Annotated in this window: 285 protein-coding genes, 2 rRNA genes and 8 pseudogenes (2 of these 295 only partly in view); 129 read left to right on the forward strand and 166 right to left on the reverse strand. The window is 32.8% G+C overall.

Going from position 1 to position 220,909, the window contains the following annotated elements:
* Both DSQ20_RS05365 and DSQ20_RS05370 read right to left on the reverse strand, forming a co-directional pair.
* Positions 1-697, reverse strand: the 5' portion of a protein-coding gene (locus DSQ20_RS05365) for a patatin-like phospholipase family protein (protein WP_179364867.1). The gene continues 443 nt to the left of window position 1, outside the view; only the first 697 of its 1,140 coding nucleotides appear in the window; its start codon is at positions 695-697; its stop codon lies off the left edge, out of view.
* Positions 698-714: 17 nt separating this feature from the next.
* Entirely contained in the window at positions 715-996 is a 282-nt protein-coding gene (locus DSQ20_RS05370; RefSeq protein ID WP_179364868.1) for a patatin-like phospholipase family protein, read from the reverse strand.
* Positions 997-1,199: 203 nt separating this feature from the next.
* On the opposite strand from DSQ20_RS05370, the gene DSQ20_RS05375 reads away from it, so the two are divergent.
* The 3 genes from DSQ20_RS05375 to DSQ20_RS10720 all read left to right on the forward strand — a co-directional run bounded on the left by DSQ20_RS05375 (position 1,200) and on the right by DSQ20_RS10720 (position 2,689).
* The gene (locus DSQ20_RS05375; protein WP_179364869.1) at positions 1,200-1,484 is read left to right on the forward strand and encodes a hypothetical protein; all 285 of its coding nucleotides are present in this window, start codon (positions 1,200-1,202) and stop codon (positions 1,482-1,484) included.
* A 114-nt stretch (positions 1,485-1,598) separates the two neighbouring features.
* On the forward strand, positions 1,599-2,066 hold the full coding sequence (locus DSQ20_RS10715) for a DUF1246 domain-containing protein (protein WP_255458140.1): 468 nt from the start codon (positions 1,599-1,601) through the stop codon (positions 2,064-2,066).
* 101 nt (positions 2,067-2,167) lie between these two features.
* Positions 2,168-2,689: a DUF1297 domain-containing protein gene (locus tag DSQ20_RS10720; protein WP_255458395.1), complete on the forward strand. Its 522-nt coding sequence runs from the start codon at positions 2,168-2,170 to the stop codon at positions 2,687-2,689.
* Here DSQ20_RS10720 and DSQ20_RS05385 read toward each other — a convergent pair.
* Positions 2,686-2,949: a hypothetical protein gene (locus tag DSQ20_RS05385; protein WP_007550404.1), complete on the reverse strand. Its 264-nt coding sequence runs from the start codon at positions 2,947-2,949 to the stop codon at positions 2,686-2,688. The genes DSQ20_RS10720 and DSQ20_RS05385 overlap by 4 nt on opposite strands.
* Positions 2,950-3,180: 231 nt before the next feature.
* On the opposite strand from DSQ20_RS05385, the gene DSQ20_RS05390 reads away from it, so the two are divergent.
* A complete protein-coding gene (locus tag DSQ20_RS05390; protein ID WP_179364870.1) occupies positions 3,181-3,441 on the forward strand; it encodes a hypothetical protein in 261 nt (86 codons plus the stop codon).
* Between the two features lies 1 nt (position 3,442).
* Here DSQ20_RS05390 and DSQ20_RS05395 read toward each other — a convergent pair whose 3' ends face one another.
* Complete coding sequence (locus tag DSQ20_RS05395; RefSeq protein WP_179364871.1) at positions 3,443-3,679, reverse strand: hypothetical protein; 237 nt, start codon at positions 3,677-3,679, stop codon at positions 3,443-3,445.
* Between the two features lie 285 nt (positions 3,680-3,964).
* On the opposite strand from DSQ20_RS05395, the gene DSQ20_RS05400 reads away from it, so the two are divergent.
* Complete coding sequence (locus tag DSQ20_RS05400; RefSeq protein WP_179364872.1) at positions 3,965-4,495, forward strand: hypothetical protein; 531 nt, start codon at positions 3,965-3,967, stop codon at positions 4,493-4,495.
* A gap of 463 nt (positions 4,496-4,958) precedes the next feature.
* On the opposite strand, the gene DSQ20_RS05405 is transcribed toward DSQ20_RS05400, so the two are convergent.
* On the reverse strand, positions 4,959-5,627 hold the full coding sequence (locus tag DSQ20_RS05405) for a hypothetical protein (protein WP_255458141.1): 669 nt from the start codon (positions 5,625-5,627) through the stop codon (positions 4,959-4,961).
* Between the two features lie 80 nt (positions 5,628-5,707).
* On the opposite strand from DSQ20_RS05405, the gene DSQ20_RS05410 reads away from it, so the two are divergent.
* Positions 5,708-6,271 (forward strand): HD domain-containing protein, encoded by a 564-nt coding sequence (locus tag DSQ20_RS05410; RefSeq protein WP_179364874.1) that lies wholly within the window; start codon positions 5,708-5,710, stop codon positions 6,269-6,271.
* On the opposite strand, the gene DSQ20_RS05415 is transcribed toward DSQ20_RS05410, so the two are convergent.
* A complete protein-coding gene (locus DSQ20_RS05415; RefSeq protein WP_179364875.1) occupies positions 6,272-6,640 on the reverse strand; it encodes a hypothetical protein in 369 nt (122 codons plus the stop codon). It abuts the gene before it with no gap.
* Positions 6,641-6,679: 39 nt separating this feature from the next.
* Here DSQ20_RS05415 and DSQ20_RS05420 point away from each other — a divergent pair, with 39 nt between their 5' ends.
* Positions 6,680-6,862 (forward strand): hypothetical protein, encoded by a 183-nt coding sequence (locus DSQ20_RS05420; RefSeq protein ID WP_179364876.1) that lies wholly within the window; start codon positions 6,680-6,682, stop codon positions 6,860-6,862.
* A gap of 129 nt (positions 6,863-6,991) precedes the next feature.
* Here DSQ20_RS05420 and DSQ20_RS05425 read toward each other — a convergent pair whose 3' ends face one another.
* Complete coding sequence (locus DSQ20_RS05425; RefSeq protein WP_007550395.1) at positions 6,992-7,204, reverse strand: hypothetical protein; 213 nt, start codon at positions 7,202-7,204, stop codon at positions 6,992-6,994.
* 35 nt (positions 7,205-7,239) lie between these two features.
* Positions 7,240-7,377: a hypothetical protein gene (locus DSQ20_RS05430; RefSeq protein WP_179364877.1), complete on the reverse strand. Its 138-nt coding sequence runs from the start codon at positions 7,375-7,377 to the stop codon at positions 7,240-7,242.
* Between the two features lie 106 nt (positions 7,378-7,483).
* On the opposite strand from DSQ20_RS05430, the gene DSQ20_RS05435 reads away from it, so the two are divergent.
* On the forward strand, positions 7,484-8,569 hold the full coding sequence (locus tag DSQ20_RS05435) for a hypothetical protein (RefSeq protein ID WP_255458142.1): 1,086 nt from the start codon (positions 7,484-7,486) through the stop codon (positions 8,567-8,569).
* On the opposite strand, the gene DSQ20_RS05440 is transcribed toward DSQ20_RS05435, so the two are convergent.
* Both DSQ20_RS05440 and DSQ20_RS05445 read right to left on the reverse strand, forming a co-directional pair.
* A complete protein-coding gene (locus DSQ20_RS05440; protein ID WP_179364878.1) occupies positions 8,570-8,776 on the reverse strand; it encodes a hypothetical protein in 207 nt (68 codons plus the stop codon).
* A 54-nt stretch (positions 8,777-8,830) separates the two neighbouring features.
* Entirely contained in the window at positions 8,831-9,256 is a 426-nt protein-coding gene (locus tag DSQ20_RS05445; RefSeq protein ID WP_007550391.1) for a bifunctional nuclease family protein, read from the reverse strand.
* Between the two features lie 261 nt (positions 9,257-9,517).
* Here DSQ20_RS05445 and DSQ20_RS05450 point away from each other — a divergent pair, with 261 nt between their 5' ends.
* Positions 9,518-10,342 (forward strand): hypothetical protein, encoded by an 825-nt coding sequence (locus DSQ20_RS05450; RefSeq protein ID WP_179364879.1) that lies wholly within the window; start codon positions 9,518-9,520, stop codon positions 10,340-10,342.
* On the opposite strand, the gene DSQ20_RS05455 is transcribed toward DSQ20_RS05450, so the two are convergent.
* Both DSQ20_RS05455 and DSQ20_RS05460 read right to left on the reverse strand, forming a co-directional pair.
* The gene (locus DSQ20_RS05455) at positions 10,332-10,586 is read right to left on the reverse strand and encodes a hypothetical protein (RefSeq protein ID WP_179364880.1); all 255 of its coding nucleotides are present in this window, start codon (positions 10,584-10,586) and stop codon (positions 10,332-10,334) included. The two genes, DSQ20_RS05450 and DSQ20_RS05455, sit on opposite strands and share 11 nt — an antisense overlap.
* An 82-nt stretch (positions 10,587-10,668) precedes the next feature.
* Positions 10,669-10,821 (reverse strand): hypothetical protein, encoded by a 153-nt coding sequence (locus DSQ20_RS05460; RefSeq protein WP_007550387.1) that lies wholly within the window; start codon positions 10,819-10,821, stop codon positions 10,669-10,671.
* A gap of 36 nt (positions 10,822-10,857) precedes the next feature.
* Here DSQ20_RS05460 and DSQ20_RS05465 point away from each other — a divergent pair, with 36 nt between their 5' ends.
* Positions 10,858-11,175, forward strand: a complete 318-nt coding sequence (locus DSQ20_RS05465) for a hypothetical protein (protein ID WP_255458143.1) — start codon at positions 10,858-10,860, stop codon at positions 11,173-11,175.
* A gap of 61 nt (positions 11,176-11,236) precedes the next feature.
* On the forward strand, positions 11,237-11,797 hold the full coding sequence (locus tag DSQ20_RS05470; protein WP_179364881.1) for a hypothetical protein: 561 nt from the start codon (positions 11,237-11,239) through the stop codon (positions 11,795-11,797).
* On the opposite strand, the gene DSQ20_RS05475 is transcribed toward DSQ20_RS05470, so the two are convergent.
* From DSQ20_RS05475 to DSQ20_RS05500, 6 genes are all read right to left on the reverse strand, one after another.
* Positions 11,794-12,078: a DUF5615 family PIN-like protein gene (locus DSQ20_RS05475; protein WP_179364882.1), complete on the reverse strand. Its 285-nt coding sequence runs from the start codon at positions 12,076-12,078 to the stop codon at positions 11,794-11,796. The genes DSQ20_RS05470 and DSQ20_RS05475 overlap by 4 nt on opposite strands.
* Positions 12,079-12,117: 39 nt before the next feature.
* Complete coding sequence (locus tag DSQ20_RS05480) at positions 12,118-12,471, reverse strand: hypothetical protein (RefSeq protein WP_179364883.1); 354 nt, start codon at positions 12,469-12,471, stop codon at positions 12,118-12,120.
* A 25-nt stretch (positions 12,472-12,496) separates the two neighbouring features.
* Positions 12,497-12,871 (reverse strand): DUF6659 family protein, encoded by a 375-nt coding sequence (locus tag DSQ20_RS05485; protein WP_179364884.1) that lies wholly within the window; start codon positions 12,869-12,871, stop codon positions 12,497-12,499.
* Between the two features lie 44 nt (positions 12,872-12,915).
* Positions 12,916-14,145: a hypothetical protein gene (locus DSQ20_RS05490; RefSeq protein WP_179364885.1), complete on the reverse strand. Its 1,230-nt coding sequence runs from the start codon at positions 14,143-14,145 to the stop codon at positions 12,916-12,918.
* An 89-nt stretch (positions 14,146-14,234) separates the two neighbouring features.
* Positions 14,235-15,659 carry a chromosome segregation protein SMC gene (locus DSQ20_RS05495; protein ID WP_179364886.1) on the reverse strand — a complete coding sequence of 475 codons (1,425 nt, stop codon included), beginning with the start codon at positions 15,657-15,659 and terminating at the stop codon, positions 14,235-14,237.
* 80 nt (positions 15,660-15,739) lie between these two features.
* Positions 15,740-16,552, reverse strand: coding sequence for a PEFG-CTERM sorting domain-containing protein (locus DSQ20_RS05500; protein ID WP_179364887.1), 813 nt, complete (start codon positions 16,550-16,552; stop codon positions 15,740-15,742).
* Between the two features lie 117 nt (positions 16,553-16,669).
* Here DSQ20_RS05500 and DSQ20_RS05505 point away from each other — a divergent pair, with 117 nt between their 5' ends.
* Positions 16,670-16,927 (forward strand): hypothetical protein, encoded by a 258-nt coding sequence (locus tag DSQ20_RS05505; protein WP_179364888.1) that lies wholly within the window; start codon positions 16,670-16,672, stop codon positions 16,925-16,927.
* A gap of 23 nt (positions 16,928-16,950) precedes the next feature.
* Here the strand turns inward: DSQ20_RS05505 and DSQ20_RS05510 are convergent, their stop codons facing one another.
* Positions 16,951-17,142, reverse strand: a complete 192-nt coding sequence (locus DSQ20_RS05510; RefSeq protein WP_179364889.1) for a hypothetical protein — start codon at positions 17,140-17,142, stop codon at positions 16,951-16,953.
* Between the two features lie 114 nt (positions 17,143-17,256).
* Here DSQ20_RS05510 and DSQ20_RS05515 point away from each other — a divergent pair, with 114 nt between their 5' ends.
* Positions 17,257-17,682 (forward strand): hypothetical protein, encoded by a 426-nt coding sequence (locus tag DSQ20_RS05515; RefSeq protein ID WP_179364890.1) that lies wholly within the window; start codon positions 17,257-17,259, stop codon positions 17,680-17,682.
* Here DSQ20_RS05515 and DSQ20_RS05520 read toward each other — a convergent pair.
* The 8 genes from DSQ20_RS05520 to DSQ20_RS05555 all read right to left on the reverse strand — a co-directional run bounded on the left by DSQ20_RS05520 (position 17,679) and on the right by DSQ20_RS05555 (position 20,779).
* The gene (locus DSQ20_RS05520) at positions 17,679-17,912 is read right to left on the reverse strand and encodes a hypothetical protein (RefSeq protein WP_179364891.1); all 234 of its coding nucleotides are present in this window, start codon (positions 17,910-17,912) and stop codon (positions 17,679-17,681) included. The two genes, DSQ20_RS05515 and DSQ20_RS05520, sit on opposite strands and share 4 nt — an antisense overlap.
* 31 nt (positions 17,913-17,943) lie before the next feature.
* On the reverse strand, positions 17,944-18,186 hold the full coding sequence (locus DSQ20_RS05525) for a hypothetical protein (RefSeq protein WP_179364892.1): 243 nt from the start codon (positions 18,184-18,186) through the stop codon (positions 17,944-17,946).
* Positions 18,187-18,230: 44 nt separating this feature from the next.
* On the reverse strand, positions 18,231-18,815 hold the full coding sequence (locus DSQ20_RS05530) for a hypothetical protein (RefSeq protein WP_179364893.1): 585 nt from the start codon (positions 18,813-18,815) through the stop codon (positions 18,231-18,233).
* Between the two features lie 90 nt (positions 18,816-18,905).
* The gene (locus DSQ20_RS05535) at positions 18,906-19,289 is read right to left on the reverse strand and encodes a nuclear transport factor 2 family protein (protein ID WP_179364894.1); all 384 of its coding nucleotides are present in this window, start codon (positions 19,287-19,289) and stop codon (positions 18,906-18,908) included.
* 46 nt (positions 19,290-19,335) lie between these two features.
* Positions 19,336-19,566: a hypothetical protein gene (locus DSQ20_RS05540; RefSeq protein WP_179364895.1), complete on the reverse strand. Its 231-nt coding sequence runs from the start codon at positions 19,564-19,566 to the stop codon at positions 19,336-19,338.
* 52 nt (positions 19,567-19,618) lie between these two features.
* Positions 19,619-19,828, reverse strand: a complete 210-nt coding sequence (locus tag DSQ20_RS05545; RefSeq protein WP_179364896.1) for a hypothetical protein — start codon at positions 19,826-19,828, stop codon at positions 19,619-19,621.
* A 37-nt stretch (positions 19,829-19,865) separates the two neighbouring features.
* Complete coding sequence (locus DSQ20_RS05550) at positions 19,866-20,069, reverse strand: hypothetical protein (RefSeq protein WP_007550369.1); 204 nt, start codon at positions 20,067-20,069, stop codon at positions 19,866-19,868.
* A gap of 143 nt (positions 20,070-20,212) precedes the next feature.
* Positions 20,213-20,779 (reverse strand): OsmC family protein, encoded by a 567-nt coding sequence (locus DSQ20_RS05555; protein ID WP_179364897.1) that lies wholly within the window; start codon positions 20,777-20,779, stop codon positions 20,213-20,215.
* A gap of 91 nt (positions 20,780-20,870) precedes the next feature.
* On the opposite strand from DSQ20_RS05555, the gene DSQ20_RS05560 reads away from it, so the two are divergent.
* Positions 20,871-21,530 carry a hypothetical protein gene (locus tag DSQ20_RS05560; RefSeq protein WP_179364898.1) on the forward strand — a complete coding sequence of 220 codons (660 nt, stop codon included), beginning with the start codon at positions 20,871-20,873 and terminating at the stop codon, positions 21,528-21,530.
* 77 nt (positions 21,531-21,607) lie between these two features.
* Here DSQ20_RS05560 and DSQ20_RS05565 read toward each other — a convergent pair whose 3' ends face one another.
* Positions 21,608-23,800, reverse strand: coding sequence for an elongation factor EF-2 (locus DSQ20_RS05565; protein ID WP_179364899.1), 2,193 nt, complete (start codon positions 23,798-23,800; stop codon positions 21,608-21,610).
* A 48-nt stretch (positions 23,801-23,848) separates the two neighbouring features.
* Positions 23,849-24,757: an SIS domain-containing protein gene (locus DSQ20_RS05570; protein ID WP_179364900.1), complete on the reverse strand. Its 909-nt coding sequence runs from the start codon at positions 24,755-24,757 to the stop codon at positions 23,849-23,851.
* 78 nt (positions 24,758-24,835) lie between these two features.
* Between DSQ20_RS05570 and DSQ20_RS05575 the strand changes: the two genes are divergently transcribed.
* From DSQ20_RS05575 to DSQ20_RS05590, 4 genes are all read left to right on the forward strand, one after another.
* Entirely contained in the window at positions 24,836-25,651 is an 816-nt protein-coding gene (locus DSQ20_RS05575) for an MqnA/MqnD/SBP family protein (protein ID WP_255458144.1), read from the forward strand.
* Between the two features lie 38 nt (positions 25,652-25,689).
* Positions 25,690-25,980, forward strand: coding sequence for a hypothetical protein (locus DSQ20_RS05580; RefSeq protein WP_179364901.1), 291 nt, complete (start codon positions 25,690-25,692; stop codon positions 25,978-25,980).
* A 106-nt stretch (positions 25,981-26,086) separates the two neighbouring features.
* Positions 26,087-27,445 carry a pyridoxal phosphate-dependent aminotransferase gene (locus DSQ20_RS05585; RefSeq protein ID WP_179364902.1) on the forward strand — a complete coding sequence of 453 codons (1,359 nt, stop codon included), beginning with the start codon at positions 26,087-26,089 and terminating at the stop codon, positions 27,443-27,445.
* 140 nt (positions 27,446-27,585) lie between these two features.
* A complete protein-coding gene (locus DSQ20_RS05590) occupies positions 27,586-27,828 on the forward strand; it encodes a DUF2061 domain-containing protein (RefSeq protein WP_007550359.1) in 243 nt (80 codons plus the stop codon).
* Positions 27,829-27,857: 29 nt separating this feature from the next.
* Here DSQ20_RS05590 and DSQ20_RS05595 read toward each other — a convergent pair whose 3' ends face one another.
* Positions 27,858-28,178 carry a hypothetical protein gene (locus tag DSQ20_RS05595; RefSeq protein WP_255458145.1) on the reverse strand — a complete coding sequence of 107 codons (321 nt, stop codon included), beginning with the start codon at positions 28,176-28,178 and terminating at the stop codon, positions 27,858-27,860.
* Positions 28,179-28,287: 109 nt separating this feature from the next.
* Between DSQ20_RS05595 and DSQ20_RS05600 the strand changes: the two genes are divergently transcribed.
* The 5 genes from DSQ20_RS05600 (at position 28,288) to DSQ20_RS05620 (ending at position 31,654) form a co-directional block, all read left to right on the forward strand.
* Positions 28,288-28,563 (forward strand): hypothetical protein, encoded by a 276-nt coding sequence (locus tag DSQ20_RS05600; protein ID WP_048109645.1) that lies wholly within the window; start codon positions 28,288-28,290, stop codon positions 28,561-28,563.
* Between the two features lie 238 nt (positions 28,564-28,801).
* The gene (locus DSQ20_RS05605; protein ID WP_179364903.1) at positions 28,802-28,966 is read left to right on the forward strand and encodes a hypothetical protein; all 165 of its coding nucleotides are present in this window, start codon (positions 28,802-28,804) and stop codon (positions 28,964-28,966) included.
* A gap of 173 nt (positions 28,967-29,139) precedes the next feature.
* The gene (locus DSQ20_RS05610) at positions 29,140-30,954 is read left to right on the forward strand and encodes a potassium transporter TrkG (RefSeq protein WP_179364904.1); all 1,815 of its coding nucleotides are present in this window, start codon (positions 29,140-29,142) and stop codon (positions 30,952-30,954) included.
* A 75-nt stretch (positions 30,955-31,029) separates the two neighbouring features.
* Positions 31,030-31,308 (forward strand): hypothetical protein, encoded by a 279-nt coding sequence (locus tag DSQ20_RS05615; RefSeq protein WP_179364905.1) that lies wholly within the window; start codon positions 31,030-31,032, stop codon positions 31,306-31,308.
* Positions 31,309-31,348: 40 nt separating this feature from the next.
* On the forward strand, positions 31,349-31,654 hold the full coding sequence (locus tag DSQ20_RS05620) for an MTH1187 family thiamine-binding protein (RefSeq protein ID WP_007550351.1): 306 nt from the start codon (positions 31,349-31,351) through the stop codon (positions 31,652-31,654).
* A 5-nt stretch (positions 31,655-31,659) separates the two neighbouring features.
* Here the strand turns inward: DSQ20_RS05620 and DSQ20_RS05625 are convergent, their stop codons facing one another.
* Positions 31,660-32,757, reverse strand: coding sequence for a radical SAM protein (locus DSQ20_RS05625; protein WP_179364906.1), 1,098 nt, complete (start codon positions 32,755-32,757; stop codon positions 31,660-31,662).
* A gap of 79 nt (positions 32,758-32,836) precedes the next feature.
* On the opposite strand from DSQ20_RS05625, the gene DSQ20_RS05630 reads away from it, so the two are divergent.
* The gene (locus tag DSQ20_RS05630) at positions 32,837-33,010 is read left to right on the forward strand and encodes a hypothetical protein (protein ID WP_179364907.1); all 174 of its coding nucleotides are present in this window, start codon (positions 32,837-32,839) and stop codon (positions 33,008-33,010) included.
* On the opposite strand, the gene DSQ20_RS10725 is transcribed toward DSQ20_RS05630, so the two are convergent.
* Both DSQ20_RS10725 and DSQ20_RS10730 read right to left on the reverse strand, forming a co-directional pair.
* A complete protein-coding gene (locus DSQ20_RS10725; RefSeq protein WP_255458146.1) occupies positions 32,997-33,269 on the reverse strand; it encodes a tetratricopeptide repeat protein in 273 nt (90 codons plus the stop codon). The two genes, DSQ20_RS05630 and DSQ20_RS10725, sit on opposite strands and share 14 nt — an antisense overlap.
* On the reverse strand, positions 33,263-33,493 hold the full coding sequence (locus DSQ20_RS10730) for a M48 family metallopeptidase (RefSeq protein ID WP_255458147.1): 231 nt from the start codon (positions 33,491-33,493) through the stop codon (positions 33,263-33,265). Before DSQ20_RS10730 ends, DSQ20_RS10725 begins: the two co-directional genes overlap by 7 nt.
* A 177-nt stretch (positions 33,494-33,670) precedes the next feature.
* Between DSQ20_RS10730 and DSQ20_RS05640 the strand changes: the two genes are divergently transcribed.
* Together DSQ20_RS05640 and DSQ20_RS10735 are read left to right on the forward strand one after the other, a co-directional pair.
* Positions 33,671-33,853, forward strand: coding sequence for a hypothetical protein (locus tag DSQ20_RS05640; protein ID WP_179364908.1), 183 nt, complete (start codon positions 33,671-33,673; stop codon positions 33,851-33,853).
* 96 nt (positions 33,854-33,949) lie between these two features.
* Positions 33,950-34,072, forward strand: coding sequence for a hypothetical protein (locus DSQ20_RS10735; RefSeq protein WP_255458148.1), 123 nt, complete (start codon positions 33,950-33,952; stop codon positions 34,070-34,072).
* Positions 34,073-34,086: 14 nt separating this feature from the next.
* Here the strand turns inward: DSQ20_RS10735 and DSQ20_RS05645 are convergent, their stop codons facing one another.
* From DSQ20_RS05645 to DSQ20_RS05655, 3 genes are all read right to left on the reverse strand, one after another.
* Positions 34,087-34,245 carry a hypothetical protein gene (locus tag DSQ20_RS05645; RefSeq protein WP_007550346.1) on the reverse strand — a complete coding sequence of 53 codons (159 nt, stop codon included), beginning with the start codon at positions 34,243-34,245 and terminating at the stop codon, positions 34,087-34,089.
* Between the two features lie 96 nt (positions 34,246-34,341).
* On the reverse strand, positions 34,342-35,259 hold the full coding sequence (locus tag DSQ20_RS05650; RefSeq protein ID WP_007550345.1) for a transcription initiation factor IIB family protein: 918 nt from the start codon (positions 35,257-35,259) through the stop codon (positions 34,342-34,344).
* 131 nt (positions 35,260-35,390) lie between these two features.
* Positions 35,391-35,615: a tetratricopeptide repeat protein gene (locus DSQ20_RS05655; protein WP_007550344.1), complete on the reverse strand. Its 225-nt coding sequence runs from the start codon at positions 35,613-35,615 to the stop codon at positions 35,391-35,393.
* Between the two features lie 137 nt (positions 35,616-35,752).
* Between DSQ20_RS05655 and DSQ20_RS05660 the strand changes: the two genes are divergently transcribed.
* Together DSQ20_RS05660 and DSQ20_RS05665 are read left to right on the forward strand one after the other, a co-directional pair.
* Positions 35,753-36,196 carry an Lrp/AsnC family transcriptional regulator gene (locus DSQ20_RS05660; protein WP_179364909.1) on the forward strand — a complete coding sequence of 148 codons (444 nt, stop codon included), beginning with the start codon at positions 35,753-35,755 and terminating at the stop codon, positions 36,194-36,196.
* A gap of 47 nt (positions 36,197-36,243) precedes the next feature.
* Entirely contained in the window at positions 36,244-36,768 is a 525-nt protein-coding gene (locus DSQ20_RS05665; protein ID WP_007550340.1) for a DnaJ domain-containing protein, read from the forward strand.
* On the opposite strand, the gene DSQ20_RS05670 is transcribed toward DSQ20_RS05665, so the two are convergent.
* Positions 36,765-37,136, reverse strand: coding sequence for a hypothetical protein (locus DSQ20_RS05670; RefSeq protein ID WP_179364910.1), 372 nt, complete (start codon positions 37,134-37,136; stop codon positions 36,765-36,767). The two genes, DSQ20_RS05665 and DSQ20_RS05670, sit on opposite strands and share 4 nt — an antisense overlap.
* Positions 37,137-37,331: 195 nt before the next feature.
* Here DSQ20_RS05670 and DSQ20_RS05675 point away from each other — a divergent pair, with 195 nt between their 5' ends.
* The 3 genes from DSQ20_RS05675 (at position 37,332) to DSQ20_RS05685 (ending at position 39,499) form a co-directional block, all read left to right on the forward strand.
* A complete protein-coding gene (locus DSQ20_RS05675; RefSeq protein WP_179366329.1) occupies positions 37,332-38,627 on the forward strand; it encodes an HD domain-containing protein in 1,296 nt (431 codons plus the stop codon).
* A 130-nt stretch (positions 38,628-38,757) separates the two neighbouring features.
* A complete protein-coding gene (locus tag DSQ20_RS05680) occupies positions 38,758-39,207 on the forward strand; it encodes a hypothetical protein (protein ID WP_179364911.1) in 450 nt (149 codons plus the stop codon).
* A 148-nt stretch (positions 39,208-39,355) separates the two neighbouring features.
* The gene (locus DSQ20_RS05685) at positions 39,356-39,499 is read left to right on the forward strand and encodes a DUF5679 domain-containing protein (protein ID WP_007550336.1); all 144 of its coding nucleotides are present in this window, start codon (positions 39,356-39,358) and stop codon (positions 39,497-39,499) included.
* Positions 39,500-39,515: 16 nt separating this feature from the next.
* Here DSQ20_RS05685 and DSQ20_RS05690 read toward each other — a convergent pair whose 3' ends face one another.
* Positions 39,516-39,767, reverse strand: a complete 252-nt coding sequence (locus DSQ20_RS05690; RefSeq protein WP_048110389.1) for a hypothetical protein — start codon at positions 39,765-39,767, stop codon at positions 39,516-39,518.
* A gap of 42 nt (positions 39,768-39,809) precedes the next feature.
* On the opposite strand from DSQ20_RS05690, the gene DSQ20_RS05695 reads away from it, so the two are divergent.
* Complete coding sequence (locus DSQ20_RS05695) at positions 39,810-40,907, forward strand: tyrosine-type recombinase/integrase (protein WP_179364912.1); 1,098 nt, start codon at positions 39,810-39,812, stop codon at positions 40,905-40,907.
* On the opposite strand, the gene DSQ20_RS05700 is transcribed toward DSQ20_RS05695, so the two are convergent.
* Positions 40,896-41,321: a hypothetical protein gene (locus tag DSQ20_RS05700; protein ID WP_179364913.1), complete on the reverse strand. Its 426-nt coding sequence runs from the start codon at positions 41,319-41,321 to the stop codon at positions 40,896-40,898. The two genes, DSQ20_RS05695 and DSQ20_RS05700, sit on opposite strands and share 12 nt — an antisense overlap.
* Before the next feature lie 69 nt (positions 41,322-41,390).
* Here DSQ20_RS05700 and DSQ20_RS05705 point away from each other — a divergent pair, with 69 nt between their 5' ends.
* The 4 genes from DSQ20_RS05705 to DSQ20_RS05720 all read left to right on the forward strand — a co-directional run bounded on the left by DSQ20_RS05705 (position 41,391) and on the right by DSQ20_RS05720 (position 42,579).
* Positions 41,391-41,528 carry a hypothetical protein gene (locus DSQ20_RS05705; RefSeq protein WP_179364914.1) on the forward strand — a complete coding sequence of 46 codons (138 nt, stop codon included), beginning with the start codon at positions 41,391-41,393 and terminating at the stop codon, positions 41,526-41,528.
* Complete coding sequence (locus DSQ20_RS05710; protein WP_179364915.1) at positions 41,518-41,688, forward strand: hypothetical protein; 171 nt, start codon at positions 41,518-41,520, stop codon at positions 41,686-41,688. Before DSQ20_RS05705 ends, DSQ20_RS05710 begins: the two co-directional genes overlap by 11 nt.
* Before the next feature lie 27 nt (positions 41,689-41,715).
* Positions 41,716-41,868 (forward strand): AbrB/MazE/SpoVT family DNA-binding domain-containing protein, encoded by a 153-nt coding sequence (locus tag DSQ20_RS05715; RefSeq protein ID WP_179364916.1) that lies wholly within the window; start codon positions 41,716-41,718, stop codon positions 41,866-41,868.
* 78 nt (positions 41,869-41,946) lie between these two features.
* Positions 41,947-42,579: a hypothetical protein gene (locus tag DSQ20_RS05720; protein ID WP_179364917.1), complete on the forward strand. Its 633-nt coding sequence runs from the start codon at positions 41,947-41,949 to the stop codon at positions 42,577-42,579.
* Positions 42,580-42,828: 249 nt separating this feature from the next.
* On the opposite strand, the gene DSQ20_RS05725 is transcribed toward DSQ20_RS05720, so the two are convergent.
* On the reverse strand, positions 42,829-42,969 hold the full coding sequence (locus DSQ20_RS05725) for a hypothetical protein (protein ID WP_179364918.1): 141 nt from the start codon (positions 42,967-42,969) through the stop codon (positions 42,829-42,831).
* A 55-nt stretch (positions 42,970-43,024) separates the two neighbouring features.
* Here DSQ20_RS05725 and DSQ20_RS05730 point away from each other — a divergent pair, with 55 nt between their 5' ends.
* The gene (locus DSQ20_RS05730) at positions 43,025-43,468 is read left to right on the forward strand and encodes a hypothetical protein (RefSeq protein WP_179364919.1); all 444 of its coding nucleotides are present in this window, start codon (positions 43,025-43,027) and stop codon (positions 43,466-43,468) included.
* A gap of 381 nt (positions 43,469-43,849) precedes the next feature.
* Here DSQ20_RS05730 and DSQ20_RS05735 read toward each other — a convergent pair whose 3' ends face one another.
* From DSQ20_RS05735 to DSQ20_RS05760, 6 genes are all read right to left on the reverse strand, one after another.
* Positions 43,850-45,643 carry an ATP-dependent endonuclease gene (locus DSQ20_RS05735; protein ID WP_179364920.1) on the reverse strand — a complete coding sequence of 598 codons (1,794 nt, stop codon included), beginning with the start codon at positions 45,641-45,643 and terminating at the stop codon, positions 43,850-43,852.
* 349 nt (positions 45,644-45,992) lie between these two features.
* Entirely contained in the window at positions 45,993-47,240 is a 1,248-nt protein-coding gene (locus DSQ20_RS05740) for a restriction endonuclease subunit S (protein ID WP_179364921.1), read from the reverse strand.
* Positions 47,233-50,286, reverse strand: a complete 3,054-nt coding sequence (locus tag DSQ20_RS05745) for a type I restriction endonuclease subunit R (protein ID WP_179364922.1) — start codon at positions 50,284-50,286, stop codon at positions 47,233-47,235. The genes DSQ20_RS05740 and DSQ20_RS05745 overlap by 8 nt, the downstream gene beginning before the upstream one ends.
* Positions 50,283-51,566, reverse strand: coding sequence for a restriction endonuclease subunit S (locus tag DSQ20_RS05750; protein WP_179364923.1), 1,284 nt, complete (start codon positions 51,564-51,566; stop codon positions 50,283-50,285). The genes DSQ20_RS05745 and DSQ20_RS05750 overlap by 4 nt, the downstream gene beginning before the upstream one ends.
* Positions 51,556-53,223 (reverse strand): class I SAM-dependent DNA methyltransferase, encoded by a 1,668-nt coding sequence (locus DSQ20_RS05755; protein ID WP_179364924.1) that lies wholly within the window; start codon positions 53,221-53,223, stop codon positions 51,556-51,558. Before DSQ20_RS05755 ends, DSQ20_RS05750 begins: the two co-directional genes overlap by 11 nt.
* A 9-nt stretch (positions 53,224-53,232) precedes the next feature.
* Complete coding sequence (locus DSQ20_RS05760; RefSeq protein ID WP_255458151.1) at positions 53,233-54,615, reverse strand: MBL fold metallo-hydrolase; 1,383 nt, start codon at positions 54,613-54,615, stop codon at positions 53,233-53,235.
* 115 nt (positions 54,616-54,730) lie between these two features.
* On the opposite strand from DSQ20_RS05760, the gene DSQ20_RS05765 reads away from it, so the two are divergent.
* From DSQ20_RS05765 to DSQ20_RS05785, 5 genes are all read left to right on the forward strand, one after another.
* Entirely contained in the window at positions 54,731-58,345 is a 3,615-nt protein-coding gene (locus DSQ20_RS05765; protein ID WP_179364925.1) for an AAA family ATPase, read from the forward strand.
* A gap of 1 nt (position 58,346) precedes the next feature.
* Positions 58,347-59,441 carry a hypothetical protein gene (locus DSQ20_RS05770; RefSeq protein ID WP_179364926.1) on the forward strand — a complete coding sequence of 365 codons (1,095 nt, stop codon included), beginning with the start codon at positions 58,347-58,349 and terminating at the stop codon, positions 59,439-59,441.
* Between the two features lie 104 nt (positions 59,442-59,545).
* Positions 59,546-59,779: a hypothetical protein gene (locus DSQ20_RS05775; RefSeq protein ID WP_179364927.1), complete on the forward strand. Its 234-nt coding sequence runs from the start codon at positions 59,546-59,548 to the stop codon at positions 59,777-59,779.
* Between the two features lie 120 nt (positions 59,780-59,899).
* Positions 59,900-62,098, forward strand: a complete 2,199-nt coding sequence (locus DSQ20_RS05780) for an N-6 DNA methylase (RefSeq protein WP_179364928.1) — start codon at positions 59,900-59,902, stop codon at positions 62,096-62,098.
* Positions 62,095-62,832: a hypothetical protein gene (locus tag DSQ20_RS05785; protein ID WP_179364929.1), complete on the forward strand. Its 738-nt coding sequence runs from the start codon at positions 62,095-62,097 to the stop codon at positions 62,830-62,832. Before DSQ20_RS05780 ends, DSQ20_RS05785 begins: the two co-directional genes overlap by 4 nt.
* A 4-nt stretch (positions 62,833-62,836) precedes the next feature.
* Here the strand turns inward: DSQ20_RS05785 and DSQ20_RS05790 are convergent, their stop codons facing one another.
* Both DSQ20_RS05790 and DSQ20_RS05795 read right to left on the reverse strand, forming a co-directional pair.
* Positions 62,837-63,076, reverse strand: coding sequence for a hypothetical protein (locus DSQ20_RS05790; protein ID WP_179364930.1), 240 nt, complete (start codon positions 63,074-63,076; stop codon positions 62,837-62,839).
* Between the two features lie 210 nt (positions 63,077-63,286).
* A complete protein-coding gene (locus DSQ20_RS05795) occupies positions 63,287-63,943 on the reverse strand; it encodes an HNH endonuclease (RefSeq protein ID WP_179364931.1) in 657 nt (218 codons plus the stop codon).
* 64 nt (positions 63,944-64,007) lie between these two features.
* On the opposite strand from DSQ20_RS05795, the gene DSQ20_RS05800 reads away from it, so the two are divergent.
* Positions 64,008-64,283: a hypothetical protein gene (locus DSQ20_RS05800; RefSeq protein ID WP_179364932.1), complete on the forward strand. Its 276-nt coding sequence runs from the start codon at positions 64,008-64,010 to the stop codon at positions 64,281-64,283.
* Between the two features lie 51 nt (positions 64,284-64,334).
* A complete protein-coding gene (locus DSQ20_RS05805; RefSeq protein ID WP_179364933.1) occupies positions 64,335-64,517 on the forward strand; it encodes a hypothetical protein in 183 nt (60 codons plus the stop codon).
* Between the two features lie 175 nt (positions 64,518-64,692).
* Here the strand turns inward: DSQ20_RS05805 and DSQ20_RS10430 are convergent, their stop codons facing one another.
* Positions 64,693-65,367, reverse strand: a complete 675-nt coding sequence (locus DSQ20_RS10430; protein ID WP_218841281.1) for a YbjQ family protein — start codon at positions 65,365-65,367, stop codon at positions 64,693-64,695.
* A gap of 58 nt (positions 65,368-65,425) precedes the next feature.
* Positions 65,426-65,650 (reverse strand): hypothetical protein, encoded by a 225-nt coding sequence (locus DSQ20_RS05815; RefSeq protein ID WP_179364934.1) that lies wholly within the window; start codon positions 65,648-65,650, stop codon positions 65,426-65,428.
* Between the two features lie 508 nt (positions 65,651-66,158).
* Here DSQ20_RS05815 and DSQ20_RS05820 point away from each other — a divergent pair.
* Positions 66,159-66,581 carry a hypothetical protein gene (locus DSQ20_RS05820; protein WP_179364935.1) on the forward strand — a complete coding sequence of 141 codons (423 nt, stop codon included), beginning with the start codon at positions 66,159-66,161 and terminating at the stop codon, positions 66,579-66,581.
* Positions 66,582-66,618: 37 nt separating this feature from the next.
* Positions 66,619-67,425 carry a winged helix-turn-helix domain-containing protein gene (locus DSQ20_RS05825; protein WP_179364936.1) on the forward strand — a complete coding sequence of 269 codons (807 nt, stop codon included), beginning with the start codon at positions 66,619-66,621 and terminating at the stop codon, positions 67,423-67,425.
* A 7-nt stretch (positions 67,426-67,432) separates the two neighbouring features.
* On the opposite strand, the gene DSQ20_RS05830 is transcribed toward DSQ20_RS05825, so the two are convergent.
* Both DSQ20_RS05830 and DSQ20_RS05835 read right to left on the reverse strand, forming a co-directional pair.
* Positions 67,433-67,612, reverse strand: coding sequence for a hypothetical protein (locus tag DSQ20_RS05830; RefSeq protein WP_179364825.1), 180 nt, complete (start codon positions 67,610-67,612; stop codon positions 67,433-67,435).
* 149 nt (positions 67,613-67,761) lie between these two features.
* On the reverse strand, positions 67,762-67,929 hold the full coding sequence (locus tag DSQ20_RS05835) for a hypothetical protein (RefSeq protein WP_179364937.1): 168 nt from the start codon (positions 67,927-67,929) through the stop codon (positions 67,762-67,764).
* Between the two features lie 700 nt (positions 67,930-68,629).
* Between DSQ20_RS05835 and DSQ20_RS05840 the strand changes: the two genes are divergently transcribed.
* Positions 68,630-68,779, forward strand: coding sequence for a hypothetical protein (locus DSQ20_RS05840; protein ID WP_179364938.1), 150 nt, complete (start codon positions 68,630-68,632; stop codon positions 68,777-68,779).
* Between the two features lie 100 nt (positions 68,780-68,879).
* Here the strand turns inward: DSQ20_RS05840 and DSQ20_RS05845 are convergent, their stop codons facing one another.
* Positions 68,880-69,029: a hypothetical protein gene (locus DSQ20_RS05845; protein ID WP_179364939.1), complete on the reverse strand. Its 150-nt coding sequence runs from the start codon at positions 69,027-69,029 to the stop codon at positions 68,880-68,882.
* Between the two features lie 380 nt (positions 69,030-69,409).
* On the opposite strand from DSQ20_RS05845, the gene DSQ20_RS05850 reads away from it, so the two are divergent.
* The 3 genes from DSQ20_RS05850 to DSQ20_RS05860 all read left to right on the forward strand — a co-directional run bounded on the left by DSQ20_RS05850 (position 69,410) and on the right by DSQ20_RS05860 (position 70,687).
* Entirely contained in the window at positions 69,410-69,709 is a 300-nt protein-coding gene (locus DSQ20_RS05850) for an antibiotic biosynthesis monooxygenase (protein WP_179364940.1), read from the forward strand.
* Positions 69,702-70,049 (forward strand): DUF488 domain-containing protein, encoded by a 348-nt coding sequence (locus DSQ20_RS05855; RefSeq protein ID WP_179364941.1) that lies wholly within the window; start codon positions 69,702-69,704, stop codon positions 70,047-70,049. The genes DSQ20_RS05850 and DSQ20_RS05855 overlap by 8 nt, the downstream gene beginning before the upstream one ends.
* Before the next feature lie 128 nt (positions 70,050-70,177).
* Positions 70,178-70,687, forward strand: coding sequence for a uracil-DNA glycosylase family protein (locus DSQ20_RS05860; RefSeq protein WP_179364942.1), 510 nt, complete (start codon positions 70,178-70,180; stop codon positions 70,685-70,687).
* A gap of 38 nt (positions 70,688-70,725) precedes the next feature.
* Here DSQ20_RS05860 and DSQ20_RS05865 read toward each other — a convergent pair whose 3' ends face one another.
* Positions 70,726-70,899, reverse strand: a complete 174-nt coding sequence (locus tag DSQ20_RS05865; protein ID WP_179364943.1) for a CDGSH iron-sulfur domain-containing protein — start codon at positions 70,897-70,899, stop codon at positions 70,726-70,728.
* 105 nt (positions 70,900-71,004) lie between these two features.
* Between DSQ20_RS05865 and DSQ20_RS05870 the strand changes: the two genes are divergently transcribed.
* Positions 71,005-71,538: a ferredoxin family protein gene (locus tag DSQ20_RS05870; RefSeq protein WP_179364944.1), complete on the forward strand. Its 534-nt coding sequence runs from the start codon at positions 71,005-71,007 to the stop codon at positions 71,536-71,538.
* A gap of 323 nt (positions 71,539-71,861) precedes the next feature.
* Here the strand turns inward: DSQ20_RS05870 and DSQ20_RS05875 are convergent, their stop codons facing one another.
* Positions 71,862-72,086 carry a hypothetical protein gene (locus DSQ20_RS05875; RefSeq protein ID WP_179364945.1) on the reverse strand — a complete coding sequence of 75 codons (225 nt, stop codon included), beginning with the start codon at positions 72,084-72,086 and terminating at the stop codon, positions 71,862-71,864.
* Between the two features lie 197 nt (positions 72,087-72,283).
* Between DSQ20_RS05875 and DSQ20_RS05880 the strand changes: the two genes are divergently transcribed.
* Positions 72,284-72,817: a hypothetical protein gene (locus tag DSQ20_RS05880; RefSeq protein ID WP_179364946.1), complete on the forward strand. Its 534-nt coding sequence runs from the start codon at positions 72,284-72,286 to the stop codon at positions 72,815-72,817.
* Here DSQ20_RS05880 and DSQ20_RS05885 read toward each other — a convergent pair whose 3' ends face one another.
* Positions 72,818-74,164 (reverse strand): multicopper oxidase domain-containing protein, encoded by a 1,347-nt coding sequence (locus tag DSQ20_RS05885; RefSeq protein WP_255458152.1) that lies wholly within the window; start codon positions 74,162-74,164, stop codon positions 72,818-72,820.
* Positions 74,165-74,563: 399 nt separating this feature from the next.
* Here DSQ20_RS05885 and DSQ20_RS05890 point away from each other — a divergent pair, with 399 nt between their 5' ends.
* Positions 74,564-74,950 carry a hypothetical protein gene (locus tag DSQ20_RS05890; protein WP_179364947.1) on the forward strand — a complete coding sequence of 129 codons (387 nt, stop codon included), beginning with the start codon at positions 74,564-74,566 and terminating at the stop codon, positions 74,948-74,950.
* A 100-nt stretch (positions 74,951-75,050) separates the two neighbouring features.
* Here DSQ20_RS05890 and DSQ20_RS05895 read toward each other — a convergent pair whose 3' ends face one another.
* Positions 75,051-76,151, reverse strand: a complete 1,101-nt coding sequence (locus DSQ20_RS05895) for a Rieske 2Fe-2S domain-containing protein (protein WP_179364948.1) — start codon at positions 76,149-76,151, stop codon at positions 75,051-75,053.
* 89 nt (positions 76,152-76,240) lie between these two features.
* Positions 76,241-77,092 carry a VOC family protein gene (locus DSQ20_RS05900; RefSeq protein ID WP_179364949.1) on the reverse strand — a complete coding sequence of 284 codons (852 nt, stop codon included), beginning with the start codon at positions 77,090-77,092 and terminating at the stop codon, positions 76,241-76,243.
* Positions 77,093-77,254: 162 nt separating this feature from the next.
* Between DSQ20_RS05900 and DSQ20_RS05905 the strand changes: the two genes are divergently transcribed.
* Positions 77,255-79,024 (forward strand): cation:proton antiporter, encoded by a 1,770-nt coding sequence (locus tag DSQ20_RS05905; RefSeq protein ID WP_179364950.1) that lies wholly within the window; start codon positions 77,255-77,257, stop codon positions 79,022-79,024.
* Positions 79,025-79,061: 37 nt separating this feature from the next.
* Here DSQ20_RS05905 and DSQ20_RS05910 read toward each other — a convergent pair whose 3' ends face one another.
* Both DSQ20_RS05910 and DSQ20_RS05915 read right to left on the reverse strand, forming a co-directional pair.
* Positions 79,062-79,340, reverse strand: a complete 279-nt coding sequence (locus DSQ20_RS05910; RefSeq protein WP_255458153.1) for a cation:proton antiporter — start codon at positions 79,338-79,340, stop codon at positions 79,062-79,064.
* A gap of 262 nt (positions 79,341-79,602) precedes the next feature.
* On the reverse strand, positions 79,603-80,013 hold the full coding sequence (locus DSQ20_RS05915) for a hypothetical protein (protein ID WP_179364951.1): 411 nt from the start codon (positions 80,011-80,013) through the stop codon (positions 79,603-79,605).
* A gap of 296 nt (positions 80,014-80,309) precedes the next feature.
* Between DSQ20_RS05915 and DSQ20_RS05920 the strand changes: the two genes are divergently transcribed.
* A complete protein-coding gene (locus DSQ20_RS05920; RefSeq protein ID WP_179364952.1) occupies positions 80,310-80,861 on the forward strand; it encodes a PEFG-CTERM sorting domain-containing protein in 552 nt (183 codons plus the stop codon).
* Positions 80,862-81,166: 305 nt separating this feature from the next.
* Here DSQ20_RS05920 and DSQ20_RS05925 read toward each other — a convergent pair whose 3' ends face one another.
* The 5 genes from DSQ20_RS05925 to DSQ20_RS05945 form a co-directional block, all read right to left on the reverse strand.
* On the reverse strand, positions 81,167-81,559 hold the full coding sequence (locus DSQ20_RS05925) for a hypothetical protein (protein ID WP_255458154.1): 393 nt from the start codon (positions 81,557-81,559) through the stop codon (positions 81,167-81,169).
* A gap of 1 nt (position 81,560) precedes the next feature.
* Positions 81,561-81,830 (reverse strand): hypothetical protein, encoded by a 270-nt coding sequence (locus DSQ20_RS05930; RefSeq protein ID WP_179364953.1) that lies wholly within the window; start codon positions 81,828-81,830, stop codon positions 81,561-81,563.
* Between the two features lie 373 nt (positions 81,831-82,203).
* Positions 82,204-82,572, reverse strand: coding sequence for a hypothetical protein (locus DSQ20_RS05935; protein WP_179364954.1), 369 nt, complete (start codon positions 82,570-82,572; stop codon positions 82,204-82,206).
* Positions 82,573-82,681: 109 nt separating this feature from the next.
* A complete protein-coding gene (locus DSQ20_RS05940) occupies positions 82,682-83,305 on the reverse strand; it encodes a superoxide dismutase (RefSeq protein WP_179364955.1) in 624 nt (207 codons plus the stop codon).
* A 141-nt stretch (positions 83,306-83,446) separates the two neighbouring features.
* Positions 83,447-84,010, reverse strand: a complete 564-nt coding sequence (locus DSQ20_RS05945) for a TATA-box-binding protein (RefSeq protein ID WP_007550327.1) — start codon at positions 84,008-84,010, stop codon at positions 83,447-83,449.
* A 166-nt stretch (positions 84,011-84,176) separates the two neighbouring features.
* On the opposite strand from DSQ20_RS05945, the gene DSQ20_RS05950 reads away from it, so the two are divergent.
* Positions 84,177-84,680, forward strand: coding sequence for a hypothetical protein (locus DSQ20_RS05950; protein WP_255458155.1), 504 nt, complete (start codon positions 84,177-84,179; stop codon positions 84,678-84,680).
* Between the two features lie 98 nt (positions 84,681-84,778).
* Here DSQ20_RS05950 and DSQ20_RS05955 read toward each other — a convergent pair whose 3' ends face one another.
* From DSQ20_RS05955 to DSQ20_RS05980, 6 genes are all read right to left on the reverse strand, one after another.
* Positions 84,779-86,503, reverse strand: coding sequence for a DEAD/DEAH box helicase (locus DSQ20_RS05955; RefSeq protein WP_179364956.1), 1,725 nt, complete (start codon positions 86,501-86,503; stop codon positions 84,779-84,781).
* Positions 86,504-86,831: 328 nt separating this feature from the next.
* Complete coding sequence (locus DSQ20_RS05960; RefSeq protein ID WP_007550324.1) at positions 86,832-87,491, reverse strand: hypothetical protein; 660 nt, start codon at positions 87,489-87,491, stop codon at positions 86,832-86,834.
* Positions 87,492-87,538: 47 nt separating this feature from the next.
* The gene (locus DSQ20_RS05965) at positions 87,539-88,444 is read right to left on the reverse strand and encodes a PEFG-CTERM sorting domain-containing protein (RefSeq protein WP_255458156.1); all 906 of its coding nucleotides are present in this window, start codon (positions 88,442-88,444) and stop codon (positions 87,539-87,541) included.
* Between the two features lie 330 nt (positions 88,445-88,774).
* Positions 88,775-89,467, reverse strand: coding sequence for a hypothetical protein (locus DSQ20_RS05970; protein WP_179364958.1), 693 nt, complete (start codon positions 89,465-89,467; stop codon positions 88,775-88,777).
* Between the two features lie 74 nt (positions 89,468-89,541).
* The gene (locus tag DSQ20_RS05975) at positions 89,542-89,988 is read right to left on the reverse strand and encodes a GNAT family N-acetyltransferase (protein ID WP_179364959.1); all 447 of its coding nucleotides are present in this window, start codon (positions 89,986-89,988) and stop codon (positions 89,542-89,544) included.
* Between the two features lie 76 nt (positions 89,989-90,064).
* Complete coding sequence (locus DSQ20_RS05980; protein ID WP_255458396.1) at positions 90,065-91,495, reverse strand: hypothetical protein; 1,431 nt, start codon at positions 91,493-91,495, stop codon at positions 90,065-90,067.
* A gap of 212 nt (positions 91,496-91,707) precedes the next feature.
* Here DSQ20_RS05980 and DSQ20_RS05985 point away from each other — a divergent pair, with 212 nt between their 5' ends.
* Entirely contained in the window at positions 91,708-92,793 is a 1,086-nt protein-coding gene (locus DSQ20_RS05985; RefSeq protein WP_179364961.1) for a carboxypeptidase-like regulatory domain-containing protein, read from the forward strand.
* A 63-nt stretch (positions 92,794-92,856) separates the two neighbouring features.
* A complete protein-coding gene (locus DSQ20_RS05990; protein ID WP_179364962.1) occupies positions 92,857-93,024 on the forward strand; it encodes a hypothetical protein in 168 nt (55 codons plus the stop codon).
* Between the two features lie 16 nt (positions 93,025-93,040).
* Here the strand turns inward: DSQ20_RS05990 and DSQ20_RS05995 are convergent, their stop codons facing one another.
* Positions 93,041-93,280 carry a hypothetical protein gene (locus tag DSQ20_RS05995; protein WP_179364963.1) on the reverse strand — a complete coding sequence of 80 codons (240 nt, stop codon included), beginning with the start codon at positions 93,278-93,280 and terminating at the stop codon, positions 93,041-93,043.
* A gap of 18 nt (positions 93,281-93,298) precedes the next feature.
* A complete protein-coding gene (locus tag DSQ20_RS06000; RefSeq protein ID WP_007550312.1) occupies positions 93,299-93,601 on the reverse strand; it encodes a hypothetical protein in 303 nt (100 codons plus the stop codon).
* Positions 93,602-93,694: 93 nt separating this feature from the next.
* On the opposite strand from DSQ20_RS06000, the gene DSQ20_RS06005 reads away from it, so the two are divergent.
* Both DSQ20_RS06005 and DSQ20_RS06010 read left to right on the forward strand, forming a co-directional pair.
* Complete coding sequence (locus DSQ20_RS06005) at positions 93,695-94,741, forward strand: ABC transporter permease (protein ID WP_048110377.1); 1,047 nt, start codon at positions 93,695-93,697, stop codon at positions 94,739-94,741.
* Positions 94,738-96,105: an ABC transporter permease gene (locus DSQ20_RS06010; protein ID WP_179364964.1), complete on the forward strand. Its 1,368-nt coding sequence runs from the start codon at positions 94,738-94,740 to the stop codon at positions 96,103-96,105. Before DSQ20_RS06005 ends, DSQ20_RS06010 begins: the two co-directional genes overlap by 4 nt.
* 2 nt (positions 96,106-96,107) lie before the next feature.
* Here DSQ20_RS06010 and DSQ20_RS06015 read toward each other — a convergent pair whose 3' ends face one another.
* The 3 genes from DSQ20_RS06015 to DSQ20_RS06025 all read right to left on the reverse strand — a co-directional run bounded on the left by DSQ20_RS06015 (position 96,108) and on the right by DSQ20_RS06025 (position 97,219).
* The gene (locus DSQ20_RS06015; protein ID WP_007550309.1) at positions 96,108-96,425 is read right to left on the reverse strand and encodes a hypothetical protein; all 318 of its coding nucleotides are present in this window, start codon (positions 96,423-96,425) and stop codon (positions 96,108-96,110) included.
* A 1-nt stretch (position 96,426) separates the two neighbouring features.
* The gene (locus tag DSQ20_RS06020) at positions 96,427-96,741 is read right to left on the reverse strand and encodes a hypothetical protein (RefSeq protein ID WP_237698785.1); all 315 of its coding nucleotides are present in this window, start codon (positions 96,739-96,741) and stop codon (positions 96,427-96,429) included.
* Positions 96,742-96,820: 79 nt separating this feature from the next.
* Positions 96,821-97,219, reverse strand: a complete 399-nt coding sequence (locus DSQ20_RS06025; RefSeq protein WP_179364965.1) for a Mov34/MPN/PAD-1 family protein — start codon at positions 97,217-97,219, stop codon at positions 96,821-96,823.
* Positions 97,220-97,312: 93 nt separating this feature from the next.
* On the opposite strand from DSQ20_RS06025, the gene DSQ20_RS06030 reads away from it, so the two are divergent.
* The gene (locus DSQ20_RS06030; RefSeq protein ID WP_007550305.1) at positions 97,313-97,498 is read left to right on the forward strand and encodes a hypothetical protein; all 186 of its coding nucleotides are present in this window, start codon (positions 97,313-97,315) and stop codon (positions 97,496-97,498) included.
* 4 nt (positions 97,499-97,502) lie between these two features.
* Here DSQ20_RS06030 and DSQ20_RS06035 read toward each other — a convergent pair whose 3' ends face one another.
* Entirely contained in the window at positions 97,503-98,774 is a 1,272-nt protein-coding gene (locus tag DSQ20_RS06035; protein WP_179364966.1) for an exonuclease SbcC, read from the reverse strand.
* Between the two features lie 75 nt (positions 98,775-98,849).
* Here DSQ20_RS06035 and DSQ20_RS06040 point away from each other — a divergent pair, with 75 nt between their 5' ends.
* Together DSQ20_RS06040 and DSQ20_RS06045 are read left to right on the forward strand one after the other, a co-directional pair.
* A complete protein-coding gene (locus DSQ20_RS06040) occupies positions 98,850-99,311 on the forward strand; it encodes an SRPBCC family protein (protein ID WP_179364967.1) in 462 nt (153 codons plus the stop codon).
* Positions 99,312-99,373: 62 nt separating this feature from the next.
* A complete protein-coding gene (locus tag DSQ20_RS06045) occupies positions 99,374-99,694 on the forward strand; it encodes a hypothetical protein (protein WP_179366335.1) in 321 nt (106 codons plus the stop codon).
* Positions 99,695-99,870: 176 nt separating this feature from the next.
* On the opposite strand, the gene DSQ20_RS06050 is transcribed toward DSQ20_RS06045, so the two are convergent.
* From DSQ20_RS06050 to DSQ20_RS06060, 3 genes are read right to left on the reverse strand one after another with little or no spacing between them, the layout of a single operon-like run.
* Positions 99,871-100,245, reverse strand: coding sequence for a hypothetical protein (locus DSQ20_RS06050; protein WP_179364968.1), 375 nt, complete (start codon positions 100,243-100,245; stop codon positions 99,871-99,873).
* A 57-nt stretch (positions 100,246-100,302) separates the two neighbouring features.
* Positions 100,303-100,479, reverse strand: a complete 177-nt coding sequence (locus DSQ20_RS06055) for a hypothetical protein (protein WP_007550297.1) — start codon at positions 100,477-100,479, stop codon at positions 100,303-100,305.
* Between the two features lie 15 nt (positions 100,480-100,494).
* The gene (locus tag DSQ20_RS06060; protein ID WP_255458157.1) at positions 100,495-100,722 is read right to left on the reverse strand and encodes an Lrp/AsnC ligand binding domain-containing protein; all 228 of its coding nucleotides are present in this window, start codon (positions 100,720-100,722) and stop codon (positions 100,495-100,497) included.
* Positions 100,723-100,999: 277 nt separating this feature from the next.
* Between DSQ20_RS06060 and DSQ20_RS06065 the strand changes: the two genes are divergently transcribed.
* Entirely contained in the window at positions 101,000-101,356 is a 357-nt protein-coding gene (locus DSQ20_RS06065; RefSeq protein WP_179364969.1) for an MscL family protein, read from the forward strand.
* Positions 101,357-101,366: 10 nt separating this feature from the next.
* Entirely contained in the window at positions 101,367-101,522 is a 156-nt protein-coding gene (locus DSQ20_RS06070) for a hypothetical protein (RefSeq protein WP_179364970.1), read from the forward strand.
* 129 nt (positions 101,523-101,651) lie between these two features.
* On the opposite strand, the gene DSQ20_RS06075 is transcribed toward DSQ20_RS06070, so the two are convergent.
* Positions 101,652-103,238, reverse strand: coding sequence for a peptidase (locus tag DSQ20_RS06075; RefSeq protein WP_255458158.1), 1,587 nt, complete (start codon positions 103,236-103,238; stop codon positions 101,652-101,654).
* A gap of 252 nt (positions 103,239-103,490) precedes the next feature.
* A complete protein-coding gene (locus tag DSQ20_RS06080) occupies positions 103,491-104,516 on the reverse strand; it encodes a hypothetical protein (RefSeq protein ID WP_179364826.1) in 1,026 nt (341 codons plus the stop codon).
* A gap of 653 nt (positions 104,517-105,169) precedes the next feature.
* On the opposite strand from DSQ20_RS06080, the gene DSQ20_RS06085 reads away from it, so the two are divergent.
* Positions 105,170-106,243 carry an L-threonylcarbamoyladenylate synthase gene (locus tag DSQ20_RS06085; protein ID WP_218841282.1) on the forward strand — a complete coding sequence of 358 codons (1,074 nt, stop codon included), beginning with the start codon at positions 105,170-105,172 and terminating at the stop codon, positions 106,241-106,243.
* Positions 106,244-106,252: 9 nt separating this feature from the next.
* Here the strand turns inward: DSQ20_RS06085 and DSQ20_RS06090 are convergent, their stop codons facing one another.
* Positions 106,253-106,450 (reverse strand): hypothetical protein, encoded by a 198-nt coding sequence (locus tag DSQ20_RS06090; RefSeq protein WP_179364827.1) that lies wholly within the window; start codon positions 106,448-106,450, stop codon positions 106,253-106,255.
* Positions 106,451-106,534: 84 nt separating this feature from the next.
* Here DSQ20_RS06090 and DSQ20_RS06095 point away from each other — a divergent pair, with 84 nt between their 5' ends.
* Positions 106,535-106,951: a DoxX family protein gene (locus DSQ20_RS06095; protein WP_179364971.1), complete on the forward strand. Its 417-nt coding sequence runs from the start codon at positions 106,535-106,537 to the stop codon at positions 106,949-106,951.
* Between the two features lie 32 nt (positions 106,952-106,983).
* Here the strand turns inward: DSQ20_RS06095 and DSQ20_RS06100 are convergent, their stop codons facing one another.
* From DSQ20_RS06100 to DSQ20_RS06110, 3 genes are all read right to left on the reverse strand, one after another.
* Positions 106,984-107,289 carry a hypothetical protein gene (locus DSQ20_RS06100; RefSeq protein ID WP_179364972.1) on the reverse strand — a complete coding sequence of 102 codons (306 nt, stop codon included), beginning with the start codon at positions 107,287-107,289 and terminating at the stop codon, positions 106,984-106,986.
* A gap of 211 nt (positions 107,290-107,500) precedes the next feature.
* Positions 107,501-107,746 carry a hypothetical protein gene (locus tag DSQ20_RS06105; RefSeq protein WP_218841283.1) on the reverse strand — a complete coding sequence of 82 codons (246 nt, stop codon included), beginning with the start codon at positions 107,744-107,746 and terminating at the stop codon, positions 107,501-107,503.
* An 83-nt stretch (positions 107,747-107,829) separates the two neighbouring features.
* Positions 107,830-108,069 (reverse strand): hypothetical protein, encoded by a 240-nt coding sequence (locus DSQ20_RS06110; RefSeq protein WP_255458159.1) that lies wholly within the window; start codon positions 108,067-108,069, stop codon positions 107,830-107,832.
* A gap of 55 nt (positions 108,070-108,124) precedes the next feature.
* On the opposite strand from DSQ20_RS06110, the gene DSQ20_RS06115 reads away from it, so the two are divergent.
* Positions 108,125-108,823: a DUF3347 domain-containing protein gene (locus tag DSQ20_RS06115; protein WP_179364974.1), complete on the forward strand. Its 699-nt coding sequence runs from the start codon at positions 108,125-108,127 to the stop codon at positions 108,821-108,823.
* A 63-nt stretch (positions 108,824-108,886) separates the two neighbouring features.
* Here the strand turns inward: DSQ20_RS06115 and DSQ20_RS06120 are convergent, their stop codons facing one another.
* Complete coding sequence (locus DSQ20_RS06120) at positions 108,887-109,072, reverse strand: DUF1059 domain-containing protein (RefSeq protein ID WP_007550285.1); 186 nt, start codon at positions 109,070-109,072, stop codon at positions 108,887-108,889.
* A 167-nt stretch (positions 109,073-109,239) separates the two neighbouring features.
* Here DSQ20_RS06120 and DSQ20_RS06125 point away from each other — a divergent pair, with 167 nt between their 5' ends.
* Positions 109,240-110,049, forward strand: coding sequence for an adenylate/guanylate cyclase domain-containing protein (locus DSQ20_RS06125; protein WP_179364975.1), 810 nt, complete (start codon positions 109,240-109,242; stop codon positions 110,047-110,049).
* A 16-nt stretch (positions 110,050-110,065) separates the two neighbouring features.
* Here the strand turns inward: DSQ20_RS06125 and DSQ20_RS06130 are convergent, their stop codons facing one another.
* On the reverse strand, positions 110,066-110,908 hold the full coding sequence (locus tag DSQ20_RS06130) for a hypothetical protein (RefSeq protein WP_179364976.1): 843 nt from the start codon (positions 110,906-110,908) through the stop codon (positions 110,066-110,068).
* Between the two features lie 89 nt (positions 110,909-110,997).
* A complete protein-coding gene (locus DSQ20_RS06135; RefSeq protein ID WP_179364977.1) occupies positions 110,998-111,786 on the reverse strand; it encodes a hypothetical protein in 789 nt (262 codons plus the stop codon).
* Positions 111,787-111,913: 127 nt separating this feature from the next.
* Here DSQ20_RS06135 and DSQ20_RS06140 point away from each other — a divergent pair, with 127 nt between their 5' ends.
* Entirely contained in the window at positions 111,914-112,972 is a 1,059-nt protein-coding gene (locus tag DSQ20_RS06140; RefSeq protein WP_179364978.1) for a Vms1/Ankzf1 family peptidyl-tRNA hydrolase, read from the forward strand.
* Positions 112,973-113,072: 100 nt separating this feature from the next.
* Here DSQ20_RS06140 and DSQ20_RS10740 read toward each other — a convergent pair whose 3' ends face one another.
* The gene (locus DSQ20_RS10740; RefSeq protein WP_255458160.1) at positions 113,073-114,059 is read right to left on the reverse strand and encodes an ester cyclase; all 987 of its coding nucleotides are present in this window, start codon (positions 114,057-114,059) and stop codon (positions 113,073-113,075) included.
* Between the two features lie 142 nt (positions 114,060-114,201).
* Between DSQ20_RS10740 and DSQ20_RS06150 the strand changes: the two genes are divergently transcribed.
* Positions 114,202-115,926, forward strand: coding sequence for a rhodanese-like domain-containing protein (locus tag DSQ20_RS06150; RefSeq protein ID WP_255458161.1), 1,725 nt, complete (start codon positions 114,202-114,204; stop codon positions 115,924-115,926).
* A 112-nt stretch (positions 115,927-116,038) separates the two neighbouring features.
* On the opposite strand, the gene DSQ20_RS06155 is transcribed toward DSQ20_RS06150, so the two are convergent.
* Positions 116,039-116,440, reverse strand: a complete 402-nt coding sequence (locus DSQ20_RS06155) for a DUF2203 domain-containing protein (protein WP_179364979.1) — start codon at positions 116,438-116,440, stop codon at positions 116,039-116,041.
* Positions 116,441-116,511: 71 nt separating this feature from the next.
* Between DSQ20_RS06155 and DSQ20_RS06160 the strand changes: the two genes are divergently transcribed.
* Positions 116,512-116,790 (forward strand): hypothetical protein, encoded by a 279-nt coding sequence (locus DSQ20_RS06160; RefSeq protein ID WP_007550713.1) that lies wholly within the window; start codon positions 116,512-116,514, stop codon positions 116,788-116,790.
* Positions 116,787-117,191 carry a pyridoxamine 5'-phosphate oxidase family protein gene (locus DSQ20_RS06165; RefSeq protein ID WP_179364980.1) on the forward strand — a complete coding sequence of 135 codons (405 nt, stop codon included), beginning with the start codon at positions 116,787-116,789 and terminating at the stop codon, positions 117,189-117,191. Before DSQ20_RS06160 ends, DSQ20_RS06165 begins: the two co-directional genes overlap by 4 nt.
* 16 nt (positions 117,192-117,207) lie before the next feature.
* On the opposite strand, the gene DSQ20_RS06170 is transcribed toward DSQ20_RS06165, so the two are convergent.
* The 4 genes from DSQ20_RS06170 to DSQ20_RS06185 all read right to left on the reverse strand — a co-directional run bounded on the left by DSQ20_RS06170 (position 117,208) and on the right by DSQ20_RS06185 (position 118,695).
* On the reverse strand, positions 117,208-117,573 hold the full coding sequence (locus DSQ20_RS06170; RefSeq protein ID WP_007550715.1) for a two-component system response regulator: 366 nt from the start codon (positions 117,571-117,573) through the stop codon (positions 117,208-117,210).
* A 104-nt stretch (positions 117,574-117,677) separates the two neighbouring features.
* Positions 117,678-117,908, reverse strand: coding sequence for a hypothetical protein (locus DSQ20_RS06175; protein ID WP_179364981.1), 231 nt, complete (start codon positions 117,906-117,908; stop codon positions 117,678-117,680).
* Between the two features lie 58 nt (positions 117,909-117,966).
* Complete coding sequence (locus DSQ20_RS06180; protein ID WP_179364982.1) at positions 117,967-118,341, reverse strand: response regulator transcription factor; 375 nt, start codon at positions 118,339-118,341, stop codon at positions 117,967-117,969.
* A 138-nt stretch (positions 118,342-118,479) separates the two neighbouring features.
* Positions 118,480-118,695, reverse strand: coding sequence for a hypothetical protein (locus DSQ20_RS06185; RefSeq protein WP_179364983.1), 216 nt, complete (start codon positions 118,693-118,695; stop codon positions 118,480-118,482).
* 171 nt (positions 118,696-118,866) lie between these two features.
* Here DSQ20_RS06185 and DSQ20_RS06190 point away from each other — a divergent pair, with 171 nt between their 5' ends.
* Together DSQ20_RS06190 and DSQ20_RS06195 are read left to right on the forward strand one after the other, a co-directional pair.
* Positions 118,867-119,475 (forward strand): hypothetical protein, encoded by a 609-nt coding sequence (locus tag DSQ20_RS06190; protein WP_179364984.1) that lies wholly within the window; start codon positions 118,867-118,869, stop codon positions 119,473-119,475.
* An 86-nt stretch (positions 119,476-119,561) separates the two neighbouring features.
* Positions 119,562-119,930, forward strand: coding sequence for a response regulator (locus tag DSQ20_RS06195; RefSeq protein ID WP_179364985.1), 369 nt, complete (start codon positions 119,562-119,564; stop codon positions 119,928-119,930).
* 134 nt (positions 119,931-120,064) lie between these two features.
* Here the strand turns inward: DSQ20_RS06195 and DSQ20_RS06200 are convergent, their stop codons facing one another.
* Both DSQ20_RS06200 and DSQ20_RS06205 read right to left on the reverse strand, forming a co-directional pair.
* Positions 120,065-121,279: a hypothetical protein gene (locus tag DSQ20_RS06200; protein WP_179364828.1), complete on the reverse strand. Its 1,215-nt coding sequence runs from the start codon at positions 121,277-121,279 to the stop codon at positions 120,065-120,067.
* A gap of 3 nt (positions 121,280-121,282) precedes the next feature.
* A complete protein-coding gene (locus tag DSQ20_RS06205) occupies positions 121,283-121,453 on the reverse strand; it encodes a hypothetical protein (RefSeq protein WP_179364986.1) in 171 nt (56 codons plus the stop codon).
* 234 nt (positions 121,454-121,687) lie between these two features.
* Here DSQ20_RS06205 and DSQ20_RS06210 point away from each other — a divergent pair, with 234 nt between their 5' ends.
* Positions 121,688-121,966 (forward strand): peptidylprolyl isomerase, encoded by a 279-nt coding sequence (locus DSQ20_RS06210; RefSeq protein WP_179364987.1) that lies wholly within the window; start codon positions 121,688-121,690, stop codon positions 121,964-121,966.
* A 245-nt stretch (positions 121,967-122,211) separates the two neighbouring features.
* On the opposite strand, the gene DSQ20_RS06215 is transcribed toward DSQ20_RS06210, so the two are convergent.
* Positions 122,212-123,723 carry a DEAD/DEAH box helicase gene (locus DSQ20_RS06215; protein WP_179364988.1) on the reverse strand — a complete coding sequence of 504 codons (1,512 nt, stop codon included), beginning with the start codon at positions 123,721-123,723 and terminating at the stop codon, positions 122,212-122,214.
* 272 nt (positions 123,724-123,995) lie between these two features.
* Between DSQ20_RS06215 and DSQ20_RS06220 the strand changes: the two genes are divergently transcribed.
* Positions 123,996-125,267: an MFS transporter gene (locus DSQ20_RS06220; RefSeq protein WP_179364989.1), complete on the forward strand. Its 1,272-nt coding sequence runs from the start codon at positions 123,996-123,998 to the stop codon at positions 125,265-125,267.
* Positions 125,268-125,331: 64 nt separating this feature from the next.
* Here the strand turns inward: DSQ20_RS06220 and DSQ20_RS06225 are convergent, their stop codons facing one another.
* The 6 genes from DSQ20_RS06225 to DSQ20_RS06250 all read right to left on the reverse strand — a co-directional run bounded on the left by DSQ20_RS06225 (position 125,332) and on the right by DSQ20_RS06250 (position 130,871).
* The gene (locus DSQ20_RS06225; RefSeq protein WP_179364990.1) at positions 125,332-126,138 is read right to left on the reverse strand and encodes a PEFG-CTERM sorting domain-containing protein; all 807 of its coding nucleotides are present in this window, start codon (positions 126,136-126,138) and stop codon (positions 125,332-125,334) included.
* Positions 126,139-126,234: 96 nt separating this feature from the next.
* Complete coding sequence (locus DSQ20_RS06230) at positions 126,235-126,795, reverse strand: TATA-box-binding protein (RefSeq protein WP_179366341.1); 561 nt, start codon at positions 126,793-126,795, stop codon at positions 126,235-126,237.
* A gap of 244 nt (positions 126,796-127,039) precedes the next feature.
* Positions 127,040-127,963, reverse strand: a complete 924-nt coding sequence (locus DSQ20_RS06235) for a mechanosensitive ion channel domain-containing protein (protein ID WP_179364991.1) — start codon at positions 127,961-127,963, stop codon at positions 127,040-127,042.
* Positions 127,964-128,183: 220 nt separating this feature from the next.
* Complete coding sequence (locus tag DSQ20_RS06240; RefSeq protein ID WP_179364992.1) at positions 128,184-128,729, reverse strand: hypothetical protein; 546 nt, start codon at positions 128,727-128,729, stop codon at positions 128,184-128,186.
* 6 nt (positions 128,730-128,735) lie between these two features.
* Positions 128,736-130,121: a cell division protein FtsZ gene (locus tag DSQ20_RS06245; RefSeq protein WP_007550732.1), complete on the reverse strand. Its 1,386-nt coding sequence runs from the start codon at positions 130,119-130,121 to the stop codon at positions 128,736-128,738.
* A gap of 129 nt (positions 130,122-130,250) precedes the next feature.
* Positions 130,251-130,871 (reverse strand): Snf7 family protein, encoded by a 621-nt coding sequence (locus DSQ20_RS06250; protein WP_179364993.1) that lies wholly within the window; start codon positions 130,869-130,871, stop codon positions 130,251-130,253.
* Positions 130,872-131,015: 144 nt separating this feature from the next.
* Between DSQ20_RS06250 and DSQ20_RS06255 the strand changes: the two genes are divergently transcribed.
* The 4 genes from DSQ20_RS06255 to tpiA all read left to right on the forward strand — a co-directional run bounded on the left by DSQ20_RS06255 (position 131,016) and on the right by tpiA (position 135,177).
* A complete protein-coding gene (locus DSQ20_RS06255) occupies positions 131,016-131,552 on the forward strand; it encodes a dCMP deaminase family protein (protein ID WP_237698838.1) in 537 nt (178 codons plus the stop codon).
* Between the two features lie 4 nt (positions 131,553-131,556).
* Entirely contained in the window at positions 131,557-134,115 is a 2,559-nt protein-coding gene (locus DSQ20_RS06260) for a DNA-directed DNA polymerase I (protein ID WP_179364994.1), read from the forward strand.
* A 9-nt stretch (positions 134,116-134,124) separates the two neighbouring features.
* The gene (locus DSQ20_RS06265; protein WP_179364995.1) at positions 134,125-134,409 is read left to right on the forward strand and encodes a SemiSWEET family sugar transporter; all 285 of its coding nucleotides are present in this window, start codon (positions 134,125-134,127) and stop codon (positions 134,407-134,409) included.
* Between the two features lie 108 nt (positions 134,410-134,517).
* Complete coding sequence (gene tpiA, locus DSQ20_RS06270) at positions 134,518-135,177, forward strand: triose-phosphate isomerase (RefSeq protein WP_179364996.1); 660 nt, start codon at positions 134,518-134,520, stop codon at positions 135,175-135,177.
* Between the two features lie 31 nt (positions 135,178-135,208).
* Here the strand turns inward: tpiA and DSQ20_RS06275 are convergent, their stop codons facing one another.
* Positions 135,209-135,670, reverse strand: coding sequence for a hypothetical protein (locus tag DSQ20_RS06275; RefSeq protein ID WP_179364997.1), 462 nt, complete (start codon positions 135,668-135,670; stop codon positions 135,209-135,211).
* A gap of 178 nt (positions 135,671-135,848) precedes the next feature.
* Here DSQ20_RS06275 and DSQ20_RS06280 point away from each other — a divergent pair.
* Both DSQ20_RS06280 and DSQ20_RS06285 read left to right on the forward strand, forming a co-directional pair.
* Positions 135,849-136,293 (forward strand): annotated as a pseudogene (locus DSQ20_RS06280) (Lrp/AsnC family transcriptional regulator).
* Positions 136,294-137,318: 1,025 nt separating this feature from the next.
* A complete protein-coding gene (locus DSQ20_RS06285) occupies positions 137,319-137,513 on the forward strand; it encodes a hypothetical protein (protein ID WP_179364998.1) in 195 nt (64 codons plus the stop codon).
* Here DSQ20_RS06285 and DSQ20_RS06290 read toward each other — a convergent pair.
* From DSQ20_RS06290 to DSQ20_RS06300, 3 genes are all read right to left on the reverse strand, one after another.
* Entirely contained in the window at positions 137,478-138,008 is a 531-nt protein-coding gene (locus tag DSQ20_RS06290; protein WP_179364999.1) for an Lrp/AsnC ligand binding domain-containing protein, read from the reverse strand. The genes DSQ20_RS06285 and DSQ20_RS06290 overlap by 36 nt on opposite strands.
* A gap of 3 nt (positions 138,009-138,011) precedes the next feature.
* Positions 138,012-138,251 carry an Lrp/AsnC ligand binding domain-containing protein gene (locus DSQ20_RS06295; RefSeq protein ID WP_179365000.1) on the reverse strand — a complete coding sequence of 80 codons (240 nt, stop codon included), beginning with the start codon at positions 138,249-138,251 and terminating at the stop codon, positions 138,012-138,014.
* Positions 138,252-138,350: 99 nt separating this feature from the next.
* A complete protein-coding gene (locus DSQ20_RS06300) occupies positions 138,351-138,821 on the reverse strand; it encodes a VOC family protein (RefSeq protein WP_179365001.1) in 471 nt (156 codons plus the stop codon).
* A 357-nt stretch (positions 138,822-139,178) separates the two neighbouring features.
* Between DSQ20_RS06300 and ppdK the strand changes: the two genes are divergently transcribed.
* From ppdK to DSQ20_RS06315, 3 genes are all read left to right on the forward strand, one after another.
* A complete protein-coding gene (gene ppdK, locus DSQ20_RS06305; protein ID WP_179365002.1) occupies positions 139,179-141,962 on the forward strand; it encodes a pyruvate, phosphate dikinase in 2,784 nt (927 codons plus the stop codon).
* Positions 141,963-142,009: 47 nt separating this feature from the next.
* Complete coding sequence (locus DSQ20_RS06310; protein ID WP_179365003.1) at positions 142,010-142,567, forward strand: CBS domain-containing protein; 558 nt, start codon at positions 142,010-142,012, stop codon at positions 142,565-142,567.
* Positions 142,568-142,673: 106 nt separating this feature from the next.
* Positions 142,674-143,531, forward strand: a complete 858-nt coding sequence (locus tag DSQ20_RS06315) for a hypothetical protein (protein WP_179365004.1) — start codon at positions 142,674-142,676, stop codon at positions 143,529-143,531.
* Between the two features lie 41 nt (positions 143,532-143,572).
* Here DSQ20_RS06315 and mce read toward each other — a convergent pair whose 3' ends face one another.
* The 6 genes and pseudogenes from mce to DSQ20_RS10760 form a co-directional block, all read right to left on the reverse strand.
* On the reverse strand, positions 143,573-143,968 hold the full coding sequence (gene mce / locus DSQ20_RS06320; protein ID WP_007550753.1) for a methylmalonyl-CoA epimerase: 396 nt from the start codon (positions 143,966-143,968) through the stop codon (positions 143,573-143,575).
* Positions 143,969-145,569 (reverse strand): annotated as a pseudogene (locus tag DSQ20_RS06325) (methylmalonyl-CoA mutase).
* 5 nt (positions 145,570-145,574) lie between these two features.
* A pseudogene (gene meaB, locus DSQ20_RS11005) lies at positions 145,575-146,490 on the reverse strand (methylmalonyl Co-A mutase-associated GTPase MeaB).
* 42 nt (positions 146,491-146,532) lie between these two features.
* Entirely contained in the window at positions 146,533-146,937 is a 405-nt protein-coding gene (locus DSQ20_RS06335) for a hypothetical protein (RefSeq protein ID WP_007550756.1), read from the reverse strand.
* A 5-nt stretch (positions 146,938-146,942) separates the two neighbouring features.
* A complete protein-coding gene (locus tag DSQ20_RS06340) occupies positions 146,943-148,166 on the reverse strand; it encodes an ERAP1-like C-terminal domain-containing protein (RefSeq protein WP_370464200.1) in 1,224 nt (407 codons plus the stop codon).
* Between the two features lie 30 nt (positions 148,167-148,196).
* Positions 148,197-149,437 (reverse strand): annotated as a pseudogene (locus DSQ20_RS10760) (M1 family metallopeptidase); the annotation flags it as partial.
* 99 nt (positions 149,438-149,536) lie between these two features.
* Between DSQ20_RS10760 and DSQ20_RS06345 the strand changes: the two are divergent.
* Positions 149,537-149,959, forward strand: coding sequence for a cobalamin B12-binding domain-containing protein (locus DSQ20_RS06345; protein ID WP_007550758.1), 423 nt, complete (start codon positions 149,537-149,539; stop codon positions 149,957-149,959).
* A 4-nt stretch (positions 149,960-149,963) separates the two neighbouring features.
* Here the strand turns inward: DSQ20_RS06345 and ilvC are convergent, their stop codons facing one another.
* The 6 genes from ilvC to DSQ20_RS06375 form a co-directional block, all read right to left on the reverse strand.
* Positions 149,964-150,974: a ketol-acid reductoisomerase gene (ilvC, locus tag DSQ20_RS06350; RefSeq protein ID WP_179365005.1), complete on the reverse strand. Its 1,011-nt coding sequence runs from the start codon at positions 150,972-150,974 to the stop codon at positions 149,964-149,966.
* 146 nt (positions 150,975-151,120) lie between these two features.
* Complete coding sequence (locus tag DSQ20_RS06355) at positions 151,121-151,651, reverse strand: nicotinamide-nucleotide adenylyltransferase (protein WP_179365006.1); 531 nt, start codon at positions 151,649-151,651, stop codon at positions 151,121-151,123.
* A gap of 34 nt (positions 151,652-151,685) precedes the next feature.
* Positions 151,686-152,606 (reverse strand): EF-Tu/IF-2/RF-3 family GTPase, encoded by a 921-nt coding sequence (locus tag DSQ20_RS06360; RefSeq protein WP_179365007.1) that lies wholly within the window; start codon positions 152,604-152,606, stop codon positions 151,686-151,688.
* A 526-nt stretch (positions 152,607-153,132) separates the two neighbouring features.
* Positions 153,133-153,888 (reverse strand): DUF726 domain-containing protein, encoded by a 756-nt coding sequence (locus tag DSQ20_RS06365; protein WP_179365008.1) that lies wholly within the window; start codon positions 153,886-153,888, stop codon positions 153,133-153,135.
* A complete protein-coding gene (gene metG / locus DSQ20_RS06370) occupies positions 153,885-155,540 on the reverse strand; it encodes a methionine--tRNA ligase (protein ID WP_179365009.1) in 1,656 nt (551 codons plus the stop codon). The genes DSQ20_RS06365 and metG overlap by 4 nt, the downstream gene beginning before the upstream one ends.
* A gap of 37 nt (positions 155,541-155,577) precedes the next feature.
* Positions 155,578-156,819, reverse strand: coding sequence for an adenosylhomocysteinase (locus DSQ20_RS06375; RefSeq protein ID WP_179365010.1), 1,242 nt, complete (start codon positions 156,817-156,819; stop codon positions 155,578-155,580).
* Positions 156,820-156,896: 77 nt separating this feature from the next.
* Between DSQ20_RS06375 and DSQ20_RS06380 the strand changes: the two genes are divergently transcribed.
* From DSQ20_RS06380 to DSQ20_RS06395, 4 genes and pseudogenes are all read left to right on the forward strand, one after another.
* On the forward strand, positions 156,897-157,199 hold the full coding sequence (locus DSQ20_RS06380) for a Rieske 2Fe-2S domain-containing protein (protein WP_179365011.1): 303 nt from the start codon (positions 156,897-156,899) through the stop codon (positions 157,197-157,199).
* Positions 157,200-157,493: 294 nt separating this feature from the next.
* A complete protein-coding gene (locus tag DSQ20_RS06385; RefSeq protein ID WP_179365012.1) occupies positions 157,494-158,288 on the forward strand; it encodes an NAD+ synthase in 795 nt (264 codons plus the stop codon).
* A pseudogene (gene cysS, locus DSQ20_RS06390) lies at positions 158,288-159,678 on the forward strand (cysteine--tRNA ligase). Before DSQ20_RS06385 ends, cysS begins: the two are co-directional and overlap by 1 nt.
* Positions 159,679-159,779: 101 nt before the next feature.
* Positions 159,780-160,064, forward strand: a complete 285-nt coding sequence (locus tag DSQ20_RS06395) for a hypothetical protein (RefSeq protein WP_179365013.1) — start codon at positions 159,780-159,782, stop codon at positions 160,062-160,064.
* A gap of 196 nt (positions 160,065-160,260) precedes the next feature.
* Here DSQ20_RS06395 and DSQ20_RS06400 read toward each other — a convergent pair whose 3' ends face one another.
* Genes DSQ20_RS06400 through DSQ20_RS06410 form a run of 3 tightly spaced genes read right to left on the reverse strand, consistent with a single transcriptional unit; the run spans position 160,261 to position 162,285 of the window.
* Positions 160,261-161,472 (reverse strand): redox-regulated ATPase YchF, encoded by a 1,212-nt coding sequence (locus DSQ20_RS06400; RefSeq protein WP_179365014.1) that lies wholly within the window; start codon positions 161,470-161,472, stop codon positions 160,261-160,263.
* Positions 161,473-161,506: 34 nt separating this feature from the next.
* Positions 161,507-161,908, reverse strand: coding sequence for a hypothetical protein (locus tag DSQ20_RS06405; protein WP_255458165.1), 402 nt, complete (start codon positions 161,906-161,908; stop codon positions 161,507-161,509).
* Entirely contained in the window at positions 161,875-162,285 is a 411-nt protein-coding gene (locus DSQ20_RS06410) for a CoA-binding protein (protein WP_179365015.1), read from the reverse strand. Before DSQ20_RS06410 ends, DSQ20_RS06405 begins: the two co-directional genes overlap by 34 nt.
* An 87-nt stretch (positions 162,286-162,372) precedes the next feature.
* Here DSQ20_RS06410 and DSQ20_RS06415 point away from each other — a divergent pair.
* Both DSQ20_RS06415 and DSQ20_RS06420 read left to right on the forward strand, forming a co-directional pair.
* Positions 162,373-162,887 (forward strand): annotated as a pseudogene (locus DSQ20_RS06415) (hypothetical protein).
* A 37-nt stretch (positions 162,888-162,924) separates the two neighbouring features.
* Complete coding sequence (locus DSQ20_RS06420) at positions 162,925-163,929, forward strand: biotin--[acetyl-CoA-carboxylase] ligase (RefSeq protein ID WP_179365016.1); 1,005 nt, start codon at positions 162,925-162,927, stop codon at positions 163,927-163,929.
* A gap of 11 nt (positions 163,930-163,940) precedes the next feature.
* Here the strand turns inward: DSQ20_RS06420 and DSQ20_RS06425 are convergent, their stop codons facing one another.
* On the reverse strand, positions 163,941-164,300 hold the full coding sequence (locus DSQ20_RS06425) for a hypothetical protein (RefSeq protein ID WP_179365017.1): 360 nt from the start codon (positions 164,298-164,300) through the stop codon (positions 163,941-163,943).
* Positions 164,301-164,532: 232 nt separating this feature from the next.
* Between DSQ20_RS06425 and DSQ20_RS06430 the strand changes: the two genes are divergently transcribed.
* From DSQ20_RS06430 to DSQ20_RS06440, 3 genes are all read left to right on the forward strand, one after another.
* Positions 164,533-165,864, forward strand: a complete 1,332-nt coding sequence (locus DSQ20_RS06430; protein WP_370464201.1) for a matrixin family metalloprotease — start codon at positions 164,533-164,535, stop codon at positions 165,862-165,864.
* Positions 165,865-166,369: 505 nt separating this feature from the next.
* On the forward strand, positions 166,370-167,281 hold the full coding sequence (locus DSQ20_RS06435) for a transcription initiation factor IIB family protein (protein WP_007550782.1): 912 nt from the start codon (positions 166,370-166,372) through the stop codon (positions 167,279-167,281).
* Between the two features lie 8 nt (positions 167,282-167,289).
* A complete protein-coding gene (locus DSQ20_RS06440; protein WP_255458166.1) occupies positions 167,290-167,529 on the forward strand; it encodes a hypothetical protein in 240 nt (79 codons plus the stop codon).
* A 91-nt stretch (positions 167,530-167,620) separates the two neighbouring features.
* Here DSQ20_RS06440 and DSQ20_RS06445 read toward each other — a convergent pair whose 3' ends face one another.
* Complete coding sequence (locus tag DSQ20_RS06445; RefSeq protein ID WP_179365019.1) at positions 167,621-168,043, reverse strand: phosphoribosyltransferase; 423 nt, start codon at positions 168,041-168,043, stop codon at positions 167,621-167,623.
* Positions 168,044-168,090: 47 nt separating this feature from the next.
* Positions 168,091-168,483: a DUF6659 family protein gene (locus DSQ20_RS06450; protein WP_179365020.1), complete on the reverse strand. Its 393-nt coding sequence runs from the start codon at positions 168,481-168,483 to the stop codon at positions 168,091-168,093.
* Between the two features lie 131 nt (positions 168,484-168,614).
* On the opposite strand from DSQ20_RS06450, the gene DSQ20_RS10765 reads away from it, so the two are divergent.
* Genes DSQ20_RS10765 through phaC form a run of 3 tightly spaced genes read left to right on the forward strand, consistent with a single transcriptional unit; the run spans position 168,615 to position 170,183 of the window.
* Positions 168,615-168,962 carry a hypothetical protein gene (locus DSQ20_RS10765; protein WP_255458167.1) on the forward strand — a complete coding sequence of 116 codons (348 nt, stop codon included), beginning with the start codon at positions 168,615-168,617 and terminating at the stop codon, positions 168,960-168,962.
* Between the two features lie 15 nt (positions 168,963-168,977).
* Positions 168,978-169,112, forward strand: coding sequence for a hypothetical protein (locus DSQ20_RS10770; protein WP_255458168.1), 135 nt, complete (start codon positions 168,978-168,980; stop codon positions 169,110-169,112).
* 6 nt (positions 169,113-169,118) lie between these two features.
* The gene (gene phaC, locus DSQ20_RS06460) at positions 169,119-170,183 is read left to right on the forward strand and encodes a class III poly(R)-hydroxyalkanoic acid synthase subunit PhaC (protein WP_179365021.1); all 1,065 of its coding nucleotides are present in this window, start codon (positions 169,119-169,121) and stop codon (positions 170,181-170,183) included.
* 29 nt (positions 170,184-170,212) lie between these two features.
* On the opposite strand, the gene DSQ20_RS06465 is transcribed toward phaC, so the two are convergent.
* The 3 genes and pseudogenes from DSQ20_RS06465 to DSQ20_RS06475 all read right to left on the reverse strand — a co-directional run bounded on the left by DSQ20_RS06465 (position 170,213) and on the right by DSQ20_RS06475 (position 171,881).
* Positions 170,213-170,638: a hypothetical protein gene (locus DSQ20_RS06465; protein WP_179365022.1), complete on the reverse strand. Its 426-nt coding sequence runs from the start codon at positions 170,636-170,638 to the stop codon at positions 170,213-170,215.
* Positions 170,635-171,060 (reverse strand): AbrB/MazE/SpoVT family DNA-binding domain-containing protein, encoded by a 426-nt coding sequence (locus tag DSQ20_RS06470; protein ID WP_179365023.1) that lies wholly within the window; start codon positions 171,058-171,060, stop codon positions 170,635-170,637. Before DSQ20_RS06470 ends, DSQ20_RS06465 begins: the two co-directional genes overlap by 4 nt.
* A gap of 36 nt (positions 171,061-171,096) precedes the next feature.
* A pseudogene (locus tag DSQ20_RS06475) lies at positions 171,097-171,881 on the reverse strand (alpha/beta fold hydrolase).
* Positions 171,882-172,012: 131 nt separating this feature from the next.
* Between DSQ20_RS06475 and DSQ20_RS06480 the strand changes: the two are divergent.
* Positions 172,013-172,447 carry a universal stress protein gene (locus DSQ20_RS06480; RefSeq protein ID WP_179365024.1) on the forward strand — a complete coding sequence of 145 codons (435 nt, stop codon included), beginning with the start codon at positions 172,013-172,015 and terminating at the stop codon, positions 172,445-172,447.
* Positions 172,448-172,449: 2 nt separating this feature from the next.
* Here the strand turns inward: DSQ20_RS06480 and msrA are convergent, their stop codons facing one another.
* From msrA to DSQ20_RS06495, 3 genes are all read right to left on the reverse strand, one after another.
* Entirely contained in the window at positions 172,450-172,905 is a 456-nt protein-coding gene (gene msrA / locus DSQ20_RS06485) for a peptide-methionine (S)-S-oxide reductase MsrA (protein WP_007550793.1), read from the reverse strand.
* 63 nt (positions 172,906-172,968) lie between these two features.
* Positions 172,969-173,355 carry a DUF6659 family protein gene (locus DSQ20_RS06490; RefSeq protein WP_007550795.1) on the reverse strand — a complete coding sequence of 129 codons (387 nt, stop codon included), beginning with the start codon at positions 173,353-173,355 and terminating at the stop codon, positions 172,969-172,971.
* Positions 173,356-173,411: 56 nt separating this feature from the next.
* A complete protein-coding gene (locus tag DSQ20_RS06495; RefSeq protein ID WP_179366343.1) occupies positions 173,412-174,221 on the reverse strand; it encodes a class I SAM-dependent methyltransferase in 810 nt (269 codons plus the stop codon).
* Between the two features lie 138 nt (positions 174,222-174,359).
* Here DSQ20_RS06495 and DSQ20_RS06500 point away from each other — a divergent pair, with 138 nt between their 5' ends.
* Positions 174,360-174,848 carry an RDD family protein gene (locus DSQ20_RS06500; protein ID WP_179365025.1) on the forward strand — a complete coding sequence of 163 codons (489 nt, stop codon included), beginning with the start codon at positions 174,360-174,362 and terminating at the stop codon, positions 174,846-174,848.
* Positions 174,849-175,074: 226 nt separating this feature from the next.
* Here DSQ20_RS06500 and DSQ20_RS06505 read toward each other — a convergent pair whose 3' ends face one another.
* From DSQ20_RS06505 to DSQ20_RS06515, 3 genes are all read right to left on the reverse strand, one after another.
* The gene (locus DSQ20_RS06505; protein WP_255458172.1) at positions 175,075-175,536 is read right to left on the reverse strand and encodes a hypothetical protein; all 462 of its coding nucleotides are present in this window, start codon (positions 175,534-175,536) and stop codon (positions 175,075-175,077) included.
* A 227-nt stretch (positions 175,537-175,763) separates the two neighbouring features.
* A 23S ribosomal RNA gene (locus tag DSQ20_RS06510) occupies positions 175,764-178,759 on the reverse strand.
* A gap of 149 nt (positions 178,760-178,908) precedes the next feature.
* Positions 178,909-180,379 (reverse strand): 16S ribosomal RNA (locus DSQ20_RS06515).
* Together the 16S and 23S rRNA genes form the textbook arrangement of a ribosomal RNA operon.
* 379 nt (positions 180,380-180,758) lie before the next feature.
* Here DSQ20_RS06515 and DSQ20_RS06520 point away from each other — a divergent pair.
* Both DSQ20_RS06520 and DSQ20_RS06525 read left to right on the forward strand, forming a co-directional pair.
* Positions 180,759-182,057, forward strand: a complete 1,299-nt coding sequence (locus DSQ20_RS06520; RefSeq protein WP_179365026.1) for an aspartate aminotransferase family protein — start codon at positions 180,759-180,761, stop codon at positions 182,055-182,057.
* A 45-nt stretch (positions 182,058-182,102) separates the two neighbouring features.
* On the forward strand, positions 182,103-182,924 hold the full coding sequence (locus DSQ20_RS06525) for a tetratricopeptide repeat protein (protein ID WP_179365027.1): 822 nt from the start codon (positions 182,103-182,105) through the stop codon (positions 182,922-182,924).
* 12 nt (positions 182,925-182,936) lie between these two features.
* On the opposite strand, the gene DSQ20_RS06530 is transcribed toward DSQ20_RS06525, so the two are convergent.
* The gene (locus tag DSQ20_RS06530) at positions 182,937-183,644 is read right to left on the reverse strand and encodes a hypothetical protein (RefSeq protein ID WP_179365028.1); all 708 of its coding nucleotides are present in this window, start codon (positions 183,642-183,644) and stop codon (positions 182,937-182,939) included.
* A gap of 95 nt (positions 183,645-183,739) precedes the next feature.
* Here DSQ20_RS06530 and DSQ20_RS06535 point away from each other — a divergent pair, with 95 nt between their 5' ends.
* The 4 genes from DSQ20_RS06535 to DSQ20_RS06550 are packed head-to-tail and all read left to right on the forward strand — an operon-like array spanning position 183,740 to position 185,665.
* A complete protein-coding gene (locus DSQ20_RS06535) occupies positions 183,740-184,105 on the forward strand; it encodes an SHOCT domain-containing protein (RefSeq protein ID WP_179365029.1) in 366 nt (121 codons plus the stop codon).
* A gap of 1 nt (position 184,106) precedes the next feature.
* Positions 184,107-184,559, forward strand: coding sequence for a cupin domain-containing protein (locus DSQ20_RS06540; RefSeq protein ID WP_179365030.1), 453 nt, complete (start codon positions 184,107-184,109; stop codon positions 184,557-184,559).
* Between the two features lie 9 nt (positions 184,560-184,568).
* A complete protein-coding gene (locus DSQ20_RS06545; protein ID WP_179365031.1) occupies positions 184,569-184,931 on the forward strand; it encodes a cupin domain-containing protein in 363 nt (120 codons plus the stop codon).
* Between the two features lie 59 nt (positions 184,932-184,990).
* Positions 184,991-185,665 carry a DnaJ domain-containing protein gene (locus tag DSQ20_RS06550; RefSeq protein WP_179365032.1) on the forward strand — a complete coding sequence of 225 codons (675 nt, stop codon included), beginning with the start codon at positions 184,991-184,993 and terminating at the stop codon, positions 185,663-185,665.
* Positions 185,666-185,667: 2 nt separating this feature from the next.
* Here the strand turns inward: DSQ20_RS06550 and DSQ20_RS06555 are convergent, their stop codons facing one another.
* From DSQ20_RS06555 to DSQ20_RS06590, 8 genes are all read right to left on the reverse strand, one after another.
* Entirely contained in the window at positions 185,668-186,069 is a 402-nt protein-coding gene (locus tag DSQ20_RS06555; RefSeq protein ID WP_179365033.1) for an HIT family protein, read from the reverse strand.
* Between the two features lie 32 nt (positions 186,070-186,101).
* Positions 186,102-186,356, reverse strand: a complete 255-nt coding sequence (locus DSQ20_RS06560) for a hypothetical protein (protein ID WP_179366345.1) — start codon at positions 186,354-186,356, stop codon at positions 186,102-186,104.
* 24 nt (positions 186,357-186,380) lie between these two features.
* Positions 186,381-186,548, reverse strand: a complete 168-nt coding sequence (locus DSQ20_RS06565; protein WP_007550812.1) for a hypothetical protein — start codon at positions 186,546-186,548, stop codon at positions 186,381-186,383.
* 132 nt (positions 186,549-186,680) lie between these two features.
* Positions 186,681-187,043 (reverse strand): hypothetical protein, encoded by a 363-nt coding sequence (locus DSQ20_RS06570; RefSeq protein WP_255458174.1) that lies wholly within the window; start codon positions 187,041-187,043, stop codon positions 186,681-186,683.
* A gap of 86 nt (positions 187,044-187,129) precedes the next feature.
* Positions 187,130-187,669 (reverse strand): O-methyltransferase, encoded by a 540-nt coding sequence (locus tag DSQ20_RS06575; protein WP_255458175.1) that lies wholly within the window; start codon positions 187,667-187,669, stop codon positions 187,130-187,132.
* A 227-nt stretch (positions 187,670-187,896) separates the two neighbouring features.
* Positions 187,897-189,195, reverse strand: a complete 1,299-nt coding sequence (locus tag DSQ20_RS06580) for a hypothetical protein (RefSeq protein ID WP_255458176.1) — start codon at positions 189,193-189,195, stop codon at positions 187,897-187,899.
* 150 nt (positions 189,196-189,345) lie between these two features.
* The gene (locus DSQ20_RS06585; RefSeq protein WP_179365035.1) at positions 189,346-189,519 is read right to left on the reverse strand and encodes a hypothetical protein; all 174 of its coding nucleotides are present in this window, start codon (positions 189,517-189,519) and stop codon (positions 189,346-189,348) included.
* A gap of 112 nt (positions 189,520-189,631) precedes the next feature.
* Complete coding sequence (locus DSQ20_RS06590) at positions 189,632-190,027, reverse strand: 2-isopropylmalate synthase (RefSeq protein WP_179365036.1); 396 nt, start codon at positions 190,025-190,027, stop codon at positions 189,632-189,634.
* 78 nt (positions 190,028-190,105) lie between these two features.
* Between DSQ20_RS06590 and DSQ20_RS06595 the strand changes: the two genes are divergently transcribed.
* A complete protein-coding gene (locus tag DSQ20_RS06595) occupies positions 190,106-190,789 on the forward strand; it encodes a UbiA family prenyltransferase (protein ID WP_179365037.1) in 684 nt (227 codons plus the stop codon).
* Here the strand turns inward: DSQ20_RS06595 and DSQ20_RS10780 are convergent.
* Together DSQ20_RS10780 and DSQ20_RS10785 are read right to left on the reverse strand one after the other, a co-directional pair.
* Complete coding sequence (locus DSQ20_RS10780) at positions 190,778-190,966, reverse strand: hypothetical protein (protein WP_255458177.1); 189 nt, start codon at positions 190,964-190,966, stop codon at positions 190,778-190,780. The genes DSQ20_RS06595 and DSQ20_RS10780 overlap by 12 nt on opposite strands.
* A 110-nt stretch (positions 190,967-191,076) precedes the next feature.
* Positions 191,077-191,460, reverse strand: a complete 384-nt coding sequence (locus DSQ20_RS10785) for a methyltransferase domain-containing protein (protein WP_255458178.1) — start codon at positions 191,458-191,460, stop codon at positions 191,077-191,079.
* Between the two features lie 119 nt (positions 191,461-191,579).
* Between DSQ20_RS10785 and DSQ20_RS06605 the strand changes: the two genes are divergently transcribed.
* Together DSQ20_RS06605 and DSQ20_RS06610 are read left to right on the forward strand one after the other, a co-directional pair.
* Positions 191,580-192,056: an Hsp20/alpha crystallin family protein gene (locus tag DSQ20_RS06605; RefSeq protein ID WP_179365038.1), complete on the forward strand. Its 477-nt coding sequence runs from the start codon at positions 191,580-191,582 to the stop codon at positions 192,054-192,056.
* An 88-nt stretch (positions 192,057-192,144) separates the two neighbouring features.
* On the forward strand, positions 192,145-193,284 hold the full coding sequence (locus DSQ20_RS06610) for a 3-hydroxyacyl-CoA dehydrogenase family protein (protein ID WP_179365039.1): 1,140 nt from the start codon (positions 192,145-192,147) through the stop codon (positions 193,282-193,284).
* Here the strand turns inward: DSQ20_RS06610 and DSQ20_RS06615 are convergent.
* On the reverse strand, positions 193,267-193,779 hold the full coding sequence (locus tag DSQ20_RS06615) for a TIGR00725 family protein (RefSeq protein ID WP_179365040.1): 513 nt from the start codon (positions 193,777-193,779) through the stop codon (positions 193,267-193,269). The two genes, DSQ20_RS06610 and DSQ20_RS06615, sit on opposite strands and share 18 nt — an antisense overlap.
* Positions 193,780-193,854: 75 nt before the next feature.
* Here DSQ20_RS06615 and DSQ20_RS10790 point away from each other — a divergent pair, with 75 nt between their 5' ends.
* The 3 genes from DSQ20_RS10790 (at position 193,855) to DSQ20_RS06625 (ending at position 194,697) form a co-directional block, all read left to right on the forward strand.
* Positions 193,855-193,977 carry a hypothetical protein gene (locus tag DSQ20_RS10790; RefSeq protein WP_007550830.1) on the forward strand — a complete coding sequence of 41 codons (123 nt, stop codon included), beginning with the start codon at positions 193,855-193,857 and terminating at the stop codon, positions 193,975-193,977.
* A gap of 110 nt (positions 193,978-194,087) precedes the next feature.
* Positions 194,088-194,498 carry a hypothetical protein gene (locus DSQ20_RS06620; protein ID WP_007550831.1) on the forward strand — a complete coding sequence of 137 codons (411 nt, stop codon included), beginning with the start codon at positions 194,088-194,090 and terminating at the stop codon, positions 194,496-194,498.
* 1 nt (position 194,499) lies between these two features.
* Positions 194,500-194,697 carry a C2H2-type zinc finger protein gene (locus tag DSQ20_RS06625; RefSeq protein ID WP_007550832.1) on the forward strand — a complete coding sequence of 66 codons (198 nt, stop codon included), beginning with the start codon at positions 194,500-194,502 and terminating at the stop codon, positions 194,695-194,697.
* Here DSQ20_RS06625 and DSQ20_RS06630 read toward each other — a convergent pair whose 3' ends face one another.
* Genes DSQ20_RS06630 through tuf form a run of 3 tightly spaced genes read right to left on the reverse strand, consistent with a single transcriptional unit; the run spans position 194,698 to position 196,549 of the window.
* Positions 194,698-194,901, reverse strand: coding sequence for a hypothetical protein (locus DSQ20_RS06630; protein WP_007550833.1), 204 nt, complete (start codon positions 194,899-194,901; stop codon positions 194,698-194,700).
* 29 nt (positions 194,902-194,930) lie between these two features.
* Positions 194,931-195,239: a 30S ribosomal protein S10 gene (rpsJ, locus tag DSQ20_RS06635; protein WP_007550834.1), complete on the reverse strand. Its 309-nt coding sequence runs from the start codon at positions 195,237-195,239 to the stop codon at positions 194,931-194,933.
* A gap of 11 nt (positions 195,240-195,250) precedes the next feature.
* Positions 195,251-196,549 (reverse strand): translation elongation factor EF-1 subunit alpha, encoded by a 1,299-nt coding sequence (gene tuf, locus DSQ20_RS06640; protein WP_007550835.1) that lies wholly within the window; start codon positions 196,547-196,549, stop codon positions 195,251-195,253.
* A gap of 131 nt (positions 196,550-196,680) precedes the next feature.
* Here tuf and fbp point away from each other — a divergent pair, with 131 nt between their 5' ends.
* From fbp to endA, 5 genes are all read left to right on the forward strand, one after another.
* Positions 196,681-197,817 carry a fructose-1,6-bisphosphate aldolase/phosphatase gene (fbp, locus tag DSQ20_RS06645; RefSeq protein ID WP_179365041.1) on the forward strand — a complete coding sequence of 379 codons (1,137 nt, stop codon included), beginning with the start codon at positions 196,681-196,683 and terminating at the stop codon, positions 197,815-197,817.
* 46 nt (positions 197,818-197,863) lie between these two features.
* A complete protein-coding gene (locus DSQ20_RS06650) occupies positions 197,864-198,271 on the forward strand; it encodes a hypothetical protein (RefSeq protein WP_048109838.1) in 408 nt (135 codons plus the stop codon).
* Between the two features lie 50 nt (positions 198,272-198,321).
* The gene (locus DSQ20_RS06655; protein ID WP_179365042.1) at positions 198,322-200,094 is read left to right on the forward strand and encodes an ATP-dependent DNA ligase; all 1,773 of its coding nucleotides are present in this window, start codon (positions 198,322-198,324) and stop codon (positions 200,092-200,094) included.
* A 68-nt stretch (positions 200,095-200,162) separates the two neighbouring features.
* On the forward strand, positions 200,163-200,816 hold the full coding sequence (locus tag DSQ20_RS06660; protein WP_007550841.1) for a DUF47 domain-containing protein: 654 nt from the start codon (positions 200,163-200,165) through the stop codon (positions 200,814-200,816).
* A gap of 145 nt (positions 200,817-200,961) precedes the next feature.
* On the forward strand, positions 200,962-201,498 hold the full coding sequence (gene endA, locus DSQ20_RS06665; protein ID WP_179365043.1) for a tRNA-intron lyase: 537 nt from the start codon (positions 200,962-200,964) through the stop codon (positions 201,496-201,498).
* Here endA and DSQ20_RS06670 read toward each other — a convergent pair.
* Positions 201,495-201,872: a hypothetical protein gene (locus tag DSQ20_RS06670; protein WP_179365044.1), complete on the reverse strand. Its 378-nt coding sequence runs from the start codon at positions 201,870-201,872 to the stop codon at positions 201,495-201,497. The two genes, endA and DSQ20_RS06670, sit on opposite strands and share 4 nt — an antisense overlap.
* Before the next feature lie 2 nt (positions 201,873-201,874).
* On the reverse strand, positions 201,875-202,111 hold the full coding sequence (locus DSQ20_RS06675) for a hypothetical protein (protein ID WP_179365045.1): 237 nt from the start codon (positions 202,109-202,111) through the stop codon (positions 201,875-201,877).
* A gap of 96 nt (positions 202,112-202,207) precedes the next feature.
* On the opposite strand from DSQ20_RS06675, the gene DSQ20_RS06680 reads away from it, so the two are divergent.
* Complete coding sequence (locus tag DSQ20_RS06680; protein ID WP_179366347.1) at positions 202,208-203,992, forward strand: SDR family NAD(P)-dependent oxidoreductase; 1,785 nt, start codon at positions 202,208-202,210, stop codon at positions 203,990-203,992.
* Entirely contained in the window at positions 203,989-204,438 is a 450-nt protein-coding gene (locus DSQ20_RS06685) for a hypothetical protein (protein WP_179365046.1), read from the forward strand. The genes DSQ20_RS06680 and DSQ20_RS06685 overlap by 4 nt, the downstream gene beginning before the upstream one ends.
* Positions 204,439-205,174: 736 nt before the next feature.
* On the opposite strand, the gene DSQ20_RS06690 is transcribed toward DSQ20_RS06685, so the two are convergent.
* The 6 genes from DSQ20_RS06690 to DSQ20_RS06715 all read right to left on the reverse strand — a co-directional run bounded on the left by DSQ20_RS06690 (position 205,175) and on the right by DSQ20_RS06715 (position 208,479).
* Positions 205,175-205,960, reverse strand: a complete 786-nt coding sequence (locus tag DSQ20_RS06690) for a sulfite exporter TauE/SafE family protein (RefSeq protein WP_179365047.1) — start codon at positions 205,958-205,960, stop codon at positions 205,175-205,177.
* 37 nt (positions 205,961-205,997) lie between these two features.
* The gene (locus DSQ20_RS06695; protein ID WP_179365048.1) at positions 205,998-206,645 is read right to left on the reverse strand and encodes a hypothetical protein; all 648 of its coding nucleotides are present in this window, start codon (positions 206,643-206,645) and stop codon (positions 205,998-206,000) included.
* 43 nt (positions 206,646-206,688) lie between these two features.
* A complete protein-coding gene (locus DSQ20_RS06700) occupies positions 206,689-207,180 on the reverse strand; it encodes a DUF192 domain-containing protein (RefSeq protein ID WP_179365049.1) in 492 nt (163 codons plus the stop codon).
* Positions 207,181-207,229: 49 nt separating this feature from the next.
* Positions 207,230-207,415, reverse strand: a complete 186-nt coding sequence (locus DSQ20_RS06705) for a hypothetical protein (RefSeq protein ID WP_179365050.1) — start codon at positions 207,413-207,415, stop codon at positions 207,230-207,232.
* Between the two features lie 220 nt (positions 207,416-207,635).
* On the reverse strand, positions 207,636-207,884 hold the full coding sequence (locus DSQ20_RS06710; protein WP_007550854.1) for a hypothetical protein: 249 nt from the start codon (positions 207,882-207,884) through the stop codon (positions 207,636-207,638).
* A gap of 55 nt (positions 207,885-207,939) precedes the next feature.
* A complete protein-coding gene (locus DSQ20_RS06715; protein WP_179365051.1) occupies positions 207,940-208,479 on the reverse strand; it encodes a thermonuclease family protein in 540 nt (179 codons plus the stop codon).
* Between the two features lie 136 nt (positions 208,480-208,615).
* Here DSQ20_RS06715 and DSQ20_RS06720 point away from each other — a divergent pair, with 136 nt between their 5' ends.
* Positions 208,616-208,924, forward strand: a complete 309-nt coding sequence (locus DSQ20_RS06720) for a hypothetical protein (RefSeq protein ID WP_007550856.1) — start codon at positions 208,616-208,618, stop codon at positions 208,922-208,924.
* Between the two features lie 182 nt (positions 208,925-209,106).
* Here the strand turns inward: DSQ20_RS06720 and DSQ20_RS06730 are convergent, their stop codons facing one another.
* A complete protein-coding gene (locus DSQ20_RS06730) occupies positions 209,107-209,406 on the reverse strand; it encodes a hypothetical protein (protein WP_179365053.1) in 300 nt (99 codons plus the stop codon).
* Positions 209,407-210,420: 1,014 nt separating this feature from the next.
* Here DSQ20_RS06730 and DSQ20_RS06735 point away from each other — a divergent pair.
* Positions 210,421-211,143: a zinc ribbon domain-containing protein gene (locus DSQ20_RS06735; protein ID WP_179365054.1), complete on the forward strand. Its 723-nt coding sequence runs from the start codon at positions 210,421-210,423 to the stop codon at positions 211,141-211,143.
* Between the two features lie 170 nt (positions 211,144-211,313).
* Here the strand turns inward: DSQ20_RS06735 and DSQ20_RS06740 are convergent, their stop codons facing one another.
* Positions 211,314-212,591, reverse strand: a complete 1,278-nt coding sequence (locus DSQ20_RS06740) for an MFS transporter (RefSeq protein WP_179365055.1) — start codon at positions 212,589-212,591, stop codon at positions 211,314-211,316.
* A gap of 96 nt (positions 212,592-212,687) precedes the next feature.
* On the opposite strand from DSQ20_RS06740, the gene DSQ20_RS06745 reads away from it, so the two are divergent.
* Positions 212,688-213,077 carry a DUF6659 family protein gene (locus tag DSQ20_RS06745; RefSeq protein ID WP_179365056.1) on the forward strand — a complete coding sequence of 130 codons (390 nt, stop codon included), beginning with the start codon at positions 212,688-212,690 and terminating at the stop codon, positions 213,075-213,077.
* A gap of 29 nt (positions 213,078-213,106) precedes the next feature.
* Here the strand turns inward: DSQ20_RS06745 and DSQ20_RS06750 are convergent, their stop codons facing one another.
* Complete coding sequence (locus tag DSQ20_RS06750; RefSeq protein ID WP_179365057.1) at positions 213,107-213,460, reverse strand: hypothetical protein; 354 nt, start codon at positions 213,458-213,460, stop codon at positions 213,107-213,109.
* Positions 213,461-213,585: 125 nt separating this feature from the next.
* Here DSQ20_RS06750 and DSQ20_RS06755 point away from each other — a divergent pair, with 125 nt between their 5' ends.
* Entirely contained in the window at positions 213,586-214,050 is a 465-nt protein-coding gene (locus DSQ20_RS06755) for a metal-dependent transcriptional regulator (protein WP_179365058.1), read from the forward strand.
* A 22-nt stretch (positions 214,051-214,072) separates the two neighbouring features.
* Here DSQ20_RS06755 and DSQ20_RS06760 read toward each other — a convergent pair.
* The 4 genes and pseudogenes from DSQ20_RS06760 to DSQ20_RS10805 all read right to left on the reverse strand — a co-directional run bounded on the left by DSQ20_RS06760 (position 214,073) and on the right by DSQ20_RS10805 (position 216,690).
* Positions 214,073-215,895 (reverse strand): annotated as a pseudogene (locus tag DSQ20_RS06760) (PINc/VapC family ATPase).
* A gap of 36 nt (positions 215,896-215,931) precedes the next feature.
* Positions 215,932-216,294 carry a response regulator gene (locus tag DSQ20_RS06765; protein WP_048109847.1) on the reverse strand — a complete coding sequence of 121 codons (363 nt, stop codon included), beginning with the start codon at positions 216,292-216,294 and terminating at the stop codon, positions 215,932-215,934.
* A gap of 25 nt (positions 216,295-216,319) precedes the next feature.
* A complete protein-coding gene (locus tag DSQ20_RS10800; protein WP_255458182.1) occupies positions 216,320-216,535 on the reverse strand; it encodes a hypothetical protein in 216 nt (71 codons plus the stop codon).
* Positions 216,532-216,690 (reverse strand): hypothetical protein, encoded by a 159-nt coding sequence (locus DSQ20_RS10805; protein WP_255458183.1) that lies wholly within the window; start codon positions 216,688-216,690, stop codon positions 216,532-216,534. Before DSQ20_RS10805 ends, DSQ20_RS10800 begins: the two co-directional genes overlap by 4 nt.
* Before the next feature lie 62 nt (positions 216,691-216,752).
* On the opposite strand from DSQ20_RS10805, the gene DSQ20_RS11010 reads away from it, so the two are divergent.
* From DSQ20_RS11010 to DSQ20_RS06785, 4 genes are all read left to right on the forward strand, one after another.
* A complete protein-coding gene (locus tag DSQ20_RS11010) occupies positions 216,753-217,235 on the forward strand; it encodes a hypothetical protein (protein ID WP_370464183.1) in 483 nt (160 codons plus the stop codon).
* A gap of 74 nt (positions 217,236-217,309) precedes the next feature.
* Positions 217,310-218,635 carry a sensor histidine kinase gene (locus tag DSQ20_RS06775; protein WP_370464184.1) on the forward strand — a complete coding sequence of 442 codons (1,326 nt, stop codon included), beginning with the start codon at positions 217,310-217,312 and terminating at the stop codon, positions 218,633-218,635.
* 367 nt (positions 218,636-219,002) lie between these two features.
* The gene (locus DSQ20_RS06780; protein WP_255458184.1) at positions 219,003-219,614 is read left to right on the forward strand and encodes a uracil-DNA glycosylase; all 612 of its coding nucleotides are present in this window, start codon (positions 219,003-219,005) and stop codon (positions 219,612-219,614) included.
* The gene (locus tag DSQ20_RS06785; protein WP_179365059.1) at positions 219,598-220,161 is read left to right on the forward strand and encodes a DNA-3-methyladenine glycosylase; all 564 of its coding nucleotides are present in this window, start codon (positions 219,598-219,600) and stop codon (positions 220,159-220,161) included. Before DSQ20_RS06780 ends, DSQ20_RS06785 begins: the two co-directional genes overlap by 17 nt.
* 2 nt (positions 220,162-220,163) lie before the next feature.
* On the opposite strand, the gene DSQ20_RS06790 is transcribed toward DSQ20_RS06785, so the two are convergent.
* The gene (locus tag DSQ20_RS06790) at positions 220,164-220,796 is read right to left on the reverse strand and encodes a VTT domain-containing protein (protein ID WP_179365060.1); all 633 of its coding nucleotides are present in this window, start codon (positions 220,794-220,796) and stop codon (positions 220,164-220,166) included.
* Positions 220,797-220,898: 102 nt separating this feature from the next.
* Here DSQ20_RS06790 and DSQ20_RS06795 point away from each other — a divergent pair, with 102 nt between their 5' ends.
* A protein-coding gene (locus DSQ20_RS06795) for a hypothetical protein (RefSeq protein ID WP_179365061.1) crosses the window boundary here: on the forward strand, positions 220,899-220,909 show its beginning. It continues 370 nt past the right edge of the window; the window shows 11 of its 381 coding nt (coding positions 1-11); the start codon lies at positions 220,899-220,901; its stop codon lies beyond the right edge, outside the window.

The raw sequence follows: 220,909 nt of genomic DNA on the forward strand, positions 1-220,909 counted from the left end.
CCGTGTTAACTCGTGCAGGGTTCAAATTTATTTGAACTACATCAAGTTTTGGCAGGATGCCCTTTACTCCCTTACCATAATACCAATATTGTCTTTGAGCTATAATCACCTGCATTAATGGTGTATTGATTAGAATTCCACCATCCCAGAAAAAACGTTCTTCTTTTTCATATCTCTTTGTATTTGAGTCATAACGTTCTGCATCCATCTTGACATAATCATAGTTAACTGGTACTGATGCACTTGCAATGACCTGATCTGCAGTTATTCCATCATCATATCTTATGACATGTTCAAATCCTATTATTGAATTCTTTTTGTTATTTTCATCTACAATTAATTTTCCATAACCACTATGTCTTCCACCATCCTCTTTTTCATAGCTATCAAACACAACAGGCATGCCTTCTCCTACGTCAGTAGCGACAAGTAATAGTCTTGGTTGATTATCTTCACGACTAGTGGCAATAGGAAATTTAGCAAATTTTTCTAGGCTTTCTTTTAGTGGTTTGGAATCATATCTGTACCACACGTTAAACATATCAAAGAATCTATTGTCAGCAACCATCTGAGGGTGTGAGAATACTTTGGAGACTCCAGTAGCAGTAAATTCTTTTGAAGAATAATATCTCCTAGTAGTTTCGGCATCTGCAAGATTTGTGAAAAACTTTCTATAATTATCCCACCATTGTGTCATATAATTTGGAATTTTATCTAAAAATGATTCTGTTGAAATATAATTCCAAAATCAATTAACCGTTCTGCAGAACCTTCCCACGTCTTGTTTTCTACCACATAACTTGTAATTATTGCAGAATTTATTGCACCAATAGATGTGCCTGCAATTATGTCAAACATGGGTCTCTTTTGATCTTCTAGTGTGTTTCTGTGTTTTAGGAACTTGTAACCTGCATCATAACACCCTGCTTCATATGCTCCAAGGGAACCACCTCCCTGAAGAATTAGCGCCCTTTCATTTTGCGGTATTTTTTCCATTCTATCTTACTCTTGTAAAGTGAAGGAGAAGATAATTTGTTTTTTGATCAAAGTTTAACCTGTTGATTCTTTTTTTGACATCAAATGTTGTGGTTTTATTCAAATCTTTTGTCATGAGTTTTAACTATATCTCATTCTAATAAATACAATTTCGATTTTCAATAATGGATTAATATGAGTGAAGTAAATTCAACTGCCTGCATATGATTAATCCAACCAAGATCATGTTATTGGTTTTAGGAATAATTCTAGGAATATTATTGGCGTTTGGGGCAAGTAATTTTGAGATAATACTCAAGAACAAGACAGATGAACTAAAAGATTTTTTAAATTTGGTAGCAAAAAATACATCTATTGTTTCTGTGAGTATTTTCGTTCTGACCGTACTTAAAAAAATACGCATCAGACCAACATGGTCTTATTTTGTAATGGGTGTGGCTGCAACCTACTCTATAATGACTATTGTAATTTTACCACTACTTTCATAATTTGATTTTTCAAACTTATCATTAATTAAAATTCCAAATGTAAAAATTCGATGCTCTTTTTTGAGGCTGATTTTTGAAAATTAGCTATATTAGTTCCCGTATTCTAGTTATCATATGATTAGTTCTTCTGAGATTAAAAAAATTGTAAACGGATATTCTGATGTAAAGATTGGCGTTATGGGAAGTCACTCTGCACTTGAGGTAATGGACGGAGCAAAAGATGAAAACTTTCAGACACTAGTTTACTGCCAAAAAGGAAGAGAAGGACCATACCAGAGATTTGGAAGAATAGCAGATGAGATTGTTGTGTTAAATAAATTCAAGGACATGGCATCTGCAAAAAATCAAAAAGCCATGCGTGACTCTAATGTCATAATAGTTCCCCACAGATCACTGACTGTATACCTTGGATACAAAACCTTGGAAAATTCATTTAAGGTTCCAATATTTGGAAACAGAAAACTATTCCAGGCAGAAGAGAGAACAGCAAAAAGAAACCAGTACTTTTTACTAGAGAAGGCAAGAATAAAATTTCCAAAGTTATTCAAAGACCCAAAAACATCAACAAACCATGTATTGTAAAGGTTCAGGAATTAAAGAGACCGCTAGAGCGGGCATTTTTCACAGTATCATCATACAAAGACTATAAAGAAAAATCAGAAGCTAAAATAAAACAGGGACTAATTTCAAGAAAGGGCCTAGAACAAGCAAGCATCGAGGAACTTGCAATTGGCACATACATGAATTTTAATTTCTTTCACACACCAATATCAAAACAGGTTGATTTTATTGGAATTGAGCGAAGACTGCAGACAAACGTCCATGACTTTAATGCACTTCCTGCAAAACAGCAGCTAGACATCAACATTGACTTGCAAAACATCGAGGTAGGTCACACGCCAGCTAGCATCAGGGAATCATTGCTTGAAAAAGTAATCAAGATGGGCGACAAGTTTGTAGCTGCAGTCAAAAAGGAATATGCTCCTGGGATCATTGGGCCATTTTCATTGCAGAGTGTAATTACAAAAGATTTGGAGCTTGTAGTGTATGATGTGTCACTGCGGGTCCCTGGAAATCCGATTGTTGCAACTACTAGCCCGTACACAAAATATCAGTACGGAAAAACATTTGGAATTGGCAAAAGAATTGCCATGGAAATAAGACAGGCCCAAGAAGAAAGCCGTCTAGATGAGATAGTTACCTAAGCAATTACAGTAATTTCTGGAATTGATGAACCGCCATAACCGGGATCGATTCTCTGTTTTGGATTCAACGAAGTATCATGATGACATGCCTTGTTGCAAACCGGGCAAAATTTTCTGTCAAGTACAATGCATTGGCAGATGTGGTTTTTGACATATGCTTGTGCTGCCTGGTTCCATTCCCCAGTGCCATTGCAATAAACGCAATCATGTGAAGATATTGAGCCTAAGCCTTTGCAAAAATCACAAATGTCTTCAGTCATATCTATATCTAATAGATAAACTAATTTTTAAATCAATATAATTGAAATGCCCAAAGACATATTTCAACGAGGATGTAAAAATCATTGTTGATTGGCTAGATTGAGAAATATATCGAATACTCAACGGTTTTAGTTCAAATAATTTTAGAACGGTTTTATTTGGACCAGAATTGCTGGATGCCAATTGACATAATCCAAACTCTTTTCTGTCAGAGGATAACAAAATGACTTGTGCCAAGAACTATCTACATAAAAGAGATAATCACGATTTTAAAAGAGCCAAAGCTCTGTCCAAGGTGCCAAAAAGACGACAAACTGGAAAAAAATATTGTCTTTGAGCGAAGATCAGACGGCCAGACAATACTGTGTTCAAGATGTGAGGCATTAACAGTAATTACAAATCACAATCTCAAAGAAGTTGAACTGTCAGCTGCCAAAGACTATCAGGTTATGCTAAAAGAGCCGCATCTGATTCGCAAAGTAACATACTAGATTATTCTAGTAATTGTTGAATGACATAGGTTCTGACATGTGCAAACTCCCATTCCTTGAGATCTGCGTTTTTGCATTCCTCTTTGATGATTAGTCCTGCCAGTCCCTTGCTCCAGATGTGTCTGTTTACATCATAGACTTCGATGATTTTTCCGTGCTTTGTAATTTTGATGCTGCCATGGCATCTTTGGATTATTTTGGCTGCAATGCTTCTGTACAGTTTATCCATGTTAGCCATAAAGTGGGAATGGTTTTTTGGATATCAAAAAGTTATGCTTTGCAGCAAAAATACCAATATATCACTGAAGTAAGATAATCAATTGCTGATGATTAAGAAAGCTATGTCTGATGTCTGATGAGTTTGCCGAATTATGAAGCGTTTATGATTTAATAAAAAATAAGTTCAAACAACTATGCCAAACTATGCCATTTTTGGTTTTAATTAATTTAGATTCTATGTTGACCTGAGGTCAGCTATCAGCAATCCATTATCTAGTATATTAGAAAATGACGTAATAAGATAATGGAACTATCTCATGAAAAGAATGGTGGACCATACACAAAAAGTGAGAAAAGAAAACGTCTTGATGAAGTGTATAGATTACATTTTGAATATGGTTATTCTGCTAGGAAGATAGCGGATTTTTTGAAGGTAAATCGTGGTACGATAAATCGAGATATTATGTATTGGTATGCAAATATTTCCAATAAATGGAGGCATTTAGATCCAGCAATTTATGTTATAAATCAAGTTGAAAGATTAGAATTGCAAAGAACTAGACTGCGAAAACAGATAGATAAGGTAGAATCATTTCAGGAAAAAATCATAATTGAAAAACTTGTTTTAGATATAGATATGAAAATTGCTAATTTTCAGATAAGACTAGTAGAAGCAACAAGTAATATTCGCAGAAAAACTGTAGAGGGAATTAATCACTGGTATGAAAAAGAAAAAAATAAGAAGAGAGTTTTTGCATCAGATATATTTTTAGAAGTATCTGAAAAAGCTCGTGAAAAAATTATTAAGATTTACGAAGAAGATCGGAAATTCTAATTTGTATTAGTCATATCTTTGAATGAGATTTGTAAAATGGATTTATGAGAAGAGATTAGAATATGATTTCAATCTGGATTATTCTCTAGTTATATCCATTCTTCTTCAGGATTCTCTAATTGATTCCATTTACTTTGAATTATTTTGATTATGCTTTTTTTATTTTTTAATCTAAGCATAAACCGATTATGTAAATTTTGTATTTAACAAAGGCGTAGAAATTATCCATAAAAAGAGGTTTAGAATCCTAAAGAAGGTGGGTTTGAAATATAGAATTCTTTTGAATATTATTCAGATATTCTAAAAACTTGAGGATTTAGGAAGTAATGATTTAGAAAAGAAAGTCTCGTCGAAACATCCCCTGTTGCAACGAGCCATACGAATTAGGACAATTTACTTACACAAACTTGAAACTTAAGAACAGTGGAATTTTTTGAGAAATATCACATCCGTTTTGGAAAAATTAGTATAATCTGTCTAGTTTTTTATCCAATAATTCAACTTGTCTTTTCATATCATCTACCAATGAATAAAGAGCGTTAGTGGAATTATCAACAGATTTTTTTCCGCCATTTGACCAGTCAATCATTGCCTCAAGCATATTCATTACCTGCAAGGAATAATCGGTAAGATCCTTTATGCTAAAATGTTTTTTCAAGTTCTCGTCATTTGGGAAAATTACAAGGTCATCATTCTGATAGATTCTGTACTGTTGAGTAGTTATTGCGTTTCTAAATCCAAGCAGAAACATTCCACGTATAGAATTTTTTAGCTTTTCAGAATACTGCATCTTGTTGCAAATTTTAGTAACCATCGGATAAAGCGAAGTGTTCTCATCAAAGCCGCCTTTTAGTTTGGCAGGATTGACAACAATTTTGAGAAACTTGTTTATCACATCAAGATGCGTCATGATAAAAGACATCTCTAAATAAATTGCAAAAACCATCGTCTCTTGGTTTTGAGAACCAAGGCTGCGTGCCACATTATGAAACGAATTTGAAAAGTCTTTTTCAAACTCTAAAAAATTTTTAAAAAATTCCTCGTCGCAATATTGCTCATTAAACTGGACCAGTCCGTGTGACTCGATATCATTTAGGATTACCAAAGTGGCTCGATAGTTTGCGTCACTCACAGACAATAGGCACAAATATCAAACTTAAGCATATCTTCAAAGTTAAACCTCTACATACAGGAGGATAAAACCAAAACCGCATGGAAGACAGTGCAGACATTGTACTAAAGGCAAAAAAACTTGCACATGAGAAACACAAAAATCAAAAACGAAAAGACGGAGTCACTCCATACTCTGATCACTTGGAAGGAGTTGTAAACAGACTAAAAAATCTGGGAGTCACTGACAAAAATGTACTTGCAGCGGCATGGATGCATGACATCATAGAATATACTGATGTGACATTTGATCAGATAAATGAAAAGTTTGGACGTGAAATTGCAGTGATTATTCTATCTTTATCAAAAGACAAGAGCGTTGCAAAAAAAGACATTGAGCAGCAGTATGTCACGCAATTAAAAAATGCATCAATTGATGCAAAATTAATCAAGCTGTGCGACATCTCTGCAAACCTAAAGGACTTGTCAACTGCGCCAATATCAAAGAATCAGAAAAACAAGCAAGTAAAAAAAATCATCCATTACATGAGGATTATCAAAAATGACATTTCAGAAAAACAGTCAGAGTATCCAAAGATTGCAGAAATAATAGATGGCATCAACACCATCTGCATCAAGTTTCATCAAAAGCCATTTACAGTTTGATCATGTCTTTGGATCAACGACATTTACTTTCATAAACAATGGAGATGACAACGCTTCAGGATTATCGATGCTCTTCCAGACAAAGACCTCAATTGTATACATGCCTATTTCAGTTGATGTCCAAGATTGTGCAGGCGAAAACGACTGGCGAGGTGAAAGCGAACCAGTAAGCCAAGACAAAGACACTACAGTGTTATCTGAATTTTTTACCTGAGTGATGTACACAAATGGCTGCTGTGTGTTGAGGCTGTTTGTAACGTCGGTAGTAATCATGATTTGGTTTCCAACTATCAAGGTGCGGACGTCATTTTCTGCAAAGGCAAGCCCGGTAAACGAAAACATGAACAAAAACAACATCAAAAATTTCATAAATATTACCGGCATTCATCATTATTTAATCCATTTAAAATGACAGAACTCCCAAAAAAATTTCCAGAGTATCTTATTTTGTACAAAACGCTCACAAAAAAGATTGAGGAGCTAGACTCTGAATCAGACAAGGACAAAATAAAAAGATATGAAGACGAGAGAGCAAAAATAAGAGACATGTTTCCAGAGAACTTTTTTGATAATTCAGAGGAATCATTATAATAAGTGAGAAATTCCAATTACTCTTGACTGGAGAATGTTCGAAAGAACAGCTACTTTTTAGTCCAAGCAGTGATTATTTAGTAGAGGATCACTCCAGTCATTTAAAAAATAAGAATTAGAGATTTACAATTATTCGTGTTGATGACCACAACCACATTCGTGATCATCGCCTTTTAATGACATTAATTTTTCAACCATATCATCACGGAGTTTTAGTAAATCACCGACTTGTTGTTTCAGACTACCTGAATCCCAGTTAGCTTCTTGAAGTGCCCTAACGCAATCAATTATCTCAAGATCTACGTTTAGTAGATTATCCATAATTTTTTCTTGTTCACTCATGTATAAGATACGAAAAGATGCCGTTTAATACTTTGTCAGCAGTTGCAACTTGGTTTTTTCTTTGTATGGGCCTTTATCATGTGGCGCAGCATTCTTTCAGTGTCAGAGAACTCCATGCTACATTCTCTGCACTTTGTGTCAAGTATGACTTTTTCTTTTCTGAAAAATCCCATGTTTTACAATTTTTAATTTGACATTAAATATGTTTAGCAAAAATAAATCAGACCAAATGATTCCATTCTACTAAATCCTTAAGTTTTTAGAAAATCAAGAAAGATATTGAAAATCATAATCATACTGTTTGCAATAGGCTTTCTTTTGAGCATAAATCTTGTACATGATTCATTTGGATACAATGTCGAATACAAAATATTTGGCAGACAATTCTTTGACACACCGCTTGTCTGCACATATCAACCAACACTGGAACAGGATCCATATCTAAAACAGTGGGGAGTTGACAGACTAGAAGAGTCTGCAAGGCTTGCAGTCCAGGATTGGCAATCTGCATTACAAGTACAAGAGGGAAAAAACACAAAGGACAACTGGAAGATAAACTACAAACTATTAACAGAAAAAGATGTGCAAAACAATCTGCAAAAAGATTGTAATGTCATAATTGAATTTTACCCAATACCAACAGAGAAAAACGAGATGTATCGAGTGCTAGGAGTAACATATTCAGATGATTCTGGTTTTAAATTAATTAAAATCTATTACAGAGACATACAAATCTGCAAAACAAGTGACGAGAAATACATCTACTATAGCGTATGTTATGGAGAAGGCATACTAATGTCAGAAAAACTTCGAACTACAATAACTCATGAGATTGGACATGCATTGGGATTGGGTCACTATCAAGCAGATGATCCAAAAGTAAATTCAGTTTGGGCAAAAGGATTGGTTGATGCAGAATCAATCATGGCAGTGTTTTCACATGAGAACTCAAAGCTAATGAAGATAAAACCAATCGATGTACAAAAGATAAAATCAATTTACACGCCAAACGGATTCAAGCCAATCAACACTACTCCAATTTTAGAGACACCTCAACCAACCTTTGAATCAATATCAGAAAAGCCAGCAGAGCAAGGCATACCCTCATGGATAAAACAAAATGCAAAGTGGTGGTCAAGTGGAACAATTACTGACAGAGATTTTGTAATTGGAATCCAATATTTGGTACAAAAAGACATCATCAAGGTGAGTGAAGTCAGAGAATCGACTGGAATTTTTACTCAAGAGATACCATCGTGGGTAAGAAACAATGCAAAGTGGTGGTCAGAAGACAAGATTACAGAGACAGACTTTATCAGTGGAATAGAACATCTAGTCAAAATTGGAATCATCAAGATAAACTAGTTATTCATCAGACTCTAGTTTGCGAATTATCTCCTCAATTGCATAGATTCTGCTTATCTCCATGTCCATAAACACTTCAAAAGTTCTTTTAATCTCGCCGTCTTCTTTATTTGCTATTTGCTTTTCAAGCTCAGAAACAGTAGAACGAATAGTATCTGCAAAAATGTTTAACATGTCTAATGCATCATCTACTCTAGTCTCAGTCACTTGGTTTGGATAGTTTGCACTGGTAGATTAATTTTATTTTAGATCAAATGTCACTTATGCTTCCATGTGTTCTTTTAGCAGATTTTTGCGTACTAGAATTGGAATGTTATACAAAGCCCCTAATGCCATGGCATCAGATGCTCGATAATTTCGCAATACAAGATCCTTTTTTCCAGTAAAGTACAGATTTGCGCGCAACACTTCGCCGCTTTCATAAATCTTGACCTTGACTAGTATCAACTCGTTTTCTTCACAAATCTCTTCTATCATTTTGTAAATTGACGGAACTGATTCAGCCGAGCTGTCAACAAAACTGGATATATGTCTTGCAACCTCGCCAGAAAATGCTCTCATGTGAAACTCTTTGTCATCATCGCCTTTGAGGACAAGCATTCCTTCAACTGCATAAGGATCTACAAATCCAACATAGTCGATTTTTACTGATTCATAATCTGGTTCTTGTGCTTGATCAATTTCCATTGTTATGCAATTTACATTTCGGTTCACTGCTTATAAAGATACTAAGGATAATCATTTTAACTTGTGAGAATTTTTCATGACTTTTATAAAAAATATTTAAAAATAATTTTTCTCAGATCCAGATCATAAACAATAAAAACAAAGATACAAAATCAACAAATAACAATTAAAATTCCAACTACGACAAATTCATGCGTAAATTACAGCCAAGATCAATGCAAGCAAGAGAATAGAATTAATTCATAAACAAATTACAAAAAAATGTTGGAAGAGAAATATCCCAGCAGTGGAAAAAAACTAATCGTTTTAGGATTTGCAGTAATGGCGTTCATATTTGTAATTTATTCAAGATACCAAAATCCCGAAGTATTCACACCAGATGCGATGGATGCAATTCAAAGAATAGCATATGGGTTTTATATCATACTGCTTGCAGCGTTTGGAGCAATAGCATATGGGCTGTACATGTATCATAAAGAAAAAGTGCAAAAAAATGGAACTGACATTTTGTCAATAATTGCAATTACCACATGGAATTCCAAATCAAGAAAAATTTTTCTAGTCACATTTATCACATATGGAATTTTCTTTTCTTTGATATCAGGAACACTTGTGTATCAGCCAGAAGTAAATTTCATCACACACTATGGTGCAACCATACCTTCAGGGTTTGTTGCTCCTTGCTGTGATCAATTTGGATACATGCCCAAAGTCATAATATATCTAACAGAGCATGTTGGATTGCAAATTTTACCAATCAACTTGGTGCTTCAACTAGTAGTATCATACTTGGTCGGATTGAACATGTCAATTGCAGTTAGCGCATATACAATATCAAAAAAAGGAAGAGGTGTAAGTACAGTTGGTGCAGCTGCGGGATTGTTCATTGCATGCCCAACATGTGCAGGTACGTTTCTATCAGTATTTGTCGGAACTGCTAGCGGCATTGCACTATCCATTGCATTGTCACAGCTGCAAACATTTTTCATTGCAATATCCATCCCGGTGTTATTTGTAACGCCAATAATAATGGCAAGAAAACTCAGAAACCCAGATGGCAGCTGCAAGATAGATTCTACGAAATAAATTTTTTTACTTCAGGAATTTTATGATTTCCAATGTCGTATCCGTCTCGTCTGAGATACTTTAATGTCAATTTGTAAATTAGTTCGTCATGATCAACTTTTTCCAAAATTTCAGTCCACAGAACTTTACCATTTTTTTCAATATGTTCTTTAAATGATAGATTCATAGACTCGGCAATTTCTCTGCACTCTGCAAAAGTTTTTCCATTTTTGTATGCACGAGTCCTAATATCACATGTGTCCATAATACATTACAGGTGAAATTGTAAATAAACCTGTCATATTGTCGCAATATTCAGATGCATGAAAAATAAATTAAAAAGAAGACTAGTCAGCAATTTTTTCGTTTAGGTAATTTAGTCGCTCATTAAGATTACCTATGTACAGGTGCAAATCTTCTATTCTCTTTTCTAGTCGTTCAATTTTTCTGTCAGTTGATTCCCTTAGGGAATTTAAAACATCATATTCCAATTCTGGCATAACAGTAAGAAATATTTCATAAAGATAAGATTCTGTATGTTTTTCATAGTACACATAGACGCACCATTAACCTCAGGATTTAGAACAACAAATCAAATAGTAGAAAAAATCATCAAAAACATGGGCATAAAGACCACAAATGACTATGTAAAATTTTACATTAACTTGAACATACATGGTAAAGTTAGCCTTTTGAGTTTTATACACAATGAAAAGATGGTACTAAAGCAAAAGATAGAAAACAAAAAACTAGACAAGGAGCCAATCATAAACGGGATTAAAATTTTAGAAGATCTGATTGAAGAGCTAAAAAAAGACGGCGAGTCCAAGATTTTAGAAAAGTACAACAGATGAACCCAGATAGCCACAAGAGACACTTGTACGTTTAAGTGATTGAGTTTGATACAAGAAAAATATGGACTCTGACATTATTAGAACTGAAATTTTACGTGTACTAAATGAGAGCGGAAAGATTCGCGGAACCGAGCTTACAAGCAGAGTGATAAAAAGAGTTGGAAATGAAAAGATGGTTCATCGTGAAATCAGTTTGCTTGTAGAGTCAGGCGAAGTAGAAAGAAAGATGTACAGCAAGTCCCATATTGAATATCAAATAATCAACATATCAGAGACTGTAAACAATCAGCTCAAAGGCGTGCATAAAGAGATCGAGATAATTTTTGAGGACATAAAAGAGTTCAAACAAATAATTGAGCAAAACAAATTAGAGTTTCAAGAAAGACTGCGAACGATAATTCATCTCATCCACATTGTACAGTCAATTGACGGAGTGATGAAACTATTGTCACACTATCCCACATTTAAAAAAGATAGAATGTTCTCACAGATTACAAGAAAGATCAGTGATTGCTGGGAGGGAATGATGGAGATAATTGTGCACCAGCCAGAAGAAGAGTTTCTAAATGAGGTAATAGGAAATCTAAGGATATCCCAGATAGGAACAGAGAGCGTAAACTAGATATTTTTTAATTTGTCAACTACTATCTTGAAAATCTCTTCATTGTCAAGTAGTATGAAAGGCAAATCATTTTCTTCACATGCCTGACCGCTTTCAGTATCGCGTGTAACTAGAATCATGTCGTTTTCCTTTGCATAATTAATCACAGAATAATCGGTACGCAGTTTTAGACCGTCACTGCGAAGCTTCTTTACGCTGTATGCATCGTATCCCAACTTGCGTAGCTTGTCATCCCATCCATCATCCATCTCGTCAATTAAAATTTTGATTGGTTTTGACATGAGTTGCTCTTATCAAATTTCAATATTAGTGTAAATAATCTATCCGTGATAATTCTGAGATATATCGTATAATTTTTCACAAAATAAAACCAACCTGTCAGGCAGGACGCCATCAAACCAGGACAGTTCTTTATTGATACTACTGCCACTAAACGAATTTTTTGGATATGATTTTAGAAACAAAACCTCGTCATCAAATAATTTCTTTAGCTGTTTTTCCCCGTCAACTGTAAACTCGTAATCGCAAGGCATCATGTCAATTTGGACATGATAATTTCCGTTTATCGGATTTATTTTGGCCTTGATAAACGGCTGATTGCTCTGCTGACACTCCCGGTAATGGCGGTCATACTCAAACATCTTTGAATCTATAATGTATTTTTTGAGAGTCATTTAGCAAAATGTGAACGTAATGAAATTAAAGATGAGCTGTGATTTTTTTAATTTTTGTGATGATTCGGATTTTAGTGTTAGTTGGCATTTCAGGCTCCATTGTAAAATATACGATATTTCTTCTAGTATAGGTTACCATCTGTGTTACTTTTTCTCTTTCAACGTGAACGTATCGAACCTTTCCCAAAGTTCGATTAAATTCCTGTCTCATCTTTCTTCTTTGAGCAACCTGTTTGCAAAAATGCTCCTCTTCTTTTTGGGTTTTTAGCGAGGTCTTTCCACTCTTCATGATTGCTTCTCTGATGTTTCCCTTTTGATCAATGATTGCAGCAAATCTCATTTTTGGATCCAAGTTAATCATGGATTCAACGATTTTTAGCAGATTTGGTTTAGCAACCATTACGATGCCAAGTTAGTTTGGCAAATATAAGCTATTGAAGTGTTTTAGATTTTGATAATACCTGAAGTTACTAGAAATGCGATGCTCTTTGCAAACTCTTGATCCGTGATTTCACCATTTACCCAGAATTTTGCATTGTTTTTGACCCATCCTGGAATTTCAGTTACAGGTGAATCAGAGTTAGGCAAAACAGGAATTACAATAATATTTTCTCGTATCATGTATTGCAAGGCATTTTTAAAATCATAATCTGTGATTTGGTTTTTAGACCACCAATCAGCATTGTTTCTGACCCATTGTGGAATTGCAACTGTGTCTTCAATGTTTTCAGATTTGTACATTGGTTTTTCAAGTGTTTCTGCAAGCACGTCAAAAGTTTTTGTTACAATGTTTGGGCCATATACAAACTTGGCAGTAAAAGTTCCAATCTCAGATGTCGTAACATCGTCAAATGTTATTCGGTTCAATGGAGCAATTGGAGAAATAGTTGTGGTGTTTGTCTTTCCAGACGGATATGTTATTGTCAAAACTCCAGAATTTAGTGAAATCTCAGGCACGACTATGTTGATTTCAACTGGGTCTCCAGGATCATAGAGATTTTTGTCACTGCCCATGAAGATGTTGGTCTCTGCGCTTACACTTGAAGCAGTAAATGGAACATCGACTTCTACTGAATAATATTTTGCAACTATGTGATAAGTTCCAGAAGGATTGTGTTTTAGCAAGTTATCCATTGAAAAGACTTCTACGATACTTGCTTGCGATACTTTGGTTTTATACTCCTCAACTAGTTTTGCAGGAGAGCCGTTATCATCTAGAATTTTTACATGCAAGGTTTCAGCTTTTGATGCACTTGGCTCGTAATAGTTTGTAGAAAATTTCATAATTGCTTTATCAAATTTGCCATAGGTGTCTTTGTCAGTAGTGATGTTTACTTCCAATGGTTCAACGAAAACGCCAACTGTTTTTTGAGTGTCTTTGTAATTGTACTGGATTGTCCAATTACCAAACTGATTATCAAATGCCGTTCGAATAATGTTGTGTGTTGCCTTTGATGCTTGCAAGCTTGGAAGAGAGCCAGCAATTACTTTGCCATCAGGTTGAGTTGCAGTCCATTCAACAGAACCGCCAGCATATCCATCAACATCTACAAAAACAGTAATCCAGTCATTAGGACCAAACACTTCCATTTTAGGAGTGCCAGTAATTTCGGAACCGTATGCAACAGGAATTATACTAAACGACAAGAATACCAATGCGACAAATAACTTCATTTTACAAAAGCAATTCAAAATTAGTTTAATTCAAAGAAGTGATTAACATTGGGCGACATGATTGTGAATCTTGATTAGATGCAAACAGTCTAGGCAGAATCTGTATTTTCAGTAGATTTTGCTATTTTAGGCTCAGAATTGGCAGGTTTTGCTTTCTTACTGGGTGCTCTTGTTTTCTTTGCTGGTTTTGATTTTTTGATCTTTTCTTCAACTTTTTTTCGTTCCAGTTTTATTTTTTCCAGTTTCTTTTTTTCAGACGCTAGCTGTTTTACAAGGACGCTTTGCTGCTTTAGTTTTGCCTGTTCTTCTTTTGTCTTTTTGGCAATGTTTTCTTTCTCTTTTGATATTATCTGGTTTATCTTTAGTCGTTCTTTTTGTGCTTTTACCAGATCTTTTTCCTGAGAGACAATTAGTTTTTTTAGTTTTTCACACTCAATTAGTTTACTTTTTTCAAGGTTTACCTGAGATACGATGTCTTCGTATTCTTTTTTGGTCTTTTCCAGATATCCTTGCTTTTCATTTATTTCATGTGCTATTTTGGATTGTTTGAGCAGGTTTGATTTTTGCTCTTCAGCCATTTTAGCAAGCTGAATCTGTTCGTTCTTTATCTGCTTGTCAATCTCTTCTTGTTCTAGTTTTGTCTGGAGAAGCTGCTTCCTTTGAAACTCCAAGTCTATTGCTATCTTTTCTTTATCAACTGAAATTTTTTTCATCAGTTCATTTCTTTCAGACTTTACTTGTTCTAGTTCTGCTTTCTGTAAAATAATTTGCTCAGATATCTTTGTCTGATTTTGAATGCTGAGATGTTCTTCTTTTATTTGAGATTCAAGCAGAGTTTTTTCAAGTAAGACTTGTTTTTCATAATCCTTTCTGTTTAAGATAAGTTGAGATAGTTTTGAGCGTTGCAGTTGGAGTTGGTCGTGTTCTTTTTTCTTTTCTGCAAGTAGTTCTTCTTCGGTTTTTATTTTTTCATATATTCCAGTTAACTCATTTGAATTGCTTTCTGGAGGAGACCAGTCCTTTGGCATCGAGCCTCGTAATTTTTGAACTTGAAGCTTTGCAGGAGGTTTTGCCTCAAAGACGGTCTCTTTTGGAGCAGAATAACGGTTTTTAGAATATTCTAATCTTGTAACGATATTTTCAGGAGGATCCTGTTCATCGAGTTTGCTTTCAAGGTATACTTGATCAGAATGATAAAGCGGTTTGTTTTGATATATCATGTCATAGATGTGCTGCAATCTTCCAGGGTCGCCTGTTTCAGTGCTCATCAGCAATTGAATCTTTGAGAGAACAGGATTGTCGTTTGGTTTTTTCTCATCAATTATTTCAAAGGATACGCTGAGCTTGCTTTCCAAATAATTTTTGTCAGATTGGTAAAGCGGTTTGTTTTGTTTGAAATGTTCTAAAATGTGATAGAGCCTCCCAACATCGCCTTTATTGGTATCTATGAAATATTGAATTTTTTCAATGATTTGTGAATTTGTGAATTGTTGGATATTACCAGTGCTTTCCAATCACTTTTGAGATAGTTTGCTAAAGTATAAAAAAACAGGTAAACAAATTTCACATTTTCATAAATTTAAAATGATTTCGATCAGAGTTTTATTTTAAATCCAGATTTTCGGCTTGCTAGCATGATAATTGTGGTAGCAACTGCAAGTATCACAATTGACATGACTCCAAATTCAGGTACAACAGATGTTCCTATTATTGTGAGCAGTTTTGCATCGTTTGGCAGCAAAACGGTTATTGTGGAGATGTCGCTTTCATTTGTCTCTTCAAAGTCAGTGATCTTTTTTCCATCAATAAAAATCACAAACGGACCATCAATTAGATCAGAAGGCAATTTAATTTTCAGGGTTTCATCGTCGGATTTAGCGTTTCCAACTATCTCAAACGTGATTGATTTTTGGCCCTCGTCAATTGCACTCACAGCAAGAAGTCTGTCAGAAAAATACTCTACGTTAAATGTTGTAGAGCCATCGCCAACTGTCTTTCCAACTTGGGTAATTATTTTGGCCCCATCTGTAACAAATACTGTTCCAGTCATCCAAGGATGAATCAGACAATAGTACGGGAATTGACCCGTTTGGGTAAAAGTAAATTTGTATGATTGTCCAGGTGAGATAAAATTTGAACCGCCAAAGATGCCATCAGGTCCATCCTCGACAGTTCCAGATGTTATAGTATGTTTTGCAGTATCTGCGTTTTGCCATACAACAGTATCTCCAACAAAGATATCAATGTCGCCAGTAGCTAATCCAGATTTTTCATTTTGCCAAAAAAATGGGGCGTCAGGACTTGCAGAACCAGTCGGCATGTTGATGTCATAACTTGTCGCAAAAGCTGCACTGCTAAATGATACAGAAGATATTATCAGAACAAAGATCAAAAGCAGGATATTCATACTAGACAAAAGTTGTTTTTAGTTAAAGGGATTACGGTGTATAAAATTAATCACATTTTTTCAAAAATTTAAAATAAAATGTCGATATTTATTAGATGGAATAAGGTTTAGAATTTAATGAAAAGCGGGACTGCAATCATTATCGCAGGTGGAATTATGATTTTGTTTGGTTTGATATTGTTTTATGGAATGCAAGGCATATCGTCTACAGAACCTGATGAGAAAAAATTCTTTTCTGCAATAAAACATACAGGAACATTTACAGGATTGCTTGGGATAGGTGTATCAATAGCAGGATTCTTACTATACCTTATGAATAGAAAGCCAGCCCCAATCATTGAAGACTATGACGAACCGCCTAACTTACAAGATTAGAATAATTTCCAACTAGAGTTGTTTTAACAGCTAGCCAATATATTTTTGAATTCCTCTACGGGAACAATAAACTTGCACTGTTTGCAAAATAATACTTCTTTGTTTGCCATTTCTTTTATTGCAGTGGGTATTTTTCCACAGTAAAGAGCAGAGCCATTACAGTTAGGACAGCATGCAAGCAATTGGGTCATACCAAATTCATTTTTGATATTCATAATTCATTTACGTGATTCTGATATATTAATAGAAAGAAGAAATCGTACTAGTGCCAATCATCTGAAAATAATCAATTCAAAAATTATAATAGGACTGTGATTTAACTTTAAAAATTGTCAGAGAAGATTTGGCTCGGTGCAATTTATCTCAAAGATGAGGGAGGATACGAAATTATTCTAAGATCATTGAATCATTATAAAAAAAGACTGAAGACTCTTGGAAGAAGTCCGGAGCTAAAGGACTCATCAGCAATGTTTGGCTCACTGCTTCAGCAAGAGGCCATGAAGACAATTCCAAAGATAGATGAGATGACAAAAAAGATCAAAGATGCACTGTCAGATGATATCACTCTAAACTCGCTAAGTGAGGACAGATCATTTCTTGTAAAGGCGCTCTCATGTTACGAATCAGACATCAACAAGGCGCAAAATACAGGACACGAGTATTTTTTAAAACTGGTCGGAGATTTGCCATTTGTAAAAAAAGACCTAGACCTAGTAAAAAACGCACTAGACAAAATCAATCAATTTTCAGACTAGACATTTCCCTGAACATACCAATCAAGGTAAGGCCGAAGAATCTTGCAGAATTTTTTCTTTTCAGCCTCATCAGTCATGCCTAAAACACCATTAATCTTCCCTTTTAGGTAATCTTGGGTAATTTCGCTTTTAAGGCATGGTTGAATCTGGTTTAGAATTTCTATGATTTTATCAGATGAGATATTATCAAAATCATTTAAAATTTCTTTAGCTTGATCTTGCAACGACATTATTCAAACTAGAACAAATCCCATTATTACTTTATTGTTTGTTTTCCAAAATGAGATCGTTGTCATCCCAAGTTAGACGGAATTTTCCAACAACTCGGAATATCTGTATTTTGCCGCCTTTTTTGAATTTTAGTTTGTATGAATTCTGAGACGTGTCATAAATCTCCAGAGAAACGCCATCTGCGATGGTTTCAAAAATTACAGGATTGCTTGATAGTTCTTTCCACTCTGTTGGTTCAAAATCAATATAGAATTTAGTGTAAAGAAGTCCCATTTTCACAGAGGGTTAAACACTCCAGAATAAAAACGAGTCTCAAGTCATTCTACTTCCTGATAGCTTTTAGGCATACTTGAATAAAGATAGCTCATCACTGTAGGAAAAATCGTATCGTGATCTTTATCATTTTGAATTATGTCAAAGACATGATAGATTAATTGTTGGATTTCTAGATGCTCATCACGGTATAGAGTTTTTTTTGGATTTTTGTTTGAATCCAAAAGTGTGAATCCGTTGTCAGTTTGTAGCAGGTTTTTCAGTACAGAATTTGTGATTTTGATCTTTTCGTTTACGTCTTTGTGGCTGTAATCTTCGTCTAGCTTTTTTATGTAGTTTTTAAGATTGTGAAATGCTGTGTTTGTAATTCTTTCAACATGCTGCTGAAATTTTGTAGAATAGTTTGATGTCGGAACATAAAATTTCATGTTTGCTTTTTTTTCTACAAAGATAATCTCTTTGTCAAGTAGTGAATCCCGGGTCTTCTCAAAGGTTGTTTTTGCCATATACTCTGGGACAATCTTCTTTAGCAGAGCATTATGGTGCATCTCAGGGTTATTTTTTATGCATTCAAAAATTATCCTTTCACGCTCATATAATTCTGAGGTAGGCTCAATATGGGTTATCATCACTAGGTCGACCTAGTATACACAGGTCATATATTTATCATTATCTACGAATCAATTATCCATCATAAAGAGAATGATTTGCCAATAGGGTCAAGCAAGAGAATCTTGAATCTTCTTGGTGTCAGTGAATTGTCTGAATTGCGTGATTTTGTTGTCTTTTATTTGGTAAACGTGTGAAAATGGAACATCAAACTTGTTGCCTTTTTTTGAGATGCCCTGATATCTTCCAATGACTATAACGTTATCAGATGCATCCAAAAACTGTTCAGTAACTGCATGAAATTCTGAAAAATTTTTCAGCATGCCAGGAAAATAATCTCCAAAGATTGCTTCTAGTCCGACATATCTTCCACCGTTTGGCATTCCATCCATTGTTATCCACTCTATTTTTTCATCGCAAAATAGAGGATATTTTTCAGTATCCTTATTTTTAAAAGCATCATAGAATTTTTTTATCATCTCAAGATTTGACATGTTGTTTTAGGTTCTCATATTTTCATAAACGTTACGAAAATACAAACTAAATCATGTCTTTGTTTTTAGAGTCTCTTTCTGAAATTAAAAATACCAGTTTCTTATGCAGATCATCCAAGTTACGTTCTAGTCTTCTTAGAGTTTCAGCCAAGGCATCAGAGTTAGACTCTTCAAGTTCTTTGGTTACAGATTCCTTATGTTTCTCAAGTTTCTTGATTCTTTGCTCGGTCTCAAAAATGGCAGTTTGTAATGCCTCTAAATCATTTTCAAAATTCAATTTACTAATTTTTGGAAAATTCTGGACTTAAAGATTTTGCAATTGTTGAAAATTACATTAAATGAACAGATTCAGAAAACATTATCATGATAATTCCAATAGTGACATCGATGATAAAATGAATAATGCCAACAATGAGACAGTTTTTTCCTAATTTTGGATCTTCCTTTTTTACAATAAAGTACGAAACTAGACCTCCAATAATTCCAAAAATAATTGGCAAAACATACCATGCCTTTGATCTTCGTTGCGGTTCACTCAATACGACATGGAATAACGGAATAAACTTAAGGGTTTGGCTAATCAGACTGGATTAACTGGATAAGACGCTCGATGTTTTTGATGTCGTTTAATTCATTATTTAGAAGAGATTCATATCGTCGCATCTCAACTAAAGAGGTGATGTTTCTTAGTGCTTCTTGAAGCTCGGCAATTTTTGTTCTGGTGACATCGGCCCAAGTTGCAAGCATCTCTAATGCTTCCTTTACATCGGCCTCTTTCATATCGAGTATCATATGGGATTCTTTTAGATAAATTTTCTTAGCATTTAGAACTTTAATTCTTCAGAAACACATTCTATCGTTCCCATGATTATCAAGATTTTCTAAAAATGTATAGAGTTTATAAAAAATAAAAATAGTATGGCTTATGCCAAACTAAGATTAATTGGGGTGGCATTGGTGATTGTGTTTGCCACAGGAGAATGTTTTCGGGCAATCTCAATTAGTTTCTGCAATGTTTCTTGCGAAGCATCGGAATCTATCTTGAATTGGACTTGAATGCTTTTGTATCCTGCCTTTACATTCTCATCGATGTTTAGCAGGCCTCTCATGTCAATATCGCCCTCAAGGACAGTTTCGACCTTATTGATCTTGACATTCATTGCAGATGCATAATATACCAATGTGGTTGTAACACATCCTGCAAGTGCAGTCAATGCATATTCCACTGGATTTGCACCCTGATCAGTTCCTAGCAATACAGGTGGCTCGTCTTTTGTAAAGACAAACGGTTTGCTTCGAACATGTGTCTTTCCTGCTCCGTAAAACGCATTTACGGTTGTACGGTTTTGTCCTCCGTTGATCCAGCTATTCCTTGCACAAAAATGGAATTGAGCTAGGTCTGGTTTTTGTGTTAGATCATCAATGGTTTGAGTCAATTTTGAGACATCAACGCCATTGACAATGTTTTTTTGTATTTGTTGTGTATTCATGAATATGATATCATGATATCGTTATAATAACATTATTATTTTTGATATCATGATATCATAATTTATATAGATACAGCCACAAATGATATCATTGACAAAAAACATCATAGTTCGAGGTTTTGACGATGATACTCACACACATCTTGGAAAAAAGGCAGACCAGATGGGAGTTTCAATTAATTCAATAATAAAAGACGCCGTGGAGCAATGGCTAGATAAAAAAATACATGTTCCACATGTACATGATTTGTTAATTTATTCGGATGAAAAATCAATGAATAACTTTCTCAAGTCATTAGACAAGATGACAAACAATACAGAGTGGTTCAGGTCGTTTGCTGCACCACCAAAACATCATGCAGAAAAAGTGTTATCAAAACTTGATTGGCATAATGGAACTGTTAAGCCATACAATCCTCATGGAACTAATGCGTCAAAATATTGCGGTCAAGTAATTCAGAATATTGCTAAAGCATCGACAAAGAAACCAGTTTGCTGTGTTGACTTTGTAATTACAGATATTGCAAATAATTCGTTTGCACATGCAATGGAGCTTGAAAAGACATATGATGAGACAAGATTGCCAGGGTTGATGTTTTGCCCATACAAAGCAAGTGATTTGATGAATTCAGACATTACAGATATGATCAAGTTGTTTTTGATGCACGATAAGATATTTGTTTTAAAAGATGATGATATCTACAAATTACATATTTCAAAAGAAAGCATTCATAAAATTTTTCTGAATTAAAATAAATTAAAGAATTTCCAACAAACTCACATTATAATTTTAGTATCACAAGTTTGTACGTAAGTTGGACTGTCTTTTTATTCTCTATCGATATATTCTTCGATTCCAGGAGGTGTTGGTGCCAATCCTTTTCTCTTTCTGATTTCTGCAATTGCAGTTGCAGCAATAGATTTTGGCAATTCAGTCCATGCCTTAAAGGAAGTATTCCATGTTGCACGTCCTGCTGTTTGTCCTCTCATTGCTTCAGAAAGTGTAAATGTTTCAGATGCTGGGATTTCTCCAACAATAATACTTGCAGCTCCTTTTTGTTGCATGTCAAGTACTTTACCACGTTTACCAGAAAGAACGGTCGCTACGTTTCCTACCAAGTCAGTTGGAACCCTTACCTCAATTGCAAGCATTGGTTCCAGAATTGTAGTTCCTGCAGTAAGTAAAGCTCCCATACATGCACGTCTAGATGCCGGTCCAAGTTGTGAAAGACCACGGTGTGCTGTATCCTCGTGAGGTACAAAGTGAGTAAAGATGAACTTGCAGTCCCTCATCTGCTCTTTGCAGAGTGGACCTTCTTTCATTACTTCTTCAAATCCAGAGTTAATAGAGTCAGTTGACTCTTGAATAAACTGGACACCTTTTGTTCCGTTAATCATTACGTTTCCACGAGGGTCTAGTTTCATAATTCTCTTAATTGTATCAGTATCCCATCCTGCGCCCTTTAGAAGGTCAGCGACTACTTTCTTGTCTTTCATGTCGCTGATTTCACCAGTTCTAAGCATGTGTGCAATTGCTGGCTCCAATGGCTCTACTTTCATGAAAATCTTGTTGTGTCTGTTTGGAGATTTTGACATGATAGGTTCACATGTTCCTTTGACGGTTTCTCTGTAATTGATAAGTGGCTCTGATGTTATGATTTCTACTTTGGCGTCTTGAATTCTATGTGTTGCAACATCAAGGTGTAACACACCCATTCCAGCTACTAGTGTTTCGCCAGATTCTTCATCGATTTTTACTACAAGGTTAGGATCTTCAATTGTTAGTTGTTTGAGAACCTCGACAAGTTTTGGCAAGTCCTTTGGATGTTTTGGTTCTATTGCAACTTGCACGACAGGTTCTGATACATACTTGACTCCTTCAAACATTGGAATTCCTTTGACAGATGAAATTGTATTTCCTGCTCTAGCTTCAGTTAATCCTAATAATGCCGGAATGTTTCCTGCACCAAGCTCACCGACTTGTTCTCTTTGGTTTCCCATGAAAAAGTTTACAGATTGAACTCTGCCTTCTCTTTTTGCATCAATGATGTTTACTGTTTGTCCGTCCTTTATTGTTCCAGAAAACAATCTACCAATTGCAACAGGACCTGCTGCAGGATCCAAGACCATGTTGACGACCATCATGATTGTTGGTCCGTCATCACTGCATGCCAAGAGTGCTTTACCAATATCAGATTCAAGGTCACCTTTCCAAATTTGTGGAATTCTGTACTTTTGAGCAACGTGTGGTGGTGGGACATGCTTTACTACCATTCCCAATACCGCATCAGCCAATGGGGCTCGTGCTACCAAGTCTTCTACTTTTTCATTTTTGTAAGCATCAATGACATCTTTGAATGTGATACCTTTTTCTTTCATGATATCTACGTTAAATGCCCATTTGTCTTTGGCAGAACCAAATGTAACACTGGCATCCTGGATTGATACTTTCCATTTGTCTTTGTATTCAGGTTCAGCATAAGTGTCAACTAGTTGGTTAAAGCTAGACACTACACCTGCAAGTGTCTCTTGCATTTTTTCTGGCGTCAAACGTAATTCTTTGATTAGTCTGTCTACTTTGTTGATAAATAAAACTGGTCTTACTCTTTCTTCAAGTGCCATTCTTGTTACAGTCTCTGTCTGTGTCATAATTCCCTCTACTGCATCACATACTACAGTTGCACCATCGATTGCCCTAAGACTACGAATTACCCTTCCACTGAAATCCACGTGTCCAGGTGTATCGATCATGTTAATGACAAATTCTTTGTCTTTTTGTGTAAAGTGTAAAGTTACGTTTGCTTGGTAAATTGTAATTCCTCTTTCTTGCTCCTCTTTATCAAAGTCCATTGCAAGTGCCTTTCCAGCTGCAGATGGAGCAATAATTCCAGAAGCTGCCAACAAGCTGTCACTCATCGTAGTTTTTCCGTGATCAACGTGAGCGATTACACTAAAGTTTCGAATCTGTTCTTTATTCTTGATGATTCTCAAGACTTCAGTCGTTGACTTGAATTTTGCCATATTCGCAAACCCAATTATTCAGCTATTAAATCTTATGAGCAAAATAGATCAGTATATCATTTGATTACTTGCGTTACGAAATTTTTTTGCTAAAATAAAATGACATTCTTTTTTTCCTTGTTTTTTAGCCTCAAAAAGAGGAAGTAATTGAGACAAATACACATAGTAAAGAAACTGAGAAATCTTGTCTTTTGATTCAAAAGTGGGATGAATTACATTTAATCCGACACTTTTCAAATTTTTTGCAAGCTGTTTGTTGTGAGAATTTTTTTCGTCAAAGATTATCACGGTATCATCTTTATTGATACAAAACAATTCCATATGAGAAAACTGCTCTATTCTCTGAAAATGAACGTCGTATCCTAAAATCTCATAAAACTTTGCAGCACAATACATTGCAATTGGATATGTATATTCTGAACCTAAAACAAATATTCGCTTTCCAGTTTTTGATTTTTTTGCATCAGAAAATGCTTTTTTGAAGATTTGAGGATTTTTCGGAATTGATAAAGACGTAACTAGAGAGATGCATGTCAAGGCAGTTTCCAAAAAGGTAATACTTCCTGCAGTAAAGACATCAGAGGTAGAAGATTTCATTATTATGGAATCGTTGCATGCTTTTGCCAGTCTACTTTGAGGTCTAGATGTGATAGTAATTGATTTTTTTGCAATTTTTGCAGCTCTGATGTTAGATATAGTATTTCCAGACACTGAAACAAAATAGACAGTTTTATTTTTTGCAATGGTTTTGTTTTTTATCAAGTCAAGCGGATCAAATGATCTTACTTGATAATTGGAAAATATCTCGGCCAGCATTGCAGATACAAAAGAATCACCAGTACCAGAAAATATGACATTTTTTTGCAATAATTTAGAAAGAGGTTTTTGTGGGCAAAATGTCTCTAAAAACTTGATTTGATTAAGAATATCTTTTTCATATGCTTCTATTGTTTTCACAAAAATTGTAAAACAATTGCCACATATTAGAAAAACGATCTAGTTTTGATTTTTATAACGACTGTTAAGGAATAAAACGTGGAAATTTCTGTAGGACACACTCCAGACTCAGATGACGCATTCATGTTTTATGGAATGTTTACAGGCAAAGTTGCATCACCAGATTTTACAGTAAAGCATGTCATTGAAGACATTGAAAAGCTAAACAGAAAAGCCACCAATCCAGAGCTTGATGTTACTGCAGTATCAGTTCATGCATGTGCTTACATTCCAGGATATACTATTTTGAGAAGTGGTGGGAGTTTTGGAATAGGGTATGGTCCGATAGTTACTGCAAAAAAGCAGATGACATTAGACGAAATTAAAAAATGCAAAATTGCAATACCGGGAAAAATGACATCAGCATTTTTGTTGCTTCAGCTGATGATAGGCAAGTTTGATTATGTTGAAATGAACTTTAGCGATATTCCAGAGGCAGTAAGAGATGGAAAAGTAGATGCAGGATTAGTAATTCACGAGACTCAATTGTCATACCAACAAGAAGGAAATATCAAAATTGTAGACGTTGGAGAGTGGTGGGATAAAGAAACCGGTGGATTACCAGTTCCATTAGGAATCAACGTTATGAAGACAAGTTTGGGAATGGACACCATTCACAAATTTGACAGATATCTGCAAGAATCGATTCAATACGGACTAGATAATCTTGATGCGGCATTAGATTATGCAATGCAGTACAGCAGAGGAAAACCAAGAGAGTTAATTGAGAAATTTGTAAAAATGTACGTAAACAATGTCACCGTAAATATGGGAGACAAAGGGAAGAGTCAATCCGAAGACTCTTTGAGATGGCAAAACAAAAAAACTTGGTGCCGGAATTTGGACTCAGCATAGCCATCAAGTAATTATATTACAAAAAATTTCATAATACAATGGGAGATGGAATAGGCGGACCTGTGATTGGTTGTATGTCAAATAATACATTTGAGATGCTTGTAACACATTTTCGTAAAGACAACAAAGACGAATATGCAAAGACTGAAAGAATAATCATTGCAAAGATTGACAATCCAGATGAGCCAGAATACAAAGAAACAACAAAGACGGATTTAGAAATGGCATTGACAGGAAAATTTGTCTCATGCAATGTACAATACAGAGATTCAAAGACAGATGCGCTTGTGTGCAATGTATTTGTTCAAAAACCTCCAGAGGGATTTTAGAATTTAATTATTTGTAAAATAAATTCTAAAAAATATTTTAGCAAATTATCTCAAATTCAATGAAAATACCAATGACACTAATATTTGAGTAAAAAATACAGTAATCATGAGATTTGTTGTAGACCAGCAAGTTGAAGACATTGAATTACCTGAAAATCTAAAATTAAACACATTTTTGCAGGAATTTCACTCAGACTGTCCTCATTTAGAATGCAGTTTTGGATTTTATGGATTTGCGTTTGGCCAGTCCCCATTTCCTGTACCAAAAATCATGCAAGATGCGCTGATAAAAAATGCAGGTAAAGGAACATACGCTGCAGTTCAAGGAATTCCAGAATTAAGAGAAGCAATTGCAAAATACAACAAGCATTATTTTTCAATGGATATTGATCCAAAGAGAATCTATGTAGGACCAGGAACAAAAGAACTGATATTCAATTTACTTGAAATTTTACACGGAACTGTAATTTTACCAACGCCTGCTTGGCTTGGATATTTACCTCAAATTAGATTGTTAAAGAAAAATTTTCACATGCTGCCAACGCAAGCAAATCAAAAAATTTCGCCAAGTGATCTTAGAAAACTTGCACTAAGACTGCATGACAGACAAAAGGTTCTGATACTAAACAATCCAAACAATCCAACAGGGTTACTTTACAACAGATTAGAGCTAGAAGAGATTGCAGATGTATGCAGAGAGCAATCAATAGCAGTTATCTCCGATGAAATTTATGCACAGACAACTTATGACTTTACCAAATTTGTCAGCATGGGAAAAATTTATCCTGAAGGTACATTTGTTACAAACGGATTATCAAAATCACATGCAGCCGGAGGATACAGATTGGGTTATGTGATATTTCCACAACACGCTTTAGATCTTAAAATACAATTTAAAAAAATACTTGCTACAGAGTATACTGCAGTATCAACTCCAATTCAATATGCAGCAGTTAAAGGGTTTGAAATTAGCGATGAGATAAACGAGTATTTTGAAATTACAAGAAACATTCACAAAATTATGGGAGAGTATGTTTACAATGAATTATCAAAGATTGAAGGGGTAAAGGTTACAAAACCTGAAGCGACGTTTTATCTTTTGGCAGATTTTAATCACTATGCACCAGAATTACAAGCAATGAAGATCAACACATCACAAAAACTATCAGAAGCGTTGATTGTTCATCCATATCACACAGCAATTGTTGGCGGAGATAGCCTCGTATTGGAAAGAACGGACTATAGCGCAAGGATAGCATATGTGGACTATGACGGTGCAAAAGTTTATGAAAATTATAAAAAACAGAAACCAAAAACTAGTGCTGAAAGATTAGAGTTTGCAAAAACAAACGCCCCAAGAATAGTAGCAGGATTAGAAATGATTGAGAAATTCTTTGAAAAACTCAAAGAAGATGTAGCAGCCAATCTTAGTTCAAAAAGAGATAGTCTCAGTGTTCCAAATTAGAACTGTTTGGGTTTTTTAAAATTTATTAAAAATACATTACAAAAACATACTTTTGAATCGCTTTAATTCAATCTTAAAAGGATGTCGTATGCATTAGAATACAACACCAACCTGATTATCATATCAATCAAATAGAATACATGGATAGTAAAAAAAGAACTCTTGCCAAGACAGCACTATACAGAGGGTCAATTACAGTTCTGTTGTTTACTTTACTATGGTTTTCAACTAACAACATCTATGAAACCTCATTCATAACAATAATTTTCAACGTCTTAGCAACTATAATCTATTATTTCCATGAAAGATTATGGGGCAAAATAAAATGGGGAAATTCAGAAGCGCCAAAACTAGTTAGCAATCAAAACGCAAGCTGTCAATAAAGAATATCATCTACAAGTAACAAATTTATTTAGAATTCCTTTACTTTCTTTTTCTTTATTTTTTTAGGATTGTTTTCATCTTCATATTCTATTTTTTCACCGCAAAATGGACAAAAATCAATTGGTTGTACTGAATGTCCTTCATATGTAATGTTATTTACTATTGCAAATTTTCCTTGTTCATAACTCCAAACAGTAAATTTTTTGCATAAAGTTTTGAATTGCTCGCAACAAAATTGCGTATCGCGATTTAATGTAAAATTAGAATAGGTGTTATTTTCAGATTCGGGATCCTCAAGAGTCTTTTTTTTGTAAATGGCACGCATAGAAAAGTCATTTAAATAACGCATTGACGCCTGATAAACCCTTTCTCAATTATGAAAAGATATCAAGAATACCACGTGCAAGTCAAGTCAATCAACACATAATTTAAAAAATCAGTGGCTTTGATCTAGTATCATGAGCGTAGAGCGCATAGTCTTTGAGTATGTGAAGTATATTGACAAGGAACCAGGCAAGTGTCCTGCTTGCGGCTTTAAAATAATTATTGAGTGCTGTAGTTTCATTAAAGGCCGTGGATGGTTTTGCCCAAGTTGTAAAACATTGTCAGTTTACGACAAGGACATTCAAAAAATGATAGGAGAGAACGTCTCAGTCTTACCTGTAATTCCAAAACCCCCATATTCATTTGGAGAGACACTGAAACCATCATCAAAAGTACGATTAATAGAATAGCAGAATCTTCGGCAGAGCCATCTATCGATAAGGTTGTTTTTGAACCAAGGTTTAATTTTAGTTAAATTGAAGAAGGAAAAATGGGAATTGTATCAGTAAAAAAAGGATGGACCAAAAATAGCAAACTTGCATTAATTGGCCTCATAGGAAGCATCATAGTAATTATCATTACACTGACATTTTGATAAACTGATTTTCTAATTGAACAAGCATAAATTTAACGCAGATAACTAACAGCATGCATTGTGACGATAAAAGAATGATTGTTGTTCTAAAGGAGAGCATTCTAAATTGTTTTAATGACCTAAAGGAGAAAGACTTTGACGACGAATTAGCTCTGAAAAATCTCAACGAGTCAATAACAGAATACAAAGAGTACAAACTTTCACTAAAAGAAAAATAGCAAAAAACATTACAGATTAGACAAATGGATGGGTTTATGCGTAAAACTGCCCAAGACATATTTTGATTTAGACCAGTAAATTAGAAGAGAGCCGATCTGAATTTGCACATCGTTTCAAAGATCTAGAATTACTGACCCCAAATTATTTAATGTCAAATAATACAGAATGCTTGATGTCAACAAATCCGGAACGGTCAATATCTTACGTTCTAACAAAATACGTTACCGCTTACATGAACAAGGATGTGTTGATGTTAAATCAAAACACTCACACCAGAGAAGCTGCAAGATTACTCCAACATCATGAAAGAGATGACATTATCGTAATTGATGACGATAACAAGCCAATTGGAATCGTAACTGATGAGGACATAATTAACAAAGTAGGCGATACTTCGGTAAATGCGGAATTTACATTTTTAAAAGAGATAATGGCCACACCCCTAATCACAATTAATGAAAAATCAACTCTTCAAGATGCGCTACACAAAATGCGAGATCATGACATTAGAAAACTTCCAATCGTAACAAAGAAAAACGAAGTTATCGGGATTATCTACCAAGGAACCATTGCAAATGTAATTAGAGATGCTACCGCTACTGCGCCTAGGCTTTTCAGTCCTCCAGTAAAGGCAATTTTAGGAAATCTCGGATTTGTGTTACAGTTTGCAGGTGTTTTGCTTATCGTACCTGCAATATTATCAACCATACTAGGGGAAACTGTAACTGCCACAGGAATTTATCTCACAACGGTTTTGTTGTTGGTGGTAGGGTTCTTTCTGAACTCTTATGGTGAAAAGGCAAGTCTTAATCTTCACCAAGCATCCATTCTTGTAGTCTCTAGTCTTTTAGTACTGACATTGTTTGGAACTATACCATATCTGTACATTATTCCGCATGAAGGATCAAGTTATGAGGTATTTGCTAGCGCATTTTTTTCAAGTGCAGCAGGATTTACCACTGGAGGCATATCACTATTTGATTATCCAGAAGACCTTCCTCAAAGTTTTACATTTTACCGAAGTTTCACACAGCTTGTAGGAGGAATGAGTTTCATCTACTTGATAATTACGGCATTTTATCCAGAATCAAAGCTACAGTCCATGCGAGGTTTTATTTCCGGAAAGACACTGCACATGAGAGAGCTATTTGCAACCATAACTATAATTTTTATTCTGTACATTTTCATTGTTGCGATTTTACTATACTTGTTTGGCGAAAGAAACATCATAGACAATTTTTCATTAGCTATGAGTACAATAGCAACAGGAGGATTCGTTCCAAATTCAACGATTCTGGATAATCTGATATGGCAAGAAAAATTAACTTTGATTGGAGGCATGATACTAGGTGCGCTTCCATTTACTTTTCACTATGCATTGGTAAAAAAGAAATTCTTGGCACCAAAACTTGGAAAGGAAGTTTTAGTATATTTTACAATTTTAGGTAGTGCCATACTTTTGTTTATAGGACTTAGTGGGTTGGACCCACTGACAGGTGTATTTTATACAGTGTCAGCTAGCACCACCGCAGGATTTCAGATGGATGATTTATCCACATTTAATGTGCCAGCACATGTAATTTTGATCATCTTGATGTTAATTGGAGGTTGTGGGTTTTCAACTGCGGGTGGAATCAAGATATTCAGATTCATGCACCTAAAAGACATTAAAAAATTAATAAATAAAAAATTACGTTCTGAGTTAACTCCACAAGCAAAAAAAGAGCTAACTTCAACAATAATCATAATTGCATTATTTCCATTAATTGCATCAATGAGTGCAGTATACATGACAACTGCATATGAAGCGAATTTTCAAGATGCATTTTTAGAATCTACAGGAATAATTACAACTGGAGGACTATCAACTGGGATAATTGACATCGATACTGATCCTAATGCCAAAATACTTTTCTCATTTCTAATGATTTTTGGAAGAATGGAGATTATTGCCATCATCTACATATTTGTCCCAAAATTAATTTAATTAAAAAACTAGACGGCAAAATCACAAATTATCCAATTACCTAATATATGATAAAAATTAACTTTTATTGAAAAGATGTTAATAGACAAAAAAATATTCGCAGCAGGAATTGCAATGGTAGTAGTTGGCGTCATCATTGTAGTAAACCTCAACGCGACAATGCCTGTAGGACAAGCAGGGATGAGTGAAGAAGAGATTGTGGATTTGCTGACAAAACAACAAGAAAATCAAGATATGACCACACTTGCAGGAATTTTAATTGGTGTCGGGTTTTTGCTGATTTTAATTAGTTTTGGAGCAAGAAGAAAAAACAAAGGAAATATCAAAAAGGAAGAAAAAAAGCCAGCATCATAAACTTCAAACATTTTAATTCCAAAAGTATCATTACAAGATATTGATTCATGCAGAGATTAGCGTTTATCCAATTGGAACAAGTGAGACCAGTGTGAGTTTCTACATCGCTAAAGGAATAGAAGCAATCCAGAACATAAAGGAAATAAAATATGAAATTAATCCTATGGGAACTGTTTTAGAATCAGAAAGTATCGATAAGATTTACGAAGCAAGTAAAACAATCATGGAAGTGGTCCACAATCTGGGGGTAAATAGAGTAGAGATTATTTTAAAGATTGATTCAAGAAAAGACAAACAAGTAAAAATGGAAGATAAAGTTGAATCGATAAAAAAACACTTTAGATAATGAAATTAGAATTTTCTTATAACATTAAAAAAGCTGTCACGTTGTGCAGGATTTCGTCCAATCTCTTTTACAGTCGTAGCTAACTCTTCAACAGATGATGTTGTGGGTTTTCCAGCTGCACGATAGATCTCCTCAGAGAATGCAGTTCCTACCAAGTCATTTCCACCATTAGACAGTGCAACTTGTGCAAGTTTCTTGCCATATGCTACCCAGTATACCGAGATGTTGTTCAAAACATTTGCAAGCATCAATCTAGACAATGCAATAATTCTCAAATCATACACAGAAGAGCATTCATGATTAACAAGATGCTGCTGTTCAAGTTCAGTATTATCCAAACTGAATTTTAGTGGAATCAAAGTGATGAATCCATTTGTCTTTTTTTGTAATTCACGAATTTTTATCAGGTGATCAATGATATGAGATGGCTTTTCAATATGACCATAAAGCATAGTTACATTACTTTTGATTCCAAGATTGTGGGCCTGCTCTATAGTATCTAAAAATTCCTGCCCAGTGCATTTACCTCGAACAATTTTTCCCCTGATTTCAGGATGGAATAACTCTGCACCTCCTCCCGGCATAGAATCAAGACCAGCGGACTTAAGACGGGAAAGTACTTCCTTTACAGAATTTTTTGTAAGTTTAGACAAAAAGAAAATTTCAGCAGCAGTAAGTGCTTTGATGTTTAATTGAGGATGGTTTTTCTTGATAACTCTCATCATGTCTTCATAATACTCTAAAGGAAGTGTCGGATGAAATCCACCTACGATGTGAACTTCGGTTGCACCCATTGATTTGGCAATTCCAACACGTTGTTCTATTTGCTCTGGGGTGAGGGTGTATGCGTCTTCTGCTCCATCTTTTCTATAAAATGCACACATTTGACAGCTAGCTGCGCAAACATTTGTGTAATTCATGTAATATGATGCCGCAAATGTCACGGTATCGCCAACCAATTTTTTTCTTGCAATATCTGCAACTGCACCTAATACGTGCAAATTATCATAATTCATCAATTCAATACCATCATCATATGTCAGCTCTTCGCCAGAAATTGCTTTATCCAGTGCCTTTGATTCAGATATGAGCTGATCTAACACATAGCAAGTCAGTTGTTAAAGGATATATTCCTTAACTATAGGTCTCAAGAAATAAGTAGGCAAACAAACCATACACTTTATGGTACTTCCATTAATTGATGAACACAAGCCAAAATGTTACTTGTGCCATATGGGATTTGAAAACATTGAGAATCTTAGAGAACATCAAAATACAGAGCACAAGGAATTTTTTGAATCGCATGAAAATAACAATAGACGAGAGCCTGCACCTGGCGATGTCACCGTGTTTTAGCTTTTTGTTGTTTGATTGATTTGAGTAATTCTTGCACCATTTCTTTGCTAATATTTGCAAGATCATAATCGTGATCAATTGAAAGTGCTTTTTTGAAATGCTTTAGTGCGTCAGGAAGATTTCCCAATTCTCCCAATGACAGTCCTTTGTATGCTAAAGCCATAGCACATTTTTTATCAATTTTCAGAGCAGAGTCATAACAGATAATCGCATCAGAATAATTTTCAATTGTATGTAATGATGCTCCCTTGTTTACCAAGGCGTTGATGTTTTTTGGATCAATTGATAATGCCTTGTCATAATATTTATGGCCTGTTTTATTCTACCCAAATTTTGCAGTGTCACACCTTTGTCAATTATGACGTTGATGTTTTTTGGATCTTGTTTTAATGCTAAATCATATAGTTTTAGAGCTTCGGAAAAATTGCCATCTTCACAATACTCATAAGCTTGAGACATCATTTTATCCAATTCTTTACTCATGACATCTTTGATAACACTTTATCAATAATATAGATTGAGTCCGAGCTAGCTAAGATTCCACATTAATTGTTCAAAAAAGAATTAAAGCCATTTCAAAATTAGTATTTAATACAATTAGTTAAATCCAAATTTAATCAAAGGTTTTAATCAAAAAAATTTTAAAACATTTGAAGTTACATGAAATCTCTTCAGACAGAAAAACCAACAATTTCCTTAGGAATTATTGCAGTAGCGGTTCCTGCAAGGATGCTGCCGATAATTGTAAAACTTGCAAATTTGAAAGTTTCCCCAACAGACAAAATGCCAGCACCAGGAAACAATGCCCAAAAAATGACTTCACATGTAACAAAATCAGTATGATTAGAAATTTCCCCTTTTGATCATACTGATTATTTTTTTAATTTCTTACTATGGGATTGCCAAATCTTTAATTGAATATGATTAAAAAGAAAATTAATGGATCTTAACGAAATACTCACAAAAGAGAGAGATGTTCTAAGAGATGAAAACATAGAATTAAGAAATAAAATAAAAGATCTAGAATTGAAAATACAAGAACTGCAGAAAAATAGCAAATAAACTCAAAGTATCATTTACCACAAATAATCAATTGTGTGTAGTGAGTGTCTCTTTTCTTTGTATTCTAATACCGATTGATGCATATCGTCTAGAATCTCCTCGTCCAAATCATCTAACTTGTTAATTTTGAGTCCGAACTCACTTGCATTTTGAATGATTTCTGGAATCTTCAATTATAAAAAATGCCAAAAATTATAGATTTAAAGTTGTTTATTAGATACGATCATCAGATTTGCAAAATTGATTAGAAGATTGTTTGAAGAATTATTTTATAATTCCATATTTTGATCTAATTTTAGACCTTTGTATCTATTTCTTATAGTAACTTCAGTCACACTAGCAGCTTCTGCGATATCACGTTGAGTGATGTCTTCACCGTTTTTGACACATGCCAAATACAGGGCAGCTGCAGCAAGTCCCATCGGATCTTTTCCTGCAGATTCCTCATGTTCTTGAGATATTTTTAGAACTTTAGCAGCATAACGTTTTGTTTTTTCAGTGATTCCAATTCTACTTGCAATTCTTGCAACACATTGGATTGGGTCAACTACGGGCATCTTTAGATCTAGTTCTCGATGCAATAATCGATAACATCGTGCAATGTCTTTTTTCTTCAGATTTGCAGCTTCGCCAACGTCATTTAATGTTCGTGGTGTTTCTGTATCTCTACATGCAGCATAAAGTGCAGATGCAATCATTGCAGATATTGATCTTCCACGTACTAATTTTTTCTCAATTGCTTTTCGGTAAATGTAAGCTGCCTTTTCAATTACAGCGTCAGAGAGTGCAAGTTTATCTTTTAATCTGTTTAGTTCGCTTAATGCTTGTCTAAGATTTCTATCAACTGACTCGTGAACTTGACTTCTACTATCCCATGTTCTTAATCGCTCAATGGTACTTTTCATTGATGCCGTTAGTGGTTTGCCAGATGCATCCTTATTCATAGGATTAATGATTGTAGATAATCCCATATCGTGCATAGTAAGAGAGGTCGGAGCACCGGCTCGAGCTTTGTTTCCATGTTCGTCTTGTGTAAATGATCTCCATTCAGGTCCTGATTCTTGAGATTTTTCAGAAATAACATAGCCACATTTTCCGCAAAACCTTTCACCAGTTACATCATCAGTAAGTAATGCGTTTTTTGCGCATCGGGGACAATTATCAGCATTAACAGACTGTAAAACCATGATAGTATTCCTTATTGCTTCGATATAATAACTAGTAGGAAATAGGGAATTATTTATTTTTGCTTATTCGTAAGCCCGCTTCAGAAGATCGCATTATTTTAAAAATAATAAAAAACCAAACAGAAACTAAATCATGATGCGTGCTTATCTCTAGGATCAAGTTTCAGGGATTTGTTAAAGCATTCCAGTGCTTCTTCGTAACGACCTAAACTGCGTAAGGCTACAGCCTTAAAATTCCACAAGTCAGGGTCGTCTTGATTCAAAAGTAATGCTTGCTCAAAATAACCCAAAGACTCTTCAAAATTTCCAGAGTTTAAAGAGGCCTGACCTTTTAAAACAAGTTCCTTGATTTCCACTGTATCAGAAATACAATCTCTTTGCTTTAAGTTTGAACTGGAAGATTACCTCAAAACGTATCAAAAATAAATAAAATTAAACATGTATTAAATAATTTAGCTAAAATTTAAATATATTTTTAAAATATAGAAGATACTTGAATTTAGATAAAAACGATGAGAGAATTCTTAAAAATTTATTGGTTGATGCAAGATTATCTGCAAGACAACTTGGGTTAAAACTTGGAATGTCCACGGTCACAATATTATCTAGAATTAAAAAACTTGAAAAAGAAAAAGTGATCAAAGGGTATACAGCATTAATAGACCATGAAAAATTAGGCTATACGTTAACTGCAGTAATTGAGATTATTGCAAAAAAAGACAAAATCATAGACATTGAAACGGAGCTAGCAAAGATAGAAAATGTCTGTGGAGTGTATGACATTACAGGGAATACAGATACGCTGGTTATTGCAAAATTCAAATCGCGCAACGAGTTAAGCGAGTTTGTAAAAGGAATAGCATCAATCCAAAATATAGAAAATACCATAACTCACGTAGTTCTAAATACTGCAAAAGAAGACTTTAGACTAGCATAAAAATGAAAAAAGTCAGCATCATAATATCAAGTATAATTCTCATATGTATGATTCAAAATGTGTCTGCGCAGATAGACGATACAGAGAAAAAATTGCAAATGGAATTAGATGTTACAGATGAGCAGAAAATTATTTTATTTTCAGGCTTTGCAATAGCAGTAATTGGGCTTTTCATATATCTTGCAAGAGACATAATCTTAAGAAAGAAGACCACATATGACGACAAAGAATTTGATTCAAAGAATGATAAAACATACGAGAAATATCATTCTGATTGGTCTGATGATTATGAAGAGATAGGAACCAGAAAAAACTCAAAGGAGGACAAAGAATTCAGAAGGTTGTTGCAGGACCCATCATTACCGGATTATTATAAAATACTAGATGTTTCACATAATGCAACACTTGAAGAGATAAAAAAACAATATAGGATAATGGCAAAAAAGATACATCCAGACAAAAACAAAGAAGAAAAATCAGATGAGGCGATGGTTCAAATCAACAAGGCATATGAGATATTATCAAACGAAGAATTACGAAAAAAATACGATATACATCTAAACAAAGATTAAGAAGATTCCAGTTTTACCAAAATCATATTTAATTCAATTTTAGACGAGCTTTGAACACTATTTGTCAAATTTGTAAATAATGATAATGATAATTTTTTGCCATCATGAATGATTTGGGTAGTAATTTTGATTTCACGAAATTCTGTATTTGGGCCTAGCATGGTTTTTGACAATAATGGAATTATTGTTAAATCATTTATTGTTCCTTTGATTTTATATGCAAATGTATCTGAAAAATAGACTCCACCTCTAGTTGTAGGAGCATTAACAGGAGTAGGAGAATTCACAATAGATACGTCAGTCAAAGCATATGTCATATTATCAATATGCAAGGTATAGTCAAGTGACTGCTTTTCATTAATACTCATAAGAGATTCAAGCAAATCCAAGTTAACAGACAACAAAATCAAAAAAAATGATAATTCTATTGAGTCTTTCGCAAAAATAATGATTTTTCAAAAATTATCATAAAGATAATTGAGATTTTCAATAAACTTAGAGTATTCTTTAAAAACAACAATTAGAATCAGTATCTATTGCAAGAGCTTGTAAACTCACACACCATGCGTAATGAGATTTTGAGCCTGATTGTAGAAAGCGGTATGGACCAAGATTGCTATACTGAGATGCTAGACTATACCATCGAGTTATTTGAGACACAGGGATTAGGAAGTGATTACTATGGTTATCACAATATCAATCACGAATTAGAAGTAACTCATGTTGCTCTTTTATCTGCAAATCTAAACAACACATCAAAAAGATTTGCCAAGGATGATTTGAAGTATCTGTATGCTGCAGCTTTATTTCATGACTTTGATCCTCAAAAAAGCGTAGACAAACCACACGAAGAAAATGTTTTGAAGTTTATTTCATCAGATAAAAAATTAAGAAAACTATTAGATGATGCAAAATTAGATATTGAAATAATCAAGGTGTTAATTCTTAGAACAACATATCCATGGAGTGGAACACTTAGGGAAAATGCAGAACGACAGATCAAAGAATGTTTTAAAAATTCTCCATTAACAAAAGACAATCAATCAAAACAAGAGCATTTTATGAATCTAGGATGGTATCTTTCAGTAGTTGATAGAATTAGTGGTTATGCATTAGGAAATTTTTCAAAAGCTATGGAGATGGCAAAAATGAATGCGCATGCTTTAGCATGGAGGCCATCACTCATTGTCAGAAGTTCTGTAGCTTATTTTGAAGAATTACTTAATAAAGAAACTGAGATGTGTAGATTCATTTTAGAATCACTACCAACTAACATGAGAAAGAATTTTTTTGATACAGTATTAGCATTTATGAATATTAGACAACAAGAGATTTCAATACAAGCAAACTATACTTATGACAATCTAAAATTAGTTCCAACGATTGAAAAGATCGATACCAGAAAAGATCCAGAGTTTATGAAGACATTATTTTCAATATTTTTAGAACTACCAAAACCATTACAATTTGCAAAAGACAATTTTGAAGAATCAGTAAAAGATCAGAACATAATTCTCAACACTTTAAGATTAAATGATTGTCATGGAGAAATAGTAGGATTTGCAAAGGGAGGACCTTTGGAAAATTATAGATTAAGACCAGAGATAAGAGATGAAAATTATGGGTTAAACAATACAATATTCTTAGAGCCTCTGGCATTAAAAATGGGATACTGGGGACTAAAAGGAGGGAGTGAAATGCGTCACATGTTCATCATGCAGGCTCATGCTAAAAAATACAAGTATCTTACAAGTTTTGCCTTAAGAGACGTAATAAAATCAAGGATTGATAAAGAGAGTGCCGAGTTTGTCACAAGATTTGATCCAGAAAGATGGGATTACTATAGGATCAAGATTTAATTGTCAATTATAGAAATAAGCCATTACTCAATGTATTAGACAATAAAATACATAACACAACTAAAAGCAAATAAAACAAATCAAGAATAGTATAGAAATGCTTTATTAACAAAATAATTGCCAGAAAATCATGATAAAGCAATTAGGGGTTATTTTTTCAATATTGTTAGCATTCATAATTTTCATCAATCCCGCATTTGCAATAGAACCATTAGACAGAGTAGAGATCACAAACCCCAGACTTGTAAATTCATTTGGATCTCAAATATCAAATCAGATCAATGTAAATCAGCAAATTCAGATCACAGCTGATGTTAAAAATAATCAAGATAAAACTCAAACATTTGTGTATATTGTTCAAGTTAAAAATCAAAACGGGGTAATCATAACAATAGGATGGATTAGTGGATTACTTAATCCAGGACAAACTTTCAGTCCAGCACTTTCATGGGCACCAAAAATATCAGGCGAATATACTGCAGAAATTTATGTATGGGATGTGTCAGAAGAAGGAAGTACTAAATCATGGCAAAGATTAGATGCATTAGCTGAACAAGTATCTTTGAAAATCACAAGTTAATCATAATTACATGTACGTAAATTACAAACTCTTAGGATTAACTAATGCAAAAAACAGTGTTTGTGAATAAATTAAGATCACAGGTTTGCCTCATAGTAAAAAAAAATTAACAAGATCTCGCTAATAGAACCACGTGCCTATTAACGATATGACAATAGGATATTGCGTAAAGTGCCGAGATAAAAGAGACATCGAAGGCGCAAAACCATACACCATGAAAAATGGCAAACCAGCTCTAAAAGGCACCTGCCCAAAATGCAGCACAGCCATTTTTAGAATCGGTAGAGGCTAGAAACTAACAAGTTAAACTAGTAATGCCATTCCGGAGTTAGTCCATTCCACAGCGAACGCAGTGGAGATGGATCTTTTTCTATTTCTTGAATTATTCTATTTTTTACCACAAAGAAAAAATTTTCAAGAGCATCAATTCCACCATCAGAAAATAATTCTCCACCAATCTCTGTAATTCTTTTTTTCTTTTCTTCTAATTCAGAAGATTCAGGATTTTGCAAACAGAAAGTCAGCAAATCCAATAATTCTTCTTCAAGCATGAAATCCATCAAAAAGTTCTACTTTATAGGCGATAATAAGTATTAGTTTGCATGACATCATTCCTGGTGGAAAAGAAAAATAAAAAATCCTTTGAAGATAAGGTTAGCAAACTATCCATTAGAACACGACAAAATATTGAAGCTGCTAAAAATTCCTTTGATAGATTCTGTCAGGACTACTATGATGGTAGAACAATTGACGATATATTCAGAGAACTAGGAACTCTCAAAGGAGAAGAACAGACAGAAGCAGTAAGAGATACGCTTCAGTCTTGGATTGATTGGCAGTATCAAAAAGGGTCATTGACTAATTCAATCAAGCAATACATATCAAAAATTAGCAGAGTATTTTCCCATAATGGAATCAGGATTCACTTGAATGACTTTGATGAGCCATTAGAGTACAAGCCCACAACCAAAGAAGAATTACACGAATTAACACTAGAAGAAATACAGAAAATATTTGCAGTGGCATTACCTAGAAGAACAGGATTTTACCTTGCGTTGATATCTACAGGGGCAAGACCTGGAGAATTGTTACAGGTAAGAAAAAAAGACATAGACATAACACAAAAGAGAGTCAAGGTTAGAATTGAGGCTGAAAATGTAAAGACCAGGTCAGGTAGGTCTGGCTGGCTTACAAAAGAGGCAGCAAAGTTATTGATGATCAGACTAAAGGACCTAAAAGACAATGACTTGGTATGGACCACTAATGAAAACCCAGCTCATGCAGAAAAGGCAGAATCTATGATGTTTAACAAGTATACTACAGAAGCTGGATTTACCCAAAAATACAAATCAAATGGATTTAGAATGATCACTCTGTATTCTTTCAGGTCTTTCTTTTTTGGCAAAGCTGCAGATGTTCATAGAGAAGGATATGCACATAGAATGACAGGCCATGGGGGGTATTTGCCTCAGTATGATAGAATGTCAGATCAAAAAAGACTTGAGTGGTTCTTGCAGCTTGAGCCAGAATTAATCATAGACCAAACTGAAAGACAAAAACTACAGATACAGAAATTAGAGCAAGAAAAATCTGAACTTGAAAAGAAAAATTCGGAGATAGAAGAATACAAAAAGAAAGTAGATCAACTTGTGGCAGATAAAGAGAGAATGGAATACATAAAAAATGATTCAAGCAGATAGTTCTAATTTTCTTTTACGTTCATGATAAAGTGTGTCTAAAATAGCTCTTAATGGACCTTCATGTTCAGCATACATTTTTTTTGCCCACTTGTTATCAATAGTGCTCATTGTGATATTTAATGAATTATCTAGTAAAGTATATCCTAAAAAAAATCGTCTGTCAGAATTACGTTTATCTTTTAATTTCTTTTTAGATATAGATTGTGGGTCCATTAGAGATTTGATAAAAGGTTCAATTGTATCTTGAGTAAATATTTCATTTAATTGAGATTCATCTAATTCATTTGCAATTAATGTCAAGTCATTTAATGCAGCTACACATCTTTGTTTCAATCTTATAAAGAAAAGAGATTGATTTGAGTGTTCATTCCATTTATGTTCTTTGATTTGTCTTCTTGTGCCACTTGATAACATATTTTGTTATATTCTCCTTGTATTATTAAGAAATTTGTTATATTTAACATTGTTGTTAAAATTAACAGAATGACAAAAATCATAATAGGTATTTCAATAGATGAAAAAGTTCTCTCAGGTTTAGATAAAAAACGAGGTCTAATCCCTAGATCAAAATATCTAGAATACATCTTAATCAAATCAATGAGAATGAAAAATGGAATTTAAAATTTTTACATGTAAACATAAGAATCTAAAATACATCACAAAATTTTCTGTAAATGGTGAAATAAAGACATACAAATTATGTGAAAAATGTGAGAAGTTACCTTGTTTTTCAAAGTATAGAATTCAAGACTCAGAGCACATGAAACAAATTAATGATTAAATGTACATAATTGAAAAAAAAATTCAAATGATTGGAGGTAAAAGTCTTGGAATAATTTTACCGAAAAATTGGATAGATAGATTGGGTATGAAAAAAGGAACCAAATTAGTTCTAATAATATCTGAAACAGAAATAGTCATAAAATTACATAATGAGGAATATTACTCATGTCCATTTTGAATAATTGTTTGAATACAGAGGATCCCTCTTGATTTTCCTCGCTCGCTCCCACCAAAACATTTTTGGAGTTACAGTATAGTGACATTACACATCAATCATAATCAAAAGATGAAGTGGGGACCACTAATCATGAGAAGAGATTATCCAGGATTAAAATTTGCAGAATGTACTTGCTTTTACTGTAAGCAGCCATTTCATGAAGATTCAAAAGATTTGTGTTTAGAATGGGATCATCTCAATGATAATGATGGAGATAATCGCCTTGAGAATATGGTATGGGCTCATGCAATTTGTAATGAAGACAAGAAAACTAATTTTGATTGGAAAAATCTAGCTCAAGATAAATTAAAAGAGAATGAAAGATGGGCTGATAAATTCGACCCTGAGCGAGAGCAAGAGCGAGGGATTAGATTCAACGAAGGTAAGCAAACAAGCAATGAAGCAGACGTAAGCGTAGTGATAATCAAACATTGCAAACAATTCCTCTCTCAACAATTACTTCCTCATAGTGGGAATCCTCCTAAACGCATTGAAATTCCAATGAAAGAAGCTGTAGAATGTGTTACTTATCTAGTGCAGGAAGAAATAGGCAGAGGCTCTCATTCAGCAGTTCAACGCCATTTAGAATCAATGTCTTGTTCTGTAGCAAAAGACTATGAAAGACGAGAAGTGAATGGTAAACAGATTATTTTTAGGAGAACTGGGCAATAATGGAATTTTGATTAACATAAAGATGAAATTCCTACTTTCTGACCCCCTCCACCCCCCCCCCCATACTATATTGCATAAAGAAAGAATCTCTTCACTTAGGGGGGGCTATATAAAGACCTCATGCCTAGAAACCACTCTAAAGGCGATCATTTCTATAATCTCATTTTGTCTAGTATACTTTAGATTATGCTCTCATCTGACCTGTAAGTAATTTTTACATTAAATTCTTTGTTAGATCTTGGAGATAATCTAACTGATCTTTCTATCTTTAACTAGTCTAGCACATTGTTCAAAACCATGACTTCTATTTCTGAATCTTCCTGTTTTGACCTCTGAATCAATCCACTTGATAATATCTACTTCTAGTGACATGGTTATCTTGTGCTTCATAAGGTAAAGTATTGCAAAGTGTGATTAAAATAAGGTATGACTTTACCTTACCTTTATGAAAAAATTGCTTGTCATAGGGATAAGTGCATTATCAGTTGTTTTGATTCTATTCATTCTAACTTTAGAATCATTTGACCCATTACAATCCTATGAGGTAAATACGATATGTGACCTTGTTGATATTGTTGAAGGACCCAATGCTGCAGCATTTTGGGATCACAGATATTCTCTAGAAACAATGCAAAAATATGCATCTGAAAAGCAGAAAATAGCAGAAGAAATAGCGAAAAAATACTGGGGCATTGAAGATTATAGTGGTTCGTGGCAGGATTTGCCTCCTGAATTTTGGGAAAAATCTAAACTGATAGACGAGAAGATATTACAAGATGAGCCTTTTCATTATCAAATTAATCCTAAACTCTTTGAAGAATATGGTGGACCTGATAAATTTTTACTAAACATGAATGAGATCATTCAAAATGAAAAACCTAACTGTTAGAAGATATGAACTTCAGATGAAAATCTCACACAATATACAACAGGGATTTTTCTACCTAAATTTTGAATAATAATCCGATTCATATTTTGCCAAAATTTCATCACACATAATTTCATTTTCTAATCTTTCTCGGTTCTCAAGTTTAAATCCAAATTCTCTTGCTTTTTTAAAAGCATTTTTTCTGATTTGCTGCATGCAATTTTGTGAAACATTTTGGGATCACTAAAGAACCCAGGCATATTTTCAAAATCATCGATCAGAAAAATAACTTGGAATGTGCATTAATCAAACAATCGAGTTATCATAAAAAGGGAAATCCCCCATTTTATGAGTAAAAATACGACGTTAACTAGATGATATCAAAATGTATGATCAGTGTCCTTATGTAGATAATTTAACAATATTTTCTATTATTTTTTTCAAGTCACTTGGGATGTAAGTAATTTTTTCTGCAATATGTCTACCTTGAAGTACTTTACTTCCTCTAAAATTCTTTTTTGCAGATTTAACAATTTCACTATTTGTTGATGCGGAAAATAATCCTTCAAAATCAGAAGGAAGTAAATGTATGAATCTATATTTTTTGATTAAATTTTTCAGTTTTTTAACAGATTCATCATTATATCTTGAACTATCACCATTTGGTATTATCTCATTTTCACATGATTTAATGATAATTTTATCCTCATCTGTGAGTTCACCTAGATCATCAAGCTGTCTGATCAAAGAAGATGTTATGATTTTTTGCGAATCTACATCTATTGAAGTTTCTATATTGTAAATAGTATCATTGTCCAGCATTACTATGTGAGGTATTCTGAACCCTCTTAACAATTTGCTAAAAAGTGCAAAATAATGACTGTCTACTCCAATTACAGAAATGTTATGCATATCAAGATCAGATCTGATTCTTTGGGCTAAAATAGGCATTGCACCTACTTCCGTATCACCTTCTACTAACAAAACTGCACGTGAGAATAAAAATTCTTTTTGTCTAGATTCAGTGATTCTTTGTAATTTTTTAATCTCATCATCTGTAAAATAATTTGGTGGTAGTCTGCCTAATTCACTATGTCCATTTTTATCTTGTACATATGTTATGTTGTTAATTGAATTCATGTGAATAAAATTTGTTGAATGTGTAACACAGATTATCTGATTTGTCTCTGAAGCAGTTCGTATTAATTTTGAGATAGATCTTTTTGCATGTGGATGAAGATGTAATTCAGGCTCATCTAATACAAAGACGTGATTATGAGTTCCAATCAAATGTGTAAGTAAAATAATAATTTCTATAATTCCTGCACCTATGGCATTCTGTTCTATTTCATAGTCATTAGATTTTGTTATGAAAATTTGATGACCTTCTCTTGTATCCAATTTTAAATTGGGAAAAATCTGCGTGAAATGACTCTGAATTTGTTCGAATCGTTTTCCTTTTTTTCTACCACCATTTTTTAAATTAAACAATACTGATGCTACTTCGCGTCCAGTAGGTGATGAAAACACGCCTGTCCTTACTTCAGAAGATGGGCGTTCTCTAAACTCTGAAAAAATCATTATTGTTTCATTAAATAATTCATGAAAGTATCTCAAAGTATTTTGATTAAATTGAAACATAGGTGTTGGTTCTGATTGACTTGGAGATAATGCTTCATTAACAGCATCAACTAGATTAAGACTTTTTTGAGAAACTCCATTGATAAAAGTTAACCAATCTTTTGGATGGTATCCTTTACCAAAACTAGTGATATCCATTGCACCCCTATTATCAATAAATATCATTTTTCCAAATAGAGTTGTTATTTTTGGTCCAGTAAATCTAGAAAAAATAAAATGAATTGTAAGATTTTTTCCAAATATTTGAATAAATTCCTCTTTGTGGTTTATTGGAACAGAAAATCGTGTCATAAGAAATTCTATATCATCTCCACTCAAAATTACTTGTATTTCCAATTCTACCGCGTTGTCAATATTTCCTTGAAAAGCTTCTGTAATCTTGAAATCATTTTGATTTTCCATTAATAAAATTAATTCAGATAAAATTTTAGTTATGTTTGATTTTCCAACATTATTTTCACCAACGATGGTATTCAAACCATCTTGAACGTTATAGTCAATGCCTTCAGGCAAAAAAGATTTAAAATTTTTTGCCTTTAATGATTTTATTTTCATAGTTTTTTTGATCAAATCTTTTATTTGAATAGATCTTTTATGTGATGTTTAGTAGAATTATGAGATAGTATGATTTTATCAGAATAAGCAAAATATTATGAAATGTGATTGCTAAAAAATGAGCCTAAAATGACGTGAAATGGTCATATTATATCCATTTAGTGGGCGTGGCATTTTACAAAATGACCATTTTTTAAAAAAATATGAGTGTGAGTTTTCACACGTATTCCCATTTTGTTTCATATTGGTGTAGAAAATGAAATGGTGTGGAAAATGAAATGCACTCGATCAAAATTAAGATTCATTTGCAGAGTTCATTACGCAATAACTGTTTGAATAGAAGATAATTTTATACTTGGATTTCTCCTGACATCAGCTTTGGTAAAAGAGAATCACGAATATTAGATAAAATTAGAATATCTTTTATGTTTTTTTCAATATTTAGAAACATAGGCATTACAATTTCATTAAATTTTTTCAAGATCTCTTTATTTGGTATAATTAATTCTAATGTGACTAACACATTTTTAGGTAAACTTCCTCTTGAACTATGACTATCGGAAATATTACGTAATTCATCATAACGCGATTTTAAATTACAAAATAGAAAAAATGAATATAGATAATCATCTTTAGAACGTAATGCTATCACAGACTGATTAATGTAAGTGTCAATCAAACAAAGTGAAACTTGACCTCTTGTATTGCCTTGTCCTGCAGATGCAATTACTACGTCTAATTTTTTTGCAAGTCTAGTACTAGAATTATCCACACCTAATTGAGTAATTTTTCTTTCGGTATCAATAATGAATCTATTTCGTGTTTCTCCTGAAGAAAGCCAAAGTAAGTTTCCATCCCAATATTCTTCTTTTATAGTTGAAGGTGTTCCTCCACTGAAAATATTACATATATTTTCTAATTTTCCACACATCCATCCTTTTGGGATTTGTCCTAACTCTGAATCAACAAATTCTGTTTGTCCCTCAAAATCAATAAACCATGATTTGAAAATTGACTGAATAATTTTTTCAAGATAAATATTTTGGTATTTTAGTGTTGATATTTCTAAATCTATAGAATATAGATAATGTGCAATCTTTTTTTGAATTTCTATTGGAGGCGGATAAAATGGGATCGATAAGATTCTTTCAGGAGCAGTATGTTTCACGGTACTACCTGTTGCACTACCAAGTATGCTATTCCGATATTCATGAGTACACAAAAAATAATACAAAAATTCTTTATCAATTTTTTTCGTATCTTTGATAATAATTTTTCCTAATCTTTGATTGTGTAAAAAAATACAATGTGGTAATGACGGAACAAAAAGAGGATAGCCTAAAGTATCACCCATTTTACTAAGATCAGTCATTGTTACAATGAGATCTTTTACATTTAGAACGTATTTTTCATAAATTGGACCATTGTAATATTTTATTTTATCATCTTTGAAACCTCCACCTATTGAAAAGTTTCCTGGGGTGAGTAGAATATTACTTGTTTTTTCTTCAGTAAAAAATTCTCCTTTAAATGCATAACCATGAATCACATCAATAAAAGTACCCAAAGTCGATTTATGCAATAGAGAACTACCCATAATTTGTTTCAGCTTGATCCATTATTTTTGGTACAATCTCTTCTATCTTATCAATTGGAAAGTCTGCACGTGATAAAATTTTTCTAACACCAACTCGAATGTCTGCTTTAAGATTTTCTTGATTAACCCAATCTATTCGGATATTTCCTTTAAGATATTTTGTCAAATCCACAGAAATTTGCTTTATTACGGCATCTGATTTTATGTAATCTTTACCTAAAGATACAACATCATAAAATGCAATCTCTTCATCATTAAGACCTAGTTCTTGTTCTCTTGTTGATTCATTTGTAATCTCTTTGCCTACTTCTTCTAGTTTTTCTACAGTATCACCATCAGTCCAAAATCTACCATGATACTTGCTTAAAGCTTCTTCAATTCTATCTTGAAATGATTTACGTTTTACAATATTTCGTTTGAATTTAGCTTGAATTGCATCATCTAATAATTTGTGAGCAAGCTCTACTTTGAGATTTTTGTGCTTTCTCTTTTTGATATCATCTAGATACTCTTTTGAAATGTCTTGCTTTTTAGGATCAAATGAAATCTTAAACTCTTTTACTACCTGGTCTGCTCCAATTCCCTTCTCTACTAAATCAGAAATGGCAGACTCCATTTCAGTCAAATCTACAGGTGCATTTGAGGTAGCTTTGAGTAAAATCCTGCGTAATTTCTGGAAAAATGCCATATCGTCTTCTACATCAAGACACGCTGGATGAGGAGTACATACAGCATATGCCTTTGTAAGATCTGTTATATTTTTTACAAATTCTCGCTTTACAACATCGTCTGCAACAATTTCATCTATTGCATCATAAATTAATTGAATTTCTTGTGATTCATCTAGTCCTTTTCTATTTGTAACGTCTGTTTCAAAGAAATTTAATAATTCCAGGTGTTTCTTTTTCATAATTTCAATTATTTCACTAGTTGGAATCATTGCACCTTTAACATCATCTTGTGAATATGCACTAAATGCCCTATCAAGGTCGTCAGCTATGCCAATGTAATCAATAATTGTACCACCAGGTTTATTCTTCCAAACTCTGTTTACTCTAGATATTGCCTGAATTAGATTATGATCACGTAGTGGCTTATCAACATACATTGTATGAATTAGTGGTGCATCAAATCCTGTAAGATACATATCACATACAATTAAAAGGGATAAAGGATCATTTTCATCTTTAAATCTAGCTAGTAAATTTTCAATTGTCAATTTATCCTTGTAATGATTTTGAATTATAGATTCTCGTGTTCTTTTTTCAGGAGTTGATTCTGGTTTTTGGGATGTTGCACCTGAAACAATACAAGTACATTCAGGTGCATCTTTCATACTTGAGATATAATCAGCGTATCTAGCTGCTGCAAGCTTGGTTGATGTTGCAAGCATTGCCTTTCCTTTGAATACTTTTTGTTTTTTATTAAAATGCTCAACAATATCAGTTGCAATTGTTTTGATTCTATCTGGATCTTCAACTAGTTTTGTAAATTCAGTCCCTCGTCTAGCTAGTGTAGTTACATTTTCTTCATCTATTCCTTGAGTAAGTTCTTCAAAATCTTTTCCAATGAATTTGTTTAGCAGTAGTAGAGTTACAGGATGAGTCTCACATGAAATTTGTACAGTTGCTCCATCTCGTACTGCCTCTGGAATTTTATAAGATGAGATAATATCTCCAAACACCTGAGTTGTAGAACGGTCTTCAAGCTCAATTGGCGTGCCTGTAAAGCCTATTCTTAGAGCATTTGGCAAGGCAGTTTGGAGATTTTGAGCCATCTTTTTGTATTGAGATCGATGGGCCTCATCTGCGATGATTATGATATTACGCCTGTCAGATATTTTTGGATACTTTACCTTACCTTCTCTTTCTTCTTCAGTAGTTTGGAATTTTTGAATTGTTGTAAAAATCACTTTTCCAGCAGGGATTTGTAGTTTTTCTCTTAGATCTAAAATAGAATCAGCTTCAAGAATTGCAGTTTCTGGTTTTGGGTATGGAAAACCAGCTATTCTAAAAAAGTGATTTAGCTGCTCATCAAGATCACGTCTATCAGTTATTATGATAAATGTTGGATTTTCAAATTTTTCGATTTGAGATAATGCATTTGCATAATAAATCATAGTTAATGACTTGCCACTACCTGTAGTATGCCAAACTACACCAATTCTATTTTCTCCTTTCTGTGAGAAGACATCAGATGTTCTTTTTACAATTGAATTTACTGCATGATATTGATGTTGTTGACAAATCTTTTTGATTATGTTTTTTCCATCTGATTCGTACTCTATGAAATTTTTAATTACATCAAGCATAGTTGATTTGTTTAAGAGTAATTTTTGTAAAATTTCTAACCTATTTGCTACTTTTTTATCAGGCTGTGATAAATCATTCCAGTCAGAAAATCGCTCAAATGGTGCATTAATTGTCCCATATTTTGCATTTAATCTATCACTAATTACTAGAAATGCATTATATCGAAATATTATTGGAATGTCACGTTGATATTTGGTTTTTCCTAATTGATGAAATGCATCAACTATTGTAATATTTGTATCTGCCATTGATTTGTATTCTAAAATTACTAGTGGAATTCCATTTACAAAAATAACATGATCTAGCCTTCTTTCTTCGTGTTGAACTAGAAGAAATTGTCTTACTGCAATAAAGTCATTTTTTTGCGGATTTTCAAAATCAACTATTTTAATAACAGAATACTTTGTTTTTCCTTGGTCTTGGTATGTTACTTTGATTCCTGATAGTAACATTTGATGAAATTTTCTGTTTGTTTCAATTAGAGTGGGCTCTGAAATTATCTCAATTTTCTGGACTGCAATGTCGTAGACTATATCGGGATTTCCTGGATTTAATTCTACTAATTTCTGCCTTAATCTCTTCTTTAGCAGTACTTCTTGAAGCGAATCGCGTTCTTGTGCTTCTCTTCCTGGCCTGATATCTGGATCATATTTTACATCATCATATAGTTCAGAAAAGGTATGTTCTGCAGGAATCTCTACTAGCTTCTCTTCGTTTAGCTCAGAGGGAGTCATACTCGAATTTCTCCTGACATTAATTTTGGTAATAGAGAATCACGAATTTTTGTTAGTATGTTTAACTCAATTCCATTGATCTTAATTTGTTTAAAAATTATGGAAGATATTTTTCTAAAATCATCTAATAATGACTTTGAAGGAATTACGATGTTATAATTATCAAAACAACTCTCTGGCACTCTTTGACGACCGGATGTTCCAGTCATATTGAGAATTGCATGTGAACGAAATTCATTAGTTCTAGATAAGCAATATCCATATTCTTTAGGAAAAGGATCTTTTGGTCTCATTACAATGAATTCTGTCGAACCCCATCCAATTTGATTATCCTGTAAGAAATCAACATATGCTGTTTTGCCATTTTCCAAACTTGGAGTAATTCTAGCTAATAATGTATCTCCATTAGTAAATTTAGTTCCAGATGTAAATTCTCTATATGTAAAATCTGAAATTCTCAAAGAGTTCACGGGAATATCTGCCATTCCAATATATGGTGCAATGATTCCTTTTTTTAAATAATAATTGGGAGAGATATCAAAACATTCTGGTATTGTTGAAACAATCCATCCTTTTGGAATTTGTCCTAACTCTGAATCAACAAATTCTGTTTGTCCCTCAAAATCAATAAACCATGATTTGAAAATTGACTGAATAATTTTTTCTAAAATTTTATTTTGATTTTCCACATTTTCAATCCATTTATTCAATGGGTGTATTATTGAAACTATTTTGTCTTGTTCATGTTTAGACGGAATTATTATCGGCATATCTTTTAAAATTTGAGTGTTAATTGAATCTCGGGTAGATCCTAAAACAACACTTTTTGAGATATTCTGAAATCGCTTAGTGGTGAATAAAAGAGACACAAATCGGTTATTGATGTTAAGATTGTTCAGCCTTACTCTCAACATCTGACCTGAAATCAACCAACCTGAATATTTTTTCTCTATAAATGCAGAATCACCCACATATCCAACCCTAGTAAACACAATATCTCCTTCTTTTAGAATAAATTTGGACAAGGTAAAATATTTTGAATCACTAATCTTAGGTAAATTATCTTCAATGATTTTTCCTTTTTTTACATGTTGGACTAAAATTAATGGATGTCCCTGTTCTTGATAATCATGAGAATGCAAGAGACTACCAAAAGGTCCAGTTTGAACACAATTTTTTGATTCATCTAACTCAGAAATTTTTTTTATTTCCCACTCTACAGGAATGGAACCAAATACTGAGCCTTTAAAATTCGTTTCTGAAAGTAATTTAGATTTCAAATCCAATCTCTTTTAGATTTTTGCGAATTTCTTTGTCTAGTTTAGTAGATTCTTCAGAAAGTTTTGCATATTCTGCAGTTAGTTTCTTCATTTTTTCTTCAAATGGCTCATCATCATCTTCAATGTCTTCAGCCCCTACATACCTACCAGGAGTCAAAACATAGTTGTTTTTTGCAATTTCATCTTTTGTTACAACTTTACAATAACCAGCAATATCTTTGTACTTTGGATATCCTTTCTCACCAATGTAAGAACGATATGTTCCAGCAATCCGTTCTATTTGTTCAACAGATAATTCATTTAACACTCTATCAATTTTAGTAAATATTTTTCTTGCATCAATAAATAATGTTTCTCCTTTTCTCTTTCTAGTTTTTCCATCATCTTTATTTTTTGTAAAAAACCAAAGACAAGCTGGAATTGTTACAGTAAAAAACAGATTAGTTGGTAATGCTACCATACAATCTAAAATATCATCTTCAACCATGTTCTGACGAATCTTTCCTTCAGTTCCACTTGATGCCATAGAACCATTTGCCAAAACAATACCCATGCGACCATCTTTTTCATCTAAATGATACAGCATATGTTCCATAAACGCATAGTTACCACCTGCCTTGCTAGGCGTAGGAATGCCATATTTTTGAAATCTGGCATCTTCTTTTAGTTTTTCATAACCCCATTCTCGAAGATTAAATGGTGGATTTGCAATTACACGATTAGCTTTTAGTTTTGAGTGCGGATGATCCAAAAAGCAATCTCCAAGTACAATGTTTTTACTTTCAATTCCACGAATAGCCAGGTTCATTTTACATATACGTAAGACTTCATTTTTCTTTTCTACTCCATAAATTGAAATTCCTTGTTTTGTATTTTGATTTTTATCTTTATGAGCTTGTAAAAACTTGTAACTTTGAACAAACATTCCACCTGAACCACATGTAGGATCGTAAACAATTCCTTGGTATGGTTCTAAGATTTCCACTAGTAATCTAACAATAGACTCAGGAGTAAAGAATTCACCACCCTTCTCACCTAACTTCTTTGAGAAATTTCTCATAAAATATTCATAGATTCTACCAAAAGCATCTTTAGATGAATCATGAGTAGTAATGCTGTCAAATAACTCAACTAGCTGTTGTAGATTTTCATTTGGAATCGGAGCTCCTGAAAATACTTTGGGCAATACTCCTGTAAGTGATGGATTGTCTTTTTCTATTTGATCAAGCATTGCATCGATTTTAATTCCAAGATTTTTTTCAGTAGATATTATTTTTTTAAGATCATTCCATCTATCTCCTTCTTTAAGATAAAAGACACCTTTTGATGAATATTGGTCTTTAAGATTTAACCAATACTTTTTCTTTTCATCAGTTTTTGAATAAATTTCACTTTTAGGATTACTAGTTTCATTCTCAATCTCTTTTCTTCTCTCTTCATATCTATCTGAGATAAATTTGACAAACATCAATCCTAGTGCAATGTTTTTGTATTCTGATGGCGATACAGCACCAATTAATAATTCTGCAGTCTCCCAAAGCTTGTCCTCAAATGACATCGAATCAATTTTCTTTTGTTTTTTGTTTTCAGCAGCAGATGGTTTTGTATCCTTTTGTGGCTTGTCCTTAGGCTTGACTTTCTTTGATTTTTTAGCCATACAAAACGCCTAGGATACCTCGTATTTTACGCCTTCTTTGATCAATACCATATTCTTTGAGACTTTGCTGTATGCCTCAGGATGCTCAGTGTGTACAGGATAGAGAGTTTTAGCATCTACTGATTTTACTATATCCAACAAATACTGTCCCTTTGAGTGCCCAGAGCAATGGCTTTGAACACGTTCTAATTGATAATGATTTAGCCATGAATCCACACGTCTTTTATCAAATTCTCCCTCATCATTGTATGGCTCTGATAATGAGTGAATGTAAAGAGAACCAGATTTTGGCTTGATATCAATTAATGCCCCAAAATTCCAAAAAGAAAATGCACAGATCATCTTATCTTGATTTTTAGCAATATCAGCAGCTGTAACAATATTTGGTTCATCAAATAGATCTTTTTGATATTTCTTCCAAGATGATTTTTCTGGTTTAAAAATTGCAATGTCTTCATCATCAAAGTTTGGAATTCCAAGCTGAGGGTCTTTTGATAAGTGTTTAAGATATGCAACATTTGAAATATCAACTACAAACTTTCTATTGTTTTGTTTTGCAATATTGTAAAATGTTCTCATTCTATCCATGTCTTTGAAATTAAAATCAGAAATAACTAGTCCTGAATTATTTTTTACTCTAGTGTTACAATCATCAAATACTTTTTGTTCACTTTCATTGCTTTCTAAATCTGTTATCCTAGTACCTTCACAAATAAATGCAATTGGTTTTGAATCTGTTGCAGCTTTTATAAAATCTTCAGTCATATCAGGCCTAATCCCATGTAAACGGATATCACCAGTATAAGCTATTGCTCCTTCTGATGTATGAATGATAAATCCATATGCACCAGGAACTGAATGGTCTACATGAATGGGTTCAACTTCTAGTGAACCAATTTTGAATTTGTCACCTGTTCTAAATGTTCTAACATCACGTTCTATCTCATCTGCGTTTTTATCAGTTCGTGGTTTAAATGATAAAATTTCTCGCTCAAAACTTCGTTGTCCTCGTTCTTGTATGGCTTCTAAAATTAATTTACATGTCTCACCCATGTAAATTGGAATGTCTTCATGTAGAAATGAAATATAATCTGCATGATCAGCATGTGCATGTGTTAGTAATACAGCATCAATGTCAGTATCAGTTTCTCTTTTTCCCATCATCTCCATTAAATCTGAACGATAAACTCTATCCAAGTTAGGAACAAGTCCTGTCTCAATAAAGTCACGAAGACCAGTAGCTATTCGGGGGCTCATAAACTCATCAAAATATTTACCACGCTTACCAAAGCTCATCCCAAAATCAAGAAACACCTTAGTTCCTTTGTCTTCTAAGAGAATCTTGTTGCCACCAATCTCATTTACTCCCCCATAGAAAGTAAGACTGGTCACAATAAACCATCAAAGTCCTCATAAAAAAAGAATATCATTATTTGTTCTAAAAAATTAAGATCATATTCTAATAATACAATATTGTTTTAAAATTATACAATTTTTGTGAGAAATTATGTCTGAAAAAATACTAAATCGCCCATGTAAAGGAATTTGTAAACAGTACAGAGCAGAGCGACCTAAAGATGGAAATCGTTATTCAAATGGTCAGGTAAGATGTCAAATTTGTGAAATTTACATGACTAAAGAGGGATGTAAAAACAAACAAGGAGAGCAAGCTACTGAAGACACACAAGATCTCTTTTGCAAGTGTTGCAATTACAGAGTTCGCTCAAAACCACGAAATCGAATCTATAAAGAAAAATATCAAGAACAAATGGACAAAAATGCTGAAGATTTGGCTCCAATGGACATTGAAGAATTAAAAAACTATATCACTACAGATTCAAGACCACAAGCAAATTATCAATTTGTTATCATCAAAACACTACTAGAATATAACACACCAATAATGAAAGATGTTTTAGTTGCAGAATTAAAATTTTACAACAAAGATAAACCACCATATGAAGATGGGAAAACAGTATTTTCAGTTTTAGAAGAAAGAAATATCATTACAAAAATTGATCAAACATCCCAAACTAGACTTTTTGGATATGTTTTAAATCTTGAACCAGGTACAGACTCATTTGATATCTTAGAAACAATTGCATTATGTAATCAAAGAATTTATGCAGATAAAATCAAACCAGAGGCAGATTATTTTATTGCATTAGGACCATGGGAAAATTGGAAACATACAATTGAAAACAGGCCTGTAAGATGGGGGATTGCCGATAGCACTCCATCAAATATGGCAGTCTATAACTTGGCATCTGAAGGAGATATTGTATTTTATTATTCTACAAAACATGAACCCACACACTTTACTAAATCAGGATTTTTTGGAGTAGGAATTGTCAGGGTAAAACAAATTGACGCAGAAAAGTATTGGCCTGAAGAAGTAAAAACAGACAAAGCATTTTTCACACATAAAATTTTCATAGATACTTTAGAGTTTGCACAATCAGATGAAAAATTACTTCCATTAGTAGATGGATTACCACTTGTCAAAGGATTTAATCATATAACAAAAGGTCCTGCATTAGATGATCTTGTTAAAATTACAGAGGCAAAATGGGGCATCTCACTACAAAATAAAACAAATACATCTGTAAATTACTGGAAGATTGCTCCAGGAGAACAAGCTTTTGATTGGGAACATCAAAAGAATCTTGGAATGATTGGAATAGCTTGGGGCGAGATTGGAGATATTTCTGGAAAAAATTATGAACAAGTACATCAATTATTAAACAAATTCTGGCCAGATTCGATTTCTAATGTTGGACGTCAATTTAGAGACTTTATGTCAATCAAAAAAGGTGACATCATAATTGCAAACAAAGGAATGAGTAAAGTTGTAGGAATAGGTAGAATTGCAGGGGACTATCAATTCAATTCTGACCCTGTACATGCTCATACATATCCAGTTGAATGGTTTGATACTATCGAAAGAGAAATACCTCAACAAACAAACTGGTTTATTACAGTTAAACCTGTAAGCAAGGATCTCTATGATCAAATAATGTCCTTAAAACCTACATCTAAAGATGATTTTGAATCCATAATTAAGAAATATGATCAAAATAGAGACATATTCAAAGAGACATGGCATTGGCCACTTTATTCTGAAGCTGAAAAAATAAAACAGAGAACAGAATTTACTACAAAGTTTCCTCCTTCTGAAATTCAAAATATTACAATTGAAGATTATGCACTTGGTCTAGATGATGAAACGGGTGAGACAAATCGTTCAAACTTTTCATATATGCTAGAACAAAAAACAAGAGCATTCGGACATATCGGTGGTAGATCTCAAAAATTTGGTTTGTTTTACCAGAGAGACGAGAAGAAATTTTGGTATCCTTCATATTATGAAAATAAAGAAGCAGCGTTATCTGCAATTCTAGAGCAAATCCAAAGAATTGTAAATGCAGGAAAAATATTCTTAGAAAATCACAATGTTCAACAATTATCATCAATTGTAGATGATTCAGAACACTTTGCTATTCACAGACAAGTCAGATCTAAAATTTTAGCAACCTATTTTCCAAATACTTTTCTTGGAATTACTTCAATGAAACACATCAATATTTTATTAGATTATTTTAAAATTCCACGAAAAGAACTAAAGGAAAATCTCACCCTAAAACAATTCAAACTAATTGAAATCAAAGAATCTCATCCTATAATGAAAAATTGGACTGTAGAAGATTATACTCGCTTATTGTGGAATGCATTATGTGCAAAGCCTGGACAAACAGATGATCCAGATGATGATCCTGATGAACCAATGGAATTGCCTACCAATAATCAACCTGAAAAAATTCTTAACTATTTTGATGATAATCAATTAAGAAAAATTACATCAGAAGAAATGGAAGTAGGAGTAAACAAGATTCTTGAAAATTTGATTGTAGATCCTGATACTATACGAGAAATTGTAATTAATTTAGCAAGTGGCAGACATGTGATTTTAGCTGGACCAGTTGGAACTGGAAAAACAGAACTTGCAAGAATAATTCCTAGAGTATTTTGGACAGAAAATGAAGGATATTTTGCAGAAGAGCACACTGCAACAGATGATTGGAACACTACTGATGTAATAGGCGGCATTATGCCAAAAATGGTTGATGGGAGCCCAAGTTATGAGGTTCAATTAGGATGTGTATCTGAAACTATCTTGAAAAACTGGGAAGATGAGACTTGTGTAAAGCGAGTATCACGCATAAGAGATGAACGTCCTTCGAATGGAACTTGGCTAGTTATTGATGAATTTAATCGAGCAGATATAGACAAGGCATTCGGTCAGTTGTTTACATCACTTGAAAGCAGAAAACTAAAGGTGCCATCTCCTAACAAACAAGGATATTCAAAATTAATCATACCTCAGGATTACAGAATAATTGGAACTCTAAATACAGCAGATAAACACTATTTGTTTCATCTTTCTGACGCACTAAAACGTAGATTTGCATATGTTGAAGTAAATGCACCTGAACGTAAAGATAAAGATCATGAAATTTACTATGCTCTAAAGAATGCAATTTTACAACTCCCAAAAGATGATTACTCTTCTCTAGTGATACTTGATCATAGTTCGGATAAAAAAAATATTAACAAAGAAAAATCAAATAAAGAATTTGTCAGAGTAATAGAAAAAGCATATGATGTTTTAGACTTTGTAAGAATGTCAAAATCCCTCGGTACTGCAATTCTCAAATCAATATATCAAACAATGCTTACGGCAGCATCAATGAATAATAATTTTGATAAAATTTTAGATTTTGGATTAAGAACCAATATTATTCCTCAATTAGAAAATCTTCAACCTACAAACATTGAAATACTAATTGCAGTTTTTTATGGAAAACCAATAGAATTTTTTGAGAAAATTCAAGATAATGGTTCAAATAAAGAAAAATACAAGGATGATTTTTCTAATTTATTAGAATTTATTGGATTAGGTAAAGGACATAGAGAACAAATTCTAGAACAGTTCTCTAAAGGCCAAATAAAGAAAACAGGATGGGACGATTTACAAAGTAGATTTGCATCATATGTACCACTTAAAGAAGAATTATTCAAAAAATCATTAAAAGATATTCTGAAATTTTCAACTATGATTTAGTATGAATAGACAAGAATTAGCAAATGAAATCATCAGATTAGAAAAAGAACAAAAAATTCCTCGTTCTACTTTAATTAGATCTGAATTTACATTACAACCTAATTTTCAATATTTAGATATTGAATTTAGACGGGTTCAGCGAAAAAATGAAAAATGGCATCAATTTGTTAGATTTGTACTAACTCCAAAAGACGAATGGAAGTATATGTATGAAAGATTGGCATATCTCCTAAGGTATCATAGAGAGAATTTAGACGACTATTTTGTGTTAAAATCTGGGACAACATCCAATACCATGCCTGATAGAATGACGGATTTCATACGATTTCATAAATTATTTGAAGAATTTTTTCAAATTTACTCAAAGATTATTCGACGTATGCAGGTAGATTATCCAACTGTGGAATATTCAGGACAGATGATTCGAGGAAAGATTGATTGGAGAAAAACTCTCCTTAAATCAAATGGACAATTTCCTCTAAGTTTTGAAATGAACACTTGGTCAAGAGAATTTGCGACTCCTGAAAATATTTTATTATTATTAAGTACAAATTGGTTAAATAAAGAATCTACAAAACTAATTAACGCAAAATTTTCTGAACCACTTCAACCTGATGAAATTCAAATTCTGTATGATGTAGAATCTAGTACAAATAGATTAATTCAAAATTTTCCATATATGGAAATTGTTAAGGCAAGTAAAAGATTTTCAAAATTAATTCCACAAGATAATGAAATCACTCAATTAATTGAAGATGTAGAATTTAGAATAAAACAAGGCTACATTAGAAACAAAGGATATTTAGAATTATTAGAGTGGTTAAAAAAATTAAAAGAACTTAGCTTGGAGTTTCTTTCTGGAAATCCTTCAAGATTTCATATTGATTCATTAGCTGATTTAGATACCATTTATGAAGCTTGGATATTTTTAGAACTAATAGATTTTTGTAAACTAAAGAAACATCTGGATGTTAAGATGATTTTTGGCAAAACAGATAGCGAACATACTTTTTTTGAATTCAAATTTGATAAACATATGATTAAGATATACTATGACAGACAATTTTTTAAAAAGATGGAGAGACATGGACATTAGATCATCAACCAGATTTTTCAGTCTTCATAGACGAAGAACTTGTTGCATTATTTGATGCAAAAAATTATAGTAAATCTTCAGAAAAAGCAGAGGGCATCAACAAAATGCTAGCATATATGCTTAATTTTGATGCAAATTATGGGGCACTTATCTTTCCTAAAATTGAGAATCAAGAACCATTTGAACTTAAAAATGGTAAATATCATAAAGAACAAGTTCTAACGCATTATCAAATGAACCCTGTTAATTCTGCTAAAGATATTCAAACTAAACTAGATTCTATTGAGAGGATTTTTTCAAAAATTATCAATGGAATTGAACAAAAAATATCAAACTAGATTGGGACACCACGTTTTTCATACTATAAATATAAAATAATTACCAAATAGCCTCATAAATTGTTAGTTTGATCGCTTGGTCTGGATAACCTTAAATAATGATATTTAAACTAATAAAGTGTGGATACAATTCACTATGAGACTGAAGTAGATGCACTCCAAAATTGTATTTTGCGTTTAAAAGACGAATACGGTTTTGACCAAAAAAACATCAGAACAGAAATTCCAGTACAAGTAGGACCTAAACGACAGTTAGTAGACATTATTGTGTATAAAGACGGTTTACCATATATTCTAATTGAAGTAAAACAAAAAATTCCTGAGAATCATGAATTAGTAAAACAAAATCTAGAATTAATTTCTTCATTTTTAGGAAATAGATATGCCATGATAACGGATGGAATTTATGATTTATGTTATATTGTTCAAAACTCATCACAACAAAATAAACTTAAATCAATTCCAGATATTCCTTCTGAATACTCAAAAAGTGATTTAATAAAAAAACAAAAAAGACATATTATTTTAAAATCTCCAGAATTATTTTTTTGGAATATTTGTGAGGTTTTAAGAAGTAAAACAAAGTCAAGATATCTTACAGAAAAAGAAATCAGTGATGACCTTCTAAAACTAGTAGGTGCAAAAACTTTTGATGAAAATAATTCTAAAAAACCTCAATTCACAGCAGATAATAATGAAAATTATTTAAAAATTGTTACTAGAATTGAAAATATATTAGAACAACTCAACAATAAACAAAAATCACAAATTTTTGAACCAAAATTTAAACTCCCACATGACATACTAGTTGAAATAATTTTTAAAATTCAAAAATATTCTTTAACAAAGTCTAAAATTACAGATTCCAAACTAGGATTTCCATATTTTGTTTTTTCAAAAAACAGTGGAGAGTTTTTAACTCCACCTAATATTGTTACATTTTTGACAGATTTATTCCCAATAACTTCTAAGATGAAAGTTTTAGATTTAGCATGTGGTAGTGGAAAACTTCTATTTGATGCTGGAAAAAAAGGAGCAACTATTGTTGGTTTAGACATAAATGAATCCATGACAAATCTTGCAAAGATTAATTGTTATTTACATGGAATTGAAAATGCAACCATACTTTGTACAAATAGTCTTGATTCTTTAGATACACTTTCAAGAAAATCTAATGATGTAATTCAACCCAATTCATTTGATCTCATTATGACACACCCACCTTTTGGATTAACTTCTCAAATAGAATATCAAAAATTTTCAATGCTAGCAACTTCGGGAAGCAAGTATGTAGAGGCATTATTTATTGAAAGAAGTTGGGAATTATTAAAAGAAGGTGGTAAATTAGCGATTATTTTGCCTGAGGGCATAATTTCTAACAAAGTAACACGGGCAATTAGAGAATTTATCACTAAAAATTTCAAGATTTTAGGTACTATTGGTTTACCTGATTATGCATTTTATCCTTATTCTTCTATTAAAACTTCCATACTAATACTAGAAAAGTTAGGCCCTAAAATTTATCAAAACCCATACAATATTTTTATTGCAAATGCAGAAAATTTGGGATATGATAGACATGGTTCTTTAACAAATGTAAATGATTTTTCTCAAATAATTGAAAAATTTCATGTATTTTTAAAAACAAACAAAGGTCATACATTTGATACATCATCAAATGAAGAGTTGAGATTAGATGGAAATTATTTTAAAAATATATCCAATCTAGGTTCACAAAAACAAATTTGTCTTTTAAAAGAGATTGCCGATATTTCTATTGGAGTCAAGAATCATAAACTTCGAAAAGGCGATAAATATAGAATAGTGAAAGGTCAACAAATCAAAGATTTTGAAATTGACTTGTCAACTGCTGATTTGACTGGATTTGAACTAATTTCCATAGATAAGTTTCTTCTAAAAAATAATGACATAGTTCTCACTCGTTCAGGTACAGTTGGAAATGTTGGATTATGTAAAAATGTTGAAAATGCCATTTATAGTGATAATGTAATAAGAATACGAATCAATTCAAATAAAATTATTCCAGAGTATCTTACTTCTTTTTTGCATTCAGAACTAGGTCAAAAACAACTTAGACAGTGCACTACTGGCAGTACAATTCGGGGAATTAGTTTGAGCAATCTTGAAAAAATTCAAATTCCAATACTTTCAATGTCTGAACAAAATAAGATTGCACAGAGGTTAGAGGATATTTTATATCAAAAATTAAAATTAAAAGAAGCATCAACTAAATTTGAAGATTCTAAGTTAAGACTTTCAAAAATTATTGAAGATGTTGCATTGGAGAAAAAATCATGAAATATTTAGTTATTGCCTTGTTTGTGACATTATTTCTAAATGGGGTTTTAATGGCATACGGGGAACAACCCAATTCCAATAATTCTGAAGTAATAGGTACGTATTCCAATGGCACTATTTCCATACAGGTAAACCTTGATTCCACAAACTCCAATCATGTAAGTTGGAATGAAGGTGATGTTTTAATTGCCTCGACAACAATAGTAGCATTTCTTGGATTCGGTTCTTTTATTTCACTTAAATTTGAAACAGATTCAAAATATGCTCAATTGATATGGTTACGCGTAATTTTAGGATCGATTGGTGTTATCATATTCATCCATATTCACGTAATTATTTTTATTATTCAAAATAATTTTGATACTAGTCTTTATACAAATTGGCTTTATTTGACTATTATTTTTATCATCCTAATTTTGATTTCTATTAATGAAATAGTTAGATTAGAAAGTAAAGGGCGTGCAACTAAATCAACATTTTCTCTAATAAGAGATACTGTACAAAAAAATATCGAAGAACAAATCGCTGCAGATAAGGAAGCTGCTGCAATTACTGCAAAAATAGATGTCACAAAATATGATATGGTGATTCAAAATTTTAAAAGGGAGTTGGAAATTTTGAAAAATAACATTAAAGAATTCTCAACTAATAAAAAAAGTGCAAAACCTAAAAATAATAAAAATACATCCAAAAAATCTAAACGAAAAACAACGCTTACAAAACGTAAAAAATAATATTTTAAATCTCAGCGATGATAAATTGGCCTACACGTTCTGGGAATTGGTGTTCTAGAGATTCTAACAGATAAGTTGCTAATTCATGATCAGATTGATTTAACTTGGTTAGCTGTCTGTTAATTACATTGATCACTATGTTTGCAGGATATTCCAGGAATAATGCTCCCAATTCTGTGGCAAATTTTCTAGCTAACTCTCGGTTATCTTTTTCATCTAATCGAAATACTGAAGAAATACTCATAACTACATTATACCACATAACTTATTAAATATACGTTTTATCTGTTAGCAAACTATTGGCTCAAAAATACCTCAAATAACCCTCGTTTGGCAAGTCTTTTTAAGTCAAAGAACATGGTAAGAAAATAGAATATTTTTGTCATTTACGACATATGAAAAAATAGTACAGGCATGTAAAGAATAATTTGATCGGCTTCAAGTTAGAGATGAATTATTTAATTGAAATGTTATGATTATTACAAACAATGTGAACATTATCAATAGCAATCGAATTAGGTCCAGCATGTTGGAAAGTTAAATTATGTTCATTCCCACATTCATGACATCTACGACCATTTTGTTCTAATACTTTGGTCATGATACTACTGGGAAGTACTGCCCTTAATGGAATTTCATTTAGTTCTTTTACAGTAAATTTTGTTCCATCATGTGCTGTTAGTTTGAATTTGAAGACTTTTCGTTTACCATTAGATACATACTCTGAATCAGTTAAGAAAAAATCACCATGATAAATCCAATTTGCACCACCTAGATTTTCATAAACTTTCACACGTTCAGCAGTACCTTCTCCTGCTTTGAATTGTTGAGCAGCCTCATGAAATCGTCCATTCTGTGTTAATGTGCCTTTAGGAGTTCTTTCTCGTTGATCAACAGATTTTGTATCAATACCTCCTGTTTGTGGGACATCATGTCCATCATAAATTAAAACAGTGTCATTTTCTAAAAATTTATCATCATATTTAGCATCAGGTGCTCTGGACATTAAAACAATTGAATGTCTATCACCCAAGCTAAAATTAATTCCTTTTACAAGACGAGTTTTTTCCCTATCGCACATTTCTTCATAACTTAAAATTTCACCAGGCATACATAATCAAAATTAGATAAGACATAACTAGAATTTAAGAATCATTTCGATTAGTTTATTGTTAATGACTGTTAAAAATGCATTAAAAATTCTGGAAGAATTCATTGAGAGAAAATCAGAACTAAAAAAAGGATTTCTAGATATGAATATGCCTTGGAATCAAGGCCAAGACTGCATTAAAGAACTATCAAAAGGATTGGCAACGACCATGGAAAAAGACATACAAATTCTAAATTCCTTGAAAATGGAGTTAAATCCAAACTGTGGGCATCCAGAAAATCTACACGATAAAGGTCCTGATGGCAATCTATACTGTATGGGTTGCAATCTAGACCTCTAATCTTTTTTTTGATAAATCTTTAATTATTCAAAATTAAATCTATGATTTGATATGGTTGTAACAAAAATTGGCTCATGTCTTGTGTGTAATAAACTAAAAAATAATCTTACAGAGCACCATGTAAAAGAATGCAATAATGAGATTATGATGGTATGTGATGATTGTCATAGAGTAATTACATGGTATCAAGATCAAGCTCTTCCTAAATTTAAAGAATATTTAGAACGAAAATAAATACAAAATAATATCTAAAATGGCAATAATTTATGGTATTTCAGAAGCTACAAAAGAATTCCTAAAGAAAATGCATCGATGTTAAATGTTATTTGATAGATCGTTGTAATTTATCAAGATAAAAATAATAATTCCAACTAGTAAACTTTCTAAATATTTCGAGAGAATATGTCATTTATTTCACTGCTCTGGTAATCACAGCGGTTCCAGTTGCCACTACCATCAACATTTGTTTATTTTTTCCTTCAATTGAATTAAATTTAATGTCGACGCCAACCACAGCATTTCCTCCCATTTTTCTTGCCTCTTCTGTCATCTGTTTTATCACATCCTCTTTTGCCGTACGAAAGTTTCGCTCCATGATTCCTGAACGCCCACCAAACGCATCAGTTAATCCCATTACCATATCTTTGAGAAACATCAAACCTATTACGGCTTGTCCACTAACAATTCCAAGATATGCAATAATGTCCCGTCCTTCTACATTCAGAGTAGTCGTTACTACCCCTTGCTCAAACTCTCTTAGCTTGGCAAGAAAATACTCGTAATCCATTCCAAATAGATTTTCATCGTTTTTTAGTTTCTGTTTTAACTCATCCCATCTTTCTTTATTTCCAATACCGTTTGATTCTAATTTCTCAATCTGTTCATAATGCCAGTTTCGTTTGTTTTTGAGTGCTTTAGTATACTCATCTCCAATTTGACGATAATACTGATATTCTTCATCAGTAAGTCTCTCGCCTTTCTGTAATTTCTTTTTGATTCCTTTCCATTTTTTTGGTTCACCAAATTCTCGCCCTTCCATTAGAATGATATTTTCAAGAATAATTTGAGAGATACGATCTTCCAATTATGTGAAAATAATCCTAGTCTTAGATAAGTTTTGTAGTTCTTGTTAATCTCAAGTATTATAATTTGAACAATTCTTTGATTTTTTGTCCAAAAGAAACCGCTACATCTGCAGGATATGGAGCAAATCTTTCAGAGGGGATTCCGCTAATTCCTAACGATATTCCAAGTAGAATAAGTACTGAAATAACCCAAATGAAATTAATTGAATACAAAAACAATATTCCGATAGAAAAAATCACTGAAAACACGATACTTTTCTTGATTAGAGTTGATTTTTTCACTGTATTTTTTAAAATTTATTCTAAACTTAAGATGAATGGGGTATTTTTAAAACAACAATTTTTACACATTCTAAGAATTAGTTTTAGAATTTTATGATAAGCGTATCCTCAAGCCTAAATTGGAGGGATGCCATTTTTATTGATAAAGAATAAAAATGATATCCTCCCAATTTGTTCGGGAAAAGATGTTAGGTTGTCATTCTTATATAATACGGTAGGCAGATTTTTTTTAGAAAATATCTCATGAGATTGAGATATCTTGAAGTGTAATTATTTTATTTAGCTGTAACTGTGAAAATACAGCTAATATTGTTACCTGAATTAATGAGTAACCAAAATATAACATAGACATGGAAAAATGCCCAAAGTGTTCAAACCCAATTATTGTTAGTAACACAAACGTAGCAGTAAATGTTGAACAACCATGGAAAAAAGTTCAGGCAAAAATTTGTCTAGATTGTAACTTTATGGAGTTATTCCGCAATTGACTTTTTACGTGGAAAACGCAATGAAAGATGAAATAAAAGTATTGTCTCAGATTGACAAGACAAGTTATGTAAATCTGTGCAAATCCATCTTGGATTTGGAGCAGAACATCTTTTTTGTTGGAATAATCAATAATCATGGAAGATTGGTGGACTTTGTTAAAAAGCAAAACAAGATGACACAAAGTCTAGAAAGTATGGATTTGGATATGATATGTATGCAAGCCAGACTATACATGTCAATGCAAAGTGATCATGATGAAAATCTTGGCAGATTCGGTCATTGTATAACCGAGCGAGAAAAAACTACAATGCTGACAATCCCCACCATATATGGGACTGTGCTTGTTATATCTTCAAACGAAATAGATTCAAAAGAATTGATCCAAAAAATATTTCAGGTTACAGACAATAGCTGTTTTGCACAGATTCTAAACCCGTGTTAAAGCAAGGTTTAGATTCTGTACATCTGTTAATAATAAGATGCGAAATAGTTACAAGAATGCTAGTAGTGACTTTCTGGATCTTTCAAGTGAGCAACGACTTGATATTCTATTTCATCTGATGCAGGAAAAATCAAAAGTGTCCCCCATGGCCAAGATACTTGATTCCACTGTACAGGAAGTCCACAGAAATTTCGAGAGACTAGCAAAATCAGGATTTATTGAAAAAGACATTGATGGGTACTATCATCTTACCATTTATGGAACTACTATGTGCACTCAGATTCCGACAATGATGTTTTTCTCCAATAATAGAAAGTATTTCCAGGAACATGACTTTGGAGATCTTCCTGTAAAGTTTATCGAACGCATAGGGGCACTATCCACTGGAACTTACATCAAGGGATTTACCAAAGTGATTGAACAGTGGAAATCAATATACAAAAATGCAAACGAATACATCTATGAAATGCATTCAGAGGTTTCAAATGATCTCATAGAACCTTTGATAAAAAAAGCTAAAAACGACAATGTAAAAATAAATTACATTCTATCAGAAGATTGTATCGTTCCAAAGGGAAGAAAAAAGACACTGGAGAAATTTGGTTTTAGTAGTCTGTTGGAAAATGGAACCGTTGAAAGAAAAATGTCAAAACAAGTTTTAGTAGTAGTTGCCTTAAATGAAAAGGAAGCATGTGTCTCATTTCCTAACAGAAAAGGTGAGTCAAATATCGGATATGCATTTTACGGGAATGACATCAGATTTCATGAGTGGTGTCTTGACTATTTCAGGTATAGTTGGCACAACTCAGGTACATTCAGAGAAAGCAAACTAAAAGAAGAATAGAGATTACTCATTCCAGTGGAAAATCTGATCCACATCCAAGACACCATCCTCTTTCTCCTTTGTAAATATCGCTATAATATTGAATGATTTTAATTCCACACACAAAACATATTATCTCCATAGTTCTCGTTTTTGCATTTTTTATCATCGATTCTGTTTCTTGATGTTTGTTGGTTTTGTGAGACAATTGTTCTTCCTCACAACAGGATGGTTAGCAAAATAATTGAAACCACTGCAACTATATGAAATAAATAATAAGATGTTTTGTGCCTGGGTATTCTTTTCAGACTTTGTCTTTTCTTATGTTTTATTTCCTGTACTAAATCATTCATTTTTTCACAATACTCCTGGCATTTCTGTCACGATAAATACCCCCAATCCAATTCCCATCACCACACCAAGTCCAGTGCAGATGAGACCAAATTTTACAACCTTTTTGATTGGAGCATGAACCATCATGTCCCAAGTGCTGATTGATTTTTGTATTTCAATAGTGCTGTTCATATTATGTAATATGCACTACTTGATGATAGACTGTACTCATCAAATGTTATGATGACTAAGCTGTATCTGTTAAATTAATACAAAATTACATTGTAATATACAACGTAGTAATTTTTAAAAAATATCTGTATCATAGTAGAGTTCTCAAGTAAATTTGACAATATTTGCTCATACAAATGTACAGAGAAAATATCCTGAGATTTAGATTTCGATAGTTAGTCTTTACCATATTAGATATTGTTTGTACGTGAATTGAATATATTATAAAATAAGGGAGGATAAAAAGGAAATTTTGACAGATTTCTAACTACTCTTTGCCATGATGATAGAAATTTTTAATCAAAATTATGTTGAATTAATGTCAACTTTTCCTTTTATTGTTTTTTCGCAGTATATGCTCTAACGTATCTTTTTTTTGTTTTGTTAGGATGTCTATTTACAAATTTCTTAAAACTATTTGTAACTATTCCACAGCTAACACACAATATTTCTCGTGTGCTTGTGTCATGCACAGTATTTTTGTGATTGCATCCTGGATTCATTTTCATTATTCCTAATGCTCATCAAGATTAATGATAGTTAGTATCAAAAACTGCTGAATTATCATAAATTCAGCTTAGGGCAACATCTCATTCAAATTATCTCATTAGTGATGCCGAAATACAGCAACTATATTATATTCATATTCAGAATATAGATTATGACGGATAATCCAAAAAAAGAAAGTTCATGGGATAAAATGGTTCATGCATCTTTTAGAAAAGTAGTTGCGTTTGATCTATTATGTATTGGAATCGGTATTGTTATAGGAATCGGAATAGGTGTTTACCTAATTGCTGGTTCTCCTTAATCTTTTTATTATTTACTTGCATTTTCATATCCAACCTGCATGAGATAGTTTTTGGGTTTCTGTTTTTGTCTAAATCATAATTTTTGAAACGATTTTACCATTATATCACCACAATTATCTTTCTGAAAACAAAAACTTCTAGTCCAATCCAGATGATTGTGCCAATCCCCAACCAAAAAAGATCATATTTCATAATTTTTTTGAATGGGGCATGAACTATCTTGTCCCAAGTGCTGACAAATTTTTCCATATGATTATTCATATAATACATGATGTAACCCTTAATGATAGATAATACTCAACAAATGTTATGATGAATCAGCTGAATATGTCAATATCATTAATACAAATTATAATGCATAACACAACATGGAAATTTTTAAAAAATGTTTACATTGTGGGAAGGAATTTTTAAGCAGATTTGAAAACGTTTGTTCATATAGATGTGCAAAGGAGATATCATAAATCAGTTCATGATAACTTCACTTACATCTAAATGATTTTAAAATATTATTTGATTTAGAATTGTCATTATTTCTATTTGCAAGTATTTGCACTATAAACCATCGATTCAAATACTTTTAGTGAGAATAATAACTGGAAATGTTTATAATAATAGAATTTCCTAAAATGGATTTTAATAAAGAACAAGATTTTGAAGATTGGTTCAAGGCATCAAATCAAAAATTTCAAAAATTTAAGGGTATTATTTCAAGAAATCTATTAAAACAGAAAGATGGGACTGAGGGTTCCAAATACATAGCTGTAATGGAATTAGAGAATGAGCAAGCGTATGTTAATTTACAGTCTAGTGATGTACATAAAAATACATTATTGGGGTTGATAGCAATTATAGACGATATGCCAGTAAAAACAATCTATGAAACTGTATATTCAATTAATACAAAATCGCTGATCACTAATGATTAAAACCAAAAGAATTTATGAAAAATATTCCTCTGAGGACGGGTATAGGATTTTAATTGATAGACTATGGCCAAGAGGAATTTTGAAAAATAACGCACGTGTGAATTTATGGTTAAAAGAAATAGCACCAACAGATCAGCTTAGAAAATGGTTTTCGCATGATCTAAAAAAATGGAATGCATTCAAGAAAAAATACATTAAAGAACTAAATGAAAATAAATGTACGGTATATAAAATCAAGAATCTGAAAAAGGAACATAACCCAATTACACTAGTATATGCTGCAAAGGATGAACAGCATAATAACGCTGTTGTCCTGTTAGAATTTTTAGATACGCTGTGATCACCATATCAATTAATGAAAGTAATTAGAAATGATATCTATAAAACATATTCAAATTACTTGTGATAAAAATCATGAGATCGTAGATTGAGGTTAATGATTTGATACGATGTAAATTTTCAAAAAATATGCGAATTCTATTTGTTGGGATAAACCCATCTCCGGGTACGTACAATCGCGGTATTCCTTTTTCTAATAACAAGACTTTTTGGTATTTGCTAAATAAATCTGGATTAATTAATGAAAAAATAATAGATTTGAGAGACGATATAACGCTCAAGCAAATTTATAACACAAAATTTAACACAGTATACAAATTTGGCATAATCAACATAATAAACAGGCCTACTCCAAATGTGTCCTTTCTGGTAAAAGGTGAAGAAAATAAGGGTAGGAGAAAAATTTTAGAAATAATAAAAAGATACAACCCCAAAGTGGTTTGTTTTATAGGAAAAATATCTTATGAAATGTTTTCTCATGAAAGAAAAATTATCTTCGGATGGCAAAATCACATTTATAATTCAAGGTCATACGTAATGCATTATCCGTTACATGGAAAAGCATCTATTAGAATACAGGATCTCAAAAGAATCAAAAAACAATTGATACGTAATTCTAATACAAATTCTTTCTTTTAACATATAAAAAAATTAGAAAAAAATAGATAATAAATCAATTAGATTATTTTTATTTCAGATTTATTTGCCTGAAATCCAATTTTGGCATGAGTGCCATCACAATAAGGTTTATTCTCAGACTTGCCACATCTACACAGTGCTGAAACTGTCTTTCCATCGACTTCTACAATAAAAGGTCCATTTTCTAAAGCCTTTATGGTTACTTTGTTCATAAAACTATACGTGTTTAGTCAATATTAAACAGTACTACACGATTTTGTTTAAAATTAAACAAGATTTGTGAGTATATCTTAAAAGACAGCAAGACGACTAACAGTATGCCAATTGATGAAAACTTTCCAAATGATCTTAAACCAATTGGAAAAATAAATCATTCCGATGGTGAAAACTTTCATTGGTTTTGGGGTCCAGGTAAATTAAAAGAAGCATCAACACATCCTGAGGTCATTAAAGACTTTACAAAACGAGGTGAAAAACTTGAACCTTTAGGAATTAGTGGTACGATGGTTGCTGTTGATTGGGATTCATGTTATGCTGACGGTGCATGCATTGAGGCATGTCCTGTGCAGGTATTCCAATGGTATAGAACAGAAAAAGATATTCCAGCAAAAAGCGTAATTGGCGAAACATTTGAAGGAACAGGTGAAAACTCCGATAAAGAAGGTAGAAAAGACTATACAGATAAATCGGATCCAATTAGAGAGCATGACTGCATATGGTGTATGGCATGCGTTTCTGTTTGCCCTCCTCAAGCTATCAAAGTTGATCAATCAAACTTGGAAGCTCATGAGAAAGCTGCAGGAACTTATGTGAAAATAGAAGCAGGTACTGCTAATCCACATGCCCATTAATAAGAAAAAAATCTGTCCACTACATAAGGATGTTATTCTTACACATACAGAAACATGTGGACTGAAAGTAGATTATTGTTGGAAATGTCAAGAATTATTTGGAGAGAAGATATGAGCATAAGTTTTGTTTTGACATACTTGATTTCTTAGATTTTCCAGTAACCTTTGTACTGCACATACATGATTTTTATGAAATCAGAGAATGGAATTTCAGCTCCTTTTGATAATTCATCAGAACATTTTAAGACGATTTTTCTAAATGATGAACTTGATCATGATCAGCACGTAGTTGATTTGTAGCACTCAAGATAATATCATGTCAATTATTTTGAGGACAAGAAATCCCTAAGAATTTCAGCAACACCTGAAGTGTCACATGCCTCTAATCTATCAAGCAGGTAAGAATCAGTTTCTGCTTCTTGTATTTTCTTTTTTAATTTACGGTATTTTTCGGCATCATCCTTATCTTGTATTATTTGATCTAAATCTGCAGAGGTAATTTTATTTTCTTTAATTTTTAATTCTAATTCTTTGTTTGTTAAAGTCATACCAAATATTTCCATATTGGAATATTTAACATGATATTACTTTTCCCAACGATGATATGATTAATTTATGTGGGAGATTTTGCTGTTTATTCTCATCAAATTTTGACATTGTTTAACTATTTAAATCGCAATATTAATTTTAGATTTTAAAACTAAATCAAAATACATTATTAATGAACATAGTTTTACCAAAATAATTGACTGAAGAGCAAAAAAAGAAAACAGAAACAATGTCATTTAGATTAGATAGTAATGTTTTAGATAAAATTAGAAAGGAATCTGAATCTCAAGGAATAAGCCTGAATGTTCTAGCTAACAAAATTTTTTCAAGATACACTGAATGGAGTATGTTTGAGCCCAAAGTGGGCATGGTTCCAATAGCAAAACCCATAGTCAGTGCATTATTTCAAAAATTGACTGAGAAAGAGACAGTAGAATTAGCAAAAAAAATAGGACAAAGCATAGTGTCAGATATTGCCACATTTATGAAAGGTACGATGGATGTTGATTCTTTTGTATCATGGTTTGTAACAAGAATGAGGATATCAGATTTTGAAATTAATCATGTTGTAAAAAATGAAAAGCACACATACATAATCAAACATGATTTGGGATACAACTGGTCTTTGTATCATAAAACAGTATTACAATTAATTTTCAACGATGTTTTAGAAAAAAAGATAGATTCTGAAATAAATGAAAACATGATGAAGATTGTTTTTGAAAAATAGTCATACTGATTTTATTGTTCCAGTCATCCATGGATGAAGTATACAGTAATATTCAAACAATCCTACATCATCAAATTTTTGTTTAAATGTATCATTTGGCATCATCATTCCAGAATCAAACAAGTCATTCTTACTAGTAACTGTATGAACTGAAATATCATCATTAGTCCAAGAAACAGTATCGCCAGATTTGATCTGAGTTATTTGTGGATAAAATGACTTGTTTGAAGACTTTACAGCTGAACCTTTTTCAATATTGCAAAGAGTAGTTTCAACTATTTGTGATTCAGATGTTACTTGTGAGAGAACATTGTGTTGTTCATGTCCTGGTAAAATGGTAGTTGTTTGCGTAATCTTTGCATTTACATCAGGCTTTTGTAAATCTGTTAGAATTTGTTTTTGCCAGTTCCACATATCAATTGATTTAGTTTTGGCAATGTCTATTCCATCAACTGCATTTGCTGATGCATCTTGCACGTTGAAATACGCCATTGTACCTTTTTCTTCTGGAACTCCGTGTAAATGAAATAGATATCTCCCAGGCTCTTTCCATTTTGCCTCAAATATTGCAGCATTTCCTGAGCCTACTTCCCATGTTTGAGTTTTAACAGGTTTATTTTCCCAGATTCCAGAAATTATTGTATCAAAGATAGTTCCATGAATATGAAAGCCATATGCAGGAATAGCACCCATATCCACATAGTATAATCTAACTAGCTCGTTTGTCTTTGCAGGTAATGGATTTGTCCAATACTGATCAGCATAGCCGTTAAAGAAAACATAATCAGGAGTCCAAGTCTCTTGGTCTTCTAAATCATATTCTCCTTTGACTAGCACGTATTCTCTTGCAGGTTCTACTCCTTCTTTTGGATCTACGATAAATGCGCCATACAATCCGTTTCTAACATGTGCAGACACTGGCATCACATGACAATGATACATGAAAACTCCTGCAGGTTCTGCAATGAAATCATAAGTGTATGAATTTCCAGGCAGAACTTCTTGGAATACACCGTCATTTTTTTCATTGTGGTCTCCATGAAAGTGCATTGTGTGTGGCAACTTTCCATTATTGATAAAATTAATAATCACTCTATCACCTTCAGTTGCTCTTAGAGTTGGACCAGGTATAGTACCATTGAATGTCCAAGCTTCAACTCTCACTCCAGGTGCAATCTCAAGTGTTGTATCCTCAGCGATAATAGTAAATTTTCGTGTTATGGGGGAATTGTGGACAGATTCATTTTCTGCAAATGATTGTAACGGAGAGTCCATTGCAAGAAAAACTATACCAAAGGCAACACCAAAGCATGCAACTACAAACATCATGACTATAGTTCTGTCCACGAAATATTGTAATCTGATTTGACTTTTAATGAAGAGGTTTATTGTGCAAACATTTGCAAACAATAGTATACGTTGGTATTAACTAGTAGGATTTTCTAAAATTTAGCTTGGCACCAAGATGCAAAGGACAATGTGTTGACTTGAAAACAAAGAGATTCGATAGGGGATTGAAATATCAAAATGGCATAAAATGGTGTACAGTTTGTTCTCATTTTATACAAACAGAGTTTATTCGTTGTATCTGTTGTAATACAAAATTACGAGTTAGAGCAAAACATAGAGTAGAACAAAATCAAACACATGTATGAAAAGAAAGATCAATGTTGCTGTATTTTTATTAAATGCAAATGTTTGCAATGAATACAATCTTTCTAAATACAGTAAGGCAATAGTAAAAATATGCAAATAATACAGAATAATCTAGATTTTTTACGAAGGTATGGATATTCAGATAACATAAAAGCAGAAAAAGCAATAGCAATGCTTTTGATTACTAGACGTCATGAATTAAGAACCATAGCAGAATCAGTGTTGACTCATATTCCAGGACAAATCATTTTATCTGAATGGAGTGAATTTATTCTTCACATGTGTCTTGATGTAGAGGAGTGTTTTTCCATATGGAAAGGTGATATAGAGCCATCACAAAATTTCTATTTTAAGTCATTTGTAATATTAAGACAATTCAGTAAAGGAAAAACATCGATGAATCAACTAACACATTTTTTGAATTTGGCTTATAGTATTGCTCAAGAATTTAGAGTGATTTACAAAAGAATGGAATAAAGATGAACAGGATTTGGTGTTTTTTTTATAGAGTATATGGTACACATGATTAAATAAAAATATCATTCAATTTTTGTTATAATATTGGAAGATAAAGTAATTAATCCTCACTAATTTTTAATGATTGTGCTTTTCGTCCAGCCTTTACAATTTTTTGCTCAGAGACATGTTCGTGGAGTATTATTTTTGCCATTTCTATGCTTCTTCGGGCAAGATCTTTTGCTCCCTCTTTAAGTCCTTCACTTTTTTCTACATATGCAATATTGTTTTCCATGTCTTCTGCATCCCATCCTCTGGTATGTGCAATAAATGGAAATGGTGGAAATACAAAACCAACTTCAGCAAAAAAGCCAAGCATATGGCCTGCTACATCCTGAACGTTGTCTTGTCCACCAGTGATGATAAAGCTTGCAACTTTGTTTTGAATTAATGATTTGTTATTCAGAGTGATTTGATTTTGGATGCAGTTAAAACGTTCAATCATTTTATGGTATAATGAACTTGCAGCACCCCAACGTATAGGGGTTGCAACAATTATTACATCTGCCCAATGAACTAGTGCTTCATAGACTTGTACTAGCTGGTCTGTCTCATCCATTTGAGTAATAGAACATGGCCAAGTACACGCTTTGGCACTTTTAGAATAATATCCCTCACATGCTCTAAATTTCAAATCATTTAGACGAATAAACATTGTTTGTGCTCCAAGTTCATTTTTTGCATGATTGATTGCAACTTCAAGTAATTTATCAGAAGTTGAGTAACGTGGATTTTTTGAATCCATTATAGTAGTTGAAATTCCTACAACTCGTATTGGACCATCTTCTCGAATTACATCTCGTCCCAATGCATGTGGTGGATGCGGCAGTTTATTTCGATTAGTAACAGAATTTGTATTGATGAATAGATGATCATTTTCAATTTTTAGCTCAAACTGAGGAACTCTGTCTTCTTCAAATCCAGGTTCACCGAATCCAGTTATTCTATGAAACTTCCAGTTATGCCACGGACATACAATGTAATCCCCATCTAACTTTCCTTTACCTAATGGACCACCAACATGATTGCAAACTCCAGAGACTGCACCAAACTTACCGTCATAATATGATAATGCGATGGTAATTTTTCCTACTTCAATTTCTTGCAATGGTTGAGACTTTAATGAATCAACAGAACCAAGATCAGCCCAATTTTTTTCCAATACTTTCTATGAGTAATATAAAATTAAAAGGATTTGTATTGTTATTTTTTTGTGATCTTTTCTTTTTTCCTTTTTATCAAATAACCTGATCATTTTACAGTCAAATGAATTGATATTTTATCTTCATCAAATATACTAAATGAGCCATCTTCTAATGATTTAACAGTTATTTTAGAAGATTCTAGTTTTCTTATCATATAGTTTAGTTTATCTTTGCTTGAAAATTGAAGTGTAAAATAATCCAATCCTGCAAATTCTGTAGATGCTTGAGATATGTCTTCTCCAAGCCAAGTATTTGTTGCAATATGATGATGATATTTTCCTGCTGCAAAAAACAATGCGCCTTTCATACTTGCAGTGGTTGTAAGACCAAGAATTTCAGAATAGAATTTTTTTGCGTTTGCAAGATTGGATACATGTAGGTGGACATGTCCTATTGATGTATCTGATGGAAATCCACTCCAAGATTTAGTTGATTCGGCAAGCAATCCTTCCATATCAAGTGGTTCTATTGCCATTACTACTTGGTTTTCAATCCATTTCCATTCGGATGGTATTCTATCACGATAAATTTCTATTCCAATATTATCAGGATCACGGATGTAAATTGCTTCAGATACAAGATGATCTGAAAAACCGTCAATTTTTATCGTATCTTTGTGTTTTAGTAAATGTGAAAGAAATTCTGCCAAGTCTTTTCTTTTCGGAAGTAATATTGCAAAATGATATAATCCTGCTCTTTTAGTTAAATCAAGTGGTTTAGCTGTAGAAAGGGCAACAAGGTAAGGCAGGTTACCATCAGATGAAAGAAATACAACATGTTCTGTTTGTTCAACTATTTTGAAACCAAGAAAGGATTTGTAAAATTCTAGAGATTGGTTTATGTTAGATACATTAAGATGAACTTGACCTATTCTAGTATTTTGATCAATAGGAATCATATACGCATTAGTATTAGTAATTCAACAATATAATGGCAATTATATTGATTTAAAATTTAGATGTTATTTTTAATCATTTTTTGGAAATTGTTTATTGTATACCATGGAAGTTTTAGCCAATATCAAATAGGCTTTTAAGGATTAAAAGGCTAAACTAGGTGATTGGTATCTGCAGGAACAACAGAGTTTCTAAGCTTACTTGCAATTCTTTTTGGCGGAGGAATGATTGGTGCTTGGCTAATGCACAAGATAAAATTTCCAACAATCATAGGATTCATACTAGTTGGAATAATTGTAGGACCTTACGGGTTAAGTGTAATAGAAGATACCGAATTAATCAATCTGTTAGCAGAATTTGGAATCATCATACTGCTTTTTGTCGTAGGATTGGAATTTAGTATTAACAAGTTAAAGCGTGTTGGACTAAACGGAATCATCATAGGGACAGTCCAGCTTGGAATTGTATTCTTTTTGGGATATATTGTTGCAATAGCACTTGGATGGTCTCATCTAGAAGCACTTTTCTTGGGTAGTATTTTGTCCATTACAAGTACTGCAATATCACTTAGATTCTTGCGGGATCTCAACTTGGTAAATACCAAAGAATGGGATACAGTAATCACCATACTGATAATAGAGGACCTTGCAGCTGTTCTTCTTTTAACATTGCTTGGCAATGCTTCAAGTGGAGAACATTTTGCAATAACTGATGCTGGTTCATTGATAATTCAAAGCATATTGTTTTTTGTTTTGACTTTGGCAATAGGCATCAAAGCAATTCCAAAGCTATTGGAGCGTGTATCCAAAATAAACATGGAGGAAGCTCCTTTTGTTACTGCACTTGGTTTGGCATTTGGCTTGGCAGTTCTTGCACACTTTTTGGGTTTGAGCAGTGCGATTGGGGCATTTTTGATGGGAATGATAATTGCGTCTTCAAAGTTTTCTGAAAAGATAACTCCACGTGTTTTACCGTTAAAGGATTTTTTTATCGTGATATTTTTTGTTTCAATTGGAATGCTTGTAAACATTGCACTAATTCCAGATGCAATTTGGATTGCGATTCCAATTGTCATCATAGCTATAGTTGGGAAATTCATTGGAAACATGTTTGCAGCATCAATGTCAGGAAATACTTTCATCAGCGCATCCACTATCGGTGCCATGATGATTCCTATTGGAGAATTTTCATTTATCATAGCTAAATTAGGAGTAGACAGTGGAAGCATAGACGAATCCATCTATCCTGTCACAATATTAGTATCACTTATCACCATGCTTGCAATGCCTCTTCTTTTACGAGCTTTACCTACAGTTGTAGACCAAAGATCAATCTTTCCAAAAAAACTCTTGAATTATGTTTTCTTTGCAGGCAGATTTGTAGGAGCAGGTGCGTTTAAAGAAAAAACAGAACAGAGCAATAAAAAAGATAATTTGAAAAAATATGGACCGAAAATCATGGTTCATTTTGTAATAATTGTATCATTACTTGCGTTGTTAGGTTATTTTACACCAACAATAATAGATCTTTTAGAAAATCCAGACATACCGTTCTTTATGAGCCCATCTTTGTTTCTTGGAATTTTAACTGCACTTATTGTAGCATATCCAATATTTCTGATGATAGGAAAAACTGAGGGAATAATAGATAGAATATCAAACACAATTACGGTCAATTATGGACAAAATGAAAAACAGATTGTCAATAAACCGATACACCGAGTATTACGTAACATCATCTTTATCGGGATAATCTTACTTTTAGTTGCAATATTCATCAGCTTTGTAGATTGGGAGATAGAAAATGCAAAGGTAATCATTTCAACCGTAGGTTTTGTAGTAATGATACCTCTGATTCTAAGCACAATATTTTCAATACGAAAACTCACACAGACTCATTTGTTTGACAGTTGGATGTCTTCAGACAAAGAATAATCCCATACAATTTAGAAAATAAGATTGTAAAATTTTATTATTCGTATGCTTCGACTGTCTTTATTCCTTTTTTTGCCATCAATACGCCAAGAAAAGTTGTCAGCACAACTACCATGCCGACTATTGGGAATAGGTTGTCACTTACAACGCCAAGATCCATTCCTGTTTTTAACACAATAAATGAAAACTCCCCAAGTGATGCCATGCTTAGACCTATGGCAAGTGCATACTGCTTGCCACTGCCAAATATTTTTACTCCCACATACACACCAAAAATTTTTCCAAATATTGTCAATACAGTAATTACAACAATCATTACGATTTATAATTTGGAATTTTGCAGTACAGTTCTGAAAACAAATTCATGAAAGGTCTAATTAAAAGACCTCTTTTGAATTAAAATAATCTTTTCATGGGTGGCCAATATTCGTTAAACGCATCTTGGCGTGCAAACCGTATTGAATTTTGAAATCCTTAATTAAAAGTGTATTTTTGGGATTTTGACGTTAACTTAAATTATTGAATTAGGGTTAAACCATTAACTTTTTGTTTGAATCCGCAACCCAAGTGGAGGGATTTCACACAGTTGGCATGTTTTTATTTTGAAATCTTTTTTCTTTCTTTGTTTGGATTACAGCCCAGACAGAGCCAATTACAACACCCACTTGAACTACTTTAGATACCATACCTAGATGGCCAATGCTTCCAGCCTCCATTCCAAATACTACTGCCATATCGGTTCTTGTCATTGCATACAATGCAATTAGTCCAATTGTCCCTGCAATGATTACCCCATGTGGAACTAGACTATTTGGACCCTTTAACATCCAAAATACAACTAGAATGTAAGCAATTGCCACAACCAAAAAGAATGATCCCTTCACCATATCTTGTTTTTCAAACAACTCTTCGGATGTCTCAACAAAGTAAACTATGGAAGTTGCAATCATAAAACCTACAACAATTCCAATTATAGAATTTTTATTCACGTGTACAATACAGTTAATTTATAATTTAAATCAAAAATACAATATTCATAACTGATTTTCAATCATGAGAAAAACATTGTATCAATTAATGTTTTTTAGATTTAAAGAGTAGTAAAATATCGGATTATGTGGAATGGGTTTCAAATTAGTTTAATTTCTAAGTTTTGGTTTAAAATGCAAATAGTTCTGAGATACATCTTATTCGGCTAATTTTCAAAATTGATAATTGACTCCAGTCTTATATGATTTTTAATCCTATAATACACATGGTGAGTCAGTATTTCCAGATAATATTATTGGGCGTATTTTCTTTTGGAATGATATCCTCTGCAAATGCTCAACAAGCAAATCTAGATTCAGAATTTAGTATAAACGATCCTCTTTTTATCGCAACATTTGGAATTGAAAAACTACCTATTCATGTTAAGGATGATACTTTTTTTGTATATTATGATTTTACTGATCCTCCAAAGGGAATTAAAGATGAACTTAAAGTTAGCAGTATTTCCTTAGTTGAAGAAAATAAATCACTCTTGATTAAAATTGAAAATGCAACTTATCTTTCACATATGGCATTTCTTTTTCCAGATGAATTGATTAATGCGGAAGATCATGCTTTCAGATTACTAGTAGACAATATAGAAAAAGATTACGAAATTACACATTTTAACACACACACAAATATAGACATAATGGTTCAACCTGGAACAAATAAAATTGAAATCATTGGTACTCATGTAATTCCTGAATTTGGTTCGATTGTAGCATGGGTTTTGATTGTAGGAATAATGTCAGTAATCATAGCAACAAGAAAGAAAATGATTCTTCAGTCGTATACAAAATTCTAAATGATAAACTATGAATGTTTTTTGTTAGTAGAATCTAACATAACTCAAGTTTTTAAAAAATATTCTATTATTCTTGTTATTATAAAATGAAATAATGTCACTAGCAATCGAAATTGCTAGCTGAAGAATTCACGCCTAGCCAACTTTCAGTCAACAATTCTTGGCGTGTAAACCAAGTACACTTTCTCTCAATTCAGGCATATGAAGAAGAACATTCTATTTGACTTTAAGCATGAAATCCAATGATGTGGTTTCATTTACAGCTAGCAAAAAGCTTTGCTGAAAATAATTAACAGTACAAATTTTTAGGCTTTGGTAGGATCTCTACTTAGAATATTCAAAACATGTTCAATGATTTGTTTTTGTCCTCCTTCATGAAGATCCATTCGGGTAGTATCCGAACCCATACTTACAAAGATCAGATGATCATTTCCCAATGGGAATGTGATCCTAGTAATTTTTTCAAATGCTGCAACCGCATAAAGTCCTCTTCCAATTTTTGGACTAAGTTGTTTTCTTGCTTTCCATGCACTTGCCGCTCTTTTCAAAGATGCAGCGGTCTCGTCTTCGGATAAATAATTCACCACTCCTGGACGATGATTTACTGAAATTATGTTTCCATCGATATCGGTAATTACGCTATGTCGAATATTAACATCAGAATCCATAATTATTTGTAAAAGTTTTGCAGCGTCCATGTTATCCTCCAGATGATAATTTATGTGGAATTGATAATTTTTGCAAATATTCATAGTGAGTTCTCAAAAAATCCATGATTTTACGATCTTCATTTTTGTCAATAGGAGATCCATTTGCAAGTATGCTAAGATATTTTAGATCAGAATCTAAACTATGTAATGACTTTTTAATTCCACCCACATAACCGGATCGGATATAATCTAAGAGTTTATCTTCAGTTTGGAGAATTTGTTTTTCTAAATTTACAATATCTTCATGAACACTTCTCAATGATTGTCATATAGAATATTACAAAATAATCTTATTCAGACAATTTCTTAAAATTCATTAAAAAATTCCAATATTTTTAAACAAAAGAAAAAGATGTACAGCCATTCAAACATTCTAAACCTAGGAAAAATTATTTCTCATAAAAGTACAATAATTAAGAATGTATCAAGCGTATAAAACATATAAAAATAAAGTTAATGAAAGACAGCATAAACTTGCTCATTGAAATTCTCGCAAGTCGCCAAGTCGTCTTTCATCACAATGAATTAACAGAATCCAAACTTAAGAGTAACTATTAGTAGACAAAATTCTAGAAATTTAATCATAGGATTTAGCAATAAGATAAAAATGAAAATCGAAGATTAGTAAAAAATTACTTTAAGCGTCTATAAATCTCCTGAAATTCGTCAGCTAGTGTATAAGATATGTTCAAGAGATGAGCCAATTGATTCATCGTTGTTTTATCTCGAGATAGCTGTCTTAGAATTGTTAGTGCTTTTTGAGGAGAGCTTACTGAAAGAGGCATTTGTCCAGACCAAGTCTTAAACGCATCATTTACATCCAAACAGAAATTCAAGACAAATTGTTCAGAATACGGCATATGCTCAGAAGATTTTGCAGTCTTTAAGAGGACACCAGATAGTTCACGAAATTCATTTCTTCTATCAATCAACAACATATCCAATGCTTGTTTTATTTTAGCTTCATCCAAGCCAGATTTTTTTACAATGTAAGTACTCATATTGTAATATACGGATAAAGAGAGATAAGTGGTTCTACAATAACATTAAACGTTTATTGAATTTTTGAAAACAGAATAAACAAACGTTAAGAAATTTCAAGAGTGCCGCTTAATCAGCTATCTCGGCAAATCGATTTTCAACATAATCCCAATTCACTATATTCCACCAATTTGAAACATAGTCAGGTTTTCGATTATTGTATTTTAGATAGTAAGAGTGTTCCCACATATCCAAACCTAAAAGAGGAATTTTCCTTATTGACCAAGGACTGTCTTGATTGGCAGTAGTGACTATCTCTATTTTATTAAAAGTTTGATTAAATACAAGCCAACACCATCCACTGCCCTCAATAGACAATGCTTTGTTTGAGAATACTTTTTTAAAATTTTCAAAGTTATCAAAATACACATCAATTGAATCACCTAACTTACCGCCAGGATCACCATCATTTTTTGGAGTCATTGTTTCCCAAAATAATTTATGATTTTCAAAACCGCCGCCAAAAAAAGATACGTCATTTCGGACAGATTCAGGAATGGTATGTAGATCAGAGAGAATAGATGTAATGTATTGAGGATGAAACTCTCCTGAAATTTTTGCCAATGTTTTGTTTAATCCATCAACATATGCTTGATGATGTTTTTGATGGTGTATTTCCATGGTTTGAGTATCAATGAATGGTTCAAGCTCATCATATCCATAAGGCAATCTAGGCAATTCATATTTGACCATACTCTAATGAGATAATGTCCACATATATTTTTCAAGGGGAGACAAATAATCCCGATTTTTTGATAGGTTTATTCCCAAGATAGTAGACAGAATATGTGAAAATTAAAAAATCCAAATTTGGATTTATCTTTTTTTCAAAAGCTATTGATCATATATCATTAGATTTTTTTCTTCTAGTAATGCATGTAAGTTATGAACAGAACGAAATACGTCAGATTCATTTTTTGCTCCAGTACAAACAAGTTTTCCAGATGAAAATATCAATATGACAGTTTTTGGGTCTAACATTCTATGGATTAACCCTGGAAATTGTTCTGGCTCATACATGCTTCTAGGTAAGGTTCTAGCAGCTTTTTCAAGATGCACTTTTCCACCTAGATTAATTGAAGCTACGATATTTTGAACTGTAATTTCTGCATCCTTTTTTACTTTAATTCCACCTTTTCGAAGTTTTTGGACAACAGTATTTACCGCCTTAATGGCCATTTCTTCGGATTTTCCACCAGTGCATACCATCTTTCCGGTTCTAAAGATAAGAGTCGCTGTTTTTGGATTTTGTAGTCTAAAGACCAATCCTGGAAATTGGTCTGGATTGTATTCAGTATCTGGAAATTTTTTAGTAATATCATTTAGATCGATTTTTTGATCCACAGATGCAGATGCAACCACGTTTACAACACTAATGATTGGTTTTGATTGAGGCATACAGATTTTAGATAAACGGCTTTATATATTCTGGATCAATGCTAAAAGCTCATTTTTAGATAAATTAATGAGACAAACACAATTTTGTAGAGATTTTTTGGGATGAAAATTCAATTTTATGAGGTCTAGAGGAAAAAGTGATAACCGCTAGGAGAAATGAACTATAATGACAAAATTAGGGCTGATCGATTTAGAAATACTGTTTTTAGGGATTAAAAATAATGGGTCATTTAATGAAAAAGACATTGAAAATTCAGAATTAAAGAGATTGGGGGTTGGGAGAATACTAGACTCGTTGGCATCGCTAAAAGATAGAAAACTGTTAACATTGAATAACGATGGAACGTTTTCCATAACAGATTTAGCAAAATACACTTTATGGAGTGAACAAATCCCAACAAGTGTCAAAATTTTACGATTGTTAGAAATCAAGTCATTTGACATAGAAACCATTTCAAATTTCTTAAGAAAACCAGAAGATGAATTGATTGAGGAGATTGAAAAGTTGAGAAAAAAACAGCTAGTCCTGATGTCACCTTTAAGACAAGAATCAAGACTAGTCAAAATGTACGAGATTCTTCCAGAAGGAGTAGAAGAAATTAAGAAAATAGAAGAGTTTGGACTCGATAGTAACTTCGAAGAGAATACAAAAAGGAGATTTTTGAATTAATTAATGAATTAGTTGAAGAGATTAATAACGAATTAGTCGAAGATGACAAAAAGAAGAAAATAATTTTAAAATTAGAAAAGATCAAAGAAAAATTAAGTCTAGGTTGATTTTATTTTATCATGGATTTGTGCTAGAATTAATTCAGCTTTATCCCTATTTTCATACGTGTCAGCTGTCTCATCCATAATGGAGTCAATCTCATAACTTTTATCAACTAAAATATTTGCAACGTGATCATCAAGTGTTCCTTTTCCAATAAGATAGTATGCAAAGACAGTATTTTTTTGACCAATTCTATGCAATCTATCTTCAGCTTGTCGATGTATAGCAGGACTCCAATCTAGTTCTGCAAAAATGACATATTTAGCTCTAGTCAAATTAATTCCTACGTTTCCAGCTCGTATACCAGCTATCATAAGTTTTGATTCTCCTTTTTGGAATTTGTCAATTTGTTCTTGACGAGTTTTATCTGATTGTCCACCAATAATTGTAACTGGAGAAAATTCTTCAAGACTTGTATGTAATAATTTATGAATTACTTTGTGATGACAAAATACTACTACGCTTTCCTCTATCTCCATAATGTTTTTAACAAAATTAATCACGTGCGGAACTTTGGCAATACCAGCAATCTGTCGTTCACTTTGAATTGCTCTTTGATATGATGCTGATTTGTCAAATGCGGTTTCAGCATCTTTTTGTTCTTCTTCAAGTTTATTCCATATTTTCCCTAGTTCATCAAGATAATAGTCAGTATCAGCATCGATGACTTCTTTGTATCTAACTTTATCTTTTAATTCCTTTAGAACATCAGACTTTTTTCGCCTAAGCATGACATGTTTTTGCAATTCATTTCGAAGTGAGGCTCGTTTGTTTTCAAGTACAATCGCTTTGCCTTTTTCATTAACATAACAAAAGTATTCACAAAATTCTTTGAAACTTCCAAGTAGTCCTGGTCTCAAAATATCAACAATTGGCCATATTTCAGAGCCTCTGTTGTAAATTGGAGTGCCAGACAAACCAATTCTATACGAAATTGAAGGAAGTGCGGCTAGTTTTTTAACAGCTTTGTATTTTTGAGTAGTCTTTGATCTTAGATTATGAACCTCATCACAAACAATTGTTCGAATATTTAATTTTGATAAATCAGAAAGACGTTTGTAAAGTAATTCATAATTTATTATGTAAAAATCAGTCACAGGAAGTTCTTTAGATTTTCCAGTTCTGATTATAGTAGATGTCGGAGATTCGGATTCAATGATTCTTCCATTTCTACTTTTTTTCTTTAAAAATTTTGAAATTTCTCTTTCCCAATTGTTCAAAGTAACTAATGGGGCAACAACAAGTACGGGGAAGGTTTGTTTTTCAGTTGCAACATAAGATAATGTTTGCACAGTTTTTCCCAAGCCCATCTCATCAGCAAGTAATGCATTTCCTGATGATTTTAGCAGGAAATCCAATCCTTCTCTTTGGAAATTCAACAGTTTTCCACGGAATTGCTCTCCTGTTTTTGCACGATTGAGATTATATTTTACAGGAGGAATGATTGGTTTTGGAGTATACGTTTTTACAATTTTTCGTTGCCATGCAGATTTAGATAGAATTTCAAGAGGATAACGATCCATAATCAATTTTATCTGTTTTACACTTTCAACACTGTCTGGAATTATTACTTCATCAGTATTTTCACCATACCATGCTTCAGGCACGAGTCTAGATATCATACTGACAGCTCGCTGACCGGTAACCTTCCAACTCCAAATTTTTGAATATTTGTCTAAAACATACTCTAAGGTTCCAAAATTTTCCATGGATGTCGCCATAATTTGTCGATAGAATGTTTTATTGCCTTATGAATCTTGATGTTTCTTACGATCAGTTTTAAGATCCTCAAAAATCTACAATGGTTAAAATAAGATGAAATTTTAATATTTAGGCTCAAAAAAATGAGTCGCTTTTAATGTTGCCAAATTAATGTGGCTTGTCTACAGGATGAGGTTTTGTATTTTCATCATGACAGTCGCAGTGACAAAGATGCGTTTTATGATTATTTATACAGTCAATGCATTCATAATGCTTTCTTGTTTCACATGCGGCACAAATCATACTAGAACTAAAATGAAGATGAATTTGTATTTTTTCTATTTTAGGTCAGTACTCTATTTCACTTCGTTGAAGTAGATTATGAGTTAAATCCACATATCCTTGAGGATCAAGTTCCTTGGCAAATCCTTTGTCGATATTTATTAAATAAATTGAATGCAAATGTGCATTTAGAATATCAGAATACTGAATTGGAGGGTTTTTGTAATATCGATCACATAGATCTTTAACTTTTTTCACATCAGACTCATTTCTTGCATTTGGAGGCATGAGGAAAATTTTTGGTATAGGAACTAGACCAATCACTGGAGTTGCCAGAGAAAATTTAGTACAGTGTTTACTATATCTAGCAATTTTACTCATTATCCTTGCGGTGAAATAATCAATTGTATCCAGAGCATGATCAGGAGGAGTAAATCCTGTTTCGATTTCAATAATAGTATTGCCATCTCCTTTTTTACCAAAAAGATCACATACTAAAATATCAGAGATTTGTTTTTCTACTTCTACTGAATGTCCACGTGCAATCAACGTAGATGCACAAATAAGCTCTAAAACAGAATGATTAATTTTTACAAGGTTTTTTTGATACATTTCAATTAATTGTTGACGAACATAGTTGAGCTTTGGTAGATCTGATTCTTTCAAATTTTTCGATAGTTTTTCAGTAACTTCATAAACATCGTTACGAAATTTTTCTAAATCCATGTATCCATAGTAGATTTAAGGTCGTTGTTTAAGAACTTGACAGTGTTTTAGAATTTGACCAATCTATTTGAAAAAGACTTGCCTACAATCAAAATAGACATTATTGAAGCAACAAGAATCAAAAGAGCAATGGAGCCAAATTCAGGAATGATATGTGTTCCTACAATCTCAAATGAAACTTTGTCACCTATTTGATAATCCAATTTTATTTGTCTAGAATCAGAATCACTTTCTAATTCTTCATACTCTATCATTTCACCGTTAGCCATTACAACAAAAGAAGAATCACTACCTGCAGGAGATTTTGAATCCAAGATATATCTTGGAATATCAAGTGTGATAGTACCAATGTTTTGTCCTTTGATATCAAGAGTCATTGTTTTAGTATCAGAATTTAATTTTCCTTTAGTTGTACTTACAAGACCATCAGATATAGAATATGGAATGCAATAAATTCTGCCATTATTTGCAGTAACTGAAATACTATCTATAGTACATTTGTTAACGCTTCCAGTTAAAGACGGAACTAGAGTAAAATTAGTTTTGAATTGTCGGGTTTCAGCACCGCTTTGAACTTTTAAGATATATTCTCCATCTTTAGACCATAGAGGACTTTCTGTGTTTAGTTTGAAAGAGAAATTACCATCAGAATCAGGAATTATTTGCTGTATGGTCACTATGTTTCCTATAGGATTAGTTACAACAACTAAGATTGGTGCAACTGTGTTTTGTGGTTTCAAGTATCCAGTTGCAGTAATAGTTGAAAAATGATCATAAGTGTGTGAATCAGTCCAAACAGTCAACGGGAAAATCTCTTTGTATAGATCAATTTCGTAAGAGGGAATTTGTACACAGTTAATGCATTTGATTTCTTTTTCTCCAAAAGAAGTACCGGCAAATGACAAAGTTATGGTTAGAGAGAGTATCAAAACAGCTAAAATAGTAATGTGCACGTCATATCGGCTAAGATCATAATATTTATAGATTTTTAATAATATGTCCATTTTTCAGACAAGGGAATTGGGATTATTATAAAAACTGCCAACAAAACGGATTAGCACAGAAAATAGGCATAAAAAATTAAAGTTTGTTTTGAGAATTATCAGTAAATTTCTTCACATGTTCATTCCAATATGGCCCATCGGAAAAATTTGATTACAAGTGGCAAAAAAGATTCAGGATTATTAGTGAACTGTTTAATGCTTTTTTCGAAAATATCAGCAAATGTTTTTGATTCTAAAGTTTTATCATACTAGTTACTAATTAATTTTGTATAAATACAATCATGACTGAAATACACCATCAACTTTAGAATCTATATTATTAGAATTAAATGTAGAACTTACAATTCCATAGTCCTTATGATCAACTGTAATATCTACATGGTATGTTGTTTTAGAGATATCATTAATTATAGTTTTAAAATTGGAAGTAAAAAAAGTTCCAGAGAAAATCGTGGCGTCATTAGTTCTAATGATCACATTAGCACTTTTTGTATTTCCAGTAGCATCTACATATTCCAATAAAACATCACCATTTGATTGTTGAATCATAGATAGTGAAAGATTTTCATAAATTGGGGAACCGTCATAGTTGAATTGAATGTCTCCATTATTTGGACCACCGTTTACGATAGGAGATTGGTCAGGAGATTCTTTTGGCGGAATATCTTTAGAAGAATCATCTTTGTTTAGAGGGTTAAGGTCAGATATTTTTTCAGATATTTCTTTTGTAGATTCTTTTGCGGAATCTTTAGCATTATTTATCTGAGTGCTAATTTTACCTCCAGTTTCATCAACTGTTTTCATGAATCCAATACCTGTCTCAACGGATTCGCTAGTTTTTTCTTCCAGCGTATTTGCATGTTCTTTTACAGAGTCGATGACTTCAGAGCTAGAATATACGCCATTGTTTTCAGTGATTAAAAATATGCCCAAAGCAAGAATCGAGGCTATTACGATTATTTTAATTAGCATCAAATCAAATTTCAAAAAATGTGTTTTAGAGGGCTAGTCAAAAAAAATTGGTGGCAAGCTAAAACACATACTTCTCAACGGATATTCATAGAAAAAGACAAAGAAGACTGCTCAAATCCAAGATTTTTGTAAAATAAATGAGAGTCTTTTCTTTGATTTCCAGACTCCAGTCTTATTCTATAGCAGTCTTTCTTTTTTGCAAGGATTACACAATGTTCAATTAGTTTTTTGCCAATACCTGTGTTCCTATACTCTTTTGTAACTATTAATTCAGGGATGTACATCTCTAGTTTTACTCGGTTTAAACGTCTTAGAAAAATAACGCTAACAAGTCCTACGGGTTTGAAACCTTGCTTTGCCAACAGTATTATCTTCTGAGGGTCTGAAAAATAATCTTTAATTTTATTTTGGAATACTTTGATTTCTTTATCATCAATCGGAGTTGGCCTCTCCAACTCATAAAGTAATTCAAGAATAATTGGGATGTCCTTTTCAGTAGCTTTTACTATGGAAAGATTCACAAAAGTATTTTGTGTTATGGAATTTTAAACATATTCTATTTTTTTATTTAATATTGCTTAAAATAATATTTAGAATTTAGTTTTTCTTTACTGCTTCATATTTTGAGAATTGAGAATTCCATACCACTTGAATATAGGGATCAAGTTCGTATGTTTGGGCAAACTCTTCTAGATTTTTATCAGTTAGTTTGTCTAGTTCCTTTAGTGCATCTAGTTTTTCTTGCATGATATTATCTTTAGTTGAATCATATTGTTTTCTTATTTGGATGATTTTGTTGCTTAGTTCTTCTTTGGACATGTTTGGTCGTTCACTATGGTCCTTTATGGCATTTTTTTCGTCTAGTTTTGATTGTAACAAAGCATCATCGTATTTTTTATCAAATTGTGTTTTAAGTTCTGCTTGTTTTAAGGCAAGGTCGTCGTAGAATCCTTGTATTTTTTGATTGACTTCAATTATTGTAAGTGATACATCCTTGTCTTTAATCTGGTCTAAGATGTATGATTCAGGATTATGTTTTTCTGCTATTCCCTGAGTTATCCATGATTCTGCTGTTTCTTGTAATATACAAGAATACTTGCCAGATTCTAATGCATATACTACAGTAAATCCTTCATCACATTTCGTTAGCGGGGTAACTGAGTTTTCATTTGATTGAGTTGAACCTCCAGAAATCTCACCCATTCCATGACGAATCCACATCTCTGCAGTATTCATTGAAACACAAACATAGTCACTTGCATGATATCGGTACACAACAACAGAGCCTTGTCTACACTCAGTATCAGGAGTTGTCTTTCCCAAATCTTCCCACGATATTACATCGTCGGGATTTGCTTTCAGATATGCAGGATTTGTTCTGTAATCTTCATAATATTCTCTGAGTTGTTCACCGGTAATTGGCGTATCAATGAATTGTCCATTTTTGTTAAATAAAATTTGTTGATTATAATATGCCAAGTTATGATTTACATTAAAAATACTATTTGCTTCAATTAACTCAATTCGTTTTGTCTCAGCTGCAAGATGATATGCTTGACGTGCTTCACTTAGTGAACCACCGTTTGCAACAACTATTTTGAGTGCCTCTCTACCTGCATCTACTTTCATTTGATGAAATTCAAATTGGTCCCAAAAGACTTCCTTAACAGGAGTATCTTGTACGGTATCTACAAATCTTGAAAACGAGTTTCTTGGAGAATAATATTCCCATAATGCCTCCCATTCTTTAAGATCTTGGCTTAGTTTTTCAAGTGCTTGTGCTCTTTTTGTTTCAAGTTCTTCTTTGGCTTTCAGATCTTCATATTTTCTGTCTTCAAGTTCTTTTATCCATTTTTTAGTCTGTTCTATTTTTTTAAGTATATCTTGTGCAACAGGATTATTTGCCAAGTCTTTGGATAGTGTGATTTGCTCACTTGTTGTGGCATCATTATCTGATTGTGCATAAGATGATTGAATGGCTAGTGATACACTCAAAATAAATAATACTGTAAAAGTAAACCTAGGCACCAATGCCTGAATCAAAAAATGATAATACATAAACAATTCGCACAAATGCTACTAAAAAATGATCAAACAAAGAATTATCTAAGCACATTACGAAAATTATTGTGAAAACAACATATTTTATTAAAAAAGAATCAAATTGGCTCAAATAAAATTACATACTGGCAAGATTTTCTTTATTCTTTGTTTTATCAACAGAGTTTAGAATCGTCATTGTGTTCAAAAACAAGACTATCATCGTTGGTTTATTTTCAATATTTGCATTAAGCATGCTCATTCCAGCCTCAGATGCAGCATTGTGGAGTCTCATAATTCAATCAAGCGTTGACAATCCAAAGATATTGCCAGGAGATGCACCAATAATTTCAGGCAGGATTACCGACCATGCATCAAATCCAATAAAAGATGTTCAGGTTCATATCAGTACAAAGTATGATTCTTTGTTTACAACCACAAACGAGCTAGGAGAGTATAGTGTTCAACTTAGCCACTACGATAGAATGCCAGGAACATATATCGTCAGTATCAAAGCAACTTCGTCTGACGGAAAAACAGGCATTGCAAATACAGAATTTCAGGTCAGAGGAGAACTAACTACAACATCAGTAATTGAAGAAAAACTTTCAACCCCAGAAGCAATAAGATATCTTAATGCAAAATCGTCTGATTTTGAAAAAGATCCCATAGGTTTTATTTTATACTCACATTACCAGAAATTATTACAAGAATTTATTTCAGAAAAGAAGATAGCTGAAAAAATATTAGAAGAGCAAAAATTCATCGAAGAACAAACAAAAATTTCAGAGGATCTACTCTTAAAGGAAATAGAAGAGTTAGATCCTGGTTCTGGCGTGTTTTCAGGATACAAGTATGATGATTATGTTAAAAATTTAGATCCTGTAGTCAGAGATACAATTGTAAGCCAGATGAATTTCACCAAAAACCTATTTGATGAAGCACAGCAGATCAGAAAAAACATTCTTGAAAATGGCGGAACTCAAGAAGAAGCAAATAAAGCATATCTAGAAAAAATTACTATTTCAAGACAGACCATAGAAGAGTTTGGCTATAATACTGAAGAAGAGATATTACCAGAAGACATAATCATACCAACTAACAGTACTGAACAATTACCAGATGAAACAATAGAAGAGAAAAACGATACCATCAATACAAATATCGCTGGAATGAACGTGCAGGTTGGAAATAGCGGAGCGTCATTTTTTGTAAACATCAATGGAACAATCATAGAATTTTTAGTAGACGGGAATCGTATTATTCAAGTAAATCCTAAAAACTAAATTTTATGGATGATTTATCAGTTCTACGCGTGCCTTATAATTAAAAAAGCAATAATATCATCAATGAAGATAGACATACCACTACAATGCCCTTCTTGCGGAGGAAAGATGTATTCAGTAAGCTATGATGCGTCTTTTTCAATACTGAAAAAAAGAAGTTGGCAAGTATGCAAAGAATGCAATTTTGAAAGGGATTCAGAAAGTTTCAAAAAAGCTATTTGTTGCGTATAACAACTTTTATTTAATTCTAAGATTTTTCTTTGAAAATTCGTATTGCTTCCAAATGAGAACAGTTGGCCTTTAGACCCTTACCATGATGAAATTTGTAGAAATTTTTGAATCCAGGGCATTCACAAGTATCAGATGTCACAAAGTAAGATTTTTCTGGATTAGATGATGACTTAATTTGATAAAGGTCGTCATCGACTTGAACTATACCACCACTTTCAACTAGTTTTTTGGCCTTTCGTATGGTACTTGCACTCACAACATAATTACAATAGGGTTATTTTTTATTCTTTAATTTTTTCATAACGCTAGACCAGTCAATGTCATCAATTTTACCTTGAGATAGAGCATTCTCATAAAGCAATTCAAAAACCCAACTGATTATTTCACTCCATATTGCTTTGAGTGAATCTTCATCAGTCCAAACAATACTTGCCTTAACAGCAGTCATTGCCAAAATATTATTAGCGTTTTTACTTGGTTCTTTATTCCATTTTTCTATGACTTTATCACAAAAAGCAAGAATTTCATTTTTAGTTAATACGAGCCTGTCAGGGTCAAATGAGTCATTTTTTACCATATAAGATATAGAGTATAGTACTAAATTAGAATTTTTTCATATTACCATACTGCAATTATTATAAACTGAGTTCACCATTTCTGATTATTGACTTTGAAAAGATATGTTGGCACTCGATTAATTACAATGTTTGGCGTGTTAATGATTACACTACTCATCACAGTTCTTCTAGTAGGATCAAACATGGACAGCATCCTAAAACAAGGAGTTGTGTTTCAAGTAAGATCTGAAATAACTGAAAATCCTAAAATTTCTGAAAGTTTTTCGTCTGTAGATGAATTTGAGTCGTTTGTTCAAATGCAAATTGAACAGAGAATCAAGACTCTAGGGTTAGACGAACCGTGGTATTCACCACAAAGAATAGGATTAACAATGTACAAGATACTTACTTTGGACTTTGGTCGTGCAACTTTTCTAACTAGTGATTCAGGATCATCTGATGTCAAAGAAATAATTTTAGAAAAACTTCCTCGAACAATCTTATTGTTTACAACTGCAACGATCATAATTTCTGTAATCGGTATCTTCCTTGGAGCATTTTCAGGAAGTAGAGTTGGTTCAGTTATAGATAGATTGACATCAAGTTTTGCAGTTATCAGTTCTAGTTTTCCTGTGTGGTGGATAGGAATGCTAATGATATTCTTGTTTTCATTTGTGTATCAAATTTTTCCTGCAAGGGCAACACCACTAATTCCATCATCAGACCCAAATTACATAGGATCATTACTGTATCACATGACATTACCATTAATCACAATTGTAATGATTGGGTTTGGGTCGTGGGCATATCTTGTAAGAAATTTCATAGTAGGAATTATGCAAGAAGATTTCATTATTGCAAAAAAGACAATAGGAGTTGATCAGAAAAAAATAATCTATTCTCATGCTCTAAAAAATGCCGCCCCACCGATAGTCACTATTCTTGCGTTAAGTCTATCAGGTTCCCTTGGAGGGGCGATAATCACTGAGGCTGTTTTTGACTGGCCAGGCATGGGCAGATTATATTTTGAAGCAATTACAGTAATGGATCTGCCAATAATTATTGGCGCTACCTACATCTTGACAGTTTTTTTTCTGATTAGTATTTTTGTGGCAGATTTACTGTATGGATACTTTGATCCGAGAGTGAGAGTAGGATGAGCAGTATCACTCCAACAGAGATCAAAGAGGAATTTTTTAAAAATAAAATAGGGATTGCAGGAATTGTCATATTATCAATTTTAATTTTAACTTCAATTATAGCAGTAATTACAATTCCAGTTGAAACTTTTAAAGAATGGAATAATCCAGGAAGTTGGATTTCGTATCCCAAAGTTGCCATTCCAGTTTGGGTTAATTTGTTTCTGAGTGAAAAGATTCCAGAACATAAAATTTTAGAATCACCAAAAATAAACTATGATACTGCAGAAAATATATCAGTTACATATCACCAATTTGGGATAAATTTTGATTATGATGATTTTCCAAATGATTTCATCTACGAATTTTCTGCAAAATATTCAGGATCAACATTATTGCAAATCGATATAATACGACCTGATGGAATTCATCTAAAATTATTATCAACGTCATTGCCAAATTTAGATTCTAATTCCATCCACAGTGAAAGAGTATTTTCAACAGATGATTCAATTAAAAAAAATCTTATCCTACAATCAGACAAGTTTTTGTTTTCTTTAAATAATTTATCTGCAGAAGATATTGTTTTTTCTAAAGCAGAAAAACAAGAGCCCCTAAAAGGAAATTATGTTTTTTTGATAAAGATGTATGGTAACAATTCAGAAAACAAAATTCAAGAATCTAAACTAATCATAGGCGGTAAGGCATTTGGAATAATGGGAACAGATGAGCTGAGAAGAGATTTGGCAGTGGGCTTACTATGGGGAACTCCTTTGGCACTGTTCATAGGATTGGTGGTATCTATTGCATCAGTTGTAATGGGTTTACTTTACGGAGTTTATGCAGGCTATAGAGGTAAAAAAACAGATGAAGTAATGATGAGATTTAACGATGTAATCTATGCCCTGCCAGCACTTCCTTTCCTGATTATTCTATCAGTTACTATAAGCAACAGTATTTTCGTGTTGGTGGGATTTTTGATGGTGTTTGGTTGGGTTGGAATAGCGAAAGTTGCAAGAAGCATGTCTTTGCAAATCAAAACTAGAGGATATGTTGAAGCTGCAACCATGATGGGACAAAAGGATTCAAAAATTGTACTAAGACATATTTTGCCACAGTTATTGCCATATGCTTTTGCCAGCATAGCCATATCGGTGCCTGCTGCAATCACTACAGAGGCAGGATTAAGTTTTCTGGGATTAGGTGATCCATCTTTTCCTACATGGGGTCAAATTTTACATGATGCTAATGTGTATGGTGCAGCATCCAGAGGATTATGGTGGTGGATATTGCCTCCAGGAGTGATGATTGCAATAACAGGACTTGCTTTTGTCTTTATAGGAAATGCTCTAGATTCTATTGTCAATCCAAAATTAAAACGATAGTATTAGAGACTAAATTTTCGAATTAATTCGATAGCACTGTCACTTAATTTTATGGAGTAGCATGCAGAATTTTCATCATTTATTGCTGCCAACTTGTTTGCAAATACTTTTTTGCTATGACCTCCTTCGGATGCTTTATCGGATTCATCAAAACAGATCGACATTTGTTTCATGTTTAGATTGTTTTTTAAAAGAAAAGCAATAAATTTTTTATAATTTTCAGTATCTACCCAATCAATGTTTTTTTCTTTGCTTAATCCAATCCAGACTTCAATTGAGTTTTGATATAGAACTTTTTTTCTAAGTTCATTTAAAGACATTTTAGAAATCAGCACGTTGCATTTTAGAGCCACATCTAGGACATGTGCCACCTTTGTGTTTGTTATTACAAACTAAACACACGTAGCGTACACTTGTACCTCCAGAATTCATTCCAAAGAATCCACCGCCGCCACTTCCAGAATCGCCATATCCCTTCATGCGACTCATGTATCGTCTTCTTAACAACATTGGAAATGCTATGAAAATTGCCAAAGCTGCGCCTAGACCATATGGAAATGGAAGAATCATTTGCAATCCAATACTAATGCCCAATGAGGCAAACAAGAAGATCAGATAAGTCTTATAATTGAACAATTCAACAAAATTACATTCAAAATACTTATAAAGTTTTGTCAGTATTTTTTGTATTTTTTTTAGGAAAGTTCAATCTAATTTACACAATAGAAACAGGTACAGGATTTCCATTGCTATCCCAAGCAAAGATATCATTGTCCCCGTATGGAGATTGAACAATTATAGATACTAAACCAAAGAAATTATGAAGATCAGTAACTGATGGTTCTGCAGAACCACTAGGATGCGAATGAACTGTTCCCACATAACTCATATCAAAGGGCAGAAAAGAATGCGGAAAACCGGCAAAGGTAGGACCAGAATAATTAAAGGGCGGAATTACCAACCCATCAATCATAATATTTCCTTGTTTTGATTTGCCTTTTAAAATGAGAATTCCTTCATTTGGATGTCTCATTTGGCAGTAAGACAAAATGCTATCTAAAACTTTTTTTTCTAAAGAAACCTGTCTTTCAATTTTTTTCTTTTTAAACAACATGATAGTGTATATAGTTTAGATCTAATTAAATTTAGGATTGACAATTAGAAACTCTTTTTTGTGGAATTAAATCAAACCAAAACGTAAAACACTATGGATGACAGCATATCATCAAAAATTGCATCATTAGATGTACCATACAATAAGATTATCGAATATTTTAGAATGAAATGTCGTACCTGTGGACATCAAAGAATAGCACATAATGAATTAGAAAAATGTGAAGGAGTTATGAATAAACCATGCACGTCAGGATGCGATAAATTCATTTCAGAATGATTAATCATCTAGCAATAACATAAACAGTATTAGAAAATTCTCTTAGTTTAACTTCAATTTCAGAGATTAGTTTAGAGATGGTAGAACGTTCCTCATTTAATTCCGATTCGATAATATTGATTTTTGATTCAGAATCATCTTTATCAGAAGTAGCATGCTGTAAATTGTGCACAAGTTCGGTTAGTTCATCAGATTGAAGTGCAGATAATTGATTTTCAATTTTTTGACGTTTTTCAGTAAAATCAGATACGCGCGTAATGTATCCAGCAAGCGATTCTTCAATTTCAGTCAAATATGAAAATGATTTTTCCACGTCCTTAACAGATATTGATCCGGATGAAATTCCTTTTCGGACGTTTTCTAAAATAAGTATTATCGAATCCTTATTTTTGGGAGTCAATACACCAAAAGGATCTTCGATTAACTTAGACAAGAGAGTTTTTTGTTCTTTTTCCATTGAAGACACGTGTTCATATCTACTGAGAGGTCTAGAAATTTTTGTGAATTGGGAATTAATTTCGTTTTTTAATTGGTTTTTTTCGCCAGAGAATGAATCTAAAACTTTCTGTAACTCTAAAAATTTCAGGTATTTTTCAGAGGAATGTATTTTTTTGATTGAATCCTCATAGTTAGTTATTTTTGTGCTTAGTGAATTTATGTGATTTTTAATTTCAGTTATTCTGTGTTCTTTTTTGACGATAGCATCTTTCAAATTATCAATTTCTTGCAATGAACCAGTAATTTCCTCAGAAATTGATCTTGTATGAGTGTAGTTTTTCAGTAATTGTTGAATTTCAATATTATTTGAGTTCATTTTTTGCAATATGTCCTTTAATTTTTCGGCATATTTTTTTGCAAAGATGTGAATGACTCGGGTTTGTCTTCCTAGAACATCCCCAATTTTTTTTAACATTTGATTTAACACAGTATGCATGTTTTCCACATCATCAAATGAATTAATTTTTGGCAGATGATTTGCGTCCTTTTTTATCATGTCAATTACTTGTTGTTTACCTCGAACTACAATAATTCGAATATGTTTATCGATATCATCGACTTGGAGATTATCTTTTTCAAGTGTGTTTCCAATTGAAATTAGATCACTGATCAGGGGATCAGTATTATCTCTGATGGATTTTATATCATTCAAAATTTGGTTTGTTCTTAATTCAAGCATTTTTCGTACAATTTTTGATACTTCAGACAATGGAATTTGCTTTTCTGAAGGGACTTCTTCAGATTGTACTTCTTTCTTCTTACCCCATCCAAAGACCATATTGTTGATTATGTTATAGGGATTAAATATGTTAAAGAAAATAAAATTTAAAACTATACAGAAATACAAACAATTATGACAAAAACTGCGCAAAAATCATTTTACACAAATACAGTAAGAAGATGCATTTCAGTTAACGCTAGTAAAGAGGAGGTTTGGAGAAAAATTAGCAATATCGTTGGACTTCCATCATGGGTAATTGATGTTAAAAAAACAACATATTTGTCAAAAAAGAGAAGAAACGTTGGAGCTATAAGAAAAATTACATTTGCAGATGGCAATACAATTGAAGAACATGTTGTGGCATGGAAAGAAAGAGAATATTTTACCTACATTGCAACTGAAGGTTTACCCCTAAGAGCATATGTTGCAACAATTTCCATCAATGCAAAAAATAAGAACACCACTCAGATAACATGGCAATCATATTTTAACAGCAAAAAGATGACAGCAAAACAATTTACAGAGTTTGTAAAATTTATGGGAATATTTTATGAAACATCACTTAAAAATCTAAAAAAGATATTAGAAAAATGACACTAGTAAAAAATTAAATCAAAGCGTAAATAGTATACCATAAGACTAAGATCATGAGTGACATGCGTTTTATCATTTTATCAATGGGGCTTATTTTTGCCGGATTTTTGATTTTAGGAGTGTTTGGAGATGATTATCAAACAGCAAACATAGAGGCAACTGAATTTGGAGATTGTTATGATTATGATTCAGGACCTAATCCAGTTCCAATAAATTGTTCATTTAAGATATTGGATCAAGTTTTATTTTTTGGACTTGTTTTAGCATTAATTGTTGCAGGAATTATAGCATTGATCAAAGGAATTAGAGGTAAATGGGATAACGAAGTCAAACCAGAAGACATGGTAGGTCCTGGTGGTGACAAAAAACCAGATAATCAATAAATACAAAAAATAAGGTTAGTTTTGATTAGTTAGGGATGGTTCCTGAAATTCTTCAAGACCGTCTTCTTCTAATCGTTGGAAATAAACTTCTTCGTATGGCATTGTCTCAGACTCTACTTACAAAAATTATATTTAACTTTGATTCTTTTGTTGTGCTCAATATCAAAATCATAATGTTACATCTCAATGATTTTTTTCATATTTTCAATTCCCTGTTCGATTTCCACCATACGACTGTCAAACTGTTCATCTGTCAATTCATCAGGCTTTATCAAAGTAATTACAATTTCAGAGAATTCACCGCTTGAGACTATTCGCATTGGAACATTCCATTGAGAATCTTGATCAATGAAGACAGGGTCTAAAATTCCGAGTGAACGATTTTCTTTAAATTTCAATCTAGCGTTTCCTCTAGGGGTTGAAAAAGACCACCACCCATCAGAAGACATTTTTGCATCAGGCATCATTTTTGGAGGTGAATTTAAAATGGCATCAAAGGCATAGCTGGTTTTTTTATTAACAGGAATTGTAATGGTACGTGATCTAGCCATAATAAAACTTGTAATCAATGATTAAAAAGCATATAGTACAAATTATTAGCAGAAAAATCACTGATTAAGGAAATCTTTAATCTTTTTAAGATTGGCAACATGAGATTCATGAAACATAACCATAGATTCCGAAATAGAATCAGGTAGAACAGTTTTAAGTTTTTGAACAAATTCATCACCATTGTTTATCATAGTGTCAATCAACTTTTCAATGTCATTTTTTTCATGAGGCATTTAGTTCACTCAATCTTATTCTTTTTTTATTAGCGTTGAAATTGTTCTAATTTTTTCAATCTTTGGAATATTTGAAGCAAGCTCTCGGATTTTTTCAAAATTTTCAGCTTCTAATTTTACCATTAAATCATGAGTTCCTATAGTTCCAAATACTTCCTTAACTTGTTCTATTTCTCGCAGTTTCTCAATAATTGTCTCCTCTGCACCAAGCTCACAGTTAATCATAACATAAGCAACAGTCACATCCAAACTACGGCAGATAGATATTTCAAAGTTTAGATCAAGGCTACAATATCAGAAAATAGGTATTATTAGTCAATATCTCAGAATAGCTGTAAATTATATTCATAGCAAAAATTGCTTTAGCATGGGATTAAAGCAAAAAATCAAGTCTATGATTCAAGATTGTTCTATCTGTAACAAACTAAAATCAAAAAACGAAGAAACAAAATAATAATCAAAATACGTCATTTTGCAAATTTTGATAACATTTTTTACTACATAAATAACAAAATACGATATGAGTGACGCCCCGCCTCCAAAACAAAGCTTTGTTCAAGAGTTCATGGGTTTTCTTAAGACATTTGGAATTATCGGATTAGCAATTGCATTCATTATTGGTGCAGCCGCATCAAAGCTAGTAACTGCTCTAGTTAATGACATAATCAACCCAATCATAGGATTAGCATTACCATCAGGTGACCTCAAAGCACTTGAAGCCGAAGTCGTCAATACTGTATCAGGAGCTGTTTCAGTATTCAAATATGGAGATTTTATTGCAAATGTCATAGATTTCACAATAATCGCAGTAATAGTATTCATACTTTACAAAGTATTATCAAGATTCAAGCTAGTAGATGATAAAACAAAAGCATAAAAATAAAAAATTGGCTTACGAGCAAGAAAAGAAAATAATTGAATTACTAGAAAAAATACTAGAGGAACTTACAGAGATTAAGAAGAATACAAAAATCACAGCAGATTTTGCCACGTTAAGATCAGAGATAATCAACAGAACAAAAGGCCAACAAGTCAATCCATAAAATAATAAAATCAGTCTTGGAGATAATCTTCCAAGACCAATTGTGTTTGGCAAGCATTGATTACAAATTTTGTATTTAACAAGGATGGTCGATTTCTACGTGAGGTTTGTTTTGTCTAACTAATCAGTGTCAAGGATTGATTATACCAGCCTTGACTAAAAATTGAATTCCCTGAACAAATGAGCTGTCATCTATTTTTCCATCAGCCCACCACTTTGCATTATTTTTAATCCAAGATGGTATTTCATCAGAACCATTACCTGAGCTTTGAGTAGAAGGAATGTTCATTATTTTTTCTTTTATCAAAAATTGAATTCCCTGAACAAATGAGCTGTCATCTATTTTTCCATCAGCCCACCAGCCTGCATTATTTTTTATCCATGTAGGAATTTCAGGAGATTCAATTTTTTTCACATCTGAGCTTAATTCAAAATCAAATTTTTGAAACATGGGTCTATCATAGGTGTTTTGTCCCATTCCTAATAGAACAATTTGCATAGAATATTTTCCAGGCATAGGTGTGTTTAGCACTTGAGAATCAATGCCATTAGGCAACTCGATTCCCAAAAGACTGAGGTTTCCACCAGTGTTTACAATGTCTTTTCCAGTTGGATCCTTTATGCCATATCCATATCGAATATTATTAGATAGTTCCCCTTTTGAATCAAAAAACGCTATGGTAAATAAAATATTTTTACTTTCAGAATATCTAGAATCATAAGATGCAATGGCCTTAATGCCATTATCAAAGAAAAGTTCTTTAGAAATTATTGATGAATTAGATTCAGGAGTAATAACAACTTTAAGTGTAGAGTCTGAATTTTTGAATTTTTTTAGCTCATCGTTATGAATCATAAAATGAAGTATGTTACTATCTTTGTCAGAATACTTGTCATAGTGTAAATCTATTGGAAAGAGCGGCATTCCATTTGCTTTGCCATCAAAGCTAACAACATTTTCTAAAGGCAAAAAGTTTTTTGGGATTTCAAAGTAATTCTTTACAAAATCCACATGTGCTACGTGTTCCCAATCAAATGGCATTTCAAAAGAAATGGATTTGGATGAATCATCAAACTGAAAATTAGTTAATGGTCCTTGGAAATTTTTTGCAAAAACTTGATAATCAATACCAGATGAAGATATCTTGAATTCTTGTTCATTTGGAATAATTACGATTGTTTCAAAGCGAATATCCTGAGAAGTTTGTGTCTTTGGATTTTTTGCACCTATTATGTCAGTTTTTACGGTATACTGACCACTTTGAGTAAAAACTGGTCCTGAGATAACTGGAATGCTAGAAGGCGTGGAAGTTAAGGCGTTTGGAACTACAGCATCAACATCACCATAATATTTTGTGCATTTCCATAGATCTTCTTGGGTACAATTTGATTTTGGTTGTATTTTGACAACTAGTTCCCCATCTCTATCAAAAAACATTTGATTTGCAACAAGAGATTCACCATAAAATATCTGAACTCTATAACTTACATTTTCCACATTAACATTGGATTGTGTGTCAAAAAATCTCAATTTCAAATTCACATCAGAATATTTTTGAGGGGTAAAATCTGCGGGAAATAATGTGGTGCTCACAGTTACCTCACCAGAGCCAAAGCTGATTGGCGGAGCTTGTTCACCACCATGATGTTGAGCATAAGAAAGTGGAAAAGTAAAAGCAAGTGCCAGTATTACGTAAAGCAACCAGAATTTAGACATCATATAACATAATGATTACAAATAATGTATAATTTCAACTTTTCATAAAAATATCAAATCAAACATGAAAAACTAAGAAAAGGTTAGATAATTACAAAACAAATACAATTATTGAATACGGCTCCATATTGGAATAAGAAAATATGCTCTGATTGTAAAAGAATGAAATGCCAAACTGGGTGTAATTGTGATTGTCATCAATTAAGAGACAGACAAAATTAAAAATTTCATTAGACACAGAATCTACTTGAATTAAGATAATATTTCATATAAAATATCAATCAAGTTGCCATCTGCATCCATATGTTTTACATACATGATTTCATCTGTGTATCCTATCCAGATTTGCGTATCGTTGTTTAGATAATACACATAGATGTGGATTCCACTTCCAACATCATCATGAGGTTTTCCAAACTGTTCAGAAATAGAATCAATATCTTGTGTTTCAAACAATATTGTTGTAAAATCATCCAAAGTTAGGGATTCACATTCATTTAGCTCAGCAGACCATGTTCCACCATATTTTTCACATTTAGATTCTGGGCTCATCATTTTGGAATTGATCTGTTCAACAAAGTGTTTTCCGTCGGGAGTTTTGCATTGTCTTGGATAAGATTCCATAACAGGATTTCCTGCTGATTCACATTCCTCAAAACTGCTAACGGTTGACAAAGCGAAAGCCCATCCACGTAAAAGTAATTTGTTTACAGTTTCAGGTTTTACACATGCAGGACTTGAATTACTCGATTTAATTACAAGCCTCAAATCATCACTGCATTTAGTTTCATTAATTGGAACTCCGGATTTGAATTGTTTTAATGGAGAATCTGTTTTCTCGGTCACTTGAGAGACAATCAGGGTTACAACATATTCAGATGATTCTATTTGTTTAGTACTAACAGGATATGGTTTTACATCATATAACATAATATAAAAATCATCAATTAATTGAGATTCTATACCGTCAGCTAATCCAATTGGGATAACGTATGTACCACGGCTTTCTCCGTCTTTTATCATGTTAACTTCTGCCGATACGGTACCTTCCCATATACAAGTAACATCGGTAGGGCATCTAGAGTCATCAAGTATATTGACTAAAGTAATTTGAAAGTTCGAAATGTCAACGGTTTCACCAATCTTTAGATCAATTGAAGATTCATCGCCTGTAAGAATTATAGGGATTGGAGAAGCAAAGGCACCTGATTGAAAAGTAAAACAAAGTGCGACAATTGACATCAATGTAATGCTATCTCTTTTTTTAATTGTGAACATTTTTATCATTTCTCATTAATGGTGTATGATTATAACCTTTGATTAAAATAAAATTTAACGTAAATCATATACAAAGGGAATAACATTGTTCAGAAAAAATAAAATCAAAAAGAGTGTTGCACATGAATTAAAAAATTGTCATGATGACAACGATAGCCACACTAATAGCAAAAATCGCATAATACGATTTTTTGTATCGCGGTATTGATTTTTGTAGTGGAGTCATATTTTGTCTCTATCTACATACCTGCTATCAGATATACGCCGATTCCTATTCCGATTACTACTCCGATTCCCATACAAATGAGATCAAAGGCAACCACTTTTTTGAAAGGGGCGTGCACCATTTTGTTCCAACTGCTTTCATTTTTTGTTGAATTTGTGTTTGTATTCATGCATCCAGTTAATCATACTAGTTCATAGAATACGGTAAGCTTGAAAGCTTACTGGATTATCAAATATCATCAAAAGCATGCGTATGAAAAGAGTTTAAACAATAATTTGACTAATCAAACAAATGGAAGAAGGTCAGATAATAGTTCCATTATTGATAGCACTCGCAGTAGGAATTTTTGTTGGGACCAGAATTTGGATGATGTTTAGAAAATAAATCACAAATAAAATCAGGCTAAACAATCCACCATACTCTTAATATGACTGCAATCGTATTAGTCAAAAATCAAGTAAAAATGCACACAAAAATTCTTAAAATCAATTCAAAAAGTCCACAAATTTCAAAGATAAGACAAGCTTCTAAAATTATAAAATCAGGAAACATAGTTGCATTTCCAACAGAAACAGTATATGGTCTGGGGGCAAATGCCTTGGACTCAGAGTCTGTTAAAAAAATTTTTGTTGCCAAAGGCAGACCTTCAGATAATCCGCTCATTATTCATATTTCAGATATTTCTGATCTTAAGAGATTGGCAGTAGACATACCAACTACAGCTCATAAATTAATTAGAAAATTTTGGCCAGGACCTCTTACATTAGTTCTGAAAAAATCAAAGATAGTTCCAAAAATTACAACAGGTGGAATCAATACAGTTGCAGTGAGAATGCCAGAAAACAAAATAGCAAAATTATTGATACATGAAACAGGTACGCCATTAGCTGCGCCATCTGCAAATATTTCTGGAAGACCCAGTCCCACAACATCAGGACATGTGTTTGAGGATATGAATGGCAAAATAAGCATGATAATAGATGGGGGTAAAACAAAAATCGGAATTGAATCTACAGTGATTGATCTTTCCAGAAAAACTCCAATGCTGTTAAGACCAGGAGCTGTAACATTAGAACAACTTCAAAAGGTCATCGGTAAAATTTCAATCCATCCATCCATACAAGAAAGAAAAACAAAAGACATACATCGCTCACCTGGTATGAAATACAGGCATTATTCTCCAAATGCAAAAATAATTCTAATTGAAGGCTCGAATGACAAAGTAAAAGACAAGACATTACAACTTTTATCAGAATTTAAAAATCGGGGAAAAAAGGTAGGAATACTCAGTACTACAAATACAAGATACAAATCAGACATGACAGTATTTTTAGGTAAAAAGTTAGACGTGGTAGCGTCTAACTTGTTTAAAACATTCAGAGAATTTGATGGAAAAAAGATAGATGTGATACTTGTACATGGCATCAGTCGAAAGGGGTTGGGTCTTGGAATAATGAATAGACTTGGAAAAGCTGCCTACAAAAAGATCAAAATCAATTAAAAGATCAATCTAGATATTCAAACCCACATCACTAGATGCAGTTTTTTTCTCTTTAGATGGACAAGATTTTCCTTCATGATCTCCATCTTTGTATTCGCCATCAGGCATTGCATTAGAAGGTTGAGCTACTGCAACATCCATCGGAGTAACCATAGCAAATATTGCTGCAAAAGCCAATACGGTAAACAATGCAACAGTATACTTCATGAATAAAATACATAATAATCACATTTAACCTTTATTCACATTTGTTACCTAAGGATAAAATACAGTCATAATAATTTTTTACAGATGGCAGAAACGACAATTCGTAATTCTATCTTTCATGATATCACTCACTTTGGAATAAGAATTACAATTGGAGCAATATTCATAGCACACTCGTTAGGAAAATTTGAACCAGGTTTTGCTGAAAATCTTCTAAATATGGGCCTACCAGCAGAAATGCAAATTCCAATTGCACTAGCAGAATTAGTTCCAGGAATATTATTAATTATAGGTGGGCTAACCAGAATTTCTGCATCGTTACTATCAATAGTAATGCTGGGGGCGATCTTTGTGGCAAAAGGAGCTCAGAGTTTTGCAGGTCGTGGAGGAGTAGAATTTGAGATACTGATTCTATCAGGATGTCTTTTGCTCATAGTGATAGGACCTGGAAGAATTTCAGTTTCACACATCTTGAAAAAAGTTCCCAGAGTTCTTCAGTAACAAGAATTTAAGCTAAAAAAAAGTACTAAATTCTAAGATTTAGGTTGTTTTTTATCGGATTGATTTGAGTTATTTTCATCGCTAGAATCATCTAAATCATCATCAGAATCATCTGCAAATTTTTTGTCAATTTCCTTTTGGTTTTCTTTGAATAATTTGTATCTTTTATCCCACTTTGAGAGAACAATCCATTGTCTTATTCCTATGGCTAACCAACCAATAGATATTGCAAATATTATAATTTGATGGGGTCGAAGTAAGGGATTTGGTTTTTCTTTTTTTGAGATTTTTTCTTTAAAAGTGTTGTATTCATCCTCTGTAATTTCGCCATTATCCAATTGATATTGTAAATGAGTATCAAGATCTTTTTGAATCTGTCTTGGTAAGGAGGATCATATACAGCAGATATTGCTAAAATGGCAACTGGTGGAAGAATCAAAGTGGTAATGATCATAATCATAAACATTTTTTTTGTTCTACTTAGTTGGATCATAATTCCATCTAAGATTTCAAAAATATTTTCATTATTTTTTTTATCTTTAGACAATTTTATTTCTCCCCCTCATCTCTTGGAAATAAATTCTCATATCTTTGCAAAACCTCTTCAAGTAAAATTTTTCCCTTTTCAGAGATTCTGTATTTGTGAATACTTTTACTTCCCCAAGACTCATCTCTTCTTTCAATCATTTCTTTTTCTACCATGCTATCTAAAATTTCCTTATGTTTTACATTGTTTAAACCACAAATACTCATCAATCTACTCTGATTCATTTCACCAAATTCGTATAACTTCAACAAGATATCCTTCCTAATGTAAATTCGATCTCGATATTCACGTACCAAATATAATCTCCATTAAACTCATATTTCATTATAATTCAACTTTGTTCCCATATTCTTTTGTTTCTAGGTTTTGTTCGGAGTCTAGTAGCACAACAAGGACATGTATTATCTTCAGTGTAAAAATAACAATCGCAAAGACCACATCTTTTCTGACCTGACTTGTAACGTAAGTTATTTGGCATCGATGATGCTTTTTTTAGATCACAGACACCCTTGCAAATTTGAGTCATCTCATAATGACGCCATATTTTTGATTGATAAGTGTCAGGTAACATTGTTACGTATCACTTGATAACAATGCCTTTTATTCAAAAATTAATGAAACTGTCAATGAAAACCAAAACAAAGTACATGATTCCTGCTTTTGCAGCAGTCTTTGCGCTAATGTTTGTAGTCGCTACTCCGTATGTGATGGCAGACGGTACAGACAAAGCAAAATGGGCTGGTGTAAAAGACATGAAAAGAGGACATCATGCTATCCTAGTTGAGGGATTTACCGGAACCATACAAATTCCTGAAGAAATGACTAAAGAGACTCATGATGCATTAAAAAGTCAAATAACAGTTTCTCTCGGTCAAGCCGTTTCTGTTGCTGAAAGTAATGGGGTTACTGATGCAATGAAAGCAGGTATAGGAATTGCAAAAAATGGTGAAGGCAACAAGTATGTTGTATGGACCATTATCAGCATGAATAAAGATGTTGAATCAAATACAAAGACGATAAACATCTTTGTTGTAGATGCAGGTGATGCTACAAACTTTACCACAGTCACCAAAACATTTGATCATTCAGAAATGAAAGAAAAGATGCACGGTGACAAAATGGAAAAGTATGAAAAATTCCAGCAAAAATTCTCTGAACCAACAGGAAATGCAGAAATTGATGCAGCAAGAGCACACTTTCTTGACTTGACTCAACAACTAAGAGATGCAATCAAGAATGGAGATACTGAAACCGCACAATCCCTCAAAAAACAACTCGAAGAACTTAGACAGTCATTTCTCAACATGAGAAATTCTGGATTCTAATCTTTCTTTTTTCTTATTCATAATTAAACTAAACATATCATAATGAGAATGAAATAAAATATTTTAAAATAAGGATTTATGGATATTTTTTTTGATTTTATCTTGTAATTCTGGAGTAATTTCTTCTGGTTTCATGTTATGATCTTTTGTGGCATGTGCCGCACACTGTGTTAAGATTTCTTCCTCAGATTTACCCTTGGCAACAAAATTACAATCAAATCCAACTGAGCTGCATTTGAATTTTAACATAGATTATCAGAGTCGCATGTTAGTATAAAGTTAATGGTTCTAAATCATATTTAGATTCAAGAGAATTTCATTGTTACAATAATTGGCTAGTAGAAGTATGAGGAATAAACACGTCAGATAGTAGGCTAAGCAAAAATAATTAACACTCTTTACATGATAAGTATTGATTGGTATCTAAAAAAATTGAAAATAAAGGTATTGAAAACCTACTATCCCCAAAAACTCCAAGCATCGTAGATATGCTACTAGGAAGAGGTACAGAAAAAGTAGTGGATTCTGAAACGCTAATTACCGAAGTGCATGACAGAGTGCTAAAATCATTGAATCACAAATTTTTGTATTCTACTGTAACTGAAGAATCAGAGATATTTCTAAGAAAAAAGGTGTTGCAGAGTATGGATATGGCAGTTTTGTTTGTAGACCTTGTTGGGTCTACAGATATGATCCTGAATTTGCCCAAAGAAAAACTCGCCATTGTTTTTACTACTTTTGCTCAAGAGATGGCTTATGTGATTAAACGTCATGAAGGATTTGTGTTAAAGTTTGTAGGCGATGCAGTCATTGGATATTTTGTTGCAGAAGATCTATCGGCATCGGTTGCAAACAGAGCAGTTACATGTGCAGAATCAATGCTTAAAATTCTTAAACTTGGAATAAATCCTATTTTGAAAAGTAATAATTTACCAGAATTAAAGATAAAAATTGGTATCGATCATGGTGAAAATACAATTGTACGATATGGTGATGATTTACAAGAATCCCATGTAGATATTTTAGGACCTTCAGTAAGTATGGCAGCTAAAATTCAAAATCTAGCTCAGCCTGATCAGATAGTAGTTGGAGATGACATCTATACTAAACTACACAAATCAATTCAAGAATATTTTGCACGCTTGAAATTAGATAAATCAGAATGGAACTACAAATCTTCAAAAACAAAAAAAGTCTATCCAGTGTATACGTATATTGGAAAATAAAAAAAGAGGTACCGAATCACATTCCAGCAAACTGGTTGCCTAAATGTGACTCAAGTAAACTCTGCGTTTCTTGATTGTGGCCGATGTATTGTACAATTAATTTGCCTTTGCTGTAAAAGTGAGGCTCATCAATCCATCTAATTATGCTTGTTCCTATCTGTGTCCCATCACTTGAAACAAGTTCAGATGCATTTTTGGCATCAATACCAGAAGAAAATTCATAGATTTGAATTATCTCATCGTTTACTTTAACAATAATTGTTGGTACTAAAAACGATGAATCCTCCAACACTTCAACTACATTCACATTAATGCCATCTTTTTCCAAAGCATCAATGAGTGTAACATAATCATACTCAATAACTTGATTGGAAGTATCAAGTTCTGTTTCTCTTTGAATGAATAGTTCTCTTTGCTCGTCCCAAGTTTTATCAGTTATTGCTGAAATTACTTTTCCTTCAGATACCGAGATTTCCATGGTGTGAGGCGTAATCACTTGGATAAGCATCTGACCTTCTCTATTGCCAAATCCACCTTGACTTGATTCAAAGCTGGCCTTGAAGATGTGATCAGCCGGGATTGATTTTGTAGAACCAACATATTCAACTTTGAGTGAATTTATGTCGCCATCAAAAGCAAAAGTTGGACTAGTTACCACATATTTTTGAGCAATTCCTAAGGCATCGTATCTTTCCTGATCAGCTTGAGTTGTAGGTACAACAACTACAGTGCTTTGTGCTGGAATTAGATATGCCCCAGTAACAGCTACTGCAATAATTGCTATTACAGCAGCAATTGCTATTTTTGTTTGTCTTGTTTTGTATGACATTTTTTTGTCAAATTGTAAATAGACGGTCAAATTATAACCTTTGATTAAATCCTAATTAAATCTAAATTTAGAAAATATTTTTATAAATCAGAGTGGATTTTATTGTAGTTACCAAAAATCTAATTTTCATAAAGATTTACTGTAACTTTTGTAGTCCACGGGACAAGTTCATCAGGAAATATTACCAACAATCCACTATCTTTTGTGATGTTCTTGCATGTACCGCTGTAGCTTTGTTTGTTTTGTCCAAAGCAACCTGATTCTTTGTAATAATCAAAGTTAGAATTTGTAAAATACTCACGTTGTACAGGTGATGAGACAAAGTATACATCAAAACCTAAATCTTTGTTATCAGTTTTTATGCTATAATCATATGAGGTAATATTTTTGGATGTACAAATTGGGAAAAATTGTGCATATCCATTTTTAATTTTTGATTGTTGTTTGAAATTATCATAGTTTTTGTTTTCGATATCTGGATAGACAGATACATTAGGATTTGTGCTTAGCTGATTTCCTTGCACATATTCTACCTCATGTCGGATACTGTCAACAACTTTTCTATAGAGCATCGGCTGCCATTCTTCTTGACAATCACTAAATTCATGTTTTAATTCGACGTATGATTTTCCATTTATTTTTTGAAATTGATTTTCGTTATAGTCTTTAGATTCTGCATTGAATATATGGTTGGCATTATGTTTATCAGATTTGTACCAAGAGTTTGTCACTTCAAATATAATATTTTTAGATGAACTATCCCACTCAGACAGTAAATGTACATACACAGAGTACTTGTTTATCACATGCTCAGTGTCAGACAGGAAAATCAAATGACCAAAAAATGCATTAAAAAGAATTATAAAAAATGCAACAATTGGGATTATAATATAAAATATCTTTTTCATGATATCGGTGATGAGTAGTGCAATAAAATGGATTCACTAAATGTAAAATAAGTTACAAAATCAACTAATCAGGCAATAATAGAGTGAATTAAAACAAATTATTAACCAACAAAAAAAATGAAAAATCATGAAAAGAGAGACAGTGCAATCAGAGATCACTCCATCTGAATGGTTGTCGATAAATCAATTTCTTTACGAGATAAAACAAGTCAACAATACAACTGTGTCTATATACTACCAACATGGAAAAGGAAATGAAACCATTTCCCTGTTAAAAGAAACAAAAAGAAATGAACAGATTGAAAAAATAGAATCAAAAATTGAAAATAGAATCATGGAACTTAGGAAAAATCCATCATCTACAGGTAAATTTACAAAAACATTCATTATTTTTGGATGGATTGAGAAAGATCAAGTAATCTTAAAAGAAATTGGAATTTCAAAGGAATTACCACATATTTACATGGTAAACAAAAGACCATTTCTAAAACCATTTTATGATGTTTTAAAAACACAAAAAGATGTTTTGTTAGTTATACTTGATCAAAAATCAGCTCAAATACAGAGATTTCACGGAACGCAAGTAGTACAAGAATCTAAATTAAAAATAGATTTACGTGGAAGACACAAAAAAGGAGGGCAAAGTCAAGGTCGATTCTTAAGAGCAAGACAAACTAAGATTCATGTTTTTTACAAAAAAGTGGCAGAAAAGGTCAAAACAATAGATACTAACTCGGAATTAATTCTAATTGGTGGAAGTGGTCAAGCAAAAACAGAGTTTTTTGATGAGATGAATTCAGAATTAATAAAGAAGTGCAGATTTGTAGAAAATATTTCATTTTCCACACCGAAAACTGATTTGTATAAAAAAATAATTCAACATTTGTATCAACATAGAAAAAAACACGTGGAAGAGATCATTGAAAAATATGAAAAACTGGTTAAAGAAGGATTAACTGCAAGAGTAAACACTGTCATCTATAAAGCATTAGAACAAGGAGCAGTTGATACTCTAATTGTCTCCACACAATATTACACTTCAGCTAATTTTAGAAAAATAATGAAAATGCTTGAAATTGCAAAACAAATGTCAACAAAAATAGAATTTGCATCATCTCCAAAAATAATTAAAAAATTAGAAATCGATGAATCAGTATTAGCTATTTTACGATATAAAATAAAATAATTAACAAAAGACAGGCACAAAAAAGTTTTGAATCGGGTATTTTATTGATTTTTTGATAAAATTTTGCAGGGATTTTATTAAATGCTATATTATTAGGAGATTAGACTAAGCCAATTTGTTTCATAAATTCCAGATTATCCCAGAACAAATATTCTTCAGTCATTACACCGTTTTCCCAATAACCAACTGTAGCCATTGTAAGTTTGAAAGATTTTCCCGTAGGAGGAATTGAAGTTCCATCTGGCAAAGGCATTGGTTCTGTAAATGTACCTTCCATAATACCAATTACACTCGTCCATTGTCCTGATGCTATCTTGATAGGATGTTGTTCTATTCTAGTATCTGGAGCCCAAACAAACATTGCTTTCAAATCTTCAATATGTGGCTCAATGCCAATAGTTGTGCGACCGTCTGGCCAATGTACTGTAATGTCTTTTGAGTGGCTTTCATGTAATCTATCCCATTTCTGGTTTGTAAACACATCAAAATCTAATTCATCAAATGTCTTCAGATGGTGTTGAGACAGAAGCTCGGCAGTTTGAAATTTTGTTAATTCATCTTCATGAGATATATCATCCATATCAGAATATTCATCCTTACTCATTTTATCTAGCATTTTCTCGATGTGTTTTCGAAGTTCTGGTACGTCCATTTGAGTCATTTTTTCAATTTTCATATCATGGTGCTCAGACATCATAGATTTCATAGAGTCGATCATCTGCATTTTGGTCATAGATTTCATTTTCTCTAACATTTGCAGATGTTTTTGTTTCATCATGTCTTCACCATGCATTCCTTTGTCTTCATGCTTTGCTTTGTCTTCACCATGCATTCCTTTGTCTTCATGCTTTGCTTTGTCTTCACCATGCATTCCTTTGTCCTCCATCTGTTTTTCAGTAGATGATGAAGATATTTCTGAGCACAGTCTATCTCCACAAACCATGGATTTGGTTGCAGTACCATACTTTTGTGTGGAAGTTCCTTTCGCTTTGGTAGCATCAGCTGTCGGCAAAACATCAATAGATGTCACAAGAGTAACTGTCAAAAGTAGTACAATACTAAACAATATTGCAAATTGTTTATTCATGTAAATTATAAAAAATCAATGAATAAAAAGGATCTCATAAATTTCAGCAATGAAAGTTAAATTGAATCAATCAGTGTTTCATATAAAACTCAATTTTGAAAAACATATTCAAGTTTATTTGGGATATTAAGGAAAAAACATCATGGAGCAGAAACAACTAGGGATTTCTTCTGAACAATTAGAACAAGACATGATTCAACAAAAACCGTTTCTGTTGTTTGATCTTAGAACCAAAGAGAGTTTTGAAAAATCTCATGTGTCAGGTTCTGTTCATGCTGTATGTGATACTAATGCCAAAGAAAAGATATTACCAAAAATTCCAAAAAACGCTAAAATTGTTTTGATATCGGAGCCAGAAGAATATGCTAAAGAGATAGCACAGATGATGAAATCGTTTGGACTAGATGTTTACTTTTTAATTGGTGGTTTTTCTTCATGGAAAGGAAATCTATCAAAAGGAGATACTGGGAAAATGATTTTGGCAGATAGTCTTGCCCAAAAATTAGACGATATGTTCTTACTTGATGTCCGAGATAGAGAAGAGTATTCAGAATATCAAATTCCTGGAAGCGTAAACATTCCATTGGGTGAACTTTTTGATGCAAAAACTATCTCCAGCATTCCAAAAGACAAAGAAATTGTAACCGTATGCCCACATGGTAATCGTGCAATGATTGCAAGTTTTGCTCTAGCAAGAGCAGGAATTGAGTCAAAGACACTTGCAGGTGGATTAGCTGGATGGAATCAAGTTCTAAAGCCTGTAACAGTAGTAAAAGAACCAGTACAAATTATTCAGGTACAAAAAGTTGGAAAAGGATGTCTATCTCATATTGTAGAATCTAACGGAGAAGCAATTGTAATTGATCCATTGTATCCTTTTGAAAAATACATAGATATTGCAAAAGAAAAAGGGTTTCAAATTATCAAAGTAATAGATACCCACCAACATGCAGATCATGTATCTGCTGCAAAAGATCTTGCCAAAGCATCTAGTGCAAAACTATACCTCTCAAAATATGAAGGATATGTCTTTGATGCAAATTTTATTGGCGACGCAGATCAGATACAATTTGGAAAAACAGTTCTTCGAATTATTCATACTCCTGGACATACACCTGGAAGTCTCAGCTATGTAGTAAATGAAAAATATGTTTTCACAGGAGACATATTGTTTGTAGAATCAATTGGAAGACCTGATCTCAGAGATAAAGTAGAAGAATTTACAGATGATCTTTACAATACATTACACAACAAATTGCTTAAGCTTCCACACAATACAATGGTATTTCCAACACACCATAGTCAAGATGTGAAACCCATAGATGAAGCATTTTATTCTACAATAGAACAATCAAAGAAACTTCCATGGCTAGATATCCCAAAACAAGAGTTTATCAAAAAAGTAGTTTCAATAACGCTGCCAAGACCAATGAATTATCAAAAAATCATCGCAGTAAATAAAGGGGAATTAGGACTAAAAAAATCTGAAATCCCAGATTTGGAGATTGGCCCAAACAGGATACTCGGTTCAGAAAAAGACATGATAAAATTTTATCACGCAAATTTCTTAGAAGCATTAAAAGAGCGCAATGTTGATTACAAAATACTATCACCTGTTTCAAAAAAATCTCAATATATTTTCAAAAATATGGATAAAACAAAAATTAAAGAATTATGCTCAACTGTAAAAGATAATTTGTGCTTTCTGATCAAAGATGATGATGAAGTGTTATTTTTTATTAAAAATTCAACAGGAAGCAACAGAGAGATGAGAGCGATTTGTACCAATTCAGAGACAATAATTTATTCAAAATCTTTATTGTTTAACAATTATTGGTCAAACGAAAGCATAGGAGATTCAAATTGAGCAGATGTAGTTGTGGATATTGTACAGATGACAAAGATAGCTTTGCACTACACTTAGTTAATGGATGGTATGATCTTAGAAAAGACCATTCATTAAACTGATAAAAATAGTTCTAAATTAAAGACTCGTCACTTACTTCGATGGGTTTTCTTCCCATAAATCCCGAGTCTTTTTCATGCCAAAATTTTATTTCAGTTTCACCATATTTCCAACAGAGCCAAACTTCTTGATCAAATCTCTTAGATGGGAAATCAAGTAACCCTTGCTCTACACTTTTAACCACAACCCCAGTATTTTCAAGCATTTCTAGTGCTTCATAAAATGCAGTAATTGCAGAATTGAGTTTTTGTTTAAGTAAGACATAGACTTCAAATGAGTCGGTACTAGCTATACTTGTTTGGATTTCATGTTCTAATTTAGAAATCTCGTTCTTTTTTGCTAGTGTAAACTCAAATTTCCTGATGACATCTGGCAGGACCTGATTTGCTTCATTTATGGTAAAATATGAAAACATGTTGTAACCACTTTATACTGGATTAAATATCTTAGGTGCAAATTTATTATCATTAGTTTTGATGAAATATTATGAATGAAGAAGAAATTGAAGGGTTAATTACTCAAACAATCAACGGGGCAGCGTTAACAATTCCTGCATATCTAGAAGACATAAAACAAAATCAGGAATCACTTAAAGTAGAAAATCCACAAGAATTTGTTTATGGAATGATTATGGGTATGGCACTTGGAATGACGGGGGCATTATTAAGCACACAAACAGAAATGCCTTCAGCTGAAGAACAAATGAAAGTAAGAGATATCATATACAAATACATCCCAGAGATAAGAGAAAAGATCTTTAGTTGATAAAATTTACCAAAGATGAAGAAGTATTTCTTCAATCTATAGAAGAAGCGAGAATTGCAACATCTCATTCAGATATCCCACATGTAAAGCCAGTATCATATATTTTTCATAATGGATTTATTTTTATTGCAACAGATTATCAAACTAGGACATTTAAAAATTTGAAGATAAATCCAAAAACAAGTGTAACAATTGATATTTATGAATCAGGAAAGCACAAGGCAGTTTGTATTCAGGGCAGAGTGGAAATACTAGAAAAAGGAAAAGAGTTTTTAGACACATACAAAAAATTTGAAGATAGATTCCCATGGGTTAGAAATGATCCATGGAAAGAAAATGAAGCACCGTTTCTTAAAATTATTTCTACAAACAAAACAAGTTGGGGAATAAATAAGAAATAAACGGAAAAATTAAAGATTAAGTTGCAATTTCAGGCTCTATTTGAGCCAAAAGACTTTGAACCGAAATGGGTTTTTGGTGTGTTGAACGAACGCCTAGTTCTTTGAGAAATTTAATCTGATATTTATCAAGTTCAAGAGCGCTTACTACAACAACTTTTCTAATTTCAGAGGATTTTTTATCATTTAAATCCAGAAGAAAATCAATCCCACTATAATTAGGCATGCACATATCAAGCAAAATCAGATCATAATTATTTTTCAACACCATATTCAGGCCTTTTTTTCCATCAGTTGCACTTTCAAAATGATGATTTTTAGTCATAAGTATATCTGCAAATACCTCACTGATTTCTGGAACATCTTCTATGTGTAATATTTTCATAGTGTTCTATGCAGAGATATATTCATAAAAATTAGTTTGTGCATTTGCGCAAACTGAAATTTAATTTAATGTTGCAGATAAAGATTACGCACGAAAGATAACAATCAAGTGTTTTCAGCTAATTTACGAATATGACTAGTATCTTTTTGATATGCCAAATCAAGAGCTCGTTGAATTTCATCCAGGCTCTTTTTTGTGGTTGTTTCATTTCCTTTAATTATTTTACATTCTTGAATTATTGGCAGCCCACAGAAATTCCTATACTGAGTATATGAAACTACGCAGTGATAGATTTTTGGATCGTCATTAAATTTATACTGAATCTTAAAAGGCAATCAAAATTATGATAATTGATATTATTAATAACTTTTGAGACAGGTAGTTAAAAGAATATCAAGAGGGAATAGGATTCTTTATAGACTTTAAAAGACTCACTAGTTTTTCAACTGGATATGGTTTTTCTAAAACCATGGTCGGTTTTAATTGCATAATTTTTTGAGTTATTGATTTATCACTATTTCCAGTCAACACTATTACAGAAGCATTTGAATTAATTTTTTTGATGTGTTCTAGACCATATAATCCATCATAATTAGGCATTGCAATATCCATCAATACAAAGTCAGGTTTTAATTTTGTATACAAATTAACTGCTTGTAATCCATCAGTACCAGTTCCCATAATATTAAAATCTTCAAGAAGGAGATATTCAGAGAGTAATTCCAAGATATCTTCGTCGTCGTCAATTAGTATTACTGAGCCATTCATACGATAATTTTTCACATATGCCCAATATTCTACCGTATGTTATTTTATTAAATAACATAAGATTTTCATAAGTTAAACATTGAAAAATTTATTCCAATAAGACATTACAAAACATACTAAAAACGGTAAATTAGATGATTAATTACTGGAAGGAAAGTCATTTGCATTTTTATAGATATTTTTTGATATTACGTTACAGCGATTTCTAATTTGTTGAAAATACATCGTTGTTTCATCATCAAGAGATTTTTTAAAGCGAAGTTCAAGCATTTGAGCAGCTAGTCCTATAACAGTGACATCATCAATAATCTTATTTAAAAAAACAGGCAATTTTGCGATCTTTGTCACAGTCATCCTATTAATAATCAAAATAAGAGAATATAACAAATATTTGCCAAAATTGGAAATGATAGCATGAAGAAGGCTTTGATATCATCAATATCATATCAAAATGAGTAAAAAATAGATTTATCAGTTAAAAAATATTCAACTAAGATTAATTAGTATGAATATCTTAATGTAATCATGCCAGGATTAGATCATCTTATTTCAAAATCATTAAACAATATAATTAAAGAAAATTTAGGGGTAAAAACCATCCAAAAGATCGAAAATAGATTATTTGAAAAATACGGAATTTCGTGGAATCAATCACTTGAAGAATTTGAAAAACTGGATTTTGTTTTAAAAGAATTATTTGGCAATATCGGTGCAAAAGGTCTAGAACAACGATTTTGTAATGCCATATTTGATACAAAATCAAAGAAAAACACAGAGAATTGGATTATAATTTGTGATTCAGATATTAATTCCAGCATAATTCAAACATTTGGAGATTTAGAAAAAAAGAAAATTATAGAATCAGTAATGGAGTCACCAAAAATAATCTATGAGATAATTAAAGACTGTGGGTTACCTCAGACATCAGGATATAGAAAAGTTAATGCATTAATTGATGAGGGATTTTTAATTCCAACCGAATTTGAAATTAAAGAAAATAAGCGGATATACCAGTACTCAAGCATAATTAAGAATCTGAAAATAGACATAAGCTCAAACAAAATCAAAGTTAGTGTTTTACTAAATGAACCACAACAAGATCATTGTTCATTTTTACAAATTGTTACAAAGTAATACAGATCAACACAAATGCATTTGTTGTATAAATAGCGATCATCATAATTTTGAAGAGTTATTTACTCTAAAAAATGTGAAAATATGTGAAAAAATCCAAACGAGTGGTAATTGTTGATGACAATATTGACATTACAGGAGTTTTTGCAGATATTTTCGAGGTGACAGGTAACAAAGTAGTAGGGATCGGTCACGATGGGAGAGATGCTTTAGAATTATTTCTGAAGCACAAACCGGACTTTATTTTTATTGATGTAATGATGCCTGTGATGAATGGAATAGAGGCCCTGAAAGCAATTAAAGAAAATGAGCCAAACGCCAAGGTAATAATGGTCACCGCGGATAATAGCACAAATACAATAATGGAACTAGAAAAACTTAATGCAACGGCAATAATCTTCAAGCCGTTTAAAATTGAAGACATTATTAACGTCATTGAAAAATTTGAAGATTAAAAAAGAAATAAAAAGATGAATTAGTGTTTCACAAATTATGTCAAATAAAATCAAATGTTTTAATTGACTTTGAGTGCTTTATTTTATCCATCAAGAGCAAAATTTAGTTTTCATTTTCTTACAATCCCATACAATTATTTTTGATAGTTTGAACCCAAAGCATTCGCAATACTGTCTGTTGGCAAACCATGTTCTTGTAGTTGCCATAAATTAATGGAATGATGAATCATTTCAGGATAACTACATGATATTTCAACTGGTATTGAAGCTGATTCATGCCAAAACAACAAGATAGGTTCATTTTCTATGGTTATAGGTCCCAAATATTTTACAATTCCAAGTCCAGGAAGATATGGTTCTGATAAATCAGGATGAGCATCTGCATACCCATCTTTTCCTATATTTACACAAAGTACCACAAAAGTATCGTTTACTTTGAAATTTGCATCATATTCAAATTCCGGAATGGGTTTGTAACCAGTTGACCATTCATAATTATTTTGACCAAATTCAACATCAATAGAACCATTATCCTGAAGTGTTATTTTTTCCATTGCCATCATGTTTGGATTGTTATTAATTGGAAGATAATCATAGTGACCAGCAAATTCATCAAAAATAGCATTTTTCATCGGTTGAGTGAATATGTCTTCATTTTCTTTTCCATATTTTGAATCACATATATTCTGTTTTTCATCCCAATTACCATCCAGCATATCACATTGTTCTTTGTTTTCAACTATTGGAATTCCTGTCATAGGATCATATTTTCCAATTCGTTCACACTCATCATTAACAATGTAGCCTCTACCTCCCATACACAATGGGTCTTCTAAGTCATATGAACCCGTAACATCTATCAAGCCACGTATTGTACATATGTGAAGATATTCAAAATAGAGGTAATCATTTTGCTTAGCATCAATAAGAATTGGTGGTTCTGATTTTACCTGATTACAAAATTCTTTGTTGAATTCAGGACCAGTTTCACCATATGGATAATCAAATGTTACATGATTCTTACAAGTCTCATCAGGATATCCTTGACTAAACGGTTCTAGACATCCACCTTGTTGTACATTGATTCGTTCACAGATTACATTATCTGTATAGTAATGACCATTTGATGTCTTAGCAAAAGCATAATCTTTGAATGGATTTTGTTTTTTGTCTAAACACTGTTCATTAATCATTACTGCTCTTTCTGAATCTGTACCATCATACGCTCCAATTTCAGAATAGGGCCTTGTTAATCCAAATGATTCAGGATCAATGTATACAACTACCATAAAGATCATAGCAACAAATACAGCAGTGCAAACAATTGGAATACTGTATCTAGTGTTCATTTTCTAACTCAATCCAAAAAGATAACAAATCATAGCAATGGTTCCTTCTGAAGATAAATGACAGTTCTGTAAGGTAAAACCAATTCCAATAATATCAAAAATTAATTTGTATGTACCATATGCTGCCAATCCTACAAGAATACTGTATCTAATTTTATTTGTAAAAAATTTCATGTCTATTTTAGCAACATTATATGAACCTCATAAAGGATTCTACAATTTTGTAAATGGCGATCAGAATAATTTAGAATAAAATTGTAATTTTGATTATAATGTTAGTATGTAGTCAAACGTGAGGCTCTTGTCTATACCCCCGCATAATATGCTCCCATTACAATTTGAACCCCAGTTTTGGCGGAATTTGAACCGTAAAAAACAATTAAAATATGGAAAAAAGAAAAAACCACATTGCCAGTCAAGATCAAATGCTCTCATATTTTAGTAACAAAACAGAGTGAAGCAATTGTAATACATGAACGTCTAAAAAAAGGCGAAAAATTTGGAAAACTAGCCAAAGAGCTATCCATTGATTCAGGTAGTGCAAAAAGAGACGGCAATTTAGGATATTTTACAAAAGGAATGATGGTAAAGCCATTTGAAGAGGCTGCATTCAAATTACAAATTGGAGAGATGTCTGAACCAATTAAATCAGAATTCGGATATCACATCATTAAAAGATTCGGATAAAGAGCGATATGTTTTAGTTTTTAATTTTTGAATCTTATCAAAATCATCAGTAATTTTTTCACTAATTTTTTTATAGTCTTGATGAATTTCTTTATGAAGTTTCTTTTCTTTTTTTAGCAGATCCTGCATTCGTTTTACTTTTAATGTACTTTTAGGCACTATCATTTCTAGCATGGAGAGATTTTAGAGGTATAGAGCAATTTCAATACCCAAATTATCAAAAATAAAGACATTAATTTTTAAAACTACAAAAATGCGTCTAAACCTTTTTTATTAGATTCAATACCTTGATTTTTTTCTAGCACCTTTGTCATTTTTTCACCCATTGATTTAGCAGAAGTCATTTTTCTTTTTCCAATCCAATAATATGTCTCATCGATTGTATCTTTTGCAATAAGTACAACTAGCTTACCAGTATCTTTTCTTCCAGTTCTACCTCGTCTTTGAATATATCTAATTGAGCTTGGTACATTATCATAAAAAATCACTTGATTAACTTCAGAAATATCTAGTCCTTCTTCACCTACACGTGTTGCAACTAAGACTCTAAAAAGGCCGTCACGAAAGTCTTGAACTGTTTGGATTTGTTTTTTTTGTTTTAAACCGGTCTCACCAGACTTTCCAATCAATATTCCAGCAGAGATGCCCATTTCAGTCAATTTGTTAAAAATTACATCTACTGAATCACGATAGCTTGTAAATATCAAGGCTTTACCTGGAACTGACTCAATGATTTCTTTTAATTTTAAAATTTTAGAATGTTCTATTCCTTTTGATTGTGCATCATTTGCAAGATGGATTGCTCTTGTAAAATTAGGATCAATTTCAAATAGATCTTTCACACCAACACCTTTTTTTATTTTTGCACGCTCACAAAACTTCAAAAAAGAGGTAACACCATGAGCTTCCAAAATATTTAATGCATAATGAATTCGAATTGCAGTGAATAGTGGTTTTGCAGATCGTCTGTTTTGGTTTAACACAAATTGCCTAATACGTAATAATGCAGATAATGACTTTTGATCGGCCAGTTTTATTCCATTTTTTCTAAGAATGTCATATCGTTCATCTAAAGCTAATTTGAGCAATGTCTGAATTGCCTTCATTTCAGGAGGAAGCTCAACATTTATCCATTCAGTGTTTGTCTCTTGAGTATAGGGCTTTACATCAGGACTATCCTCAGTTCTTTCAGCAACACTTGAGATACGCAGTCGGATTAACAATTCAGTTGCTTTGTCTTTTTCACTTGGAAGTGTTGCAGTCATTCCAAGAATTCTCAGATTAGAATTTGCAAATCTATCGGCAATTCCAGAATATGCATAATCGCCAACAGTTCGATGAACTTCATCAAAAACTACCAAACTAAACTGATCTTGAGAAACTATTTGTCGGTCTAAATCATTTTTTGCAATTTCAGGAGTTGCGCATATTACACTGTTACCCCAGAGTTTTGTTCGTTTTTGGATTGGATCTTCACCAGTAATCAAAGCGATGTCATCAATGGCAAGATGCTGTTTTAGGAATTCATAATGTTGGTTAACTAAGACTCTAGTAGGTGCTAAAAACAAGACACCGCCAATACCTTTTGATAGATATTCCGCAATTACTTGTAACGCTATAGCTGTTTTTCCCAATCCAGTTGGCAGCACTACAATACAATTTTCTTGAATTGCCTGATTCGCAAGATTTACTTGATAATCTCTTTTTTCAATAGAGTTTTTTTGTACATATTTTCTGTTTAGATATTCCAATTCCATATACTGAACTGAACTTGGGTTTTATCGATTTTATGCTTTCGTGTAGTAAAGTATTAGCTAGTGTGTGCTTTTCTACTTCTATCAAAGAAGACTGCATGCCTAAATCAGAATTATTTGGAAGTGTAAACCATCAAAAATGGATTACAAGTCAATTTAGCATCAATGTGTGAGATTACCAAATCAATTCTTTTTGTTAATCAGTCAAATCTTCAAACCATGATGTCTTTTTGAAGTCATATAACAAAAAAGGTCATAGAAAGAGATGCAAGAAATTGAAAACCAGTAAAAAATGGATATTTTTTGTATTGCCGTCTAGCATAACAGCTGAGGGACTCCACATAGTCATACCTCTGTATGTTCTTTTTCTGGGTGGCAATGTAGTCGATGTCGGTATTGTTGTAGGACTTCATTATGCATTATCTGCTATTGGTGCAGTTTTTTGGGGGAAAATTATCGATAAATATCACATAAAAAGATCAATTTTGATTACCTGTTTTTCAGCCATTACAATTTGTAGTATCGGATTATTTTTTACAACTAATTTGAATTTAGTTTTTGTAATTTCGTCAATTGCAGGATTTTTCATCATCGGAAAGAGTCCAGTAACACAAGTACTTGTAATGGAGTCAGTGCCAAACAATCAGTGGAGCAGATTATTTACACAAATTTCAATCATAACTAGTTTTGGAAGTCTAACTGCATTTTTAGCAGGTTCGATATGGGATTCTTTTTTTGATCTTAGACCATATTTCCTTTTTTGTGCGATTATGAGTTTTGCTGCAACAATTCTAAGTATCAAAGTGGGCAGTAAAAGCACCATTGAAAGACATACCGTAGTTCATTCAATTCATGGAATTAGGCATATTTTCAATCATAACAGATTACATTTTCAGCTAATCTTCACAAAGATTCCCCATCCACATGACTTTAAACCAATCATATCAATTTTCCAAAGAAAAATATCTCATGAAATAGGGATACTATTTCTTACAAACTTTTTATTTTATTTTGGTAGTAATATTTTCTTTACAGCATTTATACCATTTTTAAAAGAATTTAGATTTACAAATTCTGAAGTTTTTCTAGTATACATGGTTCAGACAATAGTATTACTTGTGATATTTTTCTTTGTTCCTCGTTTGATTTCAAAAATAACAGAAGAGCGCGCAACACAGATAGCATATTTACCAAGAATTTTAGGAATCATAATTGCTGCATCATTAATTCCAAGCATGGTTGGAATCAATTCTTTACTAACAGCAATAGTTTCAACTAGTTTGATGGTTTCAGCATTTTCGATTTTTAGTGTTTCAAATTCAATAATTCTTTTCAAAGCAATCCCCAAAGGTTTCGAAGGAAGGTATTTGGGAGTCAATAGCTTCATGGTCGGAGTCGGAATATTTTCAGGAGCATTAACTGCAGGTTACGTTTCAAATGCATTAAGCTATTCAGCTGCATTCTTAATCGCAATTTCCATTTTATTATTTTCACTTTTAATGTTTAGAATATATCTAAAACACAGATTGTCCCACAGAGTCGTTTAACAAATACCAAATTTATAGAAAAACAAGAATATAGATAAAAAGATTTTATTAAAAAATTACTAGCCTACAATCGTGGCATTATGCTTAATCTAGATTTTGCAGACACTGCAATTATTGAGACAATTGCTACTGCTAGGATCATCACTGCGATTGCACCAAATTCTGGAACTACAACTCCATTATCTATTTCAACTTTAATTGATTGTTTATGTTCTGATGAAAGTCCTTGATTAGCAGTGATAGTGTAAAAACCATTTTCTTTCCAGAGAGGACCGCCAGATTTCATCTCAAGAGAAAACTTACCTGTATTGTCAGGCGTGATTTGTGCAATTGAAACCAAGTTTCCTTGAGGCGAAGTTACAATTAATGTAATATCAGTTATAGAACTAGTAGTACTGCCAGATACAAGAATTCTATCACTACCAAATTCAGTGTCAGCAGATAAAGTAATTACACTTGGTTTTGTAGATATTATTCCAGAATCAGATGATTTGACTGGGATTCCTTTTGGTGGAATCGTTGAACCAATTACCGTGAATTGTATTTCTGCAGTTTTTTCAGCGTCAGGATGACTTGCAATTACAGTGTAAGTTCCATCCTTAAAACTTGGAAGTGTTGGATGAAACAATCTTTTGAAGATACCGTCTTTATCAAATGATATTTGTGGAGCATAAACAGTTTCGCCATCAGGTGAGATAACAGTCAAAGTAAGAGGTTTGAACGTAGCAACGTCAGTTATTTTACCGGTAACTAATACAGAATCCAAAGAATGAATTTCAGACTGGGTAGTTGCCAATTCTATCATAGGTTCTGCAAAAGCAGAGATTGGAATGGACATTGCAATTAAAACTAGCAAAACAGTCTTGAGCACTTCATATATTGTAAACTGTTTCTATATTAATTATCCTATACAAATCAATTAAATTATGCCAAAATTAGGATAGAGTAAAGTAGAGTAAAACAAAGATTATCCGTATGAGATCAATTTCTTTTCTTCTAACATTGAATGAATCTGATGAATCGCGTTAAATGCCTGTTCAGATGATTTGCCACCTGTACAAATTAATTTACCAGATGCAAATAGCAACATCACAGTTTTGGGATTAAGTTGTCGATGGATAAGTCCAGGAAATTGATCAGGTTCATACATACTACGAGGGAGTTTTGTAGCTGCTTCCTCAATGAGAATTTTTCCTCCTAAATTTACAGCTGTAACTACGTTTTGGATCATAATATCTGCATCATTTTTAATTTTGATATTTTTTGAGCGTAGTAGATTTATGACGTTATTTAGAGCAATATACGCATGTTTTTCTGATTTTGCACCGGTACATACCATATTACCAGTCCTGAAAATTAATGTCGTCGTTCTTGGTAAATTTATCTTAAAAACTGCGCCTGGAAATTGTTGTGGATTATAGCTGGAATCAGGAAATTTTCTTTTAATCTCATGTAAATCTAAACTTTGATCAATAGTTGCAGTTGCAACTACATTTTCAATACAAACAAGTGGGATAGTAAATGCCAGAATCTACGCTCCAATTTGATTAAAAGGATGATTCGTTATATCATGGTGCATAGCAGCGTGTTGTTCTTGTTTGAATGTAAGATCACATCTATAACATTTCCATGATTTCATAAATAATAGATAATGGTTTTTGAATATAACAATCACGTAGAAATCATTCACATAAATGATCAGAATGTGCTAAATACAACTTAACAACTTAGATTTAAATTTCAAAATAAGAAAAAGGATTTAACTAACAGAGTTAATTAAAAATTTTAATTGTTTGATTCATCAAAGTTTTTGTTGGAATTACAATACTCTCATTTTGGTCATTTGTAACAATAACATGTAGTAAATGTGCAGCTGTAACTGTTCCAGAGACATCTCCAATTTTGACTTTTTGCCCAACCTTTAGAATAGAACGTTGAGTTGAAGCGCCCATAATAGATGCAGGAATCAAGTCTTTTAGTGCAAATCCCAAACCAATTGCAATTGATGCGCCAATAGCTACTGCAATGCTCCAAGAAAATGCAGACACCAGTATTGGGATAATATCTTGGCCGACACCTAATTGTGTGAAAGCAATTGCAAAGATTATTCCATAAATTACTGCTTTAATTACAGATATTATTAATCGCGGACTGCCAATATGATGATCCAGTAATTGGTGCTCAATCCATTTACTAACAAAATTAACAACAATAGAACCAACAACAATTATCAATACAAAGGCAAGGAGATTTGGAACCCACAGCCATAGGCTGGTAAGAGCAGTGGATAGTTGCTCAAACTGTAATGCATTAACTGCTGCAACGATAAAGAACAAATAAACAAACCAACGGATGGTTGCTGAAATTAGATTTACAGAGTTAAATTTACCATATACTTCTTCTGCTAGGTTTAGTTCCTGATTCTTTTGGCTGGTTTTTTGGAGTATTTTTGTTACAGCCTTAGTTGTAACTCTGCCTACGATTTTACCAGTAATAAAACCAATGATTAGCAAAATAGCTGCTGCAATTATTTTTGGAGTGCTGTCTGCAACACTAATGGCAAATTCTTTTAATGCCTCAGTTGTAGGTACATAGATTCCTTCAACAAAGCTTTCTTGGGCAAATGCAGAATTAAAACTAGTTAAGATTAACGAGATAGACAATATCGCTATCAAATATTGTTTTGAACTTTGCATGGATTTCTTCGTGAAAGACGCCGGGTTATTATACCTTGTGAGTAAAAGTTGTTATCTAGACAACATCTTCACATTCACATTTTTTTTGTTTGTCTGAACGTGTATACTTTAGTTTATGACAAACTTCACAGTATAATTGATTTGCCACATTCATACAAGCACATTGTAGTATATCCATCTTTATCTTCATATTTTTGACATACTAAATTGTAAAATTAGTTTACTTTTTTTTAATTAACAGTGTATTTTGTATCTCATGAAGACTGTTGATGAATTTTTGTTTTGCTTCAAACTCATCTTTAACAGCAATGACTATCTCAGTTGGAGATAGCATTACATCTTTAACAACAAGAGGAGAGCTTAAACCCAACATCTCACATAAAATATCAAAAACGTTTTGGAATTTTGAGTTATCTCTATACTTGTAAACAGTTTTCCCATCAACTATTTTTGGACTTGTATCTAGAGGTATTATCAAATTTGGAGAGCTTACCTCAGAGATGAAAGTGTTGATATCTTTATCAATTATATTTCTAAGATCAGTTTTGGTTCTTTCTAGTTGTTCTTTTGCTTTTTCTAGCTCAACTAATTTATCATCATATCCAACGCCTATCATTTTTGCAAAAGTAGATTCAGTTGACCGCTTAAGAGGAATCTCATGTAGTTGGACATTCACATTAGATAGTGAATCTTCTACATCATGTAATTTTAGGCGGTTTTCCTTAATTTGGATGCCTAGATTTTCAAGAAATTCAAAATTGGACATATCTTTTTAGCTGAATTGGTGGACTACATCCATCAAGCCCTGTTTAAATTCTTCAGTTGAGAGGCCCCATCGACCATATTCATCTTTGTATCCATCCCATGCTTCTTCAGCTTCTTTTGCAATCTCCAAAATCTTTGGTCCAATCGCCTTTGTATTTACAAGAACGGCAATACTTGCTTGTTCTCCATCCATTATTGGGATTTTTACAAAGATCATTCTAGACTCTTCAATGTTGAATTTATCCTTGATTATTCTTTTAATGGCCTCTCTCTCCTTAATATCAAATTCACCTTTCACTTTAACTAAAACACAACAAGAATCACGTGAGCTTCCATTGTTTCGAATATCATTTTCATCAATATCAAACAGTAATGCATCTTCTTTCTTACCAAGTTTATTTAGAACGTCCTCCATTGTGTTATTTTTTGTAGATGTCAACATGTCTTTGCCCCATTGACTTTCAGATGGGCTAACTGGCATAATCCAAGGAATTGCAAATTTTGGTTTCTTTGTTGCAAGCCATGTACGATAATTAGACATATCCCATTCAGTTTCTCGTGCAAATGAAGAAATAAACATCGAAATAGTGTTTGCAGCTATCAAATTCATTCCCTTGTAATCTTTCCAACCAACTTCATGTTCTTTTGGAAGATCATCTATAATAGAAGGAATTTTTTGTAATTTCTTGTCATGTTGATGAGCAAGTTTTCTTAGTGCTTTATTTGAAACCAAGATAGAACAATCGCTGTATTTGATTTGGTATTCCAAATTCATTACAATGTTAATTGCAGCTGCCTCAAAAATTACCGGATCCCATCCAAATTCAGGCATTAATCCAAAAGTGGCAATTGTGGCATGTTCTTTGGTATTGGTTTTTATGTATTCAATAAACGCACTTGAAAATGAGCTTCCAGTTCCACCACCCATGGCAAATGGAACAACATAACCTCTTACTGGTTCTGGTGAAATTGCAGACAGCTGTTTTTTGATATCAACCTTAGTCTTCATTTCTTCAAGGAATCTTGTCTTTCCTTCTGCCCAGTTTCTTGCAGCCCCTCCTGCACCATGAATTACATGCTGATCACGTAAAGCAAAAAGGTCAGGATATGATTGTAAAATTAGATTAGCGGCCCTTGGATCAAGATCAACAAGCAGTGCCCTTGGAATAAGTGGGATATCACCATCACCGTATGATGGGGAAAATCTCAAAATTGTGCTTCCGTATCTTTTTAAAACTCGCGATTCATCTTTTGAATTTAATGTGGGTTTCAGAGGGTCTGCTCCAACATCTAATAACAATCTTCGATATGATTCAGCCCCAAGTCCTATTCCACAATGACCAAAACAGATCATCAGAACAGGTGCTGGTGGGAGAGGTGCTAATTTAGACATGAATTACTTGACCTAAAATGCTATTACGCTGCTCATTAATAAGAGAGTAGAACAAATTATACCAACCATATCATGTATAGATACTTTTTTACTTAAAAATTGTTTTAAAATATGGATTTTTTTAATTGTCTATTGAAGACCGATAGAGTTTGAAGATGAAATTCCAGTTGGAATTGATGGGAATTTATCACCAACACGGGTTCCAGCAACGGCAGCTGCTTCTTTAAGGATATTTTCAGTCTCTTCGTTTGATGCACCATCAAATTCAAAGCTTCCTTCAAATGAACCAGAAATGGATTCATTGAGAATACCAAATAATGATTCAAATTCACGGCTTACCTCGGGCATGATTTTTCCCAAAGCTGGCTTTAAGGCATTCATGGTTGCCATAACTGGGCCTAATGATGCCATTGCATCACCTAAATCAGACACAGTAGATAATCGTAGATTAACTTGTTCTAAGGAGATCTTCATAGTGTTTAGAATTTTTTTGTTCTTTCTTATTTCCACTAATTCATTTGCAAGAACTCTTCCAGTTGAAATGTCATGGTTCTTTTTTGCCATTACAATTCTGTTAAATAATTTTGCATCTTTTTCATCTAATGTTTTTACTTTGTAATCAAGAGTAGATACAGTTTTGTTTAATTGTACAAGTGAGTTTTGAATTCTTGGCTTAATTGGTGCTTCTTTTTTTAGACTACGGATATGGTCTGAAATTCCTTTTGATTGAGGATTATTCCAATTTGTCATGAAATTCTATTTTATATGATTAAACAAGATCATAATCAAATGAGTTGAAGATATTATACAAATTAGATAGTTTTGTGGAATGGTGTCTATTCAGACAGTCAAAATTTAACGAATTGTATGAATCAATATATTGAACAAATAGGCATGATTTGTGTGAGTAAATCTTTTGAGAGGCCAAATTGGGATGAATATTTTATGCTTCAAGCAGAATTGGCCAAACTTCGTTCAAATTGTATGACTAGACAAGTAGGTGCAGTAATTGTTCGTAAAAATAGACAATTAGCAACAGGGTATAACGGAACACCTCCAGGAATTAAAAACTGCTTTGATGGAGGATGCAAACGTTGTCAACTAAGAATGGAGGGAAAGATAGAATCAGGAGCATCGTTGGATAGGTGCCTTTGTAATCATGCAGAGGCAAATGCAATAATGCACTGTGCAATATTAGGAATTGAAGCTGGCATAGCAGGAGCTATTCTATACACAACATTTGTCCCATGTTTAGAGTGCACAAAGATGGCAATAACAATTGGAATTAAAAAATTTGTATGTCTTGATTCGTATCCAGAAACTGATTTTGAATTATTAAAAGAAGCTGGAGTTGAAGTGATTCAATTAGATAAAAGTAGAATCACTAAGTGGGCAAAGGAGCTAGTAAGCAAATACGAAAATTCTAAGTGATCATATGCAAGTGGACATTAAAGAAACTGAAAAGATAACAACAATGCCACCATCAATGTTAGTATCTGCAACATATGACAACATAACTAGATCCGCGGTTTTAAAATTCTATGAACCTACATCACAAAAATTAATTTTATGGAATGATGAAACAGGACACAAACCATATTGTTATTCAAGATTAACTCCAGATGAGCTTGACTTTTTACAAGAGAGAGACGACATTTTAGAGATTAAATCAGTGAGAAGACATGATTTAATGAAAGACGAAGAAGTAATTCTTTCAAAAATAATAGTAGCTGACCCACTAACAATAGGAGGAACTGCAGGAGACAAAAGTATCAGAAACATAATTGAAACATGGGAGTCAGATATCAAATATTATGAAAATTATCTTTATGATAGATCATTAATTGTTGGAAAGTATTATGAAATAATTGACGGAAAAATAAAACCACATGATTTAGAAATATCAGACGAAGTCAAGCTTGCTCTGAAAAGTTTGTTGTGGGATAAAGTAGATAGCGAGAATATGGTGGACCCAAAAGAATTCAAGGAGTTAATTTCCGATTGGGCAGACTTGTTGAATCAACCAATCCCCAGAATCAAAAGATTAAGCGTGGATATCGAAGTTGAGGCTGAAATTGGAAGAATTCCAGACCCAAAAATCGCAGAAAAAAAAGTTACCGCTGTGGGCCTAAAAGGAACAGACGGGTTTGATAAAATTTTTGTATTAAGAACTGAGGGGACTGAAGAAGGCGTAAACGAGCTCGATAAAAATATCAAAATTGTATTTTATGAACCAGACAAAGAAAAAGAGATGATTTTAGATGCTTTTAAGATAATTGAAGAGTTTCCTTTTGTACTAACATACAACGGAGATGATTTTGATTTACCATATTTGTTTAACAGAGCAGAAAGACTTGGAATTAAAAAAGAGGATAATCCATTATACATGATGAAAGATTCTGCAACATTAAAACACGGAGTTCATCTTGATTTGTATAGAACTTTATCAAACAGATCATTTCAGATTTACGCTTTTAGTCAAAAGTATACAGACTTTTCATTGAACAGTGTATCAAAAGCACTCTTAAACAAAGAAAAAATTGATTATGGATTAGATTTTGATCAACTTACACTCTATCAAACTGCAAATTATTGTTACAATGACGCATTACTAACATATGAGCTATCAAGTTTCAACAAAGATCTTTTGATGGACTTGCTTGTAATCATAGCAAGAATTGGTAGAATGCCTATAGATGATATTGCTCGAATGGGGGTATCGCAATGGATTCGTAGTCTACTGTATTATGAACACAGACAAAGAAATGCGTTAATTCCAAAAAGAGAGGAATTAGAAAGAAGATCAGAAGGAGTAGCATCAGATGCAGTAATCAAAGATAAGAAATATCGCGGAGGCTTAGTAATTGATCCAAAAGAAGGAATTCATTTTGAGGTAGTAGTAATGGATTTTGCAAGTCTATATCCAAGTATAATCAAAGTGAGAAACATATCATATGAAACTGTAAGGTGTTCACATAGCGAATGTAAAAAAAATACTATTCCTCAAACTAATCATTGGGCATGTACCAAAAGAAATGGGTTAACAGCGATTATCATCGGATCATTACGAGATTTAAGAGTAAATTACTACAAGAGTCTCTCAAAAAAGGAGACACTTACAGATGAACAAAGACAGCAGTACACAGTAGTCAGTCAAGCACTCAAAGTTATCTTAAACGCAAGCTATGGGGTGATGGGTGCGGAGATATTTCCACTATATTTTCTCCCTGCTGCAGAAGCAACAACTGCAATTGGAAGATTCACCATTTTAGAAACAATCAAAAAATGTGAGGAGATTGGAATCGAGGTACTATATGGCGATACAGATTCATTATTTATCAAAAAACCTACAGATGAACAAGTTCACAAAGTAATAGAACAGGCAAAAAAGGATCACGGGGTTGATCTAGAGATAGATAAAGTGTATAGATACTGCGTACTGAGTAACAGAAAGAAAAATTATCTCGGTGTAACTAAATCAGGAACAGTAGATGTCAAAGGACTTACTGGGAAAAAATCACATACACCGCCGTTTATCAGAAAATTATTTTATGAGTTACTAGATGTATTATCAACTGTTCAAACAATAGAAGACTTTGAAAAAGCAAAACTAGCTATCACAAACAAGATTGCAACATGTGCAAAAAAAGTGGAGTCAAAGGAGATTCCACTCCAAGACTTGACATTTAATGTAATGATTAGTAAGGCACCATCTGAGTATACCAAGACAGTTCCACAGCACATTCGGGCTGCCAAATTACTTGAATCAATCAGAGAGGTAAAAAAAGGAGATAAAATATCATATGTTAAAATCATAAACAAACCGGGAGTCAAACCAGTGGAGCTAGCTAAAAAAGAAGAGATAGATTCAAAGAAATACATGGAATTTATGGAATCCACATTGGATCAAATTACATCTTCAATGGATTTGGATTTTTCAACTATGTTAGGAAAACCGAAACAAACAGGATTAGATGAGTTTTTCTGGAATTAGTGATGAATAATGGAAATTGATGGGACTTTACTTACCATATTGGGAATCGCTGCAGGAATACTGATTTTATCTGGTTGGGTAGACCAAATCATCAAAGGTTACAAAACTAAGAGCCTCAAAGATGTTTCAAAATATTTGATGTTATTTATCTCAGGGGGCTCAATTTTGTGGCTAATTTATGGAATGGTTGTTTCAGATGTATTTATCATTGGGACAAACATCGCAGCAATCTTTCTTATGATGACAGTATTATTTATGAAAAAAAGATATGAAAAAGCTACAAATGCAAATTAATGAAATAACAAGTATTGGAAAAAAATTAAAAATAATTATATTCAATATACAAATTAGCCTCAAAAATTCTTACAATAGATTATAAAATAACATCGACCACATCTAAGAGTGTTCATAATTAACTGTAAAAACTATGAAGAGATTTCAGGAGATAAAATACTAAAGTTTGTTAAAATTGCAGAAAAAGTTTCAAAAAAATACAAGGTAAAAATAGCAATTGCACCTCCTCAGCACCTAATTGGCCTAGTATCAAATAGCAAAATTCCAATTTTTGCTCAACACGTAGACAATTCTAAAGTTGGTAGTACTACAGGATATGTGATTCCTGAACTATTAAAAAAATCAAAAGTAACAGGATCACTGATCAACCACAGTGAACATAGAATTTCAAGTGAAGATATCTCAAAACTCGTCATGAAGCTACGTGAATTAAAAATGATATCAGTAGTTTGTGTAAAAGATGTTGCAGAAGCAAAAAAATACTCAAAACTTAATCCAGACTATATTGCAATTGAACCACCAGAACTAATTGGTTCAGGAAAAGCAGTATCAAATGAAAGACCAGAGATAATTATCAAAGCTGCTGATGCAGTAAATAGTGCAAATAACAATACAAAGATACTTTGTGGCGCAGGTATTGTATCAGGCCAAGATGTTTCAAAAGCATTAGAATTAGGCTCTGAAGGAATTTTAGTAGCAAGTGGGATAATCAAAGCAAAAAACTGGAAAAAAATAATTGAAGAGTTTTCAAAAGCAATGAATAACTAAGAATTAACTATCAGATAGACATATAGAGTTTTTATAAATAATATTTTTTTCTAATTAGATCTAAATGATCCAACTTAATTTCTTCTTCGATTTCAAATAATATTTTTCCATGACTTTGAATCTCATAAACTCGATAAAAAATTTTCCCACTCTTATCAAAATTTGCAGAGATTACTTTTTTGTCATTTAAAATAGAATATCTATTAAGAATTGTTCCTACAAGACTTCGTTTCTGAAGTAATTCATTAACAACTAAATCAGGCAGTTGATTTCTATCAAATTTTATTATTGCTCGGATTATTGGCAATCCATCCGCAGATACAACAATTTTTCTTTCAAATTTTGTACCAGGTTTTGGAGTATTTTGTTCGATTAAATCTATACATATTTTACAATTTAGATTCTCACCTAGTACTGTAACTACTTGTCCCAACGGGGCATCAAGAATTTTTTTCAGGAATATATCATTTTCATCTAATTTTGAAATAGACATTCTAATGCCTCAAATATCTCAATGTGTGGACAGTAAATTTTACAATTGGATCGGTAGCAACTAACATAATCATCATAATGATATTATTTTAGATAAATATAAGGAATATATCGATATTTCTTTAGATTCATTAAGATATTAAGCATAATCTTAAATATTTATTCATATTATATGAAATATGGAATTTGATGAAACCGATACAAAAATTATCAAGAACCTACTTGTTGATGCGAGATTATCAGCTAGACAGCTTGCACATAAAATTGGATTATCAACTGTCACAGTGCTTAGTAGAATTAAGAAACTTGAGCAAAAAAAAAATAATCACAGGCTATACTGCACGATTAGATCATCAAATACTGGGGTATGACCTAACAGCAATAATAGAAGTTAAAACGACTAAGGGTAAAATGTTAGAGATAGAAAGCAAAATTGCAGAAAATGAGAATGTATGTGCAGTATATGATGTAACAGGTCCAGCAGATATTTTAGTGATAAGCAAGTTCAAAAACAGAGAGGAGTTAAGCAAATTTGTTAAAAGTCTATCAACCATAGCAAATGTTGAAAATACAGAAACGCATATCGTATTAAACAGTGTTAAAGAAGATTTTCGATTATCATAAGATGTAAATAATTTTAATTTAACATGGAATCCTCAATAAATTTTAAGGGTAGATTATGTGTATTTTACATTCAAGATATTGAATAAAAAATTATGAATAAATTAATTACTACACACCATAGAATAAGAAATATGATATCTTTATTGGGATAGTTAGTGCGATAGATACACTTGTATTATTTTTAAAATAATTATCTGAATATGATGATAAACTTTATCTAATTTTAAAATGTGAGTCAATCTTTTGGCACTAATGATAAATCATTTCATAAAGGATCATAGTATAATACAAAATTTAAGTTATTTAATAATGAGTTAATTAATTCACATTTATTTTTTACATATTGATAATAATAGTCAAAGCCTTAAATGAATTACATTTTCCAAGTTGGTTCCAAAAGTCTTAGCGAATAATAGCATATTCGCGTAAGTGTCTAATTAGAACTTCAACTGCCGGGACAGACATAGTGTAAAAGCTTTATCAGTATTGTTTCAAATTCTCTATCTAGATTATCTTTGTAGATATCGTGATAGATTCCAAACATGATATCAAGTAAATGCCATTACTTCGTTTTTATCCATTTTTTCTTTTAGTTTTTCTTTATCTCGTTCTTTTTTGTCTTTCATGTATGATATTGATTTAATTGGAATTTATTATCGATTGTATAAAATATTAACAAATATACAAATAATATTGATATAAATAAACAATTTTAAAGAATTTTAAATATTAATTATAATATTATTGATTCATAATTAGAGCGTGTATGAGATTTTAAAATGTGAATGTTATTCAGGTTCAAAAAGTTACGAAGATAATGACAGAATGCAAATTTGTATTTCATGTAATGGATGGATTGATGTGTAGAAATGAACTCAAAAGCAGATCTAGAAAAAAGAGAGCAATACACGAATTGTAGTAAATGCCACTTACCATTACCACATTGTCATTGCGTGTGTCCATATTGTGGAAATCGTGATGAATGTGAATGTGCTTTATTTGATACAGTAACAGGAGGTTAGAATTTGAATATCTACGACTCTAAAACAATTAGATGTGTTACATGCGACAAAGCAGTTGGAGAGGTTGATTTTGATGCTGAGATCATTCGTCCAAAATGTGGGCAGTGTTCAAATCCAACTCCAGACACCAAAGATAAAATGCCATATTTGATTTATCACGAATTATTTAGTAAAACCCTGATTTCCAACAACATTTAGAGTAATTGTGGATTTTATGTTTGGAATTTTTCGTATTTTTTTACTAATGATGTTAGAAATCTCGTTATAAGTAGGAGCAGCTAATTTGCAAATTATTTCAAAAGAACCAATTAGATTGTCAGCTTCCAGTATTTCAGGTATTTTTTCTAATTCCTGTAAAATTGATGATTCGTGTGATCTGCTACAGTGAATAATTACGAAAGCTTGCGCCATGTATTTATCTAAAATCTCTTTTTCACTTTTTGTTACTTTTTTAAAACTTAATTTTTCATTTACCATTAAGGTTAACGTGGAAGAAATTTTTTTGATTTTTCTGATTCCGTGTGAAATGTCATTTTGAATTTTTTGCTCGTCACTTGATTCAAGTTTTGTTAAAATATCATAAGAACCAAAAGTTCCATGTGCCTCTTTTACACTCTCAATATGATTCAGATAAGATAAAACGGAATCTTCAGTTCCAGATTCGTTAGATAGTAAGACATACGCTTTAGACATACTCTAGTTTTGTCCCTCAATTCCTACAAGGGTAAGTGTTGATCGTATGTGTTCCATTTTTCTAATACTCCAAATAATCATTTCACGTAATTTCTCTTTTTCAGCATGTTCCATTTTTGCAAGAATATCATAAGCCCCAAAAGTACCTTGAACTTCTTTGACAGAATCTATATGTTTTAGATTTTCAATGACAGACTCTTCTTGCCCAAGATCACAATTAATCAAAACATAAGCCACTGCCATAACGGTATAACTAATCATAATTATTATTTAAGATAAAATATCACTTCATGAAAATTTGTATCAATTACAAGTAATTTTCAAACAAATTTAATTTAAAATTTATTTGAGATTACCTTTCATAAATTCAGCACCGGCTTTTTGAATCTCCTCAAGTGACATTTCTTTTTTTCTGGTAGCAACAGTCCATCTATGACCAAATGGATCGACCAACATCCCAATTCTGTCTCCCCAAAATCCATCCATAAGAGGCAACATAGATTGGGCACCCACTGAAACAGCTTTACTAAAAACAGAATCAGCATCATCCACATACAAGTAAATTGCTCCGCTAGGCCCACCCGTAGATTTAGGGGACAGACATCCCATTTCAGGCATTTCGTCACAAAGCATAATGGCAGAATCACCAATTCTTATTTCAGCATGCATGATGGATTTGCTATCAGGACCTGGAAATCTATAAACTTCTTTTGCATCAAATGCTTTTTTGTAAAATTCTATTGCATCAGATGCTCCACGGATAGTCAAAGTAGGAGTAACAGAATGATATCCATCGGGAATTGGTTTTACCATGAAAGATAATAAAATAGAATCAATTTATCTTTTTATCGATCAGATATTTTTTCTCTAAAAAAATATTTTTCAGATATTGTAAATATGGTGTAATTTGTTTGATGTACCATATAGAAATCAAAGTAAAATAACTTGTCAATCATGGCAGCAAAGAAAAAAGCAGCAGCAAAAAAATCAGCAACAAAGAAAAAGTAACAATATAAGATATTTTTTATCTTACATTTTTTTTATTATAATCCCATAATCTAAAAATCCTAAAAAACGATCTATGACTTGTGTTTCAAAGAGGCAATTTAGAAATCCGCTGCAAGGCAATGCTTTAAAAACCCCTGATTTTGATTTGATAATCTAGACAAAATGAAACAAGTTTACTTTTATGATGAAGGAGACGGGAAAAACAAGAAGCTTCTAGGTGGAAAAGGAGCGGGTCTGTGTGAAATGACCCAACTCAAGTTACCAGTACCTCCAGGATTTACGATTACTACCCAAGTCTGTAATGAGTATTACCAAAATGGAAAAAAATTGCCAAAAACATTGATGGCAGAAGTAAAAAAGAACATTACAAAAATTGAAAAAAGAACAGGGAAGAAATGGAATTCTAAAGAAAACCCATTACTAGTTTCAGTGAGATCAGGCGCTGCAATATCCATGCCAGGAATGATGGATACTATTTTGAATTTAGGATTAAATGATGAAACTGTTGAAGGATTAGCAAAGAAGAGCAACAACCCAAGATTCGCGTGGGATTCTTACAGAAGATTTGTTCAGCTGTTTGGCAAAGTGGTATTTGGTGTTGATGATAAAAAATTTGATGTAGTTTTAGAAAATGCAAAATTAAATCAAGCAGTCCAGGCAGATAGCGCATTAAATGAAAAATCGTTGAAATCAGTAGTTACAGAATACAAAAAGATTTGTGAAAAACATACAGGGATGCCATTTCCTTCTGATCCTTTTGAGCAATTAGAATTAGCAATAAAAGCAGTGTTTGGAAGTTGGATGGGAGAACGAGCAATTGTATACAGAGAAAGGAATAACATTACAAAAGACATCGCAGATGGAACTGCGGTAAATGTAGTTTCAATGGCATTTGGAAATATGGGTAACGATAGTGCTACAGGAGTTGTTTTTACAAGAAACCCAGGAGATGGAACTAGACATCTTTTTGGGGAATATTTAGTGAATGCGCAGGGAGAAGATGTTGTGGCAGGGGTCAGAACTGGAAAACCAGTAGATGAAATGAAAATTGAAATGCCAGCATCATACAAGCAATTAGAGCAGACATGTGAAAGATTAGAAAGACATTACAAAGAACCACAAGATATAGAGTTTACAATTGAACGCGGTGTATTTTATTTATTGCAAACAAGAAATGCAAAGATGAATGCAGTTGGAATGGTAAAGACTTCAGTAGATATGGTTAATGAAAAATTAATTGATAAAAATAGAGCACTTACTAGATTACATGCCGAGCAATTAGAACAACTACTCCACAAAACAATTGATTCAAAATCTATTAAAAATTACACACTACTGGTAAAAGGAATAGCAGCATCACCAGGAGCAGCTAGCGGGATAGCAGTACTTGATGTAAAAAGGGCAACGGCTATGGGTGAAAATGGAGCCAAAGTAATTCTAGTCAGAGAAGAAACAAAGCCAGAAGATGTTCCAGCATTTTTTGAATCGGTAGGGATTCTTACAAGCAGAGGTGGAAAAACATCCCATGCAGCAGTAGTGGCAAGAGGTATGGGCAAACCATGTATTGTCGGTTGTTCAGATTTGAGAATTGATTATGATAATAAACAATTCAGCGTAGATGATAAAATAGTTCATGAAGGAGATGCAATTACAATTGACGGTAGTACAGGTTCAGTTTACTTGGGAGAAATTCCAACAACAGAACCAAAAATTACGGACGATTTTAAAACAATACTAGAATGGGCGCAAAAAGTAAAACAATTAGGCATCAGAGCAAACGCAGACACTCCAGAAGGAGCTAGATTAGCAAGAGAGTTTGGAGGTCAGGGTATCGGCCTATGTAGAACAGAAAGAATGTTCAACGGAAGTGATAGAATTGGATTATTTGTAGATATGATCATGGCAGAAAATATTGAAGAAAGAAAAAAAGTTTTGACCAAACTAGGGGAATTGCAAAAAAGTGATTTCATTGAAATACTAAAAGCGATGGAAGGATATGCAGTTACAATTAGATTATTGGATCCACCATTGCATGAATTTTTACCAAATCCAGAAGAGTTGAATCAAAAAATCCACAAACTAGAACAGAAAAATGAAATAGTAGAGTTAGAGAAAGCAAAAATCCTACTAAAAAGAGCAAAAGAACTTGCTGAAATTAATCCAATGATGGGACATAGAGGAGTAAGAGTAGGAATTACATATCCAGAAATTTATGAGATGCAAATCAGAGCAGTGTTTGAAGCGGCAGCAGAATTAGCAAAAAATAAAGTTGACGCTCATCCACAAATCATGATTCCACAAATTAGCAGTATTGCAGAATTAAACCATATTAAAAAAATCTACGATAATATCAAAAAAGAGATGGAATCAAAATACAATATGAAATTAAAGATTAATTTCGGAACAATGATTGAAGTTGTCAGAGCAGCTTTGACTGCAAATGAACTTGCCAGTACTGCAGAATTCTTTAGTTTCGGTACAAATGATCTTACACAAGGAACATTTAGCTTTAGTCGGGAAGATGTCGAAGGAAAATTCTTACCAGAATATATGGATAAAGAGATCCTAGAGAGAAATCCATTCCAATCAATTGATGTAAACGGAGTTGGAAGTTTAATGAAAATAGGCATCTCAGCTGGCAGAAACATCAAACCAGATATAGAGATAGGAATTTGTGGAGAGCATGGTGGAGACCCTAATTCAATCAAATTCTGCCATAATGCAAATCTAAGCTATGTTAGCGCATCACCACATAGAATTCCAATTGCAATAATAGCCGCCGCTCAGGCAGCAATTGAACAGCCAAAGAAAGGAAATGGGTCAAGAAAACCAGTAAAGAAATCAGCAAGAAAACCAGTAAAGAAATCAGCAAGAAAACCAGTAAAGAAATCAGCAAGAAAACCAGTAAAGAAATCAGCAAGAAAAAACAAATCTAAAAGAAAATAAGTACATAAAACACATTTTAAAACTAGTAACCCATAGAACAATACGAATTGCTACCAAGAATTGATTCCATTAAACAAATGAGATTAAAGATAGGAATTACACAAAAACAACTTGCAACAATGGTTGGAGTAAGCACGTCAATGATTAATCAAATAGAATCTGGTAGAAGTCAACCAAGTTATGACACTGCAAAAAAAGTTTTTGATAGTCTTGCAAATTTAGAAGGAAAATCATCATCTCATAAAGCTGGAGATTTCTGCAGTAAAGATGTTGTAAAATTAAAACCCACCAACACATTACATGATGCAATTAAAAAAATGCATGAATCATCCATTAGTCAGATTCCTATTTTCAATGGAACTGAACTTGTAGGCGTAATATCAGAAGATGGGATTGTCAAACATCTGGCAGATGTAGGGGAATCTGAACTAAAAAATGCAAAATTAGCAGATACAATGGAACCAGTTCCACCAATTGTGGATTATGATACACCAGCAAATATTCTTGTTCCATTAATCAGATATTCAAAATGTATTCTAGTATCAAAAAAATCAAAAATAATCGGAATAATTACGGCATCAGATACGTTAAAGATGATGGAATAAATTCAAATTTTAAAAACTTTCTAAATCACTATTAAAACAATTAGTATCAATCATCAGTAGAAATTCTCAGTAGACTAGATATTCTAAAAATATAGTTGTAAGATCAATGCTTAGAAAAACACTATTTGTAATGCTTTTTAGCATAATGATTACAGTCTCAATTTCATCGAGTCAATCTTATGCTGAAACAGACACAAAGTTCACAAAAATCCAAGGAAATGACTTGGAAAACAATCCGATTACAAAAAACATCTTAAAGAACATCGAAATTGCAAGAAAACAATTTGCAGCCATAAAAGAAAAAGAACAGAAAGAGAATGAATATCAAAAACACATCAATGAACAAAGAATAGCTGCTCAAGCCAGTTTAGACCAAGCTGTGACTAGAATGAATGACGCCTATGAAGAATTTACACCAAGAAATGCTTTTGCAAAATATGTATCAGGATTCAATGCCACTCATCAAGCAATATACTGGGATCAATTTGATTATCTCAATGCCAAGATAACTCTTGCAAAAGATGCTAGAGATACAGTTCTTAAAAATGGTGGTACATATTTTGATGCAATGAAGGAATATTCAAAATATGCAAAGATGACAAAAGTTGAAATGCTAAATGTCATAAAAGATTTGAATATCAAACATAACTTCACGGACAAAAAAACACAATCATATTTTGATGCAAATGGCAAACTACCAAGAGTAGAAAATGATCTAAATGCACCTTGCTATAACTGCAAAGCAACCATCACAAAAGTAAAGGCATCTGCAACTGAGACAACATCAATAACTGCTGAAAAACTAAAGCCAATTTCACAGTCAGATCAAATTGTGAATCTAAAAAACAAGCTTTCTGAGATTCAAAAAGACTTTGTAAGTTCAAAGAACATCATTGAGCAAAAAAAGATGGTACAGGACATGAATAACATCTTAAAACAAATTCAAGAATCAGGTAATTCTTGATAAATTTATTTTTTATTTTTTTATTTATTTAAAAATTAAAATTAATTTGGATGAGAGCATAATTCAGCAAGAACGCCGTTAAGTGATTTTGGATGAATGAATGTGACTTTGGTTCCAGCAGAACCAGGTCTAATTTTTCCTAGGAATTGAATTCCACATCCTTCCATTCTTGAAACCTCGCCTTCAATGTTATCAGTCTCTAATGCCATATGATGAAGACCTGGTCCTTTTTTATCAAGAAATTTTTTAATTGGACTAGCATCATTTGTTGGTTGCATTAATTCAATTCTTCCATTCTCAAGATGAATTATTGCAACTTTAACACCTTCAGTTTCTACTGTTTCAAATTCAACTTCATGAACTCCTAACGCTTCTTTGTAAATTCTAGCAGATTCTTCTACATCATTTACTGCAATTGCAATATGATCAATTTTCATCTAAAAGACCTCTTTTGGGCGGTACTCGCCAAACACTTCTCTAAACGTATTGCTGATTTCGCCAGTTGTAGCAAATGCTCTTGCAGAGGCAATAATGTATGGCATTAGATTTTCATCAGTATCAGCTGCACTCTTCATTGCAGATAATGCTTTTTCGAGTTTCTTGTTGTCTCTAGTTGCTCTAAGTTCTTTGAGTGCTTTCTTTTGTTGGATTTCAATTCTATCATCAATTCTTAATAATTCAGGAGGTTTTTCTTCTATCTCAGAGTATTTGTTTACTCCTACGATTACTCGGTCTCCAGCATCTGCTTCTTTTTTAAGACGATATGCATTTTGTCTGATTTCTGACTGGAAGAAGCCTTTTTCAATCGCCTTAATAGAGCCGCCCATTTTTTCAATTTGTTTTAGATACTTCCAAACATTTTCTTCTATCTGATCACATAATTCCTCAAGATAGTAAGAGCCGGCCATTGGGTCAACAGTCTTAGTTACCCCACTTTCATGTGCAACGATTTGCTGTGTTCTAAGAGCAATTTTTGCAGATTCTTGCGTAGGTAATGCCAGTGCTTCATCTCTAGAATTGGTATGAAGTGATTGAGTGCCACCAATTACTGCAGCCATTGTCTGTATGGCTACACGTACAATGTTATTATCAGGTTGTTGAGCAGTTAATGATTCTCCACTTGTCTGGGTATGGAATTTTAGTTGTAACGAACGAGGATCTTTTGCATGGAATTTTTCTTTTAGGATTTTTGCATATACTTTTCTTGCAACTCTAAACTTTGCAACCTCTTCAAAGAACTCAATAGTACAACAAAAGAAAAAAGACAGTCTCGGTGCAAAGTCATCAATTTTTAGTCCTCGATCAATGCATGTTTGGATATATGCAATTGCATTTGCAATTGTAAATGCGATTTCCTGTGTGGCTGTACAACCAGCTTCTCTCATATGATATCCAGAAATTGAAACAGGATACCATTGTGGAACTTTTTCAGCGCAGTATCCAATCATATCACCAATTAATCTCATTGATGGTTTTGGAGGATAGATGTATGTGTTTCTTGCAATGTATTCTTTTAAGATATCATTTTGTGTTGTACCTCTTAATTCAGTACTTTTGAATCCTTGCGATTCACCTACAACAATATAGTATGCAAGTAAAGTTGACGCAGTAGAATTAATTGTCATAGAAGAACTAACTTTTCCCAAAGGAATTCCATCAAAGGCAATCATCATATCTTTAAGTGAAGCAATAGAAACTCCAACTTTTCCCACCTCACCTTCAGCGGGGGTAGAATCAGGATCATGTCCTATTTGTGTTGGAAGATCAAAAGCCATACTGAGTCCAGTTTGTCCTTTTTCAAGCATGAACTTGAATCGCTCATTAGTTAATTTTGCATCTCCAAAACCAGAATACTGCCTCATTGTCCAAAATCGTTCACGGAACATTTCGGTGTGAATTCCACGAGTATATGGATATACTCCAGAATCTTCTTTAACATATTTTTTAGAGGATCTTTGATAGATTCGTTTTACTGGAAAATTAGAATCAGTAACAAAATTCTTTGGTGAAACTTTTTACTAGTTTGTTTTTTTACCATCTTTTTCACTTTACCAATGACTTTGTAATTTTATCAGCAGCTTCAAAAGGATCCATCTGTTTTGATTGTATTTTTTTGAGATATTTTGAGAATGTTTTATCAGAACTTAGCATCACTTCGATCTTTTCACTCATATTATTTAAAATAATATCTTTTAATTCAGTTTCCAGTCTAACCATATCTTTATCATGTTTATGTTTATTTTTTGTAGTCATCATTTCTTTTAGAGTCTTGGCAAATTCGGATATTCCAGAGTTTTTTTAACCGAAGTCTTCAAAAATATAGGATTCAAATTAGTAGAGCCAATATATTCACGAATTGCATCAAAGAGTTGATTGGCTCCATCAAGGTCGCTCTTGTTAACAATATAGATATCGCCAATTTCAGTCAGACCAGCTTTTATTGTTTGAATGCTATCACCTGTATTTGGATTAAAGACAACTACTGTAACATCTGCAATGTTTGAAATTTCAACTTCAGTTTGACCTGCACCAACACTTTCAATTATAATTGGATTAAATCCGGCATATTCCAAAACCCTGATACTATTTCTAAGTGATCTTGAAACTGCGCCAGTGGCGCCTCTTGATGCAATACTACGGATGTAAGTTCCAGAATCAGTAGATTCAGTCATTCTAACTCTATCTCCAAGTATTGCACCACCAGTTACATGACTTGTTGGATCTATTGCAAGAATTGCAGGTTTGTATGAAGTTTCTTTAATGCAATAGATGTTTTGTTAATGAGTGAACTTTTACCGGCACCTGCAGGTCCAGTAATTCCAATGATGGATGCATTACCAGTCTCTTTGTATATTTTTTTAAGCAATTTTTTTGCTTCCGAAGGATTGTTTTCAACAATACTAATCGCTTTGGCAATTGCACCTCTCTTGCCTTTTTTTAAATCAGAAATATCCAATATAAGATAATTTTTGATAGCTGCAATAAAATCTTGTGTGTGATCTTATGGAGAACCATAGATAATTGGAGGCGCATCTTCTCCAAATGAGTGAATTTCAGTTTTTAGAGAAACTTTACCAAGGTCATGATGATCTATTAAAAATGTAACAGGATGAACTTGCCAACCATGTTTTGGAAGTATTGGAAAGGGAACTGTCTCGACAAATTTAGAACCAGATAAAGTCTTTTGAAAAGATTTGTCCATCCCTAAAACTTCCAGTACGACGTGATTTGTCTTTGAAGTTTTATCGAGATATGAAATCTCAACGTATCCTTCATCATAATAAGTGGCATCAATTTCAAATGTTGATTTTAAAACGTCGTGATTAGAACCAGAATCAAAAATAAAAAATAAACCCAATACCGTGATTACTATAATAGAAATCAATGGAATGATTTTTTTTGCCATATTAATTATGAAAATTCTTTTCTCATATTACGCAAAAATTTAGAGTTTATTCTAATTCTTTCCAGAGTTTGCTCTTGAGTTCTTTCAGTTCCTGGAGTAGGATTCTTTTTGAAGAACTGACGAATCTCTTTTTCCATGGAATCATCAGCAATTGATGAAATACTTGCAACAATTCTATTAAACAGTGGATTACCACGGCCAACTTTTTTGCTTAATTTTGGCCAGTTATTCTTTAGCCAAGGCCAGAGTATTTTTTTACCATAAGGATTTCCTGCAACCTTCATAATTGGAAGCTGCATGTTTTGGGAGCGAACCTCAGAGGTTTGAGAAAAATTCAGCGATTGGAGTAATAATTTCGGATCCTTAAAACTACACATTGCTCCAAGGAAACGTAGTTTTTCTTCAGTTGTTTTTGCATTTCTATAAAGACGAGTTAATTCAGCATGTGTTTTAGAATTACCATTCCATGCCATTACAGAACATACAGGCTCAACTAGATCAGGAGGAAGAGAATTTTGATTTTTCAAGAATTGCTTATAGCGATTTTCAGATTCAATTGTAACTTCTTCATCATTTAGTTTACCTAATGTAAAAATTACAAATCCACGCATCAAGGCATCTGTATGTTTATCTGTTTTTTTAGGATCCCATCCAAGGTCATGCAAGATTTTCTTTAGATATTTTACAGTGTAATTTTTAATTTGATCAGAAAAGTCTTCATCAAATGCTCTAAAATACAAAGAGGTCAGATTATGTGCTACATTTACTGTTGCCAAATAACTGTCTTCATCATAATATGCATCAGAGAAATCAAGATAGTTACGTACTGTTTCATCACCAGATACACATAAAGAAAACAGATCATTTTGAATTGCCCATCTATCGATTGCAGGAATTTGTTTTTGGTCTATTAGCATTTTAAGATCTATCAAAGTTCCTTCATCATACTTTACACGATAGAATCCTTTTCTTCCAAAATTAGCTACAAACCCAATATTGTCTTTAGGTAGTTTTACTGACATTGATTTTTTTGTAAACAGTTTTTGAAATAACTCATTTTGCAATCCTATAGAAAGCGGAATGAACCACAATCCTTTGGTTGATTTTTTATCAGATTCTAAAACATATCGTCTTTGTTTAAGATGTAATATAGAATCTCGTTTTTCTATCTCAACTACAGGAAAGCCGGGTTGCTTTAACCATGTCTGAACCATTGAACGAACTGGCATTTTAGAAATTTTTCCTATTGCATCCCAAAGATCTTTGCCTTCAGCGTTTTTGTATTTGAAACCAGCAAGATATTTTTTTAATCCTTTTTGGAAATTTGATTCACCAACATAATGTTCTAACATTCTTAAAACACAACCACCCTTATCATAAGAAATCGCATCAAATATTTCACGAATTTCAGATGTAGAATTAACTTTAACATCAATTGGATGAGTATTTTTCAATGAATCTAGCGCCATAGCATTATTCATCGCATCATCAACGAATTGATTCCATAAATCCCATTCCGGGTAAAACTTGTCTACAAATTTTGTTGCCATAAATGTTGCAAAGCTTTCATTTAACCACAAATCATTCCACCATTTCATAGTGACTAGATTTCCAAACCACTGATGTGCAATCTCATGAGAGATGACTTCTGCAATGTATTGTTTTGTTCTGGTGGAAGACGTTTTGGATCATATAGAAGAATTGTTTCTCTAAATGTAATTGCGCCCCAATTTTCCATCGCGCCTGCTGCAAAATCAGGGATTGCTATCAAATCCAATTTAGGCAGAGGATATTTTATGCCAAAATATTTCTCATATGATGAAAGTAATTTTTTTCCAAGTTCCAGAGAATATTTTCCTTTAGACTTGTTTCCTTTTGTAGTAATTACACGAACCTGAACTTTACCAATCTTGCCTGTAAGATATTCAAATTCACCAACACCAAGATAGATAAGATATGTAGACATTATTGGAGTTTTTGCAAATTTGTACAGCGTTTTATTCTTTAATCTTTTTTTAGACATTATTGGCATGTTTGAAATTGCAGTGAATTTGTTTTCAGCAATTATAGAAATTTCAAAGGTTGCTTTTGCTTCTGGTTCATCCCAACATGGAAATGCTCTTCTGGCATCAGCTGCCTCAAATTGTGTTGTTGCAAGATATTTTGTTTTGCCATTTTGTTTGTATTGACTTCTATAGAATCCCAACAATCTATCGTTTAAGTCTCCAGTGAATTCAATTTCAATAAAAGCACATCCTTTAATTTTATTTTTAATGGTAATTACAAGTTCTTCTTTATTTGCATCTGTTTTAGTGACTGCTTTTTGAATGACATCATTATTGATTACTCTACATGATTTTATTTTGATCTCAGCACAATGCATAATGATTGTGTTTACTGAGTCTTTGCATTCTACAGTGATTATTTCCTTACCAATGAAGGTAAAATTTTTAAAAATAGGCTCAAATTCAAGTACATAATTTACAGGAAATACCTTCACACTGAGAGTGCTTTTGTAGCGCTTTATCTAAATTTCTAATAACAGAAAAAGACGAAAATCAAATAAAGCCTTTAAAATAATGAATCATGATCACAAAACATGAAACAAAAGACTGCTTCAAGACGTGTTAAGATCCTAGTTGCCAAGTTGGGCTTAGATGGTCACGATAGAGGAGCTCTTGTATTATGTAGAGCATTTAGAGATGCAGGGATGGAAGTAATTTACTCGGGTCTATTTGCAACCCCAGATAGAATTGCACAAATTGCAGAAGACGAAGACGTGGATGCAATTGCAATGAGTTTACTTAATGGTGCACATGGAACATTATTTCCAAGAGTAGTTCAAGCATTAAACAAGAAAGGAATCAAAGACGTACTAGTAGTTGGAGGCGGGGTAATACCCGAAGTAGATAAAAAAGATCTTAAAAAATCAGGTGTGGATGAGGTATTTGGTCCAGGTACACCATTAAATGAAATAATTGATCATATCACCAATGGCGTTTCAAAATTAAGAAAATTATAATAAATTATTCTGTAGAGTCGGGCCACATCATCTTACGCATTTGCTTTCCAACTTTCTCAATTTGATGGGCTTCAGTCTCTTTCATGTATTTATCAAATGAATCTTTACCATGTTTCTGATATTCATCAATCCATTCTTTATTGAAAGTTCCATCCTGAATCATTTTTAGAACTTTTTTCATGTTGTCTTTACTTTCACTAGTAATTACCATTGGACCACGTGTTAAACCACCATACCTTGCAGTCTCACTAACACGTCTCCACATTCCATTGATTCCATATCTTTGAATCATATCTACAATTAATTTTAGTTCATGTAATACCTCAAAGTATGCAATTTCTGGCTGATAGCCTGCCTCAACCAAAGTCTCAAATGAAGCTTGTATCATGGATGCAGCGCCGCCACAAAGATCTGCTTGTTCTCCAAACCAATCAGTTTCAACTTCTTCTTTGAACGTGGTTTGAATTAGCCCTGCACGTGCACTACCAATTGCTTTTGCAATTCCTAGAGTTCTATCCCAAGCTTTTCCAGTGAAATCTTGATGTACTGCAACAATCGATGGAGTACCAAAGTTTTCAAGATATGTCTCTCGTACTTTGGAGCCAGGTCCTTTTGGTGCAACCATGATAATGTCAATATCTTTTGGAGCATCAATCCATTTCCAATGAATTGCAGCTGCATGTGAAAACGATAATGCTTTTCCTTTAGAGAGATTTGGTCCAATTTCAGATTTATAAACTTCAGATTGGATCATGTCCGGAAGTAAAACGTGAATTATATCGGCTTTTTTGCATGCATCAGATACAGACATCACTTTATGACCATCAGATTCTGCTTTTTTCCAGCTGTTTCCACCGTTTTTAAGACCAACAATTATGTTAAGACCAGAATCTTTCATGTTATTTGATTGAGCATCCCCTTGTATGCCATAACCAATTACGGCTATTGTTTGATCTTTTAATGGATCTAAGCTGATGTCTTTATCTTTCCATGTTTTTGCCATATAATTACTCAAAATATTGCAAATATTAACTATAGAATTTCATATTTCAATAATTTTGTTGCAACCACGACACTTTACTATGACCTTATCTCCAGGCAGTCGATGAAATCTCTTTGAGCCACAATGAGGGCAAATGGGACAAGCACGTATTGGTTCCATTAGTGTTCAGTTGGTTTTGTATCGGACTTTGATATTATTTCCAGTCTTTTTTTGCCATTGATTTTTTGTAAAAATTTAGCAACCGCCTCAGGAACAAGTATTTGCCAGTTATCATCAGATATTATCATTTGACGGATATGAGATGCATTGTATTGTGATCTTTCTAGAAATTTTGGGGGTATTACATCAATTGAAGAATCGGCAAGTAGCATTTTGACATAATCATTTCCACTGTATACTTTATCAAAGTGAGGCAATGCAGATTTTAGAAAGGATGACCAAGTTGCAATATTGAATTGATTTTCAATTGCAACAATAAAACATCGAGATAAATTAATTTCAGATTCTTTTAATGAATCATGTATCATTTCAATTCGCTCACCAGCGGTAAAAGGATCTTTTTCTAAATAATTGAATTGAGAGCTAGTAATTGCAATAATTACCTCATCGCATTGATCAAGAATTTGTTTTACCAAATCTAAATGCCCCAAATGGAAAGGCTGAAACCTGCCCATCATCAATCCGCGCATAAATTATGATAATTTTTGATTTAATTAAATGAGTCTATTTGATTGGGCCACTACCAAGAATTCTAATGGTTGTGGATTCGGGTTTTAAAATGACTGCAATATCACCGACATTGTAAACTATTGGTTTTTCAAATTTTAGTTTCAAAGGAGTAATTGATGAAAATTTGGCTGCTTTTATTTGCAGGCCTACACTAACAAGACATCCTTGATTTTCAGCAATGTCAGTTTTATAAAATGGACTTTTAGTAAAATCAAGCTCAATTTCAGATTTAACACTAACGGTTCCTTCCTTTGCAATAACATCACCTCGTCCAACCTCATCGGGTTTTGCGCCTTTTACTGCAAGACCTACTCTTGCAGGACAAATGGATTCCTCAACTGGGTCATCATGCATTTGAATTGATTTTATCATTACATCAATTCCTGCAGGGTATAGTTTGAGGTTATCATATTGTTTGATTGTTCCACATGTTACTTTACCAAGAATTACTGTTCCAACACCTTTAACATCAAAGCATTGATCAATTACCATTCTTGGAGGATCAGTGTTTGAAGTTGGTTGAATTTTGTCCATTTCTTCTTTGAGTTTGCCCTGTTCAACTTTGAGGTATTTTTCAACTACAGTACCTTTTATCATTGAATTTAACTTTGATTCATCGACATCAAAAGTATGAGATAAGATGCCTTGAGTTTTTTTTAGCGTATCAAGTGCAATAATTTGCTCCCCAGTGAATTTGTCAAGTTTATCAACAAGAAATATTACAAATTCAGCTAGATTGATTGATTGTAAAAGGGGTTGTATTTTATCTGGAAATCCACTAGGAGTCACCCAAGTTTTGATAATATCAGATTCCTTCCTATCATAAAGAGAAAGATCAGTCACAGTTCCTTTTTTGCCAAATTCTGCTGCAATGTCTTGTTTTCCCAAGACTACAAAATTTATGGACTTGACCATATATCTAAGTAAGAAATCAGGCTTATGAATCTAAATACAACTATAATCCCTAGTTCAAAAATGATTAAAAATACTAGCAGATTGTAATTAAAAATCAAATAACAATCAAATATTGAAAAGAGATTAGAAAAATAAAAAAGAAATTATCTTGTTGATGATGGCATAGATTAGATCGATTGAAGTTTTAGACTAGATTAGAGTTGTTTTCGGATTACTTTTTCTTTTTATCCAAGACAATTGCCTCCGAAAAGGTCGAATATATTACAAGATAATAAAGATTTATCACAATTCGTATTTTTTTAAACTGTGATTCATTTCTAAAGTTACAGGTAGTAACAAATCATTCAATTCAACAATAATTCAATTAGCAGGAATATTCTGACAGATCTTCAAAATCATCAGTCTTTTGATCAATTACGTTCAAGTGATATAGAATTAGTTTATGATATTGCGTCATTTCTGATCTATTCAAACAACCTCTTTTGAAATATAAAAAGAAGACTGAGGAATCATACTAGAGCGATACTTAAGGAAATGATAACAAAACAGCAGCATAACTTGCAAATCTATGATTTTTAGGCGTGACAGATTTTTGACGATATTTTGAAATTGTTTTTCCTATTGCTCCATTTAATCCCAAAGGACCGGTGACAAATTTTTCTTTGTTTGCCCAATTCAAAACCTCATCAGACGGGCTAAAATAATTTACAATTTTTCCTCTGATTATTCTATCAAGTAGTTTGCCATATTTTTTTGATGAAGGTACATCGCTTGTAATTGACGCACCAAAAAAATATACACTTTCTATAATTCCATTATTTTGAGACTTTTTTGCCAGATTCTCAATAGTACTAAGAATTACCTGAGAGCCTAAAGAATGACCCATCAGACGAATCTTTGTTTTGGGACTAGTAAATTTGAAATCTTCTATAAACATAGCTAAATTTCGACCATTTTTTTGTGCAATTATTTGACCTGCACGAAGTGAACGCCTAGCATGTTTTAGAAGGTGAGCTCCAGCAGTGTTAGAATCATAGCTAAGTCCAATCACAGGATGTCGATATCCTAGATGAGATAATCTATTTTTAGCAAGAGTAACTTTTGCAATAGCTCCTGCATTATTGTTACGTAATCCATGAATCATTATTACAAGTTCTTTGGAACCTATGAGATTATCAAAATATTTTTTTGGGTATAAAAAATAGGGATTGTCTTTGATGGTCTTACCAGACATCAAATCATAATATCCCCTAGTAGATATTCGCGGGACAGATTTGGTCATTCTGCGGGGCCTAGTTGTTTTTTATATTTTGCAATATCTTCATCTTCTACTTTAACAAATAAAGGAGATACTTTGCCTAAGACATGTCCCGATTTAACACCAATATCAGAAATTGAATTCCACGTATTTTGATTGACTCTACCATCTAGTCCAATTTGTTCCCATATCTTTTGTGAAGATTCTGGGATAAATGGAAATAATGCAATTGCCATACTACGTGCAGCGTTTACAGATAAAAACACACAGTTAGTAGTTCCAGGTTCTTTCTTCCAAGGTTCTTTATGTTGAAAGTATTGATTGAAAAACGATGAAAACTCCATGATTTTCTTTAGAGCCCTATCCAAATGATTTTGTTCCATCAAAATTCCTAGTTCTGCAGAAAGATTTTTTATCTTATTTTCAGCCTCCAGATCTTTATCATCATACTTTTCAGTTTCAGGAATAACGCCATCAAACGCTTTTTTTGTAAATCCTAATGCACGATTAACAAAATTTCCAAGATTGCCAATTAATTCAGAATTAATTCTATTTGTAAATTCATTCCAATCAAAGTTCAAATCATCTTGCGAGTATGGATTGATTGCGATTAGATAATATCTTAGATAGTCAGCAGGATAATATTCTAAAAATTGTTTTAGTCCAATGTACCAGTTTCTACTCTTTGAAATTTTCTTTGATTGTAAAGTGAGATGACCCCTAGTTGGGATATAATCAGGTAACTTGTATTCACTGTTTATTCCCAAACGCATTGCAGGTAAGAATAGATAATGATGATAAACAATGTCTTTTCCAATAAAATGATAGATATCAGCAGAATTCCAAAAATCTTTACCATTAATTCCTTTATCGTTAAGAAATTTTACAGCAGTAGAAATGTAAGCCAAGTGATTATCAAACCAGCCATAAAACACCTTGTCTTTATATTTTTCAAGTGGGACATGTACACCCCAAGAGATATCACGTGTAATATCCCAATCAATTAAACCAGATTTTATCCAATTTTGAACATATTTTTTTACATCTTTTTGCAGATTCTCGTTTTCATCAAGCCATTTGTATAATGAATCTCCAAAATTCTTTAGTTTGAAAAAGAAATGTGTGGTCTTTTCTTTAGTTGGAATTTGTCCACAAATAGAACATTTTGGGTCGGATATCTCTTCAGGTACTCTGCCACAACTTTCACAAAGATCAGAGTATTGATCAAGTGCATTGCAATAAGGACATGTTCCTTTGACATATCTATCAGGCAAGAATTTTTTATCGTTATTACAATAAAATTGAATAATTTCTTTTTCGTAAACGTGACCGGCCGCATTAAGTTTGTTAAATACATCTTGAACAAATGCTATGTTTTCTGAAGAGCTAGTTTTATAAAAAAAATCAAAATCAATACCAAATGATGTAAAATCATCATAATCTCGTTTATTCCAATAAGCAACATATTCTGAAGGTGTTTTTCCCTCTTTTTCAGATTGTATCAAAATAGGAGTACCAAAATCATCAGATGCACAAACATAGTAAGCCTCAACACCATTTAATTTCAAAAATCTGGTTGTTACATCAGCTGGCAAATATGTTGATGCGACATGACCTAAATGGATTTCACCATTAGCATAAGGTAACGCACTAGTAATGATTGCTTTGTTTTTCATCGGTAATATTTTGGAACCTAATTGGGGTTAAGAAGTTTTACCAACTATTAGCATATTTGACTTGTTGTGGAGTAAGTTTATCGATTTTTACATCCATGGCTTTTAGTGCATCAACTGCAACTTGTTTATCAATCTCTTCTGGAACATTAATGATTTTGTTACCAATCTTTGCATGATTCTTGAGAATATACAAGACAGATAGAATTTGATTAGAGAAAGATTGAGCCATTACTTCTGGAGGATGTCCTTCCGCAGCTACAAGATTTGCTAATCGTCCTTCGCCAATTAAATAAACACGTTTACCATTTTTTAGAGTACATTCATCAAGATTTGCTCGTACTCGTTTTACAGATTTTGATTCTTTAAGCAAAAATTTGCTATCAATTTCAACATCAAAATGTCCAACATTGCCCATGATTGCACCATTTTTCATTTTTATAATGTGTTCTTTTCTAATTACACTTGTCATTCCAGTACATGTGATAAAGATGTCACCAACTTTACAGGCTTGTGCCATTTGCATTACTTCAAAACCATCCATATGAGCTTCTAATGCTTTGATAGGATCAATCTCAGTCACAATTACCTTAGAGCCCATTCCTTGGCACCTAGATGCAACACCACGTCCTACCCAACCATAACCAACAACTACAACTCGTTTAGAGGCCATCAACAAATTCATTGCACGCAGATAGCCATCGATTGTGCTTTGTCCTGTTCCATATCGATTATCAAACATGTGTTTTGTATATGCTTCATTTACTAAAATTACAGGATATCGAAGTTTTCCTTGGTTTTCAACTGCTCTTATTCTAGTAACACCAGCAGTAGTTTCTTCAGTTGCACCAAGAATTTTCATATTCTTATATCGATTATCAAAATGTGCCTTGACATTCATATCAGCACCATCGTCAGTTAAGATAGTCGGTTTATGATTTAGAACCTGATCAATACACCAATCATATTCTTTTACAGATTGACCATGCCATGCATAAACATGAATTCCTTTTGATGCCAAAAAGGCTGCAATGTCATCTTGTGTTGTAAGTGGATTTCCACCGCAACATGCAACAGTTGCACCAAGTTCTTTTGCACCCATTAAAAGTACAGATGTCTCTTTTGTAATGTGTAAGCAAAATCCTAAAGTAACACCTTTGAGGGGTTGAGATTTTTTAAATCGATTTATGGTGTTATCGAGAATTTGCATATGAGATCTAGCCCATTCATATGACAATTTACCGTCTTGAATCAATTTTGCACTAGATTTTACCTTGCTCATGTATTTTGACGTTAAAAAAGAGTATAAAATTCTATCATGCGAATATAAATAAATGACAAAATTATCGAATTAGCAGTATGACTTGGAAAAAGATTGCAGAAAAAGGAGACATATCTATCGGTAAAGGAAAGGCCTTTAAAATCGATGGAAAACAAATTGCAATTTTCAATCAAGATGGATATCATGCAATTGATGACCTTTGTGTTCATCAAGACGGCTCGATTGCACCAGGTAAATTAGAAGGGGACATAGTAGAATGTCCATTGCATTTTTGGCATTATAACATCAAAACAGGAGAATTGAAAGACTATCTCAAAGATGTGAAATTAGCAACATATCATGTTGAAGCCAGAAATGACGGAATTTACGTTGATGTATAACCAAAATCATCATTAAAAATTTTGTAAAATTAAAAAAACACAACACAGATTCAGTCATCAATTTTATAATTTTTTGTAAAGCCAAAAAAGAGAAAATTCCAAAAAAGGAATGTTTGCATTTACCTTTTATGCAATCAGAATGAAATCAGTGTATGAATAATAAATTATCAGATTTTCAAAAATAAGTTATTCATAATTGAAATAGCTATTCATTCAAAATAAGTGTAAAAATCGTTCAAATGCGTTTCAATATTTGGTACAATTTTTATTCTCACACATTATGTAAATTAATTATTGAACCAAGACATCATAAATGAAATTAAGAATCAAAATTATGCTGCAATTACAGATTCTATTGAAAATTTCTTAATAGAGCAGATAGAGAAAAACCATGTAGACGGATTAATTTTAGGATTAAGCGGTGGGATAGATTCAGCTGTTTTAGCTTATATTTGCAAAAGAAAACTAAAAGAAAAAACACTTGCCGTAATAATGCCAGATACACAGATTACACCAAGTATCGAAACAGAAGACGCGATGAAGATGATTGCACTGACAGGATTAGAATACAAATTAATCGACATCAAACCAATTGTTAATGAATACATGCATTATGTAGAACCAAATAATTGGGCTAAAGGAAATCTAAGGGCAAGGATAAGAACCAATATCTTATATTATTATGCAAATGCAAAAAAGTATCTCGTATTAGGATCAAGCGATAAAAGTGAATACCTGATGGGATATTTTACAAAATATGGAGATGGAGCATCAGATCTAGTACCAATAATTTCATTATACAAATTACAAGTCAGAGAAATTGCAAAATTTTTAGGTGTGCCTCAAAACATTATTGAAAAGAAGAGTAGTCCTCACCTATGGAAGGAGCATGAAGCTGAAAAAGAATTAGGAGCATCATATGAAGAGATAGATTCTATACTTTATTGCATAATAGATAAAAAACTATCAATCGATAAAACTAGCGAGATACTAAAAATCGATAAACAAATGGTTGAAAAAACATATCAGACATACATTAACAGTGCCCACAAAAGAGAAATGGCACAAAAACCATCTGAGGAAAAATAATGAAACTACAAGATACGCTTAGTAATTCTGAACAAACACTAGAAGTTTCAAAAAAAATAAGAATTTACTTGTGCGGAGTTACAGTATATGATGAATCTCATATAGGACATGCTAGAACAATAATTGTTTTTGATGTATTAAGAAAATATTTGGAAAGTAAAAAAATAGAAGTAGAATTTATCCAAAATTTTACAGATGTTGATGATAAAATAATTAATCGAGCAAAAACAGAAAACACGACTGCAGAGCAAATTAGTTCAAAATACATTCAAAGATACTTTAGCGATTTTGATGAGTTGAATGTAAAACGTGCAACAAATTACCCTAAGGCAACAGAACACATAGAAGACATTAAAAATTTCATAAGTAAATTAATTGAAAAGGGGATAGCATATGTATCAAAAAATGGGGTTTATTTTTCAGTAGCAAAGTTTCCACAATATGGAAAACTATCAAAAAAGAAGATAGATGAATTACAATCAGGAGCAAGAATAGAAATTGACGAGTCAAAAAAAGACCCTCTAGATTTTGCTTTATGGAAATTTTCTAATGAAAATCCACTTTGGGATAGTCCATGGGGAAAAGGTAGACCTGGGTGGCATATTGAATGTTCTGCAATGAGCATAAAGTATCTTGGAGAAAATTTTGACATACATGGAGGTGGGAGAGATCTGATATTCCCACATCATGAAAATGAAATTGCACAATCAGAATCATACACGACAAAACAATTTGCAAAAATTTGGATGCATGTAGGAATGGTCACTATTAACGGAGAAAAGATGTCAAAATCACTTGGCAATATAAAATCAATAAAACATGTATTAGATAATTGGGGATCAAACATTATTAGATTATTTTGCTTGTCAGGACACTATTCAAAACCAATAGACTATTCTGAGGAATTATTAAAAGAGAATCTAATAAAATGGCGTCAGGTAGAAACTTGCTATTATGAATTAATTCACGCAAGTAATTCATCGAATTCAGGCGAAATTGAATTATTAATTAACAACATAGGCAAAGAGTTTGATAATTCCTTAGAGTCAGACATCAATACACATCTTGCTCTTTCAGCATTTTTCAAACTTGTAAAAGAGGTAAACTATATGGCTGCAGAAGAAAAATTGAATTCAATAGACGCAAAAATAATCATTCCAGAATTGGAAAGAATGCTTGATATTTTAGGACTTGTAATTCCAAAAATTACGCCAAATGAAAAAAATGAAATTGATAATATGATCATAACAAGAGAACAATTAAGAAAAGAAAAAAATTTCAAGAATCAGACAACATTAGAGAGAGACTCAATGAAATGAATATTGAATTAATTGATCATAAAGGAAAAACAATTTGGATTAGAAAAGAAAAGATCAAGGCAGACACATAATTCATTTACAGAAAAAACATTATCTACTAAAAATTAGTCCGGTCTAATTAGTCCCGTCTAATTTTAACATTGTTTAATAATTAATAAAAATAAACTAAATTATGAATGCATGGACTAAATTTTGGAATTGGTATGAAAATAAGATTTTAGGTAGTGTCATCATAATTGCGATAATACAGTTTATTCAGATTCCGCATATGATTTGGAATGCAGATTTGATGTTAGAAGCAGGATATGTTTCGAGAGTTCATCCATTAATTGACTGGTTACTATATGGAGTAGATTTAATCGAAATAATTTCAATCGTAAATGTAGGAATGATTATGTTTAGTCTGATTAAAAAAAGAAGAGAAAACAAATCCATAAAGACTATTAAAAAAGAGTGAATTAACTCCGGTACAAATAGAGGAAGGATTACAGTGAACTATGTCATTATTTTGTGAAAAATGCAATAATCGGAGATTGCCAAAATGGGATAAAGTGGAAAATAAAACAAAGTGGCTTTGTGAAACTTGTTGCAATTATGTTGATGATAAAAACAACATAATAGATCAATATCAAAAATAGTTAAAATTTAATCAATTATTTTTTTGATGCACTAACCAAAGAGACCACATCTCTATCTCTGAGCTGATAGTCCACAGGCAACCGCAAGTTATATCTCAAGTCCTTTCCATATAGGAGTCCTTTTGTCAGATCTGTGTGAATTTCTTTTGCTAGATCAGCAATTGTTGCACCAGCCTTGAGTAATATCAAGTCAGGCAAAACACGCCCTTTTTTATCAGCTAAAAGTTTTTCGTCAGCCACGGGATAGATTGAATTCATCTTTAGTAGTTTGAATACTGCCACGTTAATTGCAAATTGAACACCTGTTCGCATATATTCGCCCATTATTCCTTTTTTAATAAAATCCAAAGCGTTAATCTGTTTTTCATTAAGATCTTCTGATTTTATTATTTCAAATTGTTCAGAACCTGGAGAATATTTGATCAATCCCTTTTGTTCAGCTCTTCTTAAACTAAATTCACTATCTCCGCTAACAGGAATTACAATAGAATCATTGAATCGTTCTCGCAATCTAGCAAAATTTTTGTCTGCACCTTCCACATCAATTTTATTTGCAACAATGAGTGTTGGTTTTGAAATTTTTCTAATATATGATGCAAGTTTTTTTGTATCAACCATATCGAAATTATCAAACTCTTTATCGCCCAATCCAAGTTTTAATAATGAATCTTTTACATGAGTTGGATTAACACCAATTCCACGATAAAGATCAGTGATTGCATCTACAATACTTGAACCAGTTCGAATTGACTTTGATACTTTATCTCTATTTCCCTCTAAAATTTTATGGTACCATAAAATTAATTCCTCTTCAATATCTGCAAAATCAGATATTGGATCCCCACTACCAACCTCGGTAATTTTTCCAGATGAATCTATACCGCCAGATGCATCAACAACACGAAGTAATGCATCAGATTGAGCAGCAATTGAAAGAAATTGGTTTCCTAATCCTTTTCCCTTCCACGCATCTTTGATAAGACCAGGTAAATCAATTAATTCAACTGGGATGTATCTCCACCCGTCAACGCATTTTGAATTATTAGGGTTATCTTGTATTTTAAACTCTGGATGAACACATAAAGTAATTGCATGTGCAATGCCAGAAACAGGTTTTTTTGTTGTAAATGGATAAGAAGATATTTCTTCAGACGACAAAGTGGCAGCATTGTAAAAAGTTGTTTTACCAGTATTTGTTTTACCTATTAATCCAAGTTTAATTGGCATGGTTTATTTGTAATCTAAGAATATTTATCTCTGCCTAGATATCAGAGTCATTGATTTTTTTGGTTATCTTTTCTAGGGATTGTGTTAATTCCTTTATTGACCATTCGATGTCACTAGCATCTTTTTTAGATAATTCACTTTTCCATTTTTCTAAAACAATATTTGCTATTTCTGAACAGTTGTAAAGCAGATTCCAATAGGGATGATGTTCTGCTGTTGAATATGCAAGCTCTGTTACATCAATTAATCCATTTTTCGCGCGTGCCAACGCTGTAATATTTTCACCAAAAATTTTTACAATATCAACATCTAGATCTTTTTGTACTTTTAGCGGAGTATTATTTTTTTCATGTTTATTTACTAATTCGTGCAATTCGTTGTAAAAAATATCAAAAGTCATAATTAAGATAATCTCTGATGTTCTGCCAGCATACATCTATTAAATACAATTTTTATTCCATTATCTCTGGCCAAGTTTTCGGCTTCAACATTATGGATTCCTTCTTGAAGCCAAATTACCTTGGGTTTTTTCTTAATAGATTCTTTCACTACAAGAAGTACTTGATCAGATGGTCTAAACACATCAATGATATCAACATCATCAACAACTTCAGAAATTGTACTAAAACATTTTTTACCTAAAATCTCATCAGTGGTAGGATTTACTGGAATTATAGTAAATCCATGTTCAGACAAATATTTTGGAACGTAATATGCCGCCTTATGTTCATTTTTAGACATGCCAATTACTGCAACACGCGTTAAGGAAAGAATATCTCTTATTTCATCATCGGTGTAAGAATCGCGTTCCATGAAAAAATTAAAGCAATGTAGGATATAATTTTTAAAGGAAATAGCATGGTATTTTAACAACTGGGAAAATTAAACGACATGGAATCTATGCCGGAAGAACCAAAAGACGTAGTGGTGTTAGGAGCAATTGCAAGAGGAATTAAAAAATTCGATAAAATACAAAAAGCAGCCCAGATTGATGGGGAAGAACTAAACGAAATTCTTGAGAAATTAGAAAAAAGAGAACTAATACAGGTAGAAGAAAAAAAAGGATTATTTGGAAAAAAATTGAGCTTAAAATTACAGATAAAGGAACAAAAGAATTAGAAGAGAGGATTCACGAATTACAAGATAAATGGAATCAAATGTCCTTACTGTACAAAAGTGGGGATAAAGAAAAACTAAAACAATACATGGACGATAACAAATCAATTCTTCCCACTATGATGTTTTTTGGAATAATGGACATTATGATGTTTTCAATGATGTTTAGTATGATGGGTATGATGATGACAGACTATGTACCGGCAGAAAGTATTCCAAATGACATGGGTGGGGAAACTGCATCAGATGGAGGAATGGATTCTGATGGTGGTGGGTTTGACTTTGATGTCGGATTCTAAGTCGATGTTTTATACCACGAATAAAAAATAAATCCAAATGGCATATAGTTCGTATGATAATCAAGGAATAGTCAAAGTACTATCATTTCTAAAATCTCACAATACAGAATATCTTTCAGGTCAAGATTTGAGTGATGTATTAAGAATAAGTCGAGTTGCAGTTTGGAAACATATTAAAAAAATCAGAGAGTTAGGATATAAAATAGAATCAAAACAAAAGCTAGGATATAGATTAGAATCAAGCAGTGATAAATTACTTCCATGGGAGATAACATCTGGATTAAAGACCAAAATGTTTGGAAAACATACGTATTATTTTGATTCAGTGGATTCAACTCAAAACCAGGCAATGAAAATGGCATCAAGGGCAGTTCATGGTACATTGATCATTGCAGAAAAACAAACTAGTGGAAAGGGAAGGCTGGGAAGAAAATGGATTTCACCTAAAGGGGGGATATGGTTATCTATAATTCTACATCCAAAATTTGACATGTCGGTAATCACATTATTTCCAATAGCTTCTGCACTTGCATTATCAAACGCAATTGAGAAAACATTAAACATAAAATCGGAGTTAAAATGGCCAAATGACATTACAATTAATGGTAAAAAAGTCGCTGGAATGTTAGTTGATGCATCTATAGAGTCAAACAAAATTGAAAATATGATTCTCGGAGTTGGGATAAATTATAATGTTGAGGTTAAACAAATCGAAAAAATTCTAAAAAATACTCCAAATTTTTACGGAGTTGCATCGTTAAGTGAACATCATAAAACAATAAAACCAGTTTTACTGGTTCAATCATTTTTATTGGAATTAGAAGAAATTTTTAATCTATTGAACAAAGGAGAAATTAAAAAAATAATCAAAGACTGGACAAAAAAATCATCTACCATTGGTCAAAATATAGAATTAATTACAGAAAATGGGAAAATAAAAGGCAAAGCAATCAAAATAGATAATGATGGAGCATTAGTCATATCATCTAATGAAAAAAATAAAAGAATTACATCAGGAGATATAACTCATATTATAAAATAAGACATTACAAATTATTTTTTTAATGACTTTTTTTTATTTACAGGTTTCTTCTTGTTCTTTGACATATTAGATTTCTCATCAGAGATTAGTTTTGACTGTTCTTTGAGAAGATTTTTTAGATCATTTTGGATATCAAAAACAGCATCAACCATTTCCTCTAGGGCTTTTGAATATTGGCGATAGGCAGACAGTAATTCTGACTGCTTTTTAGATATCTTTGAAAAATACTCATTTGAGCGTAAAAGATTAGCAGACGTGATTAATTCAGGCATATCAGATATTGGTCCTCCAAGTTCATCTAATTCTGATTGAATATCTTGAATTTGTTTACGAAGTTCATAAATAATTTTACCCACGCCTAATTTACTCAATCTAAGATTTTGTAATTGTTAGAAGATTAAAGATTTACTGAAAATAATAGAATGCTCAGCAAAAGTGACAAAAATCTATCAAAAAATACAAAGCAACTCAAAATAGAAATAAATTATAACCAAAGTACAAGCATCAGAGTCATTGTCGATACGCATATTATGTGGAATTTTATTATTTGCCAGTTTTATTTCAATTCCAGTATTTGCTCAAACTACATTTGATTCACAATCAATGTTCAAACAAGCTAATGAACACTTTTCAAAAGGAGAATATAATCAAGCAGTTGTAATTTATGATGAAATTTTAGAAGAGATTCCAAATAACATATCCACAATGAAGATGAAGGCCATTGCACTAAGCAATTCAGGATATCATGATAGATCACTTAAAGAATTCTTCAAAATTCTTCAGGAAAAACCAAATGATGTGACTTCACTCATCGGCATGGGTGTTGGTTTTGGAAATTTGGGTGAATATCAAGAATCAAAATATTATTTTGAAAAAGCATTAAATGAAAAACCAGACAGTATAGTAATTAATAATTATAAAGAATTTACAGATAAGGTAATTGCAAAATATCCATATACTCCAACAGAAAAGCCTGTGGATCTTAGAAACGAAGGGACAGTGCAAATTCCAGAATGGGTCAAGTTAATTGCAAAATGGTGGTCAGAAAAGCAAATTGAAGATTCAGAATTCACATCGGCATTATTATTTATGATTGAAAACAAAATAATACAAATTCCAATCATTGAAACAAAATCAGCGACAGAGAATAAAATACCAGATTGGATAAGAAATAACGCTTCGTGGTGGGCTCAAAATACAATAAATGATCAAGATTTTGTTTCAGGAATTCAATACATGATGGAAAAAGGCATTATAGTTGTAGATATTAAAAAATCACAAGAGGAAATTCAAAAAGATAAAGACTATGAATATAGTTTGTTTGAAAAATATATTCGTAGTATTTCAAAAAATGTTTCAGATGAAAAAAGATATATCGAATATCCAAATCCAAGTGGAGATGTTATAAAAAAATTCCTCAGAGATTATACAAAGTGGAATTTTGAAGAAGAAGCAAAAACAGCATCCAGTAATTTTCCAGATCCCACATACGAGATAGTGGACGGAGTGTATATTGTAAATTATAAAGTCTTCATTAATGAACAGCCATCAGGATTACCATTAGATCATGTAAGTACACTGAAAAACTCTTTTACATTTTGGGAAAAACAAGAATTAAGTTCTGAAGGGAATAAAGTCAAAATGATTTTTGAAATTACATCTCAGAAACATGAAGCAAATGTTTGGGTCACATGGGTAGTACGAGATATTGGAGAAGGAGTGTTAGGTCATGCACATCTAGGAAAAGGAGTTGTAGAGGTAACATTAGGCGATTATAATTGCGATGGAAGATTTCAACTTTATGATGTTAAAACAGTTGAAACTATTATGACTCATGAGTTAGGTCATTCGATAGGACTAACACATGTCTCTGATCCAAATAGTATCATGTATACATCGTTAAAACCAAATTATGCATATTGTCTATTAGGATGATTTTAGAATCTAAGACATATGTTCCTAAATCCTTAAGTCGATAACTTTCACAGAAAATTTGTGAGTTTTAGAGCAAGTGTTTTTTCAAAAAAAGAATTATTAATCATAGTGGGATCGTCAGTCATTGTTTCAGTAATATTGTACATCACTTATGTCATAGGTAAATAATTAGGTTCTAAACTCTTTTATAGCCTCAAATAATATTTTAGACCACATTATTAGATTAAAATTGGTGCCAATCATATTTAGTAAAATAAGTAAAAATTAGATCAAAAATAAAATAAATTATCAAAACGTTTAACAGAATCAGAACATTCGATCAAAATTCAAATAGAATAAAAATAGTTTTCAAAAATTTGTTTATGTAAAAAATAATTTCCAAAATATCATATTTTAGTTATTCTAGTTTTATAGAACTAGAATAAGAATTAGCTTAGCCTACATACAATTAACCTGTTGAAATAATGTAAAACGATAATAAGGCAAATGAAGCATTGTAATGATTATGCTTAAGAGCACAACTGTATCTGGACCAAAATGTCCTTCATGTGGGGATAGAAAAATGGTTACAGATGAAACCACCGGAGAATTATTTTGTGGTAGATGTGGTTTCGTAGTTACGGATAAAATTTCAGACACAGGTGCAGAATGGCGGTCATTTGCAAATGATGACACAAGTAGAGCCAGAACGGGAGCTGGAACATCATTAACAATGCATGATATGGGATTATCAACAGTTATCGGAGCTGCAAATAAAGATTCTACTGGAAAACCTTTAACATCATCGATGAAAAGTTCAATTGAAAGATTACGAACATGGGATAGTAGATCACAAGCTCATTCTTCCGCAGATAGAAATCTAAGACAGGCATTAAATGAGATGGGAAAATTAAAAGACAAACTTGCATTAACAGATGCAGTAGTTGAAAAAGCTGCATACATTTACCGAAAGGCCATGGAAAAAAAATTGGTAAGGGGTCGTTCAATTCAGGGTTTAGTAGCAGCTTGTCTTTATGCAGCATGTAGAAATACAGAAACCCCTAGAACATTAGACGACGTTGCAAACGGCATCAATATTAGAAGAAAAGATGTTGCTAGATGCTATAGATTAATTTTTAGAGAATTAGAATTAAAAATGCCAGTGGTTGATCCGGTTAAAGGAGTATCAAGAATTGCAAGTATTGCAGAACTAAGTGAAAAGAGTAAACGAAAAGCAGTAGAAATTTTAGAGCAAGCAAAAGAAATAGGCATGGTGGCTGGAAAAGACCCAATGGGAATAGCTGCGGCTGCGCTTTATTTGGCATGTATTAGCACTGGGGAGGTAAAATCTCAAAAAGATATTTCAATTGCATCAGGAGTAACTGAAGTAACAATTAGAAATAGATGTGCAGGTTTGAGAAAAATGCTTCAAAACTAGTGAAAAATATGCTGAACAGTGATAATACATGGTCAGATTGGCTTGACTTTAATGAAGAAACAATTTCAAAAATACCTCAATCCGCAGGAGTGTATATGATGCATGCATCAATGAAAATTTTATTCATTGGAGGTTCCGAAAATATTAAAAAAGCATACAAGAAAAAGAAAAAGAACCATGCATCTCAAAAGCCACCAGAGTACGATACATGCAAACTGGTTCTTATGAACAAGTTTCAGAGGATTTAATCAAGGATTATCAAGATAGACATGAGGGAAATATTCCTCAATGTATGAGTGTAGGGTAAACAATTCCAGATTATTTTCTAAATTTTAAAAACTACAATGCAGTATTTTTGAATCTTTCATACTCAAGTGTATCCCAAGGGAACACAATATATTCAGTACCTTTTGTTTTTTGAGCATATACTAATTGTTTGGGATATTTTTTGCCTGTTCTAGCAAATAAAGTAGCATATACAAAATCAGAAGGATTAGTCACATTTTGAATTATTTTCTTAAATGTTTTTCCAGAATCGTAAATATCATCAACAAAAAGAGAGTCCGAAGAAATTTTATTTTTATCCACAAGTATTGTATCAATTCCCAAGTGATCAGCTAATAACCTTGCTGGAATTAAACCGCCACGATTAACTGTAGAAATACTTGAAAAAGATTTTGAAGATTTTAAAATTTTTTTAGAAAGCAATTTTGTCAATCTCTCAATATCAGTCCAAGTGACATGTTGTGAAAGAGTGTCCATACATGTTTGGTGGTTTTACCTAGATTAAGTTGTTATGATAAAATGATTCAAAAAGTACCCATTACCGGTTTTTTTAGAGGCTCAATAATCTTAAGAATATTAAATGCATATTTACTGAAATTTGCTTCCTTTTCAGAAGATACTAACAAAACATCATCGTTTGCTAATGGAAAGCTCATCACAATTACTTTATCTCGATAAGACATTGAAAAATGAACTTCACCAAACTCTTTATCAAATTCATGCCTCATGCGAACTCTAAGTACAAGTTCCATGAACATCATTTCATCTTGTTTTTGAGATTCTAATGAGTGCATTCCCTTCTTCATTCCCCCTGCAACAAGATGACCTCGATTATTGATGATTCTAGCAGACCTTAGAAGTGGGTCCAATTGAATAATTTTTTGACACATTTGTTCTAGTTCTTCAACACTAGCCACTTGTCTAATTAAACAAGCGATCTATTTATTGAGAGCTATCACAATAATAATCCGTGGAATCAGAATCTCAAAAAGACGTTACAGATTATTATAAACACCTATCCTTATTCTGGACAGATATTCTTCATTTAATGTCCAGTAAGCCTCAAGCCTTGACTTCGTTAGGTCCGATGAGAGCTTTTGCTTCAAATTCAAAGAAAATATCAACTGAGTTAATACAGATTAATGAAAATTTGATGGAATTTAACAAATATGTCACAGAATATTATAAGCAATTAGCAGAAACATGGAATGAGGCACAAAAGAAAGTTAATCTAAAAGCTCCGGATGTGCCACACGATATTGAGCAAATTGAGTCATTCAAAAGAATATGGATAGACATTTTTGATAATGATTTTACAGAGTTATTTGATTCTGAAAAATTTGGAGTGAATTATGGAAAATTAGTTTCAAAAGAGCTTGAACTAACAAAAAATTAGCACAACATTTCAAATGTGATATTACAGGCTGCAAATCTTCCAAGCAAAGAAGAGATTGATGAAGTATACAAAGAGATACATTCGCTGAAAAAAAGAGTCACAAAGCTAGAGATTGAATTAAAAAGAAAAAACAAAGTAACACGGAGATAACAAATAATGAAAAGTGAATCAAAATTTGATCCTAAAATCATTGAAGAGATGATAAAATTTAGCAAACATGTTATGGATGCACCAAAATTAGTTTCAGCTCCTGATGAAATTAATTTAGAGATTACACCTCATGATGTAGTTCAAGAAATTGATAAAACAAGACTACTACATTACAAACCACTTACAGATAAACAGCACAAAACACCGTTACTGATTTCATACGCGTTAATTAACAGATATCATATTTTAGACATACAGCCAGAAAAAAGTTGGGTTAGAAATTTACTAATGCAAGGATTTGACGTATACATGTTAGATTGGGGTTCTCCAACTAGCATGGACAAATATTTAGATTTTGACGATTATGTTAACGGATATTTAGATAGCAGCATAGAATTAATCAAAGATGTATCATCGGTAGAAAAAATATCCCTACAAGGATATTGTACAGGAGCTACAATTGCAACTGCATATGCAGCATTACATCCAGAAAGTGTGAAAAACTATATTGCTACAGCACCGGTCATTGACGGATGGCGAGATACCACAGTAATTAGCAATCGTGCCAAGCATATGGACGTAGACAAAATGGTAGAAACTATAGGAAATATGCCTCCCGAATTCATGTATTATTGTTTTTCAGTTCTAAAACCATTTGAACAAGGGATTGAAAAATATGTCAATTTTTTCAAAAATATCGAGAACAAAAAATTTGTGGATAATTTTCTAAGAGTTGAAAAGTGGCTTGGCGATACACCGCCTATTCCAGGTGCTCTTTTCAGACAATGGATTAAGGATATTTATCAAGATAATCTACTAATTCAAAATAAAATGTTTGTTGGTGGTAGTCACATAAATTTGAAGAAAATTAACATGCCAATATTTACACAAGTTGCAGTAGGGGATCACCTAGTATCACCTGAATGTAGTATGCCACTTCATTATGCAGTAGGAAGTGATGATAAGACATTGAAAATATACCCAACTGGGCATGTAGGAATGATTGCTAGTTCATTATCTCAAAATAAGGTATTACCAGAGCTAGGAAATTGGCTTGCTGAAAGATCATAAAATAAAAAATAAAAAAATAAAATTTACCACTAGTTGTTCTTTGTGGTGAATGCGGATATCCAGGATTGAAGAATGTTTCTATTCAAGTCAGCGAAGGATTTTGCATTATCGTTGAATGTTTTGATGTTTTGTTGGGTTGAATCAATTGTTGCTAGTGTTATTTGATTGTGTATTGATGCCACTTTAACAATTTCTTCAGTAGTATCATTCATTACTTTTAGTGTTGCTTGTGGAATGTTTGTTGCAACGCCAAATTTCTTTGCATATTCTTTTTGTAATGTGATTGTAGAATCAACAACATTTTCATATGCTTGTAAATATTCTTGCTGAACATTTGTAATTGATTGATGATACTGTGGTACTGATTGTCTAATACCAGTAAATATTTTGTCTATGTTTTCCTGATATACAGAAAATACATCTTTAGCTCCTGGTGTCTGTTCGTTTTTACTCATTGTTTCACCTCCTTATTTTTTGATTTTTTTGCTATTGGAAGGACTATGACTTGTACCAAGTCGCCCTCACCTAATCCAAGTGCATTACGTTCTGCCTCTGGAATTGAAATTCTTCCATTACTACTTACAGTTGTTTTGTATGCTCCCCAATTCATAAAAGAGGGAAGCATTTGACCGATTTGAAACATAGTCTCCATACTTTTGTTTTGCATAGATGACATATTTTTCATCATGTCAGATTGAACCTGTCTTGTATTATCAGAAACTTCTCTAAGAGTTTCTAAAGGATTGAATGTTTGTGTATTTTGATTTGTCATCAACATGCCAAAATTTTTCATAAATTCAGCTTGTGCACGACCATTTTTTTGAATCCAATCTTTGAACATTTCAGAAGGATTGAATTGGTTATAATTACCACTCATTGGTAAATATTGGAATTAGATGGTATATAAACTGATCTAAGAAAGAAATTCCAGAACAGCAGATGAAAAAGTTTCAGGATCTTGAACATATGGAGTATGGCCGCAATTATCCATTCTAAAAAATCTACAATCTTTGATATTGGATAGAAAATTTTCAGCATATTGAATTGGGATCACAGGATCTTTTGATCCCCAGATAACAAGAGTGGGACATGAAATTGAATTTAGTTTAGGAGTTATAACCTCAGAATTTTTCAATCCTAAAACAGTAGACATGAAAGCTAGTTTTGCATTAGGTAGTTTCATTCTTTCAATAAAACCTTGAATAATTTGAGTATCGACTTCATGACCAGATGATTCCATTAACTCAAACACATTTTTTGCACTTTCATCGTTTGGATATAATGCAGCCATTATGTAAGCATCTAATGCAGGAGTAGATTGTTTCATTGAACCTGCAGGAGATACAAGAATTAATTTTTCAACGTCATTTGAATGAGTAGATGCATAGTCAGCTGCAATTTGACCACCTAATGAAGAGCCAATTATAATGGGACGTGTGATTTTCAAAGCGATAAAAAATTTCTCAAGAAACGATGAAAAAAATCAGGAGTATAATCTGCGACAGGTTTATCACTATAACCATAACCGATCAGATCAGGAACAATCACATGATATTGTTTTGCAAAAAGAGGAATAACTTTATTCCATCGTTCGGCTGATGCACCCAATCCATGGATCAATACTAAGACATGTTTAGAATCCCCAGATTCCAGATACCTAATGGTATTACCATCAACCTGTATGAAATTTTCTTTCATGGTTTTAGCTTCAATGATTTAGCTAGATAAGTTTAGTTACTATTAACGATCAATTGTTTTTGGTATTTTACTAAATTATCATCTCAGAAAACATGGATTAGGTTTTTTAAGATCCAAGTTGAAAACAGACTGTGGTAGATAAAAAAATCAGTAAAATTCTTGTCCCATTAGACGGTTCAAAAAATTCTATACGAGCACTCGAAATGGCAGTATCCATAGCAAAACAGTTTGAGGCTACAATTACAGGAGCATATTCAATAAACATTCAACCACATTCCGAGTTTCAGACAACAGCCACAGTTAGCAAGGAGTGGAAAAATGAGGCAAAAAAAATTCTAGATAATGCCAAAAAAATAGCATTACAAAATAATGTAAATTTTAAAGAAAAAATGATGGCAGGAAACATAGGATATAACCTCATAAAATTGGCACATGATAAAAAAGAAAATTTCAGTCTAATCGTAATGGGGTCTAGAGGAAGAAGTGCAGTAAAGGAATTATTCTTAGGGAGTGTTTCAAATTATGTCATCCATACATCAAAAATTCCAGTACTTGTTGTCAAATGAGTTTAGGATAAACCGTGCTTTTGAAAATATTTTTGATGATAGTCTTCAGCTTTATAAAATTCTGGAGCCGGAACAATTTCAGTTACAATAGGTTTTTGAAATTTTCCTGATTTTTCAAGTTCTTCTTTTGATTTTTGTGCAATTTGTGCTTGTTCTTCATTATGAAAAAATATTGCAGAACGATATTGATGTCCAATATCAGGTCCTTGTCGATTAAGAGTTGTTGGATCATGATTACTCCAAAAAACTTTTAGTAATTCATCATAAGTAATTTCATTTGGATCATATTCTACTTGAACTGCTTCAGCATGTCCAGTTCTATCTGTGCATACTTCTTCATAAGTAGGGTTTGGCAATTTGCCTCCGATATAACCTACTTGTGTTGACTTGATACCTTTAGTTTTTCGAAGCAAGTCTTCAACATGCCAAAAACATCCAGCACCAAATGTAGCTTTCATATTTTAATTACAACATTATCAAATTAAAACTATGTGATTAGCAATTAGAATTAAAAGATAATTTTAGCTAACATCAGTAAAAATTTCAACAACTTTTTTAGCTAAATTTTCAATATTGGCAGAAGGCTCTGCAGAAATCAAAAGAAGAACTTGGGTGATGGGAAATGGGAAGCTTACTAAAACAGCCTTATCACGTCTTGCAGCAATATAATTAATCGGTCCTAAACTATCATCATATTCTTTCCTAATGGATGCTTTAGATACAAACTCAAAAAAGGAATGGAGTCTAGTTTCATCATCCTCATATGGAACAAGACCTTCTTTAAATCCGCCTGCTATCAGTTTGCCATCTTTGTCAACAATTCCAGCAAATCTAATTTCTGGTTCCTTTTGTATCTGCAAACATTTTTCATTGTATAGTTTAAGAGCAGCATTATTTGGAATAGACAATACACATTGTTGAGATATCAAAAATAAAAACCTAGCCAATTACATTGCAAACTAGTTTAAAACTTGCATTTTAAAACAACATAATCTATTATCTTTTGATCAGATGCCTTTTTCATTTTTAAAATTGATTTGTAAAGTATTTTTTCAACATAATTTGGGTATTTTTGCAATATGGATTTTTTCAATTCCTGACGATTTTCAATGTAATAATTTGCCAATGGAGTGTATACCTTGTTTCCAATTAATTGTTCATCATGAATTTTAAAACCACCTAATTGTACAAGTTCTCGTACATGATCTAACTTATAATGTTCTGATGACCAAGTAAATTTCAGAATTCCCAATTTGAATAAGGAAGTATGCTGAAGAGTTACAGGTAATGCCAAAGTAAATACTCCATCAGATTTTAAAACTCGTTTTGACTCAGAAATAAAATCTTTTAGAGGTTTGAAGTGTTGCGATGATTCTAATGCCAATACTCGATCTACAGATCTATTAGAAAAAGGTAATTTAGTTGAAGTTGAATTGATAAATTCCATATTTTCCTGGGGACCAGAGAATTGTAATTGAGCATAGTTAATGTTTATACAAAACAGTTTTAGATTATTGTATTTTTTTCTCCAAAAAATTGCGGGGGCGGATAGACCACTTCCAACATCCACCACAGATTTGGCGTTTTCTAATTCTGCCATATTACCAAAGTAAGAACAAAGATTTTCTTGAGCAACGATTGGCTCGGAGGTGTTTTGTTCCCAATAACCAAAATTCAGCATAGAGCCTCCCGTTGCTAGCTGCATTATTGGAGAAAGGGAATTGTAAAGATTAATGACATCTTTTTCGTTTTTTCGAATTGTCCAAAAAAACATATCGACAGGGTTAATCACATTCAAAAAGGTTTTCACATATAGGTGAAATCAGATACTATTAATCTCTAATGTACTAATCGGGATAACGAGTTAACACAGTACATTATCTTTTATTAATTTGGGTAAATTAGTAATTTAATGAGTGAATCAAATTCAGATAACATTTCAGAAATTACAATTGCAAAGTGGAGTGACAGGTTTTTTGCGTGGTTGATTGATTTTTTAATTATTACAGTGATTTCTACACTCATTATGTTTGCATTTTTTGGAAAAATTGATTTTGATATGAATGAAAAATGGATCTGGATAGAAGCAATTCAATATTTTCAAACTAGTATGATCTTTTTTGGATATTGGATAACTTTAGAATATAAAACAGGTCAATCCATTGGGAAGAGGATCTTAAATCTAAAAGTAACAAATACGTATGGAAAAAAGGCGGATTTGAAAGGAGTAATAATCAGTAGTTTTGGAAAAACATTTCTCATTCCAATAGATGTGATTTTAGGATGGATATTTACAAATGAAAAGCGTCAAAGAATTTTTAATAAAATAGGTGACACAATAGTAGTAAAAATAAAAAATAATGAAGAAAGTATTGAAAATATTAAATATAAAAAAGACTAGATGTAGTCATTTTTTATTATACAATTGTTTTCTAGAATTAACCATTAGATCTATTACCAACGTTAGATCTGTGTATTTTGAATGTCTGAGAATCTAAAATGGTGGATTGGGCTTCCTAAAGAGTTAGAAAAAGACATAGAATTTGAAGAATAAAACACCATCAAAGTTCAAAAACAGAAATAGTGTTTATAATTAAAAGTATATTGTAATTAAATAGATTAAATAATTATTGGGCCCAACCCCAAGCAATCAATTTTTCAACACTTGATGCTTGAATGCATGCTGGCTGACCGCTAATCTTGAAAACAAGTTCCAAGCCTTCTTTGCATACTACGTTTTCAGGGGCAGTACCTTCTTTGATTTGTTTTAATGGTGAAAGAACAGCTGGAATTTCATCTTCCATCATTTCTTCATCTTCCATCATTTCTTCATCTTCCATCATTTCTTCATCTTCCATCATTTCTTCATCTTCCATCATTTCTTCATCTTCCATCATTTCTTCGTCGTCACCCATTGCAAATTCCATTTCGTCATCTACAGTCATATTTTCTTCGGTGGATGTAGAATTAGTAGATGTACCATTATTTGCAGTTCCATTTACATGGTCATCTGCAAATGAAGAAGGAAATACAATCATGCCGGTAATAAGCACAGATAATAACACAAACAAACTAAAGTAATGATTCACGAAGTTAGGTAAAGAGAGTATAATTTAAGATTTATGATAATTGAACATCAAACATTTTCAGGTTTTTAAAGTTGAGTAAAGCATTCGCTAAGGGATGAAAATAAAATCAAACTGCATAGCATTCGCTAAGGAGTGATTTAAAATAAAATCATCGTACAAGTCGTGTATTATTTTCACTTTGTGAATTCTAAAATGAATTCATCGTGCATAGTCTCTATGTAAGTGGCTGAACCGATGTGTTGGTCTGTTAGTAAAGGCTGGCTCACCACTCGCCGAAGCTTGTGATCTACACCACCTTCCTATCAACGCAGTCTTCTGCTGCCGACCTTCATCTTACGAAAGGATGTCTTGTCTCGGGATGGGATTCGTGCTTAGATGCTTTCAGCACTTAGCCCAAATGGCTTAGCTGCCCGGCCTGCCTTATCAGACAACCGGTAAACCAGTGGCCACGCTACTCTGTTCCTCTCGTACTCGGAGTAACTTCCCCTCAGACATCCACGCTTCCATCAGGCAGAGACCGACCTGTCTCACGACGGTCTAAACCCAGCTCATGTTCCCTTTTAATTGGCGAGCAGCCACACCCTTGGCCCCTGCTGCAGGACCAGGATAGGAAAAGCCGACATCGAGGTACCAAACCGCGGGGTCGATAGGAGCTCTCGCCCGCGACGAGCCTGTTATCCCTGGGGTAATTTTTCTGTCACCTCCGGGCCCCAATAGTGGGCACACGAAGGATCGCTAAGCCAGACTTTCGTCTATGAATTCCGTGCGTTTGGAAATCCATTCAGTCTAGTTTTTGGCTTTGCCCTCTTCAACGGATTTCTGCCCCGTTTGAACTAAACTTTGGGCCCCTTTGATATCTTTTCAAAGGGGTGCCGCCCCAGCCGAACTGCCCACCTGCACGTGTCTCCAGTCTTCTCTGGATAAGTGGTACTGCAAAAAGAGTCTGGTGTTACATCGTTGCTTCTTAACATCCCGGAGAATGTTAAGCATGGCTCCCAGATACCCTGTGCAATTTTTACTATACCACAAGCACAAGCTGCAGTAAAACTCCACGGGGTCTTCTCTCCCCGATGGAAGATGAAGGACTGTTCGTCCTCCTTATGTGGCTTCACCGAGTTGTAGGCGGGGACAGTGGGGCTCTCGTTGTTCCATTCATGCGCGTCGGAACTTACCCGACAAGGCATTTGGCTACCTTAAGAGAGTCAGAGTTACTCCCGGCGTTAACCGGCCCTTAGCTCGGTTGAACCCAAGTTTTAGGTACCGGCACCGGCCAGGATTCAGCGACTATACAAATCCTTTCGGACTAGCAGTCGCCTGTGTTTTTATTAAACAGTCGGAACCCCCTTGTCATTGTAACCTGCGATCCCCATTCCTCATGAAGATTGCAGGCATCCCTTATACCTAAGCTACAGGACTAATTTGCCGAATTCCCTCGCCATACGGTATACTCGTAGCACCTTAGCTTTCTAAGCTAGCGCACCTGTGTCGGTTCTCGGTACGAGCTTGCACATTGCTAACTACATGGTCTTTCATGGTCTCTTGGAATCAAGAAAACTCCGCTAACGCGAAGCCACTCCTGCCTCGGAACAGTTCTCGTCATTACGACACTCCCTATTCCTCGAACAGTTAGATACAACGATAGTTGTACAACCCTTATCCGAAAGCTAACCTTATAGCTCAAACGCTCTGTGCAAGGTACTGGAATATTAACCAGTTTCCCATTCGATTTACTCTGTTGAGGTAAACCTTAGGATCGACTACCTCCAGGCTGATAACGCATTGCCTGGAAACCCTTGCGCTTGCGGTGGTATAGATTCTCACTATACTATGCTGTTACTGCCACCAGGATCTGCAATAGAAATCGGTCCACAGGACGTCACCGCCCTGCTTCGACCCAATCACTACGCCAACCTACCATGAATCATCTACTGATAATTATCTAAAGTATCGGTATTTTGCTTTAGCCCCGTACATTTTTGAGGCATCCCCCCTCGGCAGGTAAGTTGTTACACACTTTTTAAAGGATTGCTGCTTCTGAGCATACCTCCCTGCTGTCTTGGCGGGAACACGCTCTTTGGCTTGACACTTAGCAAAAATTTAGGGACCTTAACTTCAGTTTGGGTTAAACCCCTTTCGGTCGTGAGCCTTACGCCACACGAACCCGTGTCCTTGCTTCTACGATGTGTATCCGTTCGGAGTTTGAATGGAGGGTGAGGAATTTCTTCCCCGCGCCCCCCTATCAGTGCTCTACCGGAAACACTATCTCCACAAAGCACGCCCTGCGAGACGCTTCGGTTGGAACTAGCGAGCGCCAGACTAGATTGGTTTTTGACCCCTATTCCCAAGTCACAACAACGATTTGCACGTCAGAACGTCTTAAGACCTCCAGCGGGCTTTCGCCCGCCTTCGTCTAGCTCAGGAATAGATCGTCTGGCTTCTAGCCTAGCTGCCATGACTCAACGCACTTTCACACGCTTCTCCTCACTTCTTGCGAAGTTGCGAGAACTCGGTTTCCCTTCGCCTACACCATTGAAGGTTTAAGCTTGCCATGACAGTTAGCTCCCTGGCCCGTGATTCGAGACGGAACGCGTGACACTGATGATTAAAACATCAAACCTTCAGCTCTATTGCTAGAACCTCCAGTCTGAAAAAATCACCTTTCATGCCACGCACGTCTGTAACCAATAGGTTTCATGCACTTTTCATCCCCCTTCCGGGGTACTTTTCAGCTTTCCCTCACGGTACTAGTACACTATCGGTCTTGAGAGATATTTAGCCTCGGATGCTACTTTCACCCATATTCATTGCCCACTACCAAGGACAATTACTCGGGTATGAATAGGACCTTTTCCACTTCGCTTAAGGGGGTATCACCCTCTGTGCCAGAACTTTTCAGATCATTTCAGCTGTGTTCCAGGATTCCATATTATCATACCAAAACACCACATCTCCCGAAGGATTCAGTTTGGGCTCTTTCCTTTTCGATCGCCTCTACTTGGGAAATCTCAATTGATTTCTTTTCCTCGTGGTACTAAGATGCTTCAATTCCCACGGTTCGACTTCCATCACCATTGTAACGGAATACACTATGTGTAAGATTCTCATTCGGACATCTCGGGATCATAGGATGCGTGCGCCTACCCCGAGCTTATCGCAGCTTGCCACGTCCTTCTTCTCTCCTCAAGCCTAGCAATCCACCTATTGGCGTCTTTACACCGGCAAATTCAGCCACATATTACACGACTATGCACGACGATCATTGCAAGTCCTCCGGTAAGAGGAACCTGCTACATCCTTCATACATCACTTTCGTGATGCATTGCATCGATGATTTTGCGAAGATTATGTGCACCCGGCACATTCACTTGTCTAAGGAGGTGATCCGACCGCAGGTTCCCCTACGGTCACCTTGTTACGACTTTTCCCTTGTCACTTACCTCAAGTTCGATAACGCCAATCAGACGTCACCTCGCTAAAAGCAAACTTCAATGAAACGACGGGCGGTGTGTGCAAGGAGCAGGGACGTATTCACCGCGCGATAATGACACGCAGTTACTAGGGATTCCATATTCGTGAGGGCGAGTTGCAGCCCTCAGTCATAACTGTGGTAGCGTTTAGGGATTACCTCCTCCTTTCGGATTCGGAACCAATTGTCACTACCATTGCAGCCCGCGTGTGGCCCCAGAGTTTCGGGGCATACTGACCTGCCGTGGCCCCTTCCTTCCTCCGCATTAACTGCGGCGGTCCCGCTAATTCGCCCCACTACTCCTGAGAGTAATGGTGGCAACTAGAGGCAGGGATCTCGCTCGTTACCTGACTTAACAGGACATCTCACGGCACGAGCTGGCGACGGCCATGCACCACCTCTCAGCTTGTCTGGTAAAGTCTTCAGCTTGACCTTCATTCTGCTGTCTCTCCGGGTAAGATTTCTGGCGTTGACTCCAATTGAACCGCAGGCTTCACCCCTTGTGGTGCTCCCCCGCCAATTCCTTTAAGTTTCATACTTGCGTACGTACTTCCCAGGCGGCAAACTTAACGGCTTCCCTGCAGCACTGCATTGGCCACAAGCCAATGCATCACTGAGTTTGCATAGTTTACAGCTGGGACTACCCGGGTATCTAATCCGGTTTGCTCCCCCAGCTTTCATCCCTCACCGTCGAACGTGTTCTGGTAGACCGCCTTCGCCACAGGTGGTCATCAATAGATCAAAGGATTTTACCCCTTCCTACCGAGTACCGTCTACCTCTCCCACTTCCTAGTTATGCAGTATTCCCGGCAGCCCATACGTTAAGCGTATGGATTTAACCGAAAACTTACAAAACGAGCTACGGATGCTTTAGGCCCAATAATCATCCTGACCACTTGAGGTGCTGGTTTTACCGCGGCGGCTGACACCAGAACTTGCCCACCCCTTATTCACTAGTGTTTCTAGGACTAGCAAAAGGTTTCTTTAGCAGAAACCACTCGGATTAACCTTGTCGTGCTTTCGCACATTGCAAAGTTTTCTCGCCTGCTGCGCCCCATAGGGCCTGGGTCCGTGTCTCAGTACCCATCTCCGGGCTACTCCTCTCAGAGCCCGTACCTGTAATAGTCTTGGTGGGCCATTACCTCACCAACAAACTGATAGGCCGCAGTCCCATCCTACGGCGATAAATCATTTGAAACATAAACCGTTCCAGGTATAATGTTCTGTCGGGCATTATTCTCAGTTTCCCGAGGTTATTCCCGTCCATAGGGTAGATTGACTACGCGTTACTGAGCCGTCTGCCTTGTATTGCTACAATGACTCGCATGGCTTAGTATCAATCCGATAGCAGTCAGGTCCGGCAGGATCAACCGGATTCTTTCTTTTACTTGATTATTGAAGTACACAATGTACTATAATTGGAATTGACGGATGCACATAATCTTCACATTTCAGATTTGATCAGTTGATCAGATCCTCATTTTGTATGCGTAAATGGAGGCCCATGAATCACAAAATGGTATAATACCATGCTTTCATCACAAGCGCCGCCTATTGCTTTACGTATGCAGAAACAGAAGAATTACAAATCCATATAAACCATGCCTAAAATAATTTCTGATCTCAGATTATTTTTGTAAAAAAGATAATTAATCAAATTTCACATCACCTCAAAGATAAAACATTCGCAAAAAAGGGCCAATTTAGTACAAATATTGATAGTTAAAATTGATGAAATGGCATCAAAGATTAACTTTTGACAGATTACATTTCAGAATACAAGAAAAAAACAAAAGGATCAGCAAAACTCTTTGACAAGTCTTTAAAATTTCATGTAAATGGGGTAAGTCACAACATTAGATTTTTTGAACCTTATCCATTTGTTGTTAAATCATCGTCTGGAAAAAATCTATCGGATGTTGACAATAACAAGTATACAGATTATTGGATGGGACACTGGAGTTTGATTTTAGGCCATGGTCCAAAACCAGTAAAAGATGCAGTGAAAAAACAGATTGAAAAAAGTTGGATGTACGGTACTGTAAATGAGCAAACCGTCAAGTTATCAGAGTTAATTTCAAAAGCAGTTCCAGTGGCTGAAAAAATTCGTTACGTCACTTCTGGTACTGAAGCTACAATGTATGCAGTAAGACTGGCGCGGTCTGTAACTGGGAAAAACATTATTGCAAAGATAGATGGGGGATGGCATGGATATACATCTGATTTACTAAAAAGTGTAAACTGGCCATTTACAGAATCAGAAAGCACAGGTGTAGTAAACGAAGAAAAAATAATATCAATACCATTTAATGATTTTGAAAAATCACTTGAAATTCTAAAAAAAGTTTCAAAGGATTTGGCAGGAATAATCATAGAACCAGTATTAGGAGGAGGTGGATGTATTCCAGCAAATGCAGATTATCTTAAAGGAATTCAGGAATTTTGTAAAAAAAATAATTCGTTATTTATTTTAGATGAGATCGTTACAGGATTCAGATTTAGATTTGGATGTTTGTATCCTACAATGAATCTTGATCCAGATATTGTCACATTAGGAAAAATTGTTGGAGGAGGAATGCCGATTGGGGTTATGTGTGGTAAAAAAGAGATAATGGAATACTCCAACACTAAAGGGAAGAAAAAAACAGAAAGAAGCTATATCGGAGGAGGCACATTTTCTGCAAATCCAATGTCAATGACTTCAGGATTTGCCACATTAACAGAATTAAAATCTGGAAAAACAATTTATTCAAAAATAAATTCACTTGGAGACTTTGTAAGAAAAGAGCTAACAAAGGTATTTGATGGGAAAGTAATTGTTACAGGTAAAGGCTCGTTATTTATGACTCATTTTGTAAAAGATGGAATTACAGAGATCATCAATTCTTCTCAGGCTGCAAAGTGCGATACATCATTACTAAACAAATATCACTTTAAGATGATTGCTCATGACGGAATATTCTTTTTACCAGGAAAACTTGGTGCCATATCCAATGCGCACACCAAAGAAGACATAAAGAAAATGATCAATGCAACTGAGAACTTTCAGGAATAAAAAAGCAATCTAAACTTTCATTACTACGATAGTTCAGAATTAATCATGGGCTTGTTTGGTTCAAAAGAAGATACAGAAGACATGATGTACAATGCAATGTCATTACTTGAAAAAAATCAGCCAAAAGGAGCAATTTCAATATTTACTAAAATATTAAAACAAGATCCAAAAAACATATCTGCATTATACAATAAAGGACTTGCATTAAATCAAATCAAAAAATACAGTGATGCAGTAACTTGCTTTGATTTACTATTAGAAATTAACCCCAAAGATGCGGCAGCAATTAACAATAAAGGAATAGCAATGGCCGAATTAGGAAACATACAGGGAGCATCAGAGTGTTACGATAAAGCAATGGAAGTAGACCCAAAATATGGGCCATCATATTTTAACAAAGGAGTTTTGCTTGACAAATTACAAGAACATGAGGAGGCCTTGAATTGTTTTGAAAAGGCAATTCAAGTATCACCAAGTAAGCCAAATGCTCAGTTTTACAAAGGAATCATTTTGGGCAAATTAAAAAGGCATGAAGAAGCTTTGAATTGTTTTGAAAATGTATACAGAAAAAACCCAACCCATATGGATGCATTTTTTCATAAAGGAATAGAATTAGCAGAAATAGGAAAACATGAGAAAGCAATTGAGATATTTGATCAAATCCTATCAAAGCACAAAGATAATGTAAATATCATATATGCAAAATCAAGAAGCAAAGCATCTCTAGGAATGTTTCCGGAATCATTAGAACTATTAAAGCAAGCAATCTCAAAAAATCCCAAAACAATTAGGGCATGGGCTAAAGAAGAAAAAGCATTTACCCAATTGCACACAAATGACAAGTTTAGAGCACTTGTAAAATTATAAGAATAAAATTATTTACAAAATTTTGTTTCTAACCGCATCGATTCGTAATATTTCAATTTTTTGATTTGGACCTACTAATCGAGCTTCAAATATTGGAATATAAATTTCAGAGATAGTATTTAGAACAAATTCATCATTTAGATTGCGTATATCTTGCTCTAATGGTTTTTTTAGAATGATTTTTAGTTGTTCAACAGCAGCATCATATGTTATTTCAGGTTTTTTTACAGTAGAGGAATTAGATTCCAATATTTGCTGAGGATAATTCTCGACAGTTTTAGAATTAATCGTAAATTGAAATTTTATCTCTCTGCCATGATGATCAAAAGTAACTTCACCTTCTTCTTCGACAAACACATGTTCTTCCAATGGAAGTTCAATCTTGTTTTTTCCACGATTTCCAACAAATGCCTTTCTAAGAATAGATTTGGATTCAATTGGAAAAATACCACCTCCAAGAACAACTTCCTTGACATTAGAATCTACAGAAATAACATGAGTTGATTTTCTAAAATAATCAGCAACGTATTTCCCAGAAATTTTCAATATGCTTTCGTAACAAAGAGTAAGAGACTGAACATGAACTTCTTCGGGGCTAGGTTTTTTTAACAATTTTTTAAATAGTGAAGTTTTTTTATCTTCAATTATTACTGATGCTTCTTTTTCATCCAAAATTTTTTTTAGAACTATTGTTTTAATGTCATATTTGTTTTCAGTCAAAATTCCATAAAATTTAGAGCATTGTCGCTATTAAATCAATTGTAAAATTCAATACTTAGGAAAAATATATTACATTTGAAAAGACCATACATTGTATGGTCACAGAAAAGAAAGTTGGACGCATTGAAAGATTTCTAAAAAAAGCTGACAGAGCAATAGATGAAGGAATCAAAAGAGCCGATGAGGCTTTAGATGATGCAGTGGAATTTGGAGGAATGGCTGCAAATCAAGCAAAAAAGACAAGTAAAGAACTCAGAAATAGAGCAATTAAAGAAAAAGCAGAAATCACAACAAAAGGAATTAAAAAAATTAATGAAAGCATTGCTGCAGTTAAACAGGCTACGATTAAAACTAGTGAAGAGTTAGCAACGTTAGAAAAATTAGGCGAGTTAAGAAAAGCAGGAATACTAACTGAAAAAGAATTTCAAGAAAAGAAAAAGAAAATTTTATCGAGAATATAATATGAAAAAATCAAACATTAACTCAAAGGGAGATAAAAGGAAAATCAATCCAAATTGGTTTACAAATAAAGTGCACATGAAAGATATTTCTTCAAAAATCAAATCTAAAGAGCAAGACATCTACCATGTCTACTTTGAAAATGGAGCAAAAACAAAGATTCACTCTCATAATGGAAATCAAATACTAATAGTCACCAAAGGAACAGGCAGCCTTGAGATGTTTAGAAAATACGGGACAAAGAAAACAGAATTTAAAATCAAAAAGATTGAAAAAATTAGCCTCAATGAAGGCGATGTTGTATACATTCCATCAAACACGCTTCACACGCACGGAGCAACTAGTAAAAAGATGTTTTCGCACATTGCAATCAATATTCTACCAGCTAAAAATTCAGAATATAAAACGGCATGGTATGAATCAGACTTTAAGACAAAAGTCACAAAAAAAATATGAACATCAAAAATGTCAGTTAGAAAAAGTTCTGAAATTGAAGAAATTCTAGGTAGTGAAGGATCAAAGATAAAACAATACTTTCATCCACACAATACACTAAATGGTATTGGGTATAGTTTAGCTCATTTCACATTAGAACCTGGGAAAAAAACCATCCTACACAAGATAAAATCCTCAGAAATTTACTTTATTTTAGATGGAGAAGCTACACTGATGATCGATGATGAAAGACATAAAGTAAAAAAAGATGATTCTGTTTATGTACCGCCATCATCAAAACAATACATAGAAAATACAGGAACCGTAAACCTACGATTTTTATGCATAGTAGAACCAGCATGGAAACCAGAAGATGAAACCATTTTAGAATAAACATAAAACCGGGAAATCGTATGAAATTGTTTTTAAGATAAAAGAGATTCTTAGAATTATTGAATAGATTTCAAGCCCTCAGAACACTGAATATAAAATCAGATTCATCAATGGAGGACGTGAAATTAGCATATAGAAAATTAGCTCTAGAATACCATCCAGATAAAAATATTAGCGAAAAAGAGGGGATTGAATTTAAAAAAATTACAGAGGCGTATAATTATTTGAAAAAAAACACTACAGAAGATAACAATAATTCTAAAGAAAAATTCACAGATTCAAATAACAAAACTAATTTTGAAAGAAAACCTCAATGGGGAGCACCCCCTGGTGGAAAAATACCAGAGGAAGACTGGAGTAGATACACTAGGGAGTTTGAAGAAGGAGATCCCACTTTTTGGAGAGAGTATGAAAAAAAATTCTGGGAAGAATACAATGCCCGTGTACGCTCAGATGGAAAACAAGGAGAGTACGAAAAAGCTAAAGAGCCTGAAAAACAACCAAATCTTTTTGTGAATGTTGATAAAAGTTTGTGCATAGGATGTTGTAGTTGCGAAATGATTGCTCCTGATGTGTTTTCAATTAATAGAAATTCAAGATCAAATCCAAAATCATCAGTTATTAATCCAAAAGGTGCAGGAATTAACAAAATAATGAATGCAGCAGAAACATGTCCAACTAAAGCAATAATTGTAGAAAATGCAGATACAAAAGAAAGATTATTTCCTTATTAGAGTTATTTTAATTTATCATAAATTTCTTCAATTTCAGAATCAGAAAATTTTACAGTTTTAAACATACAATGAATTGGTCCTGCAGAATCACCTTGAGTACGAGGAACTAGATGCACGTGAACATGTGGAACCTCTTGTCCGGCATCTTTGCCATTATGAACTGCTACAAGTGTTGAACCAGTTAATTTGTCAACTTTTGAGAGCACTTTGTGTACAAGTGAAAATAAATCAACATTTTCCTCATGAGTCATGTCTTGAATTTTCATATGATGATTTTTTGGGATTATTAGAGTATGTCCTTTTGCAAGTGGGAAAGCGTCCAAAAAAGCAATAGAATAACTAGTTTCTTGAATAATTTTTGCAGGAATCTGCCTAGAAATTATTTTACAAAATATACAATCCATATATCATTAACAAATAAACAAAATATTAACTTCTATGTTTGAACAACGGTAGCCCAAGCAAGTCCTCTTCCAAACTTTATCGTTGTTTTATCTCCTGCCTGTAATTCACAATTTTGAATTTTTTTAGGAATCATATCTTTTGTTTCGACATAACATGTACCTTGATCGTTATTCAAAATAACTACATCTTCAAAAACATCTTCTCGTATTAAATTCCAAAATGGAAAGACTATTGTGGATAAAACTAAAGCTGCTGCAACAAAGGCCCCACCGAAAATAAACCCCATTTTTTGGCTATTTGTAAATTCCAACTACCAAGTACCGCCTGTACCAGAATTTGGATCAAGCTTCTTTTCAGGAATGTTACCATGTGCCTTTTTTGTGTGTCTCTTTAGTCGTTCTGGATCATGTAACTCTAAACCACACACATTGCATTTGGTCTCATTTTCATTATCTTTATTTCGTTTGAATAAACCCATAATTATTCAATATTTGAAATACATTAAAAATGATACGGTTTTTTATAAATTTTAATTCATATTGTAATTATAATTAAAAAATTTTAGTCTAACAACGAGTTTGAAATATTATAAAATATTAGTAATTAAATTTTAGTTCAGATTTTTGTAATAGAGTTTGATAATTGTATCAACTACTTTATCAGTATCTACTTCTTTTTCTGCACTTACTAAAAGCAAATGATCATCACCCAAATAGAGTGAAAAACGTTTAACCTCATCATATTCAGCCAAAGTGTATTTTGTTTTACCAAGCCATTTTGATACTTCTTTTCTTGATTGCCAGTCTAAAATAGCCAAGGTGACCAATTCATTTTCTTTATGTTCAGAAAGAATACTTGTCAAACCCTTACGTAGACCGCCACCAGCACGAACAGCCCATTGGTCATAAACAGTTGCAAATCTAATTTTTGGATTTGAATCTAAAATTTGTGAGCAAAAATTTTCGTAATTCAATAAAATTATCATGTAATTCCAAGTATTAGAGGTTTAGTTTTAAAAAATATAGGCATGAACATATTTGAAATATTTCATAAATTGGATTAATTTTTGCTATTTTTCTTAAAAGATATTTCTTGTCCATTTCCAATTGGAACGGTAATGGATTCAACGGATGGGATTCCATGTATGTGGCTGAGATATTTTTTTATGTATTTTTTAAATCGTATTGGATAAAGTATGTTATCTGCAGCAATTATACCATCTTTTTTTAACATTGATAAGCAGATATCAAAATAAATTGGATATAGCTCTTTATCTGCATCAATAAATACAAAATCAAAATAATTTTCAGAATTGGATTTTACAGATTTTTTCAGTTCTAATAGAACATTTTTAGCAGTACCCTTTTTGATTTCAATCATTTTAGATACACCTGCTTTACGAAAGTTTTTTTGTGCAATGTTTATTTTGTGGGGATTTTGCTCTATAGTAACTATCTTTGAGTTTTTTCCAATGATTGCATTGGCAAACCACAATGCAGAGTAACCAAAAGAAGTGCCTATTTCAAGTATTTTTTTTGGTTTGTAGGTTTTGAGAAGAATGTAATAAAAAATTCCAGTATCTTTAGTGATTGCAAGCATTCTTTGATCATGTGAAATTTTTTATAGTTTTTTTCTTCGTATTTTGATCTTTTTTCCAATGAATGTAAAACTCGGGCAATTTTTTTATCCAATAATAAACATTACACATAACCTAAATTTAACATTATGAACCAACAAACCAATACCAAGGAAGATATTATCAATGTTAAGTGAGAAACAAATCTACAACATAGTTAAAGGATAAATAGAAAAAATTTAATTATTTTCTATCTATACGTTTTATACAATATTTCGTTTAATTGTGCTTTCAATTCTCCAATCTGGCCTCGTAAATCAATAATATTGGCAGTATGCATTTCTATCTGTTCATTATAATTTGATGGTTTATTTGGATCATGAGTAATAGAACGCAGCGTATTTCTTTCACTTACAATATCGTTTTGCAATTTAATTAGTTGATTTTCTATATCAGTGATTTTAGAATTAGATTCTGCATTTCCAGCAGGGGCTACAAAAATGGATGTAAGGTTTCCAGACAATATCTTAGCAGAAGACATCTGACATGTATTTGGAGCAATTTTATCACCTAATTTGACATTGATGGTTTCCATATCAGAAGTTACCGAAATCACAGGAAGTTTTACTATTGTTTTACCAGCGCACGCTTCAAAGACTGCATCATATGTATTCTCACCAGTAAGTGCTTTTTTTGCCATTACTAAAGTTGCAGATTGGTCTTCAATTGGAGTACCAGTAAAGGATAGTTTTTGAACATTGTATTTTTCTTGTGGCACTGCATATACAGCAAAGTATAATCTGTATAGATCTTCTTTTGTTTCATTTAGTTGCTTTCTAAGTTCAGTTATCTTTGCAATTTGAGTAACATCTGGAGCCGATTTGGTACCTAGTAAGTTTCTTGCAACAGCAAGTTCTTGCTGTAAAGACGATACCTTTGCTTCTAAATCAGATAGAGTCTTTGAAATATCGCCCTGATTTAGTAAAGTAATTTTTATGGTATTTGGGTCAGCTGCTTTGATAAACGTAGCACTAACAATGCAGGTATTTGGCTCAACTGTCTCTGGTATTTCATAGCGTTGTGTCTCACTATCGGATTTTATCAAAATATCAGGAACGTAGATCTTTTGAGATGATGAACATATTTCAAATGCAACATCATACCCAGATACAGCATATTTTGGAGATACCTTTCCAAATTGAGTCTTTATCGGTTCCACATACAATTTATTTATAGTTCCCAAAACAAAGTCACCTTGAGAAGATTGAGCATTCAAAAGTGTTTCATCAACTGGTTTTGCCCAGCCTTTTGATACAAGCTTTAAAACATTATCAGTTTTCACACATGCAACAGAATTTGTTCGTTCACGAATTACTTTGAACATTCCACTTTCACATGTTAGATCATCAGAAGAGATACCTAGATTGATCTGTTTTTTTAAAGAAAGAACATCTGCAAATGAATCCTGCAAATTAGGTACCATCATAAGCATTGAAACAGAAAATAATACAAAAATTATTGAAAATAAATTAGATTTTTTTAGAAACATGATGTTTTTGAATTATTATGATATTTAAGTGGTTTCAATGAGTTATCATCAAAAATTAAAGTCATTTGAATTGCTCGAGTATATCAGAATTAAAATTCATATGACCATTTTTTCTCATAGTATTAGAAATACAAAATAATATTTTTTGAATCAAGAGTAATCATCCTCAAAAATCCAAGATAACCCTATCATATCAAGAGCACAAGTATTTTGTCTTGAAACAAGATTCATGTGAAGTTTTTCTTCCTCTTTTACTGGTAAACTTTCAACCAGACTTTTTGTAGCCTCGGAGTGGCCATTTTCAACATATTGTATTTGTTGCATTTTCAAAATTATTAAATCAGAAAGATATTTGTCAATAGTGTCGTATTTGTGGCATGCCTTTATTTTGAATTTAAAACATAATTTCAAATGACAGAAATTTGAAATCTAATAATTATGATGTTTTGTATTTGTTAGATAATATCAAACAAACAAAAATTCCTTTTCCAGAGATAGCATCAGCCCTATGATTCACGCCTTTTGGGATAAAGATTGTAGCAGGGGAGCTAACCTTATAGATTTCATCATCTAATTGAATCTCATAAACTAGCTTATCATCCTGTGAAAGGATCAAATTTACTTCATCCACATCATGCTTATGCAAACAACTGTATTTTGATATTTTTTTATCAGACATATTAACAAAATGAATGGCAGTATGAATTTTGGATTCAGGTATAATTTTTTGACTCAACATAGAAATACGTTTAATAGATGTTTTTTGATGGAATGGAATTTTTGACAATGGTTCATTAATTCCCTTTGTAATGTATTTTTTATATTTCCGCATAATTTAGAAATATAATTTTTAGTATAAAACAAGTCTGATTACAAGTCATCATATAAACAACAAAGAATATCAAAATACATGCAACAAGACAGAACCTCAGAATGGTTTGTCCCAAAGATTGGTCCAAGAAACTTTAGAATTGGAATTGGAATGTTGTTTTTACCTTATACTGCCATTGTTACATGTTTTGCATTATGGGGTTCACTTGTAACTGATTTTACTCTTGACAGAATAGTTTCAATAGGAATAATCTATTTTCTTGCAGTGGGAGTAGCAGCTCACTTTCTTGATGCAGTAGGTGGAAAAACTAAACCTTGGGGAACACTACCAAAAAGAAAAATAACATCAATTGCAATATCATCACTTGTAATTGTATTTACTATTGGACTATACTATGCATTTTTGGATTCCCCGTTACTATTCCCCATAGGAATAATTGAAGGATTTTTTCTGTTTGCATATAATCTAGAACTTTTTGGTGGAAAATTTCACAACAACATATCAACCATAATATCTTGGGGGATTTTACCAGTGTTTGCAGGGTCTGCAATACAATCAAACTCAATTTCAATTGAGACAGTAATTTTAAGCTGTATTTCTGCAGGAATAACTTATGTTCTAATAACAACATCTAGAAAATACAAAGAACTTAAAAAAGAAGGAATTGAAAGTAGTAAAATTAAAAATAAAGAAAATATTCTAAAAATAATCACATTAGTGGTGTTATCAGGAACTATTTTGTTTTTTATTTTACGAGTTTAATTTTTGTCCTACTATCACTGCACATGAATTGAGCGTCAAGTATTCAACCTCTACATCTAAACCATATTTTTTCATAGCAGAAACATAATTTTCAAGCCAATTACTTGAACGAATTAGTTTTGGAAGTTCAACAAATGCATCATTCCAAGTTGGAATGAAATATCCGATAAAGCGCAATAAAACAAAATAAAGATTCCAGAGATTTTGAATAAAAATATTGTTAGGGTATGTGAAATCATGTAAGATTATTACTCCGTTTGGATTTAAGTGTAAAATACATTTTTTGATTAATGTTTGGGCATCACAATATTTTGGAATGTAAGATGATACAATTGAATCGAATTTTGTCCAATTTTGAGATCTTCGGCATCTTGATGAACAAATAAAATATTTTTAAATGATTTAGAATTTGATTTTGCAACATCAAGATAACTAGGAGTAAGGTCAACACCTACTATAGTGACATCTTGAAATTTTTGTGCGATCATTCTAGTCAATATTCCAGTACCACATGCCAAATCTAAGATAGATTTCCCATGAATTTTATCAAGAATGTGTCTTTTCCAAAGCATATCTTTACCAAATGTTGCGTATCTAACAATTTTATCATATGATCTAGACGTATTTGCAAAAAATTTTGGTACGAGGTTTTTTGGAGAATAAATTGACAATCATAAGACATAGATCTATGTAACGTATATTCATTAAGAGTAAATTAGAAAAGATCAAAGTCATTATCAAAGGTGAAAATTTACAATAATTTGTTAAATTAGGCATACAAAATACAACCATGGCAAAATCAAAAAAACCTGCTAAAACAAGTGCCATAGTAACTCCATCTTTAACATCAAATTGGTTTGACATTAACAAATCAATTGACAACCTAAGACAAGAAATGGAAAAAGTATTTTTGTCATTCCCCTCAATATCCATGCCAAAAATGAACCATACATCTTGTGATATTATTGATGAAGGAAATCAATTTAGAGTAAAGATGGACACACCTGGAATTCAAAAAAACGAGATAAAGCTCAATGTAACTGAAAATTCTATTGAGGTTACAGGAGAACATAAAGAAGAGGAAAAGAAAAAGAACTATCTAAGAAAAGAAAGACACAGTATGTCATACTATCAAACAATTCCTCTCTCCGAAAAGATAATTCCAAACAAAGTAAAAGCAAAACTAACCGATGGTGTACTAGACATAATATTGCCAAAAAGCAAACCTACCCCCACACCAAAGAAAAAAGCTGTAAACGTACAGTAATTTTTTCTTTCTTATTTCTTTAATTGAATGATTCGGTAGAAATTCAGAGTAATACATTATAAAGGATAATTGATTTTAAAAAAGTCTGATGAATCTCAATAACATCACAGTATTAGGTTCTGGAATTATGGGTCATGGTATTGCACAGGTTTCAGCAACTGCAGGATACAATGTAGTTCTAAGAGATATCGAACAGGGATTTTTAGATAAAGCAATGGAGAAGATCAGATGGAGTTTAGACAAATTAGCAACTAAAGGAAAAATAACACAACAAGAAGCAGACTCCATTTATTCAAGAATAACACCTATTGTAAATCTTGCAGATGCTGTAAAAAATGCACAGTTAGTTATTGAGGTAGTGCCAGAAATTATGGATTTAAAGAAAAAAGTTTATGCAGAACTAGATTCAGTTGCAGGTAAAGATGTAATATTTGCATCAAACACAAGCACTCTACCAATTACGGAAATCGCAAACACAACATCACGTCCAGATAAATTCATTGGAATTCATTTTTTCAATCCACCTCAATTGATGAAATTAGTAGAAGTGATTCCAGGTGAAAAAACATCACATGATATAATTGATTTAACTTTAGAGTATGTAAAATCTGTAAAAAAAGAGTCAGTAATTTGTAGACGAGATGTTCCAGGTTTTATTATCAACAGATTATTCATTCCAATGGTTCATGAAGCATGTTACATGATGGATAGAACTGGAGCAACGATGACTGAAATTGATTCGGCAGTAAAATTCAAGCTTGGTTTTCCAATGGGGATTTTTGAGCTAGCTGACTTTACTGGAATGGATGTAATACACAAAGCAACTACAGAGATGTATCTTAGAGATAAAAAAGTGATTTTGCCACATCCGACAATTGAAAAAATGTTTGATGCAAAAAAACTTGGCCAAAAATCAGGGGAAGGATTTTACAAATACTCTGACGATAAATATGAACGTGTTGCATTATCTGAAGAGATGGCACAAAAATGCAATCCAATTCAAATTGTTGCAAATATTTTAAACAATGCAGCTTGGCTTGTTTCTAACAAAGCAAGTGACATTGAAGAAATTGAAAAAGCTGCATTTCTCGGGTTAGGATTAAAAAAACCACTCTTTGAGACAGCAAAAGAAATAGGAATTAAAAACATTGTAAATGAATTAAAACAGTTAGCAACAAAACACGGTAAATTTTACGAACCAGATCCGTTGCTAATTTCCATGCAGTAATTCAAGAATTTTCTTTACAGCATCTTTTGCAGTGTCAACACCAATAATTTTGACATTTTTTCTATGATCAACATATCCATCAATGAATTTGTCTGCAGCCCCGCCGGTATTTCTGATTGCAACCAATGGTTTTTTGTGCATATATGCAGCACAAATCTCAGATAATGTTCCAGAGCCTCCACCAACTATTATTATTCCATCAGCAGATAACGCAGTTAGAAAATCTCTGGTAAGCCCCATACCACTTGGAATCACAATGTCACAAAATTCATTTGCGTGAGATGGATCATCTTGAGGAATTATTCCAACAGTTAGACCATTGGAGTCATGAGAACCCTTAGCTGCTGCTTTCATCACACCGCCCAATCCACCAGTCATTAAAACACAATTAGATTTTGCCACTTCGCAACCAATCTCATAGGCAATTTTTTCATGTGCGGGGGTACAGCCATTATCATTATGGCCAATTACCAAAATTTGGGTTTTCTTTGTCAATAAAATGATTCAATTATTCACCATCTAATACTTTCCTAACGCAAAAGATATTAAATAATAAAATACAAATCAGTCATGGAAAAACGTTCAATGCCAGTTTGTTTTACAGCAAAACAATACAAAATGATCGAAGAATTTGCCAAGAGAAACGGTATGCTAAATACAAGTCAAGCTCTTGAAAAGATCTTAAGCAGTTAATCATTTTCGTTATTTTTGTTTTTATTTAATCCAAAACGACATGGTTTTAGGCTTTAATTCGGTAGACAAATTTTGTATTAACTTAAATTATTTCAATTATAACGTTTGACGTGGGATTACTAAGCAGAAAGCCAACATATTGTAGTATTTGTAATAAGGAGCTTACACACAAACATAAACCAAAAAGAGAATGGAACATCAAAGGAAGACTTTGTGGAGACTGTCATTTTGAGAAATCAAAGGAATTCTACGAAGGAAAAGTTAGACAAGCGTGTGTTTTGTGTGGAACCACAAAGATAATCTCAGAATTATGGGAACCAAGATGGCAGTGGGATATGGAAGGATTGTTGTGCAAAGAATGTTTTGACAATAAAGAAAAATCATTTGATGTAAAAAAGAAATTTTGTGCAATATGTGGAACAACTATGGGATTTATCAGACATAATCCAAAAAGTAAATGGAAGATTGAAGGCCAACTTTGTAGAAAATGTTGGGATGATAAAAAAGCAGAACTGGGATAAAATGGGATTTTTTAAGAAAATTGCATGTGATGTTTGTAATAGAAAATTTTCTCACCAAGAAGAATTGATGAATCACAAGCAGATTGTACATGGAAAAGATCTGCAATATGATTGTAAAGAATGTAAAAAATATTTTTCAAATATGGAAGATATGAGAACTCATTTACAAAGAGAACACAGTTACAAAAAAGACAGATAATTAAATTGCCTTTACTGTTTTTACTACAGGTGGTCTTACCTTAGTAAATACTCTAAATCCACAGATGCATTTTATTTCAGGTAATCTAGATAGCTCTGTGTTTGAGACATTAGTTCCACATCTTAGACAAGAATAGATTACATCAAATGTCTCAACAGGAGTTTCTTCAACGGTTTCAAAATTTTCTTCGGCCATATTTATCATCAAAATTTCTATAATTTAAGGATACCAGATTAAGTTAGAGATAATTCAATGTAAACATCATCAGGAATTTTTAGTCTCATTAATTGTCGTATTGCTTTATCATCAGCATTAATGTTAATTATTCTTCGATGCATTTTCATCTCCCATTTTTCATATGTCTCAGTTCCGCTGCCACATGGGGATTTTCTTGTTGCAACATGTAGTTTTTTAACAGGAAGTGGAGTTGGACCTTTAACTTTAACACCGGTCTTTTTACCAATGCCCATGATCTCATTACAAACACCGTCAAGTTTAGGAAGACTTATGCTTGTTAATTTGACACGAGCAGTTTGAGTCATAGCAACTCAACCTATGGTTTGTACTCTTCAGTAATTTCCTTAACAATTCCTGCTGCAATAGTTGCACCCATATCTCGTAGTGCAAATCTACCCATTTCAGGGAATTCTTGGAAAGTTTCTATGCAAGTTGGTCTTACAGGTCTAATTTTTACAATTGCTGCATCACCAACTTTAAGGAACTTTGGATTTTCTTCTTCAACTGCTCCTGTAGCTGGATTAATTCTTTGTAAGAATTCAGTTACAGTTGCTGCTACTTGTGAAGTGTGACAGTGCATTACTGGAGTATAACCAGGTGCAATTGCAGTTGGGTGATGAATAACAATAATTTGTGCTTTGAATTCTTTTGCAACCTTTGGTGGTGCATCAGGAGTTCCAAGCACATCTCCTCTTTTGATATCTTTCTTTTCAATACCTCTGAGGTTGAATCCAATGTTGTCACCTGCTTCTGCAGTTGGCATTTCAGTATGGTGAGTTTCAATTGATTTGATTTCACCTAGTGCACCAGAAGGCATTACAATAATTTTTTGTCCTGCTTTCATAATACCAGTTTCAACTCTACCTACAGGTACAGTACCTACACCAGTAATTGTATAAACGTCTTGAATTGGAACACGCAGTGGTTTACCAATTGGTTTTTCAGCTACGGTAAAGTCATCAAATGCTTGAATGAGTGTCTTTCCAGTATACCATGGCATGTTTTCAGATTTTTTAACCAAGTTGTCGCCCTTCCATCCAGAAACTGGAATAAATGGGACATTTTCTAATTTATAACCGACAGATCTAACTAGTTTTTCGCCTTTTTCTTTTGCTGCTTTGTATGCTGCCTCTTTGTATTCGACTGCATCCATTTTGTTAATTGCAACAATGATTTGGCCTACACCGAGTGTTTTAAGCAAAAATGCATGTTCTCTTGCTTGACCACCTGCAGCAATTGCAGTGTCAGTTTCACCTTCTTTTGCAGAAAGCACTAGAATAGCAGCATCTGCTTCAGAAGCACCAGTAATCATGTTTTTGATAAAGTCCCTGTGACCAGGTGCATCAATTAATGTAAAGAAGTATTTTGGTGTCTCAAATTTTTGGAAAGCAAGATCAATTGTAATTCCTCTTTCTCTTTCATCTTTAATATTATCCATAACCCAAGCGTACTTGAAAGTATCACCTTTTCCGGTCTTCTCGGATTCGGCTGCGTGTGCTGCAATAGTTCTATCATCTACAACACCGAGATCCATTAAGAAATGACCCATAGTTGTTGATTTTCCATTATCAATATGACCTGTAACAATCAGGTTCAAGTGTGGTTTAACTGCCATATGACATCCGTGTTGGAGGGGATTTATTACTGTTATGAATTTTTGAAAAAAATATAGAAATTTTTCCAGATTTTTCAGATCAAAAAAAAATAAAAAATTACACATAAATCAAAGGGGAAAACAGAGAAGTTATGAAAATTACAGTTTCAGTTATCAAAGCTGATGTAGGAGGAATCGGCGGACACACTAGACCAAGTGATGCATTAATAGAAGCAGTTAGAAAAACTGTCAAAAATTCTGGAGATTTACTAATCGACCATTATATTGGATATTGTGGAGACGATGTCCACATTGTCATGTCACATAAACATGGAATGGACAATGATAAAATTCACAAACTTGCATGGGATGCATTTATGGCAGGTACTCAAGTTGCAAAGCAAGAGGGACTTTATGGAGCAGGACAAGATCTTCTAAAGGATTCATTTTCAGGAAATGTAAAAGGAATGGGTCCAGGGGTTGCAGAAATGGAATTTGAAGAAAGACCAAATGAAGCATTTACAGTTTTTGCTGCAGATAAAACAGAGCCAGGCGCATTTAATTATCCAATTTATAGAATGTTTGTAGATAGTTTAAGCAACACAGGATTGATCGTAAACAAGTCACTTGCAAGTGGAGTGATAATTAATGTAATGGATGTTGAAGAAGGCAAGATTGCAAAATTATCTTTGTGGGAAGACAAACCAACTATCGAAGCAGCGTTGATGTATCCAGGAAGATATGTTGTTTCAACAGTAACTACAAAGCAAGGAGAGCCGATACTTGCAGCATCAACTGACAGACTACATAACATTGCAGGAACTTATGTAGGAAAAGATGATCCAATATTACTAATTAGAACACAAAAGAATTTTCCAGCAACTGAAGAAGTAGGAAGTGTATTTAACAATCCACATTATGTTGCAGGTAATACAAGAGGAAGTCACAACATGCCATTGATGCCAGTAAAACTAAATTCTGCAGCATCGATCAATTTTTGCATTCCAATTGTAGAGGCACTAGTCTTTAGCATGCATGATGGAAAGTTTACTGGTCCATTTGATGGATTTTCAACTCCTGACTGGGATTATGTCAGAGAGATCGCAACAAAAAAAGCACTTGCAATGAGAAGCCAAGGATTCATTCATCCAGCAACACTTGTTCCATCAGAATTAGAATATGCTGAAGGATATAGAGCAAGAATGGACATACTAGAAACCAAGATGGTTCCAATTGATGACATAATATCAAAGTCCGAAAAGAAAGAAAATTACGAAGACCCAGATTAAATAATCAGAAAGGGTTAATACAAATCAGAGCGTACCAAAATCACCCATGCAAATCTTGAAAGTGTTTGATTGGAAGACATATATTTTCACGGCAATTGCAGTTATCTCGTTTTCAAACTTCATGGCAGTATTATTTGGACAAACTATACCTGCAACATTTATGACATTTTTCAAATATGCTGGAGAGACAATAATTTTAGCAACTGTCTTTTTGTTTGCGCTTACGTGGTTTTTAAAAGCAAGACCACATAATCGTCCAAAAAACTATTCAGTAGTGGTGTTTGATGTGTATGGGCAGATAAGCAAGATACAAGATATCCGTACAGAATTCAAAACGCATGATGTAGCATGGAGTTTTATGAAACAGTACAAAAAAGAATACCCGTTATACAATTTTGCAATGGTATCAAAGCTTTCAAAAACAGACAAACCAACAATTTTCAGATATATCTAAAAACCATACAAGATTCAGACTTTTATTCAGGATGATATAATAAAACTAGAGTGGAGTTTGCCATTCTAGCTGATGCATTTAGTAAAATGGAGTCAACTACAAAAAGATTAGAGCTAACTCAACATTTAGTAGAGTTATTTGAAAAAACTCCACAAGACATAATTTCAAGAATCGTTTATCTTTTACAAGGAAAACTTAGGCCAGATTTTGAAGGAGTGGAATTAGGAGTAGCAGAAAGATTAGCAATAAGAGCAATTGCAAAATCGGCAGGCTCTGATAGTGCCGAGAAAAAAATAGAGGAAGAATATAGAAAGAGTGGGGATTTAGGACATGCTGCATCCAAAATTTTGGAGCAAAAAGAACAGACAACATTCATGATGCAAGACATTACAGTTGAGCGAGTTTATGAGAACTTATTTACAATTGCAAAGTTAGAAGGCTCAAAGACTCAAGATAGGAAGATGAAATACATCTCGGGGCTGCTAAATGATGCAAATCCAAATGAAGCTAAATTCATCTTAAAGATTTTACTTGGAACATTAAGACTAGGTGTAGCAGAAAATACAGTAATGGATGCTCTTGCAATTGCATTTACAGGAAATAAAGAAAACAGAAAAGCATTGGAGCATGCATATAATGTATCAAGTGATTTGGGTAAAGTTGCAGAAACAATTGCAAGTAAAGGACTCAAAGGAATAGAAGAATTTGAAATTAATTTGTTTAATCCCATACGACCAATGCTTGCAGATAGAGTGAAAAGCGAAGAAGAGGCAATTGAAAAACTAGGTAATATTTTTGCCGCAGAATACAAACTTGATGGAGAAAGAGTTCAGTTACATATCGAAGGAGAGAAAGTAATATTATTTTCAAGAAGTTTAGAAAATATCACAAGTTATTATCCAGACATTGTAGAAAAAATTCCTAAAACAATTCAAGCACAAAAAGTAATTTTAGAGGCAGAAGCAGTAGCAATAAATGAAAACACTGGAGAATTTTTACCTTTCCAAGAACTTATGCATAGAAGAAGAAAATATCAAGTAGAAAAAGCAGTATCACAGTATCCAATTACTGTAAACTTTTTTGATGTGTTGTATTACGATGGAAAAAGTTGTCTAGAATTACCATACGAAGAAAGAAGAAATTTGTTAGAAAAAATTGTAAAAGAAGACGATTATGCAAAACACATACCAATGAGCATGGTAAAAAGTCAAGAAGACATAGAAGAATTTTTGGAAAACAGTATCAATTCAGGATGTGAGGGAGTGATGTTAAAGATGTTAGATAAACCATACCAAGCTGGGTCCAGAGGAAGTTACTGGCTAAAACTAAAAAGAGAATACAGAAATGAGCTCGGAGATAGTCTTGATCTAGTAGTAATAGGAGCATTTTTTGGAAAAGGTAGAAGAACAGGAAAGTATGGAACGTTACTTTTAGCTTCATATGATTATGATACGGATGTTTTTACAAGCATATGCAAAGTAGGTACAGGATTCACAGATGAAGATTTGGATCAACTTTACCAAATATTATCAAATAAAGTAACAATAAAGAAAAACCCAAGAATAGATAGCGATATGGAAGCTGATGTCTGGTTTGAACCAGAGTTAGTTATTGAAGTTGTAGCATCAGAAATTACTTTAAGCCCAATCCATAAAGCAGCAAGAAATGAAATCAGAAAAGATACAGGATTGGCGTTAAGATTTCCAAAATTTACGGGAAAAATAAGATTAGAGAAAGATGCCGAAGACGCATCGACTAATGAAGAGGTATTGACCTTATTCAAAGGACAGAAAAAAGTAGCTCATGATAAAAATTTGATGTGATTTGTGCTCAATAATTCCAAAAAATCATAGAGGATTTAAATTACCTCATGATATTTTGGAATTCAGAAATGTATAGCGGAGAGCTTGAAGTTCAAGCAAAAAGAAAGGCTATAGCAGTTTTACAAGACGAAATCAACCGAATCTTAAATGCTGCCAGAGAACTTGCAACACTACCAGATTTGATGATGAAAAAAGACAAAACAGGTATTAAAAATTCATTGGAGCAAATATCAACTATCGAAGAAGAAGTAGAAAATCTTAGAAGAAAAATAACTAGAGAAGTTGCTGACGTTGGTGGTTTAATCATGAATAGAGAAAATCTCCTAAACACAGCATATACAATGGATGAGATTGCAGGTTACATTACTGGAATCGCATTCAAACTTTCAAACATCAAGATTACTACATTAAAGAGTGCAAAGTTAGACGAAGATATTACAAAGTTGATTGAGCTGGTGGTAGACGAGGTTTACAAACTAAATGAAATCATACGTAGTCTAAATACCAATACTGCTAATGCCATTGAACTTGCACAAGAAACACAAAAAATAGAACGTGAGATAGACATCAAATATAGACATGCTACAATCAAGCTTTTATCAGAAGTTACTAACACCAAAGAGCTATTACTGATAAAAGATGTAATCGAAGGAATTGAAGAAATGTCAGACAAATGTCAGCGTGTCTCTGATTCTTTCATATTATTAGCACTGAGTCTATAACACATCCACCACACCCAACTTTTTACTTAATTTTTATATTGATTCACAAAACCAATGACAAATTACCCGATTTTTAAAAAAACCATTACAACATACATGCGTAAAATAGAGAATTCATATACGTAAGTAAATTAAAAAAAACTAAATGAAGACAGAGCTTGTCGAAAATAGAATCATCGTATGGAACATTGAAGATTCTCGTAAATTATTTAGTCATGGATATTATGGCAAACCAATTGGAATACCAAAACCAAAACCAGAAGAGATTAACGTTCCATTAATTTTAGACCTAATTGAAGGGCTTTACCTACTAGAAAATAAAAAAATTACAATTTACAAATCAAATCAAAAGATCACAATAGATTACATGATAGAGATGTGTAAAAAGGAGTATCATGATTTTGACAAAAAATATTTAGTATACAAAAACTTTCGGGATAAAGGATATGTAATTAATCCAGGAATAAAGTTTGGATGCGATTTTGCAGTTTATGAGAAAGGCCCAGGCATTGATCATGCACCATTTTTAATTCAAGTATACAATAGAAGTGACCCAATTACATCTACTGGAATTGTTTTGGCAGGAAGATTAGCAACTACAGTAAGAAAGCAATTCATTTTGGCAATTCCAAGAGGAAAAGATAAAGTAGATTTTCTAGCTCTTGATTGGTGGAAGGCTTAGAGTTTTTTTATGTGTCCAGCTATTCTATCGTAAATCTCAAAAAGTTCTTTTGTAATTCCAAATGAAAGATGATTCTTCCATTTAGGTCGAATTCGAATAGCACCATCAGTTGGTTCGACAAATATTGTTGCATCATCAATTGATTGTTTTGCAATCATCTCATTAAGCTCGGCATCTTCATTTAGTCTTCTTGCAAGACTACCACTGCCATTCCATTCTACTTTAAGAATGGTCTTTGATGAAAAATGTCCCTTTGTGATTAGTTTAGTTTTAGTAACATAATCTTGGTCATTTTGTCCGGATTGCTTTCTAACAATAAAGTGTGCTTGATATCTATCTAGTGCACCCCATGGCATTGGATTTGTATCTTGCATCGCTATCCCTTTTGAATAATTTGAATTACGTCAATATTAGAATTAGTAACATCAAGACAACCCTTGTTTGATACCATTCTAGGTGTTTGAGAAAAATATCTACTATAATACTCGCCTTTTTCAACATCATCACTTCCAATTTCTTTAGATTTAGAATCTACTCCGATCGCCTTTAACATATCAGAGAATTTCTCAGGCCAAGATTTTAAAACAAATGTATCTGACTCAGAATCATGCATAAAATACAAAAAACCATACCCACAAATAAAGATATCAAGAAATTATTCTAAGAGATCAATCGAATTAAATAATACAAAAGTTTCGTAAGTATGTCTATGCTGAAATTTCAAGGCAAAGTTGCACTAGTAACTGGCAGTGGAACAGGAATAGGTCAAGCCATTGCTAAAAAATTTATTGAAAATGGTGCCAGTGTGATAATTCTTGGTAGACGAAAAGAACCCTTAGAAGAAACATCAATTATGCTTAAAGAAATTATTTCCAAAGTAAACAGTGGAGCATCAGTAAGAATTTTCTCAGGAGTGGATGTAAGTGATGAATTTGGAATGAATGAAATGTTTGATACATTAAAAAAAGAAAACGTTACCGTGGATTATGTAATTAATAATGCGGGTGTTTCAGGCCCAGTAACATGTTTTTCTCATGCACCGCTTGATGAATTCAAGAGTGCCGTAGAGATTCATTTGACAGGTACATTTTGGGGTTCAGTACAAGCTCTCAAAGTAATGAAAGAAAATGGCAAGATTGTAACAATATCTACATTTTTCACTGAAGAAAGACCACATGAACAAAGACCATACAGATTTAGAAGTCCATACACTGCAGCACAAGGTGCAAAGAACAGACTAGTTGAGGCAATGTCTTGGGAATTAACTGATAAAAAAATCATATCAATTGGAACAAATCCAGGTCCAGTTCACTCAGATAGGATATACAAGACAGTATATCCAAAAGCAGCAGCAGAATTTTTACGTGTCACGGGATTTGAAGACTTGACACCTGTTCAAGTTGATACAACAAATAAAGAACTATTTCCATTATTAGGAGAAGATGAAAATGTGGTAAAAGAAGGAATTGCAAAAGCTGCACAAAAATTAGCAAAAGAGATGAACAAAGATGTTTCAAAATTAACTGTTACAATTACAAATCTATTAAACAAAATTCAAACGATAGCTGAAAAAGTTCAGAAAAACACATCACATATGATTGCAGATCAGCAATTCCTATCACAAGTTCAAGTTGCTGAATCAGTTTTGAATCTGTGTGATGATAATATTGCAAAAATATTAAACGGCAAAGTAATTCCGGGGGATAGAGTATTTTATCCAGTAAAACCATTCATCGGTACAACAACACCAGGAGTTCACCAACCTGACTTTACAGGAAGATCAGTTGTTTTTACAGTTGATGCAACTGAAAAATCAGACGCCCAAAGAGTAGAGTATCTTGCTCAACACGTCATAAAAAATGGCGGCAAAGTTGCGTGTTTTATCTCTGAATCAACTCCTAAAGAATTACAAGAGTACATCAGCTCAAAGTTTCATTCACACATAGTAAATATCAAGAATCCAGATGAAGTTAAAAAATGGCTAAACACTGCAAATACCAACCTTGGAAGTATTTTAGCAGTGATACATATCACAGGTAAACTACCAAACATTTCAAAATTAGTTGAACTATCAAGAGCAAAATGGGAAGAACTAGTTGAAAAATTCATCACCACTCCTGCAACAGTAGGACAAGGTGCACTAGAACAATTTGTTCCAGGAGGAGGCAATGACCCAAGACTATTCAAAGATGCAAAAGGTGCACTGATGATAATTGGTCCAGATTTACCTGTGGGTCCAAAAGTCACAGGAATGCAAAGAGCACAGGTAGAGGTATTTCGTGGGGCACTAAGACCATTTACTACTACAGTAAATCAAGAACTTAGCGATGTTTTAAATTCAAAAATTAGATTATTTACTATTTTCCCAGGTTCTGTAACTGGAATAGAACCAAAAAATGAGAAAATAGTTCAAGCGTTGAATTTCCTAGTAACGGATAGTGCGCTTGATTCATCTGAAGTCACATTTTGTGTTGATGAATCAAGATTAGAATGAAAAAATTTTCTGAACTTAAAGTTGGCGATGAGTTTTTTTCCACATGTAGTATTTCTGAAAAAGAATTAACAGAATATTTCAAATTCTCAAGAGTAAAAAATGCATTTTTAGAAGACATGCAAAATGAAAAACAGAAAATTGTTTCTGGAAGAGCAATTTTATCTAGAATGGAAGGAGAGTTTACCAGACTGAGTCAAATTTATGGCAATCACATAGTTTTTGTTGGAACAGATGGTGATTCTGAATGGGAGAATAGAAGTAGTAGATTTCTAAAACCTCTATACACTGACGATGTATTGAAGATAAAATTTACAATATCTGCAAAAGAAGACATCGATGATGAATTTGGAAAGATTGCAATTAACTATGAAGGAACAAAACAAGACGGAGAGATAATTGTACTTTCAAAGAAAAACTGGTATAGAATAAAAAAATCAGTAACTTAGATCACGATATCTAATTGATTTTAATTCACACGTGCAGTCTTCTCTTTTTCCACATTTAGGGCAATTACAAAGACACATCAGTAATGAAGTATCACACACATTACACTTAGTATATTCAGCAAAATCTTCTCTCATTTGATATAATTATAGATTAAAGAAAAATAAACCTAAAATTATTAATCTTAAAATTTGTTTGATATTTTATGGAATTCCATACAAGTATCAATTAGAGGTAGAACATCATAAGGGATTAAACATCCTTGTATCAAATAACAACATCATACAATTGTATAGTAATGGTTTAAAGTAAATATTAAAAATATACAGCATGACTTTAGATTGTAACTGCACAGTCAATGATTATGGAGAACTACTCCAAGAATGCGAAGGACATAAAGAAGCCAACTTCATGAAATAAATTTTTTAAAAATTTTGATGCCCCCTCAAAAATGGAGGCAAATGAAATGCGTTAACTAGTTTATGTGAGCTTTTTGGCTTCCAGCTAACACCGCGAGATGTCCCTGACTCAATGAAAGGGCAAATACAAAACACAGTAATAACAAACATTAGTTAAAAAAGACACTTTTTAGTAAACTCTTACAACATATTTTTATGAAAATGTAAAAAATATATTAAATTCACGTTAAAAATAAAAATAATATAGATTTTAAAGAAATTTTTAAAATAATATCCCGACTAAAAGTCTGTGCTGCATAATACTCAGAACATATTTTGATCAAATATGCAATAATTTAACAAATAAAAATAAATTTTCAGATGCAGAATCAAAAAATAATTTGATCGCAGCCAAAATAATAATTGATGAAACTAGAATTTGCAAATATCTTTCTTCGATATCTAATGAGAGTCTTGCACCAACTAATCCACCAACAAATGCGCCGGCAGCCAATAATCCTGCGTGCATAAAGTCAGGGTGACCCAAAATACTGTGAACAATAACTCCAGATAGAGATGCAAAAAGCAAAATAAATTGCGATGTTGGAGCTGCTTTTTTCATAGTCATTCCCATTCCAACTACCATTAATGGAACAAAGATGATACCTCCGCCGATTCCAAAAAAGGACGATATTATCCCTGCAAAAAAACTTGCACTTATTGCAAATACGATCATTTGTTTTGTTAGAGTCTTTTCTCTAGTCTCTATCTTTTTTCTCAAAAATATATAGACAGCAGAAGATACTAACACTAATCCAAATAGAACCTTAAAGATCGAAGGAGCTACATCACTTGAGATATAGGCACCAAGTATTGTACCAGGAATACTCAGAAGTCCTAGTTTTAATCCAAGAGAATATTCAATTCGTTTTTGTCTAGAATATGAAAATGTAGAAGCTATGGAATTACTAAATGCCGCAAACAAACTATTGCTTGCAGCTAAAGTGGGAGGAAACCCAAAAAAAGTCAATACAGGAACTACTATTATTCCACCGCCAAGACCTATCATCGAACCAAGGATTCCAGCTACAAATCCCAATGGAATGAACCATAATTGATCAATCAAGATATTCAACCATGCAAATTGTAAACATTACTTAAATTTAGTTTGATAGGATAAGCTTCCAAAGATATCCATCAGAATTTGTAGTAATTTCTAAGAAGAGTTGTTTATCGGCCAATCCACTAACCTCAGAGGAACTAGTAGTTCGCTTTGCCTCCAAGTGATGAGATTTTGCAGCATCAATCCATTGAGATATAGATTCAAAATTTCCAGGTTTTTTATCTTGCCAACAATCACATACAAGAGAATTGATCATAATTTGATAAGTTGTCTTTAGTGAATCAAGATTAGAAAGATATGGGTCTGTTTGAATTACTCCAAGTACAGCATCAGGATAATCTAAAGTTCCAACCATGTGAATGTTTCCAAGAAAGTTACCCTCAGGATCTTTAAGCTCAGTTGAGGTACAGTAATTGATTGAATTTTGTTTTATCTCATCCTGATAAAAAGTACAATATTTGGCAATAGAACTACCTGTGAATGTCAAGGGACTGGACATCAAAATTCCATCTGATGCAAGTGATGATTTTAAAATAGAATTAGAATCCACATAAGAGAAATTCAATTTTGGATACTCCACAGGTTCACGCAAGATTGGTTCAACAGTTGGTTGACTAGAAGTAATACCCAGAAAAACAAGGATGATTCCAATGCCGACAACAATTGGTAGTAGAACGGTATTTTTCATTTTATCGTTTAATTTTTCATTAATAAAATAAGGTTTTGCAATTCTAAATTGAAATAATACTTAACTTGGAATCTTTAGTAATGTTAAATTTATCTACAAAACCAGAAGTGACCTCTAATATATACAGGGCTTTGCCATCAGGGGCAAAACTTTGACAGGTCATCGTCTCAAGGGCAGTTTTACATGGAGGAACATCTTTTTCAATATGAATAATGTTGCCGTTTTGATCAAACCAAATCATATCAAGAGAGAACTGCATGTTTAACATCCAAAGAGAATAAACGCCAACCTCATCAAATACAAAGATCATTCCCTGATCATATGGAAGTTGATCTTGGAACATTAATCCCCTTACTCGTCGCGGTTCAGTATCTGCAACTTGGACTTGTAATGCAATGTCATCTATTTTGATTGTACCTCTTGGAAATTGTACAGATTCTAGTTTGCTGTCACTTGGAATAGACATCAATCCAACAGCTCCAATTATCACTGCAGCTATTGCTACTGGGATCAGAGTCTGAGTTCTGGTTGCCATAAAATTGGTGTGAGTTTCCTTTTAAAATAGTTAGAGTAAATAACTGAACTTAAACGCCAAATGACTTGAATTTTTTATCACACTTTACACATTTTAGTCCCTTTGTTTCACTACCGCATTGTTTACAACGCAAGGAAACACCCAGCACTGTTTTGGGGTTGATTTTTGAAGTTTTGATGATCAACGCCACCACTAAAATTATTCCAACTGCAATTCCAATCCAAACAAGCACCATACATAACAATACAGTAAATGCATATTAAAACAGTGTCACGAATAGGTCCATAATTGAGAGTCTAAAAATGTTAAATCCAATCTGTATGTTGTTAATTCATGAAGCCTCATTCTTGTAGGAATTGTGGAAAAGAATTATGGCAAAACCAGAAAATGTGTCCTAGTTGTAAACAAAGTACAGGATATGAGGGTCCAGATTAATTTGAAGTATAATACAAATTTCAAGGTCCATCAAGAATTGATTGAAGTTTCTCTATGACAATATTGTGTATTATTATCTCCATAGGAATTGATGAATTTGCCACTAGGTTTTGATTGTCTTTTATTGCTTTTTGAACTCTTTCTTTGATTTCTTGATCTTCAAAGATTTGTTTTCTTAATGAAAACGCATCTTTTTGATTCTTTACAAAAATTTGCAGCCAATAATACCCAGTCTGGCTATCATCAATATTGATTTCAGTTATTTTCATAACAATATTTCTCAAATTACTATTTTAACATAGTTTGCAGAGCAATAATCAGAGATTAATCAGTACACCCAAATTTTTTTACCCAAGGTTCATCGGAGAACTCACTTTCAGAACAAAACAAAGTAGATATTTTTGCATTGCCTGATTCTAAAATTTTCTCATTGAGATTAATATCGTTGCAATATACTACTGCAAGTATTCGACCATAACTGCCTTCGGGTTGTCCATCATCTTCATCAACTAAAACAGAAGAACCAACAGGACATATACTAGCAACAAAATCTTTTGCAACCTTACCTTCCAAAGTATTTATCTCGGGAGCACTTGCCAATGTAAATCTTATAGATCTTTCATCAACCTTGATGGTATCACCATCAGTAATTTTTGTTACTTTGCCTGAAAAGCAATCAGCATTACCAATACATTTTGAAGTAGATGATTCAATGGATGGAGGTGCAATTGTTTTAGAATCTATTTGTAATTTTTCTGAAATAATCTCAGTTACCTCAGATATTGGAATTTGTACTTTGACTTTTTCGGTATTTTGAGCAGATTCATAATATAAAAAAACTGCCAAAACTCCAAGTAGAACCATAAGAGTAATTCCTAAAATTATGAAATTCAATGATTCTACATAGTATTATACAAACTTAAGATAATGTTTGTGCGATAGAAAACACAGCCAAGAGAACCTCAAACAATATACAACTAAAGTACTTAGAATCATCATCATGAATCCATTATTTCAACTTAGTACAAGAAGATATCAAAAAGAGATCATTCTTGTTAAACAAGCATTAGCAGACTTGGAAAAAGAATGCGATGAAACTAATGGATATACAATTGATGTTCCCTTTGAGAAATTTGGATGGACATTTTTCAATATTCAAATTAGTGAAAAAATGGCAGAAAAAATTGAAAAATCAGGCATGATGAAAGGGGCTTTAGGGTTTAAAATTGGAGAGCAAATGACTAATTTCATAGGACATTATCTCGAAACCAAAGGAAGTAACGTTCGAATCAAGAAAATAGATTATTGATAATTTAGGACCAAATATCAACCCCTTTAGGATCTCTCTTTTTTCCCCATTTGTGTTCAATTTGCAGATGTGTCTCTAATTTATTAGGAGAATTCACAATCACATTACAAATAAGACAACGATAATTCATAGAAATAAAATTAGAGAAATTTTAGATTAAAGGGAGTGGTTATAATGAAAAACTAGTTTTTACGCCTTCGATAAGGATTTTTTTCATAAAACTTTTCAACATTTTCATTCCATTGTTTAGATTCTGAAAGATGAGATCTAGGATGAGGTCTTTTTCCATTATTTGATAAAATATCACTGTGTTTGTCATAGAAATTATCAGTTTCATTAATCAAAACATCAAGAAAATCAGACGCTTCTTTTGCTTCTTGACCCTTGGGGTCTCGATGAGCCATAATTGAATTTGATAATGTATCAATTTTTGAAGTCTTTAGTTTGTATTCGCTTAAAACTCGATGTTCAAAAGAGATCATTTCACATTATGTTCAAATTTACTAGTGTATGTTCATTTCGGTTGATAGAAATTATAAAATAAAATTATACTAAATAATTTTATTCAGTTTTATATTTTAGATTACATGTTGGACAATACCAAGATACGGATTCACCTTGTTCAAGAAATATCATTCCAAAACATTTTGGACATTGACCAATGTCGTCATTCATTAATTTTCTAAATTAGCTATTCAAATTAAATATTTCAAAAAATACTACAACGAGGAATTGGAATACAAAAACGAATTTTGAATGCTTCCATCCTTTTTCGTTTATTCCTTTACTGTCATTAACTACGACAGTTCCTCGCCATACAATATACAACTAAATGATATTAAAGAGATTCTACTAAAAATCATTAAATTCATTTGAATAATATTAATTAAACTTAATAAATGTAAATAAATGAATATCATATTAAAAATTACATGTTTTAAAAAAATAACAATAAAAAATTACAATAAACAATAGATCATTTTAGAAATTTCCAATTTAAACCTTAAATATTAAAAATTCTTATAATGTATGATGTCGAAATCACTTTCGGCTGAATAAACTGCGTGACCCTGCAGAACAAAAAAAGGCAATCAGTCGTTTAACGAACTGACCACGAGAGGAAATCTCTCTATGTTCTGTAATTGAGGGTTACGCCTTTTCTACTCTTCAACTAGTGCCAATACAAAAGAAATACAGAGCATCTTAAATGTCAGATTCACGTAATGAATAATGAGATTCAGGTCACAGTTTGTATGTTTTCGTCCTAGCATACAAAGACTAGAATCTTTTTTAAAATAATATCCAAATTAGCACAGATGGTTTTTATTCAATAAATGTGTAATAGATGTGGAAAGCTGACGCAGTATCCTAAGGTCAAATGCCTGGCATCAGTTTGCTGGTCTTTGCTTACTTGCATGGCTACGCAAAGGTTGATCCGCATTAGTCAGCTTCCAAATTATACTAGTTAATCAACAAAGCTAAGAAATTTTTTAATATTGATTAGAATTACAGAAAAACCCAAGGTTGTGATAAATATTACAGAATCATTTTTAGATACAATAGACATTTTATTAAATTTACAGGTAGGCGATTTATCAAGATTAGAGCACGTAAAAAGAATGATACTAGAAAATAAACCACTTTACACAAGTGATGAAAAATATGTTAAAAATCTAGCAGAGACATACATTAAAGATCATGAAATAGAAGAAATCAAATCGCCAAAATTAATCAATTGTCGTAATTGCAGTACCAGCATTGCTGAAGATGCAAAATTTTGCACCCTATGTGGAACTAGACAAGAAAGAACATTTCAGAATTATGACGTAAAGAAGATTGTAAAAAGATACAATCCATTAAAACTTATATCAAGACCAAATTCGTATCAAAGTCTTGCCATAATTGGAGGATTAATGGCAATGATTCCAGTATTATTTATCGTTGCAAGAATGGAGCCATTACTTGAGGCAATCAACTATGAAACAGGAATAAATTTATCAGGACTTGCATCTGTTTTCATATCTCTTGGGATAATCTCTAGCATATTGAGTTTCATTGCAATCATAATTACATTTTTAATAAAAAACCCAAAAAAGGTTGGGAGAATGCTATTTTTTATAGCATTTGGAATACTTGTTACTTCAATTCTAATAGGAATTATAGGTTTTGTGATAATTTTGATTTCAAGTAATATAGCATACAAAAAAAGACATTACTAAAAATTATTCATCAGGATAAAAGTACGATTCCACATTTCCATTATTTGTAGAATAATGCATTACTATCCCATGAGATAGTTTTGTTTTTCCAATTAATTTCATTAAAGTTTATTGAAAAATTTTTACTTAACAAAATGTGTGTTCAATAAAACAAACATTTCTAGAAATATCTAAAGTTCAACATCTTTGGTTTCTCTACTAAGCAATGTAGGAATTATCAGAATTATCGAACCAATCATAATATTAATTCCTAGAGCAACTGGAACCAATTCTTTTGAAACACTTGACATAAAGTATAATGCAATCAATGGGGACCATGAACCAAAGATCAATCCTGCGTTATATGAAAAACCAGCTGCGCTGTTTCGTATTTGGGTTGGAAATCGTTCTGAAAAATATGCAGGTATTGGACCTGATGCAGTAGATATAACAATGGCATAAACGATAACATACAATACCAAGCCATACAAATTATTCAATATTGCACTTGCAAGTGGAATTGAAACAAGAATTGATGCAGATACAAAAATAAGCATTGATTTTTTTCTGCCAATTTTTTGGGATAACCAACCAGTTAGGATCATCCCAACCCAAGAGGATGCAGTAGCATAAATCATAATTAGTGCAATCTGTTCTTTTTGAAAATCGCCAAACTCTCCCAAATATGTAGGCAGAATACTAATGGAGCCATGATACATGTAAACAAGCCCAGTCATTATTGCAGCGCAAAGCAAAAATTCCTTTCTGTGAATTTTTCCAAAAACAATACTTTTCAATGGAGTTTTAACAAGACCAGATTCTTTGTTCTTTTTAATCCATAACGGAGATTCGTCCATACTTAATCGCACAAAAAGGGCAACAAACCCAGGAATTATTCCTGTAAAAAAGAGTATTCGCCATCCAATCTCCTCAAACAACTGCCCTGGAAATAAAATAGTAATTATTTGAAAAGATATTGCAGCCAATAAAAAACCAAAAGAGAACCCACTTTGCAAAAATCCAGATACTACACCTCTCTTTTGTTTCGGCATACTTTCAATTGTTAGTACAGCGCCACTACCCCACTCACCTCCAGCAAATATTCCTTGAATTAGACGCACTAGTATCAAAAGAATTGGTGCCATCACTCCTACCATTAGATATGTTGGTAACAATCCAACTGCAAAAGTTGCAATTGAAAATCCCATTATGGTAATTACCATTGCTTTTTTTCGTCCAAACTTATCACCATAGATCCCAAAAATCACAGATCCTAAAGGTCTCATAATCAATGTAACAGTATACGATGCAAATGTTGCAAGTATGCTAAACACAGGATCCGCAGATGGAAAAAATAGCTGACTAATTGAAGGAATAACAAGTAGCATCAAAACTATATCATATCCATCTAAAGACCAACCAAGAAATGAGCCAATGGCAATTTTTTTCTGAGCTAAAGTTAGACTCATCAAGACAATTCCAGTCTAGTTGTATTTAGCCTTGATTTCAAAAATCAAAACATTTGCCATAGTAAAAATAGAGACCAATTACCAACAAAATAGAGCATGCCAGAGATTAATGTGGAAGAGTATGAGAAAAGATGTCAAGAAATTCTACAAGATAGCGAAGTAAGATTTGCCGCACTTTTAGATGAATTTGGAAAGATACTTGCTGGAGGGTATAAAGCAGATGTGGATCCAAGATTAACTGAAGAGCAACACAATGAAGTTTGTAAAGAGTTAGCAGGAAGAGTAGTAAAAAGAAAAAAATTTGATGTAGAATTAGGATATGTAAAATATTCAGCATCTCGCAGAAAGCATGTTGTGATAATGAGTTTTCCAATCTTTGAAAAAGCAATAATGATAGTAGCAGAACCAAATGTCAACATTGATAGATTAGCATTTAGAATAATTGAAAAGCTGGGTCGTCAATGGGGCGAATTTTTTGGGGAATGAATTTTAAATCATTTTACAATACAGAAAAATTACTTCATCACGTTACTTTTGAAATCACTTATTGTTGAAATAGTACGTTTTGTCTCATGACCAATATCATGAATTGTAGCACCATTGTATTTTTTGTCAAGATACCTGCCAGTTAGGATCATAGGAGCAGCAATTGCATTACTAATACCGGTAGGTTCGGGTATCCAAAATATAATAAATCCAATTTTTTGAAGTTTTTTACCTGGAGCAGATGCTCGTTGAACACATCCCAAAGAACGGGCAGTTGATTTATCATCAAATTTTGTTATGTCCATGTATAATGATGCTCTTCTCTTGGCTGAATCAGAAAATTTACGTATTTTATCTAGGCGTGCCTTTAAGTGATCAACCATGATTTCCATTTAGAAAAAATCAGATAAGATTCAATGATCAATATCAATCACCTGTGTGTCAATAAAGGATAACAAGCCTAAGAGACACCCAATTATACTAGGCTTAGTTTAATTACTAAGATACATTGAAGGATAAAAATTCCAAGAGATTAGACTCTATCAAAGCAGCTCATCAGTCAGAAAAATCAAGCTATAGCACTAGGATGGAGGATTATTTGGAGGTAATCTCTGAGATTGTAGAGCTAAAAGGATATGCAACTACATTAGACATTTCACGATACATGAATGTGAGTGCACCAAGTGTTACAAAGATGCTACAAAGATTAGAAGAAAACAAGTTGTTAGAATATGAAAAGTATCACGGGATTAATCTAACAAGTAAGGGTACTCAGATAGCAATCGAGATAAGACAAAACCATGGAATTTTGCTAGAGTTTTTTGAGATTTTGGGAGTGAATCATGAGACTGCTAACAAAGATACTGAAGGAATTGAACATCACTTGAATCCAAAAACAATCAAACAATTACGAAAGTTTATCACATTTTTAAAAGCAAATCCAAAAATTATTGAAAGTTTTAAGAATCCATAAAATATGCCAATCTATTGTTCCTTTAATCATTAAGAAATATTTGAATATCGTTTTGAGATGATGCTAGTTTCATTAAAGTTCGTGACGCTTCAGAACGTTTTGGAATTGTAATCTCACCTTTTTTCCCAATTCTAACTGAAGTTACATAGTTATCATGAACATAAATATCAGCATGCATTGAAGAATATTCTCTGCCAACAGTTAAAACTAAACCACTCTTAGATTCTGAAAAATGAAAAGATATTTCATTAGATGAATTTGTAGATTCATAACGATTAGAATTAGTCTTTTCAACTACATCAATGTGTATTTTTAGCACTTTTTCAATCTCACTAATGTTAGAACCACCTTTTCCGATAATTGATGCCATTGATTGTTTATCTACTAAGATTTTGGCTCGATTGTCAGACAATATCTCAACTTCTACTCTAGGATCATATTTCCTAAAGAGCTCGCGTATTTTGTCTTCTGCAAGTTTTTCAATACCTACTTTTTGTACTTTTTTTGATACTGGAACTATGACATTCTCTTCACCAAATGTGTAAATTTCATGCTCAAGCACATGATCTGCAAAATTTCTAATCTCAATTACTGGTCTTGCCAAATCAGATTCGGTCATTCCAGTTGGAACCTTAATCACAAGCTCCAAATCATATATTTTCCCTATCGTGCCATCTTTAACAAAAACTACAGTATCAATAACATTTGGAATTATTCCTAACTCGATTTTTCCGATAAAACGTTGTATTGCATCCAAAGGAGAGTTCGCATGTACAACACCGACCATGCCAACACCAGTGAGTCGTAAATCAGCAAACGTTCGAAAGTCTTCTCTTCGTCTTACCTCATCAAAGATTGTGTAATCAGGACGAACTAATAATAAAATATCAGCGGAGTTATCAAAACTACCATCAAGCTTTGTGTATTGAGTAATTCCTGGATCCACTTGCAAATCACGTGGAGATTCAAATGTTTTTACAATCTTTCCAGTATTATGATAAAAATTGGCAAGGCTAGATGCAAGAGTACTTTTCCCAGAACCTGGAGGACCAGAGATTATAATGCCTTCAGCCCTATCAGAGAATCGCTTCATTAATTCTTCAGAAATAGCATAATCATCCAAAGTCAATTTCACGATAGGATGAACGATTGTGATTTCAAATGCTTCAGAAAATGGAGGCTTGGTAATTGCAATTCTATAATCATTGTACTGAATTACATATGCACCAGTTTTTGAGATTTCAACAGTACTAGAATCAGAAGCAGTAGTCTCTAAAATTTGAGAGGTAATTAGTTGGAGGTATTCACGGGTTAAAATTTCATCGTTTAGTTTTGTCAAAACAAATGACCCAGGTTTTCCTTTTTTGCCATTGGTGGCATGTTCTCTTTTAGGTGTACACTCATTGTTTCAGAGTCAAAAAATTTTAAAAATTCCAAAGTAATGTTTTTAGGAATTGGTTTTACAAACACAGATTCCAATCCTTCGGTTTGTGCCACCAGGTGTTGAACATTATCAGAGGTATACAGAATTGCTTGATTTTGTTTTGCAACATCTTTTATTATCGCATCAATTCTACCAGAACCAGCCATACGAATATCCTCAGAAGTTGGGTGCGAGCCTGAAAGTGATATGACCAACTCAAAATTACCTGATATTTCTTTAAGTTTTTTTATTGCTTCCAAACCAATAAAACCCTGTTCTTTTTTCTGAGATGCTTGTGATTGTAATTCATCAAAAACTGCTTGAGGTATAATGATTTCAGAATTTTTAATTTTTCCTGATTCAATCAATATGATTAGTTGTCCATTAATTATGATACTAGTATCTACAACAATCTTTGACAAATCTTCTATCAATTTTAATTAAAGTTAGATCCTAAATTACTTTGCCAAAACATCTGAAACAACTTTCAATATGTTGTTAAAATTAAACGGTTTTGAAATATAAGATGAGGCACCAAAATCCAAACATTGTTGAATAACTTTCTGATCATCACTTGCAGTAACCAAGATAATCTTGGCTTTTGGATCTTTTGAGAGTATTTCTTTAACAACAGTAAATCCATCTTTTTTAGGCATTGCTAAATCTAAAAGTAACAAGTCAGGATTAAATTTGAAAAAAAAATCTACACTTTCTGCACCATCTTTTGCCTCACATACAATATTATGTTCACCTATAGACAAAATATCTTTTAAGACAAGTCTAATTGCATCAGAATCATCGGCAATCATAATGTTTCCCATTAAATCATCTTAAACTGACAGGTAATTAAAAAGGTTGATCAGATAAAGTAGAAGATATTTGGGAAATCTTTTGTTTTATTTCATTCAAATTAATATCGGATTGAGTCATAGATTTCTTCATGGCATCAACTGAAATGATAAGAGATTCAAATATTTCATCAGTTATTGTCTCATCTGTTATCTTTTTTAACAGAGAATCAAGCATCGATGATAGAGCACCTAATTCATCTTTTCCCATCATTGGAGCAATCCTTTGATTTTGTGAGTTGATTTTTGAATTTTGGAGGCATTAGCAGATACATCTAGAGGAGTATGACAAGCACTCAAGATATTAGAAATTGTAGAAATTTCATCGTTTATTTCAGCAGTAGCAACCTTAAGAAATTCATTAGACATATTGGTACAAATAAAGAAACCATGCTCATTATTTTTATACTCTATGTTAAGAGTTAGACAGTGTGAAGATAATCAACAAGACATATGTCTTGGTTCTAATATTAATTGTTGCAGCAATAATTAATTTATTATTGCTTTATGAATCACAACAAATAGATAATTCGCTCTCAAATTCAATTATCAAAACAGGGGATCTGAAAGTAGATGCAGAGCATATTTCATCTTTAGCAATATCTGTAGCAAATGGAGATATCAATGATAAAGATAATCTAAATAATGTAATAAAAGACATAGATGAATTTCTATTGAAATTAGAAAACGGTGGAAGTGTTAATGGACAACAACTACAAAAAATTCCAACCGGGTTAACTGAAGAATATAATAAAATGAAGACATCTTGGGAATCATACAGAGAGAAAATAATAAAAGTAGAAAAAACATCGGTTTTTGATCGAGAAGCAACAAATGCCATGAATTATGTTCTACAAAAAATGGCGAACTTGTATTATCAACAAAAACAGTATCTGATGAATTATCAAATCTAGATAGAGATTATAATAGACATAAAGAAATTGCAAAAGAATTAGAAAAATCGGCAATAGAGATAGGACAGTTAACATTGTTAATTTCAATTGGAGAAGAGGATAACGTACAACAAAAATTGAAAAATGAGAGAATAGCATTTGAAATAGAACTAAGGAAACTGCTAGGAATACCAACAGAAGAATTAGATGTTGAAAGCGTAGGAAAAACAAATGAAGAGTTAATTCCAATTCCTAGGGAGAATTCAAATGAATTACGAAAAATTGATCCTTTGTGGGAAGCATTACAAGCAAGAATAATTATTCTTGAAGAAAGAGCTCTTTTATCTCCAGATTTTAATTTGGCAAAAAATGAAATGATTCAACAAAAATCAATTTTGTTTTCAAGTATAGATGATATCTTATTGTCGTGGAATGCCGAAATTGTAAAAAATAGTCAAGAAGGACAAATCATCATTCAAGCATTATTGTTAATTGATGTAGGAGTATTCTTTTTGGTGTTATTCATCATTCGTCAGTCATTATTACCTTTAGGATTAATTACAAATGCACTTTCAGAAATAAAAGAAGGCACGTATGGAAGAAAAATAGAATACAACAAAGCGGATGAAGTTGGAACCTTAGTAGACACATTTAACGTGATGTCAAACACGATTAAAGAAAAAGATGAACAAACTAAGAAAACAGATATTGCAAAAGATGAATTTTTAGCAATGATCACTCATGAATTAAAAACACCACTAGTACCTATTCAAGGATATGCAGATATTTTACTAAGTGAGCATTTAGGAAAATTAACAGACAAACAGAAAGAAAGAATCAGCATCATAAAAACAAGTTCAGAGACATTACTATCAATTATATCAGATTTACTTGATGCTCAAAAATTAGAATTAGGTCAACTTAGAATGAAAAAAGAAACACATAATATTAAAAATACTATCGTTGAAGCGCTAGCAGATTTTGAGCCGGATTTACAAAAAAAGAAAATAACAAAAATCATAGACTTGCAAGATGTCCAAATTGATTATGACCCAGTTAGAATAAAACAAGTTCTTACTAATTTAATCAAAAATAGCTTAAACGTAATACAACCAGAAGTTGGAAAAATTGAGATTACAATGAAAATTCTACCACAGAATATTCAAATTAGTGTAAAAGACAACGGGATTGGAATACCATTAGAAAAACAACAAGACTTGTTTAAGAAATTTTATCAGGTGGATGCAACATTAACAAGAGAAAAAGGAGGCAGTGGTTTAGGATTAGCAATATGCAAAGGAATAGTTGAAAGTCATGACGGTACAATTTCTGTGAAAAGTGTTCCAAATCAAGGAGCAGAATTTACAATAACTCTACCGAAAAATTCACAACCAACAAAGTCCCCAATTGACATTAGTTAAAGAAAACAAACTTTCTTAACTAAAATCACTCACTCTCCCTAAAAAATGGATTTTTTAGAATTAAAAATAATGAATCAAGATAATCACACAGATGAAAAAAATGGTGAATTTTATGAAAATTGTGCTATATATTTTGAATTCCTACGTAAAAAAGGACGTACTGATTACAATTTTGAAGATGAATATTACTTCACCATGCCTGCCATATCAAATCATTAATTCAAAATATAAGATCAATTTTATCAATTTAATATAGAATAAATTCTCAGATTAAAGGACTATCGAATATGTCTTCAGATAGGTTGTAAAAATGAAATACCAAACAAATAGAACATACAACCAATAAGAATAACTTACAATCAACAATATGCCAGATAATGAGAGCATGAATGAAGAATTAGAAACAATAAGACAAAATGTCAAAACATGTACTAAATGCAAACTTTCCACAACAAGAACAAATTCAGTACCAGGGAAAGGAAATTTTAAAGCAGATGTAATTTTCGTAGGAGAGGCACCTGGAAAAAATGAAGATCAGAAGGGGGAGCCATTTGTAGGAATAGCTGGTCAAAGACTCAACAGTGCATTAGAAAATGCTGGAATATCCAGAGAATCGATTTATATCACAAACATTGTGAAATGCAGACCACCAAAAAATAGAGTTCCTTCTATTTCTGAAAGAGATGCCTGTGATAATTATCTTCAAAAAGAAATAGCAATAATAAAACCAAAAATAATTTGTATTTTAGGAAATACTGCATTTAACTCGATCTTAGGAGGTTCTGAAATTATAAAATATAGAGGAAAAATTGTAAAAAAAGACAAACAGATTTATTTTCTGACAGTACATCCTGCAGCAACAATTTACAATCAAGAATTAATCACAGTATTAAAAGAAGACATCATAAAATTATTTGATTTAATCAGAGAGTTAAAAAACAACAAACAAATTTCAATAGACATTGACTATACTACCTAGAACATTTTATACAAAAGATACGGTTACAGTTGCAAAAAATTTACTAGGAAAAAAAATAGTTCGTAAGATAGGTAGAAAAGAAATCTCAGGAATAATAATAGAAACTGAAGCGTACAGACATAAAGACGACCCAGCAAGTCATGCATTTAGAAATATTACTGAAAGAAACAAAGTGATGTTTGGAGAAGTAGGAAAAGCATATGTCTATTTTACGTATGGAATGCATTATTGTTTTAACATCGTTGCAAGAAATTCAAAATTTCAGGCAGGCGCTGTCTTGATTAGAGCAATAACTCCTGAAAAAGGAATAGAAATTATGGAAAAAAATAGAGGCATGAAAGATTCAAAAAGATTAACAGATGGGCCTGCAAAATTAACTCAAGCACTTGGAATTACAAAAAAACATTACGGATTAGATCTAACAATAAACTCAGAATTATTCATCACAGAGGGAATAAAAATATCAGGTAAAATCATTTCCAGTCCAAGAATTGGAATTAAAAACGCTACCGACAGATTATGGAATTTTAAAACTGTAACACGATGAATTTATTTTTCATTGTTTTCATCTAATGTCCAAGGTACAAATCGGCCCAAAATTTTTTCCCAGTTTAATCTCAAAAGTAAAACAACAACAACAGTCATCATAATTCCAAATACAATAATTCCAACATATACCGTAGTTACATCAGCAATATCTTCAAGATATGGTTGTACTAATGACATTCCAAGATGATGAGAAATAAAGACAATAGAATAGCTAAGAACCAGTTTACCAGCAAGTGTGGCTATGAAAAATCGTTTGGGATTGTATTTTGCAAGTCCTAGTGGAACATAAATCAAGTCATCAGGTATAGGAGTTGCTGCTGCAAAAAATGCAGCCCCTGCACCATATCGTTTTACTAATCTTTCAAATGGTCGCATTCTCTTTCTAGTTTTTTCACTAATAATACGGCGCCCTTGATAACTTACATAAAAGATAATTTGTTTTGCAGCAGTTGCAGCTAGTGCAGAAAGAATTGCCAACACATGAAGATCGAATTGATCACCTACAGACATTGAAGCAAGAAAAATAAATCCAGGTAGAGGAATAAATGGAATTAAAGAACCAAAAAAATTAACCAATACTAAGCCAAGATACCCAATTTCAGGAGCAAATGGAAAAATTGCTGAAAAATCCACAAAACAATCATCAGATAGGCATTATTTATTAAAAGCGAACTGGGGATTATTTTTCAAAATGCACCACAATCATTAAAATATCATCTTTTTACAACAAAACAGATGATAAAAAA

The organism is Nitrosarchaeum sp. AC2 (assembly GCF_013407385.1).
Taxonomy (GTDB): Archaea; Thermoproteota; Nitrososphaeria; order Nitrososphaerales; family Nitrosopumilaceae; genus Nitrosarchaeum; species Nitrosarchaeum koreense.

What these genes read in the sequence shown, in the direction of transcription:
- DSQ20_RS06700 (WP_179365049.1), bottom strand. Translation starts at nt 207,180, where the DNA reads ATGGCAACCAGAACTCAGACTCTGATCCCAGTAGCAATAGCTGCAGTG.
- DSQ20_RS05445 (WP_007550391.1), bottom strand. Translation starts at nt 9,256, where the DNA reads ATGGAAATTGATCAAGCACAAGAACCAGATTATGAATCAGTAAAAATC.
- DSQ20_RS05375 (WP_179364869.1), top strand. Translation starts at nt 1,200, where the DNA reads ATGATTAATCCAACCAAGATCATGTTATTGGTTTTAGGAATAATTCTA.
- DSQ20_RS10740 (WP_255458160.1), bottom strand. Translation starts at nt 114,059, where the DNA reads ATGAATAAACAATTTGCAATATTGTTTAGTATTGTACTACTTTTGACA.
- DSQ20_RS05595 (WP_255458145.1), bottom strand. Translation starts at nt 28,178, where the DNA reads ATGCGTTATTTAAATGACTTTTCTATGCGTGCCATTTACAAAAAAAAG.
- DSQ20_RS06240 (WP_179364992.1), bottom strand. Translation starts at nt 128,729, where the DNA reads ATGTCCAATTTTGAATTTCTTGAAAATCTAGGCATCCAAATTAAGGAA.
- DSQ20_RS06360 (WP_179365007.1), bottom strand. Translation starts at nt 152,606, where the DNA reads ATGGTCAAGTCCATAAATTTTGTAGTCTTGGGAAAACAAGACATTGCA.
- DSQ20_RS05370 (WP_179364868.1), bottom strand. Translation starts at nt 996, where the DNA reads ATGGAAAAAATACCGCAAAATGAAAGGGCGCTAATTCTTCAGGGAGGT.
- DSQ20_RS05615 (WP_179364905.1), top strand. Translation starts at nt 31,030, where the DNA reads ATGTTAATAGACAAAAAAATATTCGCAGCAGGAATTGCAATGGTAGTA.
- DSQ20_RS05700 (WP_179364913.1), bottom strand. Translation starts at nt 41,321, where the DNA reads ATGTTATCAAGTGGCACAAGAAGACAAATCAAAGAACATAAATGGAAT.
- DSQ20_RS05730 (WP_179364919.1), top strand. Translation starts at nt 43,025, where the DNA reads ATGAAAAAATTGCTTGTCATAGGGATAAGTGCATTATCAGTTGTTTTG.
- DSQ20_RS06535 (WP_179365029.1), top strand. Translation starts at nt 183,740, where the DNA reads ATGGTCACAGAAAAGAAAGTTGGACGCATTGAAAGATTTCTAAAAAAA.
- DSQ20_RS06375 (WP_179365010.1), bottom strand. Translation starts at nt 156,819, where the DNA reads ATGAGCAAGGTAAAATCTAGTGCAAAATTGATTCAAGACGGTAAATTG.
- DSQ20_RS06585 (WP_179365035.1), bottom strand. Translation starts at nt 189,519, where the DNA reads ATGCAACAAATACAATATGTTGAAAATGGCCACTCCGAGGCTACAAAA.
- DSQ20_RS06260 (WP_179364994.1), top strand. Translation starts at nt 131,557, where the DNA reads ATGCAAGTGGACATTAAAGAAACTGAAAAGATAACAACAATGCCACCA.
- DSQ20_RS06290 (WP_179364999.1), bottom strand. Translation starts at nt 138,008, where the DNA reads ATGTCTAAAGCGTATGTCTTACTATCTAACGAATCTGGAACTGAAGAT.
- DSQ20_RS05410 (WP_179364874.1), top strand. Translation starts at nt 5,708, where the DNA reads ATGGAAGACAGTGCAGACATTGTACTAAAGGCAAAAAAACTTGCACAT.
- DSQ20_RS06540 (WP_179365030.1), top strand. Translation starts at nt 184,107, where the DNA reads ATGAAAAAATCAAACATTAACTCAAAGGGAGATAAAAGGAAAATCAAT.
- DSQ20_RS06340 (WP_370464200.1), bottom strand. Translation starts at nt 148,166, where the DNA reads ATGCCAGTTCGTTCAATGGTTCAGACATGGTTAAAGCAACCCGGCTTT.
- DSQ20_RS05415 (WP_179364875.1), bottom strand. Translation starts at nt 6,640, where the DNA reads ATGAAATTTTTGATGTTGTTTTTGTTCATGTTTTCGTTTACCGGGCTT.
- DSQ20_RS05845 (WP_179364939.1), bottom strand. Translation starts at nt 69,029, where the DNA reads ATGGAAAAATTTGTCAGCACTTGGGACAAGATAGTTCATGCCCCATTC.
- tuf (WP_007550835.1), bottom strand. Translation starts at nt 196,549, where the DNA reads ATGGCAGTTAAACCACACTTGAACCTGATTGTTACAGGTCATATTGAT.
- DSQ20_RS05420 (WP_179364876.1), top strand. Translation starts at nt 6,680, where the DNA reads ATGACAGAACTCCCAAAAAAATTTCCAGAGTATCTTATTTTGTACAAA.
- DSQ20_RS05550 (WP_007550369.1), bottom strand. Translation starts at nt 20,069, where the DNA reads ATGAAAGAGGCCGATGTAAAGGAAGCATTAGAGATGCTTGCAACTTGG.
- DSQ20_RS05520 (WP_179364891.1), bottom strand. Translation starts at nt 17,912, where the DNA reads ATGTCGTTGCAAGATCAAGCTAAAGAAATTTTAAATGATTTTGATAAT.
- DSQ20_RS05470 (WP_179364881.1), top strand. Translation starts at nt 11,237, where the DNA reads ATGGACTCTGACATTATTAGAACTGAAATTTTACGTGTACTAAATGAG.
- DSQ20_RS06300 (WP_179365001.1), bottom strand. Translation starts at nt 138,821, where the DNA reads ATGGTAAAACCAATTCCCGATGGATATCATTCTGTTACTCCTACTTTG.
- DSQ20_RS05955 (WP_179364956.1), bottom strand. Translation starts at nt 86,503, where the DNA reads ATGGCGACATCCATGGAAAATTTTGGAACCTTAGAGTATGTTTTAGAC.
- DSQ20_RS06525 (WP_179365027.1), top strand. Translation starts at nt 182,103, where the DNA reads ATGGGCTTGTTTGGTTCAAAAGAAGATACAGAAGACATGATGTACAAT.
- DSQ20_RS06445 (WP_179365019.1), bottom strand. Translation starts at nt 168,043, where the DNA reads ATGGACACTCTTTCACAACATGTCACTTGGACTGATATTGAGAGATTG.
- DSQ20_RS05530 (WP_179364893.1), bottom strand. Translation starts at nt 18,815, where the DNA reads ATGATAACCCATATTGAGCCTACCTCAGAATTATATGAGCGTGAAAGG.
- DSQ20_RS06400 (WP_179365014.1), bottom strand. Translation starts at nt 161,472, where the DNA reads ATGCCAATTAAACTTGGATTAATAGGTAAAACAAATACTGGTAAAACA.
- DSQ20_RS06085 (WP_218841282.1), top strand. Translation starts at nt 105,170, where the DNA reads ATGACTGCAATCGTATTAGTCAAAAATCAAGTAAAAATGCACACAAAA.
- DSQ20_RS06090 (WP_179364827.1), bottom strand. Translation starts at nt 106,450, where the DNA reads ATGAAGTATACTGTTGCATTGTTTACCGTATTGGCTTTTGCAGCAATA.
- DSQ20_RS05790 (WP_179364930.1), bottom strand. Translation starts at nt 63,076, where the DNA reads ATGAGTATTTCTTCAGTATTTCGATTAGATGAAAAAGATAACCGAGAG.
- DSQ20_RS05725 (WP_179364918.1), bottom strand. Translation starts at nt 42,969, where the DNA reads ATGAAGCACAAGATAACCATGTCACTAGAAGTAGATATTATCAAGTGG.
- DSQ20_RS05870 (WP_179364944.1), top strand. Translation starts at nt 71,005, where the DNA reads ATGCCAATTGATGAAAACTTTCCAAATGATCTTAAACCAATTGGAAAA.
- DSQ20_RS06695 (WP_179365048.1), bottom strand. Translation starts at nt 206,645, where the DNA reads ATGAAAAATACCGTTCTACTACCAATTGTTGTCGGCATTGGAATCATC.
- DSQ20_RS06560 (WP_179366345.1), bottom strand. Translation starts at nt 186,356, where the DNA reads ATGGGGTTTATTTTCGGTGGGGCCTTTGTTGCAGCAGCTTTAGTTTTA.
- DSQ20_RS06440 (WP_255458166.1), top strand. Translation starts at nt 167,290, where the DNA reads ATGCTGAACAGTGATAATACATGGTCAGATTGGCTTGACTTTAATGAA.
- DSQ20_RS05490 (WP_179364885.1), bottom strand. Translation starts at nt 14,145, where the DNA reads ATGAAGTTATTTGTCGCATTGGTATTCTTGTCGTTTAGTATAATTCCT.
- DSQ20_RS06765 (WP_048109847.1), bottom strand. Translation starts at nt 216,294, where the DNA reads ATGGGAAACATTATGATTGCCGATGATTCTGATGCAATTAGACTTGTC.
- DSQ20_RS05875 (WP_179364945.1), bottom strand. Translation starts at nt 72,086, where the DNA reads ATGACTTTAACAAACAAAGAATTAGAATTAAAAATTAAAGAAAATAAA.
- DSQ20_RS06185 (WP_179364983.1), bottom strand. Translation starts at nt 118,695, where the DNA reads ATGACTGTGACAAAGATCGCAAAATTGCCTGTTTTTTTAAATAAGATT.
- DSQ20_RS06000 (WP_007550312.1), bottom strand. Translation starts at nt 93,601, where the DNA reads ATGGTAAAAAATGACTCATTTGACCCTGACAGGCTCGTATTAACTAAA.
- DSQ20_RS10765 (WP_255458167.1), top strand. Translation starts at nt 168,615, where the DNA reads ATGTCCAGTAAGCCTCAAGCCTTGACTTCGTTAGGTCCGATGAGAGCT.
- DSQ20_RS05670 (WP_179364910.1), bottom strand. Translation starts at nt 37,136, where the DNA reads ATGAGTATTAATGAAAAGCAGTCACTTGACTATACCTTGCATATTGAT.
- DSQ20_RS05510 (WP_179364889.1), bottom strand. Translation starts at nt 17,142, where the DNA reads ATGAATATCAAAAATGAATTTGGTATGACCCAATTGCTTGCATGCTGT.
- DSQ20_RS05585 (WP_179364902.1), top strand. Translation starts at nt 26,087, where the DNA reads ATGAGATTTGTTGTAGACCAGCAAGTTGAAGACATTGAATTACCTGAA.
- DSQ20_RS05500 (WP_179364887.1), bottom strand. Translation starts at nt 16,552, where the DNA reads ATGAATATCCTGCTTTTGATCTTTGTTCTGATAATATCTTCTGTATCA.
- DSQ20_RS06135 (WP_179364977.1), bottom strand. Translation starts at nt 111,786, where the DNA reads ATGAAAAAGATATTTTATATTATAATCCCAATTGTTGCATTTTTTATA.
- DSQ20_RS06335 (WP_007550756.1), bottom strand. Translation starts at nt 146,937, where the DNA reads ATGGCAAAAAAAATCATTCCATTGATTTCTATTATAGTAATCACGGTA.
- DSQ20_RS06170 (WP_007550715.1), bottom strand. Translation starts at nt 117,573, where the DNA reads ATGAAAATATTACACATAGAAGATGTTCCAGAAATCAGTGAGGTATTT.
- DSQ20_RS05580 (WP_179364901.1), top strand. Translation starts at nt 25,690, where the DNA reads ATGGGAGATGGAATAGGCGGACCTGTGATTGGTTGTATGTCAAATAAT.
- DSQ20_RS10805 (WP_255458183.1), bottom strand. Translation starts at nt 216,690, where the DNA reads ATGTCTAATGAATTTCTTAAGGTTGCTACTGCTGAAATAAACGATGAA.
- DSQ20_RS05605 (WP_179364903.1), top strand. Translation starts at nt 28,802, where the DNA reads ATGCATTGTGACGATAAAAGAATGATTGTTGTTCTAAAGGAGAGCATT.
- DSQ20_RS05485 (WP_179364884.1), bottom strand. Translation starts at nt 12,871, where the DNA reads ATGGTTGCTAAACCAAATCTGCTAAAAATCGTTGAATCCATGATTAAC.
- DSQ20_RS06670 (WP_179365044.1), bottom strand. Translation starts at nt 201,872, where the DNA reads ATGCAAGATACAAATCCAATGCCATGGGGTGCACTAGATAGATATCAA.
- DSQ20_RS06470 (WP_179365023.1), bottom strand. Translation starts at nt 171,060, where the DNA reads ATGAGTGGTAATTATAACCAATTCAATCCTTCTGAAATGTTCAAAGAT.
- DSQ20_RS06355 (WP_179365006.1), bottom strand. Translation starts at nt 151,651, where the DNA reads ATGCGCGGATTGATGATGGGCAGGTTTCAGCCTTTCCATTTGGGGCAT.
- DSQ20_RS06605 (WP_179365038.1), top strand. Translation starts at nt 191,580, where the DNA reads ATGGCAAAATCAAAAAAACCTGCTAAAACAAGTGCCATAGTAACTCCA.
- DSQ20_RS05455 (WP_179364880.1), bottom strand. Translation starts at nt 10,586, where the DNA reads ATGGACACATGTGATATTAGGACTCGTGCATACAAAAATGGAAAAACT.
- DSQ20_RS06555 (WP_179365033.1), bottom strand. Translation starts at nt 186,069, where the DNA reads ATGGATTGTATATTTTGTAAAATAATTTCTAGGCAGATTCCTGCAAAA.
- DSQ20_RS05850 (WP_179364940.1), top strand. Translation starts at nt 69,410, where the DNA reads ATGGATTTTAATAAAGAACAAGATTTTGAAGATTGGTTCAAGGCATCA.
- phaC (WP_179365021.1), top strand. Translation starts at nt 169,119, where the DNA reads ATGAAAAGTGAATCAAAATTTGATCCTAAAATCATTGAAGAGATGATA.
- DSQ20_RS06345 (WP_007550758.1), top strand. Translation starts at nt 149,537, where the DNA reads ATGAAACAAAAGACTGCTTCAAGACGTGTTAAGATCCTAGTTGCCAAG.
- DSQ20_RS06610 (WP_179365039.1), top strand. Translation starts at nt 192,145, where the DNA reads ATGAATCTCAATAACATCACAGTATTAGGTTCTGGAATTATGGGTCAT.
- DSQ20_RS05590 (WP_007550359.1), top strand. Translation starts at nt 27,586, where the DNA reads ATGGATAGTAAAAAAAGAACTCTTGCCAAGACAGCACTATACAGAGGG.
- DSQ20_RS05835 (WP_179364937.1), bottom strand. Translation starts at nt 67,929, where the DNA reads ATGAACAGCACTATTGAAATACAAAAATCAATCAGCACTTGGGACATG.
- DSQ20_RS05785 (WP_179364929.1), top strand. Translation starts at nt 62,095, where the DNA reads ATGAAATATTTAGTTATTGCCTTGTTTGTGACATTATTTCTAAATGGG.
- DSQ20_RS06015 (WP_007550309.1), bottom strand. Translation starts at nt 96,425, where the DNA reads ATGTCTTTAAATGAACTTAGAAAAAAAGTTCTATATCAAAACTCAATT.
- fbp (WP_179365041.1), top strand. Translation starts at nt 196,681, where the DNA reads ATGAAAATTACAGTTTCAGTTATCAAAGCTGATGTAGGAGGAATCGGC.
- DSQ20_RS06215 (WP_179364988.1), bottom strand. Translation starts at nt 123,723, where the DNA reads ATGGAATTGGAATATCTAAACAGAAAATATGTACAAAAAAACTCTATT.
- DSQ20_RS06235 (WP_179364991.1), bottom strand. Translation starts at nt 127,963, where the DNA reads ATGCAAAGTTCAAAACAATATTTGATAGCGATATTGTCTATCTCGTTA.
- DSQ20_RS06420 (WP_179365016.1), top strand. Translation starts at nt 162,925, where the DNA reads ATGGCATATAGTTCGTATGATAATCAAGGAATAGTCAAAGTACTATCA.
- DSQ20_RS06780 (WP_255458184.1), top strand. Translation starts at nt 219,003, where the DNA reads ATGCCAGATAATGAGAGCATGAATGAAGAATTAGAAACAATAAGACAA.
- DSQ20_RS06705 (WP_179365050.1), bottom strand. Translation starts at nt 207,415, where the DNA reads ATGGTGCTTGTTTGGATTGGAATTGCAGTTGGAATAATTTTAGTGGTG.
- DSQ20_RS05395 (WP_179364871.1), bottom strand. Translation starts at nt 3,679, where the DNA reads ATGGCTAACATGGATAAACTGTACAGAAGCATTGCAGCCAAAATAATC.
- DSQ20_RS06715 (WP_179365051.1), bottom strand. Translation starts at nt 208,479, where the DNA reads ATGGTTCTACTTGGAGTTTTGGCAGTTTTTTTATATTATGAATCTGCT.
- msrA (WP_007550793.1), bottom strand. Translation starts at nt 172,905, where the DNA reads ATGAAAGCTACATTTGGTGCTGGATGTTTTTGGCATGTTGAAGACTTG.
- DSQ20_RS05840 (WP_179364938.1), top strand. Translation starts at nt 68,630, where the DNA reads ATGACGGATAATCCAAAAAAAGAAAGTTCATGGGATAAAATGGTTCAT.
- DSQ20_RS05610 (WP_179364904.1), top strand. Translation starts at nt 29,140, where the DNA reads ATGTCAACAAATCCGGAACGGTCAATATCTTACGTTCTAACAAAATAC.
- DSQ20_RS06495 (WP_179366343.1), bottom strand. Translation starts at nt 174,221, where the DNA reads ATGTTTTTTTGGACAATTCGAAAAAACGAAAAAGATGTCATTAATCTT.
- DSQ20_RS06150 (WP_255458161.1), top strand. Translation starts at nt 114,202, where the DNA reads ATGGAGCAGAAACAACTAGGGATTTCTTCTGAACAATTAGAACAAGAC.
- DSQ20_RS05600 (WP_048109645.1), top strand. Translation starts at nt 28,288, where the DNA reads ATGAGCGTAGAGCGCATAGTCTTTGAGTATGTGAAGTATATTGACAAG.
- DSQ20_RS06680 (WP_179366347.1), top strand. Translation starts at nt 202,208, where the DNA reads ATGCTGAAATTTCAAGGCAAAGTTGCACTAGTAACTGGCAGTGGAACA.
- DSQ20_RS06650 (WP_048109838.1), top strand. Translation starts at nt 197,864, where the DNA reads ATGCAAATCTTGAAAGTGTTTGATTGGAAGACATATATTTTCACGGCA.
- DSQ20_RS05855 (WP_179364941.1), top strand. Translation starts at nt 69,702, where the DNA reads ATGATTAAAACCAAAAGAATTTATGAAAAATATTCCTCTGAGGACGGG.
- DSQ20_RS05450 (WP_179364879.1), top strand. Translation starts at nt 9,518, where the DNA reads ATGTTGGAAGAGAAATATCCCAGCAGTGGAAAAAAACTAATCGTTTTA.
- DSQ20_RS05505 (WP_179364888.1), top strand. Translation starts at nt 16,670, where the DNA reads ATGAAAAGCGGGACTGCAATCATTATCGCAGGTGGAATTATGATTTTG.
- DSQ20_RS06155 (WP_179364979.1), bottom strand. Translation starts at nt 116,440, where the DNA reads ATGTTTTCATATTTTACCATAAATGAAGCAAATCAGGTCCTGCCAGAT.
- DSQ20_RS05565 (WP_179364899.1), bottom strand. Translation starts at nt 23,800, where the DNA reads ATGGCAAAATTCAAGTCAACGACTGAAGTCTTGAGAATCATCAAGAAT.
- DSQ20_RS05950 (WP_255458155.1), top strand. Translation starts at nt 84,177, where the DNA reads ATGACAAAATTAGGGCTGATCGATTTAGAAATACTGTTTTTAGGGATT.
- DSQ20_RS05650 (WP_007550345.1), bottom strand. Translation starts at nt 35,259, where the DNA reads ATGGTTTTACAGTCTGTTAATGCTGATAATTGTCCCCGATGCGCAAAA.
- DSQ20_RS06265 (WP_179364995.1), top strand. Translation starts at nt 134,125, where the DNA reads ATGGAAATTGATGGGACTTTACTTACCATATTGGGAATCGCTGCAGGA.
- DSQ20_RS05945 (WP_007550327.1), bottom strand. Translation starts at nt 84,010, where the DNA reads ATGCCTCAATCAAAACCAATCATTAGTGTTGTAAACGTGGTTGCATCT.
- DSQ20_RS06050 (WP_179364968.1), bottom strand. Translation starts at nt 100,245, where the DNA reads ATGGCTAGATCACGTACCATTACAATTCCTGTTAATAAAAAAACCAGC.
- DSQ20_RS05800 (WP_179364932.1), top strand. Translation starts at nt 64,008, where the DNA reads ATGACTGTTAAAAATGCATTAAAAATTCTGGAAGAATTCATTGAGAGA.
- DSQ20_RS10790 (WP_007550830.1), top strand. Translation starts at nt 193,855, where the DNA reads ATGGAAAAACGTTCAATGCCAGTTTGTTTTACAGCAAAACAATACAAA.
- DSQ20_RS06045 (WP_179366335.1), top strand. Translation starts at nt 99,374, where the DNA reads ATGCGTTTTATCATTTTATCAATGGGGCTTATTTTTGCCGGATTTTTG.
- DSQ20_RS06465 (WP_179365022.1), bottom strand. Translation starts at nt 170,638, where the DNA reads ATGAGTAAAAACGAACAGACACCAGGAGCTAAAGATGTATTTTCTGTA.
- DSQ20_RS05640 (WP_179364908.1), top strand. Translation starts at nt 33,671, where the DNA reads ATGAAATCTCTTCAGACAGAAAAACCAACAATTTCCTTAGGAATTATT.
- DSQ20_RS06035 (WP_179364966.1), bottom strand. Translation starts at nt 98,774, where the DNA reads ATGGTCTTTGGATGGGGTAAGAAGAAAGAAGTACAATCTGAAGAAGTC.
- DSQ20_RS06675 (WP_179365045.1), bottom strand. Translation starts at nt 202,111, where the DNA reads ATGCATGATTCTGAGTCAGATACATTTGTTTTAAAATCTTGGCCTGAG.
- DSQ20_RS06315 (WP_179365004.1), top strand. Translation starts at nt 142,674, where the DNA reads ATGCTTAGAAAAACACTATTTGTAATGCTTTTTAGCATAATGATTACA.
- DSQ20_RS06250 (WP_179364993.1), bottom strand. Translation starts at nt 130,871, where the DNA reads ATGACAAATTGGAATAATCCTCAATCAAAAGGAATTTCAGACCATATC.
- DSQ20_RS06395 (WP_179365013.1), top strand. Translation starts at nt 159,780, where the DNA reads ATGAATGCATGGACTAAATTTTGGAATTGGTATGAAAATAAGATTTTA.
- DSQ20_RS05685 (WP_007550336.1), top strand. Translation starts at nt 39,356, where the DNA reads ATGACAATAGGATATTGCGTAAAGTGCCGAGATAAAAGAGACATCGAA.
- ppdK (WP_179365002.1), top strand. Translation starts at nt 139,179, where the DNA reads ATGAAACAAGTTTACTTTTATGATGAAGGAGACGGGAAAAACAAGAAG.
- DSQ20_RS05865 (WP_179364943.1), bottom strand. Translation starts at nt 70,899, where the DNA reads ATGAACAAAGTAACCATAAAGGCTTTAGAAAATGGACCTTTTATTGTA.
- DSQ20_RS06545 (WP_179365031.1), top strand. Translation starts at nt 184,569, where the DNA reads ATGTCAGTTAGAAAAAGTTCTGAAATTGAAGAAATTCTAGGTAGTGAA.
- DSQ20_RS06200 (WP_179364828.1), bottom strand. Translation starts at nt 121,279, where the DNA reads ATGAACACTAGATACAGTATTCCAATTGTTTGCACTGCTGTATTTGTT.
- DSQ20_RS05425 (WP_007550395.1), bottom strand. Translation starts at nt 7,204, where the DNA reads ATGAGTGAACAAGAAAAAATTATGGATAATCTACTAAACGTAGATCTT.
- DSQ20_RS06435 (WP_007550782.1), top strand. Translation starts at nt 166,370, where the DNA reads ATGCTTAAGAGCACAACTGTATCTGGACCAAAATGTCCTTCATGTGGG.
- DSQ20_RS05770 (WP_179364926.1), top strand. Translation starts at nt 58,347, where the DNA reads ATGAATAGACAAGAATTAGCAAATGAAATCATCAGATTAGAAAAAGAA.
- DSQ20_RS10715 (WP_255458140.1), top strand. Translation starts at nt 1,599, where the DNA reads ATGATTAGTTCTTCTGAGATTAAAAAAATTGTAAACGGATATTCTGAT.
- DSQ20_RS06380 (WP_179365011.1), top strand. Translation starts at nt 156,897, where the DNA reads ATGACTTGGAAAAAGATTGCAGAAAAAGGAGACATATCTATCGGTAAA.
- DSQ20_RS05990 (WP_179364962.1), top strand. Translation starts at nt 92,857, where the DNA reads ATGAAGATAGACATACCACTACAATGCCCTTCTTGCGGAGGAAAGATG.
- DSQ20_RS05735 (WP_179364920.1), bottom strand. Translation starts at nt 45,643, where the DNA reads ATGAAAATAAAATCATTAAAGGCAAAAAATTTTAAATCTTTTTTGCCT.
- DSQ20_RS06595 (WP_179365037.1), top strand. Translation starts at nt 190,106, where the DNA reads ATGCAACAAGACAGAACCTCAGAATGGTTTGTCCCAAAGATTGGTCCA.
- DSQ20_RS05910 (WP_255458153.1), bottom strand. Translation starts at nt 79,340, where the DNA reads ATGATTGTTGTAATTACTGTATTGACAATATTTGGAAAAATTTTTGGT.
- DSQ20_RS05710 (WP_179364915.1), top strand. Translation starts at nt 41,518, where the DNA reads ATGGAATTTAAAATTTTTACATGTAAACATAAGAATCTAAAATACATC.
- DSQ20_RS05480 (WP_179364883.1), bottom strand. Translation starts at nt 12,471, where the DNA reads ATGACTCTCAAAAAATACATTATAGATTCAAAGATGTTTGAGTATGAC.
- DSQ20_RS05675 (WP_179366329.1), top strand. Translation starts at nt 37,332, where the DNA reads ATGCGTAATGAGATTTTGAGCCTGATTGTAGAAAGCGGTATGGACCAA.
- DSQ20_RS06120 (WP_007550285.1), bottom strand. Translation starts at nt 109,072, where the DNA reads ATGTTAAAATTCAAATGCAGCTCAGTTGGATTTGATTGTAATTTTGTT.
- DSQ20_RS06295 (WP_179365000.1), bottom strand. Translation starts at nt 138,251, where the DNA reads ATGGCAGTGGCTTATGTTTTGATTAATTGTGATCTTGGGCAAGAAGAG.
- DSQ20_RS05400 (WP_179364872.1), top strand. Translation starts at nt 3,965, where the DNA reads ATGGAACTATCTCATGAAAAGAATGGTGGACCATACACAAAAAGTGAG.
- DSQ20_RS05940 (WP_179364955.1), bottom strand. Translation starts at nt 83,305, where the DNA reads ATGGTCAAATATGAATTGCCTAGATTGCCTTATGGATATGATGAGCTT.
- DSQ20_RS06075 (WP_255458158.1), bottom strand. Translation starts at nt 103,238, where the DNA reads ATGTCTAAATTCTGGTTGCTTTACGTAATACTGGCACTTGCTTTTACT.
- DSQ20_RS06660 (WP_007550841.1), top strand. Translation starts at nt 200,163, where the DNA reads ATGTATAGCGGAGAGCTTGAAGTTCAAGCAAAAAGAAAGGCTATAGCA.
- DSQ20_RS05555 (WP_179364897.1), bottom strand. Translation starts at nt 20,779, where the DNA reads ATGAATACACAACAAATACAAAAAAACATTGTCAATGGCGTTGATGTC.
- DSQ20_RS05970 (WP_179364958.1), bottom strand. Translation starts at nt 89,467, where the DNA reads ATGCTAATTAAAATAATCGTAATAGCCTCGATTCTTGCTTTGGGCATA.
- DSQ20_RS05775 (WP_179364927.1), top strand. Translation starts at nt 59,546, where the DNA reads ATGCTAGCATATATGCTTAATTTTGATGCAAATTATGGGGCACTTATC.
- DSQ20_RS06580 (WP_255458176.1), bottom strand. Translation starts at nt 189,195, where the DNA reads ATGTTTCTAAAAAAATCTAATTTATTTTCAATAATTTTTGTATTATTT.
- DSQ20_RS06745 (WP_179365056.1), top strand. Translation starts at nt 212,688, where the DNA reads ATGCCAGAGATTAATGTGGAAGAGTATGAGAAAAGATGTCAAGAAATT.
- DSQ20_RS05690 (WP_048110389.1), bottom strand. Translation starts at nt 39,767, where the DNA reads ATGGATTTCATGCTTGAAGAAGAATTATTGGATTTGCTGACTTTCTGT.
- DSQ20_RS06500 (WP_179365025.1), top strand. Translation starts at nt 174,360, where the DNA reads ATGAGTGAATCAAATTCAGATAACATTTCAGAAATTACAATTGCAAAG.
- DSQ20_RS05935 (WP_179364954.1), bottom strand. Translation starts at nt 82,572, where the DNA reads ATGAGTACTTACATTGTAAAAAAATCTGGCTTGGATGAAGCTAAAATA.
- DSQ20_RS10730 (WP_255458147.1), bottom strand. Translation starts at nt 33,493, where the DNA reads ATGAGTAAAGAATTGGATAAAATGATGTCTCAAGCTTATGAGTATTGT.
- DSQ20_RS06065 (WP_179364969.1), top strand. Translation starts at nt 101,000, where the DNA reads ATGAGTGACGCCCCGCCTCCAAAACAAAGCTTTGTTCAAGAGTTCATG.
- metG (WP_179365009.1), bottom strand. Translation starts at nt 155,540, where the DNA reads ATGAAAAACAAAGCAATCATTACTAGTGCGTTACCTTATGCTAATGGT.
- DSQ20_RS06030 (WP_007550305.1), top strand. Translation starts at nt 97,313, where the DNA reads ATGGATGACAGCATATCATCAAAAATTGCATCATTAGATGTACCATAC.
- DSQ20_RS05630 (WP_179364907.1), top strand. Translation starts at nt 32,837, where the DNA reads ATGGTACTTCCATTAATTGATGAACACAAGCCAAAATGTTACTTGTGC.
- DSQ20_RS05860 (WP_179364942.1), top strand. Translation starts at nt 70,178, where the DNA reads ATGCGAATTCTATTTGTTGGGATAAACCCATCTCCGGGTACGTACAAT.
- DSQ20_RS06575 (WP_255458175.1), bottom strand. Translation starts at nt 187,669, where the DNA reads ATGCTTGCAATCACTAAAGATACTGGAATTTTTTATTACATTCTTCTC.
- DSQ20_RS06590 (WP_179365036.1), bottom strand. Translation starts at nt 190,027, where the DNA reads ATGCGGAAATATAAAAAATACATTACAAAGGGAATTAATGAACCATTG.
- DSQ20_RS06180 (WP_179364982.1), bottom strand. Translation starts at nt 118,341, where the DNA reads ATGAATGGCTCAGTAATACTAATTGACGACGACGAAGATATCTTGGAA.
- DSQ20_RS05460 (WP_007550387.1), bottom strand. Translation starts at nt 10,821, where the DNA reads ATGCCAGAATTGGAATATGATGTTTTAAATTCCCTAAGGGAATCAACT.
- DSQ20_RS05535 (WP_179364894.1), bottom strand. Translation starts at nt 19,289, where the DNA reads ATGTCAAATCTTGAGATGATAAAAAAATTCTATGATGCTTTTAAAAAT.
- DSQ20_RS06410 (WP_179365015.1), bottom strand. Translation starts at nt 162,285, where the DNA reads ATGGAACGCGATTCTTACACCGATGATGAAATAAGAGATATTCTTTCC.
- DSQ20_RS05695 (WP_179364912.1), top strand. Translation starts at nt 39,810, where the DNA reads ATGACATCATTCCTGGTGGAAAAGAAAAATAAAAAATCCTTTGAAGAT.
- DSQ20_RS05715 (WP_179364916.1), top strand. Translation starts at nt 41,716, where the DNA reads ATGATTGGAGGTAAAAGTCTTGGAATAATTTTACCGAAAAATTGGATA.
- DSQ20_RS06190 (WP_179364984.1), top strand. Translation starts at nt 118,867, where the DNA reads ATGCCAGGATTAGATCATCTTATTTCAAAATCATTAAACAATATAATT.
- DSQ20_RS06205 (WP_179364986.1), bottom strand. Translation starts at nt 121,453, where the DNA reads ATGAAATTTTTTACAAATAAAATTAGATACAGTATTCTTGTAGGATTG.
- DSQ20_RS06040 (WP_179364967.1), top strand. Translation starts at nt 98,850, where the DNA reads ATGACAAAAACTGCGCAAAAATCATTTTACACAAATACAGTAAGAAGA.
- DSQ20_RS06630 (WP_007550833.1), bottom strand. Translation starts at nt 194,901, where the DNA reads ATGATAAATATGGCCGAAGAAAATTTTGAAACCGTTGAAGAAACTCCT.
- DSQ20_RS05900 (WP_179364949.1), bottom strand. Translation starts at nt 77,092, where the DNA reads ATGATTCCTATTGATCAAAATACTAGAATAGGTCAAGTTCATCTTAAT.
- DSQ20_RS06080 (WP_179364826.1), bottom strand. Translation starts at nt 104,516, where the DNA reads ATGTTCACAATTAAAAAAAGAGATAGCATTACATTGATGTCAATTGTC.
- DSQ20_RS06010 (WP_179364964.1), top strand. Translation starts at nt 94,738, where the DNA reads ATGAGCAGTATCACTCCAACAGAGATCAAAGAGGAATTTTTTAAAAAT.
- DSQ20_RS06140 (WP_179364978.1), top strand. Translation starts at nt 111,914, where the DNA reads ATGAAAAGAGAGACAGTGCAATCAGAGATCACTCCATCTGAATGGTTG.
- DSQ20_RS06720 (WP_007550856.1), top strand. Translation starts at nt 208,616, where the DNA reads ATGAATCCATTATTTCAACTTAGTACAAGAAGATATCAAAAAGAGATC.
- DSQ20_RS05680 (WP_179364911.1), top strand. Translation starts at nt 38,758, where the DNA reads ATGATAAAGCAATTAGGGGTTATTTTTTCAATATTGTTAGCATTCATA.
- DSQ20_RS05890 (WP_179364947.1), top strand. Translation starts at nt 74,564, where the DNA reads ATGCAAATAATACAGAATAATCTAGATTTTTTACGAAGGTATGGATAT.
- DSQ20_RS05665 (WP_007550340.1), top strand. Translation starts at nt 36,244, where the DNA reads ATGATTCAAAATGTGTCTGCGCAGATAGACGATACAGAGAAAAAATTG.
- DSQ20_RS06750 (WP_179365057.1), bottom strand. Translation starts at nt 213,460, where the DNA reads ATGGTTGATCACTTAAAGGCACGCCTAGATAAAATACGTAAATTTTCT.
- DSQ20_RS05525 (WP_179364892.1), bottom strand. Translation starts at nt 18,186, where the DNA reads ATGGGACTTCTTTACACTAAATTCTATATTGATTTTGAACCAACAGAG.
- DSQ20_RS06055 (WP_007550297.1), bottom strand. Translation starts at nt 100,479, where the DNA reads ATGCCTCATGAAAAAAATGACATTGAAAAGTTGATTGACACTATGATA.
- DSQ20_RS05740 (WP_179364921.1), bottom strand. Translation starts at nt 47,240, where the DNA reads ATGGGTAGTTCTCTATTGCATAAATCGACTTTGGGTACTTTTATTGAT.
- mce (WP_007550753.1), bottom strand. Translation starts at nt 143,968, where the DNA reads ATGAAAATTGATCATATTGCAATTGCAGTAAATGATGTAGAAGAATCT.
- DSQ20_RS06110 (WP_255458159.1), bottom strand. Translation starts at nt 108,069, where the DNA reads ATGTTACCTGACACTTATCAATCAAAAATATGGCGTCATTATGAGATG.
- DSQ20_RS06740 (WP_179365055.1), bottom strand. Translation starts at nt 212,591, where the DNA reads ATGAGTCTAACTTTAGCTCAGAAAAAAATTGCCATTGGCTCATTTCTT.
- DSQ20_RS05825 (WP_179364936.1), top strand. Translation starts at nt 66,619, where the DNA reads ATGCGAAATAGTTACAAGAATGCTAGTAGTGACTTTCTGGATCTTTCA.
- DSQ20_RS06565 (WP_007550812.1), bottom strand. Translation starts at nt 186,548, where the DNA reads ATGGGTTTATTCAAACGAAATAAAGATAATGAAAATGAGACCAAATGC.
- DSQ20_RS06115 (WP_179364974.1), top strand. Translation starts at nt 108,125, where the DNA reads ATGAAAACCAAAACAAAGTACATGATTCCTGCTTTTGCAGCAGTCTTT.
- DSQ20_RS06625 (WP_007550832.1), top strand. Translation starts at nt 194,500, where the DNA reads ATGGGATTTTTTAAGAAAATTGCATGTGATGTTTGTAATAGAAAATTT.
- DSQ20_RS06710 (WP_007550854.1), bottom strand. Translation starts at nt 207,884, where the DNA reads ATGAAAATAACTGAAATCAATATTGATGATAGCCAGACTGGGTATTAT.
- DSQ20_RS05765 (WP_179364925.1), top strand. Translation starts at nt 54,731, where the DNA reads ATGTCTGAAAAAATACTAAATCGCCCATGTAAAGGAATTTGTAAACAG.
- DSQ20_RS06730 (WP_179365053.1), bottom strand. Translation starts at nt 209,406, where the DNA reads ATGATCTCTTTTGAACATCGAGTTTTAAGCGAATACAAACTAAAGACT.
- DSQ20_RS05805 (WP_179364933.1), top strand. Translation starts at nt 64,335, where the DNA reads ATGGTTGTAACAAAAATTGGCTCATGTCTTGTGTGTAATAAACTAAAA.
- DSQ20_RS06095 (WP_179364971.1), top strand. Translation starts at nt 106,535, where the DNA reads ATGGCAGAAACGACAATTCGTAATTCTATCTTTCATGATATCACTCAC.
- DSQ20_RS06365 (WP_179365008.1), bottom strand. Translation starts at nt 153,888, where the DNA reads ATGACCAAATCTGTCCCGCGAATATCTACTAGGGGATATTATGATTTG.
- DSQ20_RS05475 (WP_179364882.1), bottom strand. Translation starts at nt 12,078, where the DNA reads ATGTCAAAACCAATCAAAATTTTAATTGACGAGATGGATGATGGATGG.
- DSQ20_RS05820 (WP_179364935.1), top strand. Translation starts at nt 66,159, where the DNA reads ATGAAAGATGAAATAAAAGTATTGTCTCAGATTGACAAGACAAGTTAT.
- DSQ20_RS05465 (WP_255458143.1), top strand. Translation starts at nt 10,858, where the DNA reads ATGTTTTTCATAGTACACATAGACGCACCATTAACCTCAGGATTTAGA.
- DSQ20_RS06685 (WP_179365046.1), top strand. Translation starts at nt 203,989, where the DNA reads ATGAAAAAATTTTCTGAACTTAAAGTTGGCGATGAGTTTTTTTCCACA.
- DSQ20_RS06025 (WP_179364965.1), bottom strand. Translation starts at nt 97,219, where the DNA reads ATGTTGTTTAAAAAGAAAAAAATTGAAAGACAGGTTTCTTTAGAAAAA.
- DSQ20_RS05385 (WP_007550404.1), bottom strand. Translation starts at nt 2,949, where the DNA reads ATGACTGAAGACATTTGTGATTTTTGCAAAGGCTTAGGCTCAATATCT.
- DSQ20_RS06275 (WP_179364997.1), bottom strand. Translation starts at nt 135,670, where the DNA reads ATGTCTATTTCAAAATTAGATGAAAATGATATATTCCTGAAAAAAATT.
- DSQ20_RS10735 (WP_255458148.1), top strand. Translation starts at nt 33,950, where the DNA reads ATGGATCTTAACGAAATACTCACAAAAGAGAGAGATGTTCTAAGAGAT.
- DSQ20_RS05960 (WP_007550324.1), bottom strand. Translation starts at nt 87,491, where the DNA reads ATGGATTTAGAAAAATTTCGTAACGATGTTTATGAAGTTACTGAAAAA.
- DSQ20_RS06245 (WP_007550732.1), bottom strand. Translation starts at nt 130,121, where the DNA reads ATGTCTAAATTAGCACCTCTCCCACCAGCACCTGTTCTGATGATCTGT.
- DSQ20_RS05705 (WP_179364914.1), top strand. Translation starts at nt 41,391, where the DNA reads ATGACAAAAATCATAATAGGTATTTCAATAGATGAAAAAGTTCTCTCA.
- DSQ20_RS05795 (WP_179364931.1), bottom strand. Translation starts at nt 63,943, where the DNA reads ATGCCTGGTGAAATTTTAAGTTATGAAGAAATGTGCGATAGGGAAAAA.
- DSQ20_RS06430 (WP_370464201.1), top strand. Translation starts at nt 164,533, where the DNA reads ATGTTCAAACAAGCTAATGAACACTTTTCAAAAGGAGAATATAATCAA.
- DSQ20_RS05925 (WP_255458154.1), bottom strand. Translation starts at nt 81,559, where the DNA reads ATGGACGCTGCAAAACTTTTACAAATAATTATGGATTCTGATGTTAAT.
- DSQ20_RS05755 (WP_179364924.1), bottom strand. Translation starts at nt 53,223, where the DNA reads ATGGCTAAAAAATCAAAGAAAGTCAAGCCTAAGGACAAGCCACAAAAG.
- endA (WP_179365043.1), top strand. Translation starts at nt 200,962, where the DNA reads ATGAAGACAGAGCTTGTCGAAAATAGAATCATCGTATGGAACATTGAA.
- DSQ20_RS05745 (WP_179364922.1), bottom strand. Translation starts at nt 50,286, where the DNA reads ATGACTCCCTCTGAGCTAAACGAAGAGAAGCTAGTAGAGATTCCTGCA.
- DSQ20_RS06405 (WP_255458165.1), bottom strand. Translation starts at nt 161,908, where the DNA reads ATGTATGCTGGCAGAACATCAGAGATTATCTTAATTATGACTTTTGAT.
- DSQ20_RS06255 (WP_237698838.1), top strand. Translation starts at nt 131,016, where the DNA reads ATGATTTGTGTGAGTAAATCTTTTGAGAGGCCAAATTGGGATGAATAT.
- DSQ20_RS05430 (WP_179364877.1), bottom strand. Translation starts at nt 7,377, where the DNA reads ATGGGATTTTTCAGAAAAGAAAAAGTCATACTTGACACAAAGTGCAGA.
- DSQ20_RS10800 (WP_255458182.1), bottom strand. Translation starts at nt 216,535, where the DNA reads ATGATGGGAAAAGATGAATTAGGTGCTCTATCATCGATGCTTGATTCT.
- DSQ20_RS06160 (WP_007550713.1), top strand. Translation starts at nt 116,512, where the DNA reads ATGAATGAAGAAGAAATTGAAGGGTTAATTACTCAAACAATCAACGGG.
- rpsJ (WP_007550834.1), bottom strand. Translation starts at nt 195,239, where the DNA reads ATGACTCAAACTGCTCGTGTCAAATTAACAAGCATAAGTCTTCCTAAA.